The organism is Pseudomonas sp. 3MA1 (assembly GCF_029237275.1).
In the GTDB taxonomy this organism is placed as follows: Bacteria; Pseudomonadota; Gammaproteobacteria; order Pseudomonadales; family Pseudomonadaceae; genus Aquipseudomonas; species Aquipseudomonas fluorescens_AP.
Genome location: NZ_JAACFX010000003.1, coordinates 109,022 through 336,607, shown reverse-complemented (window position 1 = coordinate 336,607; position 227,586 = coordinate 109,022). Strand labels below are relative to the sequence as shown.

199 protein-coding genes, 2 tRNA genes and 2 pseudogenes (2 of these 203 only partly in view) are annotated in these 227,586 nt (G+C 64.0%); 136 read left to right on the top strand and 67 right to left on the bottom strand.

Annotated elements, in window-relative coordinates; genetic code table 11:
* Positions 1 to 868, top strand: partial view of a TerC family protein gene (locus tag GWQ44_RS10520; RefSeq protein ID WP_275927256.1) — the 3' portion only. It extends 695 nt beyond the left edge of the window; only the last 868 of its 1,563 coding nucleotides appear in the window; its start codon lies off the left edge, out of view; its stop codon occupies positions 866 to 868.
* Between the two features lie 89 nt (positions 869 to 957).
* Here GWQ44_RS10520 and wecB read toward each other — a convergent pair whose 3' ends face one another.
* On the bottom strand, positions 958 to 2,163 hold the full coding sequence (wecB, locus tag GWQ44_RS10515; RefSeq protein WP_275927255.1) for a UDP-N-acetylglucosamine 2-epimerase (non-hydrolyzing): 1,206 nt from the start codon (positions 2,161 to 2,163) through the stop codon (positions 958 to 960).
* Between the two features lie 406 nt (positions 2,164 to 2,569).
* Between wecB and GWQ44_RS10510 the strand changes: the two genes are divergently transcribed.
* A complete protein-coding gene (locus GWQ44_RS10510) occupies positions 2,570 to 3,367 on the top strand; it encodes a hypothetical protein (RefSeq protein ID WP_275927254.1) in 798 nt (265 codons plus the stop codon).
* Between the two features lie 170 nt (positions 3,368 to 3,537).
* Here GWQ44_RS10510 and GWQ44_RS10505 read toward each other — a convergent pair whose 3' ends face one another.
* Entirely contained in the window at positions 3,538 to 4,110 is a 573-nt protein-coding gene (locus GWQ44_RS10505; protein ID WP_275927253.1) for a type 1 glutamine amidotransferase family protein, read from the bottom strand.
* 187 nt (positions 4,111 to 4,297) lie between these two features.
* Here GWQ44_RS10505 and GWQ44_RS10500 point away from each other — a divergent pair, with 187 nt between their 5' ends.
* From GWQ44_RS10500 to GWQ44_RS10490, 3 genes are all read left to right on the top strand, one after another.
* A complete protein-coding gene (locus GWQ44_RS10500) occupies positions 4,298 to 5,140 on the top strand; it encodes a hypothetical protein (RefSeq protein WP_275927252.1) in 843 nt (280 codons plus the stop codon).
* Between the two features lie 176 nt (positions 5,141 to 5,316).
* On the top strand, positions 5,317 to 6,750 hold the full coding sequence (locus tag GWQ44_RS10495) for an RtcB family protein (protein ID WP_275927251.1): 1,434 nt from the start codon (positions 5,317 to 5,319) through the stop codon (positions 6,748 to 6,750).
* A gap of 299 nt (positions 6,751 to 7,049) precedes the next feature.
* Positions 7,050 to 7,484, top strand: a complete 435-nt coding sequence (locus GWQ44_RS10490; RefSeq protein ID WP_275927250.1) for a hypothetical protein — start codon at positions 7,050 to 7,052, stop codon at positions 7,482 to 7,484.
* Positions 7,485 to 8,163: 679 nt separating this feature from the next.
* On the opposite strand, the gene GWQ44_RS10485 is transcribed toward GWQ44_RS10490, so the two are convergent.
* Positions 8,164 to 8,433 (bottom strand): hypothetical protein, encoded by a 270-nt coding sequence (locus GWQ44_RS10485; RefSeq protein ID WP_253164547.1) that lies wholly within the window; start codon positions 8,431 to 8,433, stop codon positions 8,164 to 8,166.
* Between the two features lie 447 nt (positions 8,434 to 8,880).
* Between GWQ44_RS10485 and GWQ44_RS10480 the strand changes: the two genes are divergently transcribed.
* The 4 genes from GWQ44_RS10480 to GWQ44_RS10465 all read left to right on the top strand — a co-directional run bounded on the left by GWQ44_RS10480 (position 8,881) and on the right by GWQ44_RS10465 (position 12,485).
* The gene (locus tag GWQ44_RS10480; protein WP_016968574.1) at positions 8,881 to 9,270 is read left to right on the top strand and encodes a RidA family protein; all 390 of its coding nucleotides are present in this window, start codon (positions 8,881 to 8,883) and stop codon (positions 9,268 to 9,270) included.
* 119 nt (positions 9,271 to 9,389) lie between these two features.
* Positions 9,390 to 10,154, top strand: a complete 765-nt coding sequence (locus GWQ44_RS10475; protein ID WP_199011046.1) for an IclR family transcriptional regulator — start codon at positions 9,390 to 9,392, stop codon at positions 10,152 to 10,154.
* A 47-nt stretch (positions 10,155 to 10,201) separates the two neighbouring features.
* Positions 10,202 to 11,419: an amino acid deaminase gene (locus GWQ44_RS10470; RefSeq protein ID WP_275927249.1), complete on the top strand. Its 1,218-nt coding sequence runs from the start codon at positions 10,202 to 10,204 to the stop codon at positions 11,417 to 11,419.
* Between the two features lie 148 nt (positions 11,420 to 11,567).
* A complete protein-coding gene (locus GWQ44_RS10465) occupies positions 11,568 to 12,485 on the top strand; it encodes a sugar kinase (RefSeq protein WP_275927248.1) in 918 nt (305 codons plus the stop codon).
* 102 nt (positions 12,486 to 12,587) lie between these two features.
* On the opposite strand, the gene GWQ44_RS10460 is transcribed toward GWQ44_RS10465, so the two are convergent.
* The 13 genes from GWQ44_RS10460 to GWQ44_RS10400 form a co-directional block, all read right to left on the bottom strand.
* A complete protein-coding gene (locus tag GWQ44_RS10460; RefSeq protein ID WP_275927247.1) occupies positions 12,588 to 12,863 on the bottom strand; it encodes a peptidylprolyl isomerase in 276 nt (91 codons plus the stop codon).
* Between the two features lie 49 nt (positions 12,864 to 12,912).
* Positions 12,913 to 15,453 (bottom strand): PAS domain-containing protein, encoded by a 2,541-nt coding sequence (locus tag GWQ44_RS10455; protein ID WP_275927246.1) that lies wholly within the window; start codon positions 15,451 to 15,453, stop codon positions 12,913 to 12,915.
* Positions 15,454 to 15,795: 342 nt separating this feature from the next.
* On the bottom strand, positions 15,796 to 17,751 hold the full coding sequence (locus GWQ44_RS10450) for an acetoacetate--CoA ligase (protein ID WP_275927245.1): 1,956 nt from the start codon (positions 17,749 to 17,751) through the stop codon (positions 15,796 to 15,798).
* 99 nt (positions 17,752 to 17,850) lie between these two features.
* Positions 17,851 to 18,624, bottom strand: a complete 774-nt coding sequence (gene hbdH, locus GWQ44_RS10445) for a 3-hydroxybutyrate dehydrogenase (protein ID WP_275927244.1) — start codon at positions 18,622 to 18,624, stop codon at positions 17,851 to 17,853.
* A 7-nt stretch (positions 18,625 to 18,631) separates the two neighbouring features.
* Entirely contained in the window at positions 18,632 to 20,023 is a 1,392-nt protein-coding gene (locus GWQ44_RS10440; RefSeq protein ID WP_275927243.1) for a GntP family permease, read from the bottom strand.
* A gap of 320 nt (positions 20,024 to 20,343) precedes the next feature.
* Complete coding sequence (locus GWQ44_RS10435; RefSeq protein ID WP_275927242.1) at positions 20,344 to 21,762, bottom strand: sigma 54-interacting transcriptional regulator; 1,419 nt, start codon at positions 21,760 to 21,762, stop codon at positions 20,344 to 20,346.
* A 234-nt stretch (positions 21,763 to 21,996) separates the two neighbouring features.
* A complete protein-coding gene (locus GWQ44_RS10430) occupies positions 21,997 to 23,571 on the bottom strand; it encodes an ABC transporter ATP-binding protein (RefSeq protein WP_016967000.1) in 1,575 nt (524 codons plus the stop codon).
* 14 nt (positions 23,572 to 23,585) lie between these two features.
* On the bottom strand, positions 23,586 to 24,608 hold the full coding sequence (locus GWQ44_RS10425; RefSeq protein WP_016966999.1) for an ABC transporter permease: 1,023 nt from the start codon (positions 24,606 to 24,608) through the stop codon (positions 23,586 to 23,588).
* The gene (yejB, locus tag GWQ44_RS10420) at positions 24,608 to 25,669 is read right to left on the bottom strand and encodes a microcin C ABC transporter permease YejB (RefSeq protein ID WP_275927241.1); all 1,062 of its coding nucleotides are present in this window, start codon (positions 25,667 to 25,669) and stop codon (positions 24,608 to 24,610) included. Before yejB ends, GWQ44_RS10425 begins: the two co-directional genes overlap by 1 nt.
* Complete coding sequence (locus GWQ44_RS10415; protein WP_275927240.1) at positions 25,669 to 27,531, bottom strand: extracellular solute-binding protein; 1,863 nt, start codon at positions 27,529 to 27,531, stop codon at positions 25,669 to 25,671. Before GWQ44_RS10415 ends, yejB begins: the two co-directional genes overlap by 1 nt.
* A 131-nt stretch (positions 27,532 to 27,662) precedes the next feature.
* Complete coding sequence (locus GWQ44_RS10410) at positions 27,663 to 27,944, bottom strand: peptidylprolyl isomerase (RefSeq protein ID WP_007924449.1); 282 nt, start codon at positions 27,942 to 27,944, stop codon at positions 27,663 to 27,665.
* 120 nt (positions 27,945 to 28,064) lie between these two features.
* Complete coding sequence (locus GWQ44_RS10405) at positions 28,065 to 29,156, bottom strand: 3-deoxy-7-phosphoheptulonate synthase (protein WP_275927239.1); 1,092 nt, start codon at positions 29,154 to 29,156, stop codon at positions 28,065 to 28,067.
* 347 nt (positions 29,157 to 29,503) lie between these two features.
* On the bottom strand, positions 29,504 to 29,638 hold the full coding sequence (locus GWQ44_RS10400; RefSeq protein WP_260620545.1) for a hypothetical protein: 135 nt from the start codon (positions 29,636 to 29,638) through the stop codon (positions 29,504 to 29,506).
* Between the two features lie 158 nt (positions 29,639 to 29,796).
* Between GWQ44_RS10400 and GWQ44_RS10395 the strand changes: the two genes are divergently transcribed.
* The 6 genes from GWQ44_RS10395 to GWQ44_RS10370 all read left to right on the top strand — a co-directional run bounded on the left by GWQ44_RS10395 (position 29,797) and on the right by GWQ44_RS10370 (position 34,376).
* Positions 29,797 to 30,552 (top strand): carbon-nitrogen hydrolase family protein, encoded by a 756-nt coding sequence (locus tag GWQ44_RS10395; RefSeq protein ID WP_275927238.1) that lies wholly within the window; start codon positions 29,797 to 29,799, stop codon positions 30,550 to 30,552.
* A complete protein-coding gene (locus GWQ44_RS10390) occupies positions 30,552 to 31,004 on the top strand; it encodes a GNAT family N-acetyltransferase (RefSeq protein WP_275927237.1) in 453 nt (150 codons plus the stop codon). The genes GWQ44_RS10395 and GWQ44_RS10390 overlap by 1 nt, the downstream gene beginning before the upstream one ends.
* A gap of 171 nt (positions 31,005 to 31,175) precedes the next feature.
* On the top strand, positions 31,176 to 31,817 hold the full coding sequence (gene uvrY, locus GWQ44_RS10385; protein ID WP_011061841.1) for a UvrY/SirA/GacA family response regulator transcription factor: 642 nt from the start codon (positions 31,176 to 31,178) through the stop codon (positions 31,815 to 31,817).
* A 1-nt stretch (position 31,818) separates the two neighbouring features.
* Entirely contained in the window at positions 31,819 to 33,642 is a 1,824-nt protein-coding gene (gene uvrC / locus GWQ44_RS10380) for an excinuclease ABC subunit UvrC (RefSeq protein WP_103742164.1), read from the top strand.
* A gap of 32 nt (positions 33,643 to 33,674) precedes the next feature.
* On the top strand, positions 33,675 to 34,235 hold the full coding sequence (gene pgsA / locus GWQ44_RS10375; protein ID WP_011061839.1) for a CDP-diacylglycerol--glycerol-3-phosphate 3-phosphatidyltransferase: 561 nt from the start codon (positions 33,675 to 33,677) through the stop codon (positions 34,233 to 34,235).
* A 65-nt stretch (positions 34,236 to 34,300) separates the two neighbouring features.
* Positions 34,301 to 34,376: transfer RNA gene (locus tag GWQ44_RS10370), tRNA-Gly, on the top strand.
* 304 nt (positions 34,377 to 34,680) lie between these two features.
* Here GWQ44_RS10370 and GWQ44_RS10365 read toward each other — a convergent pair.
* A pseudogene (locus tag GWQ44_RS10365) lies at positions 34,681 to 34,992 on the bottom strand (IS3 family transposase); the annotation flags it as partial.
* Positions 34,993 to 35,218: 226 nt separating this feature from the next.
* Here GWQ44_RS10365 and GWQ44_RS10360 point away from each other — a divergent pair.
* Positions 35,219 to 36,865, top strand: a complete 1,647-nt coding sequence (locus tag GWQ44_RS10360) for a hypothetical protein (protein WP_275927236.1) — start codon at positions 35,219 to 35,221, stop codon at positions 36,863 to 36,865.
* Between the two features lie 12 nt (positions 36,866 to 36,877).
* A complete protein-coding gene (locus GWQ44_RS10355) occupies positions 36,878 to 37,639 on the top strand; it encodes a serine protease (RefSeq protein ID WP_275927235.1) in 762 nt (253 codons plus the stop codon).
* A gap of 279 nt (positions 37,640 to 37,918) precedes the next feature.
* Here GWQ44_RS10355 and GWQ44_RS10350 read toward each other — a convergent pair.
* Positions 37,919 to 38,069: pseudogene (locus tag GWQ44_RS10350) on the bottom strand (IS30 family transposase); the annotation flags it as partial.
* A gap of 85 nt (positions 38,070 to 38,154) precedes the next feature.
* Between GWQ44_RS10350 and GWQ44_RS10345 the strand changes: the two are divergent.
* The 28 genes from GWQ44_RS10345 to GWQ44_RS10210 all read left to right on the top strand — a co-directional run bounded on the left by GWQ44_RS10345 (position 38,155) and on the right by GWQ44_RS10210 (position 69,593).
* Positions 38,155 to 38,940, top strand: a complete 786-nt coding sequence (locus tag GWQ44_RS10345) for an NAD-dependent deacylase (protein WP_275927234.1) — start codon at positions 38,155 to 38,157, stop codon at positions 38,938 to 38,940.
* A gap of 168 nt (positions 38,941 to 39,108) precedes the next feature.
* Positions 39,109 to 40,962, top strand: a complete 1,854-nt coding sequence (locus GWQ44_RS10340; protein WP_275927233.1) for a LodA/GoxA family CTQ-dependent oxidase — start codon at positions 39,109 to 39,111, stop codon at positions 40,960 to 40,962.
* Entirely contained in the window at positions 40,959 to 42,113 is a 1,155-nt protein-coding gene (locus GWQ44_RS10335) for an NAD(P)/FAD-dependent oxidoreductase (RefSeq protein ID WP_275927232.1), read from the top strand. Before GWQ44_RS10340 ends, GWQ44_RS10335 begins: the two co-directional genes overlap by 4 nt.
* Positions 42,114 to 42,436: 323 nt before the next feature.
* Entirely contained in the window at positions 42,437 to 42,856 is a 420-nt protein-coding gene (gene speD / locus GWQ44_RS10330; RefSeq protein WP_275927231.1) for an adenosylmethionine decarboxylase, read from the top strand.
* Between the two features lie 305 nt (positions 42,857 to 43,161).
* Positions 43,162 to 44,661, top strand: coding sequence for an alkaline phosphatase family protein (locus GWQ44_RS10325; protein WP_275927230.1), 1,500 nt, complete (start codon positions 43,162 to 43,164; stop codon positions 44,659 to 44,661).
* Positions 44,661 to 46,475 carry a radical SAM protein gene (locus GWQ44_RS10320; protein ID WP_275927229.1) on the top strand — a complete coding sequence of 605 codons (1,815 nt, stop codon included), beginning with the start codon at positions 44,661 to 44,663 and terminating at the stop codon, positions 46,473 to 46,475. Before GWQ44_RS10325 ends, GWQ44_RS10320 begins: the two co-directional genes overlap by 1 nt.
* 3 nt (positions 46,476 to 46,478) lie before the next feature.
* On the top strand, positions 46,479 to 47,606 hold the full coding sequence (locus GWQ44_RS10315) for a radical SAM protein (RefSeq protein WP_092313894.1): 1,128 nt from the start codon (positions 46,479 to 46,481) through the stop codon (positions 47,604 to 47,606).
* Positions 47,596 to 49,827, top strand: a complete 2,232-nt coding sequence (locus GWQ44_RS10310; RefSeq protein WP_016967074.1) for a fatty acid--CoA ligase family protein — start codon at positions 47,596 to 47,598, stop codon at positions 49,825 to 49,827. Before GWQ44_RS10315 ends, GWQ44_RS10310 begins: the two co-directional genes overlap by 11 nt.
* Entirely contained in the window at positions 49,824 to 50,078 is a 255-nt protein-coding gene (locus tag GWQ44_RS10305) for a phosphopantetheine-binding protein (RefSeq protein WP_016967073.1), read from the top strand. Before GWQ44_RS10310 ends, GWQ44_RS10305 begins: the two co-directional genes overlap by 4 nt.
* Before the next feature lie 119 nt (positions 50,079 to 50,197).
* On the top strand, positions 50,198 to 51,523 hold the full coding sequence (locus GWQ44_RS10300; protein WP_208605263.1) for an aminotransferase class I/II-fold pyridoxal phosphate-dependent enzyme: 1,326 nt from the start codon (positions 50,198 to 50,200) through the stop codon (positions 51,521 to 51,523).
* Positions 51,520 to 52,584 (top strand): OsmC family protein, encoded by a 1,065-nt coding sequence (locus GWQ44_RS10295; RefSeq protein WP_085057525.1) that lies wholly within the window; start codon positions 51,520 to 51,522, stop codon positions 52,582 to 52,584. The genes GWQ44_RS10300 and GWQ44_RS10295 overlap by 4 nt, the downstream gene beginning before the upstream one ends.
* Positions 52,569 to 52,973 (top strand): VOC family protein, encoded by a 405-nt coding sequence (locus GWQ44_RS10290; protein WP_016967070.1) that lies wholly within the window; start codon positions 52,569 to 52,571, stop codon positions 52,971 to 52,973. The genes GWQ44_RS10295 and GWQ44_RS10290 overlap by 16 nt, the downstream gene beginning before the upstream one ends.
* A gap of 9 nt (positions 52,974 to 52,982) precedes the next feature.
* The gene (locus GWQ44_RS10285; protein ID WP_275927228.1) at positions 52,983 to 53,627 is read left to right on the top strand and encodes a sulfotransferase; all 645 of its coding nucleotides are present in this window, start codon (positions 52,983 to 52,985) and stop codon (positions 53,625 to 53,627) included.
* Positions 53,620 to 54,291: an HAD-IA family hydrolase gene (locus GWQ44_RS10280; RefSeq protein WP_092313902.1), complete on the top strand. Its 672-nt coding sequence runs from the start codon at positions 53,620 to 53,622 to the stop codon at positions 54,289 to 54,291. The genes GWQ44_RS10285 and GWQ44_RS10280 overlap by 8 nt, the downstream gene beginning before the upstream one ends.
* The gene (locus tag GWQ44_RS10275) at positions 54,269 to 54,703 is read left to right on the top strand and encodes a type II 3-dehydroquinate dehydratase (RefSeq protein WP_016967067.1); all 435 of its coding nucleotides are present in this window, start codon (positions 54,269 to 54,271) and stop codon (positions 54,701 to 54,703) included. The genes GWQ44_RS10280 and GWQ44_RS10275 overlap by 23 nt, the downstream gene beginning before the upstream one ends.
* The gene (locus tag GWQ44_RS10270; protein ID WP_016967066.1) at positions 54,696 to 55,010 is read left to right on the top strand and encodes a phosphopantetheine-binding protein; all 315 of its coding nucleotides are present in this window, start codon (positions 54,696 to 54,698) and stop codon (positions 55,008 to 55,010) included. Before GWQ44_RS10275 ends, GWQ44_RS10270 begins: the two co-directional genes overlap by 8 nt.
* Positions 55,007 to 59,005, top strand: coding sequence for an amino acid adenylation domain-containing protein (locus tag GWQ44_RS10265; protein WP_275927227.1), 3,999 nt, complete (start codon positions 55,007 to 55,009; stop codon positions 59,003 to 59,005). The genes GWQ44_RS10270 and GWQ44_RS10265 overlap by 4 nt, the downstream gene beginning before the upstream one ends.
* Before the next feature lie 125 nt (positions 59,006 to 59,130).
* A complete protein-coding gene (locus GWQ44_RS10260; RefSeq protein ID WP_016966240.1) occupies positions 59,131 to 59,523 on the top strand; it encodes a VOC family protein in 393 nt (130 codons plus the stop codon).
* Between the two features lie 42 nt (positions 59,524 to 59,565).
* Positions 59,566 to 59,919 carry a DUF1801 domain-containing protein gene (locus GWQ44_RS10255; RefSeq protein WP_016966241.1) on the top strand — a complete coding sequence of 118 codons (354 nt, stop codon included), beginning with the start codon at positions 59,566 to 59,568 and terminating at the stop codon, positions 59,917 to 59,919.
* A gap of 100 nt (positions 59,920 to 60,019) precedes the next feature.
* Positions 60,020 to 60,760 carry a class I SAM-dependent methyltransferase gene (locus tag GWQ44_RS10250; protein WP_016966242.1) on the top strand — a complete coding sequence of 247 codons (741 nt, stop codon included), beginning with the start codon at positions 60,020 to 60,022 and terminating at the stop codon, positions 60,758 to 60,760.
* 24 nt (positions 60,761 to 60,784) lie between these two features.
* Positions 60,785 to 61,405 carry a sugar O-acetyltransferase gene (locus GWQ44_RS10245; protein ID WP_085057499.1) on the top strand — a complete coding sequence of 207 codons (621 nt, stop codon included), beginning with the start codon at positions 60,785 to 60,787 and terminating at the stop codon, positions 61,403 to 61,405.
* Positions 61,406 to 61,422: 17 nt separating this feature from the next.
* Positions 61,423 to 62,040, top strand: coding sequence for an adenylyl-sulfate kinase (cysC, locus tag GWQ44_RS10240; protein ID WP_110725756.1), 618 nt, complete (start codon positions 61,423 to 61,425; stop codon positions 62,038 to 62,040).
* A complete protein-coding gene (locus GWQ44_RS10235) occupies positions 62,040 to 64,364 on the top strand; it encodes an MMPL family transporter (protein ID WP_275927226.1) in 2,325 nt (774 codons plus the stop codon). Before cysC ends, GWQ44_RS10235 begins: the two co-directional genes overlap by 1 nt.
* 30 nt (positions 64,365 to 64,394) lie before the next feature.
* On the top strand, positions 64,395 to 65,198 hold the full coding sequence (locus tag GWQ44_RS10230; protein ID WP_092313916.1) for an outer membrane lipoprotein-sorting protein: 804 nt from the start codon (positions 64,395 to 64,397) through the stop codon (positions 65,196 to 65,198).
* A complete protein-coding gene (locus GWQ44_RS10225; RefSeq protein WP_275927225.1) occupies positions 65,195 to 66,430 on the top strand; it encodes a hypothetical protein in 1,236 nt (411 codons plus the stop codon). The genes GWQ44_RS10230 and GWQ44_RS10225 overlap by 4 nt, the downstream gene beginning before the upstream one ends.
* 54 nt (positions 66,431 to 66,484) lie before the next feature.
* On the top strand, positions 66,485 to 67,651 hold the full coding sequence (locus GWQ44_RS10220) for a hypothetical protein (RefSeq protein WP_275927224.1): 1,167 nt from the start codon (positions 66,485 to 66,487) through the stop codon (positions 67,649 to 67,651).
* Between the two features lie 36 nt (positions 67,652 to 67,687).
* Positions 67,688 to 68,842 (top strand): bis-aminopropyl spermidine synthase family protein, encoded by a 1,155-nt coding sequence (locus GWQ44_RS10215; RefSeq protein WP_275927223.1) that lies wholly within the window; start codon positions 67,688 to 67,690, stop codon positions 68,840 to 68,842.
* Positions 68,832 to 69,593 carry a PIG-L family deacetylase gene (locus GWQ44_RS10210; RefSeq protein ID WP_275927222.1) on the top strand — a complete coding sequence of 254 codons (762 nt, stop codon included), beginning with the start codon at positions 68,832 to 68,834 and terminating at the stop codon, positions 69,591 to 69,593. Before GWQ44_RS10215 ends, GWQ44_RS10210 begins: the two co-directional genes overlap by 11 nt.
* Here the strand turns inward: GWQ44_RS10210 and GWQ44_RS10205 are convergent.
* Genes GWQ44_RS10205 through GWQ44_RS10190 form a run of 4 tightly spaced genes read right to left on the bottom strand, consistent with a single transcriptional unit; the run spans position 69,533 to position 74,106 of the window.
* Positions 69,533 to 70,405, bottom strand: coding sequence for a glycosyltransferase (locus GWQ44_RS10205; protein ID WP_016965808.1), 873 nt, complete (start codon positions 70,403 to 70,405; stop codon positions 69,533 to 69,535). The two genes, GWQ44_RS10210 and GWQ44_RS10205, sit on opposite strands and share 61 nt — an antisense overlap.
* Complete coding sequence (locus tag GWQ44_RS10200; protein ID WP_265533853.1) at positions 70,405 to 71,784, bottom strand: MATE family efflux transporter; 1,380 nt, start codon at positions 71,782 to 71,784, stop codon at positions 70,405 to 70,407. Before GWQ44_RS10200 ends, GWQ44_RS10205 begins: the two co-directional genes overlap by 1 nt.
* Before the next feature lie 28 nt (positions 71,785 to 71,812).
* A complete protein-coding gene (locus GWQ44_RS10195) occupies positions 71,813 to 72,901 on the bottom strand; it encodes a Gfo/Idh/MocA family oxidoreductase (protein WP_016965810.1) in 1,089 nt (362 codons plus the stop codon).
* A complete protein-coding gene (locus GWQ44_RS10190; RefSeq protein WP_275927221.1) occupies positions 72,898 to 74,106 on the bottom strand; it encodes a DegT/DnrJ/EryC1/StrS family aminotransferase in 1,209 nt (402 codons plus the stop codon). Before GWQ44_RS10190 ends, GWQ44_RS10195 begins: the two co-directional genes overlap by 4 nt.
* A gap of 615 nt (positions 74,107 to 74,721) precedes the next feature.
* Here GWQ44_RS10190 and GWQ44_RS10185 point away from each other — a divergent pair.
* The 11 genes from GWQ44_RS10185 to GWQ44_RS10135 all read left to right on the top strand — a co-directional run bounded on the left by GWQ44_RS10185 (position 74,722) and on the right by GWQ44_RS10135 (position 85,246).
* Entirely contained in the window at positions 74,722 to 76,008 is a 1,287-nt protein-coding gene (locus GWQ44_RS10185) for an alkaline phosphatase family protein (protein WP_092313932.1), read from the top strand.
* Positions 76,002 to 76,961, top strand: a complete 960-nt coding sequence (locus GWQ44_RS10180; RefSeq protein ID WP_128573221.1) for a transglutaminase domain-containing protein — start codon at positions 76,002 to 76,004, stop codon at positions 76,959 to 76,961. Before GWQ44_RS10185 ends, GWQ44_RS10180 begins: the two co-directional genes overlap by 7 nt.
* Before the next feature lie 23 nt (positions 76,962 to 76,984).
* A complete protein-coding gene (locus GWQ44_RS10175; protein WP_275927220.1) occupies positions 76,985 to 77,728 on the top strand; it encodes an SDR family NAD(P)-dependent oxidoreductase in 744 nt (247 codons plus the stop codon).
* Entirely contained in the window at positions 77,728 to 78,660 is a 933-nt protein-coding gene (locus GWQ44_RS10170) for an ROK family protein (protein ID WP_092313938.1), read from the top strand. The genes GWQ44_RS10175 and GWQ44_RS10170 overlap by 1 nt, the downstream gene beginning before the upstream one ends.
* A 55-nt stretch (positions 78,661 to 78,715) precedes the next feature.
* Positions 78,716 to 79,441, top strand: a complete 726-nt coding sequence (locus GWQ44_RS10165; RefSeq protein WP_275927219.1) for a hypothetical protein — start codon at positions 78,716 to 78,718, stop codon at positions 79,439 to 79,441.
* Between the two features lie 235 nt (positions 79,442 to 79,676).
* Positions 79,677 to 80,738 (top strand): glycosyltransferase family 2 protein, encoded by a 1,062-nt coding sequence (locus GWQ44_RS10160; RefSeq protein WP_275927218.1) that lies wholly within the window; start codon positions 79,677 to 79,679, stop codon positions 80,736 to 80,738.
* A 53-nt stretch (positions 80,739 to 80,791) separates the two neighbouring features.
* On the top strand, positions 80,792 to 81,805 hold the full coding sequence (locus GWQ44_RS10155) for a hypothetical protein (protein WP_275927217.1): 1,014 nt from the start codon (positions 80,792 to 80,794) through the stop codon (positions 81,803 to 81,805).
* Positions 81,802 to 82,533: a hypothetical protein gene (locus GWQ44_RS10150; RefSeq protein ID WP_345894538.1), complete on the top strand. Its 732-nt coding sequence runs from the start codon at positions 81,802 to 81,804 to the stop codon at positions 82,531 to 82,533. Before GWQ44_RS10155 ends, GWQ44_RS10150 begins: the two co-directional genes overlap by 4 nt.
* Positions 82,530 to 83,621, top strand: a complete 1,092-nt coding sequence (locus tag GWQ44_RS10145; protein ID WP_016965367.1) for a hypothetical protein — start codon at positions 82,530 to 82,532, stop codon at positions 83,619 to 83,621. Before GWQ44_RS10150 ends, GWQ44_RS10145 begins: the two co-directional genes overlap by 4 nt.
* A gap of 49 nt (positions 83,622 to 83,670) precedes the next feature.
* Entirely contained in the window at positions 83,671 to 84,294 is a 624-nt protein-coding gene (locus tag GWQ44_RS10140; protein WP_016965366.1) for a phosphatase PAP2 family protein, read from the top strand.
* Positions 84,281 to 85,246: a fatty acid desaturase family protein gene (locus GWQ44_RS10135; RefSeq protein WP_016965365.1), complete on the top strand. Its 966-nt coding sequence runs from the start codon at positions 84,281 to 84,283 to the stop codon at positions 85,244 to 85,246. Before GWQ44_RS10140 ends, GWQ44_RS10135 begins: the two co-directional genes overlap by 14 nt.
* Positions 85,247 to 85,329: 83 nt before the next feature.
* Here the strand turns inward: GWQ44_RS10135 and GWQ44_RS10130 are convergent, their stop codons facing one another.
* From GWQ44_RS10130 to GWQ44_RS10120, 3 genes are all read right to left on the bottom strand, one after another.
* Positions 85,330 to 87,069: a dipeptidase gene (locus GWQ44_RS10130; RefSeq protein WP_275927215.1), complete on the bottom strand. Its 1,740-nt coding sequence runs from the start codon at positions 87,067 to 87,069 to the stop codon at positions 85,330 to 85,332.
* A 210-nt stretch (positions 87,070 to 87,279) separates the two neighbouring features.
* On the bottom strand, positions 87,280 to 88,524 hold the full coding sequence (locus GWQ44_RS10125; RefSeq protein ID WP_275927214.1) for a saccharopine dehydrogenase family protein: 1,245 nt from the start codon (positions 88,522 to 88,524) through the stop codon (positions 87,280 to 87,282).
* 29 nt (positions 88,525 to 88,553) lie between these two features.
* Positions 88,554 to 89,651, bottom strand: a complete 1,098-nt coding sequence (locus tag GWQ44_RS10120) for a carboxynorspermidine decarboxylase (RefSeq protein ID WP_275927213.1) — start codon at positions 89,649 to 89,651, stop codon at positions 88,554 to 88,556.
* A gap of 352 nt (positions 89,652 to 90,003) precedes the next feature.
* Between GWQ44_RS10120 and GWQ44_RS10115 the strand changes: the two genes are divergently transcribed.
* The 7 genes from GWQ44_RS10115 to GWQ44_RS10085 all read left to right on the top strand — a co-directional run bounded on the left by GWQ44_RS10115 (position 90,004) and on the right by GWQ44_RS10085 (position 98,275).
* Positions 90,004 to 91,308 carry an NAD(P)/FAD-dependent oxidoreductase gene (locus tag GWQ44_RS10115; RefSeq protein ID WP_047304925.1) on the top strand — a complete coding sequence of 435 codons (1,305 nt, stop codon included), beginning with the start codon at positions 90,004 to 90,006 and terminating at the stop codon, positions 91,306 to 91,308.
* Positions 91,308 to 91,718, top strand: a complete 411-nt coding sequence (locus GWQ44_RS10110; protein ID WP_011061806.1) for a RidA family protein — start codon at positions 91,308 to 91,310, stop codon at positions 91,716 to 91,718. Before GWQ44_RS10115 ends, GWQ44_RS10110 begins: the two co-directional genes overlap by 1 nt.
* Positions 91,719 to 91,785: 67 nt before the next feature.
* Positions 91,786 to 92,463, top strand: coding sequence for a DUF1028 domain-containing protein (locus GWQ44_RS10105; protein ID WP_103739880.1), 678 nt, complete (start codon positions 91,786 to 91,788; stop codon positions 92,461 to 92,463).
* A complete protein-coding gene (argE, locus tag GWQ44_RS10100; protein WP_275927212.1) occupies positions 92,456 to 93,619 on the top strand; it encodes an acetylornithine deacetylase in 1,164 nt (387 codons plus the stop codon). The genes GWQ44_RS10105 and argE overlap by 8 nt, the downstream gene beginning before the upstream one ends.
* A 223-nt stretch (positions 93,620 to 93,842) precedes the next feature.
* Entirely contained in the window at positions 93,843 to 95,333 is a 1,491-nt protein-coding gene (locus tag GWQ44_RS10095) for an aldehyde dehydrogenase (protein WP_047304922.1), read from the top strand.
* Between the two features lie 90 nt (positions 95,334 to 95,423).
* Positions 95,424 to 96,872: an APC family permease gene (locus GWQ44_RS10090; protein ID WP_275927211.1), complete on the top strand. Its 1,449-nt coding sequence runs from the start codon at positions 95,424 to 95,426 to the stop codon at positions 96,870 to 96,872.
* A gap of 2 nt (positions 96,873 to 96,874) precedes the next feature.
* Positions 96,875 to 98,275, top strand: coding sequence for an aspartate aminotransferase family protein (locus tag GWQ44_RS10085; RefSeq protein WP_275927210.1), 1,401 nt, complete (start codon positions 96,875 to 96,877; stop codon positions 98,273 to 98,275).
* A 168-nt stretch (positions 98,276 to 98,443) separates the two neighbouring features.
* Here GWQ44_RS10085 and GWQ44_RS10080 read toward each other — a convergent pair whose 3' ends face one another.
* The 8 genes from GWQ44_RS10080 to GWQ44_RS10045 all read right to left on the bottom strand — a co-directional run bounded on the left by GWQ44_RS10080 (position 98,444) and on the right by GWQ44_RS10045 (position 108,126).
* Positions 98,444 to 102,619: a putative Ig domain-containing protein gene (locus tag GWQ44_RS10080; protein ID WP_275927209.1), complete on the bottom strand. Its 4,176-nt coding sequence runs from the start codon at positions 102,617 to 102,619 to the stop codon at positions 98,444 to 98,446.
* A gap of 117 nt (positions 102,620 to 102,736) precedes the next feature.
* Positions 102,737 to 103,273: a GNAT family N-acetyltransferase gene (locus GWQ44_RS10075; RefSeq protein WP_103741903.1), complete on the bottom strand. Its 537-nt coding sequence runs from the start codon at positions 103,271 to 103,273 to the stop codon at positions 102,737 to 102,739.
* Positions 103,270 to 103,821 (bottom strand): tail fiber protein, encoded by a 552-nt coding sequence (locus tag GWQ44_RS10070; protein ID WP_016963435.1) that lies wholly within the window; start codon positions 103,819 to 103,821, stop codon positions 103,270 to 103,272. The genes GWQ44_RS10075 and GWQ44_RS10070 overlap by 4 nt, the downstream gene beginning before the upstream one ends.
* A gap of 29 nt (positions 103,822 to 103,850) precedes the next feature.
* A complete protein-coding gene (locus tag GWQ44_RS10065; protein WP_016963436.1) occupies positions 103,851 to 104,426 on the bottom strand; it encodes a tail fiber protein in 576 nt (191 codons plus the stop codon).
* Between the two features lie 35 nt (positions 104,427 to 104,461).
* On the bottom strand, positions 104,462 to 105,007 hold the full coding sequence (locus GWQ44_RS10060) for a tail fiber protein (RefSeq protein WP_275927208.1): 546 nt from the start codon (positions 105,005 to 105,007) through the stop codon (positions 104,462 to 104,464).
* 595 nt (positions 105,008 to 105,602) lie between these two features.
* Positions 105,603 to 106,736, bottom strand: a complete 1,134-nt coding sequence (locus GWQ44_RS10055; RefSeq protein ID WP_047304911.1) for a branched-chain amino acid ABC transporter substrate-binding protein — start codon at positions 106,734 to 106,736, stop codon at positions 105,603 to 105,605.
* Entirely contained in the window at positions 106,733 to 106,876 is a 144-nt protein-coding gene (locus GWQ44_RS10050) for a hypothetical protein (protein WP_275927207.1), read from the bottom strand. Before GWQ44_RS10050 ends, GWQ44_RS10055 begins: the two co-directional genes overlap by 4 nt.
* Positions 106,873 to 108,126: a methionine gamma-lyase gene (locus GWQ44_RS10045; RefSeq protein ID WP_016967508.1), complete on the bottom strand. Its 1,254-nt coding sequence runs from the start codon at positions 108,124 to 108,126 to the stop codon at positions 106,873 to 106,875. The genes GWQ44_RS10050 and GWQ44_RS10045 overlap by 4 nt, the downstream gene beginning before the upstream one ends.
* A gap of 123 nt (positions 108,127 to 108,249) precedes the next feature.
* Here GWQ44_RS10045 and GWQ44_RS10040 point away from each other — a divergent pair, with 123 nt between their 5' ends.
* From GWQ44_RS10040 to GWQ44_RS10020, 5 genes are all read left to right on the top strand, one after another.
* Positions 108,250 to 108,729 (top strand): Lrp/AsnC family transcriptional regulator, encoded by a 480-nt coding sequence (locus GWQ44_RS10040; protein WP_047304909.1) that lies wholly within the window; start codon positions 108,250 to 108,252, stop codon positions 108,727 to 108,729.
* 208 nt (positions 108,730 to 108,937) lie between these two features.
* Complete coding sequence (locus GWQ44_RS10035) at positions 108,938 to 109,993, top strand: sugar phosphate isomerase/epimerase family protein (RefSeq protein ID WP_275927206.1); 1,056 nt, start codon at positions 108,938 to 108,940, stop codon at positions 109,991 to 109,993.
* A gap of 23 nt (positions 109,994 to 110,016) precedes the next feature.
* On the top strand, positions 110,017 to 110,904 hold the full coding sequence (locus GWQ44_RS10030) for an alpha/beta hydrolase (RefSeq protein ID WP_275927205.1): 888 nt from the start codon (positions 110,017 to 110,019) through the stop codon (positions 110,902 to 110,904).
* Positions 110,905 to 111,048: 144 nt separating this feature from the next.
* The gene (locus tag GWQ44_RS10025; protein WP_275927204.1) at positions 111,049 to 111,648 is read left to right on the top strand and encodes a TetR/AcrR family transcriptional regulator; all 600 of its coding nucleotides are present in this window, start codon (positions 111,049 to 111,051) and stop codon (positions 111,646 to 111,648) included.
* Between the two features lie 131 nt (positions 111,649 to 111,779).
* Positions 111,780 to 112,958, top strand: coding sequence for a sugar transporter (locus tag GWQ44_RS10020; protein WP_103740768.1), 1,179 nt, complete (start codon positions 111,780 to 111,782; stop codon positions 112,956 to 112,958).
* Positions 112,959 to 113,474: 516 nt separating this feature from the next.
* On the opposite strand, the gene GWQ44_RS10015 is transcribed toward GWQ44_RS10020, so the two are convergent.
* The 7 genes from GWQ44_RS10015 to GWQ44_RS09985 all read right to left on the bottom strand — a co-directional run bounded on the left by GWQ44_RS10015 (position 113,475) and on the right by GWQ44_RS09985 (position 121,913).
* Positions 113,475 to 114,689: an MFS transporter gene (locus GWQ44_RS10015; protein WP_275927203.1), complete on the bottom strand. Its 1,215-nt coding sequence runs from the start codon at positions 114,687 to 114,689 to the stop codon at positions 113,475 to 113,477.
* Positions 114,690 to 114,692: 3 nt separating this feature from the next.
* On the bottom strand, positions 114,693 to 115,523 hold the full coding sequence (locus GWQ44_RS10010; RefSeq protein ID WP_275927202.1) for an ABC transporter ATP-binding protein: 831 nt from the start codon (positions 115,521 to 115,523) through the stop codon (positions 114,693 to 114,695).
* Positions 115,520 to 116,587 (bottom strand): iron ABC transporter permease, encoded by a 1,068-nt coding sequence (locus GWQ44_RS10005; RefSeq protein ID WP_275927201.1) that lies wholly within the window; start codon positions 116,585 to 116,587, stop codon positions 115,520 to 115,522. Before GWQ44_RS10005 ends, GWQ44_RS10010 begins: the two co-directional genes overlap by 4 nt.
* Positions 116,584 to 117,702: an ABC transporter substrate-binding protein gene (locus GWQ44_RS10000; RefSeq protein WP_275927200.1), complete on the bottom strand. Its 1,119-nt coding sequence runs from the start codon at positions 117,700 to 117,702 to the stop codon at positions 116,584 to 116,586. The genes GWQ44_RS10005 and GWQ44_RS10000 overlap by 4 nt, the downstream gene beginning before the upstream one ends.
* A complete protein-coding gene (locus GWQ44_RS09995; protein WP_275927199.1) occupies positions 117,689 to 118,570 on the bottom strand; it encodes a PepSY-associated TM helix domain-containing protein in 882 nt (293 codons plus the stop codon). The genes GWQ44_RS10000 and GWQ44_RS09995 overlap by 14 nt, the downstream gene beginning before the upstream one ends.
* Positions 118,571 to 118,576: 6 nt before the next feature.
* Positions 118,577 to 120,808, bottom strand: coding sequence for a TonB-dependent siderophore receptor (locus GWQ44_RS09990; protein ID WP_275927198.1), 2,232 nt, complete (start codon positions 120,806 to 120,808; stop codon positions 118,577 to 118,579).
* A gap of 202 nt (positions 120,809 to 121,010) precedes the next feature.
* Positions 121,011 to 121,913 (bottom strand): AraC family transcriptional regulator, encoded by a 903-nt coding sequence (locus GWQ44_RS09985; protein WP_042941409.1) that lies wholly within the window; start codon positions 121,911 to 121,913, stop codon positions 121,011 to 121,013.
* Between the two features lie 365 nt (positions 121,914 to 122,278).
* Here GWQ44_RS09985 and GWQ44_RS09980 point away from each other — a divergent pair, with 365 nt between their 5' ends.
* The 10 genes from GWQ44_RS09980 to GWQ44_RS09935 all read left to right on the top strand — a co-directional run bounded on the left by GWQ44_RS09980 (position 122,279) and on the right by GWQ44_RS09935 (position 140,637).
* Entirely contained in the window at positions 122,279 to 123,940 is a 1,662-nt protein-coding gene (locus GWQ44_RS09980; RefSeq protein ID WP_275927197.1) for an AMP-binding protein, read from the top strand.
* On the top strand, positions 123,933 to 125,678 hold the full coding sequence (locus tag GWQ44_RS09975) for an ABC transporter ATP-binding protein (RefSeq protein ID WP_275927196.1): 1,746 nt from the start codon (positions 123,933 to 123,935) through the stop codon (positions 125,676 to 125,678). Before GWQ44_RS09980 ends, GWQ44_RS09975 begins: the two co-directional genes overlap by 8 nt.
* A complete protein-coding gene (locus tag GWQ44_RS09970) occupies positions 125,675 to 127,438 on the top strand; it encodes an ABC transporter ATP-binding protein (protein WP_275927195.1) in 1,764 nt (587 codons plus the stop codon). Before GWQ44_RS09975 ends, GWQ44_RS09970 begins: the two co-directional genes overlap by 4 nt.
* On the top strand, positions 127,431 to 130,901 hold the full coding sequence (locus GWQ44_RS09965; RefSeq protein ID WP_275927194.1) for an amino acid adenylation domain-containing protein: 3,471 nt from the start codon (positions 127,431 to 127,433) through the stop codon (positions 130,899 to 130,901). Before GWQ44_RS09970 ends, GWQ44_RS09965 begins: the two co-directional genes overlap by 8 nt.
* Positions 130,898 to 136,321, top strand: coding sequence for a non-ribosomal peptide synthetase (locus GWQ44_RS09960; protein WP_275927193.1), 5,424 nt, complete (start codon positions 130,898 to 130,900; stop codon positions 136,319 to 136,321). Before GWQ44_RS09965 ends, GWQ44_RS09960 begins: the two co-directional genes overlap by 4 nt.
* Positions 136,322 to 136,329: 8 nt before the next feature.
* Positions 136,330 to 137,427: a saccharopine dehydrogenase NADP-binding domain-containing protein gene (locus GWQ44_RS09955; protein WP_275927192.1), complete on the top strand. Its 1,098-nt coding sequence runs from the start codon at positions 136,330 to 136,332 to the stop codon at positions 137,425 to 137,427.
* Positions 137,424 to 138,203, top strand: a complete 780-nt coding sequence (locus tag GWQ44_RS09950) for an alpha/beta fold hydrolase (RefSeq protein WP_275927191.1) — start codon at positions 137,424 to 137,426, stop codon at positions 138,201 to 138,203. The genes GWQ44_RS09955 and GWQ44_RS09950 overlap by 4 nt, the downstream gene beginning before the upstream one ends.
* A 23-nt stretch (positions 138,204 to 138,226) precedes the next feature.
* Positions 138,227 to 138,550, top strand: a complete 324-nt coding sequence (locus GWQ44_RS09945; RefSeq protein WP_199010122.1) for an isochorismate lyase — start codon at positions 138,227 to 138,229, stop codon at positions 138,548 to 138,550.
* Positions 138,543 to 139,976 carry an isochorismate synthase gene (locus GWQ44_RS09940; protein WP_275927190.1) on the top strand — a complete coding sequence of 478 codons (1,434 nt, stop codon included), beginning with the start codon at positions 138,543 to 138,545 and terminating at the stop codon, positions 139,974 to 139,976. The genes GWQ44_RS09945 and GWQ44_RS09940 overlap by 8 nt, the downstream gene beginning before the upstream one ends.
* Before the next feature lie 190 nt (positions 139,977 to 140,166).
* Positions 140,167 to 140,637: an Imm30 family immunity protein gene (locus tag GWQ44_RS09935; protein ID WP_275927189.1), complete on the top strand. Its 471-nt coding sequence runs from the start codon at positions 140,167 to 140,169 to the stop codon at positions 140,635 to 140,637.
* Between the two features lie 36 nt (positions 140,638 to 140,673).
* Here the strand turns inward: GWQ44_RS09935 and GWQ44_RS09930 are convergent, their stop codons facing one another.
* Positions 140,674 to 141,615 carry an alpha/beta hydrolase gene (locus GWQ44_RS09930; protein ID WP_275927188.1) on the bottom strand — a complete coding sequence of 314 codons (942 nt, stop codon included), beginning with the start codon at positions 141,613 to 141,615 and terminating at the stop codon, positions 140,674 to 140,676.
* A 201-nt stretch (positions 141,616 to 141,816) separates the two neighbouring features.
* Here GWQ44_RS09930 and GWQ44_RS09925 point away from each other — a divergent pair, with 201 nt between their 5' ends.
* Positions 141,817 to 142,788 carry a bifunctional helix-turn-helix transcriptional regulator/GNAT family N-acetyltransferase gene (locus tag GWQ44_RS09925; protein WP_275927187.1) on the top strand — a complete coding sequence of 324 codons (972 nt, stop codon included), beginning with the start codon at positions 141,817 to 141,819 and terminating at the stop codon, positions 142,786 to 142,788.
* 202 nt (positions 142,789 to 142,990) lie between these two features.
* The gene (locus GWQ44_RS09920; RefSeq protein WP_275927186.1) at positions 142,991 to 143,998 is read left to right on the top strand and encodes an NAD(P)-dependent alcohol dehydrogenase; all 1,008 of its coding nucleotides are present in this window, start codon (positions 142,991 to 142,993) and stop codon (positions 143,996 to 143,998) included.
* An 82-nt stretch (positions 143,999 to 144,080) separates the two neighbouring features.
* On the opposite strand, the gene mhpT is transcribed toward GWQ44_RS09920, so the two are convergent.
* Complete coding sequence (gene mhpT, locus GWQ44_RS09915) at positions 144,081 to 145,292, bottom strand: 3-(3-hydroxy-phenyl)propionate transporter MhpT (protein ID WP_275927185.1); 1,212 nt, start codon at positions 145,290 to 145,292, stop codon at positions 144,081 to 144,083.
* Positions 145,293 to 145,624: 332 nt separating this feature from the next.
* On the opposite strand from mhpT, the gene GWQ44_RS09910 reads away from it, so the two are divergent.
* Positions 145,625 to 146,947: an OprD family porin gene (locus GWQ44_RS09910; RefSeq protein WP_275927184.1), complete on the top strand. Its 1,323-nt coding sequence runs from the start codon at positions 145,625 to 145,627 to the stop codon at positions 146,945 to 146,947.
* Between the two features lie 55 nt (positions 146,948 to 147,002).
* Here GWQ44_RS09910 and GWQ44_RS09905 read toward each other — a convergent pair whose 3' ends face one another.
* Positions 147,003 to 147,491, bottom strand: a complete 489-nt coding sequence (locus GWQ44_RS09905; RefSeq protein ID WP_275927183.1) for a MarR family transcriptional regulator — start codon at positions 147,489 to 147,491, stop codon at positions 147,003 to 147,005.
* 208 nt (positions 147,492 to 147,699) lie between these two features.
* Here GWQ44_RS09905 and GWQ44_RS09900 point away from each other — a divergent pair, with 208 nt between their 5' ends.
* The 7 genes from GWQ44_RS09900 to GWQ44_RS09870 all read left to right on the top strand — a co-directional run bounded on the left by GWQ44_RS09900 (position 147,700) and on the right by GWQ44_RS09870 (position 157,010).
* A complete protein-coding gene (locus GWQ44_RS09900; protein ID WP_275927182.1) occupies positions 147,700 to 148,530 on the top strand; it encodes a p-hydroxycinnamoyl CoA hydratase/lyase in 831 nt (276 codons plus the stop codon).
* Positions 148,531 to 148,626: 96 nt separating this feature from the next.
* Positions 148,627 to 150,075, top strand: coding sequence for an aldehyde dehydrogenase (locus tag GWQ44_RS09895; protein ID WP_047304885.1), 1,449 nt, complete (start codon positions 148,627 to 148,629; stop codon positions 150,073 to 150,075).
* Between the two features lie 108 nt (positions 150,076 to 150,183).
* A complete protein-coding gene (locus tag GWQ44_RS09890; protein WP_275927181.1) occupies positions 150,184 to 152,073 on the top strand; it encodes a feruloyl-CoA synthase in 1,890 nt (629 codons plus the stop codon).
* Positions 152,070 to 153,311 carry a thiolase family protein gene (locus GWQ44_RS09885; RefSeq protein WP_275927180.1) on the top strand — a complete coding sequence of 414 codons (1,242 nt, stop codon included), beginning with the start codon at positions 152,070 to 152,072 and terminating at the stop codon, positions 153,309 to 153,311. Before GWQ44_RS09890 ends, GWQ44_RS09885 begins: the two co-directional genes overlap by 4 nt.
* A 59-nt stretch (positions 153,312 to 153,370) precedes the next feature.
* Positions 153,371 to 155,125, top strand: a complete 1,755-nt coding sequence (locus GWQ44_RS09880; protein WP_275927179.1) for an acyl-CoA dehydrogenase — start codon at positions 153,371 to 153,373, stop codon at positions 155,123 to 155,125.
* Between the two features lie 284 nt (positions 155,126 to 155,409).
* On the top strand, positions 155,410 to 155,688 hold the full coding sequence (locus tag GWQ44_RS09875; RefSeq protein ID WP_179601177.1) for a hypothetical protein: 279 nt from the start codon (positions 155,410 to 155,412) through the stop codon (positions 155,686 to 155,688).
* Positions 155,685 to 157,010, top strand: coding sequence for an MFS transporter (locus GWQ44_RS09870; RefSeq protein ID WP_275927178.1), 1,326 nt, complete (start codon positions 155,685 to 155,687; stop codon positions 157,008 to 157,010). The genes GWQ44_RS09875 and GWQ44_RS09870 overlap by 4 nt, the downstream gene beginning before the upstream one ends.
* Positions 157,011 to 157,044: 34 nt before the next feature.
* On the opposite strand, the gene GWQ44_RS09865 is transcribed toward GWQ44_RS09870, so the two are convergent.
* A complete protein-coding gene (locus GWQ44_RS09865; protein WP_016964793.1) occupies positions 157,045 to 157,941 on the bottom strand; it encodes a LysR family transcriptional regulator in 897 nt (298 codons plus the stop codon).
* Between the two features lie 115 nt (positions 157,942 to 158,056).
* Between GWQ44_RS09865 and mdlC the strand changes: the two genes are divergently transcribed.
* From mdlC to GWQ44_RS09835, 6 genes are all read left to right on the top strand, one after another.
* Positions 158,057 to 159,643: a benzoylformate decarboxylase gene (gene mdlC, locus GWQ44_RS09860; protein WP_275927177.1), complete on the top strand. Its 1,587-nt coding sequence runs from the start codon at positions 158,057 to 158,059 to the stop codon at positions 159,641 to 159,643.
* An 82-nt stretch (positions 159,644 to 159,725) separates the two neighbouring features.
* Positions 159,726 to 161,117 (top strand): MFS transporter, encoded by a 1,392-nt coding sequence (locus tag GWQ44_RS09855; protein ID WP_016966920.1) that lies wholly within the window; start codon positions 159,726 to 159,728, stop codon positions 161,115 to 161,117.
* A gap of 38 nt (positions 161,118 to 161,155) precedes the next feature.
* On the top strand, positions 161,156 to 162,079 hold the full coding sequence (locus tag GWQ44_RS09850; protein ID WP_275927176.1) for a 2-dehydropantoate 2-reductase: 924 nt from the start codon (positions 161,156 to 161,158) through the stop codon (positions 162,077 to 162,079).
* 154 nt (positions 162,080 to 162,233) lie between these two features.
* Positions 162,234 to 163,709 (top strand): aldehyde dehydrogenase family protein, encoded by a 1,476-nt coding sequence (locus tag GWQ44_RS09845; protein ID WP_275927175.1) that lies wholly within the window; start codon positions 162,234 to 162,236, stop codon positions 163,707 to 163,709.
* 120 nt (positions 163,710 to 163,829) lie between these two features.
* Entirely contained in the window at positions 163,830 to 165,086 is a 1,257-nt protein-coding gene (locus tag GWQ44_RS09840) for an OprD family porin (RefSeq protein WP_047304877.1), read from the top strand.
* A gap of 215 nt (positions 165,087 to 165,301) precedes the next feature.
* Positions 165,302 to 166,015 carry a GntR family transcriptional regulator gene (locus GWQ44_RS09835; RefSeq protein WP_016966916.1) on the top strand — a complete coding sequence of 238 codons (714 nt, stop codon included), beginning with the start codon at positions 165,302 to 165,304 and terminating at the stop codon, positions 166,013 to 166,015.
* 4 nt (positions 166,016 to 166,019) lie between these two features.
* Here GWQ44_RS09835 and GWQ44_RS09830 read toward each other — a convergent pair whose 3' ends face one another.
* The 3 genes from GWQ44_RS09830 to GWQ44_RS09820 form a co-directional block, all read right to left on the bottom strand.
* Positions 166,020 to 166,970 (bottom strand): PDR/VanB family oxidoreductase, encoded by a 951-nt coding sequence (locus GWQ44_RS09830; RefSeq protein WP_275927174.1) that lies wholly within the window; start codon positions 166,968 to 166,970, stop codon positions 166,020 to 166,022.
* A gap of 59 nt (positions 166,971 to 167,029) precedes the next feature.
* Positions 167,030 to 168,088 carry an aromatic ring-hydroxylating dioxygenase subunit alpha gene (locus GWQ44_RS09825; RefSeq protein WP_275927173.1) on the bottom strand — a complete coding sequence of 353 codons (1,059 nt, stop codon included), beginning with the start codon at positions 168,086 to 168,088 and terminating at the stop codon, positions 167,030 to 167,032.
* Between the two features lie 289 nt (positions 168,089 to 168,377).
* A complete protein-coding gene (locus GWQ44_RS09820; protein ID WP_103740798.1) occupies positions 168,378 to 169,526 on the bottom strand; it encodes a PatB family C-S lyase in 1,149 nt (382 codons plus the stop codon).
* 362 nt (positions 169,527 to 169,888) lie between these two features.
* On the opposite strand from GWQ44_RS09820, the gene GWQ44_RS09815 reads away from it, so the two are divergent.
* The 3 genes from GWQ44_RS09815 (at position 169,889) to GWQ44_RS09805 (ending at position 173,680) form a co-directional block, all read left to right on the top strand.
* Positions 169,889 to 171,136 (top strand): pyruvate carboxyltransferase, encoded by a 1,248-nt coding sequence (locus tag GWQ44_RS09815; RefSeq protein ID WP_103740799.1) that lies wholly within the window; start codon positions 169,889 to 169,891, stop codon positions 171,134 to 171,136.
* On the top strand, positions 171,129 to 172,076 hold the full coding sequence (locus tag GWQ44_RS09810; RefSeq protein WP_016966911.1) for an AEC family transporter: 948 nt from the start codon (positions 171,129 to 171,131) through the stop codon (positions 172,074 to 172,076). The genes GWQ44_RS09815 and GWQ44_RS09810 overlap by 8 nt, the downstream gene beginning before the upstream one ends.
* Positions 172,077 to 172,639: 563 nt before the next feature.
* Positions 172,640 to 173,680 carry an ABC transporter substrate-binding protein gene (locus GWQ44_RS09805; RefSeq protein WP_179601195.1) on the top strand — a complete coding sequence of 347 codons (1,041 nt, stop codon included), beginning with the start codon at positions 172,640 to 172,642 and terminating at the stop codon, positions 173,678 to 173,680.
* A gap of 121 nt (positions 173,681 to 173,801) precedes the next feature.
* Here GWQ44_RS09805 and GWQ44_RS09800 read toward each other — a convergent pair whose 3' ends face one another.
* From GWQ44_RS09800 to GWQ44_RS09790, 3 genes are all read right to left on the bottom strand, one after another.
* Complete coding sequence (locus tag GWQ44_RS09800) at positions 173,802 to 174,674, bottom strand: LuxR C-terminal-related transcriptional regulator (protein ID WP_275927172.1); 873 nt, start codon at positions 174,672 to 174,674, stop codon at positions 173,802 to 173,804.
* Positions 174,675 to 174,751: 77 nt separating this feature from the next.
* Positions 174,752 to 176,167 carry an aminotransferase gene (locus tag GWQ44_RS09795; protein WP_016966908.1) on the bottom strand — a complete coding sequence of 472 codons (1,416 nt, stop codon included), beginning with the start codon at positions 176,165 to 176,167 and terminating at the stop codon, positions 174,752 to 174,754.
* A gap of 58 nt (positions 176,168 to 176,225) precedes the next feature.
* On the bottom strand, positions 176,226 to 177,326 hold the full coding sequence (locus GWQ44_RS09790) for a polyamine ABC transporter substrate-binding protein (RefSeq protein ID WP_016966907.1): 1,101 nt from the start codon (positions 177,324 to 177,326) through the stop codon (positions 176,226 to 176,228).
* A gap of 397 nt (positions 177,327 to 177,723) precedes the next feature.
* Here GWQ44_RS09790 and GWQ44_RS09785 point away from each other — a divergent pair.
* The 3 genes from GWQ44_RS09785 (at position 177,724) to GWQ44_RS09775 (ending at position 182,994) form a co-directional block, all read left to right on the top strand.
* Positions 177,724 to 177,797: transfer RNA gene (locus GWQ44_RS09785), tRNA-Cys, on the top strand.
* A gap of 570 nt (positions 177,798 to 178,367) precedes the next feature.
* Positions 178,368 to 181,301, top strand: coding sequence for an ATP-binding protein (locus tag GWQ44_RS09780; protein WP_275927171.1), 2,934 nt, complete (start codon positions 178,368 to 178,370; stop codon positions 181,299 to 181,301).
* Positions 181,294 to 182,994: a response regulator receiver domain gene (locus GWQ44_RS09775; protein ID WP_275927170.1), complete on the top strand. Its 1,701-nt coding sequence runs from the start codon at positions 181,294 to 181,296 to the stop codon at positions 182,992 to 182,994. Before GWQ44_RS09780 ends, GWQ44_RS09775 begins: the two co-directional genes overlap by 8 nt.
* A 47-nt stretch (positions 182,995 to 183,041) precedes the next feature.
* Here the strand turns inward: GWQ44_RS09775 and GWQ44_RS09770 are convergent, their stop codons facing one another.
* The 4 genes from GWQ44_RS09770 to GWQ44_RS09755 form a co-directional block, all read right to left on the bottom strand.
* Positions 183,042 to 184,199, bottom strand: a complete 1,158-nt coding sequence (locus GWQ44_RS09770; protein WP_275927169.1) for a DNA cytosine methyltransferase — start codon at positions 184,197 to 184,199, stop codon at positions 183,042 to 183,044.
* Positions 184,200 to 184,420: 221 nt separating this feature from the next.
* Positions 184,421 to 185,485, bottom strand: a complete 1,065-nt coding sequence (locus GWQ44_RS09765) for a tyrosine-type recombinase/integrase (RefSeq protein ID WP_275927168.1) — start codon at positions 185,483 to 185,485, stop codon at positions 184,421 to 184,423.
* A gap of 3 nt (positions 185,486 to 185,488) precedes the next feature.
* Entirely contained in the window at positions 185,489 to 185,755 is a 267-nt protein-coding gene (locus tag GWQ44_RS09760; RefSeq protein ID WP_275927167.1) for a DUF4224 domain-containing protein, read from the bottom strand.
* Between the two features lie 9 nt (positions 185,756 to 185,764).
* Positions 185,765 to 186,541, bottom strand: coding sequence for a DNA cytosine methyltransferase (locus GWQ44_RS09755; RefSeq protein ID WP_275927166.1), 777 nt, complete (start codon positions 186,539 to 186,541; stop codon positions 185,765 to 185,767).
* A 35-nt stretch (positions 186,542 to 186,576) separates the two neighbouring features.
* Here GWQ44_RS09755 and GWQ44_RS09750 point away from each other — a divergent pair, with 35 nt between their 5' ends.
* A complete protein-coding gene (locus GWQ44_RS09750; protein WP_275927165.1) occupies positions 186,577 to 187,182 on the top strand; it encodes a hypothetical protein in 606 nt (201 codons plus the stop codon).
* Positions 187,183 to 187,472: 290 nt separating this feature from the next.
* Here the strand turns inward: GWQ44_RS09750 and GWQ44_RS09745 are convergent, their stop codons facing one another.
* From GWQ44_RS09745 to GWQ44_RS09720, 6 genes are all read right to left on the bottom strand, one after another.
* On the bottom strand, positions 187,473 to 187,892 hold the full coding sequence (locus tag GWQ44_RS09745; RefSeq protein ID WP_275927164.1) for a hypothetical protein: 420 nt from the start codon (positions 187,890 to 187,892) through the stop codon (positions 187,473 to 187,475).
* Between the two features lie 44 nt (positions 187,893 to 187,936).
* Positions 187,937 to 188,263 (bottom strand): pyocin activator PrtN family protein, encoded by a 327-nt coding sequence (locus tag GWQ44_RS09740; RefSeq protein ID WP_210458527.1) that lies wholly within the window; start codon positions 188,261 to 188,263, stop codon positions 187,937 to 187,939.
* Between the two features lie 158 nt (positions 188,264 to 188,421).
* On the bottom strand, positions 188,422 to 188,706 hold the full coding sequence (locus tag GWQ44_RS09735) for a hypothetical protein (protein ID WP_047287326.1): 285 nt from the start codon (positions 188,704 to 188,706) through the stop codon (positions 188,422 to 188,424).
* A gap of 9 nt (positions 188,707 to 188,715) precedes the next feature.
* On the bottom strand, positions 188,716 to 189,300 hold the full coding sequence (locus GWQ44_RS09730) for a hypothetical protein (RefSeq protein WP_275927163.1): 585 nt from the start codon (positions 189,298 to 189,300) through the stop codon (positions 188,716 to 188,718).
* On the bottom strand, positions 189,297 to 189,476 hold the full coding sequence (locus GWQ44_RS09725) for a hypothetical protein (RefSeq protein ID WP_258717740.1): 180 nt from the start codon (positions 189,474 to 189,476) through the stop codon (positions 189,297 to 189,299). Before GWQ44_RS09725 ends, GWQ44_RS09730 begins: the two co-directional genes overlap by 4 nt.
* Positions 189,477 to 189,553: 77 nt before the next feature.
* Positions 189,554 to 190,303 (bottom strand): XRE family transcriptional regulator, encoded by a 750-nt coding sequence (locus GWQ44_RS09720; RefSeq protein WP_041118665.1) that lies wholly within the window; start codon positions 190,301 to 190,303, stop codon positions 189,554 to 189,556.
* A gap of 101 nt (positions 190,304 to 190,404) precedes the next feature.
* Between GWQ44_RS09720 and GWQ44_RS09715 the strand changes: the two genes are divergently transcribed.
* The 5 genes from GWQ44_RS09715 (at position 190,405) to GWQ44_RS09695 (ending at position 194,261) form a co-directional block, all read left to right on the top strand.
* Complete coding sequence (locus GWQ44_RS09715; RefSeq protein ID WP_080774206.1) at positions 190,405 to 190,629, top strand: helix-turn-helix transcriptional regulator; 225 nt, start codon at positions 190,405 to 190,407, stop codon at positions 190,627 to 190,629.
* A 326-nt stretch (positions 190,630 to 190,955) separates the two neighbouring features.
* Positions 190,956 to 191,474, top strand: coding sequence for a phage regulatory CII family protein (locus GWQ44_RS09710; protein ID WP_263001015.1), 519 nt, complete (start codon positions 190,956 to 190,958; stop codon positions 191,472 to 191,474).
* Positions 191,467 to 191,691: a TraR/DksA family transcriptional regulator gene (locus GWQ44_RS09705; protein WP_060839754.1), complete on the top strand. Its 225-nt coding sequence runs from the start codon at positions 191,467 to 191,469 to the stop codon at positions 191,689 to 191,691. Before GWQ44_RS09710 ends, GWQ44_RS09705 begins: the two co-directional genes overlap by 8 nt.
* Entirely contained in the window at positions 191,684 to 193,903 is a 2,220-nt protein-coding gene (locus GWQ44_RS09700) for a VapE domain-containing protein (protein WP_275927162.1), read from the top strand. Before GWQ44_RS09705 ends, GWQ44_RS09700 begins: the two co-directional genes overlap by 8 nt.
* Positions 193,896 to 194,261: a hypothetical protein gene (locus tag GWQ44_RS09695; protein ID WP_275927161.1), complete on the top strand. Its 366-nt coding sequence runs from the start codon at positions 193,896 to 193,898 to the stop codon at positions 194,259 to 194,261. The genes GWQ44_RS09700 and GWQ44_RS09695 overlap by 8 nt, the downstream gene beginning before the upstream one ends.
* A gap of 638 nt (positions 194,262 to 194,899) precedes the next feature.
* Here GWQ44_RS09695 and GWQ44_RS09690 read toward each other — a convergent pair.
* On the bottom strand, positions 194,900 to 195,175 hold the full coding sequence (locus tag GWQ44_RS09690; protein ID WP_275927160.1) for a hypothetical protein: 276 nt from the start codon (positions 195,173 to 195,175) through the stop codon (positions 194,900 to 194,902).
* 100 nt (positions 195,176 to 195,275) lie between these two features.
* Between GWQ44_RS09690 and GWQ44_RS09685 the strand changes: the two genes are divergently transcribed.
* Positions 195,276 to 195,617: a phage holin family protein gene (locus GWQ44_RS09685; protein ID WP_275927159.1), complete on the top strand. Its 342-nt coding sequence runs from the start codon at positions 195,276 to 195,278 to the stop codon at positions 195,615 to 195,617.
* A gap of 48 nt (positions 195,618 to 195,665) precedes the next feature.
* On the opposite strand, the gene GWQ44_RS09680 is transcribed toward GWQ44_RS09685, so the two are convergent.
* Positions 195,666 to 196,406, bottom strand: coding sequence for a hypothetical protein (locus tag GWQ44_RS09680; RefSeq protein ID WP_275927158.1), 741 nt, complete (start codon positions 196,404 to 196,406; stop codon positions 195,666 to 195,668).
* Between the two features lie 377 nt (positions 196,407 to 196,783).
* On the opposite strand from GWQ44_RS09680, the gene GWQ44_RS09675 reads away from it, so the two are divergent.
* The 11 genes from GWQ44_RS09675 (at position 196,784) to GWQ44_RS09625 (ending at position 205,690) form a co-directional block, all read left to right on the top strand.
* Entirely contained in the window at positions 196,784 to 197,416 is a 633-nt protein-coding gene (locus tag GWQ44_RS09675) for a terminase small subunit (RefSeq protein ID WP_103739789.1), read from the top strand.
* Positions 197,397 to 199,412: a phage terminase large subunit family protein gene (locus GWQ44_RS09670; protein ID WP_275927157.1), complete on the top strand. Its 2,016-nt coding sequence runs from the start codon at positions 197,397 to 197,399 to the stop codon at positions 199,410 to 199,412. The genes GWQ44_RS09675 and GWQ44_RS09670 overlap by 20 nt, the downstream gene beginning before the upstream one ends.
* 1 nt (position 199,413) lies before the next feature.
* Positions 199,414 to 199,620, top strand: coding sequence for a hypothetical protein (locus GWQ44_RS09665; protein WP_047287306.1), 207 nt, complete (start codon positions 199,414 to 199,416; stop codon positions 199,618 to 199,620).
* On the top strand, positions 199,620 to 201,101 hold the full coding sequence (locus tag GWQ44_RS09660) for a phage portal protein (RefSeq protein WP_275927156.1): 1,482 nt from the start codon (positions 199,620 to 199,622) through the stop codon (positions 201,099 to 201,101). The genes GWQ44_RS09665 and GWQ44_RS09660 overlap by 1 nt, the downstream gene beginning before the upstream one ends.
* On the top strand, positions 201,098 to 202,240 hold the full coding sequence (locus tag GWQ44_RS09655; RefSeq protein ID WP_275927155.1) for a head maturation protease, ClpP-related: 1,143 nt from the start codon (positions 201,098 to 201,100) through the stop codon (positions 202,238 to 202,240). The genes GWQ44_RS09660 and GWQ44_RS09655 overlap by 4 nt, the downstream gene beginning before the upstream one ends.
* Entirely contained in the window at positions 202,237 to 202,581 is a 345-nt protein-coding gene (locus GWQ44_RS09650) for a head decoration protein (protein ID WP_047287299.1), read from the top strand. The genes GWQ44_RS09655 and GWQ44_RS09650 overlap by 4 nt, the downstream gene beginning before the upstream one ends.
* A gap of 63 nt (positions 202,582 to 202,644) precedes the next feature.
* Positions 202,645 to 203,640 carry a major capsid protein gene (locus GWQ44_RS09645; protein ID WP_275927154.1) on the top strand — a complete coding sequence of 332 codons (996 nt, stop codon included), beginning with the start codon at positions 202,645 to 202,647 and terminating at the stop codon, positions 203,638 to 203,640.
* A 2-nt stretch (positions 203,641 to 203,642) separates the two neighbouring features.
* Positions 203,643 to 203,957 carry a hypothetical protein gene (locus GWQ44_RS09640; protein WP_123394373.1) on the top strand — a complete coding sequence of 105 codons (315 nt, stop codon included), beginning with the start codon at positions 203,643 to 203,645 and terminating at the stop codon, positions 203,955 to 203,957.
* On the top strand, positions 203,954 to 204,607 hold the full coding sequence (locus GWQ44_RS09635) for a hypothetical protein (protein ID WP_275927153.1): 654 nt from the start codon (positions 203,954 to 203,956) through the stop codon (positions 204,605 to 204,607). Before GWQ44_RS09640 ends, GWQ44_RS09635 begins: the two co-directional genes overlap by 4 nt.
* Positions 204,600 to 205,112 (top strand): hypothetical protein, encoded by a 513-nt coding sequence (locus GWQ44_RS09630; RefSeq protein ID WP_275927152.1) that lies wholly within the window; start codon positions 204,600 to 204,602, stop codon positions 205,110 to 205,112. The genes GWQ44_RS09635 and GWQ44_RS09630 overlap by 8 nt, the downstream gene beginning before the upstream one ends.
* Entirely contained in the window at positions 205,109 to 205,690 is a 582-nt protein-coding gene (locus GWQ44_RS09625; protein ID WP_275927151.1) for a phage baseplate assembly protein V, read from the top strand. Before GWQ44_RS09630 ends, GWQ44_RS09625 begins: the two co-directional genes overlap by 4 nt.
* Before the next feature lie 125 nt (positions 205,691 to 205,815).
* Here the strand turns inward: GWQ44_RS09625 and GWQ44_RS09620 are convergent, their stop codons facing one another.
* Complete coding sequence (locus GWQ44_RS09620; protein ID WP_273907290.1) at positions 205,816 to 206,364, bottom strand: hypothetical protein; 549 nt, start codon at positions 206,362 to 206,364, stop codon at positions 205,816 to 205,818.
* 278 nt (positions 206,365 to 206,642) lie between these two features.
* Here GWQ44_RS09620 and GWQ44_RS09615 point away from each other — a divergent pair, with 278 nt between their 5' ends.
* From GWQ44_RS09615 to GWQ44_RS09530, 18 genes are all read left to right on the top strand, one after another.
* Complete coding sequence (locus tag GWQ44_RS09615) at positions 206,643 to 206,843, top strand: hypothetical protein (RefSeq protein ID WP_275927150.1); 201 nt, start codon at positions 206,643 to 206,645, stop codon at positions 206,841 to 206,843.
* Between the two features lie 4 nt (positions 206,844 to 206,847).
* Entirely contained in the window at positions 206,848 to 207,174 is a 327-nt protein-coding gene (locus GWQ44_RS09610; protein ID WP_275927149.1) for a GPW/gp25 family protein, read from the top strand.
* The gene (locus GWQ44_RS09605) at positions 207,171 to 208,052 is read left to right on the top strand and encodes a baseplate J/gp47 family protein (protein ID WP_275927148.1); all 882 of its coding nucleotides are present in this window, start codon (positions 207,171 to 207,173) and stop codon (positions 208,050 to 208,052) included. Before GWQ44_RS09610 ends, GWQ44_RS09605 begins: the two co-directional genes overlap by 4 nt.
* A gap of 1 nt (position 208,053) precedes the next feature.
* The gene (locus GWQ44_RS09600; RefSeq protein WP_103742376.1) at positions 208,054 to 208,659 is read left to right on the top strand and encodes a phage tail protein I; all 606 of its coding nucleotides are present in this window, start codon (positions 208,054 to 208,056) and stop codon (positions 208,657 to 208,659) included.
* On the top strand, positions 208,656 to 210,542 hold the full coding sequence (locus tag GWQ44_RS09595) for a phage tail protein (protein ID WP_275927147.1): 1,887 nt from the start codon (positions 208,656 to 208,658) through the stop codon (positions 210,540 to 210,542). Before GWQ44_RS09600 ends, GWQ44_RS09595 begins: the two co-directional genes overlap by 4 nt.
* Before the next feature lie 17 nt (positions 210,543 to 210,559).
* Positions 210,560 to 210,988, top strand: coding sequence for a phage tail assembly chaperone (locus GWQ44_RS09590; RefSeq protein ID WP_275927146.1), 429 nt, complete (start codon positions 210,560 to 210,562; stop codon positions 210,986 to 210,988).
* Positions 210,989 to 211,087: 99 nt separating this feature from the next.
* Complete coding sequence (locus tag GWQ44_RS09585; RefSeq protein ID WP_275927145.1) at positions 211,088 to 212,254, top strand: phage tail sheath family protein; 1,167 nt, start codon at positions 211,088 to 211,090, stop codon at positions 212,252 to 212,254.
* A 12-nt stretch (positions 212,255 to 212,266) separates the two neighbouring features.
* On the top strand, positions 212,267 to 212,776 hold the full coding sequence (locus tag GWQ44_RS09580; protein ID WP_265532315.1) for a phage major tail tube protein: 510 nt from the start codon (positions 212,267 to 212,269) through the stop codon (positions 212,774 to 212,776).
* Positions 212,777 to 212,786: 10 nt separating this feature from the next.
* The gene (locus GWQ44_RS09575) at positions 212,787 to 213,092 is read left to right on the top strand and encodes a phage tail assembly protein (protein WP_275927144.1); all 306 of its coding nucleotides are present in this window, start codon (positions 212,787 to 212,789) and stop codon (positions 213,090 to 213,092) included.
* 141 nt (positions 213,093 to 213,233) lie between these two features.
* Positions 213,234 to 215,807: a phage tail tape measure protein gene (locus GWQ44_RS09570; RefSeq protein WP_275927143.1), complete on the top strand. Its 2,574-nt coding sequence runs from the start codon at positions 213,234 to 213,236 to the stop codon at positions 215,805 to 215,807.
* 9 nt (positions 215,808 to 215,816) lie between these two features.
* Positions 215,817 to 216,662 carry a phage tail protein gene (locus GWQ44_RS09565; RefSeq protein ID WP_275927142.1) on the top strand — a complete coding sequence of 282 codons (846 nt, stop codon included), beginning with the start codon at positions 215,817 to 215,819 and terminating at the stop codon, positions 216,660 to 216,662.
* Positions 216,637 to 216,843 (top strand): tail protein X, encoded by a 207-nt coding sequence (locus GWQ44_RS09560; protein WP_275927141.1) that lies wholly within the window; start codon positions 216,637 to 216,639, stop codon positions 216,841 to 216,843. Before GWQ44_RS09565 ends, GWQ44_RS09560 begins: the two co-directional genes overlap by 26 nt.
* 61 nt (positions 216,844 to 216,904) lie before the next feature.
* Entirely contained in the window at positions 216,905 to 217,948 is a 1,044-nt protein-coding gene (locus GWQ44_RS09555; RefSeq protein WP_275927140.1) for a contractile injection system protein, VgrG/Pvc8 family, read from the top strand.
* A gap of 27 nt (positions 217,949 to 217,975) precedes the next feature.
* Complete coding sequence (locus tag GWQ44_RS09550; protein WP_275927139.1) at positions 217,976 to 218,527, top strand: glycoside hydrolase family 19 protein; 552 nt, start codon at positions 217,976 to 217,978, stop codon at positions 218,525 to 218,527.
* On the top strand, positions 218,524 to 219,045 hold the full coding sequence (locus GWQ44_RS09545; RefSeq protein WP_275927138.1) for a lysis system i-spanin subunit Rz: 522 nt from the start codon (positions 218,524 to 218,526) through the stop codon (positions 219,043 to 219,045). Before GWQ44_RS09550 ends, GWQ44_RS09545 begins: the two co-directional genes overlap by 4 nt.
* A 219-nt stretch (positions 219,046 to 219,264) precedes the next feature.
* A complete protein-coding gene (locus tag GWQ44_RS09540) occupies positions 219,265 to 220,395 on the top strand; it encodes a DUF262 domain-containing protein (RefSeq protein WP_275927137.1) in 1,131 nt (376 codons plus the stop codon).
* A gap of 1 nt (position 220,396) precedes the next feature.
* Complete coding sequence (locus tag GWQ44_RS09535) at positions 220,397 to 221,188, top strand: HEPN domain-containing protein (protein ID WP_275927136.1); 792 nt, start codon at positions 220,397 to 220,399, stop codon at positions 221,186 to 221,188.
* 537 nt (positions 221,189 to 221,725) lie between these two features.
* Complete coding sequence (locus GWQ44_RS09530; protein WP_275927135.1) at positions 221,726 to 222,628, top strand: hypothetical protein; 903 nt, start codon at positions 221,726 to 221,728, stop codon at positions 222,626 to 222,628.
* 197 nt (positions 222,629 to 222,825) lie between these two features.
* On the opposite strand, the gene GWQ44_RS09525 is transcribed toward GWQ44_RS09530, so the two are convergent.
* The 4 genes from GWQ44_RS09525 to GWQ44_RS09510 form a co-directional block, all read right to left on the bottom strand.
* Positions 222,826 to 223,041 (bottom strand): hypothetical protein, encoded by a 216-nt coding sequence (locus GWQ44_RS09525; protein ID WP_275927134.1) that lies wholly within the window; start codon positions 223,039 to 223,041, stop codon positions 222,826 to 222,828.
* Between the two features lie 828 nt (positions 223,042 to 223,869).
* Positions 223,870 to 224,832 carry a bifunctional GNAT family N-acetyltransferase/nucleoside diphosphate kinase regulator gene (locus GWQ44_RS09520; protein WP_275927133.1) on the bottom strand — a complete coding sequence of 321 codons (963 nt, stop codon included), beginning with the start codon at positions 224,830 to 224,832 and terminating at the stop codon, positions 223,870 to 223,872.
* Between the two features lie 519 nt (positions 224,833 to 225,351).
* The gene (locus tag GWQ44_RS09515; RefSeq protein ID WP_275927132.1) at positions 225,352 to 225,861 is read right to left on the bottom strand and encodes a hypothetical protein; all 510 of its coding nucleotides are present in this window, start codon (positions 225,859 to 225,861) and stop codon (positions 225,352 to 225,354) included.
* A 233-nt stretch (positions 225,862 to 226,094) separates the two neighbouring features.
* Positions 226,095 to 227,586 carry the 3' portion of a methyl-accepting chemotaxis protein gene (locus tag GWQ44_RS09510; RefSeq protein ID WP_275927131.1) on the bottom strand. 149 nt of this gene lie beyond the right edge of the window, so 1,492 of the gene's 1,641 nt are visible here — the last part of the coding sequence; the start codon falls outside the window, past its right edge; its stop codon occupies positions 226,095 to 226,097.

Below are 227,586 nucleotides of genomic sequence, written 5' to 3'. Positions count from 1 at the left end.
GGCCCGGCGCAAGAAGTCCATGCAGGGCCTGCGGCCGATGCGCGAACGCACGGCCTATGCGGTGATGCGCCTGCTGGGTGGACGCAAGCTGGCGGTGGAAGAGGTGGGCGAGGAGATCGCCGATCTGCTGGAAGATGGCGAGGCCCCCAGCAGCGAGCTGTTCGACCGCCGCGAGCGGGTGATGATCAGCGGCGTGCTGCAACTGGCGGAGCGACCGATCCGCAGCCTGATGACGGTGCGCGCCGAGGTTGATTACATCGATCTGACGGACAGTCCTGAGACTATTCGGACCAAGCTGATGCATTCGTCCTACTCGCGCCTGCCGCTGATTCGCGACGGCGCGGTGGATGAACCTTTGGGCTTTGTGCACAAGAAGGAGTTGCTCAAGGAGTACCTGGCGGGCAACGAGCCGAACCTTGAGCACCTGGCGCGCAAGACCATCAACCTGCTGGAGAGCTTTTCGATCCTCAACGCGCTGGAGCAGATGCGCAAGGCGTCGACCCACATTGCCTTCGTGATCAACGAGTTCGGCGATTTCATGGGCATTCTGACCATGACCGACATTCTCGAATCCATCGCCGGCGAGCTGCCGGATGCCAGTGAGATCGAGGGGCCGGACGTGGTGGAGCAAGAGGGCGGCTTTCTGGTCAATGGCGCGCTGAATCTGCCCCAGGTGCGCCAGCGCACCGGCTTTGGCGCCGAGCCCACCGAGGACTACCAGACCCTGGCCGGACTGGTGATGAGCCTGCTGGACCGTTTGCCGGTCAAGGGCGACCGGGTGGCGTGGGACGGTTGGGCGCTTCAGGTCAAGGCCGTGGAAGAGCGCCGGGTGACCCAGGTGCTGCTGTCGCGCCAGACCGCGGACTGAGCGAATGGCGAGGGCGCGAGCCCTGGCCATGTCCGTGATGGGATGTCGGTGGCGATGTGCTGGCACCTATCGTCGTCGCTGTCGTGTGGCTAGGCTTCGTTGGCCTGCTTGAGCGGGCCGTTCTCTGCCTGTGCAGGCAAGGCGCCAGCCCTGTCGGGCCGGGCCCTGGCCTTGAGCCAGTCGTACAGGCGGCGGGCAATGCGTTCGCTGGCGTGGCCGTCGCCGTAGGGGCTGTGCACCCGGCTCATGCGGGCATGGAGTTGTGCATTGTCCAGCAGTTCTGCGGCATGGCGCACAATGCGCTCGCGGTCGGTCCCCACCAGCAGCACCGTGCCTCCTTTCAGCGCCGACGGCCGCTCGGTGACCTCCCGCAGCACCAGCAGCGGCTTGCCGATGGCGGGGGCTTCCTCCTGAATGCCGCCGGAGTCGCTGAGGATCAAGTACGAGCGCGCCATCAGCCAGACAAAATGCTGATAGTCCTGAGGCGCTATCAGGTAGATGTTGGGGGTGTCCGAGAGCAGGTCACCGACCACGCTCTGCACCTGTGGGTTGAGGTGTACCGGGTAGACGAACTGCACATCCGGATAGCGCTGGGCCAGGATTGCCACGGCCTGGCAGATATGGCGGACACCCTGGCCGAAGTTTTCCCGGCGGTGGCAGGTGATCAGCACCATGCGCCGGTTGTGTTCCAGCACCGCCAGGGGCGAATCGATGGCGGGGCGCCATTGGCTCTGTTGCTGGTGCTGCCGCATCCACCGCAGCGCATCGATCACCGTGTTGCCGGTGACCTCGATGCTGTCCGCGGGCACGTTTTCCCGCAGCAGGTTGGCTTTGGCTTCGGCGGTCGGAGCGAAGTGCAGGTCGGCAATGACCCCGGTCAGGCGCCGGTTGGCCTCCTCGGGCCAGTGTGTCCTGAGGTCGCCCGTGCGCAGCCCGGCCTCGACATGACCGATGGGCAACTGGCGGTTGAAGGCGGCGAGGGCGGTGATGAAGCTGGTGGTGGTGTCGCCATGGACCAGGACGATATCCGGTTGCTGGCGTTCGAGGGTGATGTCCAGGTGCTTCAGCAATTGTTGCGACAGGCCATTGAGGGATTGGCCGTGGGTCATCACTTCCAGGTCTTGGTCGACTTGCAGTTCGAAGGCGTCCAGGACCTGCTTGAGCATTTCCCGGTGCTGCCCGGTGGAGCATATATGCAGGTGCAGACCGGGCCAGTGCCGCAGCACCCGGGCCAGCGGCGCCATTTTGATTGCCTCCGGGCGCGTACCAAAAACCATCATGATCTTAAAAGGCATTGACTCACTCCCTGAGCGCACTGCAGCCGGACCAGGCTGTGAATGAAAGCAGTGGGAGCCGTTCTTGTCCAACCAGCAAACCGAGAGCGTCGCGCTCAAGCACGAGAGCCAAGCACCAGAGGGCTGCTGGTGTGCGGCTGGCAAAGGAGAGGGGAGCAGGTCGGAAAACGACGCGAAAAATGCCCAGTCATCTGGCCTCTGGCACAGCCCCGGGGGTGGTTCCCTGGCGCATACCCCAGGCGTTGGACCAGTTGGGTCCATCAGGTCGATGCCTGGGGGGCGTGCTGGCGTTTTCCTGCGCAGAAAATTTTGTGAGGCCCCGCGCCGGCCTTTATGCTCAACGCCCCTGTGACGCTAGAGCCTGTTTCAGGTCCAGGGGCCGAGGCCCTTTTTCATGGAGTGAACCGTGCACGCCCCCTTCACGACTGACCTGACCCGCGCCGTTCTGGCGGCGCTGATGCTGACCGGCCTGTTGGCGCTGGCCGCTTGCAAGACCGCCGCCCCAGAGACGCCGGAGCAACAGCAGCAGCGCCGTTACCTGCGCTTTGTCGACGACGTTCGCCAGGTGCTGGAACCGGGCGTGCGCAACGCCGATCTCGATGGCTGGTCCGGCGGCGTGTCGCTGCGAGCGGTGATCGATCCGCAGAATCGGATGGTGGCCTGCAGCACCGAGGCACTGCCCGAATACCCGTTGCCGCGTTATCCGGATAACCGCCCGCTGGCCGCGGCGGTGGAGCGGATCTGTTGGGACTCGGTGTTCCCCAGGGCCGAACCAGAGCTGTTTTCAGGCCAGCCCGCAGCCAACCTTGAGGTGGTGTTGCCGGTGGTGGTCACTCGTCCCGGTCGCTTGCCCGCGGAGGAACAGAAGATTCGGGAAACGGTGCGCGAGTACAAGGCGCAAGAGCAGTATTTTTGGCGGCAGCTGTTCGCCGCAGAGACCCTCGACAGCCTGGGCAGCGCCCGGATCGAGGTCCACGCCAACGCGCAGGGACAGGTGCAAGCTTGTCAGGTGCGACTGTCCGCGATTGCCGCCAGAGCCTCCGATTTCAAGCCGGACCCTGAACGGGTGCAGCGCCTGCAAGAGCGTTGCGCGGCCCTGGATATCCGGCAGATGCCGGGCTTTTTCGCCTCGGAGACGGTGGGCGATCGATTCCTCGTCGAGCTGCAGTACAGCCCCTGGAGGGGTGGGCCGAAGCGGCCTTGAGCAAGGTGCGAAATACCGGCAGGCGACAGCGCTTCGGAGGGAAGTGAAGCCATGGCCGGACCGGCGATTTTCCCTATGAGAGCGGTCGGTATGAGTCGATCTTGAACTCCCAGACGTCGCAGTAGCCTTGCCGGCCAAGGCGCTCCCGTCAGCGCCTTGGCGCGCAATATTCAGTGCGACGCGCGGTGTTCTGCAGCGTGCATTGCGAGGTAGGCGGTCAGGTTGGCGTCGCTGATCCCCAGGGTGCTGAGAATCTGCGCCATGAAGCTCACCGGTGCGCTGCCCGGGGCGGTGATCACGCGCTGGTCCGCCACGGCGTGGGGCACATCCTGATAGAAGGCGGCGCCGCCATAGTCCACCGCCAGCAGGTTGGCCGCCGAGTTGGAGGTGTGTTTCAGCGCGTCCAGCACCCCGGCGCGGGCCAGCTCGAGGGTGCCGTCACAGATGGCGGCGATCACGATGTGGCGTGCCTGGGCGGCGCGCAGCAGGTCGCCGATGTCCGGTGCGTTGGCGCTTTGCCAAATGCTGCCGCCGCACACCATCAGCAGGTCGACTTCATCCAGATGAATGTCTTCCAGCGCCAGGTCCGGGGTCACCCGCAGGCCGCCCATGGAGGTGACGATGGCGCCCTTGGGGGACGCGTAGCGGCAGTCGAAACCGTAGAAGCCACGGCCGGTGGCGTTGATCAGGGCAGTTTCCCAGTCGGCGAAGTTGTCACTGAGCAGGGTGATGGCGCGGGTCATGGGGCGGTCCTTCCTTGGAGCGATGAATGGGGGGGGAGCGCCAGGGTAACCCGTTTTTGCCGGGCGCCTGGAGACGCTTTTGTGGCGCCGGCGACAATCGCCAGCAGACAGGAGCGACGGTGGTTGCCGGCAATTGTCGTTGGCTTTTAACCAGCGGGCTGCCTTAGGATCCAGCACCTTGACCTCGTTGAACGCAGTGCAGGACGGTTCGTCAGTGAACCCATCAAAGGAACTGAGCATGTACAACTTTCTCAACGCAACCCCGGCGCAGTGCGGGTTGTTGGCCGGCCTTCTTCTGGCGTTGTGCGGTTGCCAATCGGACTTGCCTGGCCCCCCGCTGTCCGAGGACGAGCAGCAACGACAGCTGGAGACGCAGTTCTATGCCAACGCTGTGCAGCAAGTGCTGTACCGCGAGAGCCTCAGGGCCAACGCCGAGCAACTGACGGGCAGCGTGGAGTTGGTCATGCGGTTCAATCGGCAGAATCAGGTCATCGATTGTGCAGCGCAGAGCAGCCCCTTGCCTGACGCGAGGGCCTATCCCTACCACGCGAAACTCGGCGAGATGCTCAAGAGCATCTGCTGGAACACGGTGTTCCCTGTGGCGCCCGCCGCCGCCTTTGAGCCTGACGGTGTGCTGGAGGTCAAAGGGACGTTGATGTTCCCTCGCTTGACCCTGGAAGACGAGCAATTGAAGGAGTTTGAGTTCAATGCCGGAGAATACGCCAAAGGCCATTTCTTCTGGACGCACACCCTGGCCCCTTTGTCGGTGGGCAGCGTTGGGGTGGCCAGTTTTGAGGTCAAGGCCGATCCCCAGGGCCGGGTGCAGGAGTGCTGGGTGAACCTGCGGGCGGTGCGCTACCGACCCGAGTCATTCAAGCCCGATAATCAATTGCGCAATCGCGCCACGCAGCTGTGTGAGCAATTGGACCTGCGGCAGATGCCGGGTTTTGCGCTGGAGCAGGGCCAGGTGCCGCCGATCCATGCCAGCGTGTTTTACACACCGTGGAAAGGCGGGCCAAAGCCACATTGACGCCACGCGGCCCGGCAGGCGCCTCCCCAGGCGCCTGGGCAAATAATTTCCGCTAGCTATTTACATCCACGGCGTCATTCCCCATTATCCGCGCCGTCTAAGTTTCGCTGCTGACCAGACAATTCCAGCCACCAACAGGGTGGTTGTTTTGTTGCGTCCAAGAAAAGCAGTTGAAAATGACCAAGACTCCTCTGAAAAGAATTCAGCACAAGCTCGCCCGTTCCGGGGTGGCCATCGAACGCCTGAATTCCAATTCCCTCTCCATCTCTTCGATCAACGACGCCGGGCTCAAGGTGGATCTGCTGCTGCCCGAAAGCTTTGCCATCGAAGAAAAAGCCGTCCTGCAGCTGATGGATTTCGCCAAGGTGGCTTACCCCCATGGCGGCGAAGTGAAGTGCGCCTGCGCCACGCCGGACTTCCACACCGGCAGCCCGATTCCGGTGGGCAGCGTGATCGTCACCAGCCACGACATGGTGGTGCCGCAAGCCATCGGCACCGACATCAATTGCGGCATGCGCCTGCACAAGCTGGGGCTGAACTACGAGCAGTTCATGGCGCAGAAAGCCAAGTGGACCGCCCTGGTACGTGGCGACCTGCTGGAAGGCACGCGCAATATTCCCACCAGCCCCGCGGCCATGAGCGCACTGTTTGCTTCGGGGCTCGGGGATTTCTGGGCCCAGGTACAGCAACAGGACCCGATCGGGCTGTTTGCCGGGGCGGATTTCGCCCAGTTGCAGCGTGAGCTGGCGGGCCTGCATGAGTCGTCCTTCGCCCGTGGCAGCGCCGACTACGCGCCGGAAGCCTTGCAGGACCGCTCGCGGAAAATTCTCCGCGACCCTGGCCTGGGTTCCCTGGGCGGCGGCAATCACTTTGTCGAGATCCAGGTGGTCACCGAGCTGGTGGATCGTCAGGCCTGCTTCGCTCAGGGCCTGTCGGTGGGGCAGGTGGTGATGATGATCCACACCGGCTCTCGCGACGTGGGCTTCTATGTCGGACGACGCTGGATGGACAAGGCCAAGGCCCTGTGGCCGGCGGGGATCAAACACCCCGATTCGAAGATATTCGCCCTGTTTGGCGAGATGGCCGACGAGTACCTGCTGGCCATGCACAGCGCCGCCCATTACGCCGACGCCAACCGCGCACTGATCGCAGAAATGGTCCGCCAGCGCACCCGGCAGGTGTTCGGCGCGGGCATCGAAGCGCCGCTGATTGTCGATGTACCGCACAACATCGTGCTGCGCGAAGAAGGCGGCAACGTGCATCGCAAAGGCGCGACACCGGCCTATGCCGGGCAACCGCTGCTGATTCCGGGGAGCATGGGGCATGACTCCTACCTGCTCACCGGGCTGGGCAACGAACGCTGGCTGCGCTCGGCCAGCCACGGCGCCGGGCGCTCGATGTCGCGCAGCGAGATCGTGTTCAAGGCCAAGAAGGACAAGGCCTTCCTCGGTTTGCAGGGGGTGGAGTGCATCACCACCAAGGAAGAACGGATGATCGAAGAAGCGCCCGGGGCCTACAAGGAAATTGGCCAGGTGATCCAGTCCCAGGTGGAGGAGGGGACGGTGTCGGTGATGGCGCGGTTTTCGCCGATCTTGACCTTCAAGGCGTAAGCACGAAGGCGCTGTGGGGCGGGGATGGTTTTCGGGTTTGCCGTGCAACGGTGCGGCCGATACATTGTCGCCCCTCCCGGCCTGTTCGCTCCGAGCGGTGCCGTTGCAGTTGTCTGCGGTCGCAAAAGCCCAGGGTGCGGTAGCCGCTGGGGTGTTTGCCTGTTTGTGATCAACCTTCGGTGTTTAAGCATGAATCAAGATGAAAACCTGAAGCACGATGCGGTAGCGCCATTGACCGCTGCCAGCGAGTTTGTCGTCGACAAGCAACCCCTTGCCGAACTGCTTGCCGTGCTTGCCCAGTGTGGGGAGGTGGTGTCCTGCTTCTTCAGCCCGATCCCGCCATCAAGGTGCTGGGTGAGAGGCAGCGACTGGCCGAGTTTCTCGAGCGTTTCAGCGGCCTCGCCAGCTCGACGGCCACCGGGCAGGTCGAGCCTGAGTTCGGGCCTTTTTCCATGTTGAATCGATATGAGTTCGAGGGCTCGTTGCTGGCGGTGGTGCTGCGGGGTGGATGCCACGGGAGCGCTGCCGGATTGCCTCTGGTCAAGGCCCGGGCCTTGGTGTTTGAGGCGCTGGAGGCGGTGTTTCCGGCGCCGTTTTCCGAGTTGGTGGTGTATCGGTTCGATAGCCCTGATTGGTCTGAGCTGACCAGGGATTCGACGATTTCTTCTGCCTATGTCGCCTGCCAGGGGGCGCGGAATCTGTGGTGGGTACTGTGTGTTGCTGATGTTGACTGATGGCTTTTGGGCTTGAGGTTGGCTGTGTGGGAGGCGTTCACCCACATGGGTAACGGAAAAGTTCAGGCACATGGGTGACGCCAAGGGGGCGGCTCGCTGTTGTAGGAGCTGGCTTGCCAGCGAAGACGTCCAGGAGGGCGCCGGTGGGTTTGGCGTAGTAGGTGCTTGTTGCTGCGGTAACCCATAGTCCTCTGCTCTGGCCACAACCTTTGTGGCGAGGGAGCTTGCTCCCGCTCGAGCGCGCAGCGGTCGTAATCCCTCATATCGCGGTTTTTGGTGGCGTATCCGTTGCTGCAGTGACGGTCGCTGGCGGATTCGCTTTTACAGCGATGCATTGCGGACCTATCCACTGCTGCGGGTGTGGCCACTGGCGGTTTCGCCCTTACGGCGACTCACTTTTTTCAAACGCCGGAATGCCGGCCCAGCAAAAAGTAAGCAAAAACGCTTGCTCCTCCACTCGGTGCCTCGCATAGCGAGGCATGCCCGAACTCCGGCATTGATCCGTGGGCCGCCGCCACCGGCCGTCCCTGGCCGGATGGCGGCTAACCCGGCGTCCTGCCGGGTTACCCACGGCTCAATGCCTGCGTGCGGCCATCGTGGTTAACGGGGCCTCAGGATCAAAAGCCAAAGCAGAGCAAATCTGAGCAGAGCAGTGCGAGAGCCTTGGCTGTGCCTTGGGTTAGGGCTCCGGCAGTTGCAGCGCTTGTTGTTCCGCTACCTGCAACACATCGCAGCCGTCCTGCAACAACAGGGTCGCCACGCTGGAGAAACGCTGCAGGTCGAGGTGATCGGCGTGGCGGCTGGTCATGTCGGCAAGGCTGTCCAGCATGTCCCGGGCAGCGCGGATACGCAGGCCGGCGTAGGTCAGCAGGTCGAGCAGCGGCGCTTGTGGGTTGATGAAGGCGACGGGGTGGTCGGAGGTGGAAGAGGTGAAAGGTTGCAGATCCATGGCAGTGACGCTCCATGCAGGAATATTGAGGTGTGCTCATGGAGATTCGGACGGCCAAATCCGGTCGCGGACCACTGCGACGCAACGGAATGTAGAGGGGGGCGAGTGGCGTCGCAAGCCGTTTGGGCGTGCCTGCAGCAAATACAGAAATGCCTGACATTGGCCGATGGCCTTTTCTCGCTTCTCCATTCCTGGTTCTGGAAAGTTTTTCCCTCCCCCCTGTTATCTCCTTTGTTCTCCATGGCACACTCTGGCGCCTGTTCCGCTATTTGATATTTTGTTCCGTTATAGTGGAATTTATTTGTTCAACGCCTGTGCGTTTCCAGACCATCGCGGGTTGCTGCGGCTGATATCCCGCAGAAACCGCCAGCGAGCCGCGTAGTGCGCTCGCGCAGGGCGGCCAGATGGAGCCGCCAGATGGCCAACCTTCAACCAGGAGAACCTCTCATGAGCATCACCCGTTACGGCACCGGCAGCACCGCAGGCGGTGGCCAGCCGCGTCCTTTCGCTCGCGCCGTCGAAGCCGATGGCTGGCTGTATGTGTCCGGTCAGGTGCCGGCTTTGGATGGCGAGATCATTCACGGTGGGATCGTCGAGCAGACGCATCAGACGATGCGCAATCTGCTGGCCATTCTCGAAGAGGCCGGGTACGGCCTGGAGGATGTGGTGCGGGTTGGCGTGTGGCTGGAAGACCCGCGGGATTTCTGGAGTTTCAACAAGGTGTTCGGCGAGTACTTCAAGCCCGAACACGCGCCGGCCCGGGCCTGTGTGCAGGCCAGCATGATGGTCGACTGCAAGGTCGAGATCGATTGTGTGGCGTACAAGAAGAAGGCCTGATGGCCACGGCCTGTAGGAGCTGGCTTGCCAGCGAAGGCGCCCGTGAGGGCGGCACGAGGCTTGAGGGCCTCTTCGCCGGCAAGCCGGCTCCTACGGGTCGATAGAGGGAGCGCAGGTAGATGAGCGAAGACAGCATCAAGCGCCGGGCCAAGGGCCTGGATCGGGCGTTCGATATTCTCGATTTCCTCAAGGAGATCGGCCAGCCGTTGCGGCCCAACGATATCGCCAAGGGCATCGGCAGTCCCAAGTCCACGGTCTACGAGCTGGTGGCGTCCTTGCTGGAGCGGCGGGTGCTGGAGCCGGTGGGCAAGGACGGTCATGTGTACCTGGGCCGCCAGCTGTATTTTCTCGGGCAGGCGCACTTGCGTCATTTCGATCTGAGCCGCGAGGCCGATCAGGCTTTGCAGGAGATCGTCAGCCAGACCGGGGAAACCGCGCAGATGTGCCTGCTCAACGGGCGCAAATACACCGTGGCGCTGATGAAGGAAGGCGAGCGGCATTTTCGCATTTCCTCGGACATCGGCGAGAACGCGCCGATCCCCTGGACCGCTTCCGGGCGTTTGCTGCTGGGGCACATGAGCGATGCGCAGATTGCCGAGTTGATCGATGAGCGCGACTTCATCCTCCCCGATGGCCAGCGCTTGCCGCTGGCGACCTTCCTGGAGGAAATCCGTCTGGCCACCGAGGAGGGGTTCTTTTCCTTCGACAGCGTCGCCGACACCTTTACCCATTGTTTTGCCGCGCCGGTGCGCGATGAGCGCGGGGTGTGCATCTGCACCCTGTGCATCGTCGCGCCGAGGGCCGATGCGCAGAGCAATTACCAGGCCTATCGCCGGGTGCTGATCGACAGCGCCAACCGGCTGGCCCGACGTATCAACGATTGATGACAGTGTCGCGGCTGTGCGCAGCCGCCTTGATAAGGAGTGCCAACATGTCTTCTGCTTTGAATCTGCCCCTGGTGGAAAAGGGCGCCGCGGCCCACGCTGCGAGCTTGCTCAGCGACGTCAGCCTGCCGGCCCTGGTGCTGCACCGCGAGGCGCTGGAACACAACATCCGCTGGATGCAGAAGTTCGTCAGTGACAGCGGCGCGGAGCTGGCGCCCCACGGCAAGACCAGCATGATGCCCGCGCTATTCCAGCGGCAGCTGGACGCCGGTGCCTGGGGCATCACCCTGGCCACCGCAGTACAGACCCGCGCCGCCTACGCCCATGGCGCGCGCCGGGTGTTGATGGCCAATCAGCTGGTGGGGGCGCCGAACATGGCGCTGATCGCCGAGCTGCTGGCGGACGCCGATTTCGATTTCTATTGCATGGTCGATCACCCGGACAACGTCGCCGACCTGGGGGCGTTTTTCGCCCAGCGTGGGGTCAGCCTCAAGGTGATGATCGAGTACGGCGTGGTCGGCGGTCGTTGCGGCTGTCGCAGCGAGCAGGAGGTGCTGGCCCTGGCCAAGGCGATCCAGGCGCAGCCGGCTTTGGCGTTGTGCGGTATCGAAGGCTACGAAGGGGTGATCCATGGTGATCAGGCCATCAGCGGCATTCGCCAGTTTGCCGATTCCCTGGTGCGTCTGGCGGTGGATCTGCATAACGACGGACTGTTTGCCATAGAGCGGCCGATCATCACCGCTTCGGGTTCGGCCTGGTACGACCTGATCGCCGAGTCGTTCGAGACCCACAACGCCAAGGGCCGCTTCCTCAGCGTGCTGCGTCCGGGCAGCTACATCGCCCACGACCACGGCATCTACAAGGAGGCCCAGTGCTGCGTGCTGGAGCGACGCGGTGATCTGCACGAGGGCCTGCGCCCGGCCATGGAAGTCTGGGCCCATGTGCAGTCGCTGCCGGAGCCGGGTTTTGCCGTGGTGGCCCTGGGCAAGCGCGATGTGGCCTACGACGCCGGCCTGCCGGTGCCGCTGCGGCGTTATTGCGCCGGGGCCGAGGCGGGCGCCGGGGATGATGTGACGGCGTGCAAGGTCACCGCGGTCATGGACCAGCATGCGTTTCTCACGGTGGCGCCGGGCGTGGAGCTACGGATTGGCGACATCATTTCCTTCGGCACATCGCACCCCTGCCTGACCTTCGACAAGTGGCGCATCGGGCTGCTGGTGGATGAGCATCTGCGAGTGATCGAAAACCTGGAAACCTGCTTCTGACGCCTTCGCTGGCGAGCCAGCGCCTGCACGGCGGGTGCAATACAGGATGTTGTAGGAGCCGGCTTGCCGGCGAAGCGGCCCTTGGATGGGGCGCAGGTCTTGCGCATGGCCTTCGCTGGCAAGCCAGCTCCTGCAGGGGGAGATGAACATGAATAACAAGAAACGCATTGCGGCCATCGGTGAATGCATGATCGAGCTGCAACAGGGCCATGACGGCAGCCTGCAACAGGGCTTTGGTGGCGATACCTTGAATGCGGCGGTGTACCTGTGCCGCGAGCTGGGGCCGCAGGCCGAGGTGGATTACGTCACCGCCCTGGGTTACGACAGCTTCAGCGATGCCATGTGCCAGAGCTGGGCCGAGGAAGGGATCGGCCTGGGAAAGGTCCAGCGCCTGCCCGGGCGGTTGCCGGGCTTGTATTGCATCCAGACCGATGCCCGGGGCGAGCGGCGCTTCTTGTACTGGCGCAATGAGGCGGCGGTGCGCGATTGCTTCAACACCGCGGCGGCCGGGCCGATCCTGGCCGATTTGCGCGATTACGATGTGCTGTATTTCAGCGGCATCACCCTGGCGGTGCTGGGGGAGTCGGGGCGCAAGAAGCTGATCGGCCTGCTGCGTGAGGCGCGCAACCGTGGGGCGCAGATCGTCTTTGACAACAACTACCGTCCCCGGCTCTGGGCCTCGGTGGAGCAGGCGCGAAACGCCTATCTGCAGGTGCTGGAGCAGGTGGACCTGGCGCTGTTGACCCTGGAGGACGAGCAGGCGCTGTTCGGCCATGACGATGCTCATGGCGTGTTTGCAGCCTACCCGAACATGGCCGAGGTGGTGATCAAGCGCGGGGCGGATTCGTGCCTGGTGCGTTGCGGCGGTGAGCACTACGAGATACCGGCGCTGCCGGTGGCGCGAGTGGTGGACACCACGGCGGCGGGGGATTCCTTCAGCGCGGCGTATCTGGCCTGTCGCTTGCGCGGTGGCAGCCCGGTGGCGGCGGCAGAGGCCGGACATCGGTTGGCGAGCCGGGTGATTCAGCATCCGGGGGCCTTGATTCCCCGGGCGTCCGGTTTGTAGGAGCCGGCTTGCCGGCGAAGAGGCCGCTGAGTCGGGTGCCGGTCATGCCGGCGCGTTCGCTGGCAGGCCAGCTCCTACGGCGGGGAGGTACGGGCTGGGGCGTCAGTCGCGGAAGAACACCTGCACCAGGTGGTAGCCGAACTTGCTCTTGATCGGGCCATGCACGGTGCGCAGGGGTTTCTTGAAGATCACCAGGTCGATGGCGCCGACCATCTGCCCCGGACGCACTTCCCCCAGGTCGCCGCCGCGCTTGCCGGATGGGCAGGTGGAATACTTCTTGGCCAGCACGTCGAAGGCTTCGCCCTTGGCGATGCGCTGCTTGAGCTGTTCGGCTTCTTCGGCGGTTTTCACCAGGATGTGGCGGGCTTGGGCTTTCATGATGCGTGACCTGTAGCGGGAAATCGGCGGCCGCGGATTATGCCTGAATTCAGGCCTCGCAACCGATCATCTGGCGAATCTTCTGCGCCAGTTCTTCAATGGAAAACGGCTTGGCCAGCAGGTCCATCCCCGGCTCCAGGAAGCCTTGGCGCTCGGCGGCCTTTTCCGCGTAGCCGGTCATGAACAGCACCTTGAGCCCCGGGCGCTGCTGGCGGGCGATCTCCGCCAGTTGCCGGCCGTTCATGCCCGGCAGGCCGACATCGGTCACCAGCAGATCAACGCGCATTGGCGACTCCAGCAAGGGCAGGGCGCTGCGCGCGTCCTCGGCTTCGAAGGTGCGGTAGCCCAGTTCGTTGAGCACATTGAGCACCAGCATGCGCACCGCCGGGTCGTCTTCCACCACCACCACGCTTTCCCCGGCCAGGGCCTGGGGCGCTGGCTGGCTGCCGATCGGCTCCGGCGTTTCCAGGGGCGCGCTGTGCAGGCGCGGCAGGTACAGGCGCACGCAGGTGCCCTGGTCCGGTTCGCTGCTGATGGTCACGTGGCCGCCGGACTGCTGGGCGAAACCGTAGATCATCGACAGCCCGAGGCCCGTGCCCTGGCCGATGGGCTTGGTGGTGAAGAAGGGATCGAAGGCCTTGGCCAGAATGCGCGGGCTCATGCCGGCGCCGTTGTCGCTGACCCCCAGCATCACGTAGTCGCCGGCCTTGACCGGCTCCAGGGTGCTGATGTCGCTGCCATCGAGGTAGCTGTTGGCGGTTTCGATCAACAGCAAGCCGCCGTGGGGCATGGCGTCGCGGGCGTTGATCACCAGGTTGAGCAGGGCGTTCTCCAGCTGGCTGGCGTCGGTGTTGACCGGCCAAACATCGTCCGCCAGTTGCATCTGCAACTGGATGTGCTCGCCCTTGGTGTGGTTGAACAGCTCGTGCAGCGAGCGCACCAGCTGGTTCGGGTCCAGGGGCCGGCGGTCCAGGGACTGGCGACGGGAAAAGGCCAGCAGGCGGTGGGTCAGCGAGGCGGCGCGCTTGGCCGAGGACATGGCGGCTTCGGTAAAACGACCGATTTCGTCGCTGCGACCGTTGTCGATGTAGCGCTGCATCAGATCCAGGCTGCCGATGATGCCGGTGAGCATGTTGTTGAAGTCGTGGGCGATGCCGCCGGTGAGCTGGCCCACGGCCTCCATCTTCTGCGCATGGCGCAGGGCGTCTTCGGCGCGCTCGCGCTCGAACATCTCGTTCTGCAGGCGCTGGTTGGCGGTGGCCAGGGCCTCGGTGCGCTGGTTGACTCGCTCTTCCAGGGTTTCGTTGAGGTTGCGCAGGGCTTCCTCGGTCTGCCGGCGTTCAGTCTCATCGATGACAAAGATATAGAAACCATTGACTGCGCCGTCGGCGCCGTAGCGTGGCAGGTACTTCATCAGCGCATGGCGCGGACGGCCGTCGCGGTGCGGCGAATTGGCCTCGAAGCTGCACGGCGTGCCGGCCAGGGCCGCCTGGATGTTCTCGACGCGGGTGGTGTAGATCTCGTCCCCCACCACTTCGCGAATGGTCTTGCCGTACAGCTCCTGCGGGGTCAGGCCGTACCAGTCCAGGTAGGCGCTGTTGTTCAGGCGAAAGCGCTCCTCGTGGTCGACGTAGCCGATCAGGACCGGCATGGCGTTGATGATCAGTTGCAGCTCGGTCTGGCTCTGGCGCAGGGCCTGTTCCATCTGCTTGCGTTCGGTCAGGTCCAGGGCGGCGCCGAGAAAGCGCGTGGGACGGCCATGGTGATCCTTGTAGCAGCGGCCCCGGGCGAACACCCAGCGCACCTGGCCGTCGGCCAGTTGCAGGCGGTATTCCTCGGCGTATTCGCTGCCCTGGGTGATGCAGTGCTTGATGCTGCGGGCCACCGTGGCCCGGTCTTCCGGGTGCACGCCCTTGAGGTATTCACTGATGGGCAGTTGCCGGGACCGCTGCGGGTCGACGCTGTGCAACTGGGCAAAGTGGGCGTCGGCGATGAAGCGGTCTTCGCCGATGTCCCAGTCCCAGGTGCCCACCGCGTCGGTGGCCGCCAGGGCCAGTTGCAGGCGCTCTTCGGTTTCGTGCTGGGCCCGCAGGCTGGCCTCGGAACGCTGTTGCAGCTCCAGGGCGATGCGCCGGCGCTCGTTGGTTTCGATGGCGGTTACCAGGATCCCGGCGACGTCGCCGCGCTCGTTGCGGATCGGGCTGTAGGTCAGGTCCAGCCACAGGTCGTGCGCGGTGCCGTCGCTGCGTTGCAGGCTGAAGCGCTGCTCGCTGAAGCTGCGCACCTGGCCGTTGAGCACCGCGCGGTAGACCGGGTCGGTGAAGTCCATCAGCTCCGGCCAGATCAGGTGCGCCGGCTGGCCGAAGGCCCGGGGGTGCTTGTTGCCCGCCAGCAGGGCGAAGCCGTCGTTGTAGATCTGGGTCAGCTCGCCGCCCCACAGCAGCAACATCGGCATCGGCGAATGAATCACGATGTCCACCGCGGTGCGCAGGCTCTGGGGCCATTGGCCGGAGTGACCGAGGGCCGTGGCCGACCAGTCCAGGCGGGCAATCAGGGTGGCGGCTTCGCTGGCGGAATGGGGGGCATTCATGTCGGGTGTGTCCTGGGCGCAGCGGTGTTACGCGGCAAGGTCATGGCTCGCGTACTGGAAAAGTCGCATGGACATGCCGTGCATATTCAAACGGATGGATTGTAGGCGCTTCTGGCGGGGTTATTTTCACCTGCTTTTGCGGCAGATGACCAGTCTAGAGGGGCTGAACGGTCCCCGAAGCCGCTGCCGCCGGCTGCGAACGCTTTGGGCGGCACTGCGTCGCAGGAAGCGCAGCTCTTGAGATCGCTGAAGGCCCTGCGGCCCTTTGCGCAGCCTCGCGGGCTCGGCAGCGGCTACAGGTCCTGCGCCGCGAAGGGCTGCGTCGGCGGTGGTTGGCCGTCGTCAGTGGCGCAATTCCTCGCGGTCGCGGAACTGCTCCAAGGCCTCGGGGTTGGCCAGGGCGTCGGTGTTTTTCACGGGGATGCCATGCACCACGTTGCGCACCGCCAGTTCGACGATCTTGCCGCTGATGGTGCGCGGGATGTCGGTCACCGCGAGGATCTTCGCTGGCACATGGCGCGCGGTGGTGTTGTCGCGGATCACCTGGCGGATCCGTTGCTGCAATGCTTCATCCAGCACCACGCCGTCCTGCAGGCGCACGAACAGCACCACCCGCACGTCGTGCTCCCAGCTCTGGCCGATGGCCAGGCTTTCCAGGACCTGTTCCAGTTTCTCCACCTGGCGGTAGATTTCCGCGGTGCCGATGCGCACGCCACCCGGGTTGAGCACCGCATCGGAGCGGCCGTGAATCAGCCAGCCGCCATCGGCCAACTGCTCGGCGTAGTCGCCCTGGGCCCAGACCCCGGGAAACAGGCTGAAGTACGAGGCCTTGAGCTTGCTCTGGTCCGGGTCGTGCCACAGGCCCACCGGAATGCTCGGAAAGTGCCGGGTGCACACCAGTTCGCCTTTTTCGCCGAGCACCGGCTGGCCCTGGTCGTTCCACACTTCGATGGCCATGCCCAGGCCCTTGCCCTGCATCTCGCCCCGGCGCACCGGTTGTATCGGATTGCCGGCGACGAAGCAGGCGACGATGTCGGTGCCGCCGGACATCGAGGCCAGGCACAGCTCGCTCTTGATCTCGCGGTACACGTAGTCGTAGCTCTGTGGCGACAGCGGCGAGCCGGTGCACAGCAGGGTCTTCAGGCTGTCCAGGCGGTGGCTGTGGCGCGGCCGGCTGCCGGCTTTTTCCAGGGCCGCCAGGTACTTGGGGCTGGTGCCGAAGACGTTGATGGCTTCGCGGTCGATCAGGTCGAGCAGGTGCTCGTTGCTCGGGTGGAAGGGCGAGCCGTCGTAGAGCACCAGGCTGGCGCCGGTGGCCAGGGCCGACACCAGCCAGTTCCACATCATCCAGCCGCAGGTGGTGTAGTAGAACAGCCGCTCGCCGGGGCCCAGGTCGGCGTGCAGGCCGTGTTCCTTGAGGTGTTGCAGCAGCACCCCGCCGGTGCCGTGGACGATGCACTTGGGCACCCCGGTGGTGCCGCTGGAATAGAGGATGTACAGCGGGTGGGCGAAGGGCACCGGGACGAACTCGGGCTCGCCGCCGGGCTGATAGAAGTCGTCCCAGAGGCTGATCCGGGCCTGGGTACGGTAGTCCTCGACCCGCGTCTGCGGGCGGGCGTAGGGCACGATGAGCAACTGCTCCAGGGACGGCAGGCGTTCGAGGATTTCATTGACCTTGGCGGTCTGGTCGATGTCCTTGTCGGCGTAGCGATAGCCGGCGCAGGTGAGCAGCACCTTGGGCTCGATCTGGCCGAAGCGGTCGATCACCCCCTGGGTGCCGAAATCCGGCGAGCAGCTGGACCACACCGCGCCGAGGCTGGTGCTGGCGAGCATCGCCACCAGGGTCTGCCAGGTGTTGGGCATGCAGGCGGCGACCCGGTCGCCGAGGCCGACCCCGGCTTCCCGCAGGCTGCGTTGCAGGCCGGCGACCTGGGCCGCCAGTTCGGCGTAGGTCAGCTGTTCGCGCTGGCCGTTTTCGTTGATCGCCACCACCGCCACCGCGTCGTCCCGGCGCTTGAGCAGGTGCTCGGCAAAGTTCAGCGTGGCCCCCGGAAACCACTGCGCGCTGGGCATCTGCGGGCCTTCGCGGAGCACGCATTCAGCCGGCTGGTGGAAGCTGACCGCGAAGAAGTCGACGATCGCCTGCCAGAAGCTTTCGCGCTGGTCGATGCTCCACTGGTGCAGGCTGGGGTAGTCGCTGATATCCAGGCCGTGGCGCTGATTGATGAAGCGGCGAAAGGCGTCGATGCGCGTCTTGCCGATGCGCTCGGCGCTGGGTTGCCAGAGAATGTCGGACATGCAAGGCCTCTATTTCTTCTTATGTTGGGTGGTGCTCTGCCGCTGTTTGTGGCGAGGGAGCAAGCTCCCTCGCCACACAAAAAGGGTGCATGGACAGGTTTACTGCGCCAGCCAGCCGCCGTCGATGTTCCACGCCGCGCCGCGCACCTGGGCGCCGGCTTCGCTGCACAAAAATAGCACCAGCTCGCCCAGTTGCGATGGGGTGACGAATTCCAGGGACGGCTGCTTTTCCGCCAGCAGATCATGCTGGGCCTGTTGCGGATCGGTGCCCGCGGCGACGCGATCGTCGATCTGCTTCTGCACCAGCGGGGTCAGCACCCAGCCGGGGCAGATGGCATTGCAGGTGACGTTGCTGGTGGCGGTTTCCAGGCCCACCACCTTGGTCAGGCCGATCACCCCGTGTTTGGCGGCGACGTAGGCGGCCTTGCCCACCGAGCCGACCTGGCCGTGCACTGAGGCGATGTTGACGATCCGTCCCCAGCCCTTGGCGCGCATTCCCGGCAGCCCCAGGCGGGTGCTGTGAAACACCGACGACAGGTTGATGGCGATGATCGAATCCCAGCGCTCCACGGGGAATTCCTCCACCGCCGCCACGTGCTGGATGCCGGCGTTGTTGACCAGGATATCGACGCCGCCGAATTCCCGTTCGGCGTAGGCGAACAGCTCGGCGATCTGCGCCGGGTCGCTGACGTCCGCGGGGTGATGGCCGACCTGGCCGCCGAATTGCCCGACCTCGGCGATGGCCTTCGAGGCGTCGCCAAAGCCGTTGAGAATCAGCTTGGCCCCGGCCTTGGCCAGCACCAGGGCGATGCCCAGGCCGATGCCGCTGGTGGAACCGGTGACCAGGGCGGTCTTGCCAGAAAGAGTGTTCATGAATACCTCACACGATGCCGGTGGCGTAGAAAGTGGCGATCACCACGAAGACCGCCAGGGTCTTGATCAGGGTGATGCAGAAAATGTCCTTGTAGGCTTCGCGGTGGGTCAGGCCGGTGACCGCCAGCAGGGTGATCACCGCGCCGTTGTGCGGCAGGGTGTCCATGCCGCCGCTGGCCATGGACGCCACCCGGTGCAGCACTTCCAGGGGAATGTTGGCGGCGTGGGCGGCGCTGATGAAGCTCTCGGACATGGCCGCCAGGGCGATGCTCATGCCGCCGGAAGCCGAGCCGGTGATGCCCGCCAGCAGGGTCACGGTAATGGCTTCGTTGACCAGTGGGTTGGGGATGCTTTTCAGCCAGTCGGCCAGCACCAGGAAGCCCGGCAGGGAGGCGATCACCGCGCCGAAACCGTATTCCGAAGCGGTGTTCATCGCCGCCAGCAAGGCGCCGCTGACCGCGCTTTTGCTGCCTTCGGCGAGCTTGCTGCGAATCGCCGAGAAGCCACATATCAGCACCATCAGGATGCCCACCAGCAACGCCGCTTGCACCGCCCAGATGGCGGTCAGCTTGGCGATTTCGCTGGTCACCGGCGCGGCCATGCCCGGCAGGCTGAGGCTGTGGGTCTTGCCGTACCACTGGGGAATCCAGTGGGTGAACAGCAGGTTCATGATGCCCACCAGCAGCAGCGGCGACAGCGCCAGCCAGGGGTTGGGCAGCTTCAGGTCTTCGGCGGTTTCCGGTTCGTTGCGCAGTTCGGTGCCGTAGCCTTCACCGGCCTTCTGCGCCTTGTTGCGCTGGCGCTGGAGGAACAGCATGCCGGCGCAGAACACGAAGATGGTGCCGATCACCCCCAGCCAGGGCGCGGCCCAGGCGGTGGTGTTGAAGAAGGTGCTGGGGATGATGTTCTGGATCTGCGGGGTGCCGGGCAGGGCATCCATGGTGAAGGAGAACGCGCCCAGGGCGATGGTCGCCGGAATCAGGCGCTTGGGGATGTTGCTCTGGCGGAACATCTCGGCGGCGAACGGGTAGACCGCGAACACCACCACGAACAGCGAGACGCCGCCGTAGGTCAGCAGGGCGCAGACCAAAACGATCACCAGCATCGCCTGGCGCGTGCCCAGCAGGCGGATCGCGGCCGCAACGATGGAGCGCGAGAAGCCCGACAGCTCGATCAGTTTGCCGAACACCGCGCCCAGCAGGAACACCGGGAAATACAACTTGATGAAGCCGACCATCTTCTCCATGAACACCCCGGTAAAGGCGGGCGCCACGGCGGACGGATCGGTGAGCAGCACCGCGCCGAGGGCGGCGATGGGGGCAAAGAGGATGACGCTGTAGCCACGGTAAGCCGCGAGCATCAGCAGCGCCAGGGCTGCCAAGGCAATGATCACACTCATGGTGTGTCTCTCCAGGATTGTTATTGTTGTCGGGTGTTGCGTGTGGAGAGCGTTATAGCGAGAACTGTGCCAGGTGTTTAACTTGTTGAAATATAAGTGTTTTTTAGATATTTCAGATGTGATTTATCCGGATTTTCTCTGATTTGAGACAGCGTGGCGAGGGAGCTTGCTCCCGCTGGAGTGCGCAGCACTCCTCATGTCGGCCACCGGGTTGCCTCAGAAAGACCGCAATCACTGGGTTTGGGGCCGCTACGCGGCCCAGCGGGAGCAAGCTCCCTCGCCACAAAAGAGCTTGTCTCTAAAAGTGGATTTATGTCTTGTTATTGAGACTCGACAATCCCCAGCGCCGCCATCTTCTTGTACAGCGTGGAGCGCCCCAGCCCCAGGCGCCGGGCCGCTTCCTCCACTTTGCCGGCGCATTGGGCCAGGGTGGCGCTGATCAATTGCCGATCGAAGCGTTCCCGGGCTTCGGCGAAGGTTTCCTGGCTCGGCGCCTCGGCCAGCAGCGGGGCCGCATTGCGTTGCAGCGGGCTGAAGCTGCCAATCGCCGCGCGAATGTCCGCGGCACCCAGCATCAGGTCGTCGCTGAGCAGCGCCGCCCGTTCCAGCACATTGCGCAGTTCGCGGATATTCCCCGGCCAGGCATGTTGCGCCAGCAGGGCCAGGGCTTCGCTGTCCAGTTCATGCTGGCTGCGCAGCTCTTCGAGAATCCCTTCGCTCAGGGCCGGCAGGTCGTCCAGGCGTTCGCGCAGGGCCGGCACCTGGATCGGCAGCACGTTGAGCCGGTAGTACAGGTCGGCGCGGAACTCGCCGCGCTTGATTGCTGCTTCAAGGTCGGTGGAGGTGGCGGCGATGATCCGCACATCGCTGTGGATCACTTCGTTGGAGCCCACCGGTTCGAACTCCTTCTCTTGCAGCACCCGCAGCAACTTGCTTTGCAGGGGCAGGGGCATGTCGCCGATTTCATCGAGGAACAGGCTGCCGCCCTGGGCGATCTGCAACTTGCCGGCGCGGCCCTTGCGGTCGGCGCCGGTGAAGGCGCCGGGGGCGGTGCCGAAGAACTCCGCCTCCAGCAGCGCCTCGGGAATCGCCGCGCTGTTGATGCTGACAAAGGGCTTGTGGGCTCGGGGCGAAGCGGCGTGGATGGCCTGGGCCAGCAGTTCCTTGCCGGTGCCGGTTTCGCCTTGCAGCAGGATCGGCGATTCGGCGCTGGCTCCACGGCGGGCACGGCGCTTGACCTCCAGGCTGGCGGCGCTGGTGCCGATGAAATGGGCGAAGTTGTACTTGGTCTGCCGGGCCCGCAGCAGGGAGCGGGTGGAGGCCAGTTCCTCCTGCATGCTCAGGTAGCGCTTGAGCATGGGGGACAGGCTGCGCAGCTCATCGAACAGGGCAAAGCCGATGGCGCCGATCACCGTGCCGGCGTCGTCGTGGATCGGCAGGCGCATCACCACCAGCGGCTCCTTGGGGGTGTCCTGCATGTCCAGCAGGATCGGTCGGCCGCTGCGCACCACTTCCCGCAGCAGGCTGCCGGGGATCACGCTTTCGCAGGGCTTGCCGATGGCGAAGGCCGCCGATTCCAGGCCGAAGCGCCGGGCGTAGCGCTCGTTCATCCAGACGATATTGGCATCGCGATCGACGATCACCGTGCCTTCGCTGGACTGCTCGATGATCTCGAACAACGAGCGGATCGCCAGTTGGCGCACACGCTGGTAATCCTTGAGGCTTTCGCTGTCGTTCATGGCGGCATCCTGAAAATGGGCGCGGCGATTATGCCGCAGTCTGCCCCGGTTGTTGCGTTGTAGCCGCTGCCGAGCGCCAGCGAGGCTGCGCAAAGGGCCGCAGGACCTTCGGCGGCCTCAAGGGCGGCGCCTGCTGCGCAGCCGTTCGCAGCCTGCGGCAGCGGTTACAGAAGGTCGCGGAACTGGCTGCTGTCGAGCCTTGGCGAGGCTGCGAAAAAGGGCGGCGGCGACAGGTCAACCGGGGTGGGCGGCGGCCAGCAGTTCCTGGGTGTAGGGGTGTTGCGGGTTGGCGAACACTTCGTGGCTGGCGCCGCGCTCCACCACCTGGCCGTCCTTGATCACGATCATGTCGTGGGCCAGGGCCCGTATCACCGCCAGGTCATGGCTGATGAACAGGTAGGTCAGGCCGTACTTTTCCTGCAACTGGCGCAGCAGGGCCACCACTTGTTTTTGCACGGTGCGGTCCAGTGCCGAAGTCGGCTCGTCCAGCAGGATCAGCGCCGGTTTCAGCACCAGGGCCCGGGCAATGGCGATGCGCTGGCGCTGGCCGCCGGAAAACTCGTGGGGGTAACGGTGGCGGCTGTCGGGGTCGAGGCCGACTTCTTCCAGGGCGCGGATCACGTGTTCGTCGCATTGGTGGGCGTCGTACTGGCTGTGCACTTCCAGGCCTTCGCTGATGATCTGTGCCACCGACATGCGTGGGCTGAGGCTGCCGAAGGGGTCCTGGAACACCACCTGCATCTGCTTGCGCCAGGGCCGCAGTTGCTTCTGGTTGAGGCCGTCCAGGGCCTGGCCCTGGAAGCGGATGCTGCCTTGGGAATCCAGCAGGCGCAGGATCGCCTGGCCCAGGGTGGACTTGCCCGAGCCGGACTCGCCGACGATGCCCAGGGTCTTGCCTTGCTCCACGCACAGGCTGATGTCGTCCACCGCGCGCAGGTATTGCTTGCGCCGGAACAGACCGCCGGCTATCTGGAAATCGACGCTGAGATGGTTCACCTCCAGCACGGTTTCCCGGCTGTCGCGGCACAGTGGCCGGCCTTCGGGCTCGGCGTGCAGCAGTTCGCAGCTGTAGGGATGTTGCGGGGCGTTGAACAGGGTGTCGCAGTCGGCCTGCTCGACGATTTCCCCGGCCTTCATCACGCACACCCGCTGGGCGATGCGCCGCACCAGGTTGAGGTCGTGGCTGATCAGCAGCAGGGACATGCCCAGGCGCTGTTGCAGGGATTTGAGCAGCAGCAGGATCTTGCGCTGCACGGTCACGTCCAGGGCGGTGGTGGGTTCGTCGGCGATCAGCAGCTCCGGCTCGCAGGCCAGGGCCATGGCGATCATCACCCGCTGGCGCTGGCCGCCGGAGAGTTGGTGCGGGTAGGCCTTGAGTCGCTCTCGGGGTTTCTGGATGCCCACCAGTTCCAGCAGTTCGAGGATCCGCGCCTGGGCTTCCTTGCCCCCCAGTCCCCGGTGCAGGAGCAGGGTTTCGCCGATCTGCTTCTCCACGCTGTGCAGCGGGTTGAGGGAGGTCATGGGCTCCTGGAAGATCATGGCGATGCGGTTGCCGCGCAGTTTTTGCAGGGTCGCCGGATCGCAGCCCATCAGTTCCTGGCCGCGGTAGCGCACGCTGCCGGAGCTGCTGCAGCCGGTCTGTGGCAGCAGTTGCAGGATCGAGTGGGCGGTCACCGATTTGCCCGAGCCGGACTCGCCCACCAGGGCCAGGCATTCGCCGGGGCGGATGTCCAGGCTCAGGTCGCGGACCACGGTTTGGGCGCCGAAGGCGACGTTTAGCTGGCGGATTTCGATGAGGTTGTCAGTCATTTCTACAGTCCGCTTCAAGATCGTGGATCAAAGGCATCGCGCAGCGCCTCGCCGATAAACACCAGCAGCGAAAGGATCAGCGCCAGGGTGAAAAACGCCGTCAGCCCCAGCCACGGCGCTTGCAGATTCTGCTTGCCCTGGCCGATCAACTCGCCCAGGGAAGCGCTGCCGGCGGGCATGCCGAAGCCGAGGAAGTCCAGGGCGGTGAGGGTCGAGATGGCGCCGGTGAGGATGAACGGCAGGTAGCTCAGGGTGGCGTTCATGGCATTGGGCAGGATGTGCCGCAGGATCACCTTGCGGTCGCTCAGGCCCAGGGCCCGGGCGGCCTTGACGTATTCCAGGTTGCGTCCACGGAGGAACTCGGCGCGCACCACGTCCACCAGGGCCAGCCAGGAGAACAGCGCCATGATCCCCAGCAGCCACCAGAAGTTCGGCTCGACAAAGCCCGAGAGAATGATCAGCAGGTAGAGCACCGGCAGCCCGGACCAGACTTCCAGCAGGCGCTGGCCCAAGAGGTCGACCCAGCCGCCGTAGTAGCCCTGCAGGGCGCCGGCGGCGATGCCGATCAGGGCGCTGATGGCGGTCAGGGCCAGGGCGAACAGGATCGACACCCGGGCGCCGTAGATCACCCGTGCGGCCACGTCCCGGGCCTGGTCGTCGGTGCCCAGCCAGTTGACCTGGCTTGGCGGGCTGGGGGCCGGCTGGGTCAGGTCGTAGTTGGGCGTGTCTTCGCTGAAGGGGATCGGCGGGAACAGCAGCCAGCCGCCGTCCTTACGGATCAGTTGCTGCACGTAGTCGCTGCGGTAGTCGGCCTGGAACGGCAGCTGGCCGCCGAATTCCTGCTCGGTGTAGCGCTTGAACACCGGGAAGTACAAAGAGCCCTGGTAGCTGACCACCAGCGGCTTGTCGTTGGCGATCAGCTCGCCGCCCAGGGTCAGGATGAACAGGCCGATGAACAGCCACAACGACCACCAGCCACGGCGGTTTTGCTTGAAGCGGTCCAGGCGTCGGCGGGCCACGGGAGAAAGCTTGAGCATCAGGCGTTCCTCGCGGCGAAGTCGATGCGCGGGTCGACCAGGGTGTAGCACAGGTCGCCGATGAGTTTTATCAACAGGCCGAACAGGGTGAAGATGAACAGCGAGCCGAACACCACCGGGTAGTCCCGGGATACCGCGGCCTCGTAGCTCATGCGCCCCAGGCCGTCGAGGGAGAAGATCACCTCGATCAGCAAGGAACCGGCGAAGAACACGCTGATAAAGGCCTGGGGAATGCCCGACACCACCAGCAGCATGGCGTTGCGGAACACGTGGCCATAGAGCACGCGGCGTTCGCTCAGGCCCTTGGCCCGGGCGGTGACCACGTACTGGCGGGTGACCTCGTTGAGGAAGGAGTTCTTGGTGAGGATGGTCAGGGTGGCGAAGCCGCCGATCACCAGGGAGCTGACCGGCAGCACCAGGTGCCAGAAATAGTCGGCGACCTTACCCAGGGTGCTCAGTTGCTCGAAGTTGTCCGACACCAGCCCGCGCACCGGGAACCAGTTCAGCGAGGTGCCGCCGGCGAACAGCACGATCAGGAACATGGCGAACAGAAAGGCCGGCATGGCGTAGCCGATGATGATCGCGGTGCTGCTCCAGATGTCGAAATGGCTGCCGTGGTGCACCGCCTTGCGAATCCCCAGGGGGATCGACACCAGGTAGGTGATCAGGGTCGCCCACAGGCCGAGGGAGATGGTCACCGGCATCTTCTCCAGGATCAGGTCGGTGACCGTGGCGCCACGGAAGAAGCTCTTGCCGAAGTCCAGCCGGGCGTAGCTTTTGAGCATCAGCCACAGGCGTTCATGGGCCGGCTTGTCGAAGCCGTACTGTTTCTCGATGTCCTGGATCAGTTTGGGGTCCAGGCCGCGGCTGGCCCGCGAGCCGCTGCTGCTCATGGCATCGGCGGAGCCGCCGACCGCACCGCCGCCAATCCCTTGCAGGCGGGCGATGGCCTGTTCCACCGGGCCGCCGGGGGCGGCCTGGACGATGACGAAGTTCACCAGGAGGATGATCAGCAGGGTCGGGATGATCAGCAGCAGGCGCCGCAGAATGTAGGCCGGCATCAGTGGCGCCCTCCGGGTTGGCCGCGGCGGATCCGCTCGGCGGCCATCTGTTCATTGGTCAGCGCGGTGCTGCTGACTTCCCACCAGCTTTCGATGGCTTCGTCGTTGCTTGCCGGCACCTTGGGCATGCCGAAGCGGTTCCACCACACCGTGGAGGTGCCGGGCGGGTAGTAGTTGGCGATCCAGTAGTAGTTCCACTGCAGTACCCGGTCCAGGGCGTGGGCGTAGCGCAGCATTTCCGGCTGGCTGGTGGCCTTCACCAGGCCGCGGAGCAGGCTGTCCACCGCCGGGTTCTTCAGCACCATGTAGTTGTTGGAGCCCGGATCGTTGGCCGCCGCCGAGCCGAAGTAGTTGTACAGCTCCATGCCTGGCGAGGTGGTCACCGGGTAGCCGGTGACGATCATGTCGTAGTCCCGGGCCATCAGGCGGTTGACGTATTGCGAGGGGTCGATGCGGCGGATGTTCAGGCTGATGCCGATCTGCGCCAGGTTGCGCTTGTAGGGCAGCAGCAGGCGTTCGATGGAGCCTTGGGTGATGAGGAAGGTAAAGCTCAAGGGCTCGCCTTCGGCATTCACCAGCTTGTCGCCCTCGGCTTTCCAGCCTGCCTGTTCCAGCAGGGCCAGGGCTTGCAGTTGCTTGTCGCGGATCACGCCGCTGCCGTCGGTTTTCGGTGCTTCGAAGACCTGGGTGAAGACTTCGTCGGGGATCTGCCCGCGCAGCGGTTCGAGGATCTTCAGCTCCTCGGCGTCCGGCAGGCTGCGGGCCGCCAGCGGGGTGTTGGAGAAGAAGCTCTGCTGGCGGATGTACAGGTTGCGCATCATCTGCCGGTTGCTCCACTCGAAATCCCAGAGCATGGCCAGGGCCTGGCGCACCCGGCGGTCCTGGAATATCGGCCGGTCGAGGTTGAACACGTAGCCCTGGGCCGGTTGCGGCGCCGACTGGGCCAGGTGGGCCTTTTGCAGGCGGCCGTCGCTCAGGGCCGGGCTGTCGTAGCCGATGGAATAGCCGGTGGCGGAGAATTCCCGGTTGTAGTCGTAGGCGCCGCCGCGCAGCACCTGGCGGGCGACGTCGATGTCGCCGAAGTACTCGACGCTGAAATGATCGAAGTTGTACAGGCCGCGGCTCACCGGCAGGTCCTTGCCCCACCAGTCGGGGTTGCGGGCGAAGGTGATGCTGTTGCCCGAGTCGACCTTGGTCACCCGGTAAGGGCCGCTGCCCAGGGGCGCTTCATAGCCGCCGCCATTGGCGAAGTCGCGACTCTTCCACCAGTGTTCGGGGAACACCGGCAGGGTCGCGATATCCAGGGGCAGGGTGCGGTTTTCGTTGCTCTTGAAGTCGAAGCGCACCACCCGCGGCGATTCCACGGTGACGCCTTTGACGTCCTCGAACTGGGTGCGGTAGCGCATGCTGCCCTGGGTCATCAGCAGGTCGTAGCTGTAGCGCACGTCTTCGGCGGTGATCGGCGTGTTATCGGCGAAGCGTGCCTTGGGGTTGAGGTAGAAGCGCAGCCACAGGCCGTCTTCGGCGCGCTCCATCTTTTCGGCCACCAGGCCGTAGACGGTGTAGGGCTCGTCCAGGGAGCGCAGGGCCAGGGGCGAATAGACCAGGCCGTCGAGCTGTGACACGCCGATGCCCTTGTCTATATAAGGCAGCACATGGTCGAAACGGCCGATCTCGATGGCCGAGCGGCGCAGGGTGCCGCCCTTGGGGGCCTGGGGATTGACGTAGTCGAAGTGGCTGAAGCCCTGGGGGTACTTGGCCGGTTCGCCGTAGACGGTCATGGCGTGTTGCGCTGCTGCCTGGGCGCCCGCGGCGCCGAGCAACAGGGCGGTAAACAGTACGGTGGGGAAAAGCAGTCGCATTGTCAGCCTTACGAGCCGGGTGATCGATGACCACGATTTGTACGCTAGCGGCCTGTGACTGGCCAGCCGCTTTTACAAGCGCAACGGCCCACCAGGAGGCGGGCCGTTGAGCAGACGCAAGCGCGAGGGGATCAGTCCTGGCGGCTGGTGACTTCCAGCAGGTGGTAGCCGAACTGGGTCTTCACCGGGCCTTGCACGACGTTGACCGGAGCGCTGAACACCACGGTGTCGAATTCCTTGACCATCTGGCCCGGGCCGAAGGAGCCCAGGTTGCCGCCGTCGCGGCTGGATGGGCAGGTGGAGTTCTTTTTCGCGACTTCGGCGAAGTCGGCGCCGGCTTCGATCTCGGCTTTGAGTTCGTTGCACTTGGCTTCGCTGGCAACCAGGATGTGACGGGCAGTGGCTTTGGCCATGGATGTTGCTCCTTTCAAGAAAGTTGAGAGCCTACCGGATTCAGGTGGCTATTTCTTGTCAAAGTTCCTGCAAAGCGTTGCCGCCCGGCGCTTGCGCGGGCGGCGGGTGTGGGGCGCTGCTCAGGCGGGGACGGCAGCGACCTTGTCTGCCTGCTGCAGTTGTTGCGCGGCAGTGCGCAGCAATTGCTCGGTGGCGGCCCAGCCCAGGCAGCCGTCGGTCACCGAGACGCCGTAGCGCAGCTGGCCGCTCAAGGGCTGGCAGCCTTCGAACAGGTGGCTTTCCAGCATCACGCCCATCAACGAGCGATCGCCTTGCAGGCGTTGCTCCAGTACCTCGTTGAACACTGCCGGCTGGCGCAATGGGTCCTTGCCGCTGTTGGCGTGGCTGCAATCGACCATGATCCGCGCCGGGATCTTCAGCTTGTGCAGGTCGCGCTGGACCTGGGCCACGCTCTGGCGATCGTAGTTCGGGCCGCTGTGGCCGCCGCGCAGCACCAGATGAGTGTCGGGGTTGCCCGAGGTCTGGATGATCGCCGGGTGGCCCTGGCTGTCGACGCCGAAGTGACGGTGCGGGTGCGCCGCCGAACGCATGGCGTCACAAGCGATGGCCACGCCGCCGTCGGTGCCGTTCTTGAAGCCCACGGGCATTTCCAGACCGCTGGCCATTTCGCGGTGGATCTGCGATTCGGTGGTGCGGGCGCCAATCGCGACCCAGCTCAGCAGGTCGTCGAAGTAGCCGGCGGCCATGGGCTGCAGCAGTTCGGTGGCGATCGGCAGGCCCAGGCGCAGCATTTCGCGCATCAGTTCCCGGGACAGGGTCAGGCCACCGGCCATGTCGTCGCTGCCGTCCAGGTCCGGGTCGTAGGCCAGGCCTTTCCAGCCGACGGTGGTGCGGGGCTTTTCCACGTAGGCGCGCATCACCAGGAGCATCTGCTCGCTGACCTCTTCGGCCAGGCGGGCCAGGTTAGCGGCGTATTCCAGGGCCGATTGCGGGTCGTGGATGGAGCAGGGACCGACGACCACCAGCAGGCGTGGGTCGCGACCTTCGAGAATGGCGCGCACCGCCAGGCGGTGGTTGGCAACTTGCTGGCTCAAGGCCTGGGACAACGGCAGTTGCTGCTTGAGCTCCAGGGAGCTGGGCAGGCGCCGGGTCAGGGGTTCATTGGCGCTGACTTGGGCGGACAGGGGCAGAGCGGATACGGACGAGTTCATGTGCGGTCTTCCTGGGCGGGCGGCGGGATATGCCCCGCGCGCGGCCCTACTGGGGTGTTCGACAATTGGCCGTACTGGCCATCAGTGTGCAATTGCCACCGGTAGGTGACCGATCGGAGGCGGCAGGCTGTCCCGAGCGGAGGCTGCTAAATCGCCAGGCGGAAAACATGTCGTAGCGGTAATAGGTGGCGTAGTTCATGGGGCAATCCTCGGTAAGTTCGGTGTGTTGCGTAAAAGTCGTGGTTAAAAACGTCGAGCCTGAAAAAACAAAACCCCCGGTCGGGAGGCCGACCGGGGGTTGAGATTTCTCTGGTAGGCGACCCGTTAAAGTGGGCGCCGGTTGGGTATCAGGCGCGCCAGTGGCTAAACCAATACCCAAAATAAAAGTTGACCGGAGCCAGGGTGCCGTTGACCCAGGCCGCCGCAACCGAACGCAGTGCGCTGGCGGTGTGGCGATGCAGGAAAAGGGTCTGGGACAGCATGGGGTTTCTCCGTGAAGTGGGGCGAGCTTACTAGAGGCCAGGGCCGCGATTCAATCAGTAATTTCTATGGACGCTGTTGTCTCGGGCGATGGATTAAGCCCAGCCAGGATTTATGCCACACTCGCCGCTCCCCCTCGTTGCCCCGCCCAGGAATCTCCATGACCGTGCTGACCCTCGCTGCCGCCCAATCGGTGTCCATTGCTGGTGACTGGCTGGGGAATCTGGCCCGGCATCAGCATCTGATGCGGCTGGCGGCGCAGCAGGGAGTGCAGGTTCTGGTGTTTCCCGAGCTGTCCCTGACCGGTTATGAGCCACAGTTGGCCGCGCAACTGGCGCTGGCCCCGGATGCCCCGCAACTGCAGCCGTTGCGGGATCTGGCCCGGGAGCTGCAGCTGACGGCGGTGGTGGGCTTGCCGATTCGCCTGGTCGAGGACGGGCCGGTGCTGATCGGGGCGCTGGTATTGGCCGCCGATGGCTCGTTGGCGCTGTACAGCAAGCAGCATCTGCATGCCGGGGAGGAGCGCTTTTTTGCCCCGGGCAGCGGCGGGGCGCCGCTGCAACTGGGGGAGGAAAAGCTGGCTCTGGCGGTGTGTGCGGATTTTTGTCAGGCCAGTCATGTGCAGGCCGCGGTGGCTACCGGTGCCGGCATCTATGCCGCCGGGGTGCTGATCAGCGAGGGCGGTTATGCCGCCGACAGCGCCTTGTTGCAAGGCTATGCCCGGGACTACGGCATTGTGCTGCTGATGGCCAATCATGGCGGTCCCAGCGGAGGCTGGGCCTGTGCCGGGCGTAGCGCGATCTGGGGCCGTGACGGCCAGTTGCTGGGCGCCGTGGAGGGGGTTGGCGAAGCGCTGCTGATTGCCCGCTGCGTTGCCGGGCAATGGCAGGCCCAGGTTTTGCCGGTGGCCGGCTGATGAATGCACTGCAATTGCGTCCGGCGTCAGCGGCCGACCTGACCTTCGCCCGGGACCTGACCCGCTCGACCATGCTCGGCTATTACATTCGTAATGACCTGCTGTGGCTCGATGAGGCGTTCGATGTGGCCTGGGCCGGTCGCGAGAACCTGCTGATCTGCCAGGCAGGCGAGGTGCTGGGTTATGTCAGCCTGAGTCGGGACCTGCGGGCCCTTTATATTCGTGAATTGCACGTGCTGCAGGCCTGGCGCGGGCGCGGGGCTGGCGCCTGGACCCTGGCGCGGCTGCTGGAAACGGCGCGCCAGGAGCACCTTGGTCTGTTGCGCCTGACCGTGTTCAAAGGCAACCCGGCGCAGCGTCTGTATGAACGGATGGGATTGACGGTGGTGGGGGAGGAGGAATGTTTCTGGCGTATGGAGCGTCCAACTGTCGCAGGCCCCCGACTTGGGTAGATGACCCCGGGCGGCCGGGGCCTTGAGCCGCAACGCCGTGTGCTGTGTGGCAGGCGGCGGCGCTTTATCGCTCGCTGATGAATTTTATATAGCGCTTGTGATTAGGTTTGTACGGCGCTTTTTTGCTAAGGTGTCCGGCAACCTTTAAAGACCAAATCGCGAGGTGTCTGCTTGATTAGGGTGCTAGTAGTCGATGACCATGATCTCGTTCGTACGGGCATTACACGAATGTTGGCTGACATCGATGGCCTGCAAGTAGTCGGGCAGGCGGAGTCAGGGGAAGAATCCCTGCTCAAGGCGCGGGAGCTGAAGCCCGATGTCGTCCTGATGGACGTCAAGATGCCCGGGATCGGAGGTCTTGAAGCCACGCGCAAACTGCTGCGCAGCCATCCGGACATCAAGGTCGTGGCGGTGACGGTCTGCGAGGAAGACCCGTTTCCGACTCGCTTGCTGCAAGCCGGCGCAGCGGGCTACCTCACCAAGGGCGCGGGCCTCAACGAAATGGTCCAGGCGATTCGCCTGGTATTTGCCGGTCAGCGTTACATCAGCCCGCAGATTGCCCAGCAACTGGTCTTCAAATCGTTTCAACCTTCCAGCGACTCGCCGTTCGACGCTCTGTCCGAGCGTGAGATTCAGATTGCGTTGATGATTGTCGGCTGCCAGAAAGTGCAGATCATCTCCGACAAGCTGTGTCTGTCGCCGAAAACCGTGAACACCTATCGCTATCGAATTTTCGAGAAGCTCTCGATCAGCAGCGATGTCGAGCTGACGTTGCTGGCGGTTCGTCATGGCATGGTCGATGCCAGCCTCTGAAATGACCGACCTGTTTGATCCCAGCGCTTTTCTTTCTACCTGCAGTGGCCGTCCTGGCGTGTATCGCATGTTCGACAGCGATGCACGCTTGCTGTACGTCGGTAAAGCCAAGAACCTGAAAAACCGCCTGTCCAGCTACTTCCGCAAGACCGGCCAGGCACCGAAGACCGCCGCCCTGGTGGCGCGTATCGCCCAGATCGAAACCACCATCACCGCCAACGAGACTGAAGCGCTGCTGCTGGAGCAGACGCTGATCAAGGAATGGCGGCCGCCCTACAACATTCTGCTGCGCGACGATAAGTCCTATCCCTATGTGTTCCTTTCGGACGGTGATTTTCCGCGATTCAGCATCCATCGTGGGGCGAAGAAGCAGAAGGGCAAGTACTTCGGGCCTTACCCCAGCGCCGGCGCCATCCGCGAAAGCCTCAGCCTGTTGCAGAAGACCTTCATGGTTCGCCAGTGCGAGGACAGCTACTACAAGAACCGCACGCGGCCTTGCCTGCAGTACCAGATCAAGCGCTGCAAGGGGCCTTGTGTCGGCCTCGTGGAGCCTGAAGTGTATGCCGAGGATGTGCGCCACTCGGTGATGTTCCTGGAAGGGCGCAGCAATGCCCTGACCGATGAACTCTCCAGCGCCATGGAAGCGGCCGCCGGCACCCTGGATTTTGAAAAGGCCGCCGAACTGCGGGACCAGATCTCCCTGTTGCGCCGGGTCCAGGACCAGCAGAGCATGGAAGGCGGCACCGGCGATGTGGATGTGGTGGCCGCGTTCGTCAACCCGGGCGGCGCCTGTGTGCACCTGATCAGCGTGCGGGGCGGGCGGGTGCTGGGCAGCAAGAACTTCTTCCCCCAGGTGGGTATCGAGGAAGACGTGGCGCAAGTCATGTCGGCCTTCCTCGGCCAGTATTTTGTCAGCAGCCCGGAGCGCGACCTGCCCTCCGAGCTGATCGTCAACGTGGTGCATGAAGACTTCCCGAGCCTGATCGCCGCCATCGATGAATTGCGCGGTCGCGAGCTGACCATCAGTCACCGGGTCCGCGGCACCCGGGCGCGCTGGCAGCAACTGGCGGTGACCAATGCCGAACAGGCCCTCAGTGCCCGCCTGGCCAACCGTCAGCATGTCGCGGCGCGATTCGAAGCCCTGGCCGAAGTGCTGAACCTGGACGAGCCACCGCAGCGCCTGGAGTGCTACGACATCAGTCACTCAAGCGGCGAGGCCACCGTGGCCTCCTGCGTGGTGTTCGGCCCGGAAGGACCGCTGAAATCCGATTACCGGCGCTACAACATCGAAGGCGTCACGGCTGGCGATGACTACGCGGCCATGCATCAGGCCCTGACCCGACGCTTCAGCAAGCTCAAGGAAGGCGAGGGCAAGCTGCCGGATATCCTCCTGGTGGATGGCGGCAAGGGCCAGTTGTCCATGGCCCGTGACGTGCTCAACGAACTGGCGGTGCCGGACCTGATCCTTCTTGGCGTCGCCAAGGGCACCACGCGCAAGGCCGGTTTCGAAACCTTGTACCTCAATGATGCGGCCCACGAGTTCACCCTCAAGGGCGATTCCCCGGCCCTGCATCTGATCCAGCAAATCCGCGATGAAGCTCACCGCTTCGCGATCACCGGTCACCGTGCCCGACGCGGCAAGACCCGGCGCACCTCGACCCTGGAAGGGGTGGCGGGCGTCGGGCCGAAGCGTCGACGTGATCTCCTTAAACATTTTGGTGGATTGCAGGAACTGTCCCGTGCCAGCATCGACGAGATTGCCAAGGCACCGGGAATCAGTAAAAAGCTCGCAGAGTTGATTTATGCAAACCTGCACAGCGAGTAGAATGCCCAATCACCTCGTAGCCAGTTGTGCCGATGAATATCCCGAATCTGATCACCGTTCTACGCGTCCTGCTCATCCCGATTTTCATATTGCTGTTCTATTTGCCCTATAGCTGGAGCTACATGGCAGCCAGTTCAGTGTTTGCCTTCGCGGCCGCCACGGACTGGCTGGACGGGTACCTGGCGCGACGCCTGCAGCAGAGCACGCCGTTTGGCGCGTTCCTTGACCCTGTGGCCGACAAGCTGATGGTGGCGGTGGCCCTGGTGCTGCTGGTGCAAGAGCATCACAACCTGTGGCTGACCTTGCCCGCGGCGGTGATCATCGGTCGTGAAATCGTCATCTCGGCGCTGCGCGAGTGGATGGCCGAGCTCGGCGCCCGCGCGCAGGTGGCGGTTTCGAACATGGGCAAATGGAAAACCGCGGCGCAGATGCTGGCGCTGGTGATTTTGCTGGCCAATCCCTCGGACTTCAGTTTCTGGGTGCTGGTGGGTTACGCCTTGCTGTTGGCGGCAGCGGGCCTGACCTTGTGGTCCATGCTGCAGTATCTGCGGGCCGCCTGGCCGCACCTGAAAACGGACAACGAGAAAAAATAAGTTTTTTTGAATCAAAGGCTTGACGCGCATTCGGATTTCTATAGAATGCGCAACACCAAGACGTTGCGGGAATAGCTCAGTTGGTAGAGCACGACCTTGCCAAGGTCGGGGTCGCGAGTTCGAGTCTCGTTTCCCGCTCCAAACATAGCGCTGTAGAGTTCCACGAATTCTGCAGCGATCGCAAAAAGGACCTTCGGGTCCTTTTTGCGTTTCTGCGGTTTCAACTGAAGTCCAGCATCATCCAGTGTTTTTAAGTCCTAAATTGAGTCCCGAATGAGAGTCTTGAATTCGGACGCGCACTGAATCGGTTTGTTGCTGGAGCCGCTTGGATAGCGAGATGAGCATTTGGTCCTGACTCTGATCAGGAGCTCGCTATGGCACTATCGGATTCCATCGTTCGGCAAGCCAAAATTGCCGGCAATGATGACTCCCTCGGCGACGCAGATGGTTTTCCTCCGTACTTTCCAGGGCGTCGTCGATATCCCGTCTGAGAGCGCAGACCTTCAAGGCGCATCAATCTCGCCACACGATGCCGACCACAATTTTCACCGACCTCGAGTAGGTCGTCGTGGATTTTGCGATAGCCATAAACTCTGCCGTTCTCTAGCCATGAGTGCTTGATCAAACCCAGCAATCGCTGGTTGTCTTTAGCGCCTGCAGATTGCGGCTCAGACAACCAGGCGTCATAACCACAGGGGTGGACTTTCAGCGTCAGGCAAAGCCGTCGAATGGAATAGTCGCCAGTGCGCTGCTTGATGATGAGAGGGCGCCGTGGACAGAAGACCTTTATAGGGTCTGCTTCTTATTGCACTAGCAGCACCGTGATTGATCGTGGCCGCACACAGACGGTTGAACACCGTTCGGCATGTCGTGGGCTTTTTTAGTGAACGTACCTTGAGAAAAACCGGACCACTGCTAGCGTACTGACAGTACTCGATGCCAGCAGTAAATGGCACCTACGCTATCTCCAGTGGGAGGTTCATATGCGCGCCAGGTTTTACTGCGGGTTTGTATTGCTGACAACCCTTATTCCCTCCATTGCCGCTCAGGCTCAAATCACCGGTTCGCTTGACTTGCCGATAGGCAATGGCGTCGGCCAGGTCGGTGTCGAGCGCATTCCCAATGAAGAATGCAGGGGGCCGACCACGATCGCTTCTGGCCCCGATGGCCAGTTGGCCATTCTGGACAGCGTCAACCATAAGATTCTGGTTGTCGGTGAAAAAGCCGCCACAGAAATCCAGTTGCCCTCCGACCTGCTTGAGCCCGTCGATCTGCTCTCGACAACATCAGGCTATCTGGTGGCTGGGGCGCTGGGCGACGTAGTGCTGGTTTCAGATGCGGCCAAGGTCATTGCGCGTACGTCCACCGACTACGACCCCGAATCGGGCACACCGCGTTTCGTGGTGCTTTCGGACAGCAGGTTCACGCTTGAGAACCTCACCGGCAAACAAGTGCCCGTCGATATCGACAGCAAACGGTTGGGCAAGCTTACTGACCCTGGCCTGCTGGCCGCGGCGTCCTTCAATTTCAAACTGGAAAAGCCCACGCTCGCCGTGGGGAACAACACACAATCCACTACTGGGTTCAAGCAGACGAGCATTGCCTCGCAGAGACGTCTGGTCGATGTACGCATGCTCTGGGCGAGCGCCATTGACGGCGCCCTGATTGCAACGCAGGAGACCGTGAAAGCGCCAGAAGAACAAAATTTTGTGCGTCTGATCAACACCGATGCCCAAGGCACGCCCACCACCGAGGCGTACGTGGCACCCGACGCCTATGCGTGCAATATCCGTCGCCCGTTCGCGCGATTGACCAGCGGTGTGGTCGTCAGCCTGTTATTCGCCAAGGATGGACTGGTCACAGTTAAACCCATGGAGTTTTCCAAAGTCGGCACTGCCGAGCCGGTGGCCATCGCCCGGTCCTCCGATGTTCAACTGATTGCCTCGCAGACAGACACCCTCAAGCAACTGGAGCAGTTGAACGGAACCAGCACTGTCGGCCTGGTGGCTCTGCAGCAAGTCAGTCGCCAGAGCATTTTGAAAAAAGCGCTTGAGGCACTGGAGCTCAAGTGGATGATGCATGCCAGGAACTACAGCCGCGATGGGGTTCCCAACCTGTGTAACCCCACAGCCAATATCTGGCACCGGCCAAGCCGGCTGGATGCGTTCTTGGAGAAAGAAGTCACCGCGATTCCCTACCGATGGGGCGGTTATGCCAGCTCACTCGAGACTTTCCGCAAACACCTCGATGACGGCAAGCTGGCGGGTTCGGATTGCACATGCCGCAATGCCGATTGCGTTTATTCCGGTGCGACGGGGCTCGACTGTTCGGGCTTCGTTTCCTATGCCTGGCAAACAGGGGCCTACTACACCACAAGCAGCCTGCCGAATGCCAAAGTCAGTACCGCGGTGCGCTGGGACGCGGTGCAACCCGGCGACATCGTGAACAAGGCCGGATCTCATGTTCGACTGCTCGAAAGCACCGCGGACGGTCCCACCGGACGCTTCCATACCGTCATCGAGTCAACCACCAAAAAGTCCTGCGGCGGTGTTTGTCGCCGGTCGTACACCGAAGCTGAACTGATGCGGGATGGCTATAAGCCTCTGTCTCGGCTTAACCTCAATCTCTGAAGGAGGCGACGCATGACCGGCATGAATCAGCTCGCGACCGCGCTGCTGTTGACGGCCATGCCTCTGGGCATGGCGCAAGCCATGGACGCCAGCTGTCTGTTCCAGCGCAATAAGGAAGCCATGACGCGCATCGATTACACCTGCATTCTGACCAATGGCGATGGCAAGTGTGAAAGCAGTGGTTCGGGTTTCATCGTGTCCGAATCGGGACTGGTCATCACCAACAATCACGTAATCAGCCCGGTGGGAAATGTAACGGTCGAATCCGAAACGATCCAAGTCAAGGTCGGCAGCCGCGGGGCTGGCAACGTCCCGGCCACCGTGGTCGCGCGTGACAAGGTCAGGGATATTGCCTTGCTGCAACTGGCGCCGCGCGACAACGGCAAGGGCTGGCAGGCTGTTGCGATCGGTACGGCAGTACCGACGCCGGTCGCGGCGCCATTGATGGCGCTGGGGTACGGCGGATGGGAGCTGTCGCTAATCCCCTCCGGTATGAAAACGGCAGAATTGGCCGAGGTCGATGGCGGCTACAAACCGTGGTGGCAAACTAACCTGGCCTTGAATGAGGGGCACAGTGGCGGCCCTGTATTTGGCAGCAATGGCACGGTCATCGGAATCTCGGTCGCCTATAAAAGATCCAGCCAGCTGGTCTCTTACGTCATCCCGATCTACTACGCCAAGCCGTTTCTTGATCAGGCTGGTGCCCGATCCGTCACTTACGGTAGTTGCGTTTCCGGCCAACCGGAAAAAGACCCGCAGTATCAAGCGTTATAAGGCCAATGACGCAGTCGAAAAACAGGGCGAGTAGCCGTCGAAGAAATCCAGCAGCCCGCAATTTTGCAGCTCGTGTCTTTTGAAGCTTGAAATGCGCTATCCACAATCCGAATTCACTGACCTGGAATCCGAGCGACGCATGAACGGGGTTTGATTCTTGCGTCGTTGGTTGAGAGTGAAGTCGCGGCCGACGAGGTTTTCCGGCGCTGGGCTGATCTCCCCGATTTCAAACTGCCAAAGAAACCCATGGACTACCGCTTGGATCTCTTGGGCACTTCAGCGAGACAGGCCTGTAACTTTTCTTGTTCGTGCCGCGCTGCCAAGGACTATGCGGATCAGCAAAGAAGACCTTCACTTCGGATTCGATGGCAAATCGAGCGAGATCCGATAGTTCCTTTCCACGATCCCAAGTCAATGATCGCCACAACTCGATCAACCGTGAGTGCCTAAGCTGGGACCATGGGGCTTTCCCATGTTTACTGAGCAGTCGTCGCTGCAGAGCCAAGGAGTATCTCGTGAGCCAAATGCAAAGAGCTGCCGATGTTCTACGCAGGTCCAAGACAATCGTTTTTTTCTCGGGCGCTGGCATCTCGGCCGAGAGCGGAATACCGACGTTTCGCGACAAACTAACCGGGTTATGGGCCAAGCACGACCCTCAACGCCTGGAAACAGCGGACGCCTTTGAGGAGAACCCAGCTCTCGTATGGGGCTGGTACTTGTGGCGGCGGCACCAGGTCAGCGGGGCAAAGCCAAACGCGGCCCACCTGTGCATTCCCCGGTTTCAACATGCCGGCTGGGAGGTGTCCGTCATTACCCAAAATATCGATGACCTGCATGAGCGGGCAGGTTCATTGGACGTGGTTCACGTTCACGGCAGCTTGATGGGGGCGAAATGCATTGCATGTCACCGGCCAGGCGAATTAACACCTGACCAACTGAGGGTTTCTGAGGAAGGACAGTGGATCGAGCCTCCTCGGTGTGAGCATTGCAACGAAAGGCTTCGGCCGGGGTTGGTCTGGTTCAGGGAGAAGCTGCCCGAGGACGCCTGGCGGTCCGCAGTACGGCTCGTGAGAGATTGTGATGTGCTGATTTCAGTGGGGACTTCCGGCGTAGTCATGCCGGCAGCTGGCATTCCGGAAATGGCGCTCGCAGCCGGGGCCGCGGTGATCCATGTCAACCTTGAAGAGGTTGGCTTGGTTGGCGCGGACGAGATAATGCTCAGAGGAAGTGCTGGCGTGGTCCTGCCCGTGCTGCTCCGAGCGGCAGGGGGAGAGGCCAGTCCCGATCACCACTCATGCTGATGCGCCCGGCGGCTCTGCCGGGCCTGTGCGTCGTCAATGTCGCGATCTTCCCCGGCGTTTTCTCGGATTCTGTCCGCAGGAGCAACGTGGATTTTGTCCTTCGCTATGCTTGATCTGCTAGGCCGATACGAACAGCGGATTGTGTTTTTCCACGGGAAGGGAAGAGCTATGAGCAAGAAGCTTGGAAATGCGGACATCGTCTACGCAAAAATTCACCCGTCCATAGGGATCGCGCGGGTCGGAAACTCCATGCAAGAGGATGGCTTCTATATCGGGCCACAGGTCGTGGAACCGGCACCGAAGCCGCCAGGGTTCTACCGGGACGCCACTGGAGCCTTGAAGCGCGAAGTCGCGGAATTTCGCCTCTACGGCTATGACGCCCATGGCAAGGTGGTTCGCGAGTTGCTGATGGAAGAGGGCGTGCAGATCAGCTGGTCGGTGGAACTGGCCAACCGCAAGGCTGCCTGGTATCGCTTTGAACTGGCGATGGATATTCCCGAGGCGCTCACGGCGCCGCCGTCGACGCGCCGCAATGCCGCGGTGAGCGAGCGCAGTACCCTGGCGATACTCCCCGGAATACGCAGGGTCGATGCCCCCAATGCCCAGGGCGCCCACTTGCGATTTGACGGTGGCACCTGTTTTGGCATCGAGGTCCCCCTGGGCGAGTTGCGCACCGATGGTTGCGGGCGCTTGAGGGTATTCGGCGGCCATGGGAAATCTGCCTCGTGCGACGGCCAGGCGCCTACGGATTTCGCCAACAACGACGGATGGTACGACGACACCAGCGACGGTCCGGTGACCGCCCGGGTCCGCCTCGGCGAGCGGGAGTTGCAGGTGGCTCCGGCCTGGGTGGTGGTGGCGCCGCCCAACTACGGCCCGCAGCAGAAATCGGTGCGGACCCTGTATGCGTTGATGACCGACGTGGCGATCCAGGCCGGACTCCTGCCCACCCCGACCAGGCCTTCGTTTCGAGATGACATCTTGCCCATCCTCAAGGCCATGTGTGACCTGCAGTGGATGAACGCCGGCTTCGCCGCCGGTTTCGGCCATGGCATGGCGCAGCATTTCCTGGACCCGGATTACCTGCACAAGCTCGCGCAGCCAGGCAGCCTCTATGCCGAAATGCGGCGCACGGTGGCCAACGCTTTCCGCAATCCGGCGGACCAGGATATTTCGCTCAAGCCCTGGCCTTGGGTATACGGCGACGCGATGGACGTCCCCATGCCGGCCTCGCCACGGGCGATGAACGCCTTGACCGCCACCCAGCTGAGAATGCTGGAGCTGTGGGCCAGGGGCGATTTCCACGCCGACTACGGCTCTGTCCACGGGCCGGTGCACAGCCTCGATCAAGTGTCCGTAACGGCACAACCGGCGATGCTCGACCGCGCCGCCCTGGAGTTCTGCCTGGCCGATGCCTTCCACCCCGGCTGCGAAATGACCTGGCCGGTACGGCATGCATCGATGTACATGGAGCCTTATCGCTGGCGCCACCGCGCCGCCGACAATCCCGAGCCGGACTACGGCAAGACGCTGACCGTGGCCGAGGCCCTGTCCTATGACGGCCCCTTGTATGCCCAGTTTCCTGGAGCGATCACCCGCTGGATGGCGATTCCCTGGCAGACCGACACCGCCAGTTGTCGCTCCGGCTACGACAAGCAATACGATCCCTATTTGCCGACCTTCTGGCCGGCCCGGGTGCCTAATCAGGTCTTGAGCGAGGAGAACTACCGCAAGGTCAGGGATACCACGCTGGATCGTGAAGAGCGCCTGGCGGCCTTTTGGCAGCGTTCCGAGTGGGACCGCACGCTGGGGGCCGGGGCCCAGCACCAATTGCAGGTGATGGTGGAACACTTTGATCGGCAGGGGATCGTCGAGGTGCGCGAGGGCGTCGCCGACGATCCGGACTTCCCGCCGGTGATGCAGGTCGAGGATCGTGGCGGTGACGACCTGAGTCGCGAGGAGCGCAAACTCACCGACAGCGGCATGCGCAGGGCCTTCATGAGCGGGACGTTGAAACCGTGAGCGCAACGGCTCGGCCAGCGCTGGAGAGCCATTGCGATGTCATCGTGTTCGGCGCCGGGCCAGCAGGCTCGGCGCTGGCCCACAGGCTGGCGCCAAGGCACCGCGTGCGAGTACTGGAGCGCAGCCTGCCGAGCCAGTCCTCGCCCGCTGCACAGGCCTGGCGCATCGGCGAGTCATTGCCCGGCGCGGCGGCGGTGCTGTTGCGCCGACAGGGGCTGCTGGAGCGTTTTCTGGCGGACGGCCATGCACCACGCGGTGCCAGTGTTTCAGTGTGGGAAACCCCGCAAGCGGTGTGGTTCGATGCCCTGCGTGACCCCAACGGCCCTGGCTGGCACCTGGACCGTGTGCGGTTCGACGCGATGCTGCGCAACGCCGCAGGCGCAGCGGGGGCGGTCTTCTCGGCCGTAGCCGGAGGTGTTCAGGTGCGGCGCGAAGGTGGGCGCTGGCAAGTGCAAGATGAACGCACAGGGCAGTGCTACAGCGCCCGGGCCCTGGTGGACGCCACGGGCCGCAGCGCGGTCCTGTGTCGAGCTCTGGGCCTGCGCCAGCAGACGCAGGACCGCCTGCTCTGCGTACATGCCCGGCTTCCGGCGCTGGCACAGGACCAGGATCGTTGCACGCGGACCTGCGCGGATGTGGACGGTTGGTGGTACAGCGTGCGCCTGCCCTCGGGCGATCGGGTGCTGGCCTACCATCTGGATGGGCGGGATCCGGCCCTGCAAGCGTTGCGCAACGGGCCGGCGCTGCTGCGCCACGCCAGGCGCCTGCCGCTGTTGGCGCCGGTGCTGCCCGAGGCTGTTGCGTCCCTGGCAACCCGGGTGCGACCGGCCGGCAGCGTGCTCTTGAATACCGCCGACGGGGTGCCGGGACCGGGCTTCTACGCCGTCGGCGATTCGCTGCTGGCTTTCGATCCGCTGTCATCCCAGGGGCTGTTCCATGCCCTGGCCTCGGCGGAAAGTGCGGCCACGGCGATCGAGGGGGAATTGGCCGGCGACCCGCGCGCCGGCCAGCACTACTTTGTGCAGATGCGCGAGGTGCAGGCCCGCTATAGCCAGCACCTGGCCGCCACTTACGCCCGGCCCGAGCGTTACCGCGAGCGCCCGTTCTGGGCGCAACGGCGTGCTCCGTTGCAGGCGCCGCCAGTGCAATGAACCGCTCCGGCGGCGGCCTTGTGCGCCGCCGCTCACGGCAAACAGGCACCGGGCGCCCTGGCGGCGATTCGGCATCAACCCTGGGGGGAGCAGTGGGGCAGAAGACCGGCGAACGGCCTGGCGCCGGCGATGAGCTGTGCAAGACGGCTCGGAAACAATTTGAATAATTTGCTCACAAACTCAAATAACCCCACGAACGTAACTGTGGATCCGCGGGCGCTGGCTGCCCCATCATCGGAGCCCTGCAAGCAGTGCAGTGGGGCTCCAGCAGCCATTTATTCACCGACCATCGCTACCCGCCTGTGTCGATACAGGGATGTCATATGAACCCGGATGCCAATGCTTTTTTTGGAAGGCACACCCTGGGCGAGCTCTATCAGATCTCTCCCGAAAAGCTCAACGACCTAGAGGCCCTGACCCGGTTACTGTGCGCAGCATCCGTCGAAGCGGGAGCCACCGTGTGCGGCACCATGACCAAGCGCTTCGAGCCCCAGGGGGCGACGGTGCTGGTGATGCTGGCGGAGTCCCATGCTTCCTTTCACACCTATCCCGAGCACGGTGCGCTGTTTCTCGACATCTTCACCTGTGGAACCACCTGCGATCCGGTCAAGGCCTTCGACTATATCTGCGCCAACCTCAAGTGCGATGTGCGAGCGATGAAGATCGTCGAGCGCGGAGCGCTGGGCGGCGACAGTCGAGCGGCCCGGCCGGCGCTGGCCAGCCAGGGGCTGCACAGTCACTGAGCAGACCCCGGGGGCAGGCAAAACGCTCGCAGGTTCGGCGGCTGATGAACAGCCGGTGAATACGCTGAGCAAGTTTGTTGCAAGTTGATGTTTGTTACAGGGGAGCTTGTTCATCCAGGCCATGTCGGTTGGTTGTGCCGCTGCCATTGAATGAACTGTCCATTTGCAAGTTGCACTGCATTTTTCAAGTTTGAAAGAGCAGAACCTTGATTGATTGTTTTTATAAGTGGTTATAGGCCAGTGGTCGGCCGGTGCCTGTTCGTAACCTGCTGTTCATTATGTTTATCTCTTGGGAGTGAGTGATCATGGAAGATCAAAAGTTGAAGTTGCTGGTCTTCGGTGTCGATGGCGCCTCCCATGCCGTGCTCCAGCAATTGATGGCGCGGGGCCTGTTGCCCAACTTCAGCGCGCTGCGTCGGCGCGCCGCCCATGGGGTACTGCAATCGACCTTTCCACCCCATACCGCACCGGGCTGGGCCTCCATGTTTACCGGGGTTTCACCGGGTGAGCACGGGATTTACCAGTTCTGGTCGACCCACAGCGCCGACTATCGTTTCCGCGCCATGAATGCCGCCGATTACGGGCGCGAACCCTGCTGGCTGACCTTGCAGCGCCATGGCCTGAAAGTCGGCGCTTATAACATTCCCATGACTCACCCGCCGGCCGACTTGCAGGGCGGCTACATGATCAGCTGGCCCCTGGCCAAGACTTTGAGATATACCGCTCCCGGCAACTTGATGCATGAACTGATGCAGGCGGGGCTGCACTATCATTCCGATCTGGTCACCATGTATCGCGGCCAGGAAGATTATTGCGAACAGGCGCGAAAGTTTATCGACGGTCGCGCCGAAACTTGCTGTTTTCTGCAAAAGAACCGTCCGGTCGATGCACTCTTCGTGGTCTTTACCGAAGTCGACCGGGTCAGTCATTACTATTGGGGCGATGCCCAGGCCCCCAGCGCGGCGGTGGAACAGTGCTACGTCGACATCGACCGGGCGCTGGGCACCTTGCTGACCCTGACCGACGACCAGACCCTGGTGGTGGTGGCTTCCGATCACGGCTTCGGCCTGTGCGAGGCCGACTTCAGCGTGCACGAATTCCTCCAGCAGCATGGCCTGCTGGCCACCTGTTTCGAACGACAGCAGGACGGAGCCGAGACGGCGCACGACGATCCGGGCGCACGCTCCTGGTTCGATGACCCCGCCAGCTACCGGCGGCTGATCGACTGGTCGCGCACCGACTTCTACATGCCCACTCCCGGCTGCTTCGGCCTTAACGCCAACCGGGTGGGGCGCGAGGCCCAGGGCCGCCTGACCGACGAGCAGTTGCCGGCCGCCGAAGAGCGCCTCAAGCGCGCCCTGGCCCAGGTGCTCGACGATCAGGGCCAGCCCTGGTTCAGGCTGGTCCGCGCCGACCAGGTCTATGCCGGTGCGCGGCTGACGGATGCCCCGGACTACCTGCTGATCCCCAGGGACTTCAGCGTCATGCCGACCCCGAGCCTCACCGGGCAAGTCTGGAGCACGCCGACCCAGCGCGGGGTGCATCGCCCCGACGGCATCGTCTTCATCCGCGGTTCGAACTTTGCGCAAGACGCCGCGCTGCAAGCGCGGATCGAAGACATCTACCCGACGATCCTCGCCCACCTGGGGCTGCCGGTGCCGGAAGGGCTCGAAGGCCACTGGCTGCTGGAACCGCCCCAGGAGCCACGGCGCGAGCCCGGGCGCAAAGGCAGCGGCGGGCCCCGCATGAGTGAAGAAGAGCAGCGCTTCATGGACAGCCAATTACAGCAAATTGGGTACTTTTAATGGAAACCGTGCCGTTCACCAACGCCGCCGAAGGGCTGATTCCCCTGACCAATCTGGCCGAGTCGCTCGATGCGCCGGCGGCCAATCCACTGCATTCCAGTGTCGACTTCCGCAAGCCGCAGCCCATGCGGGTGTGCTTCCCGGTGCTGCTCGACGGCGACCTGGTGATGAGCTCCGAGCACCTGGGCGTCAGTTACCTGGTGTCGATCCTGCGGGACCTGGGGGCCGAGTGCCTGGTGGTCGAGGTCAAGTCGATCCAGCACGGCGACGAGATCGCCATCGCCGAGGTGGTGGCTTTCAAGCCCGACCTGATCGGGTTCTCCCTGACCACGGTCACCGTCAGCCACGCCACCGCGTTCGGTGCGGCGTTGCGCGCGGCGCTGGAGCCGCGGGTGGCTTTTCTGGCCGGCGGTCCGCTGGCCACCTTCCTCGGCTCCAAGCTGTTGAGCAACCCCAACTGGAGCTTCCTCGACGCCCTGGTGCGGGGCGAGGGCGATGTGCCGCTGGTGCGCTACGTGGAAGCCTTCTGGGATCACGGCGACTACGCCTCGGTGCCTAGCCTGAGCTGGCGCGAGGAGGGCGGGTTCGTCATCGACAATCCCATCGGCAAACCGCTGCCGGAACTGGACATGCTGCCCGAGCCGGCCCGGGATCAGTTCGAACTCAACCATGGCAAGCTGCCTTACCTGCGCCTGGCCACCACCCGCGGCTGCACCGCTCGCTGCACCTTCTGCAACGCCCCCCACGCCGGCAACAAGATCAACCCCGGCAAGCTGTGGCGGGCCAGGACCCCGGACAACATCGTCGACGAAATCGAGCGCCTGTATCACAAGTACAACTTCAACACCTTCGACTTCGTCGACTCCACCTTCGAAGACCCGGGTGGCGCGCCGTTCGCCAAGCAGCGTATCGCCGACATTGCCCAGGGCGTACTCGATCGCGGCCTGAAGATTTATTACAACTGCTGCATGCAGGCCAAGAACTGGCACGCCGAGGACCAGCCGCTGCTGGACCTGCTGTACCGCTCGGGCCTGGAAAAGGTGCTGATCGGCATCGAGTCGGGTTCGCAGATCGGCCTGGACCGCTGGAAGAAGAAATCCACGGTCGAGGACAACAAGCGCGCCATCGAACTGGTGCGCGGCGCCGGCATCTACGTGGCCTTCGGCTTCATCGCCTACCACCCCTGGTCGACCTTCCAGGAGATCCGTGACAACAACCTCTTCCTGCGCCAGTACATGGGCTACAACCTGCGCCGCTACACCGTGCGCCTGGAGCTCTATCCCGGTGCCGAAGCCGTGGAGACCCTGCGCGCCGAAGGCAAGCTGCATGACGACTTCGACATCTCGCTCAACGCCCTGAGCTACGACTTCGAAGACCCGCGGGTGCGCCAGCTGTCGTCCATCAGCGCCTTGCTCTACGGCGAGAAGTACGCCTCGGAAATGGTCATCGAAAAGGAACCGGCGGTGTTCGAATTCGAGACATACGACATCGTCATGCACACCTTCATGTCGCGTCTGCGCCGGGCGGTGCTGGATGACCCCCGGGGCCTGGCGATCCTCCAGGCGGGGGAGGCCAAGGCCGCCGACCTGCGCCGGCAGATGAGCGACTTCAACTACGAGCTGATTTCCCAGATGACCGACCTGGCCGAAGTGGGAACCCTCACCGAGGCCTATGCCCACGAACGGCGGCCCCAGGTCGAGCAGTTCTACCGGGGCAAGCTCGGCGAGCTGCGCCAGGTGCAGCTGGGCATCAGCATGCAGCTGCACCGCGCGGGCCTGAGCTTGCGTGACATCCAGTTCAGCAAGGAGTCCTGAGCCATGAGCAAAGCCGAACCGGTGAACTTCCTCGGCCACAGCCGCTTGCTGGGCAACGACCTGGTGATCAACGAGGACTCCTGCAACCTGGGCTGCACCTACTGCCTGACCGGGCAGAGCAACATGAAGTCGTCCCACGAGGGCAAGTTGATCTTCCAACCGCCAGTGCATGACGTCTACAGCGAAGACAGCGAGCTGGGTCAGCGCCTGCAGACCATCGTCGAACGGGTCAACCGCACCTTCAGGCCACCGCTGCTGAAACTCACCGGCGGCGAGATCTTCATCATCAAGGGCATCATGAGCTTCATCGAGCGCATGGCGCCGCTGCACGAGGTGCTGATCGTCCAGACCAACGGCCTGCCGCTGACCCGGGACAAAGTGCGGCGCCTGGCCGAGCTGGGCAATGTCGTGGTGCAGATTTCCCTGGACAGCAGCCACTATGAGGGCAACAGCTACCGGGTCCTGTCGCCGCGCATCCACGAGATGATCATGGAACGCATCGCCATGGTCCTGGAGGCCGGCCTGCCGCTGGAAATCTACGGCGTGCTGAATGATCGCAGCGCGCCTTACCTGCGGGAGTTCGTCGAATGGTGCGCCCAGTTCGAAGACAACCCGCCGCAGCTGTTTCCCTTCCCCGTGCGCGGCCCGGACAGCGACAGCTTCAAGGTCCGGCCCGAGCAGTATCCGCTGATCGATGAGCTGTTCGAGCTGCGCGAGCGCTACCCGCAGATCCTGCCGCCCAAGGCCTACCTGGACCGCCTCAGTTCCTTCTATCACCAGGGCCGGCGCACCTGGCGCTGCCACCTGCCGCGGCTGGTGCTGTCGACCTTCAGTGACGGCGTGGCCACGCCGTGCCCGAACATCTGGTTCCACAACATGGGCAACCTGCTGGAGGACGACTGGAACAAGGCCCTGGCCCCGGTCAACCGTTCACCTTTCTATCAACTGCTGCTGGCCGAGCGGCCGCGCCTGGATGCCTGCAAGGGCTGCTTCACCCCCTGGGACACCCTGAGCCTGTACTTCGAGGACGCCATCAGCCTCGACGAACTGTGCCGCGCGCCGTCCTACGCTCCGGCAGCGGTCAGGAGCCTGCTCGAACACGCCAAGGAGGCCTATCGCCATGGTGCATGAGTGGCCTGACGACGAGCGCTGGTTCAACGAAGTGACCGCCGGCCCGGTGCTGGCCGCCTTGCCTGCCGCCGTGCGCGAGCGCTGGGCAGAGCCGCTGGCGGTGCTGGCCGCCGCTGGCCCGCAGCGCCTGTTGCTGGTGTTCGACAGTTCCCTGGAGCATGTCGCTCTGCTGCTGATGCTGCTGCAGCACGGCCTGTCGCCGCTGCTGGTGGCCAGCGATGCCCGGCCCGGGGAATTGCAGCGCTACGCGGCCCAGGCCGCCATCAGCCACTGCCTGGCGCTGGACCAGGGGCAATTGCAGGTGACCCGCCTGGAGCCGGGCAGCGGCGAGCCGGCGCAGCTGCCGCAGCGGCGTGGCCTCTATCTGCTGACCTCGGGCACCACCGGCGAGCCGTCGCTGATCTTTCGCGATCTGCAAAGCTGGCGTGACGAAGGCCTGCGCTACTGCCGCCTGCTGCAACTGGGCCCCGAGGACCGGGTGCTGTTCATCGCTCCGGTGTATCACGCCTATGCCCTGGGCTGGTTATGGGGCGCGCTGCTGGCCGGGAGCCAGGTGCGGGTCTGCAAGCCCACGGAGCTGGGGGCCGGGTTGCAGGCGTTGCGCCACTGGGCCAGCCATGCCGTGGTAACGCCACTGCTGGCCGGTCTGCTGGCCCAGCGCGGCGGACCGGGAACCCGTCCCGAAGGGCTCAAGGGCGTGATGTCCGGCGCCGGCCCCGTGGACGGCCAGCTCGACCAGCAGTTCCAGCAGGCCTTCGGCATCGGCCTGTCGCGCAACTATGGCAGCACCGAAAGCGGTGCCGTGTTTGCTGGCGTCGCGCCGTTGCCGCCGCTGTCCATCGGCTTTCCCATGCCGGGGATCGAGGTGCTGCAGCCGGGCGCGCCGGGCCAGCCCTTCGCCCTCAAGGTGCGACTCGAAGACGGGCGCCTCTATGACACCGGCGACATCGCCGAACAGAGCGCCGCCGGCTACAGCATCGTTGGCCGCGAAAGCACGGCGATCCGTCGTGGCGAGCGTTGGATCTCGCCGTTCGAGATCGAGTCGGTGCTGGGCAGCCATCCGGATGTGCAGGATTGCGCGGTGCGTGCGGTCAAGTCGGCCCAGGCGGGCAACGACCATGTCTTTGCCTTCGTGGTCTGGAACCCGCAACGCCCGTGGGACCCGCGCCTGCTGCGCGAGCATTGCCAGGCCCACCTGGCGCCGGCCAAGGTTCCCGACCGCTTCGAGCGCACGCCGCTGATCGCCCGCAGCGGCAACGGCAAGCCGCTGCTCAGCCGGCGCTATCGTCCGGCGAACAATCAGGTGCTGCTGGAGGCCGCCCATGCCTACAAGCGTTCGCAGTTGCTGCTGGCGCTGTGGGAGAGCGGGGCCTTGCAGCTCAGTGCCCAGGGCCTGAGCGTCGATCAGATCGCCCAGCGCACCGGCCTGCATGCCCACACCCTGGCGGTGGCCTTCGACACGGCCCAGGCCAACGGCCTGCTGCACGAGGCCGCGGAGGCCGAGACGCCGCAGGACCTGGAGGACCTGGCCGCGGTGCTGGACCTGGAGTCCTTCAACAGCCGCCACTGGAACCGCCTGGACGCGTTGCTGGCGGTGTTGCACGACGGCCTGGACCGGCGCGCCTTCGAACAGACCCCCAAGCACCCGCAACTGCAGCGCCGTTACCAGCGCGCGGTGGCCGGGGCAGACAAGCAACTGGCGGCCCAGCTGACCTGGCGCAAGGCCCTGCTCAAGGCCCCCAGGGCCATTGCCCTGCTGGACATCTGCGCCACCGGCGCGGTGTACACCCAGGCCTTGCTGGGCCGTCGGCGCCTGGATTGCCGGGCCAGTCGGATCGTGCAGCTGGGCGGGCTCAACCCGCCGGCGGCGGATATCCCGGTGCACAGCCACGAGGACCTGGCGCAGCTGGACGCGCGCGGGTTCGACGTGATCGTGCTCGACAACACCCTGCATCAGCCCGGGGTGGCCCAGGCCCTGCCGGCCTTGCTCGAACGCCTGGGGCCCGATGGCCAGCTGATCATCGACGAGATCTTTTTCAACGACACGGCTTCGGCGGCCGTCGGTGTGGACTGGCTGACCCATGGCGGCTGCCAGTACCCGCGGCAGGCCGAGGTGGTGACGGCGCTGGCGCGCCATGGATTCGTCGCCGAGCCAGTCTGGCGCCGCGAATCGACGATTTACCAATGCACGATGTTATTCACCAGGAGTTTAGAAAAATGACCGACACCGACCGCTTGATCAAAGTGTTCTCCAGCACCGTGGGCCGTGAACTGAACCGGGAAGACCTCTCGGGAGGGGACCTGATCGGCAGCCTCGGGCTGAACTCGATCGACGCCCTGCAACTGCTGATCCAGGTGGAAACCGAATTCGGCTTCTCCATCGAGGACAACGAGCTGTCCATCGAACTGGTCAATTCCCTGGAGCGCCTGGAGGCCTTCGTCGCCGACAAGACCCAGGCCCGGGTGGGCTGACCTGGCTGGCGGCCGATCCCGTTAGCCAAGCTCGGGCGTGCTGTTCTCGGCCCGTACCGACCAGGGTGATCCGGCATCCGCCGGATCACCCGCAAGATTCGCAAGACGAGGGAATGCGTGTGAACGACGTAAACAAGACCGCGGCGGAGTTTGCCAATCGTCCCGGCACCGACGCCCAGTTGCCCTGGCTCAACCAGTTGAACCGCCAGCGCCTGGCCGGTCCGGCGATGGCCAACAATCGTTGCCTGAACCAGGGCGAGACGGCGGCGACACTCTGTGTGCACGCCGGCACCTATGAGGACCCGGTGACCGGGGCGGTGGGCACGCCGATATTTCCCAGCACCACCTTCCGCTTCAGCCAGACCACCTACGAGTCGTTTCTGGAAGGCTATATCCGCGACATCCCGACCTACAGCCGCTACGGCAACCCGGGGCAATGGTCGGTGCAGTTGAAGGTGGCCGCGCTGGAAGGCGCGCAGAGCGCCCTGGTGCTGTCCTCGGGCATGGCGGCGATCTCCTCGACCCTGTTCGCCCTGACCAATCGCAACGGCCACATCATTTCTTCCTATGACCTGTACGGCGGCAGCTACAGCCTGCTGCACGCCGATATCGGCCAGGCCGGGCGCTCGGTGAGCTATGTCGATCCGCTGGACCTGGACGAGATCCGCCGGGCCATCCGCCCGCAAACCCAGATCATGTTCTTCGAGCTGCTGTCCAACCCGCTAATGAAGGCCATCGACCTGGTCGCCATCGCCGCATTGTGCAAACAGCAGAACATTCTGCTGGTGGTGGACAACACTTTCCTGTCCCCCATCAGTTGCCGCCCCCTGGAATGGGGCGCGGACATCGTCATCCACTCGGCCACCAAGTACCTCAACGGCCACAGCGACGCCACCAGCGGCGCCGTGGCGGGCAGTCGCAAGCTGGTGGACCGGATCTGGGCCCAGCTGCTGCGCTTTGGCGGCAGCCTCGACCCCTTCGTGTGCTTTCTCCTGGAGCGGGGCATGAAGACCCTGGCGGTGCGTATGCAGGCCCACGCTGCTGGCGCCCGGCAGGTCACGGCTTTTCTCGAACGGCACGCGCGGGTCAAGCGGGTGCATTCGCTGTACGCCCAGGACTATGCCCACCCCCATCTGTACCAGTACGCCGGCCAGGCCACCTGCGGCATGCTCAGCTTTGAACTGGAGGGCGGCGACGCCGCGGCGCTGGCGCTGCTGGAGCACCTGCGGCTGATCACCTGCGCCACCAGCCTGGGCGGCGTGGAGTCCCTGGTGAGCCTGCCGTTCAACACCTCCCACAGCGGCTTGACCCGCGAGCAGCAGACCAAGATCGGCCTCAATCCCGGGCTGGTGCGGCTGTCGGTGGGGATCGAGGATCCCGACGACCTGTGCGCCGACCTCGAACAGGCCTTGCAGCAGGTCTACCAAGGAGGCGAGCAGCCATGAGAAACGGCATGAACATCTCGGGTTTCAGCGAGATCGTCCACGAGATCCAGCAAGAGCCGGCCCAGGCGATCTTCCGCTATGGGGCCTACGCCCAGTATTCGCCTGCCGCCGGCATGCTCGCCGGGGTCGCCCCGGCGACCATCGGCCTGCTGCGCGCGCCGCGGCATTTCGAGGTGCCGATCCGCCCGAGCCCGGCGTTGCAGTGCCACGGCCTGCTGGACCCGGCGTGGCCCCAGGAACTGGCCCTGGCGGCGTTGTCCGGGTGCTTCCTGGTGTCGGCGGTTTCAGGGTTTTCCGCGCGCCGGACCACCGTCGATCACCTGTCCATGACCACCCGTGCGCAGCTGCAGGAGGCCGGCGCCGCCGCGCCCCAGGTGCGCTACGAGATCCGCTCGGGAACCGACAAGAAGCTCAGCGAGGCCCTGGAGGTTATCGAGGCGGTGAAGACCCATAGCCCCAACCATCAGACCTTCGTCCAGCCCCTGGGGCTGGCGGCGCGGCTGGTGGATGCCGGGCGCCCAGAGGACTGGCAGCGCTTTGCGCCACTGGACAGTGCCCCGGCATCCGCCGCTGCGGCGCCGGGGCAGGCCCTGAGCCTGGATTGCCAGTGGCTCTACGGCACCCAGTTGCGCGCCGACTTCGCCGGGCAGGCGCCCGAGGATCGGCGCAGTTTTCCCATCGACCAGCCCAAGCAACTGGCGGGCATCGACTGGGGCCCCAACCCCCAGGAGTACCTGTTGATGGCCATCGCCGCCGATGTGCTGGCCCAGCTCAGCCGCCGCCAGCAACTGCCCGGGGCGGTGCGCCTGGACATCCGCGCCATGGTCGACATCCGCGGCATGTGCGAGGTGGCGCCGACCCCGGTGCACCTGCAGGACATCGAGCTGGACCTGCAGGTCGAGGGCTGGCCGGCGGCGCAACGCTCCCGGCTGCAGGCGCAGTTGGCGGCGAGCATCGAGGCCTCGGTGGTCTGCGCGCTGATTCGCCACCGGGTCGCCTTCGAGTTCCAGGTCGGTGCCCGGCCACAGCCCGAGGAGGCGCGCCAATGCCTGCCCTGCTGAGTGGCTCGACCCTGTGCTTCGCCACCCTGGCGGTGCCCGATCTGGCCGCCGCCGAAGCCTTCTACGTGGAGGTCCTGGGGTTCCGCGTCAGCCGGCGCTTTGCCCCGACCCGCTGGATCAGCCTGGACGTGGACGAGCAGGGCGGTGCCGGCTTCGGCCTGATCGAGGACCCGGAGCGCCCCTGGCCATCGGCGGCGGTGATGCATGACTTGCTGGTGTCCGGGCTCGATGCACTGATCGCCCGGCTGCCGGCGGCGGCGCGGATCATCGAGCCGCCGGTGGCGACCCTCTGGGGCAGCTACAAGGCGGTGATCGAGGATCCCTTCGGCCATCGGCTCGGGCTGGTGCAGCGCGAGCCCCGGGACCCGGGCCCGCAACAGAACGACTAAGGAGCAGGGATGCTTAAGCAATATGAGTGCATGAACGTGCCGGACTGTGTCGCTGCCGATGGTGGCCGCGTGACCGTGGTGTCGGGGCTGCCGCGTTCCGGCACCTCGATGATGATGCGCGCCCTGGCCAGTGGCGGCCTGGCGCCGCTGACCGACCACTTGCGCCAGGGCGATGCGCGCAATCCCCATGGCTACTTCGAATGGGAGGCGGTCAAGACCCGGGACGGCTATCTGGGCTGGATGGATCAGGCCCGCGGGCGGGCGGTCAAGCTGGTGTCGCGCTTTATCCAGTACCTGCCGGCGACCCATGGTTACCGGGTGCTGTTCATGCACCGCGAGATCGACGCGGTGATTCGCTCGCAGCGCAACATGGCCGAGCACCACAGCGGCCAGGCCTGGGGGGCGCGCGAGGCGCAGGACCTGGCCCGGCTGTATCGCGAGCATGTGGCAGAGGTCCTGGCCTGGGTCCGCCAGCGGCCCAACATGCAACTGCTGGAGCTGGACTATCAACGGGTGCTGCAGGACCCGCACGGCGAGTTCGCCCGGGTCGCGGCCTTCCTGGCGCCGCAGTCCCTGGCGCTGGCCCCCATGGTGGCCACGGTGGACCGTGGCCTGGATCATCAAGCGGCGCTGGAGACTGCGGCCCATGTCTGAATCTGCGATCAACGCGGTCATCTTCGACCTCGACGGCACCCTCATCGACAGCAAGCAGGTGATCCGCGAGGCCTATCACGCGGCCCACGCCCAGGTGCTGGGGGCGGATGTCGAGCCGCCACCCTTCAGCGAATACTGCAAGCACCTGGGCCGCAGCTTCGTGCAGATCATGAAGATCATGGGGCTGCCGCCACAGATGCATCCGGTGTTCATGCAGGAAAGCAATGCGCGCATGCAGAAGATCCGCGTGTTCGATGGCGTCCGCCCGCTGCTGGCGGGGCTGCGCGACCGGGGCATTCCCATGGCCATAGCCACCGGCAAGGATCACCAGCGCACGGTGGCGATTCTCGATCACCTGGGCCTGCTGCAGTACTTCGCGCGGATCGTCGGCAGCGACGATGTGGCCAACCCCAAGCCGGCGCCGGACATGGCCCGGATCATCGTCGAGCACTTGCAGGTGCCGGCCGCCGGCTGCCTGTTCATCGGCGACGCCCTGGCCGACCTGCAATGCGGCGAGGCGGCGGGCATGCAGACCGCGCTGGCACTCTGGGACCATCCCGCCGAGGACATCCGGCGCTACCCCTGCACCTATCGATTGACCGACCCACGCCAGATCCTGGCCCTGCTGGAGGTGGCCAGCCATGCCGACGTTACTCCTGCTTAATGGCCCCAACCTGGGCCGCCTGGGGCAGCGTGAGCCCCAGGTCTATGGCGCCAAGAGCCTGGCCGAGATCACCCGCGAGGTCGGCGCGCTGGCCGCAGCCCGCGGCTGGACGCTGCTGGCCCGGCAGAGCAATCACGAAGGCGAGCTGATCGACTTCATCGAAAGCCAGCACCAGGCCGAAGCCCTGATTATCAATCCGGGGGCGTTGATGATGTCCGGCTGGGCCCTGCGCGATGCGCTGCAGGATTACCCGGGCCGCTGGATGGAAGTGCACATCTCCAACCTGTTCGCCCGCGAAGCCTTCCGCCACAGCTCGGTGCTGGCGCCCCTGTGCCACGGCTTCATCGCCGGCCTGGGCAGCGATGCCTATGTGCTGGCGGCGCGGGCGCTGCTGGGAGCCGTCCATGACTAGTGCAATCTCGACGGGCCCGCTGCAGGCCCGGCTGCTGGACGATGTGCTGGGGCTGTGTGCCCAGTTGCTGAAATTGGCGCCGCACCAGCTGGACGGCGCGGCCAACTTCTTCGCCTGCGGTGGCAGCTCGCTGCAGGCCCTGCAGCTGTGCGCGCTGCTGGAACAACGTCACCCGCAGCTGTGGGGCGAGGACGGTATCGACCTGACCCTGATCGTCGGCACCGCCAGCCTCGGCGAGTTCGTCGCCGGGCTGCTGCGCGCGGCGCACAGCGAGCCGCGAGCGTCGATGCTGGAGGGCGAACTATGAGTCAGGCGGTGGCGACACTGATCGAGCATTGGGAGCAGCGCGGCGTCCATCTCTACGAAGAGGCCGGGCGCCTGCGCTATCGCTGCGACGAGGCCGGGCTGCCCGCGGACATCCGGCACAGCGTCGGCCAGGAAAAGCACCGTCTGCTGGATTACCTGGCGCCGCCCGACCCGCTGGCGGCACCCTTGGCCGGCCTGCGCCAGGCCTACTGGCTGGGGGAGCACTCGGCCTTCAGCCAGGGCAGCGCCGCCTACCTGCACCTGGTGTATGCCGGTGCCGTGCCGACGGCGGCACAGCTGCAGGGCGCCCTGGCGCGGATGCTGGTCCGGCACCCGGTCCTGGGCTACACCCTGGACGCCCGTTCACCGCGCTTCAAGCCCCTGGCCGCGGAGTTGCCGAGCGTCGAGCAACAGCCCGCGGTGGCCGGTGCGCGGGCGCGGCATTGCGCCTCCCTGGCGGACAGCGCCATGCCCATTGCGCCCCTGGCCGCGGAACAGCCGCTGCTGCGCCTGGTGCTAGTGGAGGACCACGAGGAGCGCTGCCTCCACGTGGTCTACCGGCTGGCGTTGTTCGATGCGCCGGCGGTGCAGATCTTCATCAACGACCTGCTGGCACTGGTGACGCAGGAGGCCGACGGCGCGCTCCCCGGCTATGCTCCGGCGGCGCTCGCGGCCTTGAGCCGCAACCGGCGCCTGGCGCGGTACAAGGCCCGGCACTACTGGCAGCGCAAGATTCCCCAACTGGCCGCCGGCCCCGATCTGCCCCTGGCCCGGCGCAGCCCCGGAACGTCGGCGGCGCCGCGTTTCATCGAGCACCGGCGGATCCTGGGCCCGCAGCTGCAACAGGCCCTTGAGGCCGCGGCAAGACGCCATCAGGTGTCGCTCAACGCCACCTTGCTGACCCTGTTCATGCAGACCCTGGCGCGCTGGTCGGGCAAGGCTTCGGTGACCTGCAGCGTCATGTACAACACCCGGGCACAGCTCGAACCGGCGCTGGCTTCGACCCTTGGCAACCAGGCCGACACCCTGTTGATCGACCTGCCGCCCCAGCCTCTGGCGTTCGCCGCCTGTGCCCGGCAGGTCCAGCAGGATCTGTACGCGGCGCTGCAGCATGGCGCCTACGACGGCGTGTCGGTGGTCCGCCAGTGGATCCGCGAGCACGACCAGCGGGCCAGCAGCGCCGAGCCGCCGATGCCCTATGTGTTCTCCTCGTTGCTGGAGATGGACCTGCCGGCCGCGCCCCTGCAGCAGACCGACCACGCGATGATGACGCCGCAGATCTGGATCGACGCCCAGGCCTTCGCCAGCGCCGACGGCCTGTGCCTGTCCTGGGACGAGCGCGAGGGGCTGTTCGAAACCGGGCTGATTGCCCAGGCCTTCGAGTATTTTCATGGCGCCCTGGAGCGCCTGGCCCTGCAGCCGCAGAGCTGGGACTTGAGCGAGCTGCCCTTGCCGGAGTCGTTGCTGGAACGGGTCGACCGTTTCAACCACTTGCAGCGGCCGCTGTCCGGACAGGCGCTCTATCAGGGGCTGCTGCATCAGGCGGCGCAGCGCCCGGACGCGCCGGCGGTGTTGAGCGACGATGCCAGCCTGAGCTTTGCCCAGTTGCTGTGTCTGGCCAGTCGCCTGGCCAGCCACCTGAACGAGAACGGGGTCGGGCCCAGCGACCATGTGGTGGTGCGTGGCAGTCGTGACATTGGCAACGTGGTGGCGATCTATGCGGTGCTGATGGCCGGTGCCACCTATGTTCCGGTGAGCAAGACTTCGCCGCCGCGCCGGGTGCATTCGATCATCAATCAGGCCGCGGCCACCACGGTCCTGGGCGATGACGACGGGGACATCGCGGCGATCATCGCTTCGCCGGTGAACTGGTCGCTCAACTACCGGCACTGGCTGCAGTCGTCCGAGGCCCGGGGCCCGGCGATCAGCCCGGCCTACCCGGCGGTGGATACGGCCCTGGCCTACATCATGTTCACCTCGGGCACCACCGGTACGCCCAAGGGCGTGGCGATCAGCCATCGCGCGGCGCTCAACACCCTGCAGGACTGCCGCGAACGCTTGGCCATTGAGCCTGCGGACCGCTTGCTCGGGGTCAGTGAGTTCAGCTTCGATCTGTCGGTGTTCGACCTGTTCATGCCGGCCCTGTGCGGCTGTGCGCTGATCCTCGCGGCCAATGGCCAGCGCAGCACTGATCCGCAAGCCTGGCTCGACGCCGCGCAGCGCCACCGGGCGAGTGTCTGGAACTCGGTTCCGGCGATCATGGAAATGGCCCTGGGCTACGCCAGGGCCGTGGACCGGCCGGACGCTCTCGCCAGCGTGCGGCTGTGGATGGCCAGCGGCGACTGGATCGCCCTGGGCCTGCCCGAACGTTTGCGGGAACTGGCCCCGGGCTCGCGCTTCATGGCACTGGGCGGGGCCACCGAAGCGGCCATCTGGTCCAATTGCTTCGAGGTCCGGCAGGTGGACCGGCAATGGCCGAGCATTCCCTACGGACGGCCCCTGAGCAATCAGCGTTTCTACATACTCGACGCCCTGGGCCGCCGTTGTCCGCCCGCGGTCAAGGGCATGCTGTACATCGCCGGCGAAGGCCTGGCCGCCGGTTACATCCACGACCGCCAGCGTACCGACCAGGCGTTCTTCATCGAGCCCGGGTTGCAGCAGCGGGTCTACCGCACCGGCGACATGGGCCGCCTGCGCATGGACGGGGAGATCGAGTTCCTCGGCCGCGAGGACCTGCAAGTCAAGCTCAATGGCATGCGTGTGGAACTGGCGGAAATCGAGGCGGTGCTGGCCCGGGCCCCCGGGGTGCAACAGGCGGCCACCTGCGTTGATGGCGGCGGAGCCCTGTACGGTTTCTTCGTGGCCCGCGAGCCGCTGCCCAGCGGCGAGTCGGTGCTGGACTTCGCCGCCCAGTACCTCAACCCCTACATGGTGCCGGTGCGCCTGTTCGCCCTGGCGCAGTTGCCGCTGACGGCCAATGGCAAGGTCGACCGCGAGGCGCTGCGGGCCTTGCTGCCGGGGCTCTGCGGGCCACAGGCGGCGGCCGCGGATGCGGGCTTCTCGGCGCGCCGGGAACTGCTGCTGGGCTGCGTGCAGCGGGTCCTGCCGGCGCTGCGCGAGGCCGACGCGTCCTGGTTCGACCAAGGGGCTTCGTCACTGCACGCGGTGCACATCCTGCTGGCACTGAACAGCGAGCTGGGGCTGGACCTGAGTCTGGCGGACATTTACGCCCACCCCTCGGTCAACGCCTTGCTCGGCTACCTGCAGGGCGGCGGACAGCGGCCGCGCAATCGGGTGGACTTCTGCGCCCGCGCCGATGACAACCGGCCGCTATTGGTGCTGGTGCACCCGGTGGGCGGCGCGCTGTCGTGCTACTGGCCGCTGATCCGCTTGCTGCGCGAGAGCTTCGAGGTGATCGGCCTGTGCGCCGACGCCGGGCAGCGTTTCGACAGCCTCCAGGCCCAGGCCCGGGAATACCTCGGACAGCTGCAGGAGCGCCTGCTGGCCGGGCGCCCGGTGGTGGTCGCCGGCTGGTCGTTCGGCGGTGTGCTGGCGGTGGAAATGGCCCGCCTGCTGAGTGCCGAGGGGCAGGTGCGGCCGGCTCTGGTGACCCTCGACGCGGGCGCGCCACCGGAGCCGGCGCCGGAGTTACCGCCCAGCCTGTTGCAGCAACTGTTCCAGCGCGACCTGGAGCAGTCCGCACAGATCCAGGCCGAGGGCCAGGCGCTGCCGGCCATCGCCGAAAGCGCCTCCCAGGAACGCTTTGCCCTGTTCTGTCGGCACTACGCGGCCCTGCTGGACTATCGCTACCGGCCGGTGAATTGCCCGAGCTGGCACCTGCGGGCCAGTGTCGAACACCGCTCCAGCGGCCTGCGGCCCTTGGCCGAGCAAGCCGTGGGCGAGCGCTGCCTGACCCTGACCGCGGATCACTACAGCCTGCTGTCCGGGGTCGCCCTGGAACAGGTGGTGCAGTGCCTGATGCAGGCGGCCCGATGAAACACCGGCGGCAGGGGCATTCAGTGCTGGCGCAAGTACAGCCTTACCGGGAAAATCCACACCGGCTCGCGGCTGCCCTGCGGCACCACGAGTCGCATAAACAGAGCAATTTAAGGAGTGACACTGTGAAGTTTGGATACACGATTGTTTATGTCCCCGATGTCGAAGCCTCGATCCGTTTCTTCGAGGACGCCTTCGGCTTCTCCCGGCGCTTTCTCGACGAATCCGGTGATTACGGTGAGCTCGACAGTGGCGCCACCACCCTGGCGTTTGCCAGTCGCGAGCTGGCCCATTCCAACTGCGAAGGCGGCTATCAGTTCTGCAGCCCCCAGCAGCAACCCCTGGGCATCGAGATCGCCCTGGTCACCGACGATGTGCCCAAGGCCCATGCCAAGGCCCTGGCCGCTGGCGCCACGGAACATGCGCCAGTGCAGAAAAAGCCCTGGGGGCAGGTGGTTTCCTATGTTCGCTGCCCGGCCGGGACCCTGGTGGAGCTGTGCACCCCGGTGGGCCAGTGATTGCTCGGTCCGACCCAATACAGCGGCAGGGAGTGCCCAAGCATGCGTAAAACCGAAGATGCGGTTCTGACCTTGCTCGAGGACATCGGCAGCACCCACGGCCACCTGCTGCAGGTGGTGCAACGGGTACGCCAGGTGGTGGAGGAGTGCTGTGGCACGGTCGCCGAATCGGTGAAGTACGGGGGCATCCTGTTTTCCCGTGTCGCGCCGTTCTGCGGGGTCTATGCCTATACCGGACATGTGTCGGTGGAGTTTGGCCAGGGCTATCTGTTCGAAGACCCGCATCGGGTTCTGGAAGGCTCGGGAAAGTTTCGCCGACATATAAAACTGCTGACACTAGCGGATGTTCAAGACAAACATCTTGCCGACTATATAAGGCAAGCACTCAATCACTAGTTCCTTGAACTGAACACTTAACTAACGGTTGTTTCCTGCGGGGGATTCTATCCCCCGCACGGGACCTTATTGCCCAAAAAAACACAGAGTGGAACAGCACATGAGCGATGCCAGCACCTACGGCGAAACCCTGGCCGATATCTATGACGATCTGTATGGCGAGGCGCCGGCCAATGCCATCGAAGTGCTGGTGGCCATGGCCGGCACCCGCGAGCCGGTCCTGGAACTGGGCATCGGCACCGGGCGCTTCGCCTTGCCGATGCGCGAGCGCGGGGTCCAGGTGCATGGCGTCGATGCTTCGCCGTCGATGCTGGAGAAACTGCGGGCCAAGCCCGGCGGCGCCGAGCTGCCGCTGACCCAGGCCGACTTCGCCAGCCTCGAAGGGGTCCGCGGCGGGCCCTTCAGCCTGGCCTTCTGCACCTTCAGCTCGTTGTTCCTGCTGCCGTCCCAGGCCGCCCAGGTCAGCTGTTTCAAGGCCACCAGCGGCTTGCTCAAGGAACACGGACGGCTGGTGATCGAAACCTTCTACCCGGACCTGTCGCGCTACGCCAAGGACCAGCCGGTGTACGTCGGTGGCCTGGAGCGCAACGAGGTGCTGCTGGAAGCCTCGCGCCTGGACCCGGTGGCCCAGCGGGTCAGCTGTCGCTTTATCCGCCTGCAGGCGCAGGGCATGCGGGTGATTCCGGTGGAGCTGCGCTACGCCTGGCCGGCCGAGCTGGACCTGATGGCCGAACTGGCCGGCATGCGTCTGTTGGAGCGTTGGTCAAGCTGGGACAAGACGCCCTTCGTCGAGGGGTCGTTCAAACATATATCCGTCTATGAAAAGTTGCCGCAGGCCTGAACTTATTGAACTTCGGAGTTGCTCATGGATGTTTCGCAAGTTGCAACTAACGCAAGCCGCAAACAACCTTCGGCCCGGGAACTCATGTTGGCCGGTGAATGGTTCTGCACCCCTGATATGGAACTGGCACGGATGCGCATGCGTGCCCAGGAGTTGCAGCGGCTCTACAACAACTGTTCGCCACTGGATATCAAGCAACAACAAGCTTTGCTGGCCCGGCTGCTCAAGCGAGTGGGGCGCAACAGTTGGGTGGAAGCCAACTTCCATTGCGACTACGGCGTGCATATCGAGATCGGCGACGAGGTGTTCATCAACATGAACTGCACCTTTGTCGACGGCAACCGGATCGTCCTTGGCGACCGGGTCTACCTCTCGCCCAACGTGCAACTGATGACCACCCGCCACCCGCTGCAGCCCGAGGCGCGCACGGTGCTGGTCGATGGCCGGCGCAAATGCGTGCAGCGCGCGGCGCCGATCGTCCTGGGCAACGACGTCTGGGTCGGTGCCGGCGCCGTGCTGCTGGGAGGTGTGGAGGTGGGTGACAACAGCGTGATCGGCGCCGGCAGCGTGGTCACCCGTTCGATTCCCCCCGGTGTGCTGGCGGCGGGCAACCCCTGCCGAATCATTCGCTCGGTCTATGAGTGACCCCATTGGATGTGCCTATGAGAGACGTGACAGTGAATAGCTATGACATGAGCAAGGGCGACACCGGCGGCAGGGCCCGCGGTGGCGCAACGGCGCTGGCCCACGGGCCGCTGTGCGTCTGGTTCACCGGCCTGTCCGGTGCCGGCAAGTCGACCCTGGCCAGGGCCCTGGAGGCCCGGCTCGAAGCGCTGGGCGCGCGGGTCAGGGTGCTCGATGGCGACGATCTGCGCAGTGGCTTGAACAGCGACCTGAAGTTCTCCGCCGCCGACCGCAAGGAGAACGTCCGCCGCCTGGGGGAGGTCGCCCGGCTGTTCTACGACAGCGGCTACATCGTGCTGGTCAGCGCCATTTCGCCCTTTATCGAAGATCGCCAGCGGGCACGGGCGCTGTTTCCTGGCGGGCACTTCCTTGAAGTGCACGTGGCCACCGCCCTGGCGCTGTGCGAGTCCCGCGACCCCAAGGGCCTGTATGCCCGGGCCCGCAGCGGCCAGCTGGCGCAGTTCACCGGGATCGACAGCGCCTATGAGCCGCCGCCGGCCTGCGAGTGCCAGATCGAGACGGCCGGACGCAGCGTCGAGGAGGGCGTCGCCCAGCTGCTTGAGCTGATCGGCACCGGTCCTGGAGGGCGCCGCTGATGGCCACTTCAACCTTCGAACGCTGGCTCAAGCGTTACCGCTTCTGGCTGTTCACCCTGACGCTGATCCTGGTAGCGGTGCTGTCCTGGGGGATGACCTCGATCCGCTTCGCCGCCGACTACCGGGCGTTCTTTCCCGAGGGCGAAAAGACCGTCGAGCAACTGGATGCGCTGCATCGCCAGTTCGGCAAGTCCGACACCTTGCTGTTCGTGATCAAGAACCCCAAGGGCACGATGTTCACCCGTGCCTACCTGGAACAGCTGCATGAGCTGACCCAGCGCGCCTGGCACATTCCCCACGCCTATCGGGTCGACTCGGTGACCAACTTCCAGCACGTGTTCGCCGAGGACGACACGGTGCACGTCGAGGCCCTGGTGCGCGAACCGGCGGACCTGACACCGGCGCATATCCAGCTGATGGAGCGCCTGGGACGCAATGACATCGAGCTGGTCAAACGCCTGGTGTCCAGTGATGGGCAGACCGTGGGCGTGCTGGTGACCCTGCAGTTTCCGCCCCAGACCCTGGACGCGGCGCTCGCCGCCACCGCCGAAGGCCAGCGCCTGCTGGATGACTTCGCGCGCAACAACCCCGGGCTGCAAGTGCACCTGACCGGGCTGGCCGCGGTGGAGGCGGCCTACCCGCAAGCCGCGCAGCAGGACATGGCGGTGCTGACCCCGCTGATGTACCTGATCATTCTCCTGGCCAGCGTGCTGATGCTGCGCAGCCTTGGCGCGCTGCTGGTGGTGTTGATCGCCATCACCCTGGCCACCGCCGCGACCCTGGGCGCCAGCGGCTGGCTGGGGTTCGAGGCGACCGCGCTGACCGGGCTGCTGCCGACCATCGTGCTGGCCACCTCGGTGGCGGAGATCATGCACGTGCTGTCGGCGGCGCGGCAGATGAGCGGCCAGTACGGCGAGCGCCGGGTGGACCTGGCCTGTGCGGCGATCAAGGACACCATCAAGCCCATCGCCATCGGCACCGCGACCAATGCCGTGGGCTTCTATAGCCTGGTGTTCGCCGCGTCGCCGCCCTACAAGGAGTTCGGCGTGCTGGCCGCGATTGGCGCGGTGATGGCGCTGCTGGTGACCCTCTCGGTGGCCGCGGTGCTGATTCCGCTGCTGCGCCTCAAGCCGCTGGAAGGCGCGGCCAGCCGCCGCTACTCGGCGTACATGGAGCCTTTGCTGCGCTACCCGAAACTCTGCCTGCTGGGCTTCGTGGTGCTGTTCGTGCTGGCGATCGAGCCGGCCCGCCACAACCTGATCAATGACCGGATCGTCGAGAACTTCGACACCAGCATCCCGGTGCGCAATGCCACCGAGTTCGCCATGGACAACCTGTCCGGCATCTATCGCCTGGAGTACGTCGCCAGCTCCAGCAAGGGCGATATCTCCGATCCGGCCTTTCTGCAGGAGCTGGATCGCTTCGCCCAATGGCTCAGGACCCAGCCGGAGGTCGATTCGGTGACCACCCTCGGCGATGCCCTGAAGAAGCTCAACCAGACCATGAACGGCGGTCGGCCCGAGGACTACCGCTTGCCGGTGGACCCGGCGCTGGCGGCGCAGATGCTGCTGGTCTACGAGATGTCGTTGCCCTTCGGCCTGGACCTGGGCAGCCAGATCAACATCGACAAGTCGGCCACGCGCCTGGTGGTGACCCTGACCCGGCTCGACACCCAGCAGATCCGCGACATCAAGCAGCGCGCCGATGACTGGTGGCAGGCCAATGCGCGGCGCAGCGCGCTGATCCCGGGCCTGGGCACGGGGGAGGCGGTGGTGTTCGCCAACCTGACCCACATCAGCATCGAGTACATGGTCAACGGCCTGCTGTTCGAGTTGCTGACCATCACCCTGATGGTGGCGTTCTTCCTGCGCAACGCCGGGCTGGGGCTGATCAGCGTGCTGCCCAACGTCTTTCCGTTCTTCATCATGTTCGGCCTCTGGGGCCTGTGGCGCGGCGAGATCAACACCGCGGCGATCAACGTCTGCGTGGTGGTCTACGGCCTGATCGTCGAGGCCACGATCCACATCATGAGCCACTACAAGGGGCTGCGCCTGGAGCAGGGGCATTCGCCCCGGGAAGCCCTGCGCCTGACCTACCAGCATGTGCTGCCGTCGGTGTTCGCCAACTCGGTGATCCTCGCCTCGGGCTTCATGGTGATGACCCTCTCGCCGTTTTCCATGAACGCCGACTTCGGCCTGCTGGCGGTGATCGCGATCTTCCTTGGACTGATCTTCGACGCCCTGTGCCTGCCCCTGGTGCTGCTGACCTTCGACCGCTTCCTGTGGGGCCGTGCCGCCACCCGGCTGGCGCCCCGCGAAGCCTGACCCGACCCTCATTCAGACAAGGACTCGACCATGAACCACAAAGCCGCATTCAGCGCCTGCCTGTCACTGTGCGCCCTGTTGCACCAGGCACCGACCCTGGCCAGCCCGGAACAGGAACTGGGGCAGCAATACGCCCATCGCTGGCGCGACAGCGACCTGGGCTACCAGGACACCAGCGCGCGGATCCGCCTGACCCTGGTGGAGAAGGAGGGCGCCCGTACCGATCGCTTCATGCGCATGAACAGTTTCGAAACCGCCAGCACGGCGGTGGGGGACAAGGTGCTGCTGACTTTCGAGGCCCCGGAGAACATCAAGAATTCCCGGGTGCTGATCCACTCCAAGATCAAGGAGGGCGATCAGGTCTGGCTGTACCTGCCGGCCCTCAAGCGGGTCAAGCGGGTGGCGGCGGCCGACCGTTCCGGCTCGTTCTCCGGCAGCGAGTTCTCCTATGAGGACATCGGTTCGATGGAGGTCGGCAACTACGACTACCAGTGGCTGCGCGACGAGCCCTGCGGCGATGCCCAGTGCGCGGTGGTCAAGCAGGTGCCGCTGTACCCGTACTCGGGCTATTCGTCGATCTGGGTCTGGTACAACAAGGCCGACTACCGGCAGATGAAGACCGAGTACTACGACCGCAAGGGCAGCAAGTTCAAGACCCTGACCCTGGATGGCTACCAGCTGTTCCTGGGACGCTACTGGCGCGCCCTGAACATGACCATGGTCAACCACATCACCGGACGCCAGACCCTGCTGGTCAGCTCCGACGTGCAGTTTCGCACCGGCATCGGCGAGGACGCCTTCGAACCGGCCCGGCTCGGAAACCTGACGCAATGATCACCCGCCGTCCCGGGCTTGCGGCCCTGGCGCTGGGGCTGTGGGGCGCTGTCGGGCAGGCCCAGGCGCAAGCTCGGTCGCCGGCCCAGCCCGAGCCCCAGGCGGCGGAGCAGGAACTGTCGGCGAAGATCGCCCTCAAGCGCTATTTCTTCACCTCGTCGCCCGCCGACGGGGTCGACGACGACCTGCCCGGCACCGCGCAACTGGGCCTGGATTATCAGTACCTGCAGAGCTGGGACAGCCTGCGCCTGCGGCTGGTGGTCAACCCGCGCTACCTCGAAAGCGCCAAGAGGGATCCGCGCCCGGACTTCTACTGGGATGAACTGTTCGTGCTGCTGGAACAGGACAGCCGCGAGCTCAAGGTGGGCCGGATCAAGGAACACTGGGGCGTCATGGAAACCCGCCAGCTGGTGGACGTGATCAACACCTATGACAACCTCGACGGCCTGCAACCGGAGGAAAAGCTTTCGCAGAAGGCCCTCAAGCTGGGCAGCAGCCTGGGCCCCGGGCACCTGAGCCTGTACCTGCTGGACGGTTTCGAGCCGGTGCAGTTCTACCGCGAGCCGGCGCGCTTTGCCGCTTACCGGGTGCAGTCGCAGGCCGAGTACCTCCACGGCGCCGATCGGGATGGGCTGGATGTGGCGGCGCGCTATTTCGTTTCGGTGTCCGATCTGGACATCGGCCTGAGCTACTTCAAGGGCACCAACCGGGCGCCGGCGTTCCGCACCGCAGGCGACAGCCTGGTGGCCCAGTACACCGAGGTCACGCAGTGGGGGCTGGACGCGATCTGGGTCCGCGAACAGTGGCTGTACAAGCTCGAAGCCCTGGATCAGCGGGTTTCGGACAGTGCCTACGACTCGCGCAAGCTGTCCGTCGGCCTGGAGTACGCCATCACCCGGGCCTGGCGTGACGCCGACCTGAGCCTGATCGGCGAGTACCACCGCGACCAGGATCAGCGCCTGGCCCCGGTGAGCATCTTCGACCGCAAGTTCCTGCTCGGCGCGCGCCTGGAACTCAACGATGCGCACCTGTCCTCGCTGTTCCTGGGCTACACCGCGCAGGCCTCGGACCTGGGCAACAACATGCTCAGCGCGTCCCTCGACCTGGGGCTCAGCGATGCCCTGCGGGCCGGAGTCTCCGCAGTGCTGGTCAGCAGCTCCCGCAGCGATGCGGTGTGGGATGCACTGGCCAGCGACTCCCACCTGGCCCTGGAACTGTCCTATTCATTCTGATCGCGCCGGTCACCACCGGGGCGATCCCATGCTCTCGCTATAAGGGGTAACGCCATGGACACGCTGCTACAGATCATCGGCTTCGGGCCCGCCGCCCTGGGCCTGTTCATTGCCGCGGACCGCAATGGACGCTTGCAGGCATTGCTCGACGGCGGGGTGCAGGTGCATGAGCGCAGTGCATCCTTCAGCCAGTGGCAGTGCCTGGCCTACGCCATCGAGGCCAATTCGCCGATCGCCGACTTTCTCCGCGGCATCCGCAGCGATGGGGTGTTCGCCCAGTGCCTGCGCCAGCCCCAGGTGCAGCGCTGGCTGCAGAACCCGGAGCAGGTGGTGTCGCTGCTCGAAGTCTCGGCGTTCCTGCGCCAACTGGCCCAGGTGATCCTCGATCTGTGCCGGGACCAGCCCAAGGCGGCGATTCATTTTGCCCACCCGGTGGCCAGTGTCCGCAGCAGCGCCAGTGGCTTCAGCGTCCAGGGCGACTGGGGCAGCAGCCACAGCCGTTACCTGGTGCTGGCCTGTGGCGCCCGGGTGCGCGAGCTGCTGCCGCAGGAGGGCGCGGCGCCGGCGAGCCTGTGTTCCGACCGGGTGTTGCGCGGGCAGGCCGACCCGCTGCTGCTGCAGGCCCTGGAGCAGGGCCGGCCACTGCTGGTGCTGGGGGGCAGCCATAGCGCGTTCTCCGTGGTCGGCTACCTGCTGCAACGTTTTGCCGGGCGCCTGCCAGCGGCGGCGATCCAGGTGCTGTGCCGCCAGCGTCCGGCACTGTGGGCGGCCTCGGCCAAGGTTGCGCCAGCCCTGCAGGCCCAGGACCTGATCGACGCGGAAAGCGGCGAGGTCAACCGTTTCTGTGGCCTGCGCGGCGCCGCCCGCGACACCCTGCTGCAGATCGAGGCGGGGAGCTGGGCCTGCGTCGAGTTGCATATCGGCAACGCCGATCCGCGACCCTGGCTCAGCCGCGGCGCGCTGCTGATCAATGCCACCGGCTACCGCCCGAGAGTGCCCGGGCTGCTGAATGCGGCGGGCGTCAGCCTGACCCTCGATGAGCGTGACGGCAATCTGTGCAAACACCCGCGAACCCACGAACTGATGGTCGGCGGTCAGGCGCTGCCCGGGCTGTTCGGCACCGGGCTGGGCTATGCCGACCGCCGTGGCGACACCCTGGAAGTCGGGGTCAATTTCTTTCACGGCCGTTGTGCCGGAAACATTCTGCATGCCGTGCTCTGACGGCATTTCACTTCAAGCAACGCCACAGGAGGCTGCATGCATACAGTGACTGCAACAGGTTCGGAACTTCAGGCGACGCTGGCGACACTGCCCGGCGCGAGCGGCGCGCAAGCGGCGGCGCTGGACGATCTGCTGGCCAAGCTCGGGCGCCCGCAACGCATCTACCAACTGCTCTCGTCGCGCCTGACGGTGCGCCAGGTGCTCTGGTGCCTGGCGCAACTGCTGGCCGATGGGCGCGTGGGCCAGGTGCCGGGCCCGGACGCGCCGCGTTTCGTCTGGCAAGGCGTGCCGGACACGCCGGCGCCCGGGCATGGGCTGCACCTGGTCAGCGATGACTGCCTGCAACTGAACCCGCATTTTCGCGAGATCCTCGCCGACCTCGTCAGCGACAAGCAGAACCGCTACAGCCAATCCATCGAGACTTACGAAACCCTGGTGCGGCGCTACAAGATCATGCAGAGCCTGGGCGACCTGAACCATGAGGCGCTGTTGCTGCTGGGGGACGACGCGTTGTTCTCGCTGTTTCTCGCGGTCCACGGCTACCGCCGGCAGATCGTGGTGGCGGACATCGATCCGCAACTGCTGGCGACCATCGCCCGGGTCGCGGCGCAACAGGGCTTCGACAATATCGAAGTGGTTCACTACGACGTCTTTGAGCCGTTGCCGCCCAGCCTGCGTGGCCGCTTCGACTGCTTCGCGGTCAATGGCTTCAAGGACCTGGGAGGCCTGTTGATGTTCGTTGGCCGCGCCCTGCAAGCACTCAAGGCACCGGCGGCGATGGCCAGCGGTTACCTGAATTTCGGCAGCCACGAGGTGCCTTCGGCGGCTCGGGTCCAGGAGGAGGCGGAGCTGTATCAGACGCTGTTGCGCTTTGGCATGTACCTGGACTACTGCGTGCCCTGTCCGGAAACCCATGTCGGTCCGGACTTCGAAGAGGCCTTCAGCGCCAGCGCCCGGCGCCTGGCCCAAGTGCCACCGGCCATGCGCCTGGCGGCTTGCGAGGTCGAGCTGCAGGGGCTGTACCGGGCGTTCGAGCAACTGTCCTGGGTGCAGATGGCCAACTTCCCCGATATCCAGCTCTCGCCGCTGAAAATGGGTCGTTGCCGGGTGGTGGAGCGCAACGACCGGGAGATCTCGCGCTTCCTGCGCCTGGGGCAGCTGTATGCCGGCGGTGCCGTCAATGCCCGCTGAGGCGCCGCGCGGTCGGGTGGTGGTGCTGTCACCACACCCGGACGACGCCGTCTGGTCGCTGGGCAGTGGCCTGGCGCCCTGGGCCGGGGGACGGCAGATCGTGCTGCTGAGCCTGTTCGCCGGCGACGCCGGTCCGGCCATCGCCCGGGCCCATGCCAGCGAACAGCGCTGGCGCTGTTTTGCCAGCCCCGGGCAGCGGCGCCAGGAGGATCAGCGCGCCGCGGCGATCCTCGGTTGCGCCTGCTCCAGCCTGGGCGCGCAGGACGCGGCCTTGCGCCTGGATGGCCATGGCGAGTTCCTGCATGCCAGCCCGCAGTCGCTGTTTCTCACGCCCGACCCGGACGCCTGGCCGGAGCCCGACCCGGGGCTGCTGCAGCGCCTGCGCGGCTGCCTGCGGCCGCAGGATGTGCTGTGCGCGCCCCTGGCCGTCGGCGCCCATGTCGATCATTGCCTGACCCATCGTCTGGCCCGCGCCCTGGACCACCGGCTGTTCTTCTACAGCGATTTTCCCTACGTCGAACAGTGCTCCCCACAGCATGAACTGGAGCACATGCAGGCCCTGGGCCTGCGCCTGCGGCCCCGGGACATTGCCTGCTCCTGGTCACGCTGGCGCGAGGCTGCTTTGTGCTACCGCTCCCAGGTGCTGATGCTGTTTGGCAGCCAGGGGCGCTTTCTCGACGCGCTCAAGCGTCACTCCCGGGCGCAGGGGGAGAGGGCGTTCTGCCGGATCTGGTCGACACGGGCGATGTAGCGCTGCAGCGAGCCGGTGGGCGACAGCAACTGGTCCAGGGCCAGGGCCTCGGCGATGGGCGCCTGGGCCTGGAACAGCTCCAGGTTGTGCCGGTGATCCTGCCAGCGCTGCGGGTTGTGATGGGACATGTGATAGCCGCAGGCGGCGGGGGCCAGGCTGAGCCGAACCCCGGCCCGCCACAGGCGGTAGCCCAGGTCCAGGTCTTCCATGCCCCAGCGTCGGCCATAGGAGGCATCGAAACCGCCAACCTGCTGCCAGGCGCTGCGGGATACCGAGATATTGGCTCCGGCGCTGCCCAGCCACGGCCACTGGCTGGCCCGAGGATGTTCCGCGGCCTGCTCCAGGGGATTGGCGACCAGGCGCGCGCCGTCGGCGCTCCAGCGCCCGGCCAGCAGATCCTCCGGCAGGATCGGCGGGCAGCCGGGGCAGCCCAGGGCCGGATCGCTCAGGGTGCTCAGGGCGATCAGCTCCCGCAGCCGGCCATGGACCAGGCCGGCCTGGGCGCGCTGGGCCTGTAGATGAGCCTCGAAGAAGCCGTCCCGGACCAGGATGTCGTCGTCGAGAAACAGCAGCACCTCGCCCTGGGCCAGGCTTGCCCCGAGGTTGCGCGCCGCCGCGCGCCCCAGGCCCGGCGAGTGGAGTATGCGCACATCGCTCAAGGCGGCGAGCTGGGCCATGACCGCCGGTTGCGCGGCGTCGGCGACGATCAGGGTTTCGAACTGGCAACGCTGCTGCTGGCGGCGCAGGCTGGCCAGGGTCAAGCGCAGGCGCTCGGCCTTGGCGTGCACCGGGATGATCACCGAAAGCTGCATCAGACCCCCTCATCCGGCAGGGCGGCGGCCGCAGGGGCCTCGCTGCCGCGGCGGTTGAGCTGGTAGTGGCGCTGGGTCATCAGCGCCGCCGCCACCAGGTTGCCGATCAGCATGGCTTCCACCAGACCGTTGAGGCCGCGTTGCCAGTGCAGGGTCAGCAGCCAGCCCAGGGGCACCATCAGCAGCAGGTAGGCAATGCCGTGGATCAGGGTCGGCGCCAAGGCATCCTCGCGTCCGCGCAGGGCATTGGACATGACGCCCTGCCAGGCGTCGAAGGGCATGGCCAGGGCCAGTAGCAGCATGCTCGACAGCGCCGCCGCCAGCAGTTGCGCGTCATGGCTGTACTGCGCCAGCAGCGGCCCGGGCAGGGCGGCCAGGAGCAGGGCGCAGAGGGTACTCAGCGTCACCCCCAGCCACAGGCCGGCCTGGGTCGAGCGCCGGATGTCCGGCAAGTCGCGGTTGCCGTGGGCCATGCCGACCAGGATCGAGGTGGCAAAGCCCACGCCCATGGGAATCATGAACAGGATCGAACGGATGTTGACCAGCACCGCGCAGGCGGCGGCGATCAGCGGCGAGGCCACCCCGGCCATGACCGCGATCAGCATGAAGGCGCCGGCCTCGATGCCGAAGCTCAAGCCGCCGCCGTAGCCGATGCGCCGTTGCATCTGCCATTGCGACCAGCCCCAGGCGAAGCGCCGGTTGATGCCGAAGTCGGCCCGGTCGGCCATGAAGCGGTGCACATAGAGCATGATCGCCAGCGCCATCAGCAGCCTGACCAGGGTGGTGCACCAGGCCGAGCCCAGGGCGCCCATTTCCGGCAGGCCGAAGGCGCCGTAGACCATGGCGTAGCACAGCACCCCGTTGATCAGGTTGCCGCCCAGGATCACCAGCGTGGCGGGCATGGGGCGGGAGATGCCTTCGAGGAAGAACGAATAGGCGATGTAGATCAGGATCGCCGGCAACCCCAGGGCCACCACCCCCATCAGTTGCGCGATGGCCGCGGCCAGGTCCGCCTGGACCCCGAAGCGGCTCAGCAGTGGCAGGCTGGCGACGCTGGCCAGGGCACACAGCAGGCCCAGGCCCAGGGCCTGGACCACGCCGCGCTGGGCAGCCAGGCCGGCGGCGCGCGGGTCTTGCTGGCCGATGGCGATCGAGCCCATGACCAGGATCCCCAGCAGCAGCCCGGCGGCAATCAGCATGTAGGTGTCGGCGATGGCGTGGGTGATGGAGATCGCCGCCAGCGACTCGGTGGCGTAGCGCCCGACCATCATGGTGTCCACCAGCGACAGCAGGAGGAAGCCGATACGCGATACCACGATCGGGCCGGAGAGTCGGGAGAGTTGCAGCAACTTGTCTTTGAAAAGGCTTGAATCGGCCATGGGATGGGCTCCTGGCTGCGGCGCGCGGTCATTGAACCGAAGGTGCGGCGCCGGATGACGATAAGTGGGGGTACAGGGCGGACATGGCCGAGGCCAGCGAGCGCAGCTTGCGGTATTCACCTTCGCGGGCCTGCGGGCTGCTGCCCAGGGTGGCCAGGTGCTGGCGCAGAAAGGCCCGGTAGGGGGCGACGTTGTCCTCGGCGGCAAAGGCCAGCGGGGTTGTCCGGCCGTCCACCGTCAGGGTCAGGCTGGGTTGCGCCACCCGGTTCTGGCTGAAACCGAAGGTGGTGTGCAGGTGCAGTTCCCCGTCACTGCCGTACAGGGTGATCCGGGTCGCGTCCCGTTCCTGGTGCGAGGCCCAGGCCGTGCTCATGCGGATCAGCGGGCCGCCCTCGACCTTGAGGCAACTGAAGGACTGGGATTCGACCTCGATGGGTGCCTCGGCGGCTGGGGCCTGGTCGGCGCGCCAGCTGGCCTGGTGTTCTCCGGCGTCGCCTGGCGCGGCCACGTGGTGGTATAGCGCGGCCTCGACCAAGGGGTAGTCCAGCACCTGCAGCGCCACCTCCAGCAGATGCCAGCCCAGGTCGGCGCCGGAGCCGGCCAGGGCCTGGCCGGCCTGGGTGAACCAGGAGCCGGGGCGCGGTATGCCGCGCTGGCGCCGCCAGCTGATATCCAGGCAATGCAGGGTGCCGATCGCGCCGCCGGCCACCGCCGCGACCAGGGCGCGGACGTCGCTGCGGTGCGAGGCCGCGGCGCTGACCAGCAGCTCGGTGGCACTGGCCCGGCTGCGCTGGATCAGGCATTCGGCCTCGGCCAGGGACAGGCAGGCGGGTTTTTCCAGGATCACGTGCAGGCCCTGGTCCATGGCCCGCAAGGCTTGGTGCACGTGATGCACGTTGGGTGAACAGATCAGCGCCAGGTTGCAGCCGTGCAAGGCCTGGTCGCTCATGCAGCGGTGCCAGCGCGGCGCCGGCGCCAGGGCCGGGAAGGCCCCGGCGGCGTCGGCCTGGGGGTCGATCACCGAGACGATCTGCGCCTGCTGTTGCACCAGCAGCGGCGCCCAGACCTGGCGCACCACCCAACCGGCTCCGACCAGGGCGACACGGGGCTCGATCATTGCGCGCCGACCAGATGCTGGTGGACCTTGGCGATGGCCGCGGCAATTTCCAGGGTGTCCTGCTCGGTGCCGAGCAGGGCCCGGTGGTGGATCCAGATACCGCGCTGGGCCATGCGCTCGCTCACCGGGCAGGCGGCGATGCACTGCTCCAGGTTCTGCCGCGTTGGCGCCGGCGCCTGCCAGTAGCTCGGTATGCGGTACAGCGCCTGGTAGGCGCGAAAGGCCGGAATACCCTCGGCCACCAGGCAGTCCACCACCTGGTTGCGGTCCAGCGGCGGCTGTCCCGGGAGGTCGTCGAGGGTGAACAGGAACATGTAGTAGGGGTGGGTGTGGGCATCCGCGGTACGCACCTGCGGCGTCACCAGCCCTTGGCGCACCAGGGTTTCACCGAGCAGCCGGGCGTTGTGCTGGCGTACCCGGGTCTGCTGTTCCAGGCGCCCGAGCTGGGCACTGAGCACGGCGGCGCTGAACTCGCTCAAGCGGGCATTGGTGCCGACCACGGTGTGCTGGTAGCTGCGATCCCCCAGGGGCCGCCCGACGTTGCCGTAGAGGAAGACCTTTTCCCGCAGTTCTTCGTTGGGGCACAGCACCAGGCCGCCTTCGCCGGCGGTCATCAGCTTGAAGTTCTGGAAGCTGAAGCAGGCCAGGGAGCCGTATTCACCGATCCCGGTATCGCCCAGGCCGCGTGCGCCGTGGGCGTGGGCGGCGTCCTGGATGATCACCAGGCGGTGCTGGTCGGCGATGCGCGCCAGGCTGTGCATGTCGCACAGATGGCCGGCCATGTGCACGGCAATGATTGCCCGGGTACGCGGACCGATGCAGGCCAGCACCGCGGCGGGGTCGATGCACAGGGTATCGGCCAGCACATCCACGGCGATCGCCGTGGCGCCGATGCGCTGGCAGGCCATGGAGGTGGAGATGAAGGTGAAGGCCGGCACTATCACCTCGTCGCCGGGGCCGATACCGGCCGCTTGCAGGGCGATTTCCAGGGCCACCGTGCCGTTGCTCACGGCAAAGGCCGAATGGCCCCCATGCAATTGGGCAAAGGCCTGCTCGAAGTCGAGGTTCTCGCGGCCCTGCATGCGCCACCACTGGCCCTGATGCAGGCTGCGCAGCAGGGCGTTTTCTTCCTCGACGCCAAACTGCGGCCAGTCGGGATAAGGCGTTTGTCGAACCGGGGTGCCGCCATGAATAGCCAGGGTCATAGGTCCATTCCCTTGGAAAGGTTGGGCAAGCGACAGGCAAACAGCATCCGACCGAGATATCCGTGGGAAAACTCGGGGGGGCGAAGTGTTGTGCCTTAAGTTTTATCCGTTTATCGGACTGGCTTGCGCTATTACTTTTTTAGTTTCGATTGAAGGCTGTTGGTGAATCAATTTCAGCCCGGTGCCGAAGATATCACGGACTTCAAAAGTCAATGCAAGGTTATTTTTGGTAATGCTTTGTAATATTATGAAATAACCTCGAAGTTGCAGTTATCGTGCGGGAATTAATTCCTGTGTTAAAAAATCGCAAACAACTCGAAGGGGCGAAAAGTCCCGGTTCCTATGGGGTTTCCCTGGTCACTCAGCTGGCTCTGGCCTGCCGTTACAAGTATTGCTGACGTCAAGGAAGTGGCGTCTTGTATATTAAGACATTCTCTGTGGCGACTCTTTTAATTAAAGGAGTTGTTTGTAAGTGGCTGCCGTTTATTTGTTTTTTATATGTGTTGATGTTTGCCTTGTTGCAAGGTGATTGTCATTTCGTGGTCATGTTTAAGTGTTGGTTCGATACTCGTTAAGTGTGTCGCAATCAAGGACGATAAAGGGCGAACCGCTATTATGAAAACGCTGATTGTCATTGCCGAAGGAATGGACCCGCAGGTCTTGGAGTCCGAAGTTGCCAAAGGACGGCTGCCCTGGTTTTCGCAACGCCTGGGAGCCAAGGCGTACCGGCATCTGGACTGTGGTCCGGTGCCTTATGAACCGAGCAACCTGGCCACCGCGTTCTCGGGGGTCAACCCCGGTCGGCACGGCTGTTTTTCCTACTGGAGTGCCCACAGTTCGGGAGAGATCCCGCGGATTCTGGAAACCACCGATGTCATGGCGTCCCGGCTCTGGGAATGGCCGGAAATGGCCGACCTGCGTTTCGCCGTGGTCAACGTGCAACTGACCCATCCGCCGCGGCCGCTCAACGGCACGCTGATCACCTACCCGATGCAGAATTCGATGAACACCAGCCACCCGCGCAGCCTGTTGCGCGACCTGAACGCTCAGGGGGTGCGCTATGCCCACGATGTTTCGCTGTTCTACACCGGCCAGCCCTTCGAGGAATTCGCCGCCCAGGCCATGCGCATCGCCGAGCACCAGCTCGACAGCGCCATGGCCCTGGGGGCGGAGGCGGACGTGATGATCGTCAACCTGACCCTGGCCGATCGCCTGTCGCATTTCATGTGGTACGAAATGCTCGACCCCGAACCGGCCCGGCGCCCGCAGATTCTGCAGGCCTATGACTTCATCGATCGCGCCTGTGCCCGCCTGCAATCCCTGGCGCCGGAGTCGATGCTGGTGTTTTCCGAGATGGGCTTCGGCGAACTGCAGGGCTTCTTTTCCATCAACCAGCAGCTGCAGGCCGCCGGTCTGCAGGTGCTCGACCCGCAGGGCCAGGTCGACCTGCAGCGCAGCGTGGCCCTGGAGACGGTGCAGGGCTCCCACGGGGTGATGCTGTGCCGCGACCTGTGCAATGAAGGGCGGGCCAGTGATGCCGAGCGCCAGGCGGTGATGCAGTGCCTGGAGGCGATGCGTTTTGCCGACGGCCAGCCGGTGCTGGCCGCCGTGCGGCCGCGGGAGGCGGTCTACCAGGGCCCCTACACCCACCTCGCGCCGAGCCTGATCGTGACCCCGGCGGATGCTCGGCGCCCGCCCCTGGGTGACCCGCGCTGGGCCAGCCATGTGCGCCGCACCGCCCAGTCGGGATGGCACCGCGAGGGCGGCTTCGTGCTGCTGGACGGGGCCTGGATCGACGCCGCGCCGGGGCCGTTGCAGTTGCAGCAGATCGCCCCGACCATCGCCGGATTGAGCGGCTGCCAGGCCTCGGCCCAGTGCGAAATGCCGGGTTTCGCATGCTGAATCCGGCCCTGCAGCGGCTGTCCCTGGCCGAGGGCATTGTGCACAACCTGGCCAAGGTCGATGACCGGCATCGCCGCTTCAGCGTGGCCGCGGCGCAGGCCGGGCTGTATGGCTTCGCCGCCGACGAGTTGCCGGCGCTGGAGGCCATCGGCCTGGCCGCGCGGCAGCAGGGCGAGGAGCGCTGCTTCGATCCCGACGATCTGTACAACCTGTCGCTGCACCTGCGCCTGCCGTCGTTGCACAAGCTGGCCATGCGCGGCTGGGCCGCGGCGTTTCGTCATTCCGAGCGCGATCGGCGGGTGGAACTGGTCTACACCCTCGACGAGAAAACCCCGCCCCGGGGGCCGATCCAGGTGCTGATCGGCGATCAGCGCCAGTGTTCCCTGGAGGCTGCCGCGGGCGGTGACTTCTATCGCCAATGCCTAGTCATACCCGGCCGAAGACTGCTCCTGCCGAGCCCCTTTCGGGAGTTGGTCGAAGAGGTCTGCGCCGACATGCAGTTCTACATGCTGCATGACGGCATACGCTGGGACCTCGACTTCATGCGCCGGCACCGGTTGGCCGAATGCGGTGGATTTTCGAAATTGCTGGTCGAACAGGCACAGGCTCGTGGCCTGGCGGCCAGGCAGGTGTTCGGCCTGTTGCTCAGTTCTCCCTATGCCACCGGCCATTACTGGGCCGAGCTGCAGATCTGTGGCGAGTGGGTAGCCGTGGACCCCCTGATGATCCGCCTGTTGTCCGAACAGGCGGGGCTTTGCCGTGACCTGTGGCCGCTGCACCGGTCGCCGCTGGGCGCCCTGTTGCGGCTGTCCGTGGTCGATGCCTATGACCAGGACGGAGCGCCATGCCTGGGCTGTTTCGATGACAAGTATTTTCGCCAGCTTCCCGTGGCGACGGCAGGAACCACGCAGTACCGGGTGTCTTACAGGGTAGCGGTTCAGCTGCCCGCCTAAATCGATCGCAGATAGGGAAAATCATGCTGAAACTGAATGGACGAGTGTGCCTGGTCACAGGGGCCTCCGGTGTGCTGGGCGCCGCGATATGTGAAGCGTTGGTCGCCGAAGGCGCTTGGGTCTACGGGGTCTACCAGCACAACATCGAGCGTATGCAAGCCCTGGTCGCCAGTACCGAGGAGCTGCCCGGCACACTGCTTCCGGTCGCCTGCGACCTGACATCCGCGCCAGACACCACGCGCCTGCTGGCCACCCTGGCCGAGGATTCGCGACCGGTCTACGCCCTGGTCTGTTGCGCCGCCAGGATGCTGCGCAAGTCCGCCTTGCTCAGCCAGCAACATGAGGGCGAGCAGCTGTTCGACCTCAATGTGCAAGCCACGATACGCCTGGTGCGCCAGCTGGTGCGGCCGATGATCGGCCAGCGCGAGGGGCGGGTGGTGCTCCTGGGCTCGCTGGCCGGTGAAAGCGGCATGCCGGGGCAGAGCCTGTACGCCGCGTCCAAGGCGGCCCTGCATGGCTATGCCCGCTCCCTGGCGTTCGAGGTCGGCGAGATGGGCATCACCGTCAATGTGGTGGCCCCCGGCGCCATCGACGCGGCGTCGAGCCACTACAGCGCCGAGGACCAGCGGCAGGTCTGCCAGCGCATCGGCCTGCGGCGCCTGGGGCGTCCCGAGGAAGTGGCGGCGGTGGTCGGCTTTCTGGTTTCGCCCCAGGCGTCCTATGTCAACGGCGCGGTGATCGCGGTCGATGGCGGGGGGCGTTTCTGATGCATTGCGCCAGTGTCGATCTGGGTGGCAGCAAGATGGCCATCCATTGCAGTGTCGGCGGCCGCGTGGTGCAGCGTGAGCGCATCGAGATTGCGGCCGGTTGCAATCCGCAGAGCATCATCGAGCAGGCGGTGGTCCTGCTGTATCAGCAGATCGCCCTGTACGGCCCGATCAATTGCCTGGTGATTGCCAGCGCCCCAACCCTCAACGCCGACGGCACCATCATCCGCTGGCCCAACCGGCCGGATTGGGAGGGCCTGGCCATCGGCCCGGCGCTGCGCATCGAAGGGGTCGAGCGGGTGATCTGGTGCGATGACGGCACCGCCGCGACCTTTGGCGACGCCACGGTGATGCGCGCCTCCAACCTGGTGCATTTTTCCCTGGGCACCGGGGTCGGTGGCGGCGTGGTCTATCAGGGGCGCATGTTGCCCAATCGGGAGCTGGGGCACTTGCTGGTCTGGCCCGGCGGCGCTCCCTGCTCCTGTGGCCGGGCGGGCTGTCTGCAGGCCTATGCCTCGTTCCGCTCGCTGGACAAGTTCGTCGCGTCGATGGGCTTTTCCGATGAGGCCACGCTCAATCACTGGCGCTTGCGGGCGGTACAGGCCCTGGCCCTGGCTACGGCCAATCTGGTGGAGCTGTTCCGGGTCGAGGTGATCTGCCTGGGCGGCGGCATGCTCGGGCGCTTTCCGGAGATTCCCCAGCAAGTGGGCATGCTGCTGCGCGAGCCGGGCTACCTGAAGCCGTCACTGACGCCGCCGCTGGTCATGCATTCGCCCCAGGGCACCGAAGCCACGGTGATGGGCGGCCTGTATCTGGCCCAGGCCAGCCATGAGGTGCAGAACGAGATCTGCGAGGGCGGCCTCGACAATTCCAGGGTCACCATCCGCCATGTCAGCAGCGGCATGAGTTTCATCTCCATGGGGGCCAAGTGAGCGCGCCATGGCAGACCTGCACGGACGTATCAATCATCAAGAAGAGGGAAGCGCTATGACCCAGGAACAACACGTCGGGCCCAAGGGCATCAAACAGGCACTGGCGGCCTCCGTTCGCGCCTGGCGTTCGCCGGACCGGCTGGCGATGTACTTGATAGGGGTGATGATCTTTTCCCTGGGGGCGCTGTTTTTCATCGTCAGCCAGTTGGGCACCGATCCGCTGGATGTGTTTGTGATTGCCCTGAACAACCAGCTGCAGGTCGGGCTGGGAGCCTGCTCGGCGCTGTTCTCGGTGGGCCTGCTGCTGTGGTGGGCGTTGTGGAACCGCCAGTGGCCGCCGCTGAGTCCGTTCATCACCACCACCCTGACCGGCCTGTTCATCGACCTTTGGCTGTGGCTTGAGCTCGACCGGGCGCTGGCGGCGATCATGGGCCCCTATGTGCTGCTGGGCATCGGCCTGGCCCTGTGTGCCTATGCCTCGGCGCTGATCATCATGAGCGGCATCGGCATCCGGGTCATCGATCTGCTGGTGATCAGCATGATGAACAAGCTCGGCTGGTCCTTCACCCTGGCCAAGATGGTGCTGGAGATCAGCATCTTCCTCGTCGGCTGGGCCCTGGGTGGACCTTTCGGCATCGGCACCATTGCTTTTCTCCTGATCATTGCGCCGATGATCAAGCCGTTCATGAACATGAACGAGCGCTACTTGCGCATGGGCAACTATGGGCTCAAGCGGCGCAAGGCCGAATTTGCCCCGCCCGTGTCGCTCTCGGGCAAGTAGGCCCGGCAGGCTCAGGGGGCGCCCGGCCCTGGCGGCGCAGGTGGCTGCTGCGCCCGATGCCATCTGCGTTGTCTGTGCAAGGGGCCGGGTCCCGTGGCTGCGTCGGCCAGCACCGCACGCAGCCGGTGTTTGAATAATCCCGGGAATAATGCTGTGATTGCGCCCCCACGCCCCTGGGGCGACCGCGCTTTTACAGAGATACGACGAAATGGATAGCCAAGAGACGACAACCCGGATGTCGCCGTTGCCTCCCGGCAGCCAAGGGCGCGAGCGCCTGGAGGCGATTGCCGCCACCTGCGCCCTGGTGCTGGAAACCAACAACCTGCGCGGCGGCCAGGATGCCCTGGAGGCCCTGCACAGTCTTGAACGGCTGATCGCCCGGCTGGCCCGGCAGAGTCTGGCGCCCCAGTCCTTTGCCCAGTGGATCATTACCCACGATGGCCTCGACCTTGAGGCGCGCCAGGCCTTGTGCGCCCTGGCGGGGCGGCCGGTGGATTTTGTCGAGATCGATGGCGGCACCGGCTACTACGAGGCCAAGAATGTCGGCTTCGACGCGGTCGACCGGCAGCGCTGCCAGTACGTGGTGTTTGCCGACGCCGACTGCATTCCCTGTGCCACCTGGCTGGAGCAGTTGCTTGGCCCACTGGCCGGGCCCGACGCGCCGCTGGCGGTGGCCGGGCGCACCAGCTATGCGCCCAGCGTCGCCGGCAGCGCCCTGACCGCCATCGACTTCATGTACTTCCCCAGCCCCTTGCGCCAGGGCGCCACGCGTAACTTCTATGCCAACAACGTGGCGTTTCGTTGCGACACCTTCGAGCACTACCGCTACGAGCCGCTGGATGGGGTGTACCGGGCCCATTGCCAGGTCATGGGCCTGCGCCTGCAAGCGGCCGGGGTGGCGGTGCTCTATGCCCCCGCGGCCCACACTGAGCATCGTCTGCCCGACAGCCAGGGCGAAGTGCTCAAGCTGCGCTGGCTCCGCGGCGGCGACAGTGTCGACCTGACCCCTTATCTGGTTCGCGCCTACCTGCCGGGCTGGCTGCAATGGCTTGCTCGCAGCGGGCCGCTCGGCCCCCTGTGCGTGATGCTCGGACGCCTGGGCTACAGCCTGCGGGCCCTCAATCACCAGGACCTACCGCCCGTGCGCGGGCTGCGGCGCCTGGGGGCGATGGCCATGGTCACGGGCATTTCCCTGCTCGATACCGCCGGTGCCGTGGTCCGTGGTTGTGGACTTGAGATCGGCCGCTCCAGCGCTCGCCACAGTGAAGCGCTGTCCTATCACCGCCACCTGGATTGATCCGCGTCGCGGCGCATCGTTGCACGCCACCGGCGTGCCTAGAGGAAACTTCCATGCACAAACCTTCGCTTGCCTCCTTCGGCCGTTCCCTGCTGTGCCTGGCGCTGCTGGCCCTGGCGGCCCAGGCCCAGGCCGCGCCCAGCGAGTTCGCCGGTCGCGGGGTGTATCACTTCGCCTCGGACAGTGGATGTGCCACCTCGCTCTCCAGTGACATCGAGTGCAACCGGGTGGCCCTGGACGTGGCCGACGCCCGCGCCAGCGTCGACCGGCAAGCCCGGGCCATCGTGATCGAGGCCGCCGACAACCATGACGACAAGACCGTGATCGGCGACATTCTGCTGCACGGCAGCGGCATCGCCGGCGACGGCCAGCGCGTGCCCCTGAGCCTGCAGGTGCTGTTGCGCCGCTCCGCTGCGCAGTGGAAGACCGACACCTATGTGCATGCACCGGTGCGCGGCGCGTTTCGCGATATCGCTCTTGATCCCTACCGCATCAGCGTCCGCGAAGGGGCCGGCGAACGCCTGCTGCTGAGCGCCGAGCAGGCGCGCAAGGCGTTGGCCCAGCCGTCGATCGTGGCGAAAGTGGCCAGCTACCTGGTGGTGGTGCGTCCCAGCGATGCGCAGAACCCGGCAGCCGACGACATCACCATCGGCCTGGGGCTGGGCCGGCTGTCCAAGTCGCTGATGCGCGCGCGCTTCAACGCCCGGCAGGCGCCGGCCCAGGCCCTGCAGCAGGTGCTGGAGCAGGGCACCTGGAACCTCGACCTGCAGGCCTTGAGTGGGCAGATTCCGCGGTGGGTGGTGCAGCGCCAGCTGTTCGTGTTCGGTCTTGAGGACAGCCCGTTGCTGCAGGAGGTACGCCAGCGCGGCCTGAACAAGCACGACAGTCTCGAACTGGGCGCGGTCAACGGCCAGGGCTACCTGCGCTTCAACGGCCAGGAGCAGGCCTTTGCCGGCGTCGCTGCCAGCGGTTCGGCCTTTATGCGAGACAGCTTCATCGGCCTGATTCTGGCCTGGCACCACAGCCAGCAGGCGAGCAGCGTCGCCGCGGCGCAGTCCGGGCAATGAGCGCGGAGCAAGGGATGGCGGGCGCGACCGACTTCAGTTGCCTGAACCCGCCCCAGACCCGGGGGCTGGGGGCGTTGCAGGCGCGCCTGGTGGACCGCATCAAGCGCGCCGCGTTGCGGCGTCTGCACTTGAGCCGGCGCGGTGAGCGGCTGTTGCTGCGCATGTACCTGGCCGGTGAAGACGCTACCGAGCGGGCGCTGCTGGACGAGTTGCTGCCGCAGTCGCCGCCCTGGCTCGAACGTCAGGTGCAGCAGCATCTGGCCGATGAGCAGCGCCATGTCACCCTGTTCGCCGAGGCCCTGCGGGCGCTGGGCGACGAAGGCGCGGTGCGCCTGGAACCGGACTGGCTGAGTCGGCGCAAGATCCTGCGCTGGCAGCGGCTGGCCCATCGCTATGCCGGGTATTTCGAGCATGGCCTGCTGGTGCCGGCCTATGCCACCGGGCTCTGCGCCGAGCAGATGGCCGAGCGGGTGTTGCGCCGCCACTGCGCCGTGCTGGACCCCGGGCATCGCCTGTATCCGCTGTTGGCGCGGGTGCTGGCCGACGAGCAAGCCCACGTGCGCCTGTGCCAGAACACCCTGCGGCGCATCGTGGCGCCCAGGGAAGCGGGGCGGCTGGCGGCCTTGCTCAAGGACATTCGCGCCGTGGATGCCAGCTTCGGCGTCAGCGGGGCCCTGGCCATGCTGGGCGCCGGCTGGGTACTGGGTGGCGTGGGCCGCCGTCGATGAGCGTGCGGATTCTCTATCTGGCCACCGCCGACGCCCGCGGCCACCTGATGCGCGCGCAGTTGCTGGTGCATGCCCTGCGCGCAGCCGGGGCGCAGGTCGAGGTGCTGACCACCTCGGCGCCGGGGCAGGCCTTTCTGCAGCGCTTCGGCATCCAGGCGCAGATCCTTTCGCTGCATTACGCGGTGCAGTTCGACCGCGAGCAGAACATGCAGCGCCAGGCCACCAACCGCAATGTCGCCCATTACCTGTTCCGTCCCGGTCGCATGCTGCGGGACATGTGGCACCTGGGGCGCCGCTGGCGTGGCGTCGACCTGGTGATCAACGATTCCTTCCACCCGGCGTTGCTCTACATGGGCATGCTGCCGGGGTGGCGGCGCAAGGTGGTGCATGTCTATGGCGCCAGTCTCAAGCGGGCGCTGCTGAACAACTTCGAGGGCTTGTGGCCGCGGCAGTTCGGGCGCCTGTTCGGCTGGATCGTCGCTCGCCAGATCGATGCGGCGCGGGGGCGCATCGAGCACGACTTCGCCTATGACGTCGATGATGCCCAGGCCCCGGCGCTGTATCGTCTGCCGACCCCGGTGGCCCTGGCCGAGGCGTTGCCGGACGCGCTCGGGGCGGACGCGGCGGTGTACCTCAATCCGCATTTTCGCCAGCCCTTGCTGGCTGACGCCTTGAGTGCCGGGCTGGGGGATGCCGGTCTGCACGGGCATCGGGTGGGCGAGGGCTATGCCGGGCACGATGGCTGGCTCGGCGTCGACCCGCACTGGGCCAGTCGCGCGGCCCGCGCCCGCCTGATGGTGTCGGCCCCCGGCATGGCCGCGCTGGCCATTGCCCGGGTCTATCAGCGGCCGATCATGCTGGTCCTCAGCGACCAGCCCGAACAGACCAGCAATGCGGTTCGCGCCGCCCAGTTGCAGGTGCTGCACCGGGTGGTGACCTGGCGCGGCGACGCCGTGGATTTTCGCCGCCAGGTGGCGCAAGCGGCGCAGCAGTTGAGCGCGGCGGCGCCGGCGCCCGACGTGGCGGCGGGCAACCAGCGTGCCCGGGCGCGGACCGACGCCTGGGTCAGCCGTTTGCTCGGCTTGTGAGGATGCCGTCTTGAGGCGCCATGACCCCGCCGCCGTCCAGCCCGTTGCCATGGCCAGTCCCTTGCGCCGCCTGATATCCGCCGCCCGCCCCGGGCAGGCGCTGGCGGCGGCGTTGGCCCTGCTGCTGGGTCTGGCGCTGTTCATCGGCCTGCAGCGCCTGGTCACGCCCCGCTACAGCTGGGTCACGCCGCTGGATCAGTGGATCCCGTTCGTGGCCGAGTCCTGGTTCCTGTATGTGCTGTTCTTTCCCTTTGTCCTGCTGGCGGCGGCCTACGCCAGCCCGCAGCGCTTTCGCGCGCTGCGCAACGCCACCGGCCTGGCCTTCGTCGTCGCGCTGCTGTGCTTCTGGCTGTTTCCGGAGTGGCTGCCCAGGCCGCAGATCGACGCCCTGGACAATGCCTTCCTGCAACAGCGGCTGAGTCGCATGTGGCAACTGGACCTGGCCTGCAACGGCTGTCCCAGCCTGCATGTGGCGGTGACCTGCCTGGCCTGCCGGGCGCTTCGGGACCGCCCGTACCCATGGTTGAGCGCCGCCATCGGCCTGTTGATCTGCCTGTCGACCCTGACCCTCAAGCAGCACACGCTGATCGATGTGGCGGGTGGCGCGCTCCTGGCCCTGGTCTGTGCCCTGGCCACCCAACGACGAGGAAACCACCGCCGTGTCCCAGCCTGAACCCCGAGCCGGCGACAACCGTTCGCTGCGTGCCTTTGTCCCCGAGGCCGAGCTGTTCGAGCTCAAGCCGTGGATCGCCGTGCTGGCCCTGCTGGCGGACTGGGGCCTGATCGCCGCCGCGTTCAGCGCCGCCGCGCTCTGGCCGCACCCGTTGACCTACCTGCTGGCGGCGCTGCTCATCGCCCGCAGCCAGCTGGCCCTGGCGGTGCTCATGCACGAGAGTGCCCACGGCCTGCTGCTGCGCGGGCAGGCACTCAATGATGCGGTGGGGCAGTGGCTGGCGGCAGGGCCGCTGTTTCTGTCCATGGCGACTTACCGTGCCGGCCATCTGAAGCATCACCGCCAGCCGATGCGGCATGACGATCCGGTGATGGCGGTCTTCGGCATGGGCGATTACCCGCTGCCACGGGGCAAGCTGGCCAGGCGCTTGCTGGCGGATCTGCTCGGGCTGGGTTACCTCATCAGTGCCTGCCGACTGGCCCGGGGCGACTACCGCGCGGTGATGCCAAAAGTCGACAAGTCCGCGGGGCTGCTGTGCTCGGAGATCCTTTCCATGCTGCTGAGCAACGGCCTGCTGTTCGGCCTGCTGGCCTGGAGCGGGCACCCCTGGCTCTATCCCGGCTTGTGGCTGCTGCCGGCAATGACCCTGTTGCCGCTGATGGGCCGGGTGCGGGCGATCATGGAGCACGCCGGCCTGCCGGCCCATGCCGACCAGAGCCAGAACGCCCGCAGCATCGTGCGACCAAACTGGCAGACCTTCCTGTTCGGTCCCCACGCCATCCACTACCACATCGAGCATCACCTCTATGTGCGGGTGCCGTTCTATCGTCTGCGTGGTTTGCATCGGCAACTGGCCGCGCGGCAGTTGCTGCCGGCGGGCAATCTCTACCGGGGCTACATCGGGGTGCTGCGCGATGTCAGTGATCCTGCGCGCAGGTCGTCGGCAGACTGAAGCTCGGTCCGACCCAGGCGGCGTTTGGGAGTTGGGGGAAGGAGGTGGCGCGCCCGTCCTCGCGGGCGGGCGCGCCGGGGCACTCAGAGCTTGGGCAACTGGCCGATGCGGCCCATCATTTCAGTGACGATCTGCAAGTCCAGCAGGAACTGCTCCTGGGTCTTGAACTCGTTGTCGGTGTGGCCGGTGTATTTGACCTCGGGACGCGCCAGGCCGAACTGCACGCCGTTGGGCAGCTCGTGCACCGAGGTGGCGCCGGCGGAGGTGCCGAACTTGTGTGCCATGCCCAGGTTCTCGCTGGCCACCGCCAGCAAGGCCTTGACCCATTCGCCTTCGGGGTTGCGGTACATCGGCGCGGCGATGGAGGTGTCGAGCTTCACCGCCACCTGGGTCTTCTTGCTCCAGGCGCCCAGCTTGTCGGTGATTTCAGTCTTCAGCGCGTCCGGGGTCTTGCCCTTGGGCACCCGCAGGTTGACCGCCAGCTTGAGGACGTGGTCATCCACGCTGACCAGGGTCGGCGAGGTGGTCAGCGGCCCCATGAAGTCGTCGGCAAAGCCGATGCCCAGTTGCTTGCCCAGGTAGTCCAGGCCCCAGTTGTCGGCGAGGTAGCGGGCGGCGTCGGTGAAGGCGTTGTGCTTGAGAGCGACCTTGGCGTCCAGGCTGTTGATGAAATCCAGCATCCGCGCCACCGGGTTGACCCCGGACTCGGGCTCGGAGGAGTGGGCCGAAACGCCGGTGACGGTCAATTGCACGTCCTGGCCCGCCACCTTGGCCGCGACCTGGAAGTTACCGCCATGGGCCTTGGCGTATTCGGCCCCGGCCTGTTGCAGGCTGGCGGCCAGTTGCGCCGGGTTGTCGCTCTTCAGGGTGGCCACCGAGGTGGAGGGGATCTGGTTGGTCGCCAGGCCACCGGTGAGGTGGGTGATCTCGGCGCCTTTACCCTCGGCGGCGCGCCGGGCAAAGGTTGCCATCACCGTGCCGTAGCCTTTCTCGGCGATCACCACCGGGTAGCCGCCATCCAGGGCCAGGTTGTATTGCGGCACCGGGTTGTGCTCGAAGTAGTAGGGAATCGCGTCGCCGCTGGTTTCCTCGGTGGTGTCCACCAGCAGCTTGAAGTTCCTGGCCAGGGGCAGCTGCTCTTCCTTGATGATCTTCATCGCGTAGAGCGCGACCACGATGCCGTTCTTGTCGTCCTCGGTGCCGCGGCCATACAGGCGGTCGCCGATCTGGGTGACCTTGAACGGGTCGAGGCGGGTGCCGTCTTCCAGCACCCAGTTCTCCGGGGTCACCGGCACCACGTCGGCGTGGGCGTGGATGCCCACGACTTCATCGCCGCTGCCTTCCAGGGAAATCTCGTAGACCCGATTGTCGACGTTGCGAAAGTTCAGGTCGAAGGCCTTGGCCAGGTCCTGGATCTTGGCGGCGATCTTGAGGAACTCGGGGTTCTTGTATTGCGGCACGCCGTCGATGTTGAAGGTGGGGATGGCCACCAGTTCGCGCAGGGTTTGGGTGGCGGCCTGGCCGTACTTGACCCGGGCGTAGATACCCAGCAGGCGATGGATTTCGTTCTGCTGTTCGGCGCTCAGGGACTGTTTGTCGAGGAAGGCGGCGATGGCCGGACCCAGGTTGGCGCTCTTGCCCGTTTCGCTCTTGGCCAGGGCGCCGAGGAACTGGCGGAAGTCACCGGTCGGGGCGTCGCTGAAGGTCTTGAGGATGGCCGCGCTTTGCTGCGGGGTGATGTTGGCCTGGGCACTGCTGGTGAACGCGCACAGGCTGGCGAGCATCAGGGTGGCCGCAGCCAGGTGCTTGAGAGAGAAATCCATTACGTAGGGCATTCCTTTGCAGGGCGTGAGTGGGAAACGTCTGACCGGTCAGACAGAAACCTGCTCAAGCTAACACTACGAAGGAGGAGGGCGGGAGCCCCGCCTGTGAGATCTGTCGCACAGAACGGCAAAAGCGACGCACTCTCGACAATGGCCAACGGGCTGCAACAGAGGGCGCCGTTGCCGGCGCCCGCTGTGGCTGGAGCTAGATCAGAGGGCGGCGTCCCAAGGACGATCGCCATGCTCATCCTTGATCCGGGTCGGCAGGCCCATCACGTCCAGCGCCTTGAGGAACGGCTCGGCGGCCAGCTCCTCGACGTTGACCATGCGCTGCACGTCCCACTCGCCACGGGCCACCAGCAGGGCGGCGGCCACGGGCGGCACGCCGGCGGTGTAGGAAATGCCCTGGCTGTCGGTTTCGGCGTAGGCTTCTTCGTGGTCAGCCACGTTGTAGATGAAGACTTCGCGCGGCTGGCCGTCCTTGGTGCCCTTGACCAGGTCGCCGATGCAGGTCTTGCCGGTGTAGCCCGGGGCCAGGGAGGCCGGATCAGGCAGCACCGCCTTGACCACCTTGAGTGGCACCACTTCCAGGCCTTCGGCGGTCTTGACCGGTTGCTCGGAGAGCAGGCCGAGGTTGCGCAGCACGGTGAACACATTGATGTAGTGCTCGCCGAAGCTCATCCAGAAGCGCACGTTGGGCACGTCGAGGTTCTTCGACAGCGAGTGCACTTCGTCGTGGCCGGTCAGGTACAGGTTTTGCGAGCCGACCACCGGCAGGTCGTCGGTGCGCTTGACTTCGAACATGGTGTTGCTGGTCCACTGGCTGTTCTGCCAGCTCCACACCTGTCCGGTGAATTCGCGGAAATTGATTTCCGGGTCGAAATTGGTGGCGAAGTACTTGCCATGGGAACCGGCATTGACGTCGAGAATGTCGATCGAATCAATGCGGTCGAAATGCTGTTGCTTGGCCAGGGCCGCATAGGCGTTGACCACGCCCGGATCGAAGCCCACGCCGAGAATGGCGGTGATGTTCTTTTCCTGGCACTCCTCGAGGTGCTTCCACTCGTAGTTGCCGTACCAGGGCGGCGTTTCGCAGATCTTGCCCGGCTCTTCGTGGATCGCGGTGTCCAGGTAGGCCACGCCGGTATCGATGCAGGCACGCAGCACCGACATGTTGAGGAAGGCGGAACCGACGTTGATGACGATCTGCGATTCGGTCTCGCGGATCAGCGCCTTGGTCGCTTCGATGTCCAGTGCGTTGAGGGCGAAGGCTTTTATTTCAGCGGGCTGTTTGAGGCTGCCCTTGGCCTTGACGCTGTCGATGATGGCCTGGCATTTGGAGATGTTGCGCGACGCGATGGCAATACGACCGAGTTCGTCGTTGTGCTGCGCGCACTTGTGGGCCACCACCTTGGCGACACCTCCTGCACCAATGATAAGAACATTCTTCTTCAATTTATTTACTTCTCCTCGTGTCTGTCCGCTCAGGAAAGGCTGGACAGGTAGTCTTCGAAACCAAACTCGCGAACCACGTCGACGCTACCATCGAGTTGTTTCACAACGATGGACGGCATTTTCAGGCCGTTGAACCAGTTCTTCTTGACCATGGTGTAGCCCGCCGCGTCGACGAACGACAGTCGATCGCCGATGGCCAGCGGACGTTCGAATTGATACTCGCCAAAGATGTCTCCGGCCAGGCAAGACTTGCCACAAATCATGTAGCTGTGTTCGCCGCTGCTGGGGGCCAGCTTGGCGTTCAGGCGATAGATCAGCAGGTCGAGCATGTGCGCTTCGATGGAGCTGTCCACCACCGCCAGGTGCTTGCCGTTGTACAGGGTGTCGAGCACGGTCACTTCCAGGGACGCGCTCTGGGTGATCGCCGCTTCGCCCGGCTCCAGGTAGACCTGCACGCCGTACTTCTCGGAGAAGGCCTTGAGCCGCGCACAGAAGGCGTCCAGGGCGTAGTCCTCGCCGGTGAAGTGGATGCCGCCGCCAAGGCTGACCCACTCGACCTGGTGCAGCAGGTGGCCGAAGCGCTCTTCGATGGTGCTCAACATCTGGTCGAACAAGCCGAAGTCGCCGTTCTCGCAGTTGTTGTGGAACATGAAGCCGGAGATCTGTTCGATCACGCCTTCGATCTTCGCCGGGTCCCACTCGCCCAGGCGGCTGAACGGCCGTGCCGGGTCGGCCAGCAGGTAGTCCGAGCTGCTGACCTGGGGGTTGACCCGCAGGCCGCGGACCTTGCCCGCGCTGGCGTCGGCAAAGCGCTGCAGTTGGCTGATGGAGTTGAAGATGATCTTGTCGCAGTTGGCCAGCATCTCGTCGATCTCGTCGTCGGCCCAGGCCACGCTGTAGGCGTGGGTCTCGCCTTCAAACTTCTGCCGGCCGAGCTTGAGCTCGTACAGCGACGAGGAGGTGGTGCCGTCCATGTACTGCTGCATCAGGTCGAACACCGACCAGGTGGCGAAGCACTTGAGGGCCAGCAGGGCCTTGGCGCCGGACTGCTCGCGCATGTAGGCGATCTTCTGCATGTTGCTCAAGAGCTTCTGCTTGTCGATGAGGTAGTACGGCGTCTTGATCATTTCAGGGTCTCCGGCAGGGCCAGCCAAAAAGGTACGCATTGTGCCCTCAGTGCCTGCAGATCGAAAGCACGGAAATGCATTTTCGCCGGGTAATCATCTGAAAGGCCCTGCGGATCAGTCTGATCGCACGGGCCGCTTCCGCCAGTGCCCGCGGGCCTTGCCCCGACCTGGCGCCGGCTGGCGTACAGGCCCTGTGCTGCCTCGCTTTTTCTTATCCAGGGAGCACATTTTTAATAATTTTCCTTCGCGGGCGTCTGTCGCACCATCTGTCCCATCCGACTTATCCCGGGTTCCGAACCGCGTGTGCCGGGCCTTTCGGCCAGCGCCAATCGTCTCGCAGAAGGACACAGACATGACCGTAGAACAACAAATGCAAGTGGACACCCTGGTGGTCGGCGCGGGTCAGGCCGGCGTGGCCATGAGCGAGCACCTGAGCAAGCTCGGCGTGCCCCATCTGGTGCTGGAACGCAGCCGCATCGCCGAAGCCTGGCGCAGCGCGCGCTGGGATTCCCTGGTGGCCAACGGGCCGGCCTGGCATGACCGCTTTCCCGGGATGCCCTTCGCCCTGCCGGACGATGCCTTCGCCGCCAAGGAGCAGGTGGCGGACTACTTCGAAGCCTATGCCCGCACCTTCAATGCGCCGATCCGCACCGGGGTCGAGGTGCGCAAGGTGCAGCGCAATCTCGGTCGCCCGGGCTTCACCGTCGAAACCTCCGACGGGGTGATCCAGGCCCGGCGCGTGGTGGCCGCCACCGGTCCGTTCCAGCGTCCGGTGATCCCGCCGATTGCCCCGGCCAATGACCGCCTGACGCAGATCCACTCCGCCGAGTACCGCAACCCGCAGCAGTTGCCCGAGGGCGCGGTGCTGGTGGTGGGGGCGGGCTCGTCCGGGGTGCAGATCGCCGATGAGCTGCAGCGGGCGGGGCGTCGGGTCTATCTGTCGGTGGGCGCCCATGACCGGCCGCCGCGTTCCTATCGCAACCGGGATTTCTGCTGGTGGCTCGGGGTGCTGGGGGAGTGGGATGCGGAGATCGCCAAGCCCGGTCGCGAACACGTGACCATCGCCGTCAGCGGCGCTCGCGGCGGCCAGACCATCGACTTTCGCGCCTTGGCCCACCAGGGCATCACCCTGGTCGGGCTGACCCAGGCCTTTGCCGGCGAGCAGGTGACCTTCAAGGCCGACCTGCTGGACAACCTGGCCCGGGGCGACGAGAACTACCTGGCGCTGCTGGATGCCGCCGATGCCTATGTCGAGCGCAACGGCCTCGACCTGCCGCTGGAGCCCGAGGCCCGCCGACGCCTGCCGGACCCGGACTGCGTCAGGCAGCCGATTCTCGAACTGGACCTGCAGCAGGCGGGCATCAACTCGATCATCTGGGCCACCGGCTACGCCGTGGACTTTTCCTGGCTGCAGGTCGACACCTTCAGCGAGCAGGGCAAGCCCCTGCACCAGCGCGGCGTGTCCCGCGAGCCGGGGGTGTATTTCCTCGGCCTGCCTTGGCTGTCGCGCCGCGGTTCGTCGTTTATCTGGGGGGTGTGGCACGACGCCAAGCACATCGCCGACCACATCGCCACCCAGCGCAAATACCAAGCCTATGGCAGCCCGGCCCCGACCGAGGTGCCGGTTCACAACCTCAGCAGCGTGGGAGCCCTCTGATGCCGACTCATACCCGTATCCGCATGTTCAACACCAAGGACACCTACCCCAACCAGTCCCTGGACAACGACCTGTGCCAGGCGGTGCGCGCCGGCAACACAGTGTACGTTCGCGGTCAGGTCGGCACCGATTTCGACGGCCGGCTGGTGGGCCTGGGTGATCCCCGGGCCCAGGCCGAGCAGGCGATGAAAAACGTCAAGCAGCTGCTGGAGGAGGCGGGCAGCGACCTGTCCCATATCGTCAAGACCACCACCTACCTCACCGATCCGCGCTACCGCGAGCCGGTGTACCAGGAAGTGGGCAAGTGGCTCAAAGGGGTGTTCCCGATCTCCACCGGGCTGGTGGTGTCGGCCCTCGGCCAGCCGCAGTGGCTGATGGAAATCGACGTGATCGCGGTCATTCCCGAGTGACCCCGGCGCTGTGTTCACCGACGCCGCAACCGGCGTCGACCCAGGCCCCGCGGGCCAAGGAGTTTGCATGACTTTTTCCATCGTTGGCCGTTGCGCCGAAACCGGCCAGTTGGGCGTCGCCATCAGTTCGTCGAGCATCGCGGTCGGCGCCCGTTGTCCCTGGCTGCGAGCCGGAGTGGGGGCGGTGGCCACCCAGAACGTCACCCTGCCGGCCCTGGGGCCGCAGATTCTCGACCTGCTGGAACATCACAAGCTTGACCCCGCCGGGGCCCTGGATCAGGCCCTGGGCCGCAACGGCTGGAGCCAGTACCGCCAGGTCACGGTGATTGATGGCCAGGGGCGCACGGCGCTGTTCACGGGCCAGCAAGCCCTGGGCAGCCACCACGCGCTGGCCGGCGAGCAATGCGTGGCCGCCGGCAACCTGCTGGCGGGCACTGGGGTGATCGAGGCCATGGTCCAGGCGTTCGAACAGACGCCGGGGATGCTGGTCGAGCGCTTGTTGGCGGCGCTGCACGCGGCCATGGCCGCCGGTGGCGAGGCGGGGCCGGTGCATTCGGCGGCGCTGAGCGTGGTGGACGATTTGACCTGGCCCATCGTCGACCTGCGGGTGGACTGGGCCGATGCCGACCCCATCGGCCAGCTCGCCGGCCTGTGGCAGGCCTACCGGCCGCAGATGCAGGATTACCTGACCCGGGCCCTGGACCCCACGGCGGCCCCCAGCTATGGAGTGCCGGGCAATGAATGAGCCATCGAGCCGCGAGCTGCTGGCGCATCTGGTGGGTTTTGCCACCGTCAGCCGCGACTCCAACCTGGAACTGATCGGCTTTATCCGCGACTACCTGGCGCGCCATGGGGTGGACAGTGAGCTGATCTACAACCCGCAGCGGACCAAGGCCAACCTGTTCGCCAGCATCGGCCCCAGCGATCGCGGTGGGGTGGTGCTGTCCGGGCACACCGACGTGGTACCGGTGGACGGGCAGGCCTGGAGCGTCGAGCCGTTTGTCTTGAGCGAGCGGCAAGGTCGCCTGTATGGCCGTGGCACCGCCGACATGAAGGGCTTCATCGCCGCGGTGCTGGCGGCGGTGCCGGGCTTGACCCGGCGCCGCCTGCGGCTGCCGGTGCACCTGGCGTTTTCCTATGACGAGGAGGTGGGTTGCCTGGGCGTGCGGCCGATGCTCGAACGATTGCAGCAGCGCTCGCACAAACCGTTGCTGTGCCTGATCGGCGAGCCCACCGAGCTGCGTCCGGTGCTCGGGCACAAGGGCAAGCTGGCGATGCGCTGTCAGGTGCGCGGCGCCGCCTGTCATTCGGCCTATGCGCCTTATGGGGTCAATGCCATCGAGTACGCGGCGCGGCTGATCGGCAAGCTGGGGGAGATCGGCAGCCGGCTGGCGCAACCGGAACACCACGACCCGCGTTTCGATCCGCCGTTTTCCACGGTGCAGACCGGCACCATCCAGGGCGGCCGCGCGCTGAACATCGTGCCGGCCGAGTGTCAGTTCGATTTCGAGGTGCGCACCCTGCCGGGTGACGATGCCCAGGCCGTGGTGAAGCAGTTGCAAGGCTATGCCGAGGCCGAACTGCTGCCGCAGATGCAGGCGGTACAGGCCGATACCGGGATCACCTTGCAGCCCTTGAGCGCCTACCCGGGGCTGGCCACTGCCGCCGACAGCCAGGCCGCCGAACTGCTGGCGCTGCTCAGCGGCTCGCGGGAATTCACCACCGTGGCCTTCGGCACCGAGGGCGGGCTGTTCCACGAGGCCGGCATCCCCACGGTGGTCTGCGGCCCGGGCAGCATGGATCAGGGCCACAAGCCGGACGAGTTCATCAGCCTTGAGCAGTTGCACGGCTGTGACGCCATGCTGCGGCGCCTGGGGGACTGGCTGGAACGCTCCGCCTGACCCTGCCCGCCGGTTAATCCAGGCGTTTTTTTGCCCCAGGCCATCCCGCGGATGCCCTGGGGCGCTGGCGTTGGCGCGGGCCGTCCGGGGCCTGAAGGCTACAGAGCTTTTTCATGGTGCTGGAGCATATTTTTAGTATTTTTCCTCTGGCGCGCGGTGACGCACCATCCCTCGGGACCCAATAACCAACAGGCCGTCGCAACGGCCGACGAGGGAGTGCAGCGTGTTCGAACTCGGTGACTGGCAGCAGCGGGCTGCCCAACAGACATTCATTGACCAGGCGCTGATTGGCGGCCAACGGATGGCCGCCCAGTCCGGCGCCACCTTCGATGCGGTCAACCCGGCCACCCTCGGGGTACTGGCCCGGGTCAGTGCCTGCGGCGCGGCCGATGTGGACCTGGCGGTGGCCGCCGCGCGTCGGGCCTTCGACCAGGGGCCCTGGGCGCGCATGGCCCCGGTGCAGCGCAAGAAAGTCCTGCTGCGCCTGGCCGAGCTGATGCTTGCCCACCGCGAGGAGCTGGCGCTGCTGGACAGCCTGAACATGGGCAAGCCGGTGATGGATGCCTGGAACATCGACGTGCCCGGTGCGGCCCACGTCTTCGCCTGGTACGCCGAGAGCGTCGACAAGCTCTACGATCAGCTGGCCCCCGGCGCCCGCAACAGTCACGCCTGCATCAGCCGCGAGCCCCTTGGGGTGATCGGCGCGGTGGTGCCCTGGAACTTCCCCCTGGACATGGCCGCCTGGAAGCTGGCGCCGGCCCTGGCGGTGGGCAACTCGGTGGTGCTCAAGCCCGCCGAGCAGTCGCCGTTCTCGGCCTTGCGCCTGGCCGAGCTGGCCCTGGAGGCCGGGGTGCCGGAAGGGGTGTTCAACGTGGTGCCGGGCCTGGGCAGCGATGCCGGGCGTGCCCTGGGCCTGCACCCGGAGGTGGATGGCCTGGTGTTCACCGGCTCCACCGCGGTGGGCAAGTGCTTCATGCAGTATTCGGCGCAATCCAACCTCAAGCAGGTCTGGCTCGAATGCGGCGGCAAGAGCCCGAACCTGGTGTTCGCCGACTGCCAGGACCTGGACTTGGCCGCCGAAAAAGCCGCCTTCGGCATCTTCTTCAACCAGGGCGAAGTGTGCTCGGCCAACTCGCGGCTGCTGGTGCAGCGCAGCATTCATGACGCGTTCGTCGAGCGCCTCAAGGCCAAGGCCCGGGACTGGCGCCCGGGCAACCCGCTGGATCCGGCCAGCCGCGCCGGCGCCATGGTCGACGCGCGCCAGACCGCCCGGGTCATGGGCTATATCGACGGCGCCCGGGAGCAGGGCGCGCAGTTGGTCTGCGGCGGCCGTCAGCTGAGCATCGACGGCAGCGACAACTACATCGAGCCGACCCTGTTCACCGGCGTGAGCCCGCAGATGAGCATCGCCCGGGAAGAAGTGTTCGGCCCGGTGCTGGCGGTGATGCCCTTCGATGACGAGGAGCAGGCCATTGCCCTGGCCAATGACAGCGTCTACGGCCTGGCGGCCTCGCTGTGGACCGACGATCTGAACCGCGCCCACCGGGTGGCCCGGCAACTGCGCGCCGGCACGGTGTCGGTGAACACCGTGGATGCCCTGGACGTCACCGTGCCCTTTGGCGGCGGCCGGCAATCGGGGTTCGGTCGCGACCTGTCGCTGCATGCCTTCGACAAGTACACCCAGTTGAAAACCACCTGGTTCCAGTTGCGCTGAGCGCGGCCGAGCCTGGGCGGCGTCCTCCGGGCGCCGCTGCACCTGCCGCTGTCGCGGCAGGCCCACAACAATAAGAAAGGAGTGCGTGCGATGACTGCAAATCTCTCCCCGGCGGCCCTGAGCCCCACCAGCATCGGCGGTTTGCGCCGGGTCCTGGGCCTGGGTTCGCTGGTCTCGGTGGCCGTTGGCCTGGTGGTGTCCCAGGGGGTCATGGTGCTGATGCTGCAAGGCGCGGGGATGGCCGGGCTGGGCTTCTTCATTCCCTTGCTGCTGGCCTACCTGCTGGCCTTGACCTATGCCTTGTCGTTCTCCGAACTGGCGCTGATGGTGCCCCGGGCCGGCAGCCTGAGCAGCTACACCGAGGTGGCCATCGGGCACTTTCCGGCGATCCTCGCGACCTTCTCCGGCTACATGGTGGTGGCGATGTTCGCCCTGTCCGCCGAGCTGCTGCTTCTGGACCTGATCATCGACAAGGTCTACCCCGGGGCGCTGCCGCCGATGCTGGTGGCCTATGGCGTGCTCGGCACCTTCACCGCGCTCAACCTGCTGGGCATCGACGTCTTCGCCAGGCTGCAGACGGTGCTCGCGGTGGTGATGGTGGTGATCCTCCTGACCCTGGGCCTGGGCGCCATCGGCAGCCCGCAGGCGAACCTGCAATTGCCGCTGGACCAGGGCTGGAACCCCATGGAAGTCGGCGCGCTGGCCTTGGCGGCGATGGCCATCTGGGGCTTTGTCGGCGCCGAATTCGTCTGCCCGCTGGTGGAGGAAACCCGCCGCCCGGAACGCAATGTCCCGCGCTCGATGATCATCGGCCTGAGCATCATTTTCCTGGTGATCACCCTGTATTGCCTCGGCGCCTTGCTGTGCATTCCCCGGGAGCAACTGGCGAGCCATCCGCTGCCGCATTTCCTGTTCGCCACCACGGTGTTCGGCGAGGCCGGCAAGCTGTTCCTGGTGGGCGCGGTGATCACCGCCACCTGCAGCACGGTCAACTCGTCCCTGGCGGCGCTGCCGCGCATGCTCTACGGCATGGCCCAGAACGGCCAGGCCTTTCCCCAGTTCAAGCGCCTGAGCCCGCGCACCCGCACGCCCTGGGTGGCGGTACTGTTCATTGCCGCGCTCACGGGGCTGCCGATCCTGATCCTGGGCCAGGACCCGGATTCCATCAGCCTGCTGCTGTTGGCCGCGGCCCTGGCCTGGCTCTTGGCCTACATCATCGTGCACATCGACGTGATCGCCCTGCGCCGGCGCTACCCCGATGCGCCACGGCCGTTCCGCTCGCCGTTCTACCCCTGGCCCCAGGTGCTGGGCATCGTCGGCATGCTGTTTGCGATCTATCACGTCTCGCCGTCGCCCGAGATGACCGCGCGGATCTTCGGCAGCGCCGGCGTAGTGCTGGGCGTGATCTCGCTGATCGCCGTGGTCTGGATCAAGTGGGTGATGCGCAAGCCACTGTTTGTTCCCGAACCGCTGTTGCCCGCCGGGGCGAGTCCCGTTGCCACGCCTTCCGTTGAATCCATTTGTCGTGCAGGAGAATGACCATGAGTGCTGAAAACCTCACCGCCCAACGCACTACCCAGGACTACCAGGCCCTGGATGCCGCGCACCATATCCACGCCTTTCTCGACCAGAAGGCGCTGAACGCCGAAGGCCCGCGGGTGATCGTCCGCGGCCAGGGCCTGCACCTGTGGGACAACGACGGCCAGCGCTACCTCGACGGCATGTCCGGGCTGTGGTGCACCAACCTCGGCTACGGCCGCAAGGACCTGGCGGCCGCCGCCAGTGCCCAGCTGGAGCAGTTGCCGTACTACAACATGTTCTTCCACACCACCCACCCGGCGGTGGTGGAACTGTCCGAGCTGCTGTTCAGCCTGTTGCCGGGGCACTACAGCCACGCCATCTACACCAACTCCGGCTCCGAAGCCAACGAGGTGCTGATCCGCAGCGTGCGCCGCTACTGGCAGATCCTCGGCCAGTCGCAGAAGAAGGTGATGATCGGCCGCTGGAACGGCTATCACGGCTCGACCCTGGCCGCCACCGCCCTGGGCGGGATGAAGTTCATGCACGACATGGGCGGGTTGATCCCGGATGTGGCGCACATCGACGAGCCCTACTGGTTCGCCCACCAAGGCAACCTGACCCCGGCCGAGTTCGGCCTGCGCTGCGCCCGCCAGCTGGAAGAGAAGATCCTTGAACTGGGGGCCGAGATCGTCGCCGGTTTCATCGCCGAGCCGTTCCAGGGCGCGGGCGGCATGATCTTCCCGCCGGACAGCTACTGGCCGGAAATCCAGCGCATCTGCCGGCAGTACGACGTGCTGCTGTGCGCCGACGAAGTGATCGGCGGTTTCGGCCGTACCGGCGAGTGGTTCGCCCACCAGCACTTCGGCTTCGAGCCCGACACCCTGTCCATCGCCAAGGGCCTGACCTCCGGCTACATCCCCATGGGCGGGCTGGTGCTGAGCAAGCGCATCGCCCAGGTGCTGGTGGAGCAGGGCGGGGTGTTCGCCCACGGCCTGACCTATTCCGGGCACCCGGTAGCCGCCGCGGTGGCCATCGCCAACCTCAAGGCCCTGCGCGATGAAGGGGTGGTCACCCGGGTCAAGAACGACACCGGTCCCTACTTGCAGCAATGCTTGCGGGAGGTGTTCGGCAATCACCCGCTGATCGGCGAGATTCAGGGCACCGGGCTGGTGGCGGCCTTGCAGTTCGCCGAGGACAAGGCCAGCCGCAAGCGCTTCGCCAACGAGAACGACATCGCCTGGCGCTGCCGCACCCTGGGCTTTGAAGAAGGGGTGATCATCCGCTCGACCCTGGGGCGGATGATCATGGCTCCGGCGCTGGTGGCCAGCCGCGGCGATATCGACGAGCTGATCGACAAGACCCGCCGCGCGGTGGAGCGCACGGCCCGGGAGATCGAGAGCGGGCAGTTGCCGACGGCCTGAGGGCCAGCGCCGGATTGAGTGCTGAGCGGCGCTGTTAAAACACCACACCCCGCCAGAGTCGGACTCTGGCGGGGTGTGTTTTTTTACCTTGGCTCGGGGGGAGCCATTTCCTTCTGTAGGGCTCAGTCCCTGGCCACTAATCTGTGGCCAGGGTGCAGAACTTGCGGTTCAGAACTTGCCGTTGAGACCCAGGCGGAAGGTGTCGTTGCGTTCGTCCGAGCCCAGGGCGGTCTTGTACGAGACGCCCAGTTGCCAGGCACGGCCGAGGTTGAAGTCCACCCCCATGTCCAGGCTGGCGAAATCGCTGTCCAGGGCGTCGGGCTTGAGGCGGTACAGCGTGCCTTCGTCGCCCTGGTCGGCGTAGCGCATCTTGTAGTCGCTGCTGCTACTGAAGTTGTGGCCCCAGGCCAGACCGACCTTGGGCGTGACCACGCCGATCCGGGTCATCAGGTCGTAGCCCGAACGGACACCGAGGTAGGAGGTGAAGTTTTGTTGGCGCTGCTCGTCGTAGGACAGGGCATAAATGCCGCCGCCGCTTTCACGGTAGGCATCCAGGCGCGTGCTGCTGGCGTTCAAGCGCCCGTAGGGCGTCAGCGACAGCGGGCCCTGGCGGTACTCGTAGCTGGCGGTCAGGGAGGCGAACAGCTGGTCGGCATCGCGGGAGCCCCGGGCATAGTCGTCGTTGCTGCCGCTGATGTAGCGGCGCGAGTCGAAGCTGATGCGGTTGTAGCCCAGCAGGCCGTCGACATACACCTGCGGCGCCAGGTTCAGGCTCAGGTAGGTGGCGATGCCGATGGCGTCCCCATCGCTGCGGGTGTGGTTCTTGCCGATGTCGCTGCGGTCGTTGCCGTAGCCGATACCGACACCGGCAATGGCGGTGGGCGACAGGCGATAGTCGACACCGACGCTCAGGCCCAGGGTGGTGAAGCTGTTGTCCCGCGCGCCCCGGGTATGGGTCGAGCCGACGTTGACGAAACCGTCGCTCCAGAACGCCAGGGCGTCCTGCTTGCAGTTGTCCTGCAGGGCGGCTGCGGCTTCGCGTTTTTCCTCTGCGGTCTGGTTGGCGCTGCCTCCCAGCTGGTCCTGGACGGCTTTGGCGATCTCGCCCAGCGGCACGTCGCGGCCTTCCTTGCGCAAGCTGGCATTGAACGAATTGCGCTCGCAGCTCATCTGGTGCAGTTGCTCCAGGCGCCGGTTGAAGTTGTCCATCTGGGTGCTGGCAAAACGCTCGGCGGCGCGGGTCTGGGCGTTGAGCAGGCCAATGACCTCCGCGTCCTTGGTCGGGTCCGGGCGCTCCTGGATCATGAAGCTGACGGTGCTCGCGGCGCTGGCGCCGCCGCCGTTCTGCAGGCTGAAGCTGACCACCGCGGTGCCGGCGAAGGCCGCCGAGGGCACGAAGCGCATCGAGAAGCGGCCGATCATCATCGCCCGCCCGGCCGATGCCGGGGTGACCGAGCCGAGGACGGCCTGGGTGAACGGGCCGCCGGTGGCGCCCTGGGTCAGGTCGACGGTGGCCGACTGGCCCGCCGCGAGGATCTGACTGGTGGCCGGCACGCTGATCGCCACCGCAGCGATGGTGATCGAGTAGGCCTGGGAGCCGGTGGCGCCGTTGGCATCGGTGGCGGTGATGGTCAGGTTGCTGGTGCCGCTGGTGGTGGGCGTACCGCTGATCAGTCCGCTGGCGGTGTTCAGGCTCAGGCCCGCCGGCAGGCTGCCGCTGCTGATGCTGTAGCTGTAGGGCGCGCTGCCGCCGCTGGTGCTGAGGGTGGCGCTGTAGGCGCTGCCCGCCGTACCGGCACCCAGGGATGCCGGAGTCAGTACCAGGGTGGGGGCGCTGACGGTGATGGTCACCGTGGCCGGGCTGGAGGTGCCGCCGGCGTTGGTGGCGGTGTAGGTGAAGCTGTCGCTGCCGGAGAACCCGGCGGTCGGGGTGTAGGTGATGCTGGTGCCGCTGGCGGTGGCGGTGCCATGGCTGGCGGCGCTGGCCACGGCGACGCTGGTGGCGGCGCCACCGCTGATGTTCAGGGTGATCGGGTTGGCGCTGCTGTTGGCCGCGACCGTGGCACTGACCGCGCCGGCCACAGGTGCCAGGGCGCCGATGGTGATGGAGTAGGCCTGGGAACCGGTGGCGCTGTTGGCGTCGGTGGCGGTAACGGTCAGGTTGAAGGTGCCAGTGCCGCTCGGCGTGCCGCTGATCACGCCGCTGCTGGTGTTCAGGCTCAGGCCGGTGGGCAGGGTGCCGGCGGTGATCGTATAGCTGTAGGGCGCGGCGCCGCCGGAAGCACTGAGGCTGGCGCTGTAGGCCGTGCCGACGGTGCCGTTGCTCAGGGAACCGGGGCTCAGGCTGATGCTCGGCGCGCTGACGGTGATGGTCACCGTGGCCGGGCTGGAGGTGCCGCTGGCGTTGGTGGCGGTGTAGGTGAAGCTGTCGCTGCCGGAGAACCCGGCGGTCGGTGTGTAAGTGATGCTGGTACCGCTGGCGGTGGCGGTGCCATGGCTGGCGGCACTGGCCACGGCGACGCTGGCGGCGGCGCCACCGCTGAGGTTCAGGGTGATCGGGTTGGCGCTGCTGTTGGCGGCGACCGTGGCACTGACCGCGCCGGCCACCGGTGCCTGGTCAAGGATGCTGATGGAATAGGCCTGGGAGCCGGTGGCGCTGTTGGCGTCGGTGGCAGTGACGGTCAGGTTGAAGGTGCCGGTGCCGATCGGCGTGCCGCTGATCACGCCGCTGCTGGTGCTCAGGCTCAGACCGGCCGGCAGGGTGCCGCTGATGCTGTAGCTATAGGGCGCGGTGCCGCCGGAGGCGCTGACGGTTTGGCTATAGGCGGTATTGACAGTGCCGTTGCTCAGGGAGCCGGGGCTCAGGCTGATGCTCGGCGCGCTGACGGTGATGGTCACCGTGGCCGGGCTGGAGGTGCCGCTGGCGTTGGTGGCGGTGTAGGTGAAGCTGTCGCTGCCGGAGAAACCAGCGGTCGGGGTATAGGTAATGCTGGTGCCGCTGGCGGTGGCGGTGCCATGGCTGGCGGCACTGGCCACGGCGACGCTGGCGGCGGCGCCACCGGTGATGTTCAGGGTGATCGGGTTGGCGCTGCTGTTGGCCGCGACGGTGGCGCTGACCGCGTTGGCAACTGGCGCCAGACCGTTGATCACCAGGCTGTAGGCGCGAGAGCCGGTGGCGCTGTTGGCGTCGGTGGCGGTAACGGTCAGGTTGAAGGTGCCAGTGCCGCTCGGCGTGCCGCTGATCACGCCGCTGCTGGTGTTCAGGCTCAGGCCGGTGGGCAGGCTGCCGGCGGTGATCGCGTAGGTGTAGGGCGTGGTACCGCCGGAGGCGCTGACGGTTTGGCTGTAGGACGTGCCCTGGGTGCCGTCGGGCAGCGTGGGCGGCGTTATTGCCAGGGTAGGCGGGGTGACGGTGATGGTCACCGTGGCCGGGCTGGAGGTGCCGCTGGTGTTGGTGGCGGTGTAGGTGAAACTGTCGGAGCCCGAGAAACCGGCGGCCGGGGTGTAGGTAATGCTGGTGCCGCTGGCGGTGGCTGTCCCGTGACTGGCGGGGCTGGCCACGGCGACGCTGGTGGCGGCGCCACCGCTGAGGCTCAGGGTGATCGGGTTGGCGTTGCTGTTGGCGGCCACCGTGGCGCTGGCCGGGCCGACCGTCGGCGCGGGCACCGCATAGGTATAGCTGTTGGTCAGCGTCGCGCTGCCCCCCGGGGTGGTGACCGCCACGTTGACCGCGCCTGCGGCATGGGCCGGGGTGGTGGCGGTGATGGTGGTGGCATTGTTGACGGTGAAACCCGTGGCCGCCACTCCGCCAAAGGTCACCGCCGTGGCGCCGGTAAAATTGGTGCCGGTGAGGGTGACGGCGGTGGCGCCTGCGGTGCTGCCACTGCTGGGGGCGACCGAGGTCAGGGTCGGCGTCGCGGAACTGGTGACCAGCAGGTTGTAGGTGGCGACCCCGCCATCGTTGTGGCCGTCATTGAGGGTGATGCTGAAGGTGTAGTTACCGGCGGCGGTCGGGGTGCCGTGCAGCACCGTGGTCGCGCTGCCGGGGGACGCATCGAGGATCAGGCCCGGCGGCAGGCAGGGGGTCACGCCATCGTAGTCCGGATCGTTGGCGTCGCATTCCACCCACTTGTCCAGGGGCATGGTGCCGCCGACGGACGAGATGGTGATGCTCATGCTCTGGCCCACCGCAATGGTGGGCAAGGTGCTGCCGGAGGCCGGGTTGGTGATCACGGGGGCAACCGCCATGGCCTGGCTGCTCATGGTCAGCATGACCAGCAACAGAAACAGTGAAATCAGCGGGCGTGTCAGCCAGTTACCTGGTGCGGTCAGCGGTGTTCTCATGAGGGCTTCCTGCCTTGCGACCGGTTTGGGGTCGTGTCCAGCGTGATTGTTGATAAAGGTCCAGCGGTTACAGCACGGCTACAGCCGGCCCCTTGGGGGGCAGGTATTACTTGATGCTCAAGGACTGTCGTCCTCTTCCCCAGCGGCCATCCGCGCGGGACGCTGCATTTGGGTGTACAGGCCACTGTTGGCGCCGGCTCGGAAGCCCAGTCGCTCATACAGCCGGCGGGCACGACTGCCCTGTTCGACGCTCAGGCTGCAGGTCTGACGCTGGGCGTCGGCCTTGGCCAGTACCGTGCGCAGCAACTCGCTGCCGATGCCCCGGCCATGCCAGTTCGGCAGCAGGGCGATATCGACAATGCGCACATCGTCGGCCGCGTACTGCACGCACAGGCGCCCGATCGGGCTGCCGGCCTGCTCGACGATCAGAAAGTCCGCGGCGGGAAAGTGCTTTTCATAATGCTGGCGCTGCAGTTCGGCCTGGGCGTGCAAGAACGCCCGGCGCTGTGCGTCGCTCCAGCCAGGCACTGCACTGACTTCGGCCCAGCGGCGCGAGACGTACAGGTCCTGGAGAAAGCCCAGGTCATGGCTGTGCTGCTGGCGCAGGACAGCCACGTAGCCTGTTGGCAGTTGGAGATTGGCAAGCTGGGTCATGAGGCTCTGATCGGGTACTCGCCGTCCAGGCATATGCAGTAGGCCAGCGTCAGGAAGGGTTGCATGGTGTTGCGCAGGGTCGTCGACGCAGCGCCGCTACCGGCGTCCCCCACCGTTGTCGCGGCCAGTTTCGGGCCTGTCGGGGTCGGTGCCGTGTTGCGGTACAGACGTATGTTGCGTGGCTGCGCCAGGTAGGCGTTGGGTTCGGGAGTATCCAGGGCGACCGCTGATTCGCTGCCGTCCTTGGCCACGACCTGATGGGTATGTCCGGCGAAGTTGGCGGGCAGCATCGTTATCCGGTCGGCGCCTGTCGCATTGCCGGTCTGCCAATCGCTCAGCCCGGTTCCTTTACCAGCTCCCATGGCCACGCGCCCATTGAGGTTGGGCAGTTTGAAGTTCTGCCCGGGGGTGCCGCCATACAGGTTGCCAATCACCGAATAGAGAGCTGGATTCTGCTGGACCGTGACCAGCGATCCGTCGCAGTACGCCCAGTTTTGCGGGACGAAGTTGTAGGGGAACAGTCTGATTTCGCCGGTAAAAGCATCCATGATCGGTCATTCCAGATTGAGTGAGGGGGTCACTGCTGTCGGGTCGGATAGAGGCCGACCAGGCAAATGATGTAGTTGATCGCCAATGACCCCATCATGTTGCTATGGGGGGTTGCGGCTCCTTTGGCCGGAGTCAGTGCCGAGTCGAGAAAGGCAGGGTTCATATTGACGCTGGGGAAGGTTGCGTCACCCGAGCTGTAGAGCCCGGTGATGATCCCTGCGCCCGGGAACGTGCCAAAGGTCATGCCATTGGGTGTTGTGGCGGGAGACGGACTGGCCGATTGGGCATTGTTGGTGCTCACCCAAAAGGAATGGGTATGGGCCGCGGTGTTTTCCGGCTGCATGGTCACGGTTTCCACGCCGAAGTCCTGCGTCAGGCTCCTTGGGGTCAGCCCGGTGCCGGCGCCCTGGCCCACGATGATCCGGCCACGGTAGTCCGGGAGGCCGAAGTTGGTGGTGCCGTTGCCACCGTACAGGGTGCCCAGCAACGAGTAGAGGACCTGGAAATTGTTGATCGACCGCAGCGTACCGTCACAGAACGCCCAATTCTCTGGCGCATAGTTACCGGCGAACATGCGGATTTCTCCGACGAAAGCTTCAGACATGTCAGTTTCCTTGCTTGAGGGTCTGTAGGCAGCAGTTACTGGCGCGGCGGGTAGACGCCCGTGGTAGCGATGCAGAAATAGCCGACGATGGAGGGCTGCATGTTTTGCATGGGCGCGCCTGATGTGGGAGTGACGGTGTGGCTGTTGAGGGTGACCAGGTTGTCCGTCGCCGGCGTGTAGGTCGGTTTTGCCATGACGCCCTTGGTGTTCGAGCTGACGGCGGGGATGTTCCCGGCGGGGTCGTCGTTGCCGGGTTCGATCGAGACATGGGCGGCATGGGAGTGCTGCGCCAGTGAGCTGAACGGCATCGTCACGGTTTCGCTACCGCCTTTGGTGCCCAGCAAGTGCTGATCCATGATCGGATCGACAACGGAGGCTCTGAAGTTTTGCCCCAAGGCGACCCGGCCACGCAGATCCGGCAGGCCGAATGTCGTGGTGCCGTCACCGCCATAAGTCTTGCCCAGCAGGGAAGCCAGCGCCACATGGGTGTTGATGGGTAGAACCTGGCCCTCGCAAGGGAGCCAACCCTCAGGTGCCCAACCCCAGGGGAACAAGCGAATTTCTCCGATAAAGGGATCCACGTTCTTATCTCCTTGAACAAGTTTTTGACGCCGGGAATCCGTCTCTTACTAATAGATTAGCAAGTGCGTAGGCGCACAATAAACAAAAGTTAATTTAGTGTGCAAATGTTATTTCAAGTTGTTTGGTGGCAATTAACAGGGGGGTGTCTATTAGCAGGTAGTTGACTATCTAGCTAAGAGATTTCAAGAGGGAAGTCTTTCGGAGTGTTACTGGTTGTCGCTCGTTCTGTGACGTTTAGTCCAGCGGGGGCGGGGGTGGGGCTGGCTGTTCAGCTTGGGGAGGAGGCTTGCGAGTTCGCTTTGTCGGACTTGTAAGTTGATTGCTGAGGAACTAAGCGTGCTAACGATCTACGCCTGAAGTATGGGTTGCCTAGTCTGGGGGGTGGAGGATTTACAGCAGGCTTTAAGTGTGGCGGTAACATATCTTAGTTACTGTTTTGGGTTGGTTATTCCAAAGTTGCCAAGTAGGTTATTCTTTTGGCAGGGGACGACGCGGTAAAGTTTTTTGACTCTAAGGCCATGTTTTAGTTGAACTTGTTTTTTTGACGCCTGCGGGACGCCGCTCCCCGGCAAGGAGCGGCGCGCCGTTACCGGCTTACAGCCCGGCGTTTTCCGCCGCTACGCTTTTCGGCTTGCCGTAATGCCATTCATAGACCACGAACTTGAAGTCCTTGAGGTCGCCTTTCTCGTCGAAGCTCAGGTCGCCGGTGGGGGTCTTGAAGGTGCCCTTGTGGATCGCTTCGGCGACTTTCTCCGGGTCTTCGCTCTTGGCCGCGGCGATGCCGCCGGCAATCACTTCCACGGCCGAGTAGGACGGCAGCACGAACGGCCCGCTGGGGTTTTCCTTCTTGGCTTCGAAGGCTTCCACCAGGGCCTTGTTGGCCGGGTCCTGGTCGAAGGACTTGGGCAGGGTCACCAGCATGCCTTCGGAGGCGTCCTTGGCGATCTGCGAAATCGAGTCGTTGCCCACGCCTTCAGGCCCCATGAAGCGCGCGGTCAGGCCCTTTTCCTTGGCCTGGCGCAGCAGCAGGCCCATTTCCGGGTGGTAGCCGCCGAAGTAGACGAAGTCGACATTGGCCTGCTTGAGCTTGGCCAGGATCGATGAGTAGTCGCGCTCGCCGACGTTGATGCCTTCGAACATCGCCACCTTGATGCCTTCCTTGCCGAGGATGTCCTTGACCGAGCTGGCGATGCCTTCGCCGTATTGCTGCTTGTCGTGCAGCACCGCGACATTGCTCGGCTTGAGCTTGGCGATGTAGTGCGCCGCCGCCGGACCCTGGGCGTTGTCCAGGCCGATGGTGCGGAACACCATCTTGTAGCCCCGGGCGGTCAGCTCGGGGCTGGTGGCGGCCGGGGTAACCATCACGATGCCTTCGTCTTCGTAGATGTCCGACGCCGGCTGGGTGGAGCTGGAGCACAGGTGCCCGACCACGAACTTGACGCCGTCATTGACCACCTTGTTGGCCACGGCCACCGCTTGCTTGGGGTCGCAGGCATCGTCGTATTCCACGGCCACCAGTTGCTTGCCGTCGACGCCGCCCTTGGCGTTGATCTGCTCGATGGCCATGCGCGCGCCGCTGAACTGCATGTCACCGTATTGCGCCACCGGGCCGGTCTTGGCCCCGGCGATGCCGATCCGGATGCTGTCGGCGGCCAGGGAATGGCAGGCCAGGCCGGCCAGGATCATGGCGCTGAGCAGTTGGGTGGCTTTGTTATTGATACGACTCATGGGTTGTTCCACTCCTGTGGGTAACGGTTCAAAGGGTGTTGCAGGTGGTGCAGGGGCGTTCGCCGCCGCGCCTCGGGCACGGCGGCGAATGCCTGGGTGTTGTAGAGCGCCCGGACCCGGGCGGTACTGATCCGGCTCAAGGAAGGGCCTTGCCGATCCTGGGAATGGCCTCCAGATGCGGCGTCGCGGGCTGTGCACAGGCATCCAGGGCCTGGGCGATATCGGCCAGCAGGTCGGCGACGTCTTCCAGGCCCACCGACAGGCGGATCAGGCCCTCGGCGATGCCGTGTTCGACACGCTCCTCGGGGCTGTAGGTGGAATGGGTCATGCTCGCCGGGTGCTGGGCCAGGGATTCGGCGTCTCCCAGGCTGACGGCGCGGCTGAACAGCTGCAGGGCATTGATGAAGCGGATGCCCGTCGCCAGTCCGCCCTTGAGCTCGAAGGCGATCATGCCCCCGGGCAACTTCATCTGCCGTTGCGCCAGGGCGTGTTGCGCGAAGGACGGCAGGCCGGGGTAGGCCACCCATTGCACCTGCGGCTGCTGCTGCAGGTATTCGGCGATGGCCTGGGCGCTGCTGCAGTGGCGCTCCATGCGCAGGGCCAGGGTCTTGAGGCCGCGCATCAGGAGAAAGGCGTCCTGGGGCGACAGCACCGCGCCGGTCATGTCCTTGAGGCCCTCCAGGCGAATGCGCTCGGCCAGGCTCTGGCGGGTGACCACGACCCCGGCGGTGATATCGCCATGGCCGTTGAGGTACTTGGTGGCCGAGTGCAGCACCAGATCGGCCCCCAGTTCCAGCGGACGCTGCAGGTAGGGGGTGCAATAGGTGTTGTCCACGGCAAAGGTGATGCGCGGATGCTGGCGGGCGATTTCGGCCACCGCGGCAATGTCCACCAGCTGCATGTTGGGATTGGCCGGGGACTCGCAATAGATCATCCGTGTGGCGGGGCTGATGGCGGCCCGCAGGTTGCCCAGGTCGCTCAGGTCGACATGGCGCACCTTGACTCCGAATTCGGCCAGCCCGTGGTGCAGCAGGGCGAAGGTGCAGCCGTACAGGGTCCGGCAGACGATGATCTCGTCGCCGGGCCGCAGCAGGGTCCACAGGGTGGCGGCAATCGCGCCCATGCCGGAGCCGAAGGCCACCGCGGCCTCGCCGTTTTCCAGGGCCGCCATGCGCGCTTCCAGCAGCGCCAGGGTCGGGTTGCCGATGCGCGTGTAGAAGTAGCCGGGCTCCTGGCCGGCAAAGCAGCCGGCGCCGTATTCGGCGGTGGCGAAGGTGAAGGTGGACGTCAGATAGATCGGCGGGATCAGCGCGCCTTGATGCTCCTGGGGGTTGTAGCCGTGATGGATGGCGCGAGTGGAAAAACCAAGGTCACTGTTTTTATTGTTCATGGTGAACGCTCCGGATTTGCTCTAATGCTATGCTCAAATCCGGCGCAATAATTGCTAATTTGACTGACTAAACGCCCAGTAATTGAAATAAAAATTCATAAAAACAAGATTAAGAGGCAAAACATGCCCAGTGGACTGGATCGCACCGACAAAGCCCTGCTGCTTGCTCTGCAGGACAACGCCCGCTTGACCACCGCCGAACTGGCCGACAGCGTCGCCCTGACCACGTCGCCCTGTTGGCGGCGGGTGAAGATCCTCGAGGAGAGCGGGGTGATCACCGGCTACCAGGCGATCCTCTCGCCCAAGGCCCTGGGCTTTGGCGTCACCGCCTTTGTCAGCGTGATGATGGAATCCCACTCCCGGGAAACGGCCCGGGCCTTCGAGCAGCGGCTGCTGGAGATTCCGGAAATCATCGCCTGCCACAACGTCTCCGGACGCTACGACTTTCTCCTCGAAGTGCTGGCCAAGGACCTGGAGTCCTTCGGCGAGTTCGCCCGCGAGGTGTTGCAGACCCTGCCGGCGGTGAAAGAGATCTACTCGAGTTTTTCCTTCAAGTCGGTCAAGCCGTTGCGGCAGATTCCGGTGCCGCAGCCCGGCGCCTGAGGCGGCTGCCCGGTGCATGACCGGCGGTGATTGCCAGGTGAAACAAAACGAGCCCGCGATCTTGATCGCGGGCTTTTTTTGCCTTGCCGGGCACTCGCCCGTCCGACCAGCCGGTGTGCCAGAAATGGTTTTTCTGCGGCGCGATGATTGACGCGGCAGCAGCGCCTCCCTATTCTTTGTCGACCAACAAAGAATAGGGAGCAATTCGATGAAAACCCTCAAGGGCCCCAGCCTGCACCTGGCGCAATTCAGCGCCGACAGCGCGCCATTTGACAGCCTGCCGGCGATTGCCCAATGGGCCGCCGACCTGGGTTTCAAGGCGCTGCAGATTCCTGCCTGGGATGCACGTTTGTTCGATGTCGCCACGGCGGCCGAGAGCCAGGACTACTGCGATGAACTCAAGGGCCAGTTGGCGCAGAAGGGCCTGCAGATCAGCGAGTTGACCAGCCATATCTTCGGCCAACTGGTGGCGGTGCATCCGGCCTACGACGCGATGTGCGACCAGTTCGCCCCCGAGGCGCTGCGGGGCAGGCCTCAAGCCAGAACCGAATGGGCGATCGCGCAAATGAAGCTGGCGGCCAGGGCTTCGCGACGCCTGGGGCTGAGTGAGCTGGGCACCTTCTCCGGGTCCCTGGCCTGGCCCTACCTGTTTCCCTTTCCGCAGCGCCCCGAAGGCCTGATCGAGACCGCCTTCGACGAGCTGGCGCGGCGCTGGCGGCCGATCCTCGATGTGTGCGACGAGCAGGGGGTCAACCTGTGCTACGAAATCCACCCCAGCGAGGACCTGCACGACGGCACCAGCTTCGAGCGCTTCTATGAATTGGTCGACCGTCACCCACGCTGCAACATCCTCTTCGACCCCAGCCACTTCGTGCTGCAACAGCTGGATTACCTGAGCTACCTGGACATCTACCACGAGCGCATCCGCATGTTTCACGTCAAGGATGCCGAGTTCAATCCCACGGGGCGCCAGGGCATCTATGGCGGCTACAGCACCTGGGTCGAGCGCGCCGGGCGCTTCCGATCCCTGGGCGACGGCCAGGTGGATTTCAAGGGGATCTTTTCCAAACTGGCGCAATACGACTACCCGGGCTGGGCGACCCTGGAATGGGAGTGCTGCCTCAAGGACCAGGAAGACGGCGCCCGGGAAGGCGTGGAGTTCATCAACCGCCACATGATCCAGGTCACCGAGCGGATCTTCGACGACTTCGCCGGTGCACGGATCGACCGCCAACAAATCAACGCCATGCTCGGCATGGCCTGACCCCCCCTCAGCGAGAACAACCCATGAATGCCTTGACGGACAACACCCAGGCCGACACCGACGGCCTGACCCATCGCTATGTGCGCATCGCTGGCCAGCGCATCCATTGCGTCAGCGCCGGCAGCGGCCGCCCGGTGCTGCTGATTCCCGGCTGGCCACAGACCTGGTACGCCTGGCGCGGGGTGATCCGGGCCCTGGCGGCCCAGGGCTTCCAGGCGATCGCCGTGGACCCGCCGGGCAGCGGCCAGTCCGACCGCCCGGAGCAGGGCTACGACACCGGCCAGGTGGCCGAGGTGCTGCATCAGGTGATGCTGCAACTGGGCTTTGCCCGTTACAGCGTGGTCGGCCATGACGTCGGCATGTGGATCGCCTACGCCCTGGCCAGCGACCGGCCGCAGGCGGTGGAGCGCCTGGCGCTGACCGAGGCGGTGATCCCCGGGCTGGCGGAGGCGCCGCCGATCTTCGTGGCGCCGGAGCAGAACATCTTTCTCTGGCACTTCATGTTCAACCAGCTGCGGGATCTGCCCGAGGCACTGATCGCCGGGCGCGAACGGGCCTACCTGAGCTACATCTTCGACCACTGGTCCCATCGCCGCGAAGCAGTGGCCGCCGAGGTCTACATCGACGCCTACGCGGCGCCGGGCGGCCTGCGGGCGGGCTTTGCCTACTACCGGGCGATTCCCGAGACGGTGCGCCAGAACCGCCTGCGGGCCCAGCGGCCGCTGACGATGCCGGTGCTGGCGATCGGCGCCGAACACGCCACCAACGATGCGCCGCTCTTGACCCTGCAAGGCCATGCCAGCGACCTGCGCGGCGCCATAGTGCCGGACTGCGGGCACTTCATCATGGAAGAGGCGCCCGAGGAATTTCTCGCGCTGTTGCTGCCGTTTCTGCAGGAGGGCGGTGACTGAGGCACGGCGCAGAGCCGGCCGCGGGCACGGAAAATGACCGCGGCCGGTACAAATCTAATATCATTTCGTCCCGGCGCGCCGCGCCAACCGGCTGTCCGGCCTGCGCCGAACGCCTTCCCTGTCTTGACGAGATACCCGACCCCCATGGCTGGAAGACCCCGCGAATTCGATCGTGACCTGGCGCTGCGCCAGGCACAGGAACTGTTCTGGGCCCGTGGTTTCGAAACCACCTCCATGGCCGACCTGGTGGCGGCCCTGGGCATCGCTTCGGCGCGCATCTATGCCGCCTTCGGTTCCAAGGAGGCGCTGTTTCGCGAGGCCATCGAGCTGTACGAAAGCCAGGAAGGCGGCTTCGCCGACCTGGCCCTGCAGGAGCCCAACGCCTACCTCGCCATCGAGCGCATGCTGCAGGACGCGGTGGCCCTCTACACCCGGCCCGACGGCCCCCGGGGCTGCATGGTGGTGGCCTCCGCGGTGAACTGCTCAAGCGACAACGACAGCGTGCGCGAATGGCTGGCCGAGCATCGCCGGGCCCGTACCGCGAGCATCATCCAGCGCCTGGAAGCGGCGGTGCAGGCAGGTGAATTGCCCCGCCACAGCGATGCAACGTCCTTGGGGGATTATTACTCCATGGTGCTCCACGGGCTCTCGGTGCAGGCCCGCGACGGGGTCAGCGCGGCGCGCCTGCTGCAGGGCGTGGCGCTGGCCATGCAAGTCTTTCCGGGCAGCGCCCCAGGGCACTGAGGCGGTGCCCGGCAATGCTCCGGGCAACGGGCTTTGCTCCGCGACCCCGGGGCCGCTAAGGCTGGCCCGGGTTGTGCATTTTTTATCGGGTCCTGGACCTGTTCCATCAGCGAAAGAGTACGACGCCCCCCATGAGCGATTCCCCGGCGACACCCCAAGGCAACTGGCAGCCGGTCATCGCACTGGCGCTGGCGGCCTTTGTCTTCAACACCACCGAGTTCGTGCCGGTGGGCCTGCTCAGCGCCATCGGCGCCAGCTTCGATTTGCCCACCGAACGGGTCGGGCTGATGCTGACCATCTATGCCTGGATCGTGTCCCTGACCTCGCTGCCGGTGATGCTGCTGACCCGCAACGTCGAGCGGCGCAGGTTGCTCACGGTGCTGTTCGGCCTGTTCATCGTCAGCCATGTCCTGTCCAGTGTGGCCAACAGCTTCGGCCTGCTGATGCTCAGCCGCATCGGCGTGGCCCTGGCCCATGCCCTGTTCTGGTCCATCACCGCGTCCCTGGCGGTGCGCCTGGCGCCGCCGGGCAAGCAGGTGCAGGCCCTGGGCCTGCTGGCCACCGGCACCTCGCTGGCCATGGTCCTGGGCATTCCCCTGGGGCGCCTGCTGGGCGAAGCCCTGGGCTGGCGCACCACCTTTGGCGTGATCGCCGCCATGGCCGGCTTGCTGGTGCTCTGGCTGATGCGCACCTTGCCGCTGCTGCCGAGCCAGAACTCCGGCTCGCTGCGCAGCCTGCCGTTGCTGTTCAAGCGCCCGGCGCTGGTGGCGATCTATGTGCTCACCGCCCTGGTGGTGACCGCGCAGTTCACCGCCTACAGCTACATCGAGCCCTTTATCAAGGTGGCGGCGGGCCTGGGCGGCGAGGTGGTGACCCTGGTGCTGCTGGTGTTTGGCGGCGCCGGAATCATCGGCTCGCTGCTGTTCAGCGTGCTGCATCGCCACAGCCCCCAGGGCTTCTTGCTGACCGCGGTGGTGCTGCTGGCGCTGTGCCTGAGCCTGCTGTTGCCGCTCAATGGCCAGGTCTGGTCGCTGGTGGCGCTGAGCGTGGTCTGGGGCATGGCGATCATGGGCTTCGGCCTGGCCCTGCAATCCAAGGTGCTGGTGCTGGCGCCGGATGCCACCGACGTGGCGATGGCGATGTTCTCCGGTATCTACAACATCGGCATCGGTGGCGGCGCGTTGCTGGGTAGCTGGGTTGGCGGGCAACTGGGTTTTGCCTATGTCGGCCTGGCGGGCGGCGCCCTGGCGAGCCTGGCCTTGCTGCTGTACAGCCTGGCCCTGCGGCGCATGGCCCGCAGCAGCGTGTAGCCGCTGCCGCAGGCTGCGAACGGTCTGGGCGGCACTCCGTCGAAGGGACGCGGCGATCTTGAGGCCGCTGCGTGCCCGGCGGGAGACCGCCAAGCAAGGTCCTGCGGACCTTTGCGCAGCTTCGCGGGCTCAGCAGCGGCTACAGGCCAGTGCCGATCGGGGATTTGTGTAGCCGCTGCCGCAGGCTGCGAACGGCCCGAAGGGACGCGGCGCTCTTGAGGCCGCTGCGTGCTTGGCTGGAGACCGCCAGGCAAGGTCCTGCGGACCTTTGCGCAGCTTCGCGGGCTCAGCAGCGGCTACAGGGCCAGTGCCGATCGGGGATTTGTGTAGCCGCTGCCGCAGGCTGCGAACGGTCTGGGCGGCACTCCGTCGAAGGGACGCGGCGCTCTTGAGGCCGCTGCGTGCTTGGCTGGAGACCGCCAGGCAAGGTCCTGCGGACCTTTGCGCAGCCTCGCCGGAGGCTCGGCAGCGGCTACAGGCCACAGGGTTTTGAGGATGCGCATCGTTCGGCCTGGGTTAGCGGCGTCGGGCTTCGGGCCAGCAGGCCACCAGCACCAGCAGCAGCGCCGCCAGCAGGTAGGGCAGGCGCGGTTCCAGCCCGTAGATCAGGGTCCCGGCCAGGGGCCCGACCACCACTCCCAGGCCCTGGGCCGCGCCGACGGAACCGGCGGTGGCGCCTTGCTCGGCGGCGTCCACCGCGTTGCTGGCCAGGGCGGCGAACGAGGGGAAGATCCAGCCCATGCCCGCGGCGGAAACGAAGAACCCCAGCCACAGCACCCAGGCCTGGGCCGCGACAATGCTCGCGGCAAAACCCACGGCGGCCACCAGGGCGCCGATGCGGATCATCCGCAGTGGCGGCCATTCCAGCTTGCGCACCAGCAGCTGCGAGGCGATCAGCGCCACGCCGACCAGGGTCAGGGCAATGCCGGCGGTCTGCGCCGCGTGCGCCGGGTCCATGCCCAGGCGGTCGAGGGCGAAGAAGCCGACGGTGATCTGCGCCATGGCCACGCACAGCATGGCGACGAACGCCACCAGCAGTGGTCGGCGCAGGCGCGGGTCGCCCAGGCTCACCGATTTGGGCGGCTGCTTGAGGTGCAGTTCCTGGCGCGGCAGCCGCGCCTTGAGGAAGGCGAAGCCCAGCAGCGGCAGTACCGCCAGCACGTAGAACGGCAGGCTCAGGCTGTGGCGCGCCAGCAGCGCGGCAATCGCCGGGCCCAGCACCAGGCCGCAGGCGTTGGCCGCTCCCAGCGAGGCCATGGCCCGGGCCCGGTGCTCGGGCGCGATGTTGTCGGCGATCAGCGCGTAGCCGCCCACCGGAATCGCCGCGTAGAACACCCCGATCAGGCCCCGTCCCAACAGCAGCCCGGCGAACGCCAGCAGGGCCGAGGGCAGGGCGTGCAGCGCCACATCGATAAACAGGCTTAGGGCGACAAAGGCCAGGGTGAAGCCGCCGGTGCCCAGCAGCAGGATCTGCCGCCGGCCCAGGCGGTCGCTGGCCCGGCCCCAGGGCCGGGCCAGGAGCATCCAGATCACCCCGGAAACGGTCACCGCCGTGCCCGCCTGCCAGGTGGCCAGGCCGAGTATCCGCGCGATGGGGCCGATCAGCGAAACGAACGCCATCATCGCCATGGTGCAGGCCAGGTTGGCCACCAGCAGTGGGCGCAGGTCGAAGGCCGGGGCGGCCTGGGGCGTGTCCAGGGTGTCGAGGGGCAACTGTTGAGCGTGGGTCATGGTTTATCCCAGGGCGGAGTGAGAGGGCAGGCGGCCGTCGACCATCACCAGCGGTCGACCGCGTACCTGTTCCAGGTGGCCGTCGACGCCATAGACGTCGCGCAGCAGCTGTGGGTTGATCACCTCCAGGGCCGGTCCGGCGGCGGCCACGGCGCCGTTGTGCAGGACCACCACCTGCTGGCTGAAACCCAGGGCCAGGTTGATGTCGTGGACCACCACCAGGGTGATCAACTGGCGCTCGTGGGTGGCCCGGGTGATGGCCTCCACCACCTGGCACTGGTGGTACAGGTCCAGGGCGCTGGTGGGCTCATCCAGCAGCAGCACCCGAGGCTGGCGCACCAGGGCCTGGGCCAGGCCCACCAGCTGGCGCTGGCCACCGGAGAGGGCGTCGATCGGGCGGTCGGCCAGGGCGGTCAGGTCCAGGTCCCGGAGCACCTGTTCGACCCCCTGCAGCACCGCCGCGCTGGGCCGGCCGGGGGCGAAACCGCCAGCGCGATGGCCGGCCATGGCGGCGCTGAGCACCGCTTCGAAGGCGCACAGGCGGGTGCGTTCCGGCAGGCTCTGGGGCAGGTAGACGATGTGCTGCGCCCGTTCCACCTGGGGCAGGCGGTTCAGATCGGTGCCATCGAGCAGCACCTGCCCGGAAGTTTTCTGCAACCCAGCGATGCCCCGCAGCAGGGTCGACTTGCCCGCCGCGTTGGGGCCGATCAGCGCGGTCACGCTGCCCCCGGCCAGGGGCGGCAGGGCCACGTCGCACAGCACCTGGCGGCTGCCGTAGTGCATGTTCAGGCCGGCGGTGCACAGGCCGGCGTTGGAGGACACAGGCGAGTTCACAGGACACCTCGACGGTTGCGCATGACGATGGTCATGAAAAAGGGAATGCCCACCAGGGCGGTGACGATCCCCACTGGAATCAGCACCCCGGGGATCAGCGCCTTGCTGGCGATGGAGGCCATGGACAGGATCAGCCCGCCGCTGAGCACGCTGGCCGGCAGGAACAGCCGATGGTCCTCGCCCACCAGCAGGCGGGCGATGTGCGGGGCGATCAGGCCGATAAAGCCGATGGTGCCGACAAAGGACACCGCCAGGGCCGACAGCAGGCTGATGCGCAACAGCGCCAGCAGGCGCAGGCGGCCGACGTCGATGCCGAAGCTGCGGGCCCGTTCCTCGCCCAGGGTCAGGGCGGTCAGGGCCCAGCTCTGGCGCAGGGAAAATGGCAGGCACAGCGCCAGCGCCAGGGCCAGCAGCGCGAGCTTTTCCCAGGAGGCCCGGGCCAGGCTGCCCAGGGTCCAGAACACCAGTTGCTGCAGGCTGTCCTGGGTGGCGACGAATTGCAGCAGGGCCACCAGGGCATTGAAGGCGAACACCAGGGCGATGCCGAACAGCACCAGGCTCTCGACGCCGAAGCCGCGCCAGCGCGCCAGCAGGTAGAGCAAGGCCACCGAGGCCAGGGCGAAGAGGAAGGCGTTGGCCGAGATCAGGTACTGCGCCGGCACCCCGGGCAGGCCCAGGCCGAGGACGATCGCCAGGGCCGCGCCGAAGGCCGCGGCGGCGGACACGCCGAGGGTGAAGGGGCTGGCCAGGGGGTTGTCGAGCACGGTCTGCATCTCCGCGCCGGCCAGGGCCAGGGCGGCGCCTACCAGCACCGCCATCAGCGCGTAGGGCAGGCGCACGTTCCACACGATCACCGCTTCGACCCGGGGCATCGAGCCCGGGTCCCAGAGCACCTGCAGCAGGCGCGACAGGCTCATGCCCGAAGGCCCGGTGGTGATGTCCAGGGCCAGCGACAGCAACAAGGCCAGGGCCAGCCCGGACAACAGCAGCACCCGGCGGCCATGGCGTTTGCGGTAATGCCCGCTGGCGATGCTGTCCTGCACCTCGGTGGCGGCCCGGGTCATGGTTGCAGGCTCGTGGCGAACACGCCGCTGGCGGGAATCGGCATGAAGCGCTGGTACAGCTCGCGGCGGGTCTGGTCCGGGTCCAGGTCCTTGAACAGTTCAGGGTGCAGCCACTTGGCCAGGGCCTGGACCGCGATCAGGTGCTCCGGCGAGTCATAGAAAATGTGCCACAGGCCATGCACATTTCCCTCGCGCACTGCCCGCAGCTCGTTCAGCGGCGGGCGCTGGGCGGCCTGGCGCAGGCTGTCCCGGGCCTGTTGCAGGGTGGCGGAATAACCCAGGGTCACGCCGCCCTGGCCGGCAGCGAAGACCCCGGTGGCCACGTACACATCCGGATCGCTGGAGAGGATGTACTCCACGTTGAGCACGCCAATGGGCCCGGGGATGCGCCCGTCGGCGATGTTGCGCCCGCCGGCCAGCTTGATCATCTCGCCGAAGTTGCCGGTGCCCGGCGAGCCGCAGCAATCCTGCAGCCCGGCGAGCATGTCGATGAAAATCGTCGGCTGCTTGAGCGGCGCTGCCTTGGCCAGGGTCTCGCTGACCCGGGCCAGGGACTGTTGATAGAAGGCGATGAACGCCTCGGCCTGCTGCTCGCGGCCCAGGGCCTGCCCCAGCAGGCGCATGCTGGGCACGGTGTTGCGCAGGGGATGGTCGCTGAAGTCGACGAAGAGCACCGCCACCCCAGCGGCTTCCAACTGCTTCACCGCCTCGCTGTCGGGGCTCGGCCCGTGGCCGCCGCTCAGGGCCATGATCGCCAGGTCCGGGTGCACCGCCAGGGCCTTTTCGACGCTGAAGGTTTCGGCGGACGTTCCTCCTACCAGCGGCACCTTGTCCGCCTTCGGAAAGGCCTTGTGGTAGGCCTCGTAGCCTTGCACGTCGAGGCCGCGGAAGTCCCCCTGCCAACCGGCGAGGCGGGCGAAGGGATTCTGGCCTTCGAGCAGCGACAGGGAATAGATCATCCGTCCTTCACCCAGGAGGATGTGTTCGACCTTGTCCGGCACCTGGACCTGGCGCCCGGCCAGGTCGGTGAGGGTCGCGGCGCTGGCGGTGGCGGCCCACAGCAGGCCGAGCAGCAGCCCGTGGCGGGCGCGGCGCAAGAAATCACGGTGTGTCATGTAAGGGTTCCTTGAACGATTGGACGGCCCGGCGGGCGACGCGCTTGCGCCACCACAGCAGCAGGCCGGTGATGTACAGCAGGGGTAACGAAAGACCGCAGAGAAAAGCCAGCCAGGCGCCGGGAGCCCCCAGCAGCAGGTGCCCGTGGGCGGCGGACAACACTGGTTTTATCGCCATCGGCTGGGCCGCGAGCCAGGTGAACAGGTCGGGGCGCGCCAGCCAGGCGCCGCTGCCGGCGATCAGCAGCAGCGGCAGGCACAGCCAGGCCGCCACCACGTTGTGCCATTCGCGCAGGCGTCGAGTGCCGCGGCTGCCGGGGCGCAGGCTGGCGGCTTTCCACCAGCTGCGCCGGCCCGGCCACCACAGGTACAGGCCGCTGCCCAGCGAGCCCAGCAGCACCACGCCACACACCAGCACCAAGTTCGAGCCCAAGGCCTGGGGCAACAGCAGGCTGCGGTGCAGCGCCACCAGCCTGGCCAGCCACAGGTCTTCGAAGACGAAGAAGCCCCGGGGCTCGCCGCTGTAGGGATCGATCATGGCGATGCCGGTGCCCGGTCGTTCCTTGAGGGCACCGAAGACGATCACGTTGTCCGATTCGAGAAAGCCCTGGCGCGGGGGCGCCGCGCCGAAGACTTTCTGCAACTGCGGATAGGCGCTGGCAGCGGCGCTGATCCAGGCGTTCTGCTCAAGCGGGGCGCGGTGTTCGCCAGGGGCCAGTTGCAGCATCGAGGCCCCGACTTCCCAGCGCAGGATCGGCCCCTTGAGCTCCAGCAGCGAACCACTGAGGCCCAGCAGAGCCAGCAGCAGGCCCAGGCTCAGGGCCAGCCAGCGATGCAGCCCGAGCCAGAGGTCACGCAGGCGCGCCACGGCGGCTTACCAGCGGTAGCGCAGGCTGGCGATGACGCTGCGGTCATAGCCGGCACTGCAACTGGTCAGCGAGCAGCCTTCGTAATAGCGCTTGTCGGTGAGGTTGGTGGCGTTCACCGCCAGGCGCAGGCCCTTGGCCGCCGGGATCAGCTGGTCGAAGTCGTAGTGCACCGCCGCATCCAGCAGGGTGTAGGAGGGCACGCTGACGGTGTTGGCGGCATCGGCCTCGGTGGAGCCGATGTAGCGCACCCCGGCGCCAAAGCCCAGGCCGCCGAGCGGACCTTCGGGCAGGGTGTAGTCGGCCCACAGCGAGGCCATCTTTTCCGGGGTGTCGGTGGGGCGCTGGCCTTTCTCCAGCGGGTTGTTGCTCTTGCTCACCTCGGCGTCGTTGTAGGTCAGCGTTGCCAGCAGGTCCAGGCCCCGGGCCAGGCTGGCCTTGCCTTCAAGCTCGATGCCGCGCACGTTCACCTCGCCGGTCTGCAGGGTGTTCAGCCGGTTGGCCGGGTCGCTGGTCTTGACGTTTTCCTGGGTCAGGTCGAACAGCGACAGGGTGATGTAGCTGTCGATCCCCGGTGGCTGGTACTTGACCCCCACCTCCGACTGCTTGGCGCTGGTGGGCTTGTACGGCGTGCCGTAGAAGTTGGTGCCCAGCACCGGATCGAACGAGGTGGAGTAGCTGATGTAGGGCGCCAGGCCGTTGTCCGCCAGGTACACCAGGCCGGTGCGGTAGGTGAACTTCTCGTCGTTCTGCTTGCTCCCGCTATGTTCCAGGCGATTGTCGGTGCGGGCGCTGGAGCGGTCCTGGCGCCCACCGACGCTGAGCACCCAATGCTCATCGAAGGTGAACTGCTGCTGGGCGTAGACCCCGACCTGATCGGCGCGCTGCACGGTGTTGGTGAACGGCGTGCTGGGGTCGAACACGCCGCCATGCACCGGGTTATAGATGTCGATGGGCGAGGCGCTGCCGCCGCGCAGGTAGTAGTCCTCGCGGGTGCGCCGGTAGTCGACCCCGAGCAGCGACAGCATCTGCGTATTGCCCAGGTTCCAGCGGGCCTGGGCGTTGTTGTCCAGGGAGTAGGTGTCGCCGACGATGCGAAAGCGATAGGCAGAGCGCTTCAACGTGCGTAGATCCGACTCCAGGGACATGCCGCTGGCGGTGTTGGTCAGCAAATTGACGTGGCCGTAGCGGGCGCTGGAGTTGAGGCTCCAGACGTCGTTCAGGCGGTGCTCCAGCAGGTAGCCCAGTGAGTACTGGGTGCGGTCGTTGTCCAGCCCCGGTTCATCGAGGAAGACGTTGTGCTTGACCTTGCCGTTGGGGTTGCCGAGCAGGGTGCCGCGGGCCGGCAGGAACACCCTGGGGGCGCCGAACGCATCCTGGGTGTAGTCGGCCAGCAGGGTCAGGCGGGTGTCGTCGTTGGGCTTCCAGGTGAAGGAGGGCGCGAAGTACTGCTTGTCGTCCTTGATGTGCTCGAACTGGGTGCCGCTGTCGCGTTCCAGCCCCACCAGGCGGTAGAGGAACTGTCCCTCATCGTCCAGCGGGCCGCTGAAGTCGAACTGGCCCTGGGCCCGGTCGAAACTGCCGCCCTGGATCTGCACTTCATGGAAGGGCTGCTCCAGCGGGCGCTTGCTGATCTGGTTGACCACGCCGCCCGGCGAGTTCTGGCCGAACAGCACCGAGGCCGGGCCCTTGAGCACGTCGATGCGCTCCAGGCCATAGGCCTCGACCTTGGGCCAGGCCTGGGCGGTGTTGCCCTTGAGGCCATCGCGGAGCATGCCGGTGGTGACGTCGAAGCCACGGATCGAGATCGTGTCGAAACGCTGGCTGGCGGCGGTGGTGTTGGCCTGGACCCCGGCGGTGTAGCGCAATGCCTCGTTCACCGACTGCACCTGCTGGGCGTCCATCTGATCGCGGGTGACCACGGAAATCGCCTGCGGAATTTCACTCAGCGAAGCATCGGTCTTGGTCCCGCTGAGGCTGCGCCTGGCCACGTAGCCGCTTTGCTGGCCGGTCGGCGAGTCGAGCTGGGTAGCGCTGATCACGCTGGTGTCCAGGGTCAGGCTGTGCTCCTGGTCGGCCTCGCCATCGGCGGCCAGCGCGGCGCCGGCCTGGGTCAGCGACAGGCCCAGGGCCAGGCCATGGATCAGGCACGCCAGCGGGCTGCGGTGCAGCGCCGGACGCAAGACCGGACCTGTGGCCGGCCAACCTTGGGTGTTTTGGTGCGCAACGCGGCTACCCATGCTTCACTCCGTGATGGGGATTAAATGAGAATGCAAACGTATCTCATTTGTGCGCCTGGGTTGCCGGCTAAAACTTTGGCTTGAGCGACCATTTCTTTCGTTTGCGGCACCGCGCGGGCTGGACGCCCGGGGCAACAGGCGCGAGGTTCGACGGCGCCAGGCGGCGTTGTTCAAGACTCCAGGCATTCAAGGCAACGGCGCCTCAGCGCAAGGATTTGGGCGACACCCCGAAGCGCTTGCGAAAGGCGGTGGAGAAGTGCGCCGGGCTGTAGCCGACCCGATAGGCCGCGCTGGAAACATTGGTTTCGCCGCTGGCCAGCAGGCGGTACGCCTCGCTCAGGCGCTGTTCCTGGAGGTAGGCATAGACGCTGGTGCCGAACACCTGGCGAAAGCCGGCGGTGAGCTTGCGCGGATTCAGGCCCACCTGGCGCGACAGCTCGGACAGCGACGGCGAGGCCTGCAAGGAACCGAGCAGCAGGTCCCGGGCGGCATGGATGCGCTCGATGTCCGCCGCGCTGCCGGGGCTGTCCTGCAGCGGCCGCGACTCGGCATGGGCGAGGATCCCCTCGACCCCCAGGGCGGTGAGCTCCAGGGCCTTGCCGCCCAGATAGAAGGAGCGGGTCGGGCCTTGCAGCGGGCAGGTGAGGATCTGCTGGGCCAGGGCCAGCAGCGGCTTGCTGGCCGGCTGGCAGAACAGCATCGGCCCGCCGCCCAGCGGGTCCAGCAGGCGCTCGGGCTCAAGGCCCGCCTGGCGGATCGCCGGGAAGTCCAGTTGCACCGTGGTGTAGCGCACCGGCACGCCGCTGGCGAACAGGTGGTCGCCGCAGTGCTCGCCCTGGTTGGCCACCGCGCACAGGGTCGGCCCGCGAATCTCCACCTCCGGTTGGCCCTCGACCCGGCAATTGAGCTGGCCGCTGAGCACCAGGATGATTTTCAAGCCTTGCCAGAGCGGCTCCTGCATCCACATCTGGCTGTCCATCAGCACCGTCCCGGTGGACAAGGTGATTTCCGGCACCACGGCCGCCGTGCCGGCGTGCTGCGGATTGGGAAAGTGCAGGGTGAAATCCCCTTGGACAGGCTGCGGCGCAGCGTGGGGGCTGAGCATGGCGAACTCCCTGTAGACCGGAAAAGAGGCCATACGCTATCAGGAAAATCCTTTCATGTAATTAAGAATGATTATCCTTTAGCTTTTGCTCCCGGTACTGCCGGGGCTTGCCGCGCAATCAAAAGAAAAAGCCGCGCAAACGAATGTCCTGCCGATTGCCGGGCCTCGGAAATTACCGGTTAATAATCACTCTCATTTGCAAGCGCAGCCGCTGAACATGGACGACCCCGCCATCCGCCGCCCCGCAGGAGCGCCGACCGGCCCGTATTTTCCGCCGCGCTGACGGTTCATCTTCCCTTCATTCCAGGGGCCTGACATTTCAGGCCCGGGGCGGCCTTTTGCCGAAAAAAAACTCAGGAGACAGCATGTCCACTTTCGACGATTCGCAGGATTGCCCCGCTTGGCCCGAGGCTTTTGCCCAGGCTTACCGCGAGGCCGGTTACTGGCGCGATGAAACCTTTGGCGATCTGCTGCGGGGCGCGGCCCGGACCTTCGGCGAGCGCGAGGCGCTGACCGATGGCCAGCGGCGCCTGAGCTACCGGCAACTGGACCTGCGGGTCGACCAACTGGCCGCCGGCCTGTGCCGGCTGGGGCTGCGGGCCGGCGACAACGTGGTGCTGCAACTGCCCAACAGCGCGGCCTTCGTCGAAGTCTGCTTTGCCCTGTATCGCCTCGGGGTGCGGCCGATCTTCGCCTTGCCGGCCCATCGGCACCTGGAAATCGGCCGCTTCTGCGAGTTCGCCCAGGCCCGCGCCTACTTCTGCGCCGACCGGGACGCCAGCTTCGACTATCGGGCCATGGCCCGCGACCTCAAGGAGCGCAACCCGCAGCTGGAGTGGGTGGTAGTCGCCGGCGCAGCCGAGGAGTTCACCGCCCTGGACAGCCTCTACGACGCCAACGCCTCGCAGGCCTTTGCCGCGCCCAGTGCCGACGCGGTGGCCTGCTTCCAGCTTTCCGGCGGTTCCACCGGGGTGCCCAAGCTGATCCCGCGCCGCCACCACGAGTACCTTTACAACCTGCGGGCCAGCGCCGAGCGCTGCGGCCTGTCCGAGGCCTGCGTGTACCTGGTGGCGCTGCCCATGGCGCACAACTTTCCCATGTGCTGCCCGGGGTTCATCGGCACCTTTGCGGTGGGCGGCCGGGTGGTGCTGAGCCCCTCGCCGAGCCCGCAAGTTTGCTTCGAACTGATCGAGCGCGAAGCCGTGACCCACACCGCCCTGGTGCCGCCCCTGGCCCTGGTCTGGCTGGAAGCGGCCCAGGCCCGCGGGCGTGGCCTGGCGCCGTTGCAACTGCTGCAAGTGGGCGGGGCCAAGCTCAGCTATGAGGCCGCAAGGCGCATCGAGCCGGTGCTCGGCTGCCGCCTGCAGCAGGTGTTCGGCATGGCCGAAGGGCTGATCTGCTACACCGACCCCGAGGACCCGCCGCAACGGGTGCTGCACACCCAGGGCCGGCCGCTGTCGCCGGCGGATGAAATCCGCGTGGTGGACGAGCACGACCGGCCGGTGCCGGTGGGGCAGGTCGGGCAGTTGCTGACCCGTGGCCCCTACACCATTCGCGGTTACTACCGTTACCCCGAGCACAACGCCCAGGCCTTCACCGCCGATGGTTTCTACCGCACCGGCGACCGGGTCATGCTCAGCGCCGACGGCTACCTGATGGTGGAAGGGCGGGACAAGGACCTGATCAACCGCGGCGGCGAAAAGATCGCCGCCGAAGAGGTGGAAAACCTGCTGCTCAGCCACCCGGCGGTGGCCGACATCGCCCTGGTGGCGATGCCCGACGCCTTCCTCGGCGAGCGCACCTGCGCCTTCGTCATTCCACGTGGCGCCGCGCCCCGGGCCCCGGAACTGCTGCGCCACCTGCGGGCCCAGGGCCTGGCGGCGTTCAAGCTGCCGGACCGCTTCGAGTTCATCCCGGCCTTCCCCCAGACCGGGGTCGGCAAGGTCAGCCGCAAGCACCTGCGCGAGGCGATCCAGGCTCTGTACTTCGGCGCCCAGGCCCGGCAAGGAAGTGACGCCCGTGGCTGACCGGCAAGGACTGTGCGACCTGCTGCAGCCGGTGCGTGGGCGCCTGCTGGCGGCCATGCTGTTGCAGGCCCTGGCGGCGCTGGTGGGGCTGTTGCCATTGATTGCCGTGGCCGAACTGGCGCCGCGGCTGCTGGCCGGCGAGCTGGATGCGCCGCGTGCGCAGTTCTGGCTGCTGGCCGGCGCCGCCGCCTTGCTCCTGCGCCTGCTGGGGCTGGCGGCGGCATTGCAGATCACCCACCTGGCCGACAGTGACCTGCAACGCCAGCTGCGCCAGCGCATCGCCGCGCACCTGGCACGGGTGCCCCTGGCCTGGTTCGGCCAGCAGCGGCAGACCGCCGAGCGTGCCTTGCTCGATGATGTCGGCGCTTTGCACCAGTTGGTGGCGCACTTGCCCAACAACCTGGTGGCGGCGCTGGTAGTGCCCCTGGCCAGCCTGGCCTACCTGCTGACGGTGAGCCTGCCCATGACCCTGGTGGTGCTGCTGCCACCATTGCTGGCGCTGTGGCGCCTGCGGGTGATGCGCACCCCGGCCTATCAGGCCGAGCGTCAGCGCCTGGGGGCGGCCCTGGGCGAGTTGTCGACGGCGACCCTGAACTTTGTGCAGAGCATCGCCATGGTCAAGTCCTTCGGCCGCGCGGAGCGGGTGCAGGCGGACTTCGTCCGCGCGGTGCAGGGTTTCGGGCGTTTTTTCTGCCAGTGGGTGGAGCGCTGGGCGGGCCTGGGGGCGAGTGTCGAGGTGCTGCTCTCGCCCTTGCTGGTGCTGGCCCTGGTGCTGGTGGCCGGGGTGCCGCTGACGGCGGTGGGCGGGTTGCAGCCGGTGCAGTTGCTGCCGTTCGCGTTGCTCGGTCCGGCCCTGGCGGCGCCAGTGGCGGCCCTGGGGCATGGCGCCGATTCCCTGGTCCAGGGCCGGGCGGCAGCGCAGCGCATCAGCGCGCTGCTGGACACCCCGGTGCTGGCGCAGCCGGCGTTGTCCCGGGAGCCCGAGGGGCATCAGGTGATCTTTGACGAAGTGTCTTTCAGCTACCCCGACGGCACCCAGGTGCTGCGGGGCATCGACCTGTGCCTGCAACCGGGCACCCTGACCGCCCTGGTGGGGGATTCGGGGGCTGGCAAATCGACCCTGGCGACCTTGCTCGCGCGCTTTGCCGATGTCAGCGCCGGGGCCATCCGCATCGGCGGCGTCGACCTGCGGGACATGGACAGCGCGACCCTGTATCGGCAAGTGGCCTTTGTCTTCCAGGAGGTGCGCCTGTTGCGCGCCAGCGTTCTCGACAACCTGCGCCTGGGGCGCCCCGAGGCCAGTCTGGCCGAAGTCGAGGAGGCGGCCCGGGCGGCGCAGATCCACAGCCGCATCGCCGCCTTGCCCGAGGGTTATCACAGCCAGCTGGGCAGCGGCGTGCAACTGTCCGGTGGTGAAGTGCAGCGCCTGGGCATTGCCCGGGCGATGCTCAGCCAGGCGCCGATCCTGGTGCTGGACGAGGCCACCGCCGCCAGCGACCCGGAGTCCGAGGCGGCGATCCAGCAGGCCCTGTCGCAGTTGGCGGCGGGGCGCACGGTGCTGGTGATCGCCCATCGCCTGAGCAGCATCCAGGACGCTGACCAGATCGCCGTGCTGCAAGGCGGGCAACTGGTGGAATGCGGCCAGCACCAGCGCCTGCTGGAGCAGCAAGGGGTGTATGCCGGGCTGTGGGCGGCGCAGCAGTTCTGCGCCGGGCAAACCGTGGAGGGCCAGGCATGATCGGCGCCCTGTTACGCAGTTTGCAGCCGGCCGAAGCGCGCCTGCTGCGCCGGGCCTTGCTGGCCATGGCCGCCAGTGCCCTGGCCCAGGGCGTGGCGCTGGCCTTGTTGCCGATGGCGTTCGCCAGCCTGTTCGAGGCCGCCGCGGGGCACGGGCCGTGGCAGTGGGCGGCGATCTTCGCGCTGCTGGCGGGGCTGTGCCTGGGGCTGCGCCGGCATGCCCAGCTCGCGGGTTATCGCGCTGGCGCCGCGGCGGCGCAGTCGTTGAACCTGGGCATCGGCGAGCAACTGGCGCGCCTGCCCCTGGAGTGGTTCGTCGAGCGCCGCAGCGCCGAGCTCAACCGGCTGGTGACCCACACCGTGCTGCAGATCATGAGCGCCCCGGCGCACTTGCTGCAGCCCATGGCCAACGCCGTGCTGACGCCCCTGGCGCTGCTTGTGGCGCTGTTCTTCTATGACCGTTCCATGGCCCTGGCGGCGCTGGCCAGCGTGCCGCTGCTGCTGGTGTTCTACCACTGGGGCGTGCGTTGGGGCGGCCAGGCCGAAAGCCGCAGCGAGGCGGCGGCCAACGAGGCGGCGGCGCGGGTCCTGGAGTTCCTGCGCCAGCAGCCGCTGCTGCGGGCCAGTGGCCGCAGCGGCGAGGGGTTCAGCCTGCTCAGCGAAGCCTTGCAGCAACAGCGCCGGGCCCAGCGCCGGGCGCACTGGCGGACCTTTCCGGCGGCCCTGGGGCTGGCGGTGGCGCTCCAGGCCGGCTACACCGCGGTGCTTTTGTGCGGCCTGTATGCGGTGCTCGGGGCCAGCCTCGGCGCCGCCCAATACCTGGCGCTGGCGGTGCTCGCCACCTGCCTGGTGGAGCCCATGGGCACGCTGGTCAACCTCGGCACCACCTTGCGCCAGACCCGCCACGGCCTGAACCGCCTGCGCCATCTGCTGCGCCTGCCGGCACTGGCGGAGCCGAGCCAGCCCCGGGAGCCCCAGGGGCAACAGGTACAGGTGCGCGACCTGGGGCTGGTGCGCCAGGAACAGGTGATTCTGCAGGGCATCAGCTTCGACCTGCCGCCGGCGTCACTGAACCTGCTGGTGGGGGCTTCCGGCTCCGGCAAGTCGAGCCTGCTGCGCCTGCTGGCGCGGTTCAGCGATGTCAGCAGCGGCGCCATCCTGCTTGGTGGCGTCGACCTGCGCCAGGTGTCGGCCGAACAACGTGATCGCTCGATCGCCCTGATGTTCCAGGACTGCCCGCCGCTGGCCGCGAGCCTGCTGGACAACCTGCGCCTGGGCCGCCCCGAGGCCAGCGACGGCCAACTGATGGAAGCCGCCCGTACCACCGGCCTGGACCGCGTCGCCGGGCGCCTGCCCCAGGGCTGGCAGACCCGGGTCGGCGAGGGCGGGGTCAGCCTGTCGGGGGGCGAGCGCCAGTGCCTGGCCCTGGCCCGGGTGCTGCTCAAGGACGCCAGCCTGATCCTGCTGGACGAACCCACCGCGGCCCTGGATGCCATCAGCGAGGCCCGGGTCAACCGCTGCCTGCTGCAACTGGCGCGCAAGCACACGGTGCTGCTGGTGACCCACAAGCCGACCCTGGCCCCGAGTGCCGGGCAGATCCTCCTGCTGGACCAGGGCCGCCTGGCCCAGCACGGCAGCCATGACCAACTGATGGCGGCCCCGGGCCGTTATCGCCAGTTGTTTCACGAGCGCGAGGCGATCAATCGCTGGCGCTTGCGCACACCTTCTTCCGTACCCCAAAGGACCGTCCACCATGACTGATCACCCAGCACTGGCACGCGCTCATCCAGCGCACGCCGGCCTGAGTCATTCACCCCAAGGGCTCTGTGCAGGCATCGCCCGCTTACTCGGCTACGAGCCTGGGGACCTTGAAGCGGATGCGTCGCTGATCGAGCAGGGCCTCGACTCGGTGAGCATCATGCGCCTGCCGGCGCTGCTGGCCGCCGAAGGCGTGGCCCTGAGCTTTGCCGAGCTGATCCAGCAGCCGACCCTGACCGCCTGGTGGGCGCTGATCGAGGCCCGCCGTGGCCTCGCAACGCCGCGCTTGCAGGCCGTGGCCAGCGCCCCTGGCAACAGCGATTTCGCCCTGACCCCGCTGCAGCAGGCCTACTGGTTCGGCCGCGATCCGGGCCTGCCCCTGGGCGGCGTCGGCTGCCACCTGTACCAGGAGCTGGACGGCCACGGCCTGGAGCCGCAGCGCCTGGAGCAGGCCGTGCACCGCCTGTGCCAGCGCCATCCGATGCTGCGGGCGTGCTTTATCAGCGACAGCTGCCAGCGCATCCTGCCCCAGAGCCCCTGGCCCGGGTTGACCGTCCACGACCTGCGTCAGGCCTCCTGCGTCGGCGCCGCCGAGGCCCTGGAGCAGATCCGCGAAACTCTTTCGCACCGGTGCCTGGAAGTCAGCCGCGGGCAGGTGTTCGACGTGCAGTTGAGCCTGCTGCCCGAAGGCCGTAGCCGCCTGCACCTGAGCATCGACCTGCTGGTGGCCGACGTGCTCAGCATCGGCATCCTGTTGCGCGACCTGGCGCTGATCCATGCCGGCCAGGAGCACAGCCTACCGGCCCTGGAGTGGAATTTCGCCGACTACCTGCGGGCCGAACAGGCGGCGCGCGCGCCACTGCTGGCGGCGGCCCGGGACTATTGGCTGGAGCGTCTGGACGATCTGCCGGATGGCCCGCAACTGCCCCTGGCCCAGGAGCCACAGCAGCTTGGCACTCCGCGTTTTCGCCGCCTGGCCATGCGTCTGGACCAGGGCCAGTTGCACGCCCTGGAGCAGCGCGCCCGGCAACACGGCCTGACCCTGGCCAGCGTGCTCGCCTGCGCCTATGCCCAGGTGCTGGGACGCTGGAGCGCCAGCCAGCATTTCCTGCTCAACGTGCCGCTGTTCAATCGCCAGGAATTGCACCCGTGTGTGCCTGATCTGCTGGCGGACTTTTCCAACCTGGTGCTGCTGGAAGTCGACCAGCGCCAGCCCGCGCCCTTCAGCCAGCAGGCCCTGGCGTTGCAGGCTCAATTGCACCGCGACATCGCCCACAGCGCCTGGCCCGGGGTCGAGGTGCTGCGTGAGCGGGCGCGGCTGCGCCAGGGCGGCGGCCAGGGCGCGCCGGTGGTGTTCGCCTGCAACCTGGGCCCGGCCTTTGTCGACGCCACCTGCCGCGAACAGCTGGGCGAACCGGGCTGGGCGCTGTCGCAGACGCCCCAGGTCTGGCTCGACCACCAGAGCTACCCGCTGGCCGACGGCCTGCTGCTGAACTGGGACGCGGTGGACGCGCTGTTCCCCGAAGGCCTGCTGGACGAGATGTTCGACGCCTACCGCGCCCTGCTGTCGTGGCTGTGCGCCAACGACTGGCAGCAGGTGGCGCCCTTGCCGCTGCCGGCGGCGCAACAACAGCGGCGCCAGCAGGCCAATGCCACCGCTCACCCGACCCCGGCGCAGCTGTTGCACCAGGGCTTTTTCCAGCAGGCGCGCCTGAACCCCGAGGCCGTGGCGCTGATCGGCGAGCAGGGCCGCCTGAGCTACGCCGAGCTGGCCCGGCAGGCCCTGCAACTGGCCGGGGCCTTGCGCGAGTGGGACGTGCAGCCGGGTGACGCGGTGGCGATCACCTTGCCCAAGGGCCGCGAGCAGGTGATCGCGGTGCTGGGGATCCTGGCCGCCGGGGCGGTGTATGTGCCAGTGGGCATCGAGCAGCCGCCGGCGCGCCGCGACATGATCTACCAGCGCGCCGGGGCGCGGCTGGTGATCACCGATCAGGCCCACCGCGAGGGCGGCATCTGGCTCGCCGAACTGCGGGTGGTGACCCTGGCCCAAGCGCTGCTCGCACCGGCGCTGGAGCAACCCCTGGAGATCGCGGCGGACGCCCTGGCGTACGTGATCTTCACCTCGGGCACCACCGGCGAACCCAAGGGCGTCGAGCTGTGCCATCAGGCGGCGATGAACACCGTCGCCGCGATCAACCGGCGCTATCAGGTCGGCGCCGAGGACCGGGTGTTGGGCGTCTCGGCCCTGGATTTCGACCTGTCGGTGTACGACCTGTTCGGCCCGCTGAGTGTCGGTGGCGCCCTGGTCTTGCCCGCGGACGGCCTGCGCAAGGAGCCCCGGGAATGGCTGCGGCTGATCCGCGAGCAGCAGGTGAGCATGTGGAACTCGGTGCCGGCGCTGCTGGACATGCTGACCCTGCAAGTGCGCGACGACGGCGGCCTGGGCGCCTTGCGCCTGGCCATGGTTTCCGGCGACTGGGTCGGCCTCGACCTGCCACGGCGCCTGGAGCAAGCGGCGGGCCGCCGCGTGCGGTTCGTGGCCCTGGGCGGCGCCACCGAGGCGGCGATCTGGTCCAACTATCAGGAGGTGGCGCAGGTGCCCGCGCATTGGCGTTCGATCCCCTACGGCCGGCCCTTGGACAACCAGTGCTTCCGGGTGGTGGACAGCCAGGGCCGGGACTGCCCGGACTGGGTGCCCGGCGAGCTGTGGATCGGCGGCGCCGGGGTGGCCGCCGGCTATCGCGGCCTGCCAACCCTCAGCGCCCAGCGCTTTGTCGAGCATGAGGGGCGGCGCTGGTACCGCACCGGCGATCAGGGCCGCTACTGGGCCGACGCCAGCCTGGAGTTCCTCGGGCGCCTGGACCATCAGGTCAAGGTCCGTGGCTTTCGCATCGAGCTGGCGGAAATCGACCTGGCCCTGGAGCGCCACCCGGCCATCGACCGCGCGCTGAGCCTGGTACTGCCCGGCAGCGAGCCGCAGCTGGCGGCGGTGCTGCTGGCCCGGGAGCCGCTGCCCGAACCCCAGGCCCTGCGCCAGTGGCTGGGGCAATGGCTGCCCGAACACATGCTCCCGGACACCTGGCTGAACCTGCCCGAGCTGCCGCTGAGCAGTAACGGCAAGGTCGATCGCGCGGCGCTGCTGTGGCTGCTGCAGGAGCAGCGCCGGGGCATCCAGCCGCAGAGTGCCGAGCCGCCGCAAGGGGAATGGGAAGAGGCCCTGGCCGCGTTGTGGCAGGAGCTGCTGCACGTGCCGCAGGTGGGCCGGCACCAGGGCTTTTTCGCCCTGGGTGGCAACAGCCTGCTGGCGGCCCGCTTGATCGAGCGCATTGCCCGGCAATTCCAGCTGGAACTGTCGCTCAAGGATTTTTTCAACGCGGCCACCGTGGCCCAGCAGGGGCAGTTGCTCGCCTCGCGCCGGGAACAGCGGCCCGTCAATCAGAACGCAATGGTGGAGGGCGTGTTATGACGCTGCAACAACTGCAACAGGACCTGCAACAACTGGGCGTGGAGCTCTGGGAAGAACAGGGCCGCCTGCGCTATCGGGCCCCGGCCGGGGTCATGGACGAGGCGCGCCTGCAACAGTTGCGCGAGCACAAGGAGGCGTTGCTGCAACAGCTGCAGGCGGCGCAGCTGCCAATCCTCGAGGCCGACCATTCGGCCCGCGAAGAACCCTTCCCGCTGACCGATGTGCAGGCCGCCTACCTGCTGGGCCGCACCACGGCCTTCAGCTACGGCGGTGTGGCCTGCCACGGCTACCTGGAGTTCGCCCAGCAGGATCTCGACCCGGCGCGCCTGGAGCAGGCCTGGAACCAGTTGATCGCGCGCCACGAGATGCTGCGCGCGGTGGTGCTGGAGGAGGGCTACCAGCGCATCCTGCCCCAGGTGCCGCACTACCGCATCGCCCGTCACGACCTGCGCCAGGACGACGGCAGCGCCTTGCAGGCCCTGCGCGAACGCATGGAGCTGCGCCGCGCGGCGCCCCAGCAATGGCCGTTGATCGAGCTGTGCGTGAGCCAGGGCCGCGACACCTCGCGCCTGCACCTGTCGGTGGACCTGCTGGTGTGTGACTACCAGAGCGTGCGCATGCTGCTGGCCGAACTGCAGCAGCTGTACCGTGGCGAGCGCCTGCCGGCGCCGGCGCCGATCAGCTTTCGCGACTATGTGCTGGGTGAGCGCCGCCTGCGCGAGCAGCCGCGCTACCAGCGCGACCGCGACTACTGGTGGGCGCGGGTCGACAGCCTGCCGGGAGCGCCGGAGCTGCCGACGCTGGGGGCGCCCAGCGGGCCGCGTTTCCAGCGCCGGGCCATGAGCCTGGAAGCCCGCGACTGCAACGCCCTGCGCCTGAACGCGGCGGCGGCCGGGGTGGGGGTGTCGGCGGCGATCCTCTCGGCCTATGCCGAAACCCTCGGGCGCTGGAGTCGGCGCGGGCATTTCTGCCTGAGCCTGACCCTGCTCAATCGCCTGTCGCTGCACCCCCAGGTCGACCGCCTGGTGGGCGACTTCAGCTCGGTGGAACTGCTGGAAGTGCAGACCCTGCAAGGCGGCAGTTTCGGCCAGCGCAGCCAGCAGTTGCAGGAGCGCCTGTGGCAGGACATGGACCATCGCCTGTGTTCGGGCATCGAAGTGCTGCGCGAGCTGGCGCGGCGCAAGGGCCAGGACGCGGCGCTGATGCCCTATGCCTTCACCAGCACCCTGGGGGCGGGTGGCGAGAGCGGCGGCGGGGCCTTCATGCCCGGCGCCGAGCTGGTGTTCGGCATCAGCCAGACGCCCCAGGTGCTGATCGATTGCCAGGTCAGCGAGCGTGACGAGGGCCTGGCGATCAACTGGGACATCCGCGAAGGGGTGTTCAGCCCAACCCTGCTGGATGCGCTGTTCGACACCTTCGAACGCTTGCTCAAGCGCCTGGCCCGGGAACCCTCGGCCTGGACCCTGGACGATTGCCTGGAACTGCCGGCGGCGCAGCGCCTGCAACGCGAGCTGGTGAACCAGAGCGCCGCGCCGTTGCCCGAGGGGCTGCTGCACGAGCCGTTCTGGCATCAGGCGGCCGCCGCGCCGCAGCGCGTGGCGTTGATCCAGGGCGCCGCGCAGATCAGCTACGGCGAATTGGCCGGGCGCGCCGAAGCCGTGGCCGAGGCCCTGCTCGATGCTGGTTGCCAGCCCGGGGAGCGGGTCGCGGTGTGCATGCACAAGGGCCTGGAACAGGTGATCGCGGTGCTCGGCATTCTGCGCGCCGGGGCCGCCTACCTGCCGCTGGACACCAACCAGCCCGAAGCCCGGCGCCAGCTGATCCTGGACAACGCCGAGGTCGGCCGGGTGCTCAGCCAGTCCTGGCTGAGCGATGAGCTGTGCTGGCCGTCGCGGGTGACCCAGGTGATCCAGGTCGACCAGGGCCCGCGGCTGCCGCAGCGGCCCGTGCCCAGCGTGGCCGTGGACCCGCAGCAACTGGCCTACGTGATCTACACCTCCGGCTCCACCGGGGTGCCCAAGGGCGTGATGATCAGCCATCAGGCGGCGCTCAATACCATCGTCGACATCAACCAGCGCTTTGCCATCGACGCCGATGACCGGGTGCTGGCCCTGGCCAGCCTGGGCTTCGACCTGTCGGTGTATGACATCTTCGGCCTGCTGGCGGTGGGCGGCGCCCTGGTGCTGCCGGACCCGCAACGCCGCGCCGACCCTTCGCACTGGGCCGAGTGCGCCCGGGAACACGGGGTGACCCTGTGGAACTCGGTGCCGGCGCAATTGCAGATGCTCACTCATTACCTGCAGGCGCTGCCGGCCATGGCCCCGGGTTCCCTGCGCCTGGCGTTGCTGTCGGGGGACTGGATTGCCCTGAACCTGCCGGCGGAGGCCGCCCAGCTGCTGCCCCGGCTGCGCCTGATCAGCCTGGGGGGCGCCACCGAAGCGGCGATCTGGTCGATCTACTACCCGATCACCCAGGTCGACCCGCAGTGGCGCAGCATTCCCTACGGCCGGCCGCTGGCCAACCAGCGCTTCATGATCCTCGACGAGCAGGGCCGCGACCGCCCGCAAGGGGTGGCTGGCGAGCTGTACATCGCTGGCAGCGGCCTGGCCCTGGGTTACCTGGGGGACGCCGAGAAGACCGCCGAGCGCTTTGTCGAGCATCCACGCAGCGGCGAGCGCCTGTACCGCACCGGCGACCTGGGGCGCTACCTGGAAGACGGCCTGATCGAATTCCTCGGCCGCGAGGACTTCCAGGTCAAGGTGCGTGGCCACCGCATTGAACTGGCGGAAGTGGAGAGCGCCTTGCTCAGCCATCCGCATGTCGAGTCGGCGGTGGTGGTGGCGGCGGGCGAGGGCGCTTTCGACCGGCGCCTGCAAGCCTGCCTGACGGCCAGCCTGCGGGATATGCCCCTGGCCTGGCCGGCGCAGTTGCAGGCGCGTACCGAGGCGGCGGCCCAGGCCGTGCGCGGTGGCTTGAGCGATGCCCTGGTCAGTGAAATGTCGGCTTGTGTCGAGCGTGCCGCGCTGCTGTCCATGGGCCTGGCCCTGCAGCGTCCGGGGCTGTTCGAGGGCGCGGGGCAGAGCCATGCGCTGGAGGAGATTGTGGCGCGCTGCGAAGTGGCGCCGCGCAATCAGCGCCTGATCCGCCGCTGGTTGCAGGCCCTGGCCCGCGAAGGCCTGGTGCACCGGGACCTGCACACCGGGCGGTATTCGGGCTTGCAGGTGTCGGCCGAGGAATACCGCCGGCAATGGCAGCGCATCGATGCCCTGGAACCGTCGGTGGGCTGGGGCGCCGAGGTGCTGCGCTACCTGCGCGAAAGCCAGGAGCAACTGCCGGCGCTGATGAGCGACCAACTGGACCCGCTGCACCTGCTGTTCCCCCAGGGGCGCACCGACACCGCCGAGGGCGCCTACCGCAAGAACCTGATCAGCCAGTATCTGAACCAGGCAGTGTGCGCCGCGGTGCAGGAAATCATCCGCCAGCGCCCGGCCGGCCAGCGCCTGCGCCTGCTGGAAATCGGCGCCGGGGTCGGTGGCACCAGCGCCGACCTGATCCCGGCCCTGGACGGCCTGCCGGTGGACTACCAGTTCACCGACCTGTCGCAGTTCTTCCTCAATGAGGCGCGGGAGCATTTCGCTGCTTACCCCTGGGTCAGCTACGGCCTGTTCGACCTCAACCAGGACCACTGGGCCCAGGGCGTGGCCGCCAACTCCCTGGACCTGATCCTCTGCGCCAACGTGCTGCACAACGCGCGGCATGCCAGCCGGGTGCTGGCGCGGCTGCGGGAGATGCTGGCCCCGGGTGGCTGGCTGATCTTCATCGAGGCCACTCGCGACACTTACCAGATCATGGCGTCCATGGAGTTCAAGGAGGGCCTGACCGCCTTCGAGGATTTCCGCGCCGAGCAGGACACCACCTTCATCCGTCGCGAGCAGTGGCAGCAGTTGCTGCTGGAGGCCGGGGGCGAGAGCCCGCTGTGCCTGCCCGAGGCCGACGACGCCATGTCGCAGATCGGCCAGCACCTGTTCATCACCCGCTTCAAGAGCCAGCGCCAGACCCTGGAGCCCGAGGCCCTGCGCGCCCACCTGGCCCAGCGCCTTCCGGACTACATGATCCCGGCGGACTGGCAGGTGCTGGACGACATGCCCCTGACCGCCAATGGCAAGGTCGATCGCCAGGCCCTGGCGCGGATCGGCGTGGCCGGCCCCGAACAGCAGGCCAGCAGCGGCGCCGCGCCGCAGGACGACCTGGAGCGCAGCATCGCCGAGGTCTGGCAGAGCCTGTTGCGGGTGCCGGCGGTGGGTCGTGACCAGGGCTTCTTCGAGCTGGGCGGCGACTCGCTGCTGGTGGCGCAAGTGGTGGGGCGCCTGCGCGAAGCCTTGCCCCAGGCCCGGCCGGTGCCCTGGAGCGACCTGCTGCGCCAGCTGATCAACCAGCCAACGGTGGCGGCCCTGGCCGACTACCTGCGCGGGCAGGGCGTGGAAAGCGAGTCGCCGCTGGTGCGCATCAGCGACACGGCCCAGGGCCCGACGCGGATCTTCGTCCATGACGGCAGCGGCACCCTGGCGCCGTACCGCGCCTTGTTCGCCGCCCTGGGGGAGGACGTGCCCCTGGAAGGGCTGGTGCTCAACGATGTGCCGGGCTATCTGGCCCTGGAGCCGGCCACGGCGATTCGCCAACTGGCCGAGCGCTATGCCGACACCCTGCAGGCCGAAGGCCGGCGCCAGGTGAGCATCGTCGGCTACTGCCTGGGCGGGCTGCTGGCCACCGAGCTGGCGGCGTGCCTGGCGGCGCGCTCGATCGAGGTGCTGCAACTGAGCGTGATCAGCAGCTACCGGGTGCCGTTCATGATCGAGGACGATCTGTTGGCCGAGTACGTGTTCGCCCGGGTGATGCAGGCCGACCCGCTGGCCCTGGGTTACCCCGAGGATGAACAGGCCATGGAACGCAGCATCGCCCGGGTGCTGGCGCAGACCCCGGGGCGGGTGCCCCAGGGTTCGCTGCTGGCCTTGAGCGAGGATGCCCAGTGCGCCCCGGCCCTGGCCTGCCTGCGGCGCCTGGCAGAGAAGACTCCGGAGCAGCGCCTGCAGGCGATTGCCGAGGCCATGCGCCACGCCGGTTCGCCACTGAGCGACCTGCATTGGCTGGGCGAGCAGTTACGGGTGCTGCGCCACAGCCTGGCGGCGGTGGCCCTGCACGAGGCCACGCCGTACCAGGGCGACCTGCTGTTTATTCGCCAGAGTGGCGAAGTGCAGGTGCTGCCGGGCATGCACCGCGATATGAGCGCCTATTGGCAGGCCCTGTGCCTGGGTGAGCTGCGGGTGGTGGATGTGCCCGGGGATCACTTCAGCTGCATGCAGCAGCCCCAGGTGCAAGCCGTGGCCCGGGCCTTCGCGGCGGTCTCCGAGGTGGCGGCATGAAGGGGGCGGTGATTGGCTTGGTCGGGGCTTATGGCAGCGTCGGCCGGCAAGTGGCGCAGCTGCTGGCCGGCCAGGTAGCGCTGCGCCTGGGCGGGCGCGATCGGCAGCGCGCCGAGCAACTGAACCAGCAGGTGGGGGCGCGCGCCGAGGTGCGCGTCCTCGACCTGTGGCAGCCCCAGAGCCTGGCGGATTTCTGCGCCGGTTGCGCGCTGGTGATCAACTGCGCCGGGCCCAGCTACCGGATCCTCGATCGGGTGGCCCGGGCCGCGCTGGCCGCGGGGGCCGACTACCTGGATGTGGGCGGCGACGATCCGTTGCACGAGCGTCTGGCCGGGCAGGTGCCCGAAGGGCGCCGGGTGCTGTTGTCGGCGGGTATGCTGCCGGGGCTGTCGGGGCTGTTTCCGCGGTTGCTGGCGCAGACCTTCCAGCGGGTCGATGCGATGCGTTGTTATGCCGGTGGGCTGGGGCGTTTGTCGGCCACCGCCGCCGAGGACTTTCTGCTGAGCCTGGGCAATGGCTTCGGCCAGGCCCAGTGCGGCTGGTGCGAAGGGCGGGTGGTGCGCAGCACGGCAAGTGCCGGACAGGCATTGCAACGCGACTGGCTGCCAGCGGCCGGGGTGCAGGCCTATCCGTACCTGAGCACCGAGCAGCAGCGTCTGTTCGCTGATGTAGCGGTGCGCCAGGGGCAGGGTTTCAACCTGTTCGAGGGCGCTCAATTGGCGGCGGCGCTGCAACGTGTCCAGGGCTCGGCGCCGGAGGCGCGCAGTAGCGCGCAAAACATCGCTGCGCTGGTGCAGGCCAGCGCCCTGGACGTGGCCGGGCGCCGGCCCTATCAGTTGCTCGCGGTGGAAATCGACGGCTTGCGCGATGGGCGTGAGCAGCAGGCCAGTGCCTGGCTGCGGGCGGTGGACGGTTCACGCCTGACCGGCAGCGTCGCGGCTTTCTGCGCCCTGCACTGGGCGCACCTGCCCGAGGGGCTGCACTACGCCGCCCAGGTGCTGGACCCGGCGGCCTGCCTGGAACAGCTGCAGCGCTGGCTGCCGGATACTCGGGTGCAGTTGCCCGATTTCGCCGGCGTGGCCCTGGCCGAGGAGGGCGTGCTGTGAGAAAGGCTCCCAGTGCCTGGCTGCGGCGTTATCCGCAGCCACAACCACCGCGTTGCCGGCTGGTGTGCCTGCCCCATGCCGGGGGCAGCGCGAGCTTCTTCAATGACTGGCGCCACCTGTTGCCGACGGATATCGAGCTGATCAGCGTGCAGTACCCGGGGCGCGAGGAGCGCCTCAGCGAAAGCTGGCCCGGCAGCCTGGAGTGGATGGCCGGCACCATCACCCGGGCCCTGTCGGACCTGGTGGACCTGCCCCTGGTGCTGTTCGGCCACAGCCTGGGCGCGGCCCTGGCCTATGAGGTGGCGGCGCGCCTGCAGCAACAGGGCTCGGCGCCGCAGCGGCTGATCGTGTCCGCGCATCCGGCGCCCCATCGCCAGCGCCACAGCGAGCTGCACCTGGGCTCGGACGAGGCGTTGCTGGCGGATGTGCGGCGTCTGGCCGACGGTGCGCCGTCGCTGCTGGACGACCCGACCCTGCGCGAGCTGTACCTGCCGGCCTTGCGCAATGACTACCGGCTGATCGAGTGCTATCGCGGCGCCGTCGGTCGCGCCCTGGACCTGCCCCTGAGCGTGTGCCTGGGCACTCGGGACACCGAGGTGGACCAGGACGAAGCCTATGCCTGGGCCGAAGTCAGCGCCCAGGTCACCGATTTCCAGGCCTTTCCCGGTGGGCACTTCTACCTGCGCGAGCAGCAGGCCGAAGTGCTGCGCCACCTGACGCGATTGCTCGCGGGCCTCGGCGAGCAGCCGTGGCAGTGCTGGCCTTCGACCCCATGAATCTCTCTTTGGTAGACCTCGACATGAAGACCCCCGAGCAGTGCAGCGGCCTGGACGATGTCCGCTGCGGTATCGACGCCATGGACCGGCAGATCATCCAGGCCCTGGGCCAGCGCCTGGCCTACGTCAAGGCGGCGGCGCAGTTCAAGCCGACCCAGGACAGCATCGCCGCCCCGGAGCGGGTTGCGGCGATGCTCCCGCAACGCGGGCAATGGGCCGAACAGGCGGGGCTGGACCCGATGTTCGTGGTGCCGCTGTTCGCCCAGATCATTCACTGGAACATTGCCCAGCAGGTGCGCCACTGGCGTCGCCAGCACGGGCTGGAACAGGGAGCCTGCGATGAATGAGTCGTGCCTGTCCGGGTTGACCCGGGCCCTGCAACAAGGCGAAGCCCGGGCCCGGCGTGAGGGCCGGGCGGTGCTGGTGGTGTTCAGTCTGGCCGCTGAGCGCTTGCAGCCGCTGCGGCTGTTCGCCGCCAACCGCCAGGTGTTCGGCCAGAGCCTGTTCTGGTCCAGCGACCAGGGCGCGCTGGCCCTGGCGGGTTTCGGCTGCACCGAGGAAATCAGCCCGCCGTCGGCGGAACGCTTTGGCGCCAGCACCCGGGCCTGGCGCCAGTTGCTGGAGCGGGCCCATCAAGTGGGGCCGCGCCAGGCGTACCTGTGTGGTGGATTTTCCTTTGACCCCCAGGTGCCGCGCAGTGCCCAGTGGCAGTCGTTTGCCAGCACCTCCCTGGTGCTGCCGCGCCTGCTGCTGCTGAGCGAAGGCGAGCAGCAGCACTGGCTGTTCAGCCTGTGGGTCGAGCCCGGCGCCGACGTGGCCCAGTGCGCCGCGGCCCTGGAAGCGGAGTGGAGCTTGTTGCAGGCGCGCTATCACCACGCCCCGGCGGCGCAACTGCCCGCCGGGATCGAGGCCGAGGCCGACCCCCAGGACGCCGAACGCTGGCAGGACTGCGTGGCCCGGGCGATTGGGCGAATCCAGGGCGGCGAACTGCGCAAAGTGGTGCTGGCCCGGGAAGTCTGCCTGCAGGCGAGCCGCAGCATTCCCTGCGGCCCCTTGCTGGAAAACCTCGGCGCGGCCTATCCCCAGGCCTTCCTGTTCGCCTTCAGCCGTGGCGACAGCTGCTTTTTGGGCGCCACCCCCGAGCGGCTGGTGCGGGTGGCCCGGGGCACCTTGAGCACCGTGGCCCTGGCCGGCACCTGCGCCCGCGGCGCGCACGAGCAGCAGGACGCCGAACTGGGCCAGGCCCTGCTGGACAGCGCCAAGGATCGCCACGAACACGCCCTGGTGGTGCAGACCCTGCGCGAATCCCTGCAACCCTACTGCGCCATGCTGGAGATTGCGCCGCAGCCGCAGCTGCATCGCCTGGCTCACGTCCAGCACCTGCTGACCCCGGTGCTGGGGCGCCTGCGGCCCCAGGTCGAGCTGTTGCAAGTGGTGGACGCCCTGCACCCGACCCCGGCGGTGGGCGGCCTGCCCCGGGGCGAGGCGCTGGGTTACATCCGCGAGCACGAGCAACTGGACCGTGGCTGGTACGCCGCGCCAGTGGGCTGGCTGAACGCCGAGGGCGATGGCGAGTTTGCCGTGGCCCTGCGCTCGGCCCTGATTCGCGGCAACCGCGCGCACCTGTTCGCTGGTTGCGGCATCGTCGGCGAGTCGGACCCTGCGAGCGAATACCAGGAAACCTGCCTGAAGCTGCGCACCATCGGCGAGGCGTTGCGCCCGCCAGCGGCCTCGCCGAGCGTGGCCGCGAGCGGCGGACAGAGCGCCTTGTAGCCGCTGCCGAAGGCTGCGAACGAGCCGCAGGCTCGCAGATCCTGAGGGCGCCGAGGCCCCTTCGGGGCCTTGCGCAGCCTGCGGCAGCGGCTACAGGGATCGGTTTTGGGCGAGGACTATGTGATTGGAAAAACGCCGGCGTGGTCGTATCTTTGCGTCTCCCTTCATTCGACCACTCTGGCGAGTCCCTATGAAATCCGACGCGTTGACTGACACCTTGCTCAAGCTCGAAAACGCGTTCAACGACTCGGGCGAGTGCGCTGTGCGGCGCATCGACGCCTGTATCGCCGAGGTGGCCCAGTTGGCCGATCCGGCCAGCATAGGCCCGCTGTTGTCATTGCTGGACGACGAGGCCGAATACGACGTTGTGATGTATTCGCTGATCCACGCCGCTGAGCATTTCGCTGATCCGGTGTACGTGCCGGCGTTGCTGGCAGCGCTTCCCGGCTTGCTGGAAAACAGCCCGAGGTGGGCGCAGGTCCTCTTCACCCGGGTGCTCAACAGTGAGCCCGCGCGGCTGGAGATGGTCCGTGCCTTGCGCGAGGCCGCAGCGGCGGTCAAGGCTGCGGCGCTGGAGTTGGCCAATTCGATCAATCAGCAGTCTCCGGAATTCCTGGCCAAGACGATGGTCATCCTGGTGGCGGCTCAGCCGGCTGCATGAGTCAGCTTCTGCACAAGCCTGCTTTTATGCGCTGAGTCAGCCGGTAGGAACGGCGCTGGCCGTCGGGCCGGCGATGGTGGAGGCCGGCTTGGCCCGCAGCAGGGCGTGGATGGCCTGGGCGTAGTCCTTGCCTGCCAGGCTCATGCTGTTGTTGTGGGTGCCGCCGGGCACCAGCAGCAGCTTTTTCGGTTCCAGCGCAACCTTGAACAGTTCCTGGCTCAGGCGCGGCGGTACGTAGTCGTCTTTCAGGCCGTGCACCACCAGCAGCGGCATGCCGATGTCGCGGATCTTGTCGACGGAGTCGAACTTCTGCGACAGCACCCAGCGCACCGGCAGCGAGGTCTTGGTCACCGCCTGGGCGGCATCGGCCAGGGTGGTGAAGGTGGATTCGACGATCAGCCCGCGAGCGGCAATCGGGGTTTTCTCGGCGGCGGCCGTGCGCCCCAGCTCGGCGGCCAGGTCGATGGCCACGGCGCCGCCCAGGGAATGGCCGTAGATCAGGCGCTTGCTGGCGTCGGGCTGCAGCAGCTTGAGCCGTTCCCAGGCGATGCGCGCGTCCTGGTACACGCTGCTTTCCGAGGGCAGGTCGCCGTGGCTCTGGCCGAAGCCGCGGTAGTCGATGGCCAGCACCGAGTAGCCCAGGGCGTGCAGTTGCTCGATGCGAAACAGTTGGCCGGTGAGGTTCCAGCGCACCCCGTGCAGGTAGAGGATCGCCGGGGCGTCGGCGCGGGTGGCCGGCCACCACCAGGCGTGGATGTTTTGCCCGGCCTTGAAGCTTTTCGGCGTCAGTTCCAGCTCCTGCACCGTGCTCGGCAGGCCGCGATACCAGCCGGCGGTGCCGGGCTCGATGCGAAACACCAGCTGGCGCTCCTGATGTTCGAGCACCGCGCAGCTTACGGGCAGGCCGACCAGCAGCGCGGCCAGGCACAGCAGGGAAAACCAGCGACGGCGCAGGCGCTGGAGCAGGGTAGGGGACATGGAAGGCTTCACCGCAGGACAAACGATAGGGCGTTTTAACAGATGTGCCGGCACGGCTGTAGCCATTTCGGCGCAGTGGCCGGCGGGATGGGTTTGCCGATGTTTCGGCGGCCAGGGCGCGACAAGTGATTGAAACAGGCGGTTGGTCGGCGATATGGTTGCACGGTACAACTAAATCGCCCCGTGCCGAGGTGCTGCGCCATGCCTGTCGAATCCCCCGAACTCATCCAGCAACTGCGCCAGGCCTCGCGGCACATGGTCCGTGAGCTGGGCTTTATGCAAAGCACCCTGGCCGCCACCGACTACCCACCCTCGGCGGTGCATGCACTGCTGGAAATCGGCCAGGGCCATGCCCTGACCGCCGGCGACCTGGTGACCCTGCTGGGCCTGGAGAAATCCAGCGTCAGCCGGCTGGTGCGCAAGCTGGTGGATGCGGGGGAGATCAGCGAACAGGCCGATGCCCGGGATGCCCGCGCAAAGCGCCTGCAACTCACCGCCCAAGGGCGTCAGACCCTGAGCGGTATCGACCGCTTCGCCCAGGCCCAGGTGGCCGCGGCCCTGGCGCACCTGAGCGCGGACCAGCAGCGTCGTGCCTCGATGGGCATCGCCGACTACGCCCGGGCCTTGCGTGCGGTGCGCCTGGGCGAGGCGCCCGAGCCGCCGGAGCGCTGGTCCATCGCCCGTGGCTACCGGCCCGGGGTGATTGGCCGCATCACCGAAATGCACGCCCGTTACTACGCGGATCTGGCGGGCTTCGGCCAGCCCTTCGAAAGCCTGGTGGCGCGGGACATGGCCGAATTGATGGGGCGTTTGCACAACCCGCGTAATGAGGTCTGGGTGGCGTTGCGCGGGACGCAGATCGTCGGCTCGATTGCCATCGACGGTGAAGGTGAGGGCGACGAGGCGATCCTGCGTTGCTTCATCCTCGACGATGCCGCGCGCGGCCAAGGGCTGGGCCGGCGGCTGCTGGTCGAGGCCCTGGCGTTCTGCGACCAGTGGGGCTTTGCCGCCACCCGCCTGTGGACCTTCAAGGGCCTGGACGCGGCGCGCACGCTGTATGAGCAACAGGGTTTCGTCCTGGTGCAGGAGCAGGTGGGCGAGCAGTGGGGCGCGGCGGTGACCGAGCAGTGTTTTGTGCGAGCCAGGCGGGCGGAGCGCGACGTCACTCGCTGAGCGTTGTAGCCGCTGCTGAGCCCGCGAAGCTGCGCAAAGGCCCGCAGGGCCTTGCTTGGCGCTCCCGAGCCGAGCCTCTGGCGGCACTGAAAACCTGCGTCTCCTGCGCAGCCGTTCGCAGCCTTCGGCAGCGGCTACAGATAGCCGGTATTGGTGGTAGGGTTAGCCCCCTGATGATTATCGATCTGTGGAGAAGCATCCCATGCAAGCCATCAAGCTCAGCCTGCCGGCATCCCTGGACAACCTTAAAACCGTGGAACTGGCCGATCCCGGGCAACCCGGCGCCGGGCAGATCCGCGTGCGTCTGCATGCCTGCTCCCTGAATTTCCATGACTACGCCGTGGTCACCGGCGCGCTGCCCACCGCCGATGGGCGGATTCCCATGGCCGACGGCGCCGGGGTGGTGGAGGCCGTGGGCGAGGGCGTCAGCGAGTTCAAGGTCGGCGATGTGGTGGTGTCCTGCTTCTTCCCCCATTGGCACGATGGCGGCCCGGCGATTGCCGATTTCAGCACCACCCCGGGTGATGGCGTCGACGGTTACGCCCGTGAAGTGGTGATCCAGCCCAGCCACTGGTTCACCCATGCGCCCAAGGGCTACAGCCATGCCGAAGCCGCGACCCTGACCACCGCCGGCCTCACCGCCTGGCGCGCGCTGGTGGTGGATGGTGCGCTCAAGGCCGGGGAAACCGTGCTGGTGCTGGGCACCGGCGGGGTGTCGATCTTCGCCCTGCAGCTGGCCAAGGCCATGGGCGCCACGGTGATTGCCACCTCGTCCTCGGACGCCAAGCTGGCCAGGGTGCGCGAACTGGGGGCCGACCACACCATCAACTACCGCACCCAGCCTGAATGGGGCAACGAGGTGCTCAAGCTGACCGGCGGCCGTGGCGTCGATCACGTGGTGGAAGTCGGCGGCCCGGGCACCTTGCCGCAGTCGATCACCGCTTGCCGCATCGGCGGGCATATCGCCCTGATCGGCGTGCTCACCGGCTGGGCCGGCCCGGTGCCGACGGCGGCGCTGATGGCCAAGCAACAGCGCCTGCAGGGCCTGATCGTCGGCAGTCGCCAGCAGCAGATCGACATGGTCCGAGGCCTGGAAGCCACCGGCATCAAGCCGATCATCGACAGCACCTTCCCCCTGGCGGATATCGCCAAGGCCTTTGCCCATGAAGCCTCGGGCGCGCACCTGGGGAAAATCTGCCTGACGTTCTGAGGCGTTGTGCGCGGCGACACCCGGGTTGGACTCGGGGTTGCCGCCGCCCAGGTGTGGCGTTGGCCCGCATTGCCGCCTCGGCTCAATGCACCGGCTTGAGTGCGGGCGTGGCGCTGGCCCGGGCGATGACAGTCAGGATCGACAGCGCGGCGATGACCAGCCCTGGCGAGGTGGCCAGCAGCACGCCGGCAGTGCCGGCGCCGGCGGCGAGGATCTGCCCGGCGGCCAGCGGCCCGGCCACCGAGCCCAGGCGGCCGATGGCCACGGCGGCGCCGACGCCGGTGGCGCGCACCGCGGTCGGGTAGGCGGGCGGCGCCAGGGCGTAGAGCACCAATTGCGCGGCCATCACGAACAATCCGGCGGCAAACCCGGCCATGGCCATGGGCACGATGCCCACCGACAGCCCGACCCCGGCCAGCGCCGCGAGCAACCCGGCGTAGACGAACAGCACCACCTTGAGCCCGTTGCAGCGGTCCAGCAGCAGGCCGCCGAGCAGTGAACCGAGGGCGCCGCCGATGTTGAACAGCATCTGCACCAGGCCCGCCTGGGGTTTGCTGAAGCCTTGTTCGAGCAGCAGCGAGGGCAGCCAGTTGAGCAGCATGTACATCACCGTCAGGGTGAAGAAATAGCTCAGCCACAGGGCCAGCGTGGTGCGCGCGCGACCTGCGCCGAACAGCGCCTGGGCGGTGGAGGCGCGGCGGGAGTCGGCGTTGGCGGTGTGTTGGCGAAAGGCACTGGATTCGGGCAGCAGAGCGGCCATCAGTGGCACCACCAGCAGCGGCGCCAGGCCGCCGATGATGAAGGTGGTCTGCCAATGTTCACTGGAGAACATCGCCACCACCGCCGCCAGCGCGCCGCCCAGGGGCACGCCGCAATACATGATGCTGATGGCCGTGCCCCGGCGCTGCTCGCTCACCGCTTCGGCGCACAGGGCGATCAGGTTGGGCAGCGCCGCGCCCAGGCCCAGGCCGGTCATGAAGCGCACCAGCAACAGGCTCGAATAGCTTTCCACATAGGCCGTGCACAGCGAGAACAGGCCGAACAGCAGCACCGCGCCGACCAGGATCTTCTTGCGCCCGATACGGTCGGCGACCCAGCCGCCGAAGAACGCCCCGGGCAGCAGGCCGATGATCCCGGCGCTGAACACCCAGCCCATCATCTTCGGGTCCAGGGCAAAACTCTGGCGCAACCCGGCGGCGGCGGTGCCGGCCGCCTGCAGATCGAACCCCTCGATCAACGCAACGATAAAGCACAAAGCGATGGTCAGCGTCGAACGACGCGATGGACTGTCCATGGGCAAACCTCATTGTTGTTTTTGTTGTGGTGGCCAGCCGGACGCCGGGCTTGAATGTGCCGGCGCTGCTGGCTGGCGATTAAGATAACAAAGATAACTAAAAAATGAACAGCGCCTTAATTTCCATCGATAAACACAAATAAATCCATTGAAATCAGCTGGTTAAATCAACAATCAGGATTTGACGTAAAAATAGATAATATTATTAATGTTCGATTATCGGTCATTTGCGGTTGACGTAAGGCTTGGGCTGTTTCCATTCTCTGTCCGCGACGTTGGCTGCCAGGCCCGCGCTCGACACCTAAAACAACAACAAAAAATGGACATCGGACATGCCAAATCTCCCAACCAACGCTGTTGCGGCGGCGTCAGCTTCCTGTGTGCCCCGTCTCCCCGCGCGGCTGGCTCTGGCCGTGCTGGGCTTGAGCCTGTTGCCCGGCCCACTTTGGGCGGCGGGTTTTATCGACGACAGCCACGGCACCCTGACCCTGCGCAATTACTACCTGGATCGCGACTACCAGGACGGTGGGGCCAAGACTGCCGCGCGGGAGTGGGCCCAGGGTTTCATCATGAACATGGAGTCGGGGTTCACCGAGGGGCGCGTCGGTTTCGGCCTGGATGTGCGCGGGCTGCTGGGGGTCAAGCTCGATTCCTCGCCGGACCGCAGCGGCACCGAACTGCTGCCGGTGTCGGCCAGCGACAAGCGCGCCGCGGACGAATACTCGCGGCTGGCGCCCACCGCCAAACTGCGCTTTGCCCGGACCACGGTGAAGACCGGCGACGTTTCGATCTTCCTGCCGTTCGCCTTTGCCAGCCCGTCGCGCCTGCTGCCGCAGACCTTTCGCGGCACCACCCTGAGCTCCACGGACATCGACGGCCTGACCCTCAACACCGGCTACATCGACCGCATCAACAAGCGCGACTCCACCGACTACCAGGCCATGACCATTGCCTCGCCCAACCGGCGCTTCAATGCCACGGCCAGCACCTCGCACCTGGCGTACCTGGGCGGCGACTACCAGGTCAACAAGGCGCTCAGCCTGCGTGCCTATCACGCCGAGGTGGCCGACCTCTACCAGCAGGACACCCTGGCCCTGCTGCACAACCTGCCCCTGGGCGATGGCGTGCTGAGCAGCGACCTGCGCAGTTTTTTCAGCCGGGAAGACGGCAGTGCCAAGGCCGGTCGGGTCGACAACCGCAACCTCTCGGCGCTGTTTGGCTACAAGTTCGGCGGGCACCGGGTGAGCCTGGGCTACATGCACTCCAGTGGCGACACGGCCACGCCCTACATCTCCGGCACCGAGTTGATGGGCATGAGCGAGCTGACCATGAGTTCGGACTTTCTCAATGCCAAGGAGCGCACCTGGCAAGCCATCTACGACTATGACTTTGCCGCCGCCGGCGTACCCGGGCTCAAGAGTCGGCTGCGTTACGTGCGCGGCGACCATATCGAGCTGGCGGCCTTCAATGCCAGCGAGCGCAAGGAGCGCGAGTTTCAGATGGAGTTGGGCTACGTGCTGCAGAGCGGCCCGCTGAAGAACCTCGGGCTGGTGGCGCGCAAGTCGATCTATCGCAATGACTTCCCGGCGGGCGCGGCGTTTCGCGATGAAAACCAGACCCGCTTCCTGGTGCTCTACACCTTGCCGATCTGGTAAGCCCGCCAGCAGCCTGGCTGCCTCAGCGTGCCGGCCCGGTGCCGGCACCTTGGCTTCAGTCCTGGTACACCTTCTTCAGCAGGCGCAGCAGCTCTTCGCGTTCCTCGGCGCTCAAGGCCGAGGTGGCGTCGACGTCGCTTTGCGCGGCGATCTGCTTGAGCTCCTTGAGCAGGGTTTCGCCGGTCTTGCTCAGGAAGATCCCGTAAGAGCGCTTGTCCGGCTTGCAGCGCACCCGCACCGCCAGAGCGCGGCTTTCCAGTTTATTGAGCAGGGGCACCACTTGCGGCGGCTCGATGGCGAGGGCGCGAGCCAGGTCGGCCTGCATCAGCCCCGGGTTGCTGTTGATGATCGCCAGGGCCGAGAACTGCGCGGGGCGCAGGTCGTGGGCCGAGAGCCGGCCGATCAGGTTCTGGAACAGCTTGAGCTGGGCGCGACGCATGGCGTAGCCAATCAGTTCGTCCAGCGCCGAATCCAGCGGTGCCTGAACCTCGGCGTTGGCGGGTGGGGCCTCGCGCGGGTCGGCGAGGGGAGCGGGCTTGGCCATGACAAAAACATCCTGGGTCGGTTAACAAGGCTATCCAGTTTGCCGGGGTCGGCCGCTGATAGCTACGTTTGCCTGTGCTGGCAGCGGCTACAGAAAGATTTTATCCAGGGGCAGGAAAAATGGTTAATTCAATTAATAGTTAATTGACATAACTAATTTCCCGGTTTAATTTCGATCCATCTTCAAGCCAGAACAAGAGAGCATCGCCATGAGCAACTACGAAGGTCGCTGGACCACGGTCAAGGTCGAAATCGAAGACGGCATTGCCTGGGTCACCCTCAATCGTCCGGAAAAACGCAACGCCATGAGCCCGACCCTGAACCGGGAAATGATCGACGTGCTGGAAACCCTGGAGCAGGACCCGGCCGCCGGCGTGCTGGTGCTGACCGGCGCCGGCGAGGCCTGGACCGCCGGCATGGACCTCAAGGAATACTTCCGCGAGGTGGATGCCGGGCCGGAGATCCTTCAGGAAAAAATCCGCCGCGAAGCCTCCCAGTGGCAATGGAAACTGCTGCGCATGTACGCCAAGCCGACCATTGCCATGGTCAACGGCTGGTGCTTCGGCGGCGGCTTCAGCCCGCTGGTGGCGTGCGATCTGGCGATCTGCGCCGACGAGGCGACCTTCGGCCTCTCGGAAATCAACTGGGGCATCCCGCCGGGCAACCTGGTGAGCAAGGCCATGGCCGACACCGTGGGCCATCGCCAGTCGCTGTACTACATCATGACCGGCAAGACCTTTGGCGGGCAGAAAGCCGCCGAGATGGGCCTGGTCAATGAAAGCGTGCCCCTGGCGCAATTGCGTGAAGTCACCATCGAGCTGGCGCGTAACCTGCTGGAGAAAAACCCGGTGGTGCTGCGCGCCGCCAAGCATGGCTTCAAGCGTTGCCGCGAGCTGACCTGGGAGCAGAACGAAGACTACCTGTACGCCAAGCTCGATCAGTCGCGCCTGTTGGACACCGAAGGCGGCCGCGAGCAGGGCATGAAGCAGTTCCTCGACGACAAGAGCATCAAGCCCGGCCTGCAGGCGTATAAACGCTGAGTCCGGCCGGCGAACGGCGGGCCCATCCCGCTGTTCGCCGCGCCACTGCTACACCGCTGTGCTGCATTCCCGACAAAGACAACAAGAGGAATCACCATGCTGGACGTGCCCCTGCTGATCGGTGGCCAGTCGCGCCCCGCCGGCGACGGTCGAACCTTCGAACGCCGCAACCCGGTGACCGGCGCTGTGGTATCGCGCGTGGCCGCCGCGACCCTGGACGATGCCGACGCCGCCGTGGCCGCCGCCCAGGCCGCATTCCCCGCCTGGGCGGCCCTGGCCCCCAACGAACGCCGCAGCCGTCTGCTCAAGGCCGCCGAGCAGTTGCAGGCCCGCAGCGACGAATTCATCGCCGCCGCCGGCGAGACCGGGGCCATGGCCAACTGGTACGGCTTCAACGTGCGCCTGGCGGCCAACATGCTGCGCGAAGCGGCGTCGATGACCACCCAGATCAACGGCGAAGTCATTCCCTCGGATGTCCCCGGCAGCTTCGCCATGGCCTTGCGCCAACCCTGCGGCGTGGTGCTGGGCATCGCCCCGTGGAACGCCCCGGTGATCCTCGCCACCCGGGCCATCGCCATGCCCCTGGCCTGCGGCAACACTGTGGTGCTCAAGGCCTCCGAGCTGAGCCCGGCAGTGCACCGGCTGATCGGCCAGGTGCTGCAGGATGCCGGCCTGGGCGATGGCGTGGTCAACGTCATCAGCAATGCCCCGGCCGATGCCGCGGCGATTGTCGAGCGGCTGATCGCCAACCCGGCGGTGCGCCGGGTCAACTTCACCGGTTCGACCCAGGTCGGGCGGATTGTCGGCGAGCTCGCGGCGCGCCACCTCAAGCCGGCCCTGCTGGAACTGGGCGGCAAGGCGCCGCTGCTGGTGCTGGACGACGCCGACCTGGACGCCGCCGTGGCGGCCGCGGCGTTTGGCGCCTACTTCAATCAGGGGCAGATCTGCATGTCCACCGAGCGCCTGATCGTCGATGCCAAGGTCGCCGATGCCTTTGTCGCCAAGCTGGCGGCCAAGGTCGCGACCTTGCGTGCCGGCGACCCGGCGGCCGCGGACTCGGTGCTCGGCTCGCTGGTGGATGCCAGTGCCGGGACACGCATCAAGGCGCTGATCGACGATGCCCTGGAGCAGGGCGCGCGGCTGGTGGTGGGCGGGCAACTGGACGGCAGCATCCTGCAGCCGACCCTGCTCGACGGCGTCACCGACGCCATGCGCCTGTACCGCGAGGAGTCCTTCGGTCCGGTGGCGGTGCTGCTGCGCGGCAGCGGCGATGAAGAGCTGTTGCGTCTGGCCAACGATTCCGAGTTCGGCCTGTCGGCGGCGATTTTCAGCCGCGACACCGGGCGTGCCCTGGCCCTGGCGCAACGGGTGGAGTCGGGTATCTGCCATATCAACGGCCCCACCGTGCACGACGAAGCGCAGATGCCGTTTGGTGGCGTCAAGGCCAGCGGCTACGGCAGTTTTGGCGGCAAGGCCTCGATCGAGCACTTCACCCAATTGCGCTGGGTCACCTTGCAGCACGGCCCGCGGCACTACCCGATCTGATCCGTCGCCACGGGCCAGGCACAACAATAACAAGGCCGCAGCCACCGGCTGCCACGCTTGCCAGCTGCCGCCCCGCGTGCGCGGCGCAGGCGTGCCTTGATGGAGGACATGTACGTGAGTTGCCAATCCAGAGCGCCATCCCCACCCGTGGCCGAGCCGCCGCGTTATCGCCAGGTGTCCATTGGCCGGCCGGCGGTTGCCGTCAGTGAAGAGCAGGGCGTGCTGCACATGCGCGCGTTGGAGCCACTGGCGCCCTTGCCCGATCGCTTGCTCGATCGCCTGCTGCACTGGGCCCGGGTACGCCCCGAGCAGACCTTCATTGCCGCCCGCGAGGCCGGCGGCGACTGGCGCCGGGTCAGCTATGGGCAGATGCTCGACAGCGTGCGCGCCATCGCCCAGGGCCTGCTTCGTTACGGCCTGTCGGCCGACAAGCCGCTGGCGCTGCTCTCGGGCAATGACATCGAACACCTGCAACTGGCCCTGGGCGCGATGTACGCCGGGATTCCCTATTGCCCGGTGTCGCCGGCCTATTCGCTGCTGTCCCAGGACTTTGCCAAGCTGCGTCACGTCTGTGACCTGTTGCAGCCGGGGCTGGTGTTCGTCAGCGACGCCAGCGCCTACCAGCGGGCCATCGACGCGGTGCTGCCGCCCAAGACGCCGCTGATCAGCGTGCGTGGCCAGGTGCCGGGGCGGCGTCAGGCGAGTTTTGCCAGCCTGCTGGCCGAGCCCGGTGGGGCCGAGGCCGATGCAGCCTTTGCCGCCACCGGCCCAGACAGCATCGCCAAGTTTCTCTTCACCTCGGGCTCGACCAAGCTGCCCAAGGCGGTGATCACCACCCAGCGCATGCTCTGCGCCAACCAGCAGATGCTGCTGCAGACCTTTCCGGTGTTCGGCGAAGCGCCGCCGGTGCTGGTGGACTGGCTGCCGTGGAACCACACCTTCGGCGGCAGCCATAACGTCGGCATCGTGCTCTACAACGGCGGCACTTTTTACCTGGACGAGGGCAAGCCCACGGCCCAGGGCTTTGCTGAAACCCTGCGCAACCTCAAGGAAATTTCCCCCACCGCCTACCTGACCGTGCCCAAGGGTTGGGAGGAACTGGTCAACGCCCTGGAGCAGGATGCTGAGCTGCGCGAGTGTTTTTTCAAGCGCATGAGCCTGTTTTTCTTCGCCGCCGCCGGGCTTTCACAAAGTGTCTGGGACCGCCTGGACCGGGTCGCCGAGCAGCATTGCGGCGAACGCATCCGGATGATGGCCGGGCTGGGCATGACCGAGGCCGCGCCGTCGTGCACCTTCACCACCGGGCCGCTGTCGATGGCCGGTTACATCGGCCTGCCGGCGCCGGGTTGCGAAGTGCGCCTGGTGCCGGTGGACGGCAAGCTCGAAGGGCGCTTTCGCGGGCCGCACATCATGCCCGGCTACTGGCGCGCGGCGCAGCAGACCGCCGAAGTGTTCGACGCCCAGGGTTTCTACTGCTCGGGGGATGCGCTCAAGCTCGCCGACGCCGCCGACCCGCAACTGGGGCTGATGTTCGACGGGCGCATCGCCGAGGACTTCAAGTTGTCGTCCGGGGTGTTCGTCAGCGTCGGCCCGCTGCGCAATCGCGCGGTGCTCGAAGGCGCGCCCTATGTCCAGGACCTGGTGGTGGCCGCCCCCGACCGCGAGTGCCTGGGGGCCCTGGTGTTCCCGCGCCTGTATGAATGCCGGCGGCTGGCGGGGCTGGGCGCCGAGGCCAGCGAGGCCCAGGTGCTGGCCAGCGCGCCGGTGCGCCAGTGGTTCGGCGACTGGTTGCAGCGCCTGAATCGCGAGGCCAGCGGCAATGCCAGCCGCCTGGAGTGGATCGCGCTGCAGGTGGAGCCGGCGTCCATCGACCGCGGGGAGATCACCGACAAGGGCTCGATCAACCAGCGCGCGGTGTTGCAGTGGCGCGCCGAGCAGGTCGAGAACCTGTATCGCGGCCGCGAGCCGTCGATCCTGCGCGCCGAGCCCAAGCCATGAGCGGCGCCGGGCAGTACAGCGGGTTCGCCGATGTGGCGATCCTGGAGGCGGTGCGCACGCCCTGGGTCGACCTCGGCGGAAGTCTGGCCGAGATCTCGCCGATCGACCTGGGGATCAAGGTCGGGCGCGAGGTCCTGGCCCGGGCCAGCATCGAGCCGCGGGCGGTGGACAGCGTGCTGGCCGGTTCCATGGCCCAGGCCAGTTTCGACGCCTACCTGCTGCCCCGGCACATCGGCCTGTACAGCGGGGTCGGCCAAGCGGTGCCGGCCCTGGGGGTGCAGCGCATCTGCGCCACCGGTTTCGAGCTGCTGCGTCAGGCCGCCGAGCAACTGCGCGGCGAGGTGCAACTGGCGTTGTGCGTGGCCAGTGAGTCGATGTCGCGCAACCCGATTGCCGCCTACACCCATCGCGGCGGCTTTCGCCTGGGAGCGGCGGTGCAGTTCAAGGACTTTTTATGGGAGGCGCTGTATGACCCGGCGCCGGGGCTGGACATGATCGCCACCGCCGACAACCTGGCGCGGCGTTACGGCCTTACCCGCGAAGCGGTGGATGACTACGCCTGCGCCAGTCATCAGCGGGCCCTGGCCGCCCGGCAAGCGGGCTGGTTCGCGGCGGAAATCGTCGCCGTGAGCCAGCAGCGCTTCGAACTCGACGGCTATCAAGCGCGCGGCATTTGCCTGCCGCGCGGGGTCGAGACGGTCAGCCAGGACAGCCATCCGCGCCCCAGTGAACGGTCTGCCCTGGCGCGACTGCGGACCATCCACGAGGGCGGGGTGCAGACCGCTGGCAACAGTTGCGCGGTGGTCGATGGCGCGGCGGCGGCCCTGGTCGGGCGGGCCTCGGCCTGCAGCACGACGCCCCTGGCGCTGTTGCTGGGCAGCGCGGTGGTCGGGGTGGCGCCGGAGTTCATGGGCATCGGTCCGGCCCCGGCGATCCGCCTGCTGTTGCAACGCAGTGGCCTGAGCCTTGGGCAGATCGGTCGCCTTGAAATCAACGAGGCCCAGGCGGCCCAGGTGCTGGCCGTGGCCCGGGAGCTGGATCTGGACGGCGATCGGCTGAATGTCCAGGGCGGCTCCCTGGCCCTGGGCCACCCGTTGGCCGCCAGCGGCCTGCGCCTGGTGCTGACCCTGGCTCGGCAACTGCGCGAGCACAACCTGCGCTACGGCATCGCCGCGGCCTGCGTGGGCGGTGGCCAGGGCATGGCGCTGCTGATCGAAAACCCGGCCTGGCGTGCTTGAGCCCGATCGGCTCGCCGTCCCTGGCGGGCCACTCTATTTCTACTCGATGAGGTGTCCCCATGTGGAGCTACCAGGCGCCGCTGCGCGATATGCAATTTGTCCTTGAGCACTGGCTGGAGGCCCCCGAAGCGTGGCGCCGGAACCCGGCGTTCGCGGCGCTGGACCTGCCCCTGGCGCTGCAGGTGCTGGAGCAGGCGGCGCGTTTCAGCCAGGGCGTACTGGCGCCGCTGAATGCCAGCGGCGATCGCCAGGGCTGCCAGTGGGCGGATGGACAGGTCAGCACCCCAGAGGGTTTTGCCGAGGCCTATCGGGCCTATGTCGAGGGCGGCTGGCCGGCCCTGGCCTGCGCCGAAGCCTTGGGTGGCCAGGGCCTGCCGCAACTGCTGGACGCGGCGCTGCAAGAGATGCTCTACGCCAGCAACCATGCCTGGGCCATGTACACCGGCATCGCCCACGGCGCCTACCTGTGTCTGAAGAGCCACGGCGCGCCCTGGCTCCAGGAGCGCTACTTGCCCGGGATCATCAGCGGCGCGAGCCTGCCCACCATGTGCCTGACCGAGCCCCAGGCCGGCAGTGATGTCGGCCTGCTGCGCTGTCGGGCCGAGCCGCAAGCCGATGGCAGTTATCGCCTGAGCGGCAGAAAGCTGTTCATCTCCGGTGGCGAGCACGACCTCACCGACAACATCCTGCACCTGGTGCTGGCCCGGCTGCCGGAGGCGCCCGAGGGCAGCCGGGGGATCTCGCTGTTCCTGGTGCCCAAGCGCCTGGAGCAGGGCCAGGACAACGGCGTGCGCTGCGACGGCATCGAACACAAGATGGGCATCAAGGGCAGCGCCACCTGTTCCCTGGTGTTCGATGCGGCCCAGGGCTGGTTGGTGGGCGAGGCCAATCGCGGTCTGGCGGCAATGTTCGTGATGATGAATTCGGCGCGCCTGCACGTCGGCCTGCAAGGCCTGGGGCATGTCGAAGCGGCCTGGCAGAACGCCCGGGACTACGCCGGCGAGCGCCAGCAGATGCGGGCGCCGTTGCGCCCCGCCGGCATCGCCGCCCAGGCCGCCGACCCGATTCGCTATCACCCGGCCATGCGCCGTGTGCTTCTGGAATTGCGCGCCACCAGCGAAGGCCTGCGGGCCATTGGCTACTGGGCCGCGCACCTGCTGGATCAGGCCGAGCATCACCCCGAGCCACTGGCCCGGCGCCAGGCCGATCAGCTGGCGCAACTGCTGACGCCGATCATCAAGGCCTTTTTTACCGAGCAGGGCTTTCGTCAGGCCAGCAACGCCTTGCAGGTCTTCGGCGGCTACGGCTACGTCGCCGAGTTCGCCATCGAGCAGACCCTGCGCGACAGCCGCATCGCCATGATCTACGAAGGCAGCAACGAGATTCAGGCCAACGACCTGCTGCTGCGCAAGGTGCTGGGGGATGGCGGGCAGGGCTTCGCGCTGTTGCTTGATCAACTGCGCGATGAGGCCGGGCAGGGCGCCGCCGTGGCCGAATGCGCGGGCTTTGCCCGGCTGTTGGCGGATCTGGCCGAGGCGTTGCAGGGGCTGGTAGGCGAGGTGCAACAGTGGGCGCTGGAGGATGCCGAGTACCCGTACCGCGCGGCGGGGGATTTTCTCGCCTTGTGTGGCTTGAGCCTGTTGGCGCTGGCCTGGGCCCGGGCGGCGCGGGTTTCGCGCAGGTTGCCCGAGGGCGATCCGCTGCGCGAGGCCAAGCTGGAGACGGCGGGGTTCTTTTTCAGCTACCTGTTGCCCCAGGTCGAGCAGCGGATGACGGCGGTGCGTGGCGCCCGGGCAGCGCTGGCCTTTATCTGAGGCGATGCAGGCTATTGGATCCAATATTGTGGCGAGGGAGCTTGCTCCCGCTGGGGTGCGCAGCGCCCCCATCTGCAGCCTCCGAGGGCTTTCGGCCTGGCGCGCCAGCAGCCTTTGCGCCGGCTGCGCCATCGAACGGGAGCAAGCTCCCTCACCACAGGCTTGTTTGGCGGTGAGTCTGGTAGTGAGCCTGGTAGTGAGTCTCGTCGCCTGCCCGAACGGTGCTGGTCGATAATCGCCCGCTAATCCCGGTGCCTGGTCGGGCACCTAAGCATTTGATCCCTATGGAAATTAACCCCGACCCTGGTTGGCCTGGGACCTTTTGCTCGGCCGTTTCAGCCCGTTCGTCTCTTGTTATTGGATCCATTAAGCGTTTTATTGGCGACCTGGCGATGGCGGGAGCCCTCCTGACCGTCGGCCATAAAAACAACAAAAAGGGTTTCGCCATGAATGTCTTATCGACGGCGTGCAGCCGCCTGGCTGGCGCGCGCTGGCTGTCTGTGTGCACAGGTTCTTTGGGTGTTGCGCTTCGGGTCCTGACCGAATGGCAGGTGCGCCCATGAACCTCGATCTCAAGCAACGGGTCGACCATGGCCCGATGGGCGCCTTCCAGTGTCTGGCGATCGGCATCTGCATCGTGCTCAACATGATCGACGGCTTCGATGTGCTGGTGATGGCCTTCACCGCCGCTTCGGTGTCCGCCGAGTGGCAGCTCAATGGCGCGCAGGTCGGCCTGCTGCTCAGTGCCGGGCTGTTCGGCATGGCCGCCGGTTCGCTGTTTATCGCGCCCTGGGCCGACCGCTTCGGCCGCCGGCCGCTGATTCTGGGGTGCCTGTTGCTGTCCGGTGTCGGCATGTTGCTTTCGGCCACCAGCCACAGCCCCTTGCAACTGGCGCTGTTGCGCGGCCTCACCGGGCTGGGCATCGGCGGCATCCTGGCCAGCAGCAATGTGATCGCCGCCGAATACGCCAGCCGTCGCTGGCGCGGGTTGGCGGTGAGCCTGCAATCCACCGGCTATGCCCTGGGGGCGACCCTGGGCGGCTTGCTGGCGGTGTGGCTGCTGAGCCATTGGGGCTGGCGCTCGGTGTTTGTGTTTGGCGGCATCGTCACCTTGCTGGTGATCCCCCTGGTGCTGCTCTGGCTCCCCGAGTCCCTGGACTTTCTCCTGGCCCGGCGCCCGGCCGACGCTCTGTTGCGGGTCAATCGCCTGGCCCGGCGCCTGGGCCACCCGGAACTGGTGCGGCTGCCCGCTGCGGCGCTGGGCGAGGAGGGCGCCGTCAGCGGCTTTGGCCAGCTGTTCGCCGGGCCGCTGCGGCGCACCACGCTGCTGCTCTGGCTGCTGTTTTTCCTGGTGATGTTCGGCTTCTACTTCGTTATGAGCTGGACCCCAAAACTGCTGGTGGCCGCCGGGCTTTCGGCGCAGCAGGGGATCACCGGCGGGGTGCTGCTGAGTGTCGGCGGGATCTTCGGCGCGGCGCTGATCGGCGGTTTGTCCTCGCGCTGGCCGCTGACCCGGGTGCTGTCGCTGTTCATGCTGGTCACCGCCGGGCTCCTGGTGCTGTTTGTCGGCAGTGCCTCGTCGATTGCCGCGGCCCTGGGCCTGGGGCTGCTGATCGGGCTGTTCGCCAACGGCTGCGTGGCCGGGCTCTATGCCTTGTCGCCGGTGGTCTACGAGGCTTCGGTGCGGGCGACCGGGGTCGGTTGGGGGATCGGCATCGGGCGTATTGGCGCGATTGTCTCGCCCACGGTGGCCGGGGTGCTGCTGGATGCCGGCTGGCAGCCGCTGCACCTGTACGGGGTGTTTGCCGTGGTCTTCGTGCTGGCGGCCGGTTGCCTGGTGTGGCTGCGCCCGGCGTCGCCGCAGGCGCAGGCAGCCCTGGCCTAGGGCCGCGAAACTGGATGGGGCGGCGGGCGCCGCTTCACGACTGGCCGTCGATGATCGCCGCGGCCACGGTCTGGCGGAACCAGGTCAGGGCGGCGGAGCTGTCGCTGTTGGGGTGCCAGTGCAGGGACACGTCGAATTCCCCCACCGGGAACGGCAGCTCCAGTTGCCGCAGGCCGCCTTCAAGGGTGAACAGGCGGGCGATCTGCGCCGGCAGTACCGCCAGCAGGTCGGTGCCGGGCAAGACCTTGGGCAGCACCGAGAAATGCGGCACCTGCAGGCTGATGCGACGTTTGGCGTTCATCTGCTTGAGCACGTCCTCGACGCTGCCGTGGCCGGTGGTGCGGGTCACGGCGATGTGCCGCTCGGCGAGGAACTGCTCCAGGCTCAGCTGGGTGTCGATGCGCGGGTGGCGGTCGCTGAGCAGGCACACGTAGCGCTCGCGGATCAGCACCTGGCTGCGGGTGCCGGTCAGGGGCTTGCGGCAGATCAGCGCGTCGACCTTGGCGCTGCTCAGCCATTCGCCGGCCTGATCCACCTGCAGGGGCAGGACTTCGACTTCGGCTTCCGGCGCTAGCTGGTTCAGGCGCGCCAGGATCAGCGGCAGGAAACCCATTTCGCCGAGGTCGGAGAGGGCGATGCGAAAGCGCCGCTCGGTGGTGGCCGGGTCGAAGCGCCGGGTGCTGTGCACGGTGTTTTCGATGCGCGTCAGGGATTGGCGCAGGGGCGGGTACAGCTCATCGGCCAGTTGGCTGGGCTGGATGCCGTCGCGGCTGCGGCTGAACAGGCCGTCGTCGAACAGCTCGCGCAGCCGCGCCAGGGCGTAGCTGACCGAGGGCTGGGTGACGAACAGGCGCTCGGCGGCCAGGGTCACGCTGCGGGCCTCATAGAGGGTGACGAAGGTGCGGATCAGGTTCAGATCGATGTGGCTCATGCTGCCTCATGGATATAGATGGATCTTATTTTTAATAGAAATAGTATCGATTTGATCAATTTCGGCGCGGCTGCAAGAGTAACTCAAATTCTAAAAAGCAGCGGCCAAGGTCCTTATGAAAACCGTCCATAGCGCGTCCTACGACATCCTCCGGCAACACGGCCTGACCACGGTGTTCGGCAACCCGGGTTCCAACGAGCTGCCCTTTCTCAAGGGCTTTCCCGAAGACTTCCGCTACATCCTCGGCCTGCATGAAGGCGCGGTGGTCGGCATGGCCGACGGCTTCGCCCTGGCCAGCGGCCGGCCGGCCTTCGTCAACCTGCACGCGGCGGCCGGCACCGGCAATGGCATGGGCGCGCTGACCAATGCCTGGTACTCCCACAGCCCGCTGGTGATCACCGCCGGCCAGCAGGTGCGCTCGATGATCGGCGTCGAAGCCATGCTGGCCAATGTCGATGCCGCGCAACTGCCCAAGCCCCTGGTCAAGTGGAGCCATGAACCGGCTTGCGCCGAGGATGTGCCCCGGGCCCTGAGCCAGGCCATCCATATGGCCAGCCAGGCGCCCAAGGGCCCGGTGTACCTGTCGATTCCCTATGACGACTGGGCCCGTCCGGCCCCGGCCGGGGTCGAGCATCTGGCGCGGCGCCAGGTGGCCAGCGCCGGGCTGCCCGGGGCGGCGCAATTGCGCCATCTGGTGCAGCGCCTGGCGGCGGCGCGCAACCCGGTGCTGGTGCTGGGGCCGGATGTGGACGGCAGCCAGAGCAACCACCTGGCGGTGCAACTGGCGGAAAAACTCGGCATGCCGGCCTGGGTCGCGCCGTCCGCTTCGCGTTGCCCGTTTCCCACTCGCCACCCGAGCTTTCGCGGGGTGCTGCCAGCGGCCATCGCCGGTATCAGTCGCTGCCTGGCGGCGCATGACCTGATCCTGGTGGTGGGCGCCCCGGTGTTCCGTTATCACCAGTTCGCCCCGGGGGACTACCTGCCCGAGGGCACTGAGCTGCTGCACATCACCTGCGACCCGGCCGAGGCGGCGCGGGCGCCGATGGGCGATGCGCTGGTGGGGGACATCGCCGAGACCTTGCAGGCGTTGGTCTGGGCGCTGCCGGAGTGCGACCGGCCGCAGCCGGCGGCCTTGCCGGCACCGGCGCCGGTCGAGGAAAGCGGCGGCCTGCTGCGCCCGGAAACCGTGTTCGATGTGATCAACGAGCTGGCGCCCAGGGACGCGATCTACGTCAAGGAATCCACCTCCACCGTTGGCGCCTTCTGGCAGCGGGTGGAGATGCGCGAGCCCGGCAGTTACTTCTTCCCGGCGGCCGGTGGCCTGGGCTTCGGCCTGCCAGCGGCGGTGGGGGTGCAACTGGCCCGGCCCGAGCGGCGGGTGATCGGGATCATCGGCGACGGCTCGGCCAACTACGGCATCACCGCGCTGTGGACCGCCGCCCAGTACCAGATCCCGGTGGTGTTGATCATTCTCAAGAACGGCACCTACGGCGCCCTGCGCTGGTTCGCCGAGGTGCTGCAGGTCAGCGATGCGCCGGGGCTGGACGTGCCCGGCCTGGATTTCTGCGCCATCGGCCGCGGCTATGGCGTGCACGCGGTGCAGGCCAATACCCGCGAGGAGTTTGCCGAGGCCTTGAGCGCGGCCCTGGCGGGCCAGCGCCCGGTGCTGATCGAGGTGCCGACCCTGACCATCGAACCCTGAGCATTGCCTTGTCGCCGGGCCCTGTGCCCGGCCATGCCAACCGCGGCTTGCGGACTCACCAGAAGAATAAAAAGAGGTGGATATGAACACGACTACGGTCACTGCAGCGATCGACAAGGCGCCCCAGCCGGCGCCTTCCGCTGCCTCCCATGCCGACATCGGCACCTTGCTCGACCACGGCCCCTTCACCGGCATGCAGAAGCTGGTGGTGTTTCTGGCGGCGCTGTCCATCGTCATGGACGGCTTCGACGGCCAACTGATCGGTTTTGCCATTCCGCTGATGATCAAGGAGTGGGGCATCACCCGCGAGGCGTTCGCCCCGGCGGTGGCGGCCGGGCTGATTGGCATGGGCATCGGCAGTGCCTGTGCCGGGCTGTTCGCCGATCGTTTCGGCCGGCGCATGGCGGTCATCGCCAGCGTGTTCGTGTTCGGCGCGGCCACCTGCGCCATTGGCCTGGCGCCCAATGCGCTGGCGGTGGCGGTGCTGCGCTTTATCGCCGGGCTGGGCATTGGTGGCGCGCTGCCCAGCGCGACCACGGTGACGGCCGAATTCACCCCGGCGCGGCGGCGCACCCTGGCGGTGACCGCGACCATTGTCTGCGTGCCCCTGGGCGGGATGCTGGCGGGGCTGTTCGCGTCCCAGGTGTTGCCGCTGTATGGCTGGCGCACCTTGTTCTTCATTGGCGGCAGCCTGCCCATCGTGCTGGGCTTCGTGTTGCTGGCGACGTTGCCGGAGTCGCCGCGTTTCCTGGCGCGTCGACCGCAGCGCTGGGTCGAGTTGAACGCCTTGCTGGGGCGCATGGGACGGCCCATGGCCCCGGGGGTGAGCTACAGCGATGCCCTGGAGCAGAAGAGCGAGAAGCAGGGCGGTTTCCGCGCCTTGTTCGCCCAGGGTTATGGGCGCGACACCCTGGCCCTCTGGGTGGCCTTTTTCATGTGCCTGACCGCGGTCTACAGTGCTTTCAGCTGGCTGCCGACCATGCTCCTGGCCGAAGGCCTGGAACTGTCGGTGGCCGGCTCCGGGTTGACCGCCTACAACCTCGGCGGGGTCATCGGCGCGCTGGTCTGTGCACTGGCCATCACCCGCTGGGGCTCGTTCTGGCCGCTGCTGATCTGCTGTGCCGGGGGCGCGGCCAGCGCCTTCCTGCTGCAGGTGGTGGATATCCACCAGAACACCGGCCTGCTGATTTTCGGCTTCGGCGTGCACGGCCTGTTCGTCAACGCGGTGCAGTCCACCATGTACGCGCTGTGCGCCTTCATCTACCCGACCGGCGTGCGCGCCACCGGCACCGCTTCGGCCCTGGCCTTCGGGCGCCTGGGGGCGATCCTCAGTGCCTTCGCCGGGGCCCTGGTGATCACCCAGGGCGGGGCTCATGGCTACCTGACGCTGCTGGGCTCGGTGATGCTCATGGCCTTGCTCGCGCTGCTGATCGTGCGCCGGCACATTCCCCGGCGCCTGCCGGGCCAGCGATGAACGCGGTCCTTGAAACGCTCACTCAATCAGGAGGTTCGATGCACATCACCATTCTCGGCGCGGGCGCCATGGGTTCGCTATTTGGCGGCCTGCTGGCGGAAAGCGGGCAGCAGGTGACGCTGCTGGACATCAACGAGGCGCACCTTGCGGCGATCCAGCGCGATGGCCTGCTGCTGGCGACCGACCGCGGCGAGCGGCGCATCACCGGCCTCGATGCTTGCCGCCCGGAACAGGCCAGCGGGCACCCGGACCTGTTGCTGGTGTTTACCAAGACCCTGCACACCGACAGCGCCTTGCGCAGCGTGGCCGGGCATATCGCCGGGCACACCCGGGTGCTGACCCTGCAGAACGGCCTGGGCAACGCCGAGGCCTTGTCGCGGCATGTGGCCCCGCGGCAGGTGCTGATCGGCATGACCAACTGGCCGGCTGATCTGGTCGGGCCGGGGCAGGTGCATTCCCACGGCCAGGGTCTGGTCCGGGTGCTGGCCCTCGACGAGGGTGAGCGCCAGGCCAGCGCTGAGGTGGCGGCGGTGCTGGACGCGGCCGGGCTCAACTGCGCGGTGGACCCCGAGGTCTGGACCTCGATCTGGGAGAAGGTCGCCTTCAACGCGGCGCTGAACAGCCTGTGCGCGGCCACCGGGTGCACCGTGGGCCAGCTGGACGCGGCGCCGGAAGGCGTGGCGCTGGCCCGGGCCATCGTCATGGAAGTGGTGGCTGTGGCCCACTCCCGGGGGATAGTGCTGGATGCCCAGCGCTGCCTGGACAGCGTGGCCTTTGCCATGGCCAACCACCGCACCCACAAGCCGTCGATGCTGCAGGACGTGCTGGCCGGGCGGCCCACGGAAATCGGCTCCATCAATGGCCAGGTGCTGGAACGGGCGCGGCAGGCCGGGGTGGCGGTGCCCCACACCGAAACCCTGCTCGGCCTGCTGCGCCTGATCGAACAACGCGCCGCCGTGTAGGAGCCGGCTTGCCGGCGAACAGGGCCTTGGGTCTTGTGTGTGTCTTGCGGGCGTCTTCGCTGGCGAGCCAGCTCCTACACAAGCCCGCCCCCATACAGGCCGGCTTTTGGGTGACACATCGGTTTTTGCATGCTGTTTCATGAGGAGATTGTTCATGAGTGATTCCAACGCGGTGTATCGCGATCTGCATCTGCAACCCATCGCCGGGCAGTGGCGCGCCGGTGCCGCCGGCAAGACCCTGGCGGTGACCAATCCGTTTGACGGCGCGCTGTTGCTGGAGGTGGCCCAGGCCAACCGCAGCGACCTGGATGCGGCCTACGCCAAGGCCGCCCAGGTGCAGCCGCAATGGGCGGCCCTGGGGCCGTCGCAGCGCGCGGCGGTGCTGCACCGGGCGGTGGCGATCTTCGACCGGCGCCAGAAGGAAATAGTCGATTGGATCATCCGCGAATCCGGCAGCACGCGGATCAAGGCCCTGGCCGAGTGGGGCGCGGCGCGGGCCATTACCCTGGAGTCGGCGTCGTTTCCGGCGCGGGTCCATGGGCGGATTGTCGAGTCCGATGTGCCGGGCAAGGAAAGCCGGGTCTACCGCAGCGCCCTGGGGGTGGTGGGGGTGATCAGCCCGTGGAACTTCCCGCTGCACCTGACCCAGCGTTCCATCGCCCCGGCCCTGGCCCTGGGCAACGCGGTGGTGGTCAAGCCGGCCAGCGATACCCCGGTGTGCGGCGGCCTGCTGCTGGCCAGGATCTTCGAGGAAGCGGGGCTGCCCGCCGGGGTGTTCAGCGTGGTGGTGGGGGCCGGCAGCGAGATTGGCGATGCCTTTGTCGAGCACCCGGTGCCGGCGCTGATCACCTTCACCGGCTCGACCCCGGTGGGGCGCGGTATCGGCCGCATCGCCAGTGGCGGTGAGCATCTCAAGCATGTGGCCCTGGAGCTGGGAGGCAACAGCCCGTTCGTGGTGCTTGACGATGCCGACCTTGAGCAAGCGGTGAACGCTGCGGTGTTCGGCAAGTTCCTGCACCAGGGGCAGATCTGCATGGCGATCAACCGGATCATTGTCGATGAGCGGCTGTACGACGCGTTCGCCCAGCGCTTCGTGGCCCGGGTCAGGCAGCTCAAGGTCGGCGATCCGCAAGCGCTGGACACGGTGATTGGCCCGGTGATCAACGCCCGCCAGTTGCAGGGCCTGCAGGAAAAGATCGCCCTGGCCCGCGCGCAGGGCGCCGAGCCACTGTACGAGGGCGGGGTGAACGGCAATCTGCTGGCGCCCCATGTGTACGGCGAGGTGCGCGCCGACATGGACCTGGCGCGCCATGAAATCTTCGGGCCGCTGGTGGGGCTGCTGCGCGCCCGGGACGAAGCCCATGCCCTGGAGCTGGCCAACGACAGCGAGTTCGGTCTGGCCAGCGCGGTGTTCACCGGCAACCTGGAGCGCGGGGTGAACTTTGCCCGCCAGGTGCGCGCCGGCATGACCCATATCAACGATGTGCCGGTGAACGATGAGGCCAACGCGCCTTTCGGGGGCGAGAAGAACTCCGGGCTGGGACGCTTCAACGGCGACTGGGCGATCGACGAGTTCACCCGCGACCACTGGATCAGCCTGCAACACCGGCCGCGTCAGTATCCCTTCTGATCCGGCCCTCTGAATAACCCCCGGCCGCCCTGGCCGGGTTTTTGCGCATCCGTGAATGGACGGGTCGTTGCCGGCCTGTCGGGGCACGGCTGCGCCTATGCAAAGCGGAGAACAATAATAATGAACACCCGTCATCCGATGCTGCGCCGTTCCCTGGTCGGGGCTTGCCTGTCTGCGGGCCTGTGCGGCCCTTCCTGGGCTGGCGACGACAGCGGTTTCTTCGAGGGGAGCAAGACCGACCTGCTGCTGCGCAACTACTACTTCAATCGGGATTTTCGCGACCATGACGCGGCCAAGGGCCAGGTGGAGGAGTGGGCCCAGGGGTTCATCCTCAAGTTCAGTTCTGGTTACACCCCGGGCACCGTGGGGGTTGGCCTGGATGCCATTGGTCTGTTCGGCCTCAAGCTCGACAGCAGCCGCCAGGTCAGCGGTTCGGAGCTGCTGCCGGTGCACGACGATGGCCGCGCCGCGGACAATTTCGGCCGCGCCGGGGCGGCCTTGAAGGCGCGGATATCCGCCACCGAGTTCAAGCTCGGCGAGCTGCTGCCGGACGTGCCGCTGCTGCGCTATGACGATGGCCGCCTGCTGCCGCAGACCTTTCGCGGGGCCATGCTGGTGTCCCGCGAGATCGACGGCCTGGGCCTGCAGGCCGGGCAGTACCGCGCGGTGAGCCTGCGCAATTCTTCGGACATGCAGGACCTGTCGGCCTGGGCCGCGCCGGGGGTGAAGTCCGACGGTTTCAACTACGTGGGTGCCGACTACCGCTTCAACCAGCAGCGCACCCTGTTCGGGCTCTGGCATTCGCAACTGCAGGACATCTACCGCCAGAGCTACTTCAACCTGCAGCACAAACAGCCGGTGGGCGACTGGGTGCTGGGGGGCAACCTGGGTTACTTCATCGACCGCGACGACGGCAGCGCGCGCATCGGCCGCATCGACAGCCACACCGCCTATGGCCTGTTCTCCGCGGCGCGGGCCGGGCACACGCTGTACCTGGGGGTGCAGAAGGTCAGTGGCGACAGCCCCTGGATGTCGGTCTACGGCAGCAGCGGCCGGACCCTGGGCAACGACATGTTCAACGGCAACTTCAGCAACGCCGGCGAGCGTTCCTGGCAGTTGCGCTACGACTATGACTTCGCCGCTTCCGGGGTTCCCGGGCTGCTGGCCATGGTGCGTTACGGGCGTGGCGACAACGCCAGCACCAAGGCTGGCAAGGATGGCCATGAGTGGGAGCGCGATACCGAGATCGGCTACACCCTGCAGAGCGGCAGCCTGAAGAACCTCAGCCTGCGGTTGAACAACGCCACCACCCGGCGCAGCTTCAACCGCGACTTCGACCAGACCCGGCTGATCGTCAGCTACCCGCTGTCGCTGTGAAAAACCTGTAGCCGCTGCCGCAGGCTGCGAACGGCTGCGCAGCAGACGCGGCGATTCCAAGGGCGCTGGAGGTTCGGCGGGAGATCGCCAAGCAAGGTCCTGCGGACCTTTGCGCAGCTTCGCAGGCTCAGCAGCGGCTACAGGGTGTGTCGGGATGCGTGTTGTGGTGGGCTCTGCGTTATGATGGCCGCCCGTTTTTTCAGGAAGCTGCCCGCATGAGTAAACCCGGTCAAACGGTGCTGGTCGCGCTGCGCAAGATGATCGCCTCGGGCGAGCTGGCGGCAGGCGAGCGCTTGATGGAAGTGCCGACCGCCGAGCGCTTCGGGGTGTCGCGCATGCCGGTGCGCATGGCCTTTCGCACCCTGGAGCAGGAGGGCCTCTTGGTGCGTTTCGGTGGCCGCGGGTTTCAGGTGCGCTCGGTCAGCGCCGAGGACATCGCCGGGGCGGTGGAGGTGCGCGGGGTGCTGGAGGGCCTGGCGGCGCGCCAGACCGCCGAGCGCGGGCTGTCGGCCGAGGGGCGGGCGATCCTTGAACGCTGCCTGGTCGAGGGCGATGCGCTGTTCGACAAGGGCTACGTCAACGAAGAAGACCTGGAGGTCTATCACGACCTCAACATGCGTTTTCACCAGGTGATCGTGGCGGGCAGCGGTAACCCGGCGATCGCCGATGCCCTGGCGCGCAATGACCACCTGCCGTTCGCCTCGGTCACCGCGCTGGCGGTGGATCGCCAGGACATGGCCCGGGAATACCGGCGCTTCAACTACGCCCATATGCAGCATCACTCGGTGTTCGATGCCCTGGTCAACGGCCAGGGCGCGCGGGCCGAAGCACTGATGCGCGAGCATGCCAACGCCACCTTGCGTTACGCCGAGATCTTCGGCTCGGCGCTGGCCGATGAGCGCATGAAGCTGATCCTGCCTTCGCCGTGAGGCGCTAGAGGTCGAGCACCAGCAACGGGGTTTTGGCCCGGGAGCAGCAGGGCGTGAACTGATCGTTGCGCGCCTGTTCGTCCTCGGTAAGGAACAGGTCACGGTGCTCCGGCACCCCCTCCAGCACCCGGGTCAGACAGGTGCCGCAGATCCCTTGCTCGCAGGAAATCGCCACTTCGATGCCCTGGTCCTGCAGCACCTGGACCACGCTGCGATCGGCCGGCACCTGGAACACCTGCCCGCTGCTGGCCAGCCTGACCGCAAAACCGCCATCGGCGCTGTGGTCCACCGGCGCGGCGCTGAAGTACTCGCGGTGCAGGCAGTGTTCCTTCCAGCCCAGGGCACGGGCGCTGTCCAGCACGTGCTGCATGAAGCCGCCGGGGCCGCAGACATACAGGTGCAGATCATCCTGTGGCTCGGCCAAGGCGTGAGCGATGTCCAGGGCGGTTTCCGGCTGTTGGTCGAAATGCAGGCTGACCCGCTCGGCGAAAGGCGATTGCCGCAGGCGCTGGACAAAGGCCGCGCGCTCGGCCGAGCGGGCGCAGTAATGCAGCTGGAAATCTGCGCCGTTGTGGGCCAGTTGCTCGGCCATGCTGAGGATCGGGGTAATGCCGATGCCGCCGGCGAACAGCAGGCTGCGCCGCGCGCCGGGGGCCAGGGCGAACAGGTTGCGCGGCGCGCTGATGCGCAGGCGCGCGCCCACCTGCAGCTGTTGGTGCAGGCTGCTTGAGCCGCCTCGCGAGGCGGGATCCTTGAGCACCCCGATCAGGTAGCGGTGGCGTTCTTGGGGGTGATTGCACAAGGAGTATTGGCGCACCAGACCGTTGGCCAGGTGCACGTCGATGTGGGCGCCGGCGCTGAAGGCGGGCAGGGGGCTTGCGTCGGCCGCGGCCAGTTCGAAGCTGCAGATGTCCAGGGCTTCGTCGTGGCGCGCGACCACCAGTACGTCGATCATTGTCGGTCCTCGCCAGCGACCGCATTCGGGCCACCAGCCTGTCGGGTTCGGGGGAGGGCTTAACGGCTTGCCGCGATCAGCGCTTCTCGGGGCTCGCGCTCCTGGGCGATCAGGCGTTCCAGCACCCGTCGCGACTGCACGCCGCCGGCGTCGATGTTCAACTTGAGCAGGCTGCGCTGGGGCTGGGCGAGCAGGTTCTGCTGCTGGCGTTCGAGCATCTCCAGGTCTTCGCTGAAAATCTTGCCCTGGCCTTCGCGGATGCTCTCGGTGAGGGCCTGGTCCTGGGGATTGAAGTTGCGCGCCATGCCCCAGAAGTACCAGATCGAGGTGTCGCTTTCGGGGGTGATGAAATCCACCACGATGCTCGACGCCTTGTACTGCGCAGGGGCGTCGTAGCCACCGTGGCCGGCATGGGCCACACCGACTTCGATCAGCACATGGCTGGGCGGGCTGAAGCGGCAGATCTGCCAGCGGTCCACCGGCACGTCGTCGGCCAGCTGGTTGCCGCGCAAGGCCATGCGCCAGAAGGGCGGCGGCATGACGTTGTGCATGTGCCGGGCGGTGACCACCTGATCGCCGTCCACTGTGGTCTGTGGTGGCGCCTCGTCGATCTCCTTCTGGCCGATGCTGGAGGCGTGGACGTAGGTTTCGTGGGTCAGGTCCATCAGGTTGTCGATCATCAGCCGGTAGTCGCACTGGATGTGGAACAACCCGCCGCCATAGGCCCACTGATCGTTGTCGGCCCATTCCAGGTGATGGATCAGCGCCGGGTCGGCCAGGGCCTGATCGCCGGGCCAGACCCAGATGAAACCGTAGCGCTCGACCGCGGCGAAGGTCTTGTTGCAGGGGAAGCCGCGAACCCGTTGGCCGGGCATCTCCACGGTCTTGCCGTCGCAGCCCATCACCAGGCCGTGGTAACCGCACACCAGGTTGCCGTTCTCGACATAACCCAGCGACAGCGGGGCGCCACGATGGGGGCAGAAATCCTCGACGGCGGCGACCCGGCCTTCATGGGCGCGGTAGAACACCATCCGTTCGCCGCAGATCTGCCGGCCCAGGGGCTTGCCCTGCAATTCATCGGGGGTGCAGGCAACGTACCAGGCATTCTTGGGGTACATGAGGTCTCTCCAGGCGTTTGTTGTTTTTATTTAATGGATCCATTAAATGGTTCGCGCGCTGAGAGTGTCAAACGAATAAGCGGATTTAGTGTTCGATAATCGGATTTTGTCGGTGGCTGTAGGTTTTTGGATCCATTGATGGGTTTTTATGGATCCATTGGGCATGTGGCTGGGCATGCTCCGCGCCAGGGTTCGGGCCGGGCGGCATGGTGCAGGTAGGGCGCAGCGCCAGGGGTGGGAGTCTGGCGGCTGCACTAGGGGGAGGAGGCGGCTGTGGGAAGTGGGGCGCTCAGCGCCGTTGCAGGCTGTCCTGCAGGCGCTGGATGCCTTCTTCGAGCATGGCCCGCGGGCAGCCGAAGTTCAGGCGCACGAATTGCCCGCAGTCGTCGCCGAACTCCAGCCCGGCGCTGAGGCCGACCTTGGCCTCCTTGAGGAAAAAGGCGTAGGGGTCGGCCAGGCCCAGGGCGCTGCAGTCGAGCCAGGCCAGGTAAGTGCCCTGGGGCGCGTGCATGCGGATGCCCGGCAGGCGGGTCTGCACCGCGTGCAGCAGGTAGTCGCGGTTGGCTTGCAGGTAGCCGAGCAGCGCCTGCAGCCAGGGGCCGCCGTGGGTCAGGGCGGCGTGGGTCGCCTCCAGGCCCAAGGGGCTGACGCTGTCCACCATGCCGGCGCGGGCGTTGTTGAAGGCCAGGCGGGTGGCCGGGTCCTGGACGATGGCGAAGCAGGTCTTCATCCCGGCGATGTTGTAGGCCTTGCTGGCCGACATCAGGGTGATGGTGCGGCGGGCAATCTCCGGGCTCAGGGTGGCGGTGGGAATGTGCCGGCGACCGTCGAAGCACAGTTCGGCATGGATCTCGTCGGAGATGATCAGCGCGCCCTGGTCCAGGCAGGCAGTGGCCACCGCCTGCAGTTCATCCCGGGGGAAGACCTTGCCCAGCGGGTTGTGCGGGTTGCTCAGGAGCATGGCGCCGGCGCCTTGCAAGGCCTGGCGCAGTGCATCCATGGGCGTGTCGTAGGTGCCCTGGGCGGTGAGCTGGAACGGCACTTCGATCTTGTCCAGGCCCCAGTTGCCCGGGGCCAGGCGCAGCGGGCGATAGTTGGGGGTCTGCACCACCACCGGTTGCCCGGGTTTGACGAAGGCGTGCAGGGCCATGTTGAAGCCGGGCTCGACCCCGGGCAGGAAGATCAGTTCGTCGGGTTGCACGCGCCAGGCGTATTTGTCCCAGAGGTCGGCGACCACCGCTTCGCGCAACTCGTCGCGGGCCACGCTGTAGCCCAGCAGCGGGTGCTCCAGGCGCTGGCGCAGGGCCTGGAGGATGCCGTCGGCCACGGCGAAATCCATGTCGGCCACCCACATCGGCAGGACATCCTCGGGGTAGCGGCTCCATTTGGTGCTGCCGGTGCCATGACGGGGGTGCAGGGTATCGAAATCGAAGCTCATGAACGGCTCTCGTCGCCTGGGAAAGGTAGCGCAGATTCTAGCGCTTTCGCAGCTGTCCCGCGGGGAATGCGGGGGTGGGGCGCTGGTCGGCGTATCGCTGGCTCAAAGGCCGCGCGACAGTTCGGATAGGTCGCGCTGCGGGTTCAATAAGTGCGCGCGCCTGTTTATTTAAATAGGGATATTGGTAGTGCAAATGTTTCGGCTTTGAGCGGTTTTTGTCGAATCTTATGCGTACTGTTTTTTAAGGTATTTCTTAGATTGTGTTTTTACCTGCTGTTATATGGTGTGGCGGTTGTCATGGACACTGGCGTGCCAAGCAAAACAGTGTGGCAGCGAAAAAATCAATAAAAAGGAGCAGGGCGATGAAGCTCGAAAATGGAATTCGCTACCGTGATTTTTCTGTCCCCTATCTGGTGGATGAAACACTTCGGGAGGGTATTGAACGCACCGCCTTTCCCATCACGGTGGACGCCAAGTTATCCATCCTCAAGGCCATGGTCGAGGCGGGACTGCGGGATTTCGTGGTGGGTTGCGGGCCGGAGGAACCCCTGGTCTGGGACCGGTTGCATCGGGCACGGCAAGCCGGCGAATTGCCGGCCGACACCCAGGCCACGTTCATCATCCTGCTGAACTGCTGGGAAACCGCCTTTGATTACTTCAAGGCCCGGGCTCATCGACGGGAATGGATTGCCGACACCGTCTTCAGCTTCGGCATGATCACCTACCGGCAGGACGATCGAGAGTTCGAGCGCGCAATCCGGGCGTTTCGCGACATCGGCGCCGTCAAGTTCAAGGCCAGCGTGCTCAACAACTTCCGCAATGGGGTGTGCGAGCAGCGTTATGCCGGGATCTGCCGGCAGATCGACTGGGCCGTCAACCTGGGGGTGGAGATCATCCGCATCAACGACTCCGTGGGTTCGCTGCAACCCCATGTGACCCGCTGGCTGTGCTCGAAGCTGGTGGCGGACTACCCGCACCTGGTGTTCTGCCTGCACGCCCATAACGACAACGGACTGGCCCTGGCCAATACCATGCAGGCGATTCAATGCGGTTTTCAGATGGTCGAAGGGGCCCTGGCCGGATTTGGCAACCGCTCCGGAATTGCACCGCTGGAGCAAGTTGTGAAGTTGTGTCGGGACAACAATATAAAGTTGGGCGCGCAAGCGTTGGATCTGGACAAGTTGATCGATGCCTCGCGTTATTGTGAGGAAAAGTTGCTGCAGTTGCCCGGCGTCTATCGTCCGGTTAGTGGCAAGTTTGAAACATTGTCCAATTATGGCGTGTTGAATATTCCGGACTTTCTGGACACTCAGGATGAAAAGGCTTACTTCGTCAATTATGTGGGCTTGCATCCGCAGACCATCCGTCAAGCCCTGGCCGATTATTCATCGCTCAGCACTCCGGTTGCCGAGATTGCCGATGAGGAGCTGTGGCCGATCGTCGAGAACCTGAAAGAGGAAATGCGCGCCTCGATGGCGGACATCGAGGTCCGTTATCAGCACGCGATGGCCGGGGTGATGGAGTTCTACCGTTCCTCTACCTACAGCCCGATGCAACTGGCCCGCTATGCCGAGCGCCAGCTTCTGCAGGAGCAATCGGCCCATGGATAAGGTGTTCACCGTGGTGATGCCGCTGTTTGCGATGATTTTCGCCGGCTACTGGATCGTGCGGCTGGAGGTGATCGGCAAGGAAACGGTCAAGGGCCTGGTGGGGGTGGTGTTCTGGTTGTTCCTGCCGTGCTTCATCTTCATCAAGACCCTCGGCACCCGGGACCACGGCGAGCTGGATTGGGCCTTGCTCAGCGCCTATTACCTGGCCTGCCTGGTGACCTTCATGATCGCCGCCGTGGGCGGGCGGCTGATCTGGGGCGGCAACGCGCGGGTGGCCGGTCTGCGCGGGCTGTCGTCCATCTCCGGGGTGGTGGGCTACATGGGGTTGCCCTTGATGGTCATGGCGTTTGGCGACGAAGCGGCGCTGCCGACGCTGATGATCACCATGGCCGACAACCTGGTGATCCTGGCGGGGGGCGCGCTGATCATGGAACTCACCGAGCCGCGCGAGGCGCAGGACAGGCCGGATCTGGCCCGTGTGCTGCTGACCACTGGCAAGTCGATCGTCAGCAACCCGCTGATTCTGGCGGTGGCCTTGGCGGCGCTGTGCATCGCCTTGCAGTGGCGGTTGCCCAGCCCGCTGCAGATCTTCGCCACGCAGATGACCAACGCCACCGGTCCCCTGGCGCTGGTGGCCCTGGGCGCCGCCTTTGCCGTGCACCGCCAGCAGAACCTGATCAAGGGCGACGCTTTGGCCCTGGCGCTGTTGAAGGTGGTGGTGTTGCCGGTGCTGGTGTTCGTGTCCGCCCGCTATGTGTTTGGCCTGGGCGAGTTCCTGGTCAAGATCGCGGTGATCATGGCGGCGCTGCCAGTGGCGGTGAACGTCTTTATCCTGGCCTCGCGCTACAAGACCTACGAGACCGAGGTGTCCAGCAGCATGCTGCTCTCGGCGGTGATGGGCATCGGGGTGATCTCGGGGTTGCTGGTGCTGCTGGATTGAGCCGCGGCGCTCGTCACCCTTGAGTGCTTGAAACACCCCGCCCAGGTGATGCCCTGGCGGGGTGTCTGTTGTTGCTCCGGCGGACTGTCTGGTCCGTCCTGACGCGCCGTTGCGTGCGCGTTGCCTTCCTCTATCTTGGGCAAGGTCTGTCTCTAGGCAGCTTTTCCCTTGCCTGTGCCTCAGAAAAACCTCGTTTCGCAACGCTTCGGGTTAGGCAAACAATGAACCCCTGCATACGCCTGCCCGACTGCCCGGTGCGTTGTGGCGATGCACTGCCGATCGATTTGTTCTTCCTACAAAAACAACAGGGAGCAAGCGATGAACCGCCATTCGAGCAAGACCGCGTCCGGCGACCCCGGACAGGTCGCCAACACATCAAGCGAACGGGGCCGCAGAGCCCGCAACGGTGACGATCCGCCTGTGCAGCCCATGCTGGGCCGGGCCATGCACCGCTGACCAAGACTCGTCGTGCCTGGTGCTGTACCGCCCGTGAATACGGTCGCTTCCAGGCTCTTGCTGTGCAGGTTCGTGCGGGCGAGCCGGCTTTCTTGAGGAAGGGTTTCATGTCCAACACCTTGCGTTGCGGCGTTGCATTGTCGTGGCTTGTGCTGTGTGCCGGGGCTTCGGCCCAGGCGCAGAACCTCACGGTCATTTCCTTTGGCGGGGCCACCAAGCAGGCCCAGGAAAAGGCTTATTTCCAGCCATTCAACCAGAGCGGAGCGGGCCAAGTGGTGGCCGGTGAGTACAACGGCGAACTGTCGAAGATCAAGGCCATGGTCGATGTCGGCAAGACCAGTTGGGACGTGGTCGAAGTGGAAAGCCCGGAGCTGTTGCGCGGCTGTGACGAGGGCCTGTTCGAGCCTTTGGATCTGTCACGTTTCGGCGATCCGGCGCAGTACGTCCCTGGCACCCTGAGCGAGTGCGGCGTGGCGACCTATGTCTGGTCGATGGTCATGGCCTTCGCTCCGCAGAAGCTGGCCAAGGCCCCGGGCTCCTGGGCGGACTTCTGGAACCTCAAGGACTTCCCCGGCAAGCGCGGCCTGCGCAAGAGCGCCAAGTACACCCTGGAGATCGCGCTGCTGGCGGACGGAGTCGCCCCCGAGCAGCTGTACCAGGTGCTCAATACGCCGGAAGGGGTGACCCGGGCCTTCGCCAAGCTGGACCAGATCAAGCCCTATATCCAGTGGTGGGAAGCCGGGGCCCAGCCGCCCCAATGGCTGGTGGCGGGCGATGTGGTGATGAGCGCGGCCTATAACGGACGCATTGCCATGGCCCAGAAGGAGGGCATGCGGTTGAGCATTCTCTGGCCCCAGAGCCTGTACGACCCGGAGTACTGGGCCGTGGTCAAGGGTTCGCCGAACAAGGCCCTGGCCGAGGATTTCATCCTGTTTGCCAGCCAGCCCCAGGCGCAGAAGCTGTTCTCGCAGAACATTCCCTACGGACCGGTACACCGTCAGGCCTTGCCGCTGTTGCCTGAAGCGGTGCAGCAGCAACTGCCGACCTATGAGGCCAACCTGAAAGGCGCGCGGGCGGTGGATGCGGCCTTCTGGGTCGATCATGGCGAGGAGCTGGAACAGCGCTTCAACGCCTGGGCCGCGCGCTGACGGAAAGCCCTGGCCTGTTGGCGCGAGCTTGCCTATGCCGCCTTGAAAAACGCCGTGTTCACCCCGTGGACACGGCGTTTTCGTGGTGGGGCATCGCCCGCGCATTCGCTCCTGCGGCGTTTCAGTCCGCGGCGGGAGGCTGGGTCAGCCAGTCGATAAACAGCGAAAACAGCTCGGCCTGGGAGTTGATGGCCAGTTTGGTGTAGAGATTCTTGCGGTGCATGCGCACGGTTTCCGGAGAGATCTGCAGCACCTTGGCGGTGGATTTCACTGAGTGACCACGCAGGATCAGGTGGGCGATCTCCCGCTCGCGGACCGTCAACAGCGGATTGCCGAAACTCATGAAGGCGGCTTCGATCTGCTGGTTGAGGTTGGCCGGCGCCCGGGTTGGCAGCCGATCCGCCGGGGCTTGTCGCAGCAGTTGCTGCAGGCCGCCGGTGGTGCCGAAACGGCGCAACAGTTCACGCACCAGCGGTTCCACGGCCCTTAGCAGGGCCAGGGGCGCGCTGGCGAAGCGTGCGCCGCTCAGGCCCTGGAACATGCACAGGGAAATCTTGCTCTGGGAGTCGAGGTCGACGATGTAGTAGCTGTCTTCGGCGCCCCCGGTCTTGAGGTAGTAGGTCTTGTAGTACTGGCTGCTGAAGAAGTCGTCCGGGGCGATCTCCGAGAGGTGGTAAAAGCCTTCCGCCAGGCCGTTTTCCACGGCCAGGCAGAAGGGATCCAAGAGGTAGCCCCGGGAAAAGTAGCGGTTGATGATCGCGTCGCGGTACTCGCCGACTATGCCTTGCTCGTGCAGCAACTGCGGTGGCAGGCCCTTGCGCTCCAGGCTGATCATCATGGATTCGATCGGGGTCAGGGCGTTCAGCGCCGCGGCCAGGCGGGGCAGGAACGCATCATCGTCCACGGCCTGGAACGCCTCGGCCAGGCCGGCATGCCAGCTCTGCAGGGCCTGGAGGGAGAGAAGGGCAGTGGGGGTGTTGTCGGGTGCGCTCATGCCCGGCAGTTTAACGGCCGGGCGCAGGCCGGGTAAGAGCCCGCGACACGGCTCCGGGGCGATCGGTTGCAGGCGCATCACCCCAGGTACTGACCGTCGCGACGCAGCTCGGCGGCGGCCTCCAGAATGCATTCGCGCAAGGTGTCGACGATCTGGTCGATCTGCTGATGGTTGATGATCAGCGGCGGCGACATCACGTTGAGGTGGCCGATCGGGCGCACCAACAAGCCCTTGGCCTGGGCCCGCAGGTGGATGCGCTCGGCGATGTTCAGGGCTTCGGGCAGCAGCGCCTTGCTCTGCTTGTCCGCGACGAATTCGACACAGGCCATCAAGCGCTTGCAGCGCACATTGCCCACCAGCGGCAATTCGGCCAGGGTCTGCAGGCGCTGCTCCATGTAGCGCCCGACATCCTCGACATGGGCCAGCAGGTTCTCCCGCTCGATGATCTCGATGTTCTTCAGCGCCGCGACGCAGCTCACCGGGTGGCCGCTGTAGGTGAAGCCGTGGGTAAAGCAACGGCCTTTTCCCGGTTCGCCGATCACCTGCCAGATGCGCTCGGAAAAGATGCATGCCCCCAGCGGCAGGTAGCCCGACGTCAGGCCCTTGGCGGTGGTGATGATGTCCGGCTGCATGCCGAACACCTCCTGTGAGGCGAAGAAGGTTCCCAGGCGTCCGAATGAGGTCACCACCTCGTCAGCCACATACAGCAGGTCGTAGCGTTGGCAGATTTCCCACATGCGAAGGTGATAACCCTCGGGCGGAATTATCACCCCGCCGGAGCCCATGATGGGTTCGGCAAAGAACGCCGCGACCTTGTCCGGGCCGATGGTGAGGATCTTGTCTTCGAACTCGGCCAGCAGAAACTCGAGAAATTCTGCCTCGCTCATCCCGGCCGGGGCCCGGTAGTAGTTGGGGCAGGAGATGTGGTGGAACAGATCGCTCATGAAGTCGAATTCGGGGGCCCGGTCCGCGGCCTTGTTACCGATGGACATGGTGAGGAAGGTGGAGCCGTGGTAGGCATTGATCCGTGAGATCACGTGCTTTTTCTCATGCTTGCCGCGACTGTTCTGATAGAACTGCACCAGGCGATAGGCCGTGTCCACCGCCGTGGAGCCGCCGGTGGTGAGGAACACGTGATTCAGGTCGCCCGGAGCCAGGCTGGCGAGTTTTTCACAGAGCTCGATGGCGCTGACGTTGGCCATGTCGCAGAACGGGTTGGAGTAGGCCAGCTGCCGTACCTGGTCGGCGATGGCCTCGGCCATTTCCTCGCGCCCCAGGCCGATGTTGGTGCACCACATGCCGCCGACCGCGTCCAGATAGCGTCGGCCGGCGGTGTCATAGATGTAGGCGCCTTCACCGGCGGCGATGTTCAGCGAGCCCTGCTCACGGTGTTCGTCGAACATGTGGAAACCGTGCATGTAATGCGCCTTGTCGGCGGCCACCAGCTTGGGGTCGTCGAACTGCTGGAAGAAGGTTGCGGATTGGATAGCCATGGGCTTTACCTCGGGTCGAAGCATGACGTGGACAATTTGTGAAATTGGCGCCGGCAGATCACTTGCCGATCTTCACCATGTTCCAGGTGCGGGTGATCAGGCGGGTACTGGCGGGTGACTGGATGGTCTGGGTGAACAGCCGCTCGCGGGTCTGGGCATCGGGGTAGATCGCCGGGTTGTCGCGCACTTCGGCGCTGAGCAGCGGCGTGGCCTTGAGATTGGCATTGGCATAGCGGATGTAGTCGCTGACCTCGGCCATGACCTGGGGCTGCAACAGGTATTCGATAAAGGCATGGGCATTGGCCACATTCGGGGCGTCGGCGGGAATGTAGAAGTCATCGAACCAGATCAGCGACCCTTCCCTGGGAATGAAATAGTCGAGCTTGACCGGTGCCCCGGCTTCATTGGCCCGGGCCTGGGCCGTGGCGTAGTCGCCGGACCAGGTGGCGCTCAGGCACAGCTCGCCATTGGCCAGGCCATTGAGGTAGCTGGTGGAGTCGAACTTGCGAATGTAGGGGCGCACGGCCATCAAGGCCTCCTGCGCGGCCTTGAGATCGGCGGGTTCGGCGCTGTTGGGATTGCGCCCGAGCCAGGCCAGGACCAGCGGCAGGATATCGGTGGGCGAGTCCTGCAGCGTCACCCCGCAATCGGCGAAGCGCGACACCACCTTGGGATCGAACAGCATCGCCAGGGAACCGATGGGCGCATCCGGCATCCGCTCGCGGATCTTGTCGACGTTGTAGGTCACGCCATTGCTGCCCCAGGTATAGGGCGCCGAATACTGCACGCCCGCGTCGTAGTTCTCCAGGCTCTTGAGCACCTGGGGATCGAGATTCTGCCAGCTGGGCAACAACTGCTTGTTCAACGGCTGGAACACCCGCGCCTTGATCAAGGGCGGCACCAGCGCGGCATTGAGCACCACCAGGTCATAGCCGGAGCGCCCCGGAAGCAGCTTGCCCTGCACGGTTTCGTAAGAGTCGAAGGTGTCGTAGATCACCTTGATTCCGCTGGCCTTCTCGAAGCCGGCGAGGGTGTGCTCACCGATGTAGTCCGACCAGTTGTACAGGCGCAAGGTCTTGTCGGCGGGCTCCTGAGCCTGCAACCCGACTGCCGCCACCGCCAGAACCACGCCAAATACCGCAGGGAATGCTATGCGCATGCTGGAATTCCGCCTTGAACCTGATGGAAGGAGCCCGGGTCGAGCCGTTGGCGCTACTGTCCGCGAGCGACCGGACACATGCCATAACCCGATCGGGTAGGTGACCGCGCGCGCAGAAGAGGAGGGAGCAATCCGCCGTCATGTGTGCAATCATCCAGCGCCGTTGCCCACTGCGAGACGGATTTGCAGCTGCCCGGAAACCTGCGGAAACAGCCCGGCAGAAAAAATATCGAATAGGAGTTGCCAGGAATGGAAAACATGTCCATAATTGCGACCATTCCTCAGCGAGGAAACGGAAAAACTCTTTAAAAATCAAAGAGTTGCGAGATGAGGTTGATCTCGAATGCCGTTGCAGTTTGTACGTGTTCAGTGTTGCTTTACGGTACTGGACATTTGGGGCCGAGTAGCAAAATGGTTATGCAGCGGATTGCAAATCCGCCTACGCCGGTTCGATTCCGACCTCGGCCTCCACCCTCGAAAACCCCGTAGATTAACGTCTACGGGGTTTTTTATTGCCCGGGATTTGGGCAATCACTTCCGCAAATTTTTGGATCGCTTCCGCAATTAGCCTGTTTTTAGCGTCGGGCTGGGAGAGCTTTTGCTCCATTTGGTACGAGTTGACTGTAGATTTTGGCTAAGATATTTGCCGTCTTTTCCTATGGACTGCATTGGCCCATAGTTATGGAAGCATTCAAATTAGAGGCTTGAGAGCAACAGCTTTTGGCAAAAAAGCAGTTCAGCGCGGCCTATCGGTTTGGGGGGGGGGCGTCAGAATTAAAGGTGCCTGAAAATTTTCAAATGATGGGGCGCAATATCTTCGGCCCTGATCTGATGATGTCATTTGGCTATGCTGGTATGCTGAAAATTGGTAGGTTTCTGTAAAATTCTTTCAGTTTTACTGCCTAGGCGGCACAAAATAACAAACTATACAATATCTACACAGCTGCAAAAATCAAAGGATAGGCAACATAGATTGCCAAAAAAGTTTAAGCCAGTCTGAAAATCAATTCTGGATGGATTTGGACAATTTCGAGTGAGATCATGAAGGATTCAGTACCGTTCCAGACAAGAGCTCGTACGATTGATCACTTGGGGCGCGAGCAAATTGCGGATGTTCCAACAGCAGTAAGCGAGCTTTGGAAAAACGCTTATGATGCTTATGCTAAAGAGGTGTCTCTTCATATACACGATGGAGAAATACCTATAGCAGTCATTATGGATGATGGCCATGGAATGACTCGAAAGCAGTTTCTAGAAAAATGGCTGGTAGTCGGCACAGATTCCAAGGCAGGTAACGAATCGGTGCCTCTAGAGTTGCGACAAGGCTTAGATGAACGTCCGAAACAAGGTCAGAAGGGGATTGGACGATTGTCGGTCGCAGCTCTCGGTGCTACTGCATTGATTATCTCTAAACAAATAAATAATTTATTTGTTGCGAGTCTTATTGACTGGAGACTTTTCGAAAACCCTTTTTTGTTGCTGCACGATGTTAGGTTGCCTGTCATCGAGTTCGGAAGTATTAGTGAACTGCCCGGTTTGATTTCAAGTATGCAAAAAACGCTAGTTGAAAATATAACTGGCTCTGATGCTAATGATGATCGTGATAAGCGCCTTATTTCCGCGTGGCAAGAGTTTGATGAGCTGGTTAAAAGTCGAGATCTTATTGAAATATCTCCTTCGGAGCAGATAATAATTACCGCTGGATTGGATATTGATGCTTCGATTTATCTGAAAGAGTGGGGTGCATGGTCTGGAGAAAAAGAATCGGGAACTTCTATTATTATATCGGATTTGAATCCTGCGCTCTCAGCATGGATTTCAGATGCTGCCACAAATTCGGTTGATGAAAGTGATGCTGTAAAGGCGTCATTGATACGTACTTTGTCAGGGTTCTCCGATCCGTATGAAAGAAGTGAAGATGTCTTAGACTATCGAGTTGTGGTTCATAGAAGGGGAGGGAGCGCGACAATTATAGAAAGAGAAAGCGGCTATGGTCTCGATTATTTAAAGAGCCTGGATCATAGTTTGATTGGAGAAATAGACGAGTTTGGAATTTTTCGCGGTCGAGTTATGGTTTTTGGCAATGATATAGGCAATGTAGAGATTGCGCCCTCTCACCCCGTGCCAACCTCATATAAAGATAAAGTTGGATCTTTTTCTTTTTGTATAGGTGCCTTTGAGCCGATAGCTCGATCCAGTTCCCTTGAGGCTGAAGTCCACTCGAAAGTACTTTTGCGCGCAGAAAGCCATTCTGGCTTGAACGTTTACCGCGATGGATTGAGGGTTATGCCATACGGAAGGCCAGAAAGTGACTTCTTTAAGATAGAAGAGAGGCGTCAGTTTCACGCAGGGCGTGAATTCTGGGCTAGTCGAAGAGTGTTTGGGCGAATTGCTATAAGTAGATCGAGTAATCCAAATCTTCGAGATAAAGCCGGGAGAGAGGGGTTAATCGATAACGCCGCCAGTCGGGCTATTCAAACGCTCATCGTTGACCTTTTGAAGGTTACTGCTAGACGATATTTTGGTACGGATGCACCCGTACGACAGGACTTATTACCTGGCGTAGAAGCCGAAAATGATGTCGCAGCGGCTAAAGCAAAACTTGCTAGAAGTGGTCAGCTTTCAGGGTTTAGGAAAGTAGTTAAAAGCAAGCTTCCGCAGCTTAGTGTTGCAATGCAGAATATTATAAGTTTGAGGAAAGACTTAGAGGAAATATTTGAACAAGAAGATAGTGATGCGCTTTGGAAATTGTCAACTCGTATCGAAGATCTGCAAGGTCTTAGGTCGGAACTGAGGTTGCCGCCAAAACCAAAAAATCTAGGAAAATTTGAAGATCGTTACAGGGAATATCGAGATCAATATTCGGAATTGATTTTGGTTATTGATGAGGTGAAAAATGCATGGGCTCTCGAAGCTGAGAGGCTGAATGCGAAGCCTGCCATTGACGTGGCAAAATCCAGATTGTCGAGTAACCAAAGCTCACTAAGTGATCAGCTTGGCCGCTGGAAGAGAAATATCATCGATCTGCTGAGCACTGAGCAGACAAGAATTGCTGAGCGAATCCAGGATGATCAGAAAGAATTCTACAAAAAAGTTTCACCATTATTGTTCGATGTAGAAGAGAAAAGAGTGCCACTTGTTACGGCTCTAGCTGAGATGGATGACGCGCGTGATGAGCTATCAAAAAAGTTTTCAGATATATATGAGCCTTACCATAGAAGTCTGATGCATCTATCAAGTGGGATAGATCTGGATAGCGCGTTCGCTTATGCTGGCGCGCGAAGCGAAACATTAGAAAATCGGTTAGAGCAAATTCAAAGTCTGGCTCAAATCGGTATTAGTGTAGAAATTTTGAGTCATGAACTTCACGCATTAGATAGGCGGCTACAATCAAGCTTAGATAGATTTCCTGACGCTTTTAAGGCAACTAAAGAATTTTCAGAGGCGAACTGGGCAAGAAAAGAGCTTGTAGAGCGACTGAGGTTTTTATCTCAGATGCAAGTTTCTGGAAGTGATATTCGTCAGAAAATTACCGGTGCGGAGATTGAAGAATACCTAAAGTTGTTTTTTAAGGCAGTGCTTGAAGAAAATAATATCCTTATTAAAGTAACTGATGGGTTTAGGTGTATAGCATTTTATGAGTTTCCTTCCAGAATATTTCCGGTATTTATAAACTTAATAAATAACTCAATTTATTGGCTGCCAACTGGTGCTGATAAGTTGATCCAGCTTGATGTGGAGGATGATTGTATTGTAGTTAGCGATAATGGCCCGGGTATTGATTCGGATGATGTTGAGAATCTATTCGAGCTATTCTTTACAAGACGGATTCGTGGTCGAGGTGTTGGGCTTTATTTGTGCAGGCAAACTCTGGCGGCTGGCGGGCATACTATTCAGTACGTAGTGCAGTCTCCGCTGAAAAAATTGCCAGGCGCTAACTTTGTAATCAAATTGCGGAATGGATTCGATGCATAATTTATCACCAGAGTTGCTCAAAGAAGCTTTTATTGATCCGATTCGTTTTGCCCTTGTCTTAGATGATGAGTTTCCTAACTTTTCCCAGATGTCACGACAAGAACCAGCTTTGCATCTTGATCATGCCAAAGCTAGTAGCTTGTTTAGTTTCTGTCGAAGTAGAGGATGGCTATGTGATATAGATAATGCCGTAGTGTTTGCGGAGGAGTTTGAGCGTGATAAGCATTTAAATCAATCAGATCTACTGATATTGGACTTTCACTTGGAGGCGGACAAGCCTAACAATCCGAGAAAAGCACTTGGTGTTTTGCAATCATTGGCGTCATCTAATCATTTCAATCTAGTGATAGTTTATACTGCCGCAAATCCGATGGACGTTGCACGCGACATTGCCTTCAGTCTTGGGGGAGGGTGTTTGTTAAGTGAAGACGATAGGAAGGGGGCTGTTGATTTTCTTGAGGAGCTAGATGATCAAGAGCTGCGCGAACTCAGGGATCTTTGTAACGTTGATATTGTTAACAACTTCCTTCAGTCAAAGAAGCCGAATGGGAGTTCTGCTATTTTGCGAAAAGCGCTTGAAGTTAAGGGCGTTCGAGGAGCTGCTGCGAATAATATTATTAACTGTTTTTGCGAAGAGCATTTGTTGGAAGTAGTTCCTCAAGATGTACATAGTTCACGTAGCGTTGGTAGTAAAGTGGAAGTTAGCTTTAGCCCTGACAGTCCTATGTGGGTAGCAAAGGGAAATCTTTTTACTGTTGTGGTTAATAAGCAAGAGCCGGTTAATGTATTAGTTGATCGCCTGCAAGAGGGTTTGAGTTCATGGAATCCATCTCCCTTGCGTGTCCTTATGGTTCATGCAAGGGCTGCATTAGAAAAAGTTGGTACTAGTGCAGATATAAAAGTATTGGATACCCCGCGACGACAGGCAGGGTGGCTGCTACGAATTTTATCCGCAGAGTCTGTTGAAGACCGTAAGCGTCATACTCAAGATCTTTATGGGCGATTATTTGAGCGGTTGATTAAGCATGTGGACATTAGTGCTTTCGAGTTCGGGGCGCGGCTATTCCCTCAGTCTGATAGAGCCCCAGTTGATATTGCTTTAGAAATGGCTACGGCAACTGGAATTGCTAAAGAGTGGATCTATCACGCTTTAAATGAGCATTTGTGCTCTGATAGCTTCACCGATGGAGCCATAACTACAGGGGTTGTTTTCAAAGCCGTTAAAAATGGCCTGACAAATTACTGGCTTTGTGCGACTCCAGCTTGCGACTTAGTACCTGGACAAAATACCAGTGGATGGGATGGCGAACTTGCTCCATTTAGGCCTGTTACTGCGGTTCGACTAACTTTAGTTACGACCTCTATGCGTAAACGGTTAGAGCTTGCGACGCAAGGTCGATATATTTTTGTTTTCCAAGATGAAACACCGCTCGTCCTTCAAGTTACGGACGAGGATACAAGAAAGATGAAGCTAGAAACATTGTTCTTGCGAGATGGTGGTGTTATTGAGTCATCAAAATTCTCTGGATTATGTATTGGTAAAGGAGAAGATAATTTTCCATCAATGATAGAGATGAATTTTGAATCGATTGCTCTATTGCGCTCTGATTATGCGAATAAGTTTCTTGCAGAATCTGGTTATCAAAGAGCACGTATTGGAGTGGATTTTGTAGATTATCCAAAAGAGAACTAAATGAATGGACAGGTGAGCCGGAGCTGTCGGCTCACCTACACAAAAAATTAGATAAGGGACTGAACGATTTTTTTTAGTATGGCTTCAGCGAGAAGTACAGGTACAGCGTTTCCTATCTGCTCCCCAGCGGCTATTAGCCCGCCCTCAAAAATGAAATCTTCGGGAAAAGTTTGCAGTCTAGCCGCTTGCCTCAATGTAATTCCATGATTTTCTACAGGATGAACAAACCTTCCTTTGGAGGGGTTAATACAAGCAGTTGTCATCGTAGGACCTGGCTTTGAAGGATCAATGCGACCGTACACGTCGCTATGTCCAGAATGCCCCTCGTGGCATTTCAATACTCTTCCCGAATCTGAGCGGCTTCCACCGTTAATAGGTGTTCTTTTGAAGAGATCTATCAACTGTTCAGAATGATTCATATGAATGTTGTTCGGGTCGTTTTCGTCTGCCGAATAAAAAACCTCTCCTGCGTTCTTCCAAAGGGGCCTGCCTTTTTTTTCACTTTCGGATAGGGAGGGTGATACGTGAGTGGCTTTAGGAGGCCATTCAATATTTATAGGTCGAGATTTGTCTACTCCCAAGATAAACACTCTCCGCCTGCTCTGTGGTACACCAAAGTCGCAAGCATTTAATACGGCTGGAGGGAATAGTTTGTACTCCGCGCTTTCACCCATTTCATAGAATTTTTTCAAGTACGTCGAATGCCGTGGCCACAACAGGCCCGGTACATTTTCTACTAGAAAAACACGGGGTCGTATTTTTTTTACATAATCAAAGTACCGACATAAGAGTATATTTCTCGGGTCGTCTACACCGCTATCTTTTATCCTGTGGCTAGAAAAACCTTGGCAAGGGGGGCCGCCAATTATGATGTCGCACGCACCTTCACTTAGCTTCCAGCGTGCCAAGGCATCCCCAGGATCAATGGGTGAAATATCCCCATTTATTATAGGTACCGCTTCACCATTAGAGTTTTTAATGTTTTTTGAATATGTAAGTGCGGCTTTTTTATTTATTTCTAAGGCACCAACAATCTCAATCCCTGCCCGAAATGCTCCAAGTGAGAAACCTCCCGCACCAGAGAAAAGGTCTATACCTTTGATCGTCGGTAAGGGCGACGAAAGATTGTCGACTCCAAGAGATGGCATTTGCGTTTCGCGTCTCTCATCGGAGGGGTGGCCTAAGCAAGCCTTTAGGTCCTGCATTTCTATCCTAGAACTCAAAATTTTTCTATTTTAGAGATATGGCGCAAACCTGCAATCGATTCGACCAACTCCTTCGAAATTCCCAGAGCTGCAAACCGAAATGGATACACAGCGCATTGTCGATAAAGCCTGCTCCGTTCTCCCCAAAAGATGGCTTCTGCGGAAGGGCGCTATTGCCTATTGGCCGTATGCTGCCAAAAATGATTTATGGCGGCATACGCTTATTTCGTAGGCTTAACAATCTCACCAACACGCCGATAGACCTTCTTCGTCATCTCCTCCGTTGTGTGCCCCAGCAACCGGCTAGCATGCGTCAGCTCAATCTCGCTAGCCGCCTTCGGCCGGATGTCCTTGAACTGAAACTGCCGAATGCTGACCGCCAGTGCCGGATCGCCATCGGCCGCAGCCTTGATGGCAGCCTTCTCCCGCGCATCGTCCCAGCGGTTGCGCAGCATCTGCTGGCTCATTCGTAGCCCTGAGGCGTTGGTGATCAACGTCGATGTCCTGATGCCATTAATGGCCCTGCGTTCCTGTAGGTCTTCGATAAAGGCACTCAACCCGGACTGGACGCCTTCGTCCTCCAGGCGCAGGCGTAGGCGCTTTTCGGTTTTGCCCTGGCCTATCAGTAAGAATCCGTTGTTCAGGTCGGTGGCGGCGATCTTGAGCACGTCTGCGGGGCGTTGCCCGGTCAGGTAGGCCAGGTCCATCGCGTCCTTCAGTTCCTGCACCGCTTCGGCGTAGACCGCATTCCATACGGTCTCGCCAGCGTAGTAGTCCCTGGGCTTTTCCTTGTTGCGGCGAACGCCGAAGCACGGGTTGGCTTTGTCGGTCAGGCCCCACTCTCGGGCAATGGTGAACGCGTGAGAGAGCAGGGCGATTTCTCGATTGGCCCGGACCTTGGCGGTTCTGGCATCGCGGTATTGGGCGATCACCTGGGGGGTAATCGATTCGATAGGCGCGTTTTCAAAGGCTCTCCTGAGTTGCTTGAGTTCCTTGTGGTTGTCCGACTGGGTGCGGATTGATTTGCCGGGGATGATCTCCTTTTCGTACCGGTCGAATACGTAGCTCATCAGGTGGTTGGGCTTGGGTGGCGCTCTGCGTTCCAGCCTGGCCCATTCCACCTTGGCCTGATCGAGGTCGGTGCCCAGCGGGATCTCCTTGCGTTTGCCGGCGGCGTCCCTGCCGTCGTAGTAGTACGCCGTCCAGATCTGGCCGTTCTTGCCCTTTCTGATACGGCGCACCATACGCGGCGGCAGGTCGCGGTTGGCTGTGGTTCTCTTGCGCACGGGTCAGCTCACATTCGCAAGGTTGAGCGACCAGACTTCAGTCACGGCATTAGTTGCTGAGGGTTTAACTCCGGCTAATTTCATCCTGGCGTAGACCCGGCCAACGATGGGGCGCCGGGCACCGGTCAGAACAAACTCCCAATGGTTGTTGGTCAGCCATTGGATCTGTTTGGATGGGAGCTGATACCCGGTAATGGTGTGCAGTTCGTCCTGGTCAAGTGTTTCACTCTGCAGTGCGTTAACTGTATTTAGGGTGTTGTTAGTGGTCATGCGGCCACCTCACTTGGAAAGTGCATAAAATGCTGTTGCTGCCACTCGCGGAACTTGGCCATTTCCAATGGCGCGATGTCTGTCCATTGCAATGGCCAGCCCATCAACCACTCGCTGAACTCGGGGTTGTGCCGCCCTCCAGGCAGCAAGCCCAGAAGGGTTAAGTGCTCGGGCAGGCGTACACCCCGCGAGGACTTTTCGGCTCTCTTCCTGGCGGTCTCTGGTAGAACGCTGCCTTTCCCGTCCGAAGCCGTTGGCGTCGGCCACAATCCAGATACGCTCCCTTCTGTGATCCAGGCCGGCGTCGTATGCGCTGAACACTCCCCATCGTGCATCGAACCCCAGTTCGGCCAGGTCCCCGAGAATACGTCCAAGCCCCCTAGAAGTGAGCATTGGCGAGTTCTCCATGTACGCGAGGCGGGGTCGTACTTCATCGATGATTCGGCGCTGCTCCACCCACAATCCGCTTGCTTCACCGTCCAGGCCGGAGGCGTCCCCGCAGATGGATATGTTGGTGCAGGGAAATCCCCCCGAAACCACATCAACAAGGCCTCTCCATGGTCTTCCGTCAAAACTGCACACGTCAGACCAAATAGGGAAAGTTGGGAGGGCTCCATCGTTTTGTCGTTGCGCCAGAACCTGTGCGGCGTAGGCATCACGCTCAACGGCGCAGATGGTGCGCCATCCGAGGAGGTGGCCGCCGAGTATTCCGCCACCAACGCCTGCGAAAAGAGCCAGCTCATTCACGCGGCCTCCTTCGTGGACGGAAGGTCTAGAAATGGGCATGCTCCATTTTTTTTGATGGCTTGGAGCCATAACACATGGAGAATTTCAGCATGCCGTCGGGAATGAGGCTCGCCAGTATTTGGGTTGTTTGGGGCGTTATTGCGATAGGGGCCTTGGGATGGGCACTGTTTGCTGTGCTTGATGCGTTTGGATTGAAACAGGAGGCTGCAGCATGGCTTCAAGCTTTTGGTGGCATTGCAGCAGTTTGCGCGGCATTTTACATCGGCAATAAGCAGACCAAGGATGCGATCGCAGTTCGTGATGCTAAACAACACGTTGTAGTTCAACTTGTCCTCTGTGTGACGAGTCGTGCAGCAGCTGTCAGTAGCCTTTTGTTTCAGAGTTTCACTGAGATGCAGTCTGAAAACATTGCACTTAAAACAGAGATAATGACTTCCGTTGAAGAGCAGTTGATGGCTCTCAAAGGAATTAATCCTGTAGATTTTCCTAGCCAAGAAATGGTGGAGCCATTTCTTGTTATTCGAGGGGCGCTCGAGCAAAGCATCGTATTCGCGAGGCTGCTTGCTGAGGGGGACGCAAAAGATGTGATGAGATGTGCATATGTTTTTTCGACTAACTCTCAAGCCATCAACATTGCGGCGCAAAAACTGGCAGAGCTGCAGCAGCCTAAAAAGAAATAGGAATGCTTTATTCCCCAAGACATGCTGCGCGAGCAGCCCGCCCTGAGCGTTCAGCATTGCTCCAGGTGTAGCGGCCCCGCGCAGCTTTTCGTGGGGTGTACGCGCCTCGGTGGTGCTGTGGGCAAGAGCAGTAATGCCTGCTGCTGCGCAGCAGCGGCTCTTTGCTTCTTGCGCGTCGACGCTGGCGGCGTTGCGGAGCAAAGCGGTCATGGTTCGGGCTGTGGGCTCAGCGTGCGACATGCCGCTTTCCTCCGGTTTCTGATAGCGGGCTGGTCCACCGATCTGCTGGCTCATGCCGCTTCCTCCTTTGCTGCTGGCTCCACCAGGGCGGCCATGGTCAGGGCTTGATCGCGCAGCGAGCGCGAGTCTCTTTCGAGTTTTTTTCCGGTCTTGAAGGCGCTGAATGTCTCGGCGGCAATGCGCAGCAGATCCGCGATGGTCAGCAAGGTCTGGCGGTGTGCTGGCTTGAGGGCTTGGCTGTCCTGCAGGTACTTGTGTAGTTGAGCCAGCCTTTGGTTATCGGCTCGCACGAACTTGAGTGCGGTTGTCAGCTCGCGCAGGGCTCTCGCGTTGTCCGCTTCGGCAAAGGCTTTGCCTTCCTCGATCCCGGCCTCTCGGCCATTGCTTCGGCCAATCAGGTAGCCGGCCCAGTAGAGCAGGGCGACGGTGAGTATCAGGCCGATCAGGGCAATGATCTGTATGTGGGTCATGTAGTGTGCTCCGGTGGGTTTGGCTGGTGGTGGCAGCCGTTGGGTTATTGGTCGTGCTCGGCGGCGTCGGCCTGTTGCTTGGCGTGTTCTTCATCCGCCCGGTAGGCGCGGATGTCGATCAGTGCGGCAACGTGGCGGATGTGTGCGTACTTCGGGGCCTTGCGGCTGCTGTCCAGGGTGGTGACGGGCAGTTGAATGCGGCCGCTGCTGATCTCGGCCGCGAATGACTGTTCGTTGAGGTTGCGGAAGTACTGCACGCGGATCTTTTCCAGCGGGATCAGTACGTCGCCGAAGGTGCGATACAGCAGCTCGACGGTGGCGGTTTCCGGTGCTGGCATCAGGCGCAGCGGGGTCTGGTTGGCGTTACTCATTGGCTTACTGGCTCTCCATGCGCTGGCGGCGTTTCGGGTGGTTCCAGGTGATCAGGCAGTGGGCTTTGGTCAGCTCGCGCAGATGCTCGGGTACCTCAAGGAGCGCAGCGTTGCGCTCCTCTTTGGTCCGTAAGGCGATGATCTGGCGGGCGTACTCCCTAGGCCACGTCACGGCGATCTGCCGGGATCGCGGGCAGGGCGAGACCCAGTTGTTCGGCAAGCCAGGGAATGCCGGCCTGACGAACCCGCGTTGACTGGCTGTACTGCAGGCCCAGCTCCGGGTGGAACCATTTGCCTTCCTTGGTTCCCAGGTACTCACGGTCGCGTGTTGGATAGGCCGGCAGTCGCTCGGCGTTGAGCAAGCCTTTCTCTTGCATCAGGCCGATCAGCTGCGGTCGTGTGATGCCGAAGTACCGGGCCGTTTCCTTGAGGTTGCGATCCATGGTGGCCTCCTAAGCAGCGTGCGCGGCGGGAGTTGCCAGCGCTGCCAAGTGAAGGATGGATTCGCAGACGTCCTGGTACATCTGCACGTCGCTGCCCGAGACGGTGAAGCACTTGGTCCGTGGGCTTTTGACGCCGATGCTCAGGATAACGGTGACGCCCTTGCGCGTTCGGGTGCGGTGCACGGCCAGACGAATCGGCAGTTCAAATCCGAGATCCAGATCGAGGAAGCCACCCAGGCACACCACACCAAACACCTGCTCGCGCTGTTGGGCGCTGAAGGCTCCGAACACGCGCTCGGCGTGTCGTGGTGGAGCCAGCTCGGCGTTAGGATCGATTGGGCCGTTGGCGATTTCTTCGATGAAGTCAGCCAGCTTCAAGTGGGCTTTCTTGTCGTTGGCCAGGGTCAGCGTGTGGCGTTCGCTGCCGACCTCGACCACAAAAGTGACGTCTGCCTGGGTGCGATCAACCTTCAGCCGAAGCTTCAGCGCCGTGCGCTGTGGTGAATCGCGCAGGGTGTGGTGGAAGGTTTCGCTCAGGTTGACCTGGGCCTTGAGCAGTTGCAGCGTGCGGTTGTCGACTCTGAATTTGCTCATGCCGCGTCGCCTCCGCCGTTCGGATCGAAGGGGGAGGGCCCGCGTTTTTTTGCCACGAGCTTAAGTTTTCTGTCGTGAAGGACAACCAGGCAGCCGGTATTGGATTGCAGCTGCTCGATCAGTTTTGGGTTTCTGGCACATGCCGGATGGACGTGCAGTGTCGCGGTGGTGTGCATGGTATTGCCTCGCTCTGTGGTGGAAGAGTGAGGCAAATATCACGTAGTGTGTTTGTCCGTGTCAATACGTTGTGTGATTAAATGTCGGCCGAGTTATGGAGAAAGCGTGATGACTTCAAAATTCCCCCCACAAGGTGAATGTCTAAAACGTCTTCTTCTGGCACGTGAATGGGGGCGTGCAGACCATTAATGCTGTCTAGCCTGTACATCCCATCACGCAGGTAGATGAACTCTTTGATCATTGTTTTACCTGATGCGGTTCGGACCATCACCTCATCACCGCTGTAAAAGCTTTTGTTGGGCTCAATTAGGACAAATTCCCCGTTTTTTATTCGGGGCAACATGCTGTCGCCTGTCACTTTGAGCCCATAAGCATCGGGATCATCGCTGTGAATATTCAGATATCCATCATCATGCCCAGGTGGCAAGGCGAGCTCTTCGAAATAGCCCTCATTACCCAACTGAGCATTGCCTGTAACGGGGACTGTCCCGTCTTTTGCCCATCCTATGTTGCTGCTTACAGGCTGCCCTTTGTCGCTAGAGCGGCCGAACTCCCTGACAGCTCGATCCTCAGAGCGAACACGGCCTTGGATGTGCTCGGGTAGCGATTCAATTTCGGATCGATCGCGGCCCGCCACTAGGTCGGGTAATGACACCCCGAGGGCAGTAGCCAGTATTTCTAAATCTTGCAGATTAGGTTGGCGTGTTCCTTTCTCATAATTGCCAATACGAGATTGGGACTCCCACCCACAGGCATGAGCAAGAGCCTGTTGGCTCATGCCGGTAGCCTTTCTTAATTGCTTGATGCGATTGCCTAGTGTGTTCATGTGCTTTTTTTACCACGATATGAAATTTATTTTTCACACTTTGCGTGTTGAAAAGTTCACGTTTCGTGCTTAAGATTGCCGCGTGTTATCGGAGACCCCTTATGAACCGTATTGCTGAGCACCGAGAGAAAGCAGGTATTAGGCAAAGAGATTTGGTGGTTGAGCTTGGTTGGACGCAGACGCGTGTTAGCAATTACGAGGCCGGGCGGCGCAATGCTGGGCTATCGGAATGTCGAGCAATTGTTCGTGCGCTAAACAAGCTTGGCGCTGCATGTTCGCTTGATGACGTTTTTCCGCCTGATTTAGGTGGAACTCAAGCAGCTTAGAAAAAAGGCGATCCGAAGATCGCCCAGTTCCTCCCGGCACACACCATCACAGTGTCGCCAGGTCGCGGTTTAGGTAGGCGTGCACACCACATGCAAAAACGTCTACTTCAACCGCGCTTTCAAGGCTCGGAAGCCTTGGGTTGCTGCCTTCTCCACCACAGATAGGGCAGCTGTTGCGCCAGAGGTGAACAACGGATTGTTCGCCTCGGCACGGTGCCGGTGTCGATCCCGAAGACCTCGCCGGCGTTTGGGCCCTTTCAAGCCACGCGGCAAATGTATCACCACTGCATGCTGCGCGGCACTGGCAACTTTTAAGGATTAATGCCATGAGCCGTATCGCTTTGAACTCTGTTGAGCGGGCCAAGCGGGAAGTCTTGCCGCTCGATCTCGCGCTTTACCATGCCGCCCGGGACTATCCTGGTGGCGCCGCAGCCATCGCCGCCACCACCGGCCGCAACCCGACCACGCTGCAGCACAAGCTGTCTCCCACCCACCCTAGCCACAGCATCAACATTCAAGAATTTGGCGAAATCCTGGAGCTGACCAAGGACCGGCGCATTCTCGACGCGGTGCATGCCTTGGTAGGGGACACGATCTGGCAGGAGTTGGCCGAGGCTTACACCAACGACATGCCGGAGACGCTGACCACGGGCATCGCGGTGTACTTCCGTCAGGTCGCCGACCTGGCCGACACCTGGGCCAAAAGCATCGGCGATGGCGTGGTAAGTGATGCCGAGCTGGCCGAAATTCGCCTGCAGGTATTTCGCGGCATACAGGGGCTGCTAGGCATGTTTAACCGTGCCTGCTACGTCAACCAGACCACTCGGGGGGCGGACCATGGCTGACATTGCGGATTTTGCCAACGATCTGGTGCAAGAACGCCTCGATCAAGCGCTTGCGGCGCGTCAGTTGCTGAGACCTGAGTTGGCGGCGCATTCCTTCCTCATCTGCGAAGACTGTGACGGTCCTATTCCCGAAGCGCGCCGCTTGGCGCAGCCGGGTTGCACCATGTGTGTGACCTGTCAGGAGATCGATGATGTGCGGAGGGCCCGCCATGCTTGATGAGGTCTTGGGGCAGTTCGCCGATTACGGCCTGGAGCCCGCGCAGCCGTTGGTGTTCGGCAAGCTCACCCGCTGCAAGACGGCGCAGGATAAGGGCAAGGAGAAAAACGGCTGGTACGTGGTTCATGAGCACTACACCGAGAAGGGCGAGACCCTGATCTTCGGTAGCTTTGGCGACTGGCGTTCGGGTGTGACGCAGAAGATTAAGGTCAAACCCGGGCGGATGAGTGCTGAGGAGCGTGAGGTGATGCGCGCCCGGCAGGAAGAGGCGAAACGCCGGGCGGCGGAAGTGGCGGCCAATGCGGCGCGTCGTGCGGCAAAGCGTGCCGCCGGGTTGTTCAAGCGTATGCCGGAGAAGGGCAAAAGCGCTTACCTGGACCGAAAGCAGATCGTTGGTTTCGGTGTGCGCTATGCACCGCGCTCGGGGGCGTTTCTGGTGCCCATGAGCAACGTGCGCGACCAGATTGTGGGCCTGCAGGTTATCTATCCTGAGAAGCTGCAGAACACTGGCCGCGATAAGTCCTATTGGCCTTACGGGATGTCGAAGGATGGGGCTTTTCATTTGGTCGGTCCACACCCGGAGCCGGGTGAGCCGATTCTGGTTTGTGAGGGGTACGCGACCGGCGTCAGCCTGCATATGGCGACTTCGCTGACTGTGGCCATTGCCTTTGATGCCGGCAACCTCATGCAGGTGTCCAAGGCGATGCGGGAGCGCTTTCCGGGTCGTCCGATCATTGTCTGTCGGGATGATGACTGGAAGACAACGCGTCCTAACGGAGAACCCTGGAATCCCGGCAAGGAACGAGCGGAGAACGCAGCGGCGGTGGTCGGCGGCCAGGTGGTGGCGCCGATCTTTTCCGGCGAGCGAGAGATCAAGTGGACCGACTTCAACGACCTGCATTGCGCCGAAGGTTTGGAGGCAGTGCGTCGTCAGGTGCTGGCGGTGGTCAGGCCACCCGCTGCGGGTGGCTGGCGGGATCTGTTGGCTCGCAGCGACAGCGGCATGCTGATCGCGCACATGCAGAACGTTGAACTGATCCTGAGCAATGATGAGCGCTGGGCCGGGGTGATTGGCTTCTGTTCGTTCAGCGCCAAGATCGTCAAGCTGCGGGTACCGCCCTATGGCGGCGACACCGGCGACTGGGCCGACATCGACGACATGCTGGTGATGAAGTGGCTCGCGCAGCAGTACAACCTGCGGGTCAAGGTCGGGAACGTGATCGAGGCGGTGAGCGTGGTGGCGCACTATCGGGCGTTTCATCCGGTGCGCAATTACCTGCGCGGCTTGGAGTGGGACCGCGTGCCCCGGCTCGACTCCTGGCTCACCGAGATCATGGGCGTGGAGCCGACCGACTACAGCTCAAAGGTCGGCAAGCGCTGGATGGTTTCGGCGGTGGGCCGGGTGATGGCGCCGGGGTGCAAGGCGGACTCGGTGATGATTCTGGAAGGTGCACAGGGCGCTGGTAAGTCAACAGCCATGAGCATTCTCGGTGGTTCGTGGTTTATGGACACGCCGTTTACCCTGGGCGACAAGGATGCGTTCCAGGCGATCCGGGGCAAGTGGATCATCGAGCTGGGTGAGCTGGACAGCTTCAACAAAGCCGAATCGACCAAGGCCAAACAGTTCTTCTCAGCCTCGGTGGACACCTATCGCGAGAGCTACGGCCGCAGAACGATGGACGTGCCACGCCAGTGTGTTTTCGTGGGCACCACCAACCAGGATGAATACCTCAAGGACGCCACCGGCAACCGGCGTTATTGGCCGGTGGCCTGCACCAAGGTCGACCTGGAGCAACTGCGACAGATCCGAGACCAGCTCTGGGCTGAGGCGATGTTCTGCTATCAGGCGGGTGATATCTGGTGGGTGATCCGTGACGAAGCGCCGTTGTTCGCCGAGGCGCAGGAAGAGCGCTTTGTGGTGGATGAATGGGAGGTGCCAATTCTGAAGTGGCTGGAAGAGTCGCACTTGGGGGAGACCACCACCGGCAGTCAGATCCTGGCCGAGGTTCTGAAAATCGACCCTAGCCATTGGGACAAGCCAGCGCAGATGCGCGTCGGCTCAATCATGCATCGCCTGGGGTGGCGCAAGAAGCGTATGCCGGCGTTGACTAAGAGCGGCGTGCGCCCTTGGGCCTATCAGAAACCGACCGGCTGGGGGCGCGGATCTGCATTGCAGGTGGCGCCGATGGAGGAGGAGCCTTGCTTTGATTAAACGAATCGACGAGATGCTCAAACTCTGGGCTCAGGACCTGCACATGCCCACGACCCTGGCCATCGGCACGGCAGGCGGCGGTAACATGATTGCCATGCTGATGGAGTGCAAAGGCGAGCTGATACGGGGAACCCGGGGCAGCCGAGTGCTGCTGGATGAATCGGCCGATATCGAGCTGATCGTCAACAAACACCTGTCGCCCGAGCTGGCCCTGGTGGTGATGGAGCATTACTGCAATCACGACAGCCTGCTTTCGCAGAAGATGCTGCACTGCGGCTGTAGTGCCAGGACGTACTACCTGCGTTTGCATGAGGCTCACGTGTACATCGACGGCTTGCTCATGGGGAGGGCTGCTTGAGCCTTACCCTGGCTGCGTCTGTTGCTGTCCTACTGGCTCGCCTTGTCCGACTCTGTTTTAACGCAGCAGGACAAGCGCGGGCCTTGTCATTCGTGGGCTGTCCTACTGTCCAACCTCTCGGCGCGTCATGCGCACACATGAGCGCAGCGGGCACACACTACGCGCCGTGGGCGCGCACGCGTGCCTTTCAATTTCTTCTTACAGGCGAGAAAGGAAAGACAGAGGTAGGACAGTAGGGCAGAGCTTTGTATTTCGGGGCCTGTAGCTGTCCTGCCTGACTCACTATCAGTGGGACAGGCAGGACAGCGCCAAAGGCGCTGATAGCCGAAATAAAGATATTCGCCGACATTGCCTAGGCGTTCACTAGACATTCACCGGGTGGCGTTAAAACAGGGTTGCTGCCAGTAAAATCCACCTGTAAAAAGTAGTCATCTTCGATAGGTGCGACCGCAGAGAGCGGCAGGCACCCACACACCAAACCCGGCCCTTGCGCCGGGTTTTTGCGTTTAAGGGGGCAGCGATGCAAAAGCAGAAAAATGCCAAGCGGCGGAAGCACCATGAGAGTTCAACTAAGCGAGCTCGCATTGCTCTGCTCGAAGCGAAGGCTGCTTGCTTAGAGCAGAGCGTGCGGCGTCTAGTTAGCTCTTAGCTACCCGCGCCGATGCAGGCAGCACGAAGCCTTCCATCTCCTCTTGTAGGACGAATTGGATGTCTTCATAGCTCATGCTGCGTACTTGAGCTGGCGGCCAACTGAATTTATGGACAAGGTAGAAGCGCACTGCATCAAGGCCTTCCAGGGACTTGTACTTCTCCCGTTTGGCCAGTTTGTCGCCGAAGACAGCTAAGTGATAGACAAGCTGACCTTCGGCCTCATGCAGCCTTTTCCAGGTTGCATATTTTTCTTTTTCGGACATCGAGGAACCTCCTAGTTCAATGATGGAGCTGAGAGGTTAGCAGGGTTGTTCAAGCGCTAGATGGCAGAGGTCAAGATTATGAGCAGATGCAGGGGTTGGAATGAATAGCGAACAACAGGCTTTAGTCGAGATGCCGATCTGGATGGTGATCGTATTGTCTCTGGTCGGTGGGGTGTCGGGTGAAATGTGGCGTGCGGACAAGGCGGGCGCCCGGGGATGGGTGTTGTTGCGGCGTTTGGTGTTGCGATCTGGTGCCTGCATTGTCTGTGGGCTGTCGGCCATGATGCTGTTGATTGGGGCCGGCGTCTCGGTCTGGACGGCGGGCGCCTTCGGCTGCTTAACCGCGATGGCGGGTGCCGATGTTGCGATTGGTCTCTACGAGCGTTGGGCCGCCCGGCGGATTGGTTTATCGGATCAGCCGCCCGGTAGTGGTACTGCTTAGCAGTAATTGACGTTCAATCCCTTCATACAGGGAATGGACCTCAAGGATTCAATCTCCAGCAGACGCTTTAACTGGATCTTCTTTGAGAAGTATCTGCCTAAGAACTCGACCGGTTGCATTGTCAATCTTGTAGACAGTGTGATTGGAAAGAAGAAAGGTAGTTTTCGTATCTGCTGCTATGAGTTGCCCGGAAAATTTTTCGCCTCCTTGGATCGGAATGGTTTGGTCACGGCTTAATCCGGAGGTTGCATGTAGGCCAGTTTCCTCCTGAATGCCTTTTTTTGTGGCTTCAATGCTATGCAGTAATCCTATAACTGGAAGGTAAAATAAAAGAAATAATATTGCCCATCCTAAGCCGGCTCTGTTCATGAATACGATCCATGGTGCACTGCGATCGGTTATAAGGTAGGTGATAACGGCAGATATTATTAGGAATGGAGCTAAGGTGAAAAAAGCACTAATAATTGACGAGTTATCATCCCCTGCTAGGTAACTTAGGGTCTGTCGATATCCTTCGGCTAAAATTGCTGAATTGGTCAGGTCAAGTTCACTTGTCTTTATTCCATACTGTTCGAAGAAGACAGTAAGGCCTAAATATCCCGCTATGAAGAAAAACGCCTGTATGGTAAGTGCGATACTGATTATTAGTTTTAGTGTGAATTCTTTGTCGGAGTTATGTTCTCCTGGGCTTACCTTGGTCTCGGTTTGTTGAGTTGTACAATTCGGGTAGTTGATGGTTATAGGAGATGAGAGCTCTACTTTAACTTTCGTTTCTCTTTTCCAGAACACGTTGCGTCCTTGATGTATTGAGGGATTTTTGATGTTGACTAGTTTATCGATAACTGTGCAAAAAAAGGTGGGTTGTAGAGGCGCTCTGTTGGCTTTGGAGTGACCCACTGGTTTCGGGTATCCCCCGGGGTGCGTACCCCTACACAAGTACTCGGCTACGTGGTTTCTCTGCTGCTGAAGTGAGCACATCGATATCCGTCTTTGTAAAGGGGGCAGGGGCGGGCGCCCGGAAAACCGGCGGGGACCCTGGGAAGCTCCCGAGGACACGGGGTCGGGAACCCGCGTGACTTCGTTAGCGGCAGGGCTGCCAGCTTACTGAAATTCAATCCATTGAAATTGAAAGGTTCGATTGAAAAGTCGTTGAAAAAGGAGGGCTCATGACAGAACCAACCTACCTGTCAAAGAGCGCCTTCGCAGCTCGCATCGGCAGGTCGCCCAGCTACATCACCTGGCTAAAAGACAACAACCGGTTGGTGCTTTCGCCGGACGGCAAGAAGGTCGATGTGCAGGCCACCGAGTCACTGATCCTCGAAACCGCTGACCCCAGCAAGGCCGGTGTTGCCGCTCGTCACCAACAGGAGCGGATACAGCGCGACGTTCATAGCCAACTATCCCCCCTGGCCGAGCCGACTTCCACGGCTGCGCCGCCGCAGCCCCTTACCGGCTCAGGCAAGCCTGCGGACTTTCAGAAGGCCAGGGCGCACCGGGAGCACTACCTGGCCCAGCTGGCGGAGATTGAGTTTCACAAGGCGCAAGGCTCCCTGGTGGATATCGCGGCAGTGCGGTCGGGTGCGCACAGCGTGGGTCGCATGCTGCGCGACACGCTGATGGGTATGCCGCCGCAACTGGCCCCAGAGTTGGCCTCGATGACTGATCCCTGGGAGATCGAGCGACACCTGAGTGCCGCTCTACGGCTCCGGCTCGACGAGGCTACGCGGATGTCACGCGAAAAACTTGGGCATACGCTTGATTCCAACTGGGAGGTGATCGATGACCCCGGGCAGACCTGACGGCGCCGAGGTGTACAGCGAGGCTTATTTCCGTGGGCTGATGCCGGACCCAGACGTGTGGATTGATGAATGGGCGGATGAGTACATGCGCATCCCCCGCGATACCGGCGCCGCTGAGCCGGGCCAGTACCGGACCTCGCGGACGCCTTATGCCCGGGAGCCCATGCGCTGCCTGTCACCGGCTCACCCCTGCAAGCGCGTGGTCACCATGGTGGCCTCGCAGTTGATGAAAACCCAGATCGCCTTGAACTGGATCGGTGGCCTGATCCACATGGCGCCGTCCAACATCCTGACGTTGCTGCCCAGCCTGGGCCTGGCCAAGCGGGTGTCTTCACGGATCGGCAAGACCATCAAGGCCACGCCGGTGCTGCGCGAGCGAGTGGCGTCAAGTCGCTCGCGGGATTCACGCAACACCATGGACACCAAGGAGTTTGAAGGCGGGTCGCTGTATGTGACGACGGCGGGGTCTGCGGCCAACTTGGCCGAGCTTTCGGCTCGCTATGTGTACGGCGATGAGGTCGACCGCTGGGAAGTGGATGTCGGCGAGGAGGGCGACCCCATCGAACTGGCGGAAACCCGGGGCAGTACCTTCGGCCGCAACGCCAAGTTTTACTTCTCCAGCTCGCCCACGATCAAGGGGGCCTCGCGGATCAGCGATCTGTTCGAGTCCAGCGACCAACGTTACTACTACGTGCCCTGTCCGCATTGCGGGCACCGGCAGGTGTTGGAGTGGGAGCGCTTGCTGTACTCGGCGGACTTCACCATGGCGCATTACCAGTGTGCCGGGCCTGAGTGTGACGTGCTGATCGAGGAGCATCACAAGGGTTGGATGCTGGCCCAGGGCGAGTGGCGTTCGCATGCTCAGGGCGATGGCGAAACCGTTGGTTTCCACCTCAACGCCTTGTACTCGCCACCAGGCTGGATGGACTGGCGCACGTTGGCGCGGCAGTTCGAAAAGGCCAAGAAAGCCCAAGCCAAGGGCGATCTGGAGCCCATGCAGGTGTTCTACAACACCCGGCTTGCCAAGGTGTGGGACAGCGCGCAAGAGCAGACTAAGGCTCATGTGCTGCGGGATCGGGCACGCCTTGAAAGCTATTGCCTCGGGTCGATGCCAGCCGGTGTGCTGATGCTGACCGCCGCTGTCGACGTCCAGGCCAACCGCCTGGAGCTGATGGTGATGGGCTTCGGTGTTGGCATGGAGCGCTGGGTGATCGACCACCAGGTGATCTGGGGTGACCCGGCGAACGAGCAGACCTGGGCGGTGCTGGATGAGAAGCTCAAGGCACGTTACCGGCACCTCTGCGGCGTCGGTCTGGCGATCCTTGCCGCTGGTGTCGACTCGGGCGGCCATCACACAGATGAGGTTTATCAGTTCTGTCGGCTACGTCGTTGGCGCAACGTCTTCGCCATCAAGGGCGCGAGCAAGCCAGGCCGGCCAGTGATCGCTCAGCGGCCGTCGATGGTGGACGTGACCTGGAAGGGGCAGACCGAGCGCAACGGCGCGGAGCTGTGGTTTGTTGGTACCGATACCGCCAAGGATTGGATCTACAACCGTTATCCCTTCGAGGGCGGGCCGGGTGCCTTGCACTTTGCCAATGACTTGCCCGATGAGTTCTTTGACCAGTGCGTGGCCGAGAGCAAGGTGGCGCGCTACGTCAAAGGCCACAAGCGCATCGAGTGGGTCAAGGGCAAGGCCGACCGGAACGAGGCACTCGACCTGATGGTGTATTGCCTGGCGATGGCGCATTACCTGGGCATCAATCGCTACCTTGAATCTGATTGGGACCGTGTGCGGCAGGCCATGGCCCAGTCCGGGCTGTTCGATGAAGTAGCAACCGCTGCACCTGCGCAGGTGGAGTCTGTTTCTGATGAGCCAAAACCAGCTCCTGTCGTTGAACCGGTGGTTCAGCCGAGCGCCCCAGCGGTCATGCCCCGGCCAGCAGCTCCACCCCCTCAACGCCGTATGTCTACTAGCGGCTATCTGAAGAGACGCTGATATGTCCTTTACCCAGAAACACCTCGACGCTATCGAGGGCGCTATCGCTCGCGGTGAGAAAACCGTGCGCTATGGCGACCGCACCGTGGAGTACCGCACGGTGGATGAACTGCTCAGGGCCCGCGAGGAGATCCGGGGCAGCTTGAGTGCAGCCGCCGGACCACGCGCTCGTGTGATCCGGCTTTTCCATGGAGGCAAGGGACTGTAATGGCTCGCCACTTTCCGACGCTGACCCGTAACGGTTTCTTGCTGCCGTCCAATATCAAGGCCAGTTACGAGGGCGCCGGAGAGGGGCGCCGCTCCTCGGGCTGGGATGCCCCCGACAACGGCATCAACACCATCAACACCCCGGCCTTGCGCAATTTGCGCTCGCGTTCGCGGGCGGCGGTACGCAACGACCCGTATGCGTTCAACGTGATCGACAAGCGGGTCAGCAACCTGATTGGCACCGGGATCAACCCCAGGCCACGGACGGATGACCACGACTTGCGCAAGCTGCTGCAGGAGCTGTGGGAGGACTGGGTGGATGAGTCGGATGCCGACGAGTTGACCGACTTCTATGGCCTGCAGGCCCTGGCGGCTCGAACGGTCGAGACGTCGGGCGAATGCTTTGTGCGCCTGCGTCCTCGCAGTCTGAACGAAGGCTTGGCGGTGCCGCTGCAATTGCAACTGCTGGCGCCGGAGTTCGTGCCTCATGACAAGTTTGAAAGCACCCGCGACGGCAATGTCATTCGAGCCGGGATCGAGTTCAACGCCACGGGCAAACGGGTGGCGTACTGGATGTATCGCTCGCACCCGGGGGACTCCTCGTCATTGAACGGCGGTTACAACCAGCTGGTACGGGTGCCAGCGTCCCAGGTGCTGCACATCTTCGAACCGATAGAGCCGGGCCAGCTGCGCGGTGTTCCGCGTTTGTCGCCGGTGCTCAAGCGCCTGCGCAGCCTCGACAACTACGACGATGCGGTGTTGTTCCGGCAGGAGGTGGCGAACCTGTTCGCCGGTTTCATCTCGCGGCCGACGCCGGAGACGGGGCCGGCGCCGCGAGATCCAGTCACCGGCCACCCTCTGACGACTGACCGCGATGGTTTCACGCCGATGGTGGCGCTGGAGCCGGGCACGATGCAGGAGCTGGGGCCGGGTGAGGAGGTCGAGTTTTCCAAGCCGCCGGACGCGGGCAACAACTACCCCGACTTCATGCGGCAGCAACTGATGGCTGCCGCAGCGGGTACCGGCACGCCCTACGAGATCCTCACGGGCGACATGCGCGAGATCAACGACCGGGCGCTGCGGGTGGTGCTCAACGAGTTTCGGCGCCGCCTTGAGCAATTGCAGTTCGGCGTTTACGTGCACCAGCTGTGCCGCCCAGTCCGGGCGGCCTGGATGGATATGGCCGTGCTTTCGGGGGCGCTGCAGCTGGAGGACTACGCGCAACGGCGCCGTGATTACCTGCGTACCCGTTGGGTGCCTCAAGGCTGGGCCTACATCCAGCCAGTGCAGGACGTTCAAGCCCGACGCATGGAAGTGCAGGCCGGCTTTGCCTCGCGCAGTGAGATGGTGCTGCGCACGGGTTACGACGCGGAAACGGTCGACGCCGAGAACGCGGCGGATCAGGAAAGGGCCGAGCGCCTAAAACTCAATTACAGAACTCACGAAGTCGTCGATCCTGTCGACGACAAGGAGCAACCATGAGCAAGAAAGCGCAGGTGCGCGTTTACGACAAGGCCGGCAAGCTGGTGCCGGTCAAGGACCAATCCTGGTACACCCTGCGGGCCAGCGGCGAGGCCGAACAGCGCAGCATTGAAGTCTTCGTTTATGGCGAGATCGGTACCTGGGGCGTGACGGCCAATCAGTTTGTGCAGGATCTGCGGGCCCTGGACGACGGGGCGTCTCCGGTGATTGCCGCGTTTAACAGCATCGGCGGTGACCTGTTCGACGGCCTGGCCATTCACAACGCGCTGTCGCGGCTGGGGGAACGCTGCACCGGCCGTATCGACGCCCTGGCCGCGAGTGCTGCCAGCGTTGCTGTGTGCGGCGCTCACCGGGTGGTGATCGCGGCCAATGCCATGCTGATGATTCACAACCCCTGGACCTACGCCTCGGGCGATGCCGAGGACTTTCGCAAGGTGGCCCAGGTGCTCGACCAGACCATGGAAGCCATCATTGCCGCCTACAAGGCCAAGGCGCCGGATATCGATGAGGAGGAGCTACGGCGCCTCGTTGATGCCGAGACGTGGCTGACGGCGAATGAGGCGGTGGCCCTTGGCCTGGCGGACGAGGTGGGCGACGGCGTCACGGTCAAAGCTTGCTTGGGCCAGGGCGCGGCGCTGCAACGCTTTCACAATGCGCCGGCTGAGCTGCTGGCCCAATTGGATGAAGCGCCGCAGCCAGATCCGCAGGTGCCAGCCGATCCGCCAGAGCCGGCTCCGGTGGTGGATGCCGCACAGCTTGCGCTGCTGGTCACCCAGCGCTGCACGGCTGCCGGTATCAGCAATCTGATCGAGCCGCTATTGAAATCCACCCAGCTAGAAAGCGAGGCCGTTGTCCAGGCGGGGTTGATCCGGGCCAAAGCCATCAACGACCTGTGCGTGGCCGCTCGTTTGCCTGAGTTCAGTGCCGAGTATGTGGCGGCCGGTCTGGATGCTGCCGCTGTGCGGGCGCGGCTGTTCGACAAGCTTGTGGGCAGCGGTAAGGGTTTCGAGATCGACAACAGCCTGCCGCTTGAAGCAGATCCACCACCCAAAGTGCAGGCCAAACAGATTGATCAGCCCTCCATCTGGGCTGCTCGCCAGGCCGCACGAAACCCATCCGCAAAAGGAGGTAGACCATGACCATTCAACGTGAGCCGATGCATGCGGGTGAATTCCTGCTGTCCGAAGGGGCCGGCACCATTTCCCGCGAAGCCATCAACGTGGCGGCGGGCCCAGCTCTGGAGCCGGGGCAGATCCTCGGCCTGGTGGTGGCTACCGGTGAGTTTGCCCCCTACAAACCGACCGCCGAGGACGGTAGCGAAAACGCCCAGGCCATTCTCTATGGCCCCTTGGGTGAGTCGGATGTGGTTCGTCGCGGTCGCGCTGTGGTGCGTTTGGCCGAGGTCAGCGAAGCGCACCTGACCGGCCTGGACCCAGCCGCCGAGAAGGCCCTGGCGACTCATTTCGTGATCGTCCGCTAAGACGATTCACCCTCGTTTACCGAGCCCGCCTTTGCGGGTTTTTTGCTTTCTGGAGATTGCTTCATGGCTGACATTGGGATTTTCAACGACGACGCGTTTTCTGTTTCTTCGCTGACGGCGGCGATCAACGATCAGGAGTATCTCCCGGGTCGTATCAGCAGCCTGGGCCTGTTCCAGGAGCAGGGTATTACCACCCTGACGGTGCAGATCGAGAAGGACGGCGACACCCTCGCGCTGGTCCCTGCGGGCGAGCGTGGCACCTCGGGCCTGGTGGTCGCTGGTAGCAAGCGCAACCTGATCCCGTTTAACACCGTGCACCTGCCGGAACGCTTTGCCATCAAGGCCGACGAGATCCAGGGCATCCGCGCTTTCGGTACTCGCAGTGAGCTGCAGTCGGTGCAGGACCTGGTTAACAAACGCCTGGCCAAGTGCCGTCGACAGTTGGACGCCACCCACGAATTCCAGCGCATGGGTGCCTTGAACGGCCAGATCCTCGATGCGGACGGCAAGACGGTGCTGTTGGACATCTACAAGACCTTTGGGGTGACTCGCAAAAAGATGCCGATGGGGCTCAACGATCCTGCCACTGAAATCCGCGTCAAATGCGGCGAGGCCCTGGACCTGCAAGAAGATGCCTTGGGCAGTATCACCAGCACCGGAGCACGGGCGTTTTGTGGCAAGAACTTCTGGAACAAGCTGATCGTCCACGAGAAGGTCAAGCAAACCTTCCTCAACACCCAGCAGGCTGCAGCACTGCGGGGTGATGCCCGCGAGAGCTTCGAGTTCGGTGGCATCGTCTGGGAGCGCTATCGCGGCAAGGTTGCTGGGGTTTCTTTTGTTCATGATGACAAGGCGCTGCTGATTCCCGAGGGCGTGCCGGATCTGTACATCTCGGTGTTTGCCCCGGCCGACTACATGGAGACGGTCAACACCGAGGGCCTGCCGTATTACAGCAAGATCGAGCCGATGCCTTTCGGCAAGGGCATGGCCGGTGAAGCGCAGTCGAACCCGCTGCACCTGTGCACGCGGCCATTGGCTCAGATCCTGCTGGAGATGTAGCCGTGGGCATTCGCGAGCTGGTCGCCGATGTTGACGATGCGGTGTTCGAGGCGCTGGGGGATACGGCCTACATCGAAGGGCGCGAGGTGCTGGGGATGTTCTCGGCGCCTTGGCTGCAACCCAAGCTCGGCAAGATGAATACGGGCCTGCGCGAGCCACATCTGGTGATCCGTGTATCGGATGCCGAGGGGGTAGAGGTACGTCAGCAGGTGCGCATCGATCTGCCCGCGCACGATGGAGGTGGCCTGTACACCTTGGTTCTGATCGAGCCCGGAGGCGACGGCCTGGTCAGCCTTATTCTGAGGATCAATCCATGAGCATCGGCAGCTACGCTCGGCAATCAGCCAGCGAAGGCATGATCACGCTGCAGCCCTCGGCCGTCGATCTGCAGGCGTTCAAGGACTTTGCGGCTGTGGTGCCCAAGGCAGCGGCAGCCGCCCAGCGCCGGGCGATAAACAAGACCTTGCGTTGGTTGCGGACCTACATTGCCCGGGCTGTCAGCAGCAAGGAGCGCATTGCGGTCGGGGCGGTTCGCCAGCGTTTGCGGGCTTACCCCATCAACAGCAATGGCCAGGGCAAGCTCTGGTTCGGTATCAACCCGATTGAATCGAGCCGGATCGGTCGAGCCCGTCAGAATCGCTCGGGTGTGTCGGTCGCGGGGCGGCGCTATCAGGGGGCCTTCTTCAAGAAGGTCTATGGCAGCCAGGCCGATATCTGGATTCGGACTGGCAGCAAGCACTACGACCCGAGCGACTACCCCGAAACACGGGAGGGAAAGCGGCGCACAGGCTTCATCAACGAGAACGACAACCGCTTCCCCCTGGCCAAGGCCAAGGTGTCGCTGGATGACGTGCGGCCGATCTTTGATGAGTGGGTCAGGCGTGCTGATGAAAGGCTGCTGGAAATCCTCGAGCAGGAAATGAACTTTGAGCTGCAGAAGTATCTGCGAGGTGGCAAACGTGCCTGATGAACCTTTCAGCCTGGACCAGTTGTACTGCGCGATAGAGCAACACATTCGTGATGCCATCCCTGGCTTGGCCTATGTCGCGGTCATGCCCGATCTGTTGGATCGTGTGGCGATCCCGGCGGTGGTGATTGAGTTGGTGGAGCTGGAGCCAGGTAGCGATCAGATGACTGGCGAAACGGCGCTGGAGGCTCGCTTTGAGGCGCGAGTAATCGTGGGATCTGAACTACCCCAGTGTCAGCAGCAAGCGGCCTTTGTTGCTTCGCAGATTGCGGTGCTGTTGCGCATGCAAACCTGGGGTGTCGAGGTGGCCGCTGCAGAGTTTGTGCGGTCGGCCCAGGACTGGACGCGTCCCGAGTTGGATGGGTACGCGGTCTGGGTCGTGGAGTGGACCCAGGGGATATACCTCGGCAAAGAGGAATGGCCATGGCCGGATCAGCCGGCGGGCGTCCTTGAACTCAACCTGGGAGAGGATGCCCCGGGTGTCCGTGTCGAGGTCCAGCCATGAGTGGCTACGTTGCAGCTGCACATGACCGCATGATCGCGGGCCTGATCATCCCTTGCAGTGTGGTCGGTGTCGATCTCGCTGGTGGGACGGTGCGGGTGTCTGACGGCGCCGGCTGGACCAGCGCCTGGGTCCGCTGGCATAGCCAGGCCGCCGGCAAGGCTCGGCACTGGCGGGCGCCGAGTCTGGGTGAGCAGGGGGCTTTGATCAGCCCCAGCGGTGAACCAGCACAAGGTACGTTTGTGCCTGGCCTGTACGGTAACGCCGGTGCGCAGCCAGACAACCGCGACCACGTCGAAGTCTGGCGCTTCGACGATGGTGGCTCGCTGGTTTACGACTGGCAGACTAAGAGCTACAGCATCAACCTGCCCAGCGGCACGGTGACCATTCAGGTTGGCGGCAGCTCGGCGGTGGTTACTGACGACTCGATTGCTGGCAAGGCCTCAACCATCCTGCTAGCAGGAGAAATCACCCTTGAGGGAAATGTCCAAATCGTTGGAGCATTGAGTGTTGCTGGTGACATCAATGGCGGCGGCAGAATTGTTGATACCGCCGGCAATACAGCGAATCATAAGCATTAAAAGGATACGCCGGAGTGCGGAGCACTTCCGGCGGTTGTTCCTTTCATTTTGTTTGACTTGCCACTTTGCACTAGTGGGGTAAGGAATCATTGGCTGATTGTTAAATCTACGTATAGACAAGCACCCTAGTTGTGCTGAAGAAGTTCCTGTATTTCTACGGGGCTTTTTCCTTGGTTAACAAGGGTTTGTACTGTCTCGGATTTAACTAGGCTTTCCTGCGCTTTTATCAAATCTGCCTTGGCTATGTCAGCTGCCGCTTGCACAGTGTCTTCATAAGCTTTAAGTATTTCGGCGGACGTAAAGTTCTGTCCCAAGGACTGTTCGCAAAGTCGATAAAGAGACTCACGTAGGAGCATTGTCATTTGAGTTCGCTCCACCAGTTTTACGACTGTTGTATTGAACTCGGTTTTTCCTGATACCTCCCCAACGCCGTCTTTTTTCACATCGGCTTCGAGCTTTGAAACCAAGCTTAGTGCAACGTCTGGTGGGGGCTCCGCGCAGATTTTGATCTTCGTGCCATCTGGTACAAGAAACGCCCCGCGTCGAGATGCGTCGTAATCAAACCAGTAACTTGACGATGCCTGGAGCTTTGAGCTTCGGGCGGGAGAGGTGAAGTTAATACAGCCTGTCATCAGTAAGGACAAGCTGATGCATATGGCGTTTTTTATAATCATAGCCTTTCCTTTTGCGAGTTTAAGACGCCTTTTTAAGCTGAGTCTAAACCGTAAGGAAGTAGACTCCTTAATCCTATATAGATCACCTACGGCTCACTTGCTGAGTAGTAACAAAATTTAGTCCAGAAAAATTTGAGTGGCGCTTGCATCTCCTGGTGCCGTTTCTATTTGCCTCTCAATTGCAGCTAATGGAGGGCACGTTAGTTTGATCTACTCAAAGCTATGCAGCTTTAGCTGGAAGCCTGTTGTACGCGGGATTTTTTATACACGGAGAAATCATGACTACCTCAAAAAAGCTCACCGACGCATCAGCCAGCGCCGGCCCTACAGTGTTCCGCGACATCCTCTACACCTCCCGGGTGCTGATCCTGCCGGACGGCCGTCAGCTGGCCGTGGCCCAGGGTCGGGTATCCGCTCCCACCGGTGACAGCACTGCGTTGGAGTACCTGAGCAAGCATCCGGATCTGCAGCAGGAGTAACGCGATGATCGGAATGGATCGCCGCACCGGCCAGCCGCTGTCCGGCATCGAGCATGTGCGGCAGTCCATCGAGGACATCCTGACCACGCCGCTCGGTAGCCGGCGGATGCGGCCGGAGTACGGCAGCAACCTGCGCCGCTACGTCGACTTGCCGGTGAGCGGCGGCTGGAAAAGCGCGGTGCAGGCCGAGGTGGCTCGGGCGCTGTTGCGCTGGGAGCCACGCTTGAAGCTGGAGCGGGTGAGGGTGGTAGCGGTGGTGGGCGGCCAGATCAGCTTCGAGCTGGTCGGTCAGTACCTGGGCAATAACGCGGTTTTGGAGGTAACGGCATGAGCATGCTGGACTTGTCGGTACTGTCAGCGCCGCAGGTGCTGGAAGCCCTGGACTTTGAAGCGTTGTACCAGGCCAAGCTGGCAACCTTTCGCCGGCACATGGGCGAGAACTGGACTGCTGACCTGGAGAGCGACCCGGTCACCAAGCAGCTGGAGCTGTCGGCTTACGGGGATATGCAGCTGCGGGCCCGGGTCAACGATGCTGCCAAGGCGCTGCTGCTGGCCCATGCCAAGGGCTCTGATTTGGATCACCTGGCCGTCAACGTGAACTTGCAGCGCCTGGTGATCCAGGCCGGTGATTCGCAGGCGGTGCCGCCGGTGGAGGAGGTCAAGGAAGCTGACGACGCACTGCGCGAGCGTGTCCAGTTGGCCTATGAGGGGCTGACCACCGCAGGGCCCCGTAACAGCTACATCTTGCATGCGCGCAATGCCTCGGCCCTGGTGGCCGATGCCGAGGCCGAAAGCCCGTCGCCGGCCTGCGTGACGGTCACGGTGCTGAGCCTGGAAGGTGACGGCGCGGCCGCTCCCGACCTGCTGGCGACAGTCGCGGCAGCCCTTAACGATGAGGACGTGCGGCCGCTGGGGGATCGGGTCACGGTGCAGAGTGCCCAGGTGCTGCCGTATCGCATTGACGCGGTGCTGCACATGAAGGGCCCGGGGCCGGAGAGTGATGCCGCGTTGGCTGAGGCTGAGCGCAAGCTGGCCGCCTGGGTCAACCCACGTCGGCGCCTGGGCATCGAGGTGGCCCGTTCGGCCATTGATGCGCAACTGCATGTGCCTGGCGTGGCCCGGGTCGAGTTGCCAGGGTGGCAAGACATTGCCCCGACCCGGGCGCAGGCGGCGTACTGCACCGGCTACAGCGTCACGCTGGGAGGCTGATATGACCAGCCTATTGCCGATCAACAGTACGCCGCTGGAAAGGGCCCTTGAGGCTGCGAACGCCGGCGACACCTCGATTGTGCTGCGCACCTTGTACAACCCCGCGACCTGTCCGGTGCATCTGCTACCCCAGTTGGCCTGGGCCTGGTCGGTGGATCGCTGGGACCCGCGCTGGTCCGAGACGGTCAAGCGCAACGCGATCAGGGCGGCCCACTTCATTCATGCCCGCAAGGGCACCATCGGCGCGCTGCGCCGGGTGGTGGAGCCGCTGGGCTACCTGATCGAGGTGGTCGAGTGGTGGCAGACGGTGCCTGCCGGTGAACCGGCCACCTTTGCCCTGAAAGTCGGCGTGCTCGATACCGGCATCACCGAGGAGATGTATCAGGAACTGACCCGGCTGATCGACGACGCCAAGCCCGTCAGCCGGCACATGACCGGCCTGGCCATCAGCCTGGAAACCTCAGGGGTGATCGGCTACGGCGCCTATGTGGACCAGGGCGAAGTGATCGATGTTTACCCCCCGACACCCCGCGATATCGAAGTGACCGGCCGTTATGGCCAGGTCGTGTGCATTGACGAAATAGACACCCTGGACGTGTACCCATGATCGACTCTAACAGTCAGTTCTTCGCCATCCTCACGGCGGTAGGCGAGGCGAAACAAGCCAACGCTACGGCGCTCGGTGTGCCCTGGACTTTCAAGGAAATGGCGGTGGGTGATGCCAACGGAGCCGACCCCATCCCCAACCGGACCCAGACCAAGCTGATCAACGAATGGCGCCGGGCTCCGGTCAACCAGGTACGCACTGACCCGGCGAACCCGAACATCATCATCACCGAGCAGGTGATCCCGTCTGATGTGGGCGGTCGCTGGATTCGGGAGATCGGCCTGTTCGATGCCGACGGTGATCTGGTGGCGGTGGCCAACTGCGCGCCGAGCTTCAAGCCCCTGCTGGCCCAAGGCACCGGCAAGACCCAGGTTATCCGCATGAACTTCATCGTGGCCAACACCGCGCAGATCGTGCTGAAGATCGACCCAGCGGTGGTCCTGGCTACCCGCGAGTACGTCGACAATGCGGTGATCGAGGCGCTGGCCAAGCTGGATTTCAAGCACTCGGCGCTGGTGGCCACCACGGCCAACATCGCGTTGAGCGGGATTCAGACCATCGACGGCGTGCTGCTGTCGGCCGATGCCCGGGTGCTGGTGAAAAACCAGGCCCAGGCCAAGGACAACGGGCTGTATGTCGTGTCGTCGACGGGCGTGTGGAAACGTGCCCAGGATGCTGACACCAGTCTGGAGGTCACCCCCGGGCTATTCGTCAGCATCGAGACAGGCACGGTCAACGGCGACAGCGTCTGGCAGTTGGTCACCGACGGGCCGATTGTCCTCGGCACCACGCCGCTGGCCTTCGAGATGGCGACGGGGCGAACCGGTGTAAGCGTGGGCTCCTATGCCAATGTCACGGTCGACAAGTACGGTCGGGTGATCGCCGGGACCAACCCGACCACCCTGGCAGGGCATGGCATTACCGACACTTACACCAAGGCTGAGATCGAGGCCCTGGTTGCCCAGGCGTCGTCGTTACCGGTGGGCTCGATGGTGGCGTTTCCCAGAGCCAGCGTGCCACCGGGGTTCCTTGAGATCGATGGCAGTGTGAAGAGCAGTGCTGCTTATCCCGACCTTGCGGCGTACCTGGGGACCACGTTCAACAGGGGCGACGAGGGCGCCGGTAACTTCAGGCTGCCTGAATCCCGGGGTGAATTCTTGCGGGGCTGGGACCATGGGCGCGGTGTGGATTCTGGCCGTGCTCTCAGCAGTTGGCAGGCTGACGAATTGAAGGCTCACGATCACACTCTCGAAGGATCAATAAACTTCACTTACACGCAGAATGCAGACGGTAACTTCAAGCCGTTTAAAAATGGTGCAAGTACATATAAAACAGGAGCGACTGGCGGCGGCGAAACCCGACCACGCAACCTGGCGGTTATGTGGTGCATCAAAGCGTGGAGTGCCCCGGTCAATCAGGGAAACATTGACGTTGCAGCTCTGGCCCCGCTGGCGGCCCAGGCGACAGAGAGCAATCGAGGAACGGCGAAAGTGGCAACCCCGGACCAAATGGCGGCGGGGGGGGATGACTCTGTGATCGTGACGCCGAAAAAGCTACGCCTCGGCTTCGCTATAAGTCTCACCGCCAATGGATACATTGCTTTCCCGGTCTGGCTTGGCGGTCTTGTTTTTCAGTGGGGTACTGGCGTCCCGCAGGCTGGTGGAAACTCTGCTGCAGATGCACAGCTCATTTCGTTCCCAATATCGTTTCCGTCTGAATGCTTTGTTGTTATCGCTTCGACTGCGCACGCGGCGACAGGAAACTTTGACAGCATGGTTCAGACTCACTCTGAAACAAAGGATGGTTTCAGAGCGTTTTGCAATCTATTCAATAGCGGCGGGACGGGGAACGTAACTCCGAAGTACTTTGCAGTCGGCCGATAAAATTTTGGGGTAGTGGCATGAACAGGTTCTATAGCAAGACGACTCAAACAACTTACTTGCGTGGGCTGCATACAGCGATTCCAGGCGACGCGGTTGAAATTCCCGAAGCGCTCTATCTATCGGTGATCGCTAACCCGGCCCCTGGGATGGTCCGTGCTCACGATGCACAGGGTTTGCCCTATCTGATCGATGCCCCCGAGGTGCTTCCGGATCCAGCAGCACAGGAACGCCAGTGGCGCGATGCAGAATTGGCATCTGTCATGTGGCTGCGCGAGCGGCACCGGGATCAACTGGAAATCGAAGCACCGACGAGCATTGATGCGGAGCAGTTCAAGGAGTTGCTGAGCTACATTCAGGCTCTTCGAGACTGGCCGCAGTCTTCGGACTTTCCGCAGATCGAGCACCGCCCGGTGGCACCACCTTGGATCGCCGAGCAAACCGAGTAAACGCCCCGCACCGACGGGGCGTTTTCTTTCACGCGCTTCGGCGCATGTTCCTCCCACGGCCTCGCTCATGCGGGGCTTTTTCATTTCTGGAGCTTATCCATGAGTGGTTTCTTTCACGGCGTTACTGTCACCAATGTGGACACCGGCACGCGTACTATCTCGCTGCCGTCGTCCTCGATCATCGGCCTGGTGGACACCTTCACCGAAGGCCCCGACTTCAGCGCTAAGGCCAACGACTTGTTGCTGATCACCAACGAGCGCGAGGCCATCGCGGCCTGGGGCCCGGATGCGGCCATCACCAAGGCGTGCAAGGCCATCTACCAGCGCGCCAAGGCGGTGATCGTGGCGTGCGGTGTGGCCAAGGTTCAGGACGCTGCGCAGCAGACCTCGGCGATCATCGGCGGGGTGCTGGCCAGTGGCAAGCGTACCGGCCTGCAGGCGCTGCTGGACGGCAAGAGCCGTTTCAACGCCCAGCCGCGGTTGCTGGTGACCCCCAAGCACAGCGCCAATCTGCCGGTCGGCACAGCCCTGGTGGCCCTGGCCGACAAGCTGCGCGGCCTGGCCATCCTCGACGGCCCCAACACCACCGACGAGGCGGCCATAGAGTACGCCAAGAACTTCGGCGCCAAGCGGGCCTATCTGGTCGACCCGGGCATTCAATACTGGGACACCGGCGAGAGCGCGACCGTCGATGCGCCGGCCTCGGCCTGGGCAGCGGGCTTGTTCGCCTGGACCGACAACGAGTACGGCTTCTGGGCCTCGCCGTCGAACAAGGAGTTCGTCGGCCTTACCGGTACCACCCGGCCTATTGAGTTTCTGGACGGCGATGAGACTTGCCGGGCCAACCTGCTGAACAACGCCAACATCACCACGATCATTCGTGACGCTGGCTTCCGGCTGTGGGGCAACCGCACGCTGTCGAGCGATCCGAAATGGGCGTTCGTCACCCGGGTGCGAACCATGGACATCGTCATGGACGCGATCCTCTACGGGCACAAGTGGGCGGTCGACCGTTCGATCACCGCGACCTACGTCAAGGACGTGACCGAGGGCCTGCAGGCGTTCATGCGCGACCTGAAGAACCAGGGCGCGATTATCAATTTCGAGGTCTACGCGGACACCGAACTCAACACCGCCAGCCAGCTGGAGCAGGGCAAGGTGTACTGGAACATCCGCTTTACCGACGTGCCACCCGCCGAGAACCCCAACTTCCGTGTCGAGGTCACCAATCAATGGCTGACCGAAGTTATCGACACCGCCGCCTAAGGAGCCGCAGCAATGGCAATGATTCCCGAAACCCTGGCGAACATGAACCTGTTCGCCGATGGCATCAGCTTCCAGGGTGATGTCCCGAGCCTGACCCTGCCCAAGCTCACGCTCAAGACCGAGGAGCACCGGGCCGGCGGTATGGACGTGCCGGTGGAGCTGGACATGGGCATGGAAAAACAAGAGGCCGGCTTTACCACCACCGGCGTGCGTCGCGAGTCGTTGAAGCTCTTCGGCCTGGCCGACGGCACCGCCTTCAACGGCGTGTTCCGGGGCGCCTTCAAGGGCCTCAAGGGCAAGGTCACCCCGGTGATTGTCACCCTGCGCGGCATGCTCAAAGAGGTCGACATGGGCGACTGGAAGGCCGGCGACAAGGCCGAGATCAAGCACAACGTGGCGTTGACTTACTACAAGCTCGAAGTCGACGGCCGCCTCATCTACGAGATCGATGCGCTGGGCATGAAGCGCGTGATCAATGGCGTCGACCAGCTCGCCGCCCAACGTTCGGCCCTGGGCCTGTAAGGAAAAACCCATGAATCAAGTAGCGAAAAAGACACCGGCCTGGATGACCCTGAGCGCCGAGAGCGTGGTCGTGACCCTCACCAAGGCGGTGGAGATGAATGGCGTGGTCTGCGACAAGGTCACCCTGCGCGCACCCACCGTGCGCGATGTGCGCGCCGCTAACACTGCCGCCGGCAGTGACGACGAACAACGCGAACTCATGCTGTTCTCCAGCTTGGCCGAGGTCGGCGCCAAGGATCTGGAGGGCATGACCCTCAAGGATTACCAGCGCCTGCAGGCCGGCTATTTTCGCCTGGTGCAAGACGACGAACTTTGACCCGGCGGTGATGAAGATGGCGGCGAAGCGGCTCGCGAGCGAACTGCATTTCTCCGCCGAGGAAATCATGACCATGAGGTTTTCCGACATGGTCTGGTGGCTCACGGACTGAGCCCATCAACTCGGGCATAGGTGAATCAGATGGCAAGCAAACTGGCGTTGGGGCTGGTGATCGGCGGCGCCGTCAGTTCGACGGTGGGGGCTGCCTTCAAGACGGTTGAGGGCCGGATCAAGAAGCTGGAGGAACAAGGCAACAAGGCCAAGGTGCTGAAGAACACCATCGGCGAAACCATGCGCCTGCGGGATGAATGGAAGAAGGCCCACGACACCGGCGCGGCCTCGGCGGACGGATTGCTGCGCAAGCTAGAGGGCAATCTGAGCGCCCTGCAGAAGCAAGGTATCCAGGTGCACAAGTTGCACCAGGAGTATCAGGCTCTGGGAAAGGTCGCCCGTGGTGCTGAACTGAAGGCTTTGGGGTACACCCAGATCCAGCAGGGCAAGGAGGGTCTTAAATCCGGTATCGGTCAGGCAGTGGCCGGGGTCGGCATGGTGGCCATCCCCACCAAGATATCGGGTGACTATCAGGCGCAGATCCGGCAGATGGCCTTGTGGGCCCACACCGCCGGCACGGACGCCGAAAAACAGATGGCGGACAAGATCTCTGAGGTCGCTGCGAAGAAAGGGATGGGCCAACAAGCTTTGGCCAAGGCCGTGGGTGGGCTGATCGAAAAGGGGATCGAGTGGGAAGAGTCGGTTGACTACTCGCCGCTGATCGCGGACTTGGTCGATGGCCAGGGAATGGAGGCCGAAACCATTGCCACCCTGTTTAGCGCCTTCAAGGAGGCCGGGGTTAAGAAGGAGGAGATGGGGGCGATGCTGGGGCAAGTCGCCGCAGCTGGCGACATCGGTGCGTTTGGTCCGAAGGACATGGCCAAGTACATGCCAAGCTTGCTTGGTACCATCAAAACGTTGGGCATGGAGGGGCCTGAAGCGGTGCGCTTTTTGGGTGCCAGTTTGCAGTCGCAATACAAGCAGACCCAGGACGCGGCCGCCGCCGCGACCAACATGGACAACCTGCTGAGCGCGATCATCAGTAGCACCAGTCAAGATCGATTCGCCAAGGAGGGAATCGACTTGGTGGGGTCTCTTGCTGAGAACACCAGAAACGGTAAGGCCGACAACCCGGTCGATGCGTTTATCAAGCTGAGCGATGTACTGCTCAGGAAGCAGGACCCATCCAGAGCCAAGGAAGTAGAGGCACTCAAAAAACGCATTCGCGAAAGCTCGGACGGTAGTGCCGAGGAAGCCCAGGCCATGGCGTCACTGCTGGAGTCGGCTGGCTTGGTCGGTATCGTCAGCGACAAGAGTGCGAGTGCCGGTCTGTTGGCGCAGATCAAGTATGGCCGCACGATCAAGGAGGACATGACCACCATCAAGGAGACCGATGGCCAGGCCAAGATCGAGCAGGACGCGAACAAGGCGCGGGAGACTTCCAACGCCAAGTGGTCGATGGTCAAGAGCAGTATGGAAGCCTCGATGACCCGCATCGGTGATGCGCTGCGTCCGCTGACAGATGGTGTCGCTGATGGTCTGGCAAAGGTGGGTTATGCCTTGGCCGGTCTCGCTGATAAATATCCCCCCGTTATTGCAGGTTTTACCGCTGTTGCCGCAGGGCTGAGTGCCCTGGGGCTCGCGGTCAACGCCTTCAAGATCGGCAAGGGCATGCTCAATGTGGCCCGAGGCTCGTTGATGGGTAACCCGAACGTGATCCAGCGAGTGTTTGTCACCAACGCCGGCGGGTTGGGTGGCGGCGGTAGCGATTACGACCTCGACGGTGGCAAGGACAAGAAAGGCGGCAAGGGCGGCAAGGGCGGGCGTGCAGGACGGGCGGGACGGTTCGGGCGTGTCGGCCAGGCGCTCAGGAATGTCTTTAGCGTTGGTGGCGTGGGACGTGCCGCCAAGGGGGCTGCGAGCCTAGGGTCGGCGACCCTGAAAGGGGCAGGTTCCCTATTCAAGGGACTAGCGCCAGCGATTAAGGGGGTGGGATTGCTGTCGGTGTTGAGCGCCGGCCTCAAGGTTGCTGACACCTACCAGAATGCCAAGACCCGTGATGAAAAGGCCGAAGGATATGGCGGTGCGGCGGGAGGCTTAGCAGGCTCGTTGGTGGGGGCAAAAATGGGGTTGGCCGCTGGTGCCGCACTCGGCTCCATCGTGCCTGGGCTTGGTACGGCCATCGGTGGGGCAATCGGTGCCGCCATCGGGGGAACGGCTGGTTACTTTGGCGGGCATGCCCTGGGCTCATATGCCGGCAAAGCCATGTTTGGTTCCGACGATTCGCTCAAGCGAATGCCCGCAGCGGGGCCGCTGATGATGGTCAACGCTGGGAAGGACATTCCTCCGGTCCTGGGTGACATCGCGAAATCGTTCAAGACCGGACAGACACCCCCGATGATGGGGCAGGTGGTGCGCTCCATGGGGACCGCCTCGCCGTCGGCAACTGTGCCCGCAATGCTCAAGGCGCCCGAACCTGCGAAGCAGGTGCCCAAGGTCGACCAGCAATTTGCTTTCTCGCCGAACCTGCAGGTCACGGTGCAGGGAGACGTTAAAGACCCTGCTCAGGTGGCCCGGGAGGTTGAGCCTTACATGCGCCGGATGTTCGACGAGTACAGCCGCCAGGCTGCGGCTCGTCAGCTGTCGGACGAACCACACGTTTAAGGAGGTGCCATGGCGTACATGGAACAACTGCAGTCAGGGTTCCAGTCCCTGGTCGAGGCGGGGGAGGCGGGCCGCAGCAGTGCGGATGGCATGCTGACCCCGCTGAACGGAGCCATCAGCGAGATTACCGGGGCTGCCTCGGAGCTGGAGAACATCCCGTTTGTCGGGCCTGAGATGGGCGCCAAGTTGCAGCGGACCTTGCGCGGCATCACCGCCGCGCAGTCCGTGGTCGGTGAGGTGGCGGCCAAGTACAGCCAAGCCGTGTCGGCGGCGGGGCAGATCCAGCAGCGGCTCGGTACGCTGCAGGAGCAGACCGCTAAGGCCAGCGCGGCGATCAACCGGATCGGTGGGCAGGTCAGCCCGTCCCTGGGCAACATCCTCCCGACCGGTTCATTCGGCAACATGGGTACCCCGGCGGCCGAGGCGGTGAAGCCGTTCCCGCACTTGCTGATCATTCAGCCGTCTCGGGTTGCCGGTGAAGCCTTTTACTTCAACCTCGACACCGCAGCCTTTGAAGGGCTGCGCCGTCAGACCGGGTTCCGCTGGGCAGGCCAGGAACGCCTGACCCGCAGCATCGCGCAGCAGGCGGTGGGACAGGGCGACGACAAGATCACCCTCAAGGGCGCGGTGTTTCCGGGGTTCAAGGGTGGACTGGGTCAGTTGCAAAAACTGCGCAGCATTGGGCGCCGCCTGCAGCCGTTGAGCCTGATCACGGGTTATGGCGAGGTGCTGGGCACCTGGTGCCTTACCAGCCTTGAGGAGGAGCAGAGCCATCTGCTGGCCGGGGGCATCCCGCGTAAGCAGGGCTTTTCAATGGAGTTCGTGAGCTATGGCGACGACATGCAGAACGTCTGACGGGGATCTGCTGGACACCCTGTGTCACCAGCATTACGGGCACTTGAATGGTAGTGTCGAAGCGGTGCTGGATGCCAACCAGGGGCTGGCCGACGAACCCCAGCCCTTCCGGGCTGGGGTGCTGATCGTGCTGCCGGAGTTGCCGAGCCAGACCGATGCCTCCGTACTGCTCTGGGATTGATTGTCAGAGTCACCTACAGACCCCGCCATGTGCGGGGTTTTCCATTTCTGGAGCATGAGCAGTGAAACCAGAATTCCGAATTGTTGCGGACGGTAAGAACATCACCGCACTGATCAATGACCGGCTGTTGACCCTGCGCACCTCGGACAAGCCCGGCATAGAGTCGGACGAGTTTGAGCTGCGCATCGACGACCGCGACGGCGCGGTGGCGCTGCCCAGCCGTGGCGCCAGTATTGAGGTGTTCATGGGCTACGCCGGCCAGTCACTGACCCGCCTTGGGCGCTACATGGTGGATGAGGTCGTGGTGACGGGGCCGCCTGATTCTATCGAGATCCGGGGCAAGGCCAGCGACATGCGCGGCAGTGGCAAGACCACCCGCAGTGGGAGCTGGGAAAACGTCCCGCTGCAGCAGATCGTGCGCGATGTGGCGACCCGCAATGGCTGGCAACCAGTGTGCCCGGTGACCACCAAGGTGCCCCGGGTCGATCAGCTCAATGAATCCGACTTCAACTTCATCACCCGCCTGGCCAAGCAGTACGACTGCACGGCCAAGGTGGCCGACGGCAAGCTGCTGGTGCTGCCTCGGCAGGCCGGGCAGAGCGCCAGCGGCAAGGCCCTTGGTACTGTCACCATCACTCGCCGCGACGTGAGCCGCTATCAGTTCCGACTGGGGGACAAAAGCACCCACAAGGCGGTGCAGACCAAGCACCAGGACAAGAAGAGCGGAAAGCTGCGGGTCGTCGACCTGGGCAACGATGACTCACCGGACGGCCTGCCGCCGGTGCACACCGATCGCCACATCTACCCGAACAAGTCCGCTGCCGAGCAGGCCGCCAAGGCGCGTCTGGCGGCATTCAACCGCAGCACCGCCGGTGTGCGCCTGGAGATGTCTGGCCGAACCGATCTATTCGCTGAACGCATGATCAATGCCCAGGGCTTCAAGGTCGGCCTCGATGGCGAGTACCTGGTGGACTCGGTCGAACAGGTGTTTACCCAGTCCGGGTGGAGCACCACGGTCGAATGCAACGGCGGCAAGAAGGGTAAGGCGAAAGCCAAAGGCAAGAAAAAGAAAGAAACAAAGCCGCTCAAGGTTGTGCAGCTTTAACCCCCATCATCACTGGAGATATCTGGCATGACGATTACAGCGCAGCAACTGCTGCAAATCCTCCCCAACGCCGGCGCTAAAGCCGGCGTTTTTGTTCCTGCTCTCAACGCCGCCATGAGCAAGTACTCGATCATCACCCGCTTGCGCATGGCAGCGTTCATCGCGCAGATCGGTCATGAGTCCGGCCAGTTGCAGTGGGTGCGTGAGCTGGGCAGCGATCAGTACTTGAGCAAGTACGACACCGGCACCCTGGCCAAGCGTCTGGGTAACACCCCCGAAGCGGACGGTGACGGCCAGAAGTACCGGGGCCGGGGGCTGATTCAGGTCACGGGCCGGGCGAACTATGAAGCCTGTAGCGAAGCGCTGTTCAGCGATGCTCGACTACTCAACACCCCCGAACTGCTGGAAACCCCGGTCTATGCCGCGCTGTCGGCGGGTTGGTTCTGGCAGCGGGCAGGGCTGAACACGCTGGCCGATAAAGGCGACTTCCTCACTATCACCAAGCGCATCAACGGAGGAACCAACGGCCTGGCGGATCGCGAGTCGCTGTATGAGCGTGCATTGAAGGTGCTGGCGTGAAGGCCCCGGGCTGGTTATTGCCAGCCTTGGCCCTGGTGCTGGGGCTCGCCTTAGGCGGCTGGCAGGCCTGGACGTGGCAGGCCAACGTCTACGGCAAGGCCCTGGCCGAACATGCCGAGGCGTACAGCACGGATCGCGAGCAGGCCGCCACCGCGGTGATCAACTGGCAAGAAACCCAGCAGGATGCCCGCAGGGCGCTTGAGGATCGCCTGCAGTTGAACGACCAAACCCATTACAAGGAGCTGCGTGATGCTCAAACGAACCAGGCTCGCCTGCGTGATCGGCTTGCTACTGCTGATCTGCGGCTGTCAGTCCTACTCAACACCGCCGTCTCGGGTGGTAGCGGTGGGTTGCCAGCCACCGCCGGCACCTGCGGCGTGGTTCATGGAGCGGCGAGAGCCGAACTTGACCCAGCGCATGCTCAACGAATTGTCGTCATCACCGGAGACGGCGATCAAGGACTGATTGCCCTGGCTGCGTGCCAGGACTATGTGAAGGGAGTTGTTTCAACGAAGTGAAAAGGAGCGGGCCGGTGGGATGCGACAACATCCACCGACCCGCCGAACTGCAGCATTCCCTGTACCGACCGCTTGAGCACCTTTGTCGTTAATAATCCAGTGCAATCGCGAAGTGGGGCCTGCAGTGATGCGGTAGCAGAGATTCCTAAATCTAAAGTTGACATTGCGCTTTTGCTGTAAGAATGTCGCAGCTTCTATTTTTTGACAATGGAGTGCCTCGTGGCTAAACCCAAATTGAGCCTTAGAGAATTAGAAGAACGCTACCAGCACGAGGATCGTGGGGTGGGGCAAGAAAGGAATGATTTCTTATTGCCTCAAATTCTTGATTTCGTTCACCAAAAAAGATGGATGAACTTGCAGCCTGAGTATCAAAGGCGGCAAGTGTGGGATAATAAGAAGAAATCGCAATTCATTGAATCTCTTTTGATGAATTTGCCAGTTCCGCCTGTGTTTCTATTTGAGCCGGAATATAGTCGGTATGAAGTGATGGACGGGCAGCAGCGTCTGTCAGCGATAGTTTCATTTTATTCGAATAGATTTAAATTGACAGGATTAGAGTACTGGCCTGATTTGAACGGGTTTAACTATTCGGATCTCCCGCAAATGATTCAGCGGGGTTTGGATCGCCGCAGGCTCTCTGCTGTAATTCTCCAGAGCACCTCTCGCGAAAAAACCGATGATGAATTAAGAAGGATAGTTTTTGAACGATTGAATACAGGTGGGCAAAAACTTAATGCGCAGGAGCTTAGGAATTGTATATATTCTAGCGAGTTTGCTAAGCTTCTAGTTGAACTTGCGGGCTATGAGTCATTTAATGATTTGCTCGGCGTGCCACGTTATGCAGATAACATTGTTAGGGGGCAGATTAGTCAACAGTTGGCTGAGAACGGCTTTTTCAAAAGAATGATTGATTGCGAACTAGTATTAAGGTTCTTTGCGTTTCGTAAGAAATCAAACATCAAAGGCTCAGTTAAGGCAATGCTCGACAGGTGTATGTTGATGCATCTTGATACTGATAGTGATGCTTTGTCAGGTTTGGCTTCGGATTTTCGTTCGCGTGTAGATTTGGCTAAAGATCTATTTGGTGGTGATGCATTTAAGCTTAAAGACTTTTATAAAGATCAAGATAAGGTGTCGCCTCCGTTCTATGATGCAATCGTTATTGCATGTGATCGACAGTTTTCTAATAAAGATCAGCTTGTTAAGAAACGAGCGAAGCTTAAGGCTGAACTGGAAAAGGCAGTTGCCGATGAAGATACTTATGAGTTGATCGTTGGGCGCGCAAACACGGCTGAGGCTATTAAAAAACGGCTGGATCTGGTGGAAAAATTATTTGTCGGCGTGCTCTAATATGGAATTGGTCAAGAAAAGGACTTCAGCAGCTAAAGTAGCTTTCGACTCTCTTGTTGAGCAAAATTTTGCTTGGCAATCTTGGATAGAAGGGGCGATAGAGTTCGAGTCCGTGCTTAGAAATAACATTCCATGGCAACAGTTGGGGCGAGAGCAGAAAGCAATTGTTAACAAAAGGATGGGAGTGGCTTCGCCAGATCATCAACTGCTTGCTAATTCATTTTATGTGACATTGGTTGCTGGTTTTGAGGAGTATCTTCGAGCTGCAATAAGGGAGTTTGTGGTTTCGTTGAATGCATCTGGAAAAAAGGCGGCTGAAGTGGGTTCGTCGGTATTGAAGTGCCACATTAAAGAAGCTGCAGGCTTGTTACGGCGAGTCGACTCACCTCCAGATTATATATCAATTAACCCTGAAGACCTTTGTAGGAGTATTGGTAGTTGTGTACCCGACTCCTCTCGTCTACAGCTCAATGTGGAAGCCTTAGCTTACATTGAAAGTCCAATTAAGCTTGAAAATTTTTTGTCGCGGATGACCGATTTGGGTGTGAGGATGACTTGGGACAAATTGGGCGCCTGTCCTGAAGTTAAAGTGGCGTTAGGCTTGCCGGTGGGGGTGGGTAATAGAGAGGTCGCCAATACAGCTCAGGAAGAGCTTCAGCGTATCGCACGCTATCGAAATAGAATCGCTCATACGGGGGGGCATGCGGCGGATATAAGTCCTCAAATTATAAGTGGAGACGCGAAGATCTTGAGGGCATTATGTGGCAAGGTAGATGAGTTGATAAACGAATGAAAGGGAGACGTAATATCGGACGTTAGGTCGGACGCTGCTTGGAACTTCAGCGGAGATTGCGCTGCGCTTAGTGCCGCAGGGGCGCTGTTTTCGACACTACTGAATGACCGTTCCTGGCCGAAAGCAGTCTGTTGCGCTCGTTAATTTTCATCGAACAACGCTACTTAGATGGTGATCAACTCCATGAGTCACACAACTGAAAATCGTTGGGGTGTTTAGGGCAAATTTAGGGCAAAGCGTGGGCCGTTATAGGTCTTTATAGGCAGCTTCCCGAGGCGGCTTTTTTCGCATTTTCTGGCCTAAACCAGCCTATGTATAATAAGGAAGGGGGGCGAATCCCTATCCAGCTCAATCCCGCGGCCGAATTCAATCCGAACTATCACGCGCAGAGATTAACTGTGACAAGATGCTGAGACTGAATTTACAGCGCCCACTGGGTGGTGCGTGAATCAATGCGTATTATGTTGCTTTATGTAATGTTGTAATCTGAATTGGAACTAAAAGGCGATAGTGCGCCAAAATGCAAAGGAGGCGAGTGTGGCTAATTTCAATAACATGGCATATAGCGATTTGGTTGCGGAGTTGCTAAATGACGCTATCTATTTAAAAGATAGATCCAAAAGAGGTATTATCTCAACTGTAAGGCAGTATGCTGAAGTTGTAGTTAGGCGGATTCTTGATATTGATCCGGATGATCAGGTTACTTTGGGTAATTCCAAGATGGTCTCAGCTCTTAAAGCGAAAAGCAATGATAGCAAGCTGCTAATGGATGCTGTTGAGAATATAAGAGTTGTCGGGAATAAGTGCACCCATACACAAGAGTTGGGGCCAGTCACTGAAGAAGATATCGATAGTGTGTTCGATAGTCTGTTTGATATTTATGCGTATTTATTTGTAGAGTTTTTTACAGTGCATAAGTTTGGAAGGAATGCCGCGATAATTTCGTCCTTCTCAATCTTACCGCCCCTTATTCGCTATAAAGCGTTGAAGAGCTTATATGAGGCTGATGGCAATAATATTTCTATTATTGACAAGTATTCGCTATCAATCCTAAAGGCTGTTGGTGTAAGTGAAGCAAAGGAGTGGGTTCTTGAACGAAAGAAAGAACTACTTGAGGTTCCGGCCTATACTGTAGAGGGTATCGAAGATATAAGAAGAAAGTTCGGGGATTTAATTGCGGATCAAAGTATGCGTAATGCACCGAATATGTATGATTGCTGTATGGGGCGTCTTTGCGAAGTAGATAGTACTATTTCTAAAAATGGTGTTCTTTATAATGATTTTGAAAGTGCAATGGGCTTGTTTAGTGCAAAGGGTTTTGTTGAGGGGGATTCGATTGAGGTCGTCTCTTTTAATGATCTTATGCAGTTTGTGTATCTTGGTAGAAGGCCGAGTCCCAATGATAGGCTTGATAAAAGCTATATAACTATTTCTGAATGATTGTGCACATATTTTTCGTGTTTTAATTGAGTTTTTGAACAACTAGTATGAGGCTCACTGATCTAAGTAGTTATTTTAAGAAAAAACCACTTGAAAATTTTTAACCTAAGGGCACTAGCAGTTTCCAGAGGCAATGATAGCGAAAAAGGCCACCCCGCACGGGTGGCTACCCAGATCATTTTGAGCCGAAAGCCACCCTAGCCAGTTCTCTTTCCCTTCAGTCGAGCCAACCCCAGCTTGATGTGGCCAGCGTTCTCGCCGATCGTCCACAAGGCACCTCGAACGTTGTCTCCGACTTCGGCCAAACATTGTTGTTCAGCATGAAGCGCTAGCTCCATCAGGGCCGCTTCCAAACCGAGCTGATTCTGATACATCCTTTCCAGCATATCCAATAACGAATATTCGCCCGACATCGCATCGACTTCCTTCGAAAAGGACGAGAATAGTACCAGTAGTGCCCTTGGCGGGCGGTAATAGCTGGATACTTAAATAAAGCAATTTTTTCGAGGAATCAGTCAGGCTGGCCGTGGGGCAGACCATCGACTACGACCAATCCAGCATCGTATCGATTGAGCTGGCCTGGTTAGGGGGAGGGGGTGAGGAGCCGTGAGGGCTGCGGCTGTCACTGGGCTCTGAATCGCTAAGGGTGCCGGTGAAATCAGTTCCGCAATCAAAATAATGATCCGCATAGACCGTGGGCTGCGGGCTTTCTAAGAGATGGCGCTTGCGGAACGGATCTATAATTAACTCTTTGAAAGTATTGATATTTTATCTGGATTGCAAATCCGCCTACGCCGGTTCGATTCCGACCTCGGCCTCCACCCTTGAAAACCCCGTAGATTAACGTCTACGGGGTTTTTTATTGCCTGGGATTTGGATCTTTTTGGAAGTCTCGCCGCGGCCAACACGCAGATACAGTCCCTCTGCATCACTGGCACGCATTAGTCGGACATCGGCTGGGCGCTGGAGAAGGCTTGAACTCCCGTGCTACCTCGATCACACGCTTTTAGATCAGGGCATCTCGGATACGAAGTTGAACCATCACCCGAGGCCAGCCGTGAGCCTAGAGAGTTAAAACTTTCGCAGGAGCCGGCCAGGTATGTTCTGCCGTCTCCTGCTTTTCGTAACTTGCTCCGCTCCTACCCTTGACCATGCAACGGGTCGCTCAGGCACTGCAAGTGAGGCGCTGCTGTTTAGGGAGTCCTCATGTCCGATTAGCGAACATCGAGCAAAAGGCGCAATTACAGGTGGAAATCGCCCGCAGCCTCCGGCTGGTAAAGCACTTTTCTGATCTCGATCCGGCGGGTCCGATCAGCAATTCGCCAGTCGATGGCGTCCCCCTCCTGATAGCCAAGGATGGCGGCGCCTATATCGGAATACACGGAATGCTTCCCTGCGTTGCTGTCCGCGTCTTCAGGGTAGACCAAGGCCACTTCGAGCTCTTCGTCGTCCAATTGCAGCAACGCCCTGGAGTTCATGGTGATGACATTGCGCGCCACCTGCTGCGGCTTGACGACAATGGCTCGCTCAAGTTCATGTTCGAGTTCAACAATCGCCGGGCCTTGCTCGAATGCAATTAGGCTTTCGAGCCTGGCCTTGTCGATTTCAGTGATGTAGATCCTGGTGGAGTCGTTACCGGCTCCTTCGCGCAAGAACTGGAGATAGCGCCCCGCCGTCATGGACAATGACTTCAATGTCGGCGTTTCGCTCTCAAGCGCAAAACCGCTCCGCAGAAAGGCTTTCAGCGAGCGTGAGTTATCTGGGTGAATCTTGGCGATGAGCTTCTCGGCCTGCATGTCGAGGAAGGCCAGTTTCATGCCTTCGCGAATCGTGCGGGAGCCAAGGTTTCGGCCCCATTTTTCGCTGTCTCCAATGGCCAGGACGATCTCGCAATCTGAACCGGTCTTGATCAGGCGGACAAAGCCCACCGGGACGTCATGCCGGTCATAGGCCATGAAGAATCTGCCGCCTTGGTTGAATAGATGGGTCAGGATCGGCAACTGAGTCCGATCAATGGCTTGCTCAATGGAACGGGAGACATGGGGTGAATCGCTCAGATAGCAGGTCACGCGCTCATCTTCCAACCAATCCATCAACTTCAGCGCGTGCGCCCGAGTTATTTCAGGGCACAGCGTAATGAAAGGCTTGTTCATCTTAACCACACTTTTCTGTAAAGAATGGAAGCCCTTCATGGCTATAGTCATGACGGTTCTTCGGCGACCGGGCATTCTAAGATATATCGCGAGTAATGGCGAAGATCCCCGAGGATTCGTGGAAACCATGGTTTTGCCGAACCCGAACCCGAACCCGAACCCGAGCCAGTCAAGCGCCCAAGCATCGATGAAGCCGACGACATTCAGAATGCTCAGCGCTGTATCGTTCTGGCCCTTGATCCGACCCAGAGGTTCGTCGCAAGCGGCTCCGGCAAATGCTCCTGAATGGCCTGGTAAACAGTTTTAGTGTTTTGGGGGATTTGCCCGAACCAGCTTTTGCGGTGGTTTTGAGCGTTTTGCGTGTTGTTATCCGTGGGCTGGATGCCGAAGAGTCCGGCTTAGCCGCGACAGCTTTAATTCTCCAAAGCTGACCGGCATGGTGCCGGATCAAGGAGCATTAGATGGAAAGTTGAGCGCAAATCGATGCAGTCGAGCAGTTGCTTATCGCCTTGCTGAATACGCAAGAATGAAGGTTGTGGCCGACAAGGTTAGGCAGGGTGCGATCTTCCACTAGAGCTTAGGTAGCCGGTCCAACGCACAACTACGGTCGATTTTCGACGCATCGGCCATGGGGAGGCGGGCGCCCGAATCGACATTGAATATGTCAATGTAACAACCGTTCAGCGTGCCAGGTCTGTCGACAATTCCTCCTTTGATCACGTAACGTGCGCCCGGCGCAAATTCGCTGACGAACGCTACGCTGCACGAGCGATTGGCGTTGGCCATGCCGCGCATGACCAGGTGCAGCGGCTTGCCGGCTTCAATCGGAAAAAAGCCCTCCGGCGTCGATACATTCTTATAGACGGAAACCAGTTGCCCTCCCGGCGCAGTCTCCACGGTTCTGCCGTATTTGCAGTTGATGGCAGGCGCCTCGACCAGAGACACATGGTTTCGATGATTCTCCATCGATACCAATTCGCTGCGAATAAGTGCGTGAGGCGCTCCCGCAGGCACAAGGTATTTCGGTGCTGGAGTGCAGCCTGCAAGCAGCAGAGTTGTACATAGGTAAAGAGACTTCATGATTTCCTTATTAATGTCGGTAGAGGGCGGCGTTAACTAGCCTGATCTATCACTAACTAATTGAACAAAATAAGATTTTATTAAATGCAAATCCGCCTACGTCGGTTCGATTCCGACCTCGGCCCCTGACTCTTGAACAATGTGTTGCTTGCCGTCGGCGCCTCCCCGTAAAGGGGAGGCGCTTAAGCTTGAGGAGCCTGTTGACCCGGTCCAAGCGGTCAAGGCTGCAACCATCAAACGGTGAATCGGCTGATCAGCACGCCAAATGAGGTCGCGAGTCGCGACAATTCGGCGCTTGATGCGCTGGTTTGATGTGCGCCTGTTGCGGTTTGTGCGGAAAGATCCTGGATGTTGACCAGGTTGCGGTCAACCTCACGGGCGACCTGAGCCTGCTCTTCAGCAGCACTGGCGATGACCAGGTTCTTTTCGTTGATGATGGAAACGCCCTCGGTGATGCTGTCGAGGGCCTGGCCGGCCTCAATCGACTGCGCCCGTGTATCGGCGGCCAGTTCCTTGCTTTTGTTCATCGCCAGGACGGCTTCTTCAGCTCCCGAGCGGACCTGTTGCATCATCGATTCGATGTCCGCCGTCGACGCCTGGGTCCGGTGGGCCAGTGCGCGCACTTCATCGGCCACCACGGCGAAGCCGCGACCCTGTTCACCCGCCCGGGCGGCTTCGATGGCCGCATTGAGGGCCAGGAGATTGGTCTGCTCGGCGATGGCCCTGATCACTTCCAGCACTTTGGTGATCTCGTTGACCCGAGTTGCAAGCACTTCGACCTTGCCGGTCGAGTTGGAAATCTCGTCCGCCATCGCACCCACCGAGGCAACCGCTCTGCGCACCTGATCGCGCCCTTGTACGGCACTGCGACTGGTCTGCTCCGAGGCTTCAGAGGCGCCCGTGGCATTGCGGGCAACTTCTTCCACTGCCGCGGTCATTTCGTTGACCGCCGTTGCTGCTTGCTGAATTTCGTCATTCTGTCGCGTCATACTCCGCGAGCTTTCCTCGGTGACGGCGTTCAGCTCTTCAGACGCAGAGGCCAGTTGGTCCGCGGCGCTGCCAATCTCTTTGACTGTGGCCCGCAGATTTTGCTGCATTTTATCCAGCGAATTCAGCAGGGCGCTGACCTCATCCCGCCCGCTGATTTGAATGCTCTTGGAAAGGTTTCCTTCCGCGACTTCTTCTGCGCTGTGTACCGCGATGGAAAGTGGCCGCGTGATCGAGCGGGTGATGATCAGGCCCAGTGAGACGGCCGCGAGGAAAGCTAGTAGAACTCCTATGCCCAATGTCCAGTAAGCACTCGTAGTGGCGGCCTCGGCGGCGTCGGCGGCTTCGCCACTTTGACGGTAGTTGGAGGCAACAATGATTTGCAACTGATCAATAATGCTTTTGGACGCCGGGGAAACCTGCTGCTGGAAAATCTGCGTGGCGCCGTCAAGGTCGCCCGCTCTCGCCAGGGCAATGACCTTGTTCGCCCCCTGGACATAGGCCGGCCAGTCCTTTTCGAACTGATCGCCCGCCACGCGCTCGTCATCGGCCAGAGGCGTCTGGCGGTATTCCTTGAAAAGCCGCTCGACTTCCTTCTGATTTTCGGACATGGACTGCACTGCCGATTCAAACTTGCCCGAATCGGCCTTGGTGTACTTCAGTAGCAGGGCCGCATGCAGGTCCTTGGAGTATGCAAAAACACTGGCCCGAGCACTCCCCGTGTTGTTAACGGACACC

Excerpts from the sequence above, each read along its gene's own strand:
- wecB (WP_275927255.1), bottom strand. The coding sequence starts at position 2,163 with ATGCCTTTTAAGATCATGATGGTTTTTGGTACGCGCCCGGAGGCAATC.
- GWQ44_RS10505 (WP_275927253.1), bottom strand. The coding sequence starts at position 4,110 with ATGACCCGCGCCATCACCCTGCTCAGTGACAACTTCGCCGACTGGGAA.
- GWQ44_RS10495 (WP_275927251.1), top strand. The coding sequence starts at position 5,317 with ATGACCAAGACTCCTCTGAAAAGAATTCAGCACAAGCTCGCCCGTTCC.
- GWQ44_RS10485 (WP_253164547.1), bottom strand. The coding sequence starts at position 8,433 with ATGGATCTGCAACCTTTCACCTCTTCCACCTCCGACCACCCCGTCGCC.
- GWQ44_RS10480 (WP_016968574.1), top strand. The coding sequence starts at position 8,881 with ATGAGCATCACCCGTTACGGCACCGGCAGCACCGCAGGCGGTGGCCAG.
- GWQ44_RS10475 (WP_199011046.1), top strand. The coding sequence starts at position 9,390 with ATGAGCGAAGACAGCATCAAGCGCCGGGCCAAGGGCCTGGATCGGGCG.
- GWQ44_RS10470 (WP_275927249.1), top strand. The coding sequence starts at position 10,202 with ATGTCTTCTGCTTTGAATCTGCCCCTGGTGGAAAAGGGCGCCGCGGCC.
- GWQ44_RS10465 (WP_275927248.1), top strand. The coding sequence starts at position 11,568 with ATGAATAACAAGAAACGCATTGCGGCCATCGGTGAATGCATGATCGAG.
- GWQ44_RS10460 (WP_275927247.1), bottom strand. The coding sequence starts at position 12,863 with ATGAAAGCCCAAGCCCGCCACATCCTGGTGAAAACCGCCGAAGAAGCC.
- GWQ44_RS10455 (WP_275927246.1), bottom strand. The coding sequence starts at position 15,453 with ATGAATGCCCCCCATTCCGCCAGCGAAGCCGCCACCCTGATTGCCCGC.
- GWQ44_RS10450 (WP_275927245.1), bottom strand. The coding sequence starts at position 17,751 with ATGTCCGACATTCTCTGGCAACCCAGCGCCGAGCGCATCGGCAAGACG.
- hbdH (WP_275927244.1), bottom strand. The coding sequence starts at position 18,624 with ATGAACACTCTTTCTGGCAAGACCGCCCTGGTCACCGGTTCCACCAGC.
- GWQ44_RS10440 (WP_275927243.1), bottom strand. The coding sequence starts at position 20,023 with ATGAGTGTGATCATTGCCTTGGCAGCCCTGGCGCTGCTGATGCTCGCG.
- GWQ44_RS10435 (WP_275927242.1), bottom strand. The coding sequence starts at position 21,762 with ATGAACGACAGCGAAAGCCTCAAGGATTACCAGCGTGTGCGCCAACTG.
- GWQ44_RS10430 (WP_016967000.1), bottom strand. The coding sequence starts at position 23,571 with ATGACTGACAACCTCATCGAAATCCGCCAGCTAAACGTCGCCTTCGGC.
- GWQ44_RS10425 (WP_016966999.1), bottom strand. The coding sequence starts at position 24,608 with ATGCTCAAGCTTTCTCCCGTGGCCCGCCGACGCCTGGACCGCTTCAAG.
- yejB (WP_275927241.1), bottom strand. The coding sequence starts at position 25,669 with ATGCCGGCCTACATTCTGCGGCGCCTGCTGCTGATCATCCCGACCCTG.
- GWQ44_RS10415 (WP_275927240.1), bottom strand. The coding sequence starts at position 27,531 with ATGCGACTGCTTTTCCCCACCGTACTGTTTACCGCCCTGTTGCTCGGC.
- GWQ44_RS10410 (WP_007924449.1), bottom strand. The coding sequence starts at position 27,944 with ATGGCCAAAGCCACTGCCCGTCACATCCTGGTTGCCAGCGAAGCCAAG.
- GWQ44_RS10405 (WP_275927239.1), bottom strand. The coding sequence starts at position 29,156 with ATGAACTCGTCCGTATCCGCTCTGCCCCTGTCCGCCCAAGTCAGCGCC.
- GWQ44_RS10400 (WP_260620545.1), bottom strand. The coding sequence starts at position 29,638 with ATGCTGTCCCAGACCCTTTTCCTGCATCGCCACACCGCCAGCGCACTG.
- GWQ44_RS10395 (WP_275927238.1), top strand. The coding sequence starts at position 29,797 with ATGACCGTGCTGACCCTCGCTGCCGCCCAATCGGTGTCCATTGCTGGT.
- GWQ44_RS10390 (WP_275927237.1), top strand. The coding sequence starts at position 30,552 with ATGAATGCACTGCAATTGCGTCCGGCGTCAGCGGCCGACCTGACCTTC.
- uvrC (WP_103742164.1), top strand. The coding sequence starts at position 31,819 with ATGACCGACCTGTTTGATCCCAGCGCTTTTCTTTCTACCTGCAGTGGC.
- pgsA (WP_011061839.1), top strand. The coding sequence starts at position 33,675 with ATGAATATCCCGAATCTGATCACCGTTCTACGCGTCCTGCTCATCCCG.
- GWQ44_RS10360 (WP_275927236.1), top strand. The coding sequence starts at position 35,219 with ATGCGCGCCAGGTTTTACTGCGGGTTTGTATTGCTGACAACCCTTATT.
- GWQ44_RS10355 (WP_275927235.1), top strand. The coding sequence starts at position 36,878 with ATGACCGGCATGAATCAGCTCGCGACCGCGCTGCTGTTGACGGCCATG.
- GWQ44_RS10340 (WP_275927233.1), top strand. The coding sequence starts at position 39,109 with ATGAGCAAGAAGCTTGGAAATGCGGACATCGTCTACGCAAAAATTCAC.
- speD (WP_275927231.1), top strand. The coding sequence starts at position 42,437 with ATGAACCCGGATGCCAATGCTTTTTTTGGAAGGCACACCCTGGGCGAG.
- GWQ44_RS10325 (WP_275927230.1), top strand. The coding sequence starts at position 43,162 with ATGGAAGATCAAAAGTTGAAGTTGCTGGTCTTCGGTGTCGATGGCGCC.
- GWQ44_RS10320 (WP_275927229.1), top strand. The coding sequence starts at position 44,661 with ATGGAAACCGTGCCGTTCACCAACGCCGCCGAAGGGCTGATTCCCCTG.
- GWQ44_RS10315 (WP_092313894.1), top strand. The coding sequence starts at position 46,479 with ATGAGCAAAGCCGAACCGGTGAACTTCCTCGGCCACAGCCGCTTGCTG.
- GWQ44_RS10310 (WP_016967074.1), top strand. The coding sequence starts at position 47,596 with ATGGTGCATGAGTGGCCTGACGACGAGCGCTGGTTCAACGAAGTGACC.
- GWQ44_RS10305 (WP_016967073.1), top strand. The coding sequence starts at position 49,824 with ATGACCGACACCGACCGCTTGATCAAAGTGTTCTCCAGCACCGTGGGC.
- GWQ44_RS10295 (WP_085057525.1), top strand. The coding sequence starts at position 51,520 with ATGAGAAACGGCATGAACATCTCGGGTTTCAGCGAGATCGTCCACGAG.
- GWQ44_RS10290 (WP_016967070.1), top strand. The coding sequence starts at position 52,569 with ATGCCTGCCCTGCTGAGTGGCTCGACCCTGTGCTTCGCCACCCTGGCG.
- GWQ44_RS10285 (WP_275927228.1), top strand. The coding sequence starts at position 52,983 with ATGCTTAAGCAATATGAGTGCATGAACGTGCCGGACTGTGTCGCTGCC.
- GWQ44_RS10280 (WP_092313902.1), top strand. The coding sequence starts at position 53,620 with ATGTCTGAATCTGCGATCAACGCGGTCATCTTCGACCTCGACGGCACC.
- GWQ44_RS10275 (WP_016967067.1), top strand. The coding sequence starts at position 54,269 with ATGCCGACGTTACTCCTGCTTAATGGCCCCAACCTGGGCCGCCTGGGG.
- GWQ44_RS10270 (WP_016967066.1), top strand. The coding sequence starts at position 54,696 with ATGACTAGTGCAATCTCGACGGGCCCGCTGCAGGCCCGGCTGCTGGAC.
- GWQ44_RS10265 (WP_275927227.1), top strand. The coding sequence starts at position 55,007 with ATGAGTCAGGCGGTGGCGACACTGATCGAGCATTGGGAGCAGCGCGGC.
- GWQ44_RS10255 (WP_016966241.1), top strand. The coding sequence starts at position 59,566 with ATGCGTAAAACCGAAGATGCGGTTCTGACCTTGCTCGAGGACATCGGC.
- GWQ44_RS10250 (WP_016966242.1), top strand. The coding sequence starts at position 60,020 with ATGAGCGATGCCAGCACCTACGGCGAAACCCTGGCCGATATCTATGAC.
- GWQ44_RS10245 (WP_085057499.1), top strand. The coding sequence starts at position 60,785 with ATGGATGTTTCGCAAGTTGCAACTAACGCAAGCCGCAAACAACCTTCG.
- cysC (WP_110725756.1), top strand. The coding sequence starts at position 61,423 with ATGAGAGACGTGACAGTGAATAGCTATGACATGAGCAAGGGCGACACC.
- GWQ44_RS10235 (WP_275927226.1), top strand. The coding sequence starts at position 62,040 with ATGGCCACTTCAACCTTCGAACGCTGGCTCAAGCGTTACCGCTTCTGG.
- GWQ44_RS10230 (WP_092313916.1), top strand. The coding sequence starts at position 64,395 with ATGAACCACAAAGCCGCATTCAGCGCCTGCCTGTCACTGTGCGCCCTG.
- GWQ44_RS10225 (WP_275927225.1), top strand. The coding sequence starts at position 65,195 with ATGATCACCCGCCGTCCCGGGCTTGCGGCCCTGGCGCTGGGGCTGTGG.
- GWQ44_RS10220 (WP_275927224.1), top strand. The coding sequence starts at position 66,485 with ATGGACACGCTGCTACAGATCATCGGCTTCGGGCCCGCCGCCCTGGGC.
- GWQ44_RS10215 (WP_275927223.1), top strand. The coding sequence starts at position 67,688 with ATGCATACAGTGACTGCAACAGGTTCGGAACTTCAGGCGACGCTGGCG.
- GWQ44_RS10210 (WP_275927222.1), top strand. The coding sequence starts at position 68,832 with ATGCCCGCTGAGGCGCCGCGCGGTCGGGTGGTGGTGCTGTCACCACAC.
- GWQ44_RS10205 (WP_016965808.1), bottom strand. The coding sequence starts at position 70,405 with ATGCAGCTTTCGGTGATCATCCCGGTGCACGCCAAGGCCGAGCGCCTG.
- GWQ44_RS10200 (WP_265533853.1), bottom strand. The coding sequence starts at position 71,784 with ATGGCCGATTCAAGCCTTTTCAAAGACAAGTTGCTGCAACTCTCCCGA.
- GWQ44_RS10195 (WP_016965810.1), bottom strand. The coding sequence starts at position 72,901 with ATGATCGAGCCCCGTGTCGCCCTGGTCGGAGCCGGTTGGGTGGTGCGC.
- GWQ44_RS10190 (WP_275927221.1), bottom strand. The coding sequence starts at position 74,106 with ATGACCCTGGCTATTCATGGCGGCACCCCGGTTCGACAAACGCCTTAT.
- GWQ44_RS10185 (WP_092313932.1), top strand. The coding sequence starts at position 74,722 with ATGAAAACGCTGATTGTCATTGCCGAAGGAATGGACCCGCAGGTCTTG.
- GWQ44_RS10180 (WP_128573221.1), top strand. The coding sequence starts at position 76,002 with ATGCTGAATCCGGCCCTGCAGCGGCTGTCCCTGGCCGAGGGCATTGTG.
- GWQ44_RS10175 (WP_275927220.1), top strand. The coding sequence starts at position 76,985 with ATGCTGAAACTGAATGGACGAGTGTGCCTGGTCACAGGGGCCTCCGGT.
- GWQ44_RS10170 (WP_092313938.1), top strand. The coding sequence starts at position 77,728 with ATGCATTGCGCCAGTGTCGATCTGGGTGGCAGCAAGATGGCCATCCAT.
- GWQ44_RS10165 (WP_275927219.1), top strand. The coding sequence starts at position 78,716 with ATGACCCAGGAACAACACGTCGGGCCCAAGGGCATCAAACAGGCACTG.
- GWQ44_RS10160 (WP_275927218.1), top strand. The coding sequence starts at position 79,677 with ATGTCGCCGTTGCCTCCCGGCAGCCAAGGGCGCGAGCGCCTGGAGGCG.
- GWQ44_RS10155 (WP_275927217.1), top strand. The coding sequence starts at position 80,792 with ATGCACAAACCTTCGCTTGCCTCCTTCGGCCGTTCCCTGCTGTGCCTG.
- GWQ44_RS10150 (WP_345894538.1), top strand. The coding sequence starts at position 81,802 with ATGAGCGCGGAGCAAGGGATGGCGGGCGCGACCGACTTCAGTTGCCTG.
- GWQ44_RS10145 (WP_016965367.1), top strand. The coding sequence starts at position 82,530 with ATGAGCGTGCGGATTCTCTATCTGGCCACCGCCGACGCCCGCGGCCAC.
- GWQ44_RS10140 (WP_016965366.1), top strand. The coding sequence starts at position 83,671 with ATGGCCAGTCCCTTGCGCCGCCTGATATCCGCCGCCCGCCCCGGGCAG.
- GWQ44_RS10130 (WP_275927215.1), bottom strand. The coding sequence starts at position 87,069 with ATGGATTTCTCTCTCAAGCACCTGGCTGCGGCCACCCTGATGCTCGCC.
- GWQ44_RS10120 (WP_275927213.1), bottom strand. The coding sequence starts at position 89,651 with ATGATCAAGACGCCGTACTACCTCATCGACAAGCAGAAGCTCTTGAGC.
- GWQ44_RS10115 (WP_047304925.1), top strand. The coding sequence starts at position 90,004 with ATGACCGTAGAACAACAAATGCAAGTGGACACCCTGGTGGTCGGCGCG.
- GWQ44_RS10110 (WP_011061806.1), top strand. The coding sequence starts at position 91,308 with ATGCCGACTCATACCCGTATCCGCATGTTCAACACCAAGGACACCTAC.
- GWQ44_RS10105 (WP_103739880.1), top strand. The coding sequence starts at position 91,786 with ATGACTTTTTCCATCGTTGGCCGTTGCGCCGAAACCGGCCAGTTGGGC.
- argE (WP_275927212.1), top strand. The coding sequence starts at position 92,456 with ATGAATGAGCCATCGAGCCGCGAGCTGCTGGCGCATCTGGTGGGTTTT.
- GWQ44_RS10090 (WP_275927211.1), top strand. The coding sequence starts at position 95,424 with ATGACTGCAAATCTCTCCCCGGCGGCCCTGAGCCCCACCAGCATCGGC.
- GWQ44_RS10085 (WP_275927210.1), top strand. The coding sequence starts at position 96,875 with ATGAGTGCTGAAAACCTCACCGCCCAACGCACTACCCAGGACTACCAG.
- GWQ44_RS10080 (WP_275927209.1), bottom strand. The coding sequence starts at position 102,619 with ATGAGAACACCGCTGACCGCACCAGGTAACTGGCTGACACGCCCGCTG.
- GWQ44_RS10075 (WP_103741903.1), bottom strand. The coding sequence starts at position 103,273 with ATGACCCAGCTTGCCAATCTCCAACTGCCAACAGGCTACGTGGCTGTC.
- GWQ44_RS10070 (WP_016963435.1), bottom strand. The coding sequence starts at position 103,821 with ATGGATGCTTTTACCGGCGAAATCAGACTGTTCCCCTACAACTTCGTC.
- GWQ44_RS10065 (WP_016963436.1), bottom strand. The coding sequence starts at position 104,426 with ATGTCTGAAGCTTTCGTCGGAGAAATCCGCATGTTCGCCGGTAACTAT.
- GWQ44_RS10055 (WP_047304911.1), bottom strand. The coding sequence starts at position 106,736 with ATGAGTCGTATCAATAACAAAGCCACCCAACTGCTCAGCGCCATGATC.
- GWQ44_RS10045 (WP_016967508.1), bottom strand. The coding sequence starts at position 108,126 with ATGAACAATAAAAACAGTGACCTTGGTTTTTCCACTCGCGCCATCCAT.
- GWQ44_RS10040 (WP_047304909.1), top strand. The coding sequence starts at position 108,250 with ATGCCCAGTGGACTGGATCGCACCGACAAAGCCCTGCTGCTTGCTCTG.
- GWQ44_RS10035 (WP_275927206.1), top strand. The coding sequence starts at position 108,938 with ATGAAAACCCTCAAGGGCCCCAGCCTGCACCTGGCGCAATTCAGCGCC.
- GWQ44_RS10030 (WP_275927205.1), top strand. The coding sequence starts at position 110,017 with ATGAATGCCTTGACGGACAACACCCAGGCCGACACCGACGGCCTGACC.
- GWQ44_RS10025 (WP_275927204.1), top strand. The coding sequence starts at position 111,049 with ATGGCTGGAAGACCCCGCGAATTCGATCGTGACCTGGCGCTGCGCCAG.
- GWQ44_RS10020 (WP_103740768.1), top strand. The coding sequence starts at position 111,780 with ATGAGCGATTCCCCGGCGACACCCCAAGGCAACTGGCAGCCGGTCATC.
- GWQ44_RS10015 (WP_275927203.1), bottom strand. The coding sequence starts at position 114,689 with ATGACCCACGCTCAACAGTTGCCCCTCGACACCCTGGACACGCCCCAG.
- GWQ44_RS10005 (WP_275927201.1), bottom strand. The coding sequence starts at position 116,587 with ATGACCCGGGCCGCCACCGAGGTGCAGGACAGCATCGCCAGCGGGCAT.
- GWQ44_RS10000 (WP_275927200.1), bottom strand. The coding sequence starts at position 117,702 with ATGACACACCGTGATTTCTTGCGCCGCGCCCGCCACGGGCTGCTGCTC.
- GWQ44_RS09990 (WP_275927198.1), bottom strand. The coding sequence starts at position 120,808 with ATGGGTAGCCGCGTTGCGCACCAAAACACCCAAGGTTGGCCGGCCACA.
- GWQ44_RS09985 (WP_042941409.1), bottom strand. The coding sequence starts at position 121,913 with ATGCTCAGCCCCCACGCTGCGCCGCAGCCTGTCCAAGGGGATTTCACC.
- GWQ44_RS09980 (WP_275927197.1), top strand. The coding sequence starts at position 122,279 with ATGTCCACTTTCGACGATTCGCAGGATTGCCCCGCTTGGCCCGAGGCT.
- GWQ44_RS09970 (WP_275927195.1), top strand. The coding sequence starts at position 125,675 with ATGATCGGCGCCCTGTTACGCAGTTTGCAGCCGGCCGAAGCGCGCCTG.
- GWQ44_RS09965 (WP_275927194.1), top strand. The coding sequence starts at position 127,431 with ATGACTGATCACCCAGCACTGGCACGCGCTCATCCAGCGCACGCCGGC.
- GWQ44_RS09960 (WP_275927193.1), top strand. The coding sequence starts at position 130,898 with ATGACGCTGCAACAACTGCAACAGGACCTGCAACAACTGGGCGTGGAG.
- GWQ44_RS09945 (WP_199010122.1), top strand. The coding sequence starts at position 138,227 with ATGAAGACCCCCGAGCAGTGCAGCGGCCTGGACGATGTCCGCTGCGGT.
- GWQ44_RS09940 (WP_275927190.1), top strand. The coding sequence starts at position 138,543 with ATGAATGAGTCGTGCCTGTCCGGGTTGACCCGGGCCCTGCAACAAGGC.
- GWQ44_RS09935 (WP_275927189.1), top strand. The coding sequence starts at position 140,167 with ATGAAATCCGACGCGTTGACTGACACCTTGCTCAAGCTCGAAAACGCG.
- GWQ44_RS09930 (WP_275927188.1), bottom strand. The coding sequence starts at position 141,615 with ATGTCCCCTACCCTGCTCCAGCGCCTGCGCCGTCGCTGGTTTTCCCTG.
- GWQ44_RS09925 (WP_275927187.1), top strand. The coding sequence starts at position 141,817 with ATGCCTGTCGAATCCCCCGAACTCATCCAGCAACTGCGCCAGGCCTCG.
- GWQ44_RS09920 (WP_275927186.1), top strand. The coding sequence starts at position 142,991 with ATGCAAGCCATCAAGCTCAGCCTGCCGGCATCCCTGGACAACCTTAAA.
- mhpT (WP_275927185.1), bottom strand. The coding sequence starts at position 145,292 with ATGGACAGTCCATCGCGTCGTTCGACGCTGACCATCGCTTTGTGCTTT.
- GWQ44_RS09910 (WP_275927184.1), top strand. The coding sequence starts at position 145,625 with ATGCCAAATCTCCCAACCAACGCTGTTGCGGCGGCGTCAGCTTCCTGT.
- GWQ44_RS09905 (WP_275927183.1), bottom strand. The coding sequence starts at position 147,491 with ATGGCCAAGCCCGCTCCCCTCGCCGACCCGCGCGAGGCCCCACCCGCC.
- GWQ44_RS09900 (WP_275927182.1), top strand. The coding sequence starts at position 147,700 with ATGAGCAACTACGAAGGTCGCTGGACCACGGTCAAGGTCGAAATCGAA.
- GWQ44_RS09895 (WP_047304885.1), top strand. The coding sequence starts at position 148,627 with ATGCTGGACGTGCCCCTGCTGATCGGTGGCCAGTCGCGCCCCGCCGGC.
- GWQ44_RS09890 (WP_275927181.1), top strand. The coding sequence starts at position 150,184 with ATGTACGTGAGTTGCCAATCCAGAGCGCCATCCCCACCCGTGGCCGAG.
- GWQ44_RS09885 (WP_275927180.1), top strand. The coding sequence starts at position 152,070 with ATGAGCGGCGCCGGGCAGTACAGCGGGTTCGCCGATGTGGCGATCCTG.
- GWQ44_RS09880 (WP_275927179.1), top strand. The coding sequence starts at position 153,371 with ATGTGGAGCTACCAGGCGCCGCTGCGCGATATGCAATTTGTCCTTGAG.
- GWQ44_RS09875 (WP_179601177.1), top strand. The coding sequence starts at position 155,410 with ATGGAAATTAACCCCGACCCTGGTTGGCCTGGGACCTTTTGCTCGGCC.
- GWQ44_RS09870 (WP_275927178.1), top strand. The coding sequence starts at position 155,685 with ATGAACCTCGATCTCAAGCAACGGGTCGACCATGGCCCGATGGGCGCC.
- GWQ44_RS09865 (WP_016964793.1), bottom strand. The coding sequence starts at position 157,941 with ATGAGCCACATCGATCTGAACCTGATCCGCACCTTCGTCACCCTCTAT.
- mdlC (WP_275927177.1), top strand. The coding sequence starts at position 158,057 with ATGAAAACCGTCCATAGCGCGTCCTACGACATCCTCCGGCAACACGGC.
- GWQ44_RS09855 (WP_016966920.1), top strand. The coding sequence starts at position 159,726 with ATGAACACGACTACGGTCACTGCAGCGATCGACAAGGCGCCCCAGCCG.
- GWQ44_RS09850 (WP_275927176.1), top strand. The coding sequence starts at position 161,156 with ATGCACATCACCATTCTCGGCGCGGGCGCCATGGGTTCGCTATTTGGC.
- GWQ44_RS09845 (WP_275927175.1), top strand. The coding sequence starts at position 162,234 with ATGAGTGATTCCAACGCGGTGTATCGCGATCTGCATCTGCAACCCATC.
- GWQ44_RS09840 (WP_047304877.1), top strand. The coding sequence starts at position 163,830 with ATGAACACCCGTCATCCGATGCTGCGCCGTTCCCTGGTCGGGGCTTGC.
- GWQ44_RS09835 (WP_016966916.1), top strand. The coding sequence starts at position 165,302 with ATGAGTAAACCCGGTCAAACGGTGCTGGTCGCGCTGCGCAAGATGATC.
- GWQ44_RS09830 (WP_275927174.1), bottom strand. The coding sequence starts at position 166,970 with ATGATCGACGTACTGGTGGTCGCGCGCCACGACGAAGCCCTGGACATC.
- GWQ44_RS09825 (WP_275927173.1), bottom strand. The coding sequence starts at position 168,088 with ATGTACCCCAAGAATGCCTGGTACGTTGCCTGCACCCCCGATGAATTG.
- GWQ44_RS09820 (WP_103740798.1), bottom strand. The coding sequence starts at position 169,526 with ATGAGCTTCGATTTCGATACCCTGCACCCCCGTCATGGCACCGGCAGC.
- GWQ44_RS09815 (WP_103740799.1), top strand. The coding sequence starts at position 169,889 with ATGAAGCTCGAAAATGGAATTCGCTACCGTGATTTTTCTGTCCCCTAT.
- GWQ44_RS09810 (WP_016966911.1), top strand. The coding sequence starts at position 171,129 with ATGGATAAGGTGTTCACCGTGGTGATGCCGCTGTTTGCGATGATTTTC.
- GWQ44_RS09805 (WP_179601195.1), top strand. The coding sequence starts at position 172,640 with ATGTCCAACACCTTGCGTTGCGGCGTTGCATTGTCGTGGCTTGTGCTG.
- GWQ44_RS09800 (WP_275927172.1), bottom strand. The coding sequence starts at position 174,674 with ATGAGCGCACCCGACAACACCCCCACTGCCCTTCTCTCCCTCCAGGCC.
- GWQ44_RS09795 (WP_016966908.1), bottom strand. The coding sequence starts at position 176,167 with ATGGCTATCCAATCCGCAACCTTCTTCCAGCAGTTCGACGACCCCAAG.
- GWQ44_RS09790 (WP_016966907.1), bottom strand. The coding sequence starts at position 177,326 with ATGCGCATAGCATTCCCTGCGGTATTTGGCGTGGTTCTGGCGGTGGCG.
- GWQ44_RS09780 (WP_275927171.1), top strand. The coding sequence starts at position 178,368 with ATGAAGGATTCAGTACCGTTCCAGACAAGAGCTCGTACGATTGATCAC.
- GWQ44_RS09775 (WP_275927170.1), top strand. The coding sequence starts at position 181,294 with ATGCATAATTTATCACCAGAGTTGCTCAAAGAAGCTTTTATTGATCCG.
- GWQ44_RS09770 (WP_275927169.1), bottom strand. The coding sequence starts at position 184,199 with ATGCAGGACCTAAAGGCTTGCTTAGGCCACCCCTCCGATGAGAGACGC.
- GWQ44_RS09760 (WP_275927167.1), bottom strand. The coding sequence starts at position 185,755 with ATGACCACTAACAACACCCTAAATACAGTTAACGCACTGCAGAGTGAA.
- GWQ44_RS09755 (WP_275927166.1), bottom strand. The coding sequence starts at position 186,541 with ATGCCCATTTCTAGACCTTCCGTCCACGAAGGAGGCCGCGTGAATGAG.
- GWQ44_RS09750 (WP_275927165.1), top strand. The coding sequence starts at position 186,577 with ATGGAGAATTTCAGCATGCCGTCGGGAATGAGGCTCGCCAGTATTTGG.
- GWQ44_RS09745 (WP_275927164.1), bottom strand. The coding sequence starts at position 187,892 with ATGACCCACATACAGATCATTGCCCTGATCGGCCTGATACTCACCGTC.
- GWQ44_RS09740 (WP_210458527.1), bottom strand. The coding sequence starts at position 188,263 with ATGAGTAACGCCAACCAGACCCCGCTGCGCCTGATGCCAGCACCGGAA.
- GWQ44_RS09735 (WP_047287326.1), bottom strand. The coding sequence starts at position 188,706 with ATGGATCGCAACCTCAAGGAAACGGCCCGGTACTTCGGCATCACACGA.
- GWQ44_RS09730 (WP_275927163.1), bottom strand. The coding sequence starts at position 189,300 with ATGAGCAAATTCAGAGTCGACAACCGCACGCTGCAACTGCTCAAGGCC.
- GWQ44_RS09725 (WP_258717740.1), bottom strand. The coding sequence starts at position 189,476 with ATGCACACCACCGCGACACTGCACGTCCATCCGGCATGTGCCAGAAAC.
- GWQ44_RS09720 (WP_041118665.1), bottom strand. The coding sequence starts at position 190,303 with ATGAACACACTAGGCAATCGCATCAAGCAATTAAGAAAGGCTACCGGC.
- GWQ44_RS09715 (WP_080774206.1), top strand. The coding sequence starts at position 190,405 with ATGAACCGTATTGCTGAGCACCGAGAGAAAGCAGGTATTAGGCAAAGA.
- GWQ44_RS09710 (WP_263001015.1), top strand. The coding sequence starts at position 190,956 with ATGAGCCGTATCGCTTTGAACTCTGTTGAGCGGGCCAAGCGGGAAGTC.
- GWQ44_RS09705 (WP_060839754.1), top strand. The coding sequence starts at position 191,467 with ATGGCTGACATTGCGGATTTTGCCAACGATCTGGTGCAAGAACGCCTC.
- GWQ44_RS09700 (WP_275927162.1), top strand. The coding sequence starts at position 191,684 with ATGCTTGATGAGGTCTTGGGGCAGTTCGCCGATTACGGCCTGGAGCCC.
- GWQ44_RS09690 (WP_275927160.1), bottom strand. The coding sequence starts at position 195,175 with ATGTCCGAAAAAGAAAAATATGCAACCTGGAAAAGGCTGCATGAGGCC.
- GWQ44_RS09685 (WP_275927159.1), top strand. The coding sequence starts at position 195,276 with ATGAATAGCGAACAACAGGCTTTAGTCGAGATGCCGATCTGGATGGTG.
- GWQ44_RS09675 (WP_103739789.1), top strand. The coding sequence starts at position 196,784 with ATGACAGAACCAACCTACCTGTCAAAGAGCGCCTTCGCAGCTCGCATC.
- GWQ44_RS09670 (WP_275927157.1), top strand. The coding sequence starts at position 197,397 with ATGACCCCGGGCAGACCTGACGGCGCCGAGGTGTACAGCGAGGCTTAT.
- GWQ44_RS09665 (WP_047287306.1), top strand. The coding sequence starts at position 199,414 with ATGTCCTTTACCCAGAAACACCTCGACGCTATCGAGGGCGCTATCGCT.
- GWQ44_RS09660 (WP_275927156.1), top strand. The coding sequence starts at position 199,620 with ATGGCTCGCCACTTTCCGACGCTGACCCGTAACGGTTTCTTGCTGCCG.
- GWQ44_RS09655 (WP_275927155.1), top strand. The coding sequence starts at position 201,098 with ATGAGCAAGAAAGCGCAGGTGCGCGTTTACGACAAGGCCGGCAAGCTG.
- GWQ44_RS09650 (WP_047287299.1), top strand. The coding sequence starts at position 202,237 with ATGACCATTCAACGTGAGCCGATGCATGCGGGTGAATTCCTGCTGTCC.
- GWQ44_RS09645 (WP_275927154.1), top strand. The coding sequence starts at position 202,645 with ATGGCTGACATTGGGATTTTCAACGACGACGCGTTTTCTGTTTCTTCG.
- GWQ44_RS09635 (WP_275927153.1), top strand. The coding sequence starts at position 203,954 with ATGAGCATCGGCAGCTACGCTCGGCAATCAGCCAGCGAAGGCATGATC.
- GWQ44_RS09625 (WP_275927151.1), top strand. The coding sequence starts at position 205,109 with ATGAGTGGCTACGTTGCAGCTGCACATGACCGCATGATCGCGGGCCTG.
- GWQ44_RS09620 (WP_273907290.1), bottom strand. The coding sequence starts at position 206,364 with ATGATTATAAAAAACGCCATATGCATCAGCTTGTCCTTACTGATGACA.
- GWQ44_RS09615 (WP_275927150.1), top strand. The coding sequence starts at position 206,643 with ATGACTACCTCAAAAAAGCTCACCGACGCATCAGCCAGCGCCGGCCCT.
- GWQ44_RS09610 (WP_275927149.1), top strand. The coding sequence starts at position 206,848 with ATGATCGGAATGGATCGCCGCACCGGCCAGCCGCTGTCCGGCATCGAG.
- GWQ44_RS09605 (WP_275927148.1), top strand. The coding sequence starts at position 207,171 with ATGAGCATGCTGGACTTGTCGGTACTGTCAGCGCCGCAGGTGCTGGAA.
- GWQ44_RS09600 (WP_103742376.1), top strand. The coding sequence starts at position 208,054 with ATGACCAGCCTATTGCCGATCAACAGTACGCCGCTGGAAAGGGCCCTT.
- GWQ44_RS09595 (WP_275927147.1), top strand. The coding sequence starts at position 208,656 with ATGATCGACTCTAACAGTCAGTTCTTCGCCATCCTCACGGCGGTAGGC.
- GWQ44_RS09590 (WP_275927146.1), top strand. The coding sequence starts at position 210,560 with ATGAACAGGTTCTATAGCAAGACGACTCAAACAACTTACTTGCGTGGG.
- GWQ44_RS09585 (WP_275927145.1), top strand. The coding sequence starts at position 211,088 with ATGAGTGGTTTCTTTCACGGCGTTACTGTCACCAATGTGGACACCGGC.
- GWQ44_RS09580 (WP_265532315.1), top strand. The coding sequence starts at position 212,267 with ATGGCAATGATTCCCGAAACCCTGGCGAACATGAACCTGTTCGCCGAT.
- GWQ44_RS09575 (WP_275927144.1), top strand. The coding sequence starts at position 212,787 with ATGAATCAAGTAGCGAAAAAGACACCGGCCTGGATGACCCTGAGCGCC.
- GWQ44_RS09570 (WP_275927143.1), top strand. The coding sequence starts at position 213,234 with ATGGCAAGCAAACTGGCGTTGGGGCTGGTGATCGGCGGCGCCGTCAGT.
- GWQ44_RS09565 (WP_275927142.1), top strand. The coding sequence starts at position 215,817 with ATGGCGTACATGGAACAACTGCAGTCAGGGTTCCAGTCCCTGGTCGAG.
- GWQ44_RS09560 (WP_275927141.1), top strand. The coding sequence starts at position 216,637 with ATGGCGACGACATGCAGAACGTCTGACGGGGATCTGCTGGACACCCTG.
- GWQ44_RS09550 (WP_275927139.1), top strand. The coding sequence starts at position 217,976 with ATGACGATTACAGCGCAGCAACTGCTGCAAATCCTCCCCAACGCCGGC.
- GWQ44_RS09535 (WP_275927136.1), top strand. The coding sequence starts at position 220,397 with ATGGAATTGGTCAAGAAAAGGACTTCAGCAGCTAAAGTAGCTTTCGAC.
- GWQ44_RS09525 (WP_275927134.1), bottom strand. The coding sequence starts at position 223,041 with ATGTCGGGCGAATATTCGTTATTGGATATGCTGGAAAGGATGTATCAG.
- GWQ44_RS09520 (WP_275927133.1), bottom strand. The coding sequence starts at position 224,832 with ATGACTATAGCCATGAAGGGCTTCCATTCTTTACAGAAAAGTGTGGTT.
- GWQ44_RS09515 (WP_275927132.1), bottom strand. The coding sequence starts at position 225,861 with ATGAAGTCTCTTTACCTATGTACAACTCTGCTGCTTGCAGGCTGCACT.